The organism is Antarctobacter jejuensis (assembly GCF_052266595.1).
GTDB classification, from domain to species: domain Bacteria; phylum Pseudomonadota; class Alphaproteobacteria; order Rhodobacterales; family Rhodobacteraceae; genus Antarctobacter; species Antarctobacter jejuensis.
On record NZ_JBQQXJ010000002.1, the window covers coordinates 1 to 226,670 of the forward strand.

The 226,670-nt window shown below is 63.2% G+C and carries 209 protein-coding genes, 1 tRNA gene, 3 pseudogenes and 1 riboswitch (1 of these 214 running past the window's edge); of the genes and pseudogenes, 114 read left to right on the top strand and 99 right to left on the bottom strand.

Features of this window, described 5'->3' with window-relative positions; genetic code table 11:
* The 4 genes and pseudogenes from ACTXGA_RS02680 to ACTXGA_RS02695 form a co-directional block, all read right to left on the bottom strand.
* A pseudogene (locus ACTXGA_RS02680) lies at positions 1-155 on the bottom strand (IS256 family transposase); the annotation flags it as partial.
* A gap of 211 nt (positions 156-366) precedes the next feature.
* A complete protein-coding gene (locus ACTXGA_RS02685; protein ID WP_443391585.1) occupies positions 367-1,245 on the bottom strand; it encodes a GNAT family N-acetyltransferase in 879 nt (292 codons plus the stop codon).
* Entirely contained in the window at positions 1,226-3,229 is a 2,004-nt protein-coding gene (locus ACTXGA_RS02690; protein ID WP_443391586.1) for a sigma-54-dependent Fis family transcriptional regulator, read from the bottom strand. The genes ACTXGA_RS02685 and ACTXGA_RS02690 overlap by 20 nt, the downstream gene beginning before the upstream one ends.
* Positions 3,230-4,183: 954 nt before the next feature.
* Positions 4,184-4,456, bottom strand: a complete 273-nt coding sequence (locus tag ACTXGA_RS02695; RefSeq protein WP_443391587.1) for a hypothetical protein — start codon at positions 4,454-4,456, stop codon at positions 4,184-4,186.
* An 89-nt stretch (positions 4,457-4,545) separates the two neighbouring features.
* Here ACTXGA_RS02695 and ACTXGA_RS02700 point away from each other — a divergent pair, with 89 nt between their 5' ends.
* The 3 genes from ACTXGA_RS02700 to ACTXGA_RS02710 are packed head-to-tail and all read left to right on the top strand — an operon-like array spanning position 4,546 to position 6,142.
* Positions 4,546-4,806, top strand: a complete 261-nt coding sequence (locus ACTXGA_RS02700) for a hypothetical protein (protein ID WP_443391588.1) — start codon at positions 4,546-4,548, stop codon at positions 4,804-4,806.
* Positions 4,803-5,927 carry a WD40 repeat domain-containing protein gene (locus ACTXGA_RS02705; protein WP_443391589.1) on the top strand — a complete coding sequence of 375 codons (1,125 nt, stop codon included), beginning with the start codon at positions 4,803-4,805 and terminating at the stop codon, positions 5,925-5,927. The genes ACTXGA_RS02700 and ACTXGA_RS02705 overlap by 4 nt, the downstream gene beginning before the upstream one ends.
* Positions 5,928-5,956: 29 nt before the next feature.
* Complete coding sequence (locus tag ACTXGA_RS02710) at positions 5,957-6,142, top strand: hypothetical protein (RefSeq protein ID WP_443391590.1); 186 nt, start codon at positions 5,957-5,959, stop codon at positions 6,140-6,142.
* A gap of 6 nt (positions 6,143-6,148) precedes the next feature.
* Here ACTXGA_RS02710 and ACTXGA_RS02715 read toward each other — a convergent pair whose 3' ends face one another.
* Positions 6,149-7,105 carry a hypothetical protein gene (locus ACTXGA_RS02715; RefSeq protein ID WP_443391591.1) on the bottom strand — a complete coding sequence of 319 codons (957 nt, stop codon included), beginning with the start codon at positions 7,103-7,105 and terminating at the stop codon, positions 6,149-6,151.
* Positions 7,106-7,203: 98 nt separating this feature from the next.
* Between ACTXGA_RS02715 and ACTXGA_RS02720 the strand changes: the two genes are divergently transcribed.
* From ACTXGA_RS02720 to ACTXGA_RS02785, 14 genes are all read left to right on the top strand, one after another.
* Positions 7,204-8,460 carry an RNA polymerase factor sigma-54 gene (locus ACTXGA_RS02720; RefSeq protein WP_443391592.1) on the top strand — a complete coding sequence of 419 codons (1,257 nt, stop codon included), beginning with the start codon at positions 7,204-7,206 and terminating at the stop codon, positions 8,458-8,460.
* Between the two features lie 513 nt (positions 8,461-8,973).
* The gene (locus ACTXGA_RS02725; protein ID WP_443391593.1) at positions 8,974-10,638 is read left to right on the top strand and encodes an aromatic/alkene/methane monooxygenase hydroxylase/oxygenase subunit alpha; all 1,665 of its coding nucleotides are present in this window, start codon (positions 8,974-8,976) and stop codon (positions 10,636-10,638) included.
* Between the two features lie 85 nt (positions 10,639-10,723).
* A complete protein-coding gene (locus ACTXGA_RS02730; RefSeq protein ID WP_443391594.1) occupies positions 10,724-11,782 on the top strand; it encodes a 2Fe-2S iron-sulfur cluster-binding protein in 1,059 nt (352 codons plus the stop codon).
* 51 nt (positions 11,783-11,833) lie between these two features.
* Positions 11,834-12,898 (top strand): aromatic/alkene monooxygenase hydroxylase subunit beta, encoded by a 1,065-nt coding sequence (locus ACTXGA_RS02735; protein ID WP_443391595.1) that lies wholly within the window; start codon positions 11,834-11,836, stop codon positions 12,896-12,898.
* 24 nt (positions 12,899-12,922) lie between these two features.
* Positions 12,923-13,297 (top strand): MmoB/DmpM family protein, encoded by a 375-nt coding sequence (locus tag ACTXGA_RS02740; RefSeq protein ID WP_443391596.1) that lies wholly within the window; start codon positions 12,923-12,925, stop codon positions 13,295-13,297.
* An 81-nt stretch (positions 13,298-13,378) separates the two neighbouring features.
* On the top strand, positions 13,379-14,401 hold the full coding sequence (locus ACTXGA_RS02745; RefSeq protein ID WP_443391597.1) for an amidohydrolase family protein: 1,023 nt from the start codon (positions 13,379-13,381) through the stop codon (positions 14,399-14,401).
* Between the two features lie 5 nt (positions 14,402-14,406).
* Positions 14,407-15,210: an iron-sulfur cluster assembly protein gene (locus tag ACTXGA_RS02750; protein ID WP_443391598.1), complete on the top strand. Its 804-nt coding sequence runs from the start codon at positions 14,407-14,409 to the stop codon at positions 15,208-15,210.
* Between the two features lie 66 nt (positions 15,211-15,276).
* Positions 15,277-16,908 (top strand): molecular chaperone GroEL, encoded by a 1,632-nt coding sequence (locus ACTXGA_RS02755; RefSeq protein ID WP_443391599.1) that lies wholly within the window; start codon positions 15,277-15,279, stop codon positions 16,906-16,908.
* A gap of 76 nt (positions 16,909-16,984) precedes the next feature.
* On the top strand, positions 16,985-18,028 hold the full coding sequence (locus tag ACTXGA_RS02760) for an NAD(P)-dependent alcohol dehydrogenase (RefSeq protein WP_443391600.1): 1,044 nt from the start codon (positions 16,985-16,987) through the stop codon (positions 18,026-18,028).
* Positions 18,029-18,142: 114 nt separating this feature from the next.
* Positions 18,143-18,538 (top strand): VOC family protein, encoded by a 396-nt coding sequence (locus tag ACTXGA_RS02765; RefSeq protein WP_443391601.1) that lies wholly within the window; start codon positions 18,143-18,145, stop codon positions 18,536-18,538.
* 26 nt (positions 18,539-18,564) lie between these two features.
* Entirely contained in the window at positions 18,565-19,089 is a 525-nt protein-coding gene (locus ACTXGA_RS02770; RefSeq protein ID WP_443391602.1) for a Twin-arginine translocation pathway signal, read from the top strand.
* Between the two features lie 13 nt (positions 19,090-19,102).
* Positions 19,103-20,674, top strand: a complete 1,572-nt coding sequence (locus ACTXGA_RS02775) for a GMC family oxidoreductase (protein WP_443391603.1) — start codon at positions 19,103-19,105, stop codon at positions 20,672-20,674.
* A gap of 105 nt (positions 20,675-20,779) precedes the next feature.
* Complete coding sequence (gene katG / locus ACTXGA_RS02780) at positions 20,780-22,981, top strand: catalase/peroxidase HPI (protein ID WP_443391604.1); 2,202 nt, start codon at positions 20,780-20,782, stop codon at positions 22,979-22,981.
* A 60-nt stretch (positions 22,982-23,041) separates the two neighbouring features.
* The gene (locus ACTXGA_RS02785; RefSeq protein ID WP_443391605.1) at positions 23,042-23,530 is read left to right on the top strand and encodes a hypothetical protein; all 489 of its coding nucleotides are present in this window, start codon (positions 23,042-23,044) and stop codon (positions 23,528-23,530) included.
* Positions 23,531-23,709: 179 nt separating this feature from the next.
* Here the strand turns inward: ACTXGA_RS02785 and ACTXGA_RS02790 are convergent, their stop codons facing one another.
* The 3 genes from ACTXGA_RS02790 to ACTXGA_RS02800 all read right to left on the bottom strand — a co-directional run bounded on the left by ACTXGA_RS02790 (position 23,710) and on the right by ACTXGA_RS02800 (position 28,990).
* The gene (locus tag ACTXGA_RS02790) at positions 23,710-24,960 is read right to left on the bottom strand and encodes an AGE family epimerase/isomerase (RefSeq protein WP_443391606.1); all 1,251 of its coding nucleotides are present in this window, start codon (positions 24,958-24,960) and stop codon (positions 23,710-23,712) included.
* A gap of 153 nt (positions 24,961-25,113) precedes the next feature.
* Complete coding sequence (locus ACTXGA_RS02795) at positions 25,114-28,191, bottom strand: DUF4214 domain-containing protein (RefSeq protein ID WP_443391607.1); 3,078 nt, start codon at positions 28,189-28,191, stop codon at positions 25,114-25,116.
* A 316-nt stretch (positions 28,192-28,507) separates the two neighbouring features.
* Positions 28,508-28,990, bottom strand: a complete 483-nt coding sequence (locus ACTXGA_RS02800; protein WP_443392024.1) for a MarR family winged helix-turn-helix transcriptional regulator — start codon at positions 28,988-28,990, stop codon at positions 28,508-28,510.
* 223 nt (positions 28,991-29,213) lie between these two features.
* Here ACTXGA_RS02800 and ectA point away from each other — a divergent pair, with 223 nt between their 5' ends.
* The 4 genes from ectA to ACTXGA_RS02820 are packed head-to-tail and all read left to right on the top strand — an operon-like array spanning position 29,214 to position 32,915.
* Positions 29,214-29,744, top strand: coding sequence for a diaminobutyrate acetyltransferase (ectA, locus tag ACTXGA_RS02805; RefSeq protein WP_443391608.1), 531 nt, complete (start codon positions 29,214-29,216; stop codon positions 29,742-29,744).
* 48 nt (positions 29,745-29,792) lie between these two features.
* Positions 29,793-31,076 carry a diaminobutyrate--2-oxoglutarate transaminase gene (gene ectB, locus ACTXGA_RS02810; RefSeq protein WP_443391609.1) on the top strand — a complete coding sequence of 428 codons (1,284 nt, stop codon included), beginning with the start codon at positions 29,793-29,795 and terminating at the stop codon, positions 31,074-31,076.
* A 5-nt stretch (positions 31,077-31,081) separates the two neighbouring features.
* On the top strand, positions 31,082-31,483 hold the full coding sequence (locus tag ACTXGA_RS02815) for an ectoine synthase (RefSeq protein WP_443391610.1): 402 nt from the start codon (positions 31,082-31,084) through the stop codon (positions 31,481-31,483).
* A gap of 4 nt (positions 31,484-31,487) precedes the next feature.
* Entirely contained in the window at positions 31,488-32,915 is a 1,428-nt protein-coding gene (locus tag ACTXGA_RS02820) for an aspartate kinase (RefSeq protein WP_443391611.1), read from the top strand.
* Between the two features lie 62 nt (positions 32,916-32,977).
* Here the strand turns inward: ACTXGA_RS02820 and ACTXGA_RS02825 are convergent, their stop codons facing one another.
* Positions 32,978-35,101 (bottom strand): peroxidase family protein, encoded by a 2,124-nt coding sequence (locus ACTXGA_RS02825; protein ID WP_443391612.1) that lies wholly within the window; start codon positions 35,099-35,101, stop codon positions 32,978-32,980.
* 95 nt (positions 35,102-35,196) lie between these two features.
* Here ACTXGA_RS02825 and ACTXGA_RS02830 point away from each other — a divergent pair, with 95 nt between their 5' ends.
* Both ACTXGA_RS02830 and ACTXGA_RS02835 read left to right on the top strand, forming a co-directional pair.
* Entirely contained in the window at positions 35,197-36,579 is a 1,383-nt protein-coding gene (locus tag ACTXGA_RS02830; RefSeq protein ID WP_443391613.1) for a c-type cytochrome, read from the top strand.
* An 86-nt stretch (positions 36,580-36,665) separates the two neighbouring features.
* Positions 36,666-37,556 carry a catalase family protein gene (locus ACTXGA_RS02835; protein WP_443391614.1) on the top strand — a complete coding sequence of 297 codons (891 nt, stop codon included), beginning with the start codon at positions 36,666-36,668 and terminating at the stop codon, positions 37,554-37,556.
* Between the two features lie 6 nt (positions 37,557-37,562).
* Here ACTXGA_RS02835 and ACTXGA_RS02840 read toward each other — a convergent pair whose 3' ends face one another.
* Together ACTXGA_RS02840 and ACTXGA_RS02845 are read right to left on the bottom strand one after the other, a co-directional pair.
* Positions 37,563-38,882, bottom strand: a complete 1,320-nt coding sequence (locus ACTXGA_RS02840) for an O-antigen ligase domain-containing protein (RefSeq protein WP_443391615.1) — start codon at positions 38,880-38,882, stop codon at positions 37,563-37,565.
* Positions 38,879-40,333 carry a GumC family protein gene (locus ACTXGA_RS02845; RefSeq protein WP_443391616.1) on the bottom strand — a complete coding sequence of 485 codons (1,455 nt, stop codon included), beginning with the start codon at positions 40,331-40,333 and terminating at the stop codon, positions 38,879-38,881. Before ACTXGA_RS02845 ends, ACTXGA_RS02840 begins: the two co-directional genes overlap by 4 nt.
* 195 nt (positions 40,334-40,528) lie before the next feature.
* Between ACTXGA_RS02845 and ACTXGA_RS02850 the strand changes: the two genes are divergently transcribed.
* Entirely contained in the window at positions 40,529-41,062 is a 534-nt protein-coding gene (locus ACTXGA_RS02850) for a GNAT family N-acetyltransferase (protein ID WP_443391617.1), read from the top strand.
* 16 nt (positions 41,063-41,078) lie between these two features.
* Here ACTXGA_RS02850 and ACTXGA_RS02855 read toward each other — a convergent pair whose 3' ends face one another.
* On the bottom strand, positions 41,079-41,693 hold the full coding sequence (locus ACTXGA_RS02855; RefSeq protein WP_443391618.1) for a response regulator transcription factor: 615 nt from the start codon (positions 41,691-41,693) through the stop codon (positions 41,079-41,081).
* A gap of 262 nt (positions 41,694-41,955) precedes the next feature.
* Here ACTXGA_RS02855 and ACTXGA_RS02860 point away from each other — a divergent pair, with 262 nt between their 5' ends.
* The 3 genes from ACTXGA_RS02860 (at position 41,956) to ACTXGA_RS02870 (ending at position 46,524) form a co-directional block, all read left to right on the top strand.
* Positions 41,956-43,323, top strand: a complete 1,368-nt coding sequence (locus ACTXGA_RS02860; RefSeq protein ID WP_443391619.1) for a WecB/TagA/CpsF family glycosyltransferase — start codon at positions 41,956-41,958, stop codon at positions 43,321-43,323.
* A 105-nt stretch (positions 43,324-43,428) separates the two neighbouring features.
* Positions 43,429-43,938 (top strand): putative pterin-binding protein, encoded by a 510-nt coding sequence (locus ACTXGA_RS02865; protein ID WP_443391620.1) that lies wholly within the window; start codon positions 43,429-43,431, stop codon positions 43,936-43,938.
* 30 nt (positions 43,939-43,968) lie between these two features.
* Positions 43,969-46,524, top strand: a complete 2,556-nt coding sequence (locus ACTXGA_RS02870; protein WP_443391621.1) for an ATP-binding protein — start codon at positions 43,969-43,971, stop codon at positions 46,522-46,524.
* A gap of 20 nt (positions 46,525-46,544) precedes the next feature.
* On the opposite strand, the gene ACTXGA_RS02875 is transcribed toward ACTXGA_RS02870, so the two are convergent.
* Entirely contained in the window at positions 46,545-47,783 is a 1,239-nt protein-coding gene (locus ACTXGA_RS02875; protein WP_443391622.1) for a polysaccharide biosynthesis/export family protein, read from the bottom strand.
* Between the two features lie 213 nt (positions 47,784-47,996).
* Between ACTXGA_RS02875 and ACTXGA_RS02880 the strand changes: the two genes are divergently transcribed.
* From ACTXGA_RS02880 to tig, 6 genes are all read left to right on the top strand, one after another.
* Complete coding sequence (locus ACTXGA_RS02880) at positions 47,997-49,226, top strand: oligosaccharide flippase family protein (protein ID WP_443391623.1); 1,230 nt, start codon at positions 47,997-47,999, stop codon at positions 49,224-49,226.
* A gap of 3 nt (positions 49,227-49,229) precedes the next feature.
* A complete protein-coding gene (locus ACTXGA_RS02885) occupies positions 49,230-50,150 on the top strand; it encodes a glycosyltransferase family 2 protein (RefSeq protein WP_443391624.1) in 921 nt (306 codons plus the stop codon).
* Positions 50,151-50,160: 10 nt separating this feature from the next.
* Complete coding sequence (locus tag ACTXGA_RS02890; protein ID WP_443391625.1) at positions 50,161-51,153, top strand: glycosyltransferase family 2 protein; 993 nt, start codon at positions 50,161-50,163, stop codon at positions 51,151-51,153.
* 26 nt (positions 51,154-51,179) lie between these two features.
* Positions 51,180-52,181, top strand: a complete 1,002-nt coding sequence (locus ACTXGA_RS02895; RefSeq protein WP_443391626.1) for a glycosyltransferase family 4 protein — start codon at positions 51,180-51,182, stop codon at positions 52,179-52,181.
* A 90-nt stretch (positions 52,182-52,271) separates the two neighbouring features.
* Positions 52,272-52,997: a sulfotransferase-like domain-containing protein gene (locus ACTXGA_RS02900; protein ID WP_443391627.1), complete on the top strand. Its 726-nt coding sequence runs from the start codon at positions 52,272-52,274 to the stop codon at positions 52,995-52,997.
* Positions 52,998-53,100: 103 nt separating this feature from the next.
* Positions 53,101-54,426, top strand: coding sequence for a trigger factor (tig, locus tag ACTXGA_RS02905; RefSeq protein WP_443391628.1), 1,326 nt, complete (start codon positions 53,101-53,103; stop codon positions 54,424-54,426).
* 80 nt (positions 54,427-54,506) lie between these two features.
* Here tig and ACTXGA_RS02910 read toward each other — a convergent pair whose 3' ends face one another.
* Positions 54,507-55,394 (bottom strand): GntR family transcriptional regulator, encoded by an 888-nt coding sequence (locus ACTXGA_RS02910; RefSeq protein WP_443391629.1) that lies wholly within the window; start codon positions 55,392-55,394, stop codon positions 54,507-54,509.
* Positions 55,395-55,805: 411 nt separating this feature from the next.
* On the opposite strand from ACTXGA_RS02910, the gene ACTXGA_RS02915 reads away from it, so the two are divergent.
* The 9 genes and pseudogenes from ACTXGA_RS02915 (at position 55,806) to acnA (ending at position 65,412) form a co-directional block, all read left to right on the top strand.
* The gene (locus ACTXGA_RS02915) at positions 55,806-56,795 is read left to right on the top strand and encodes a Bug family tripartite tricarboxylate transporter substrate binding protein (protein WP_443391630.1); all 990 of its coding nucleotides are present in this window, start codon (positions 55,806-55,808) and stop codon (positions 56,793-56,795) included.
* A gap of 65 nt (positions 56,796-56,860) precedes the next feature.
* On the top strand, positions 56,861-57,292 hold the full coding sequence (locus ACTXGA_RS02920) for a tripartite tricarboxylate transporter TctB family protein (protein WP_443391631.1): 432 nt from the start codon (positions 56,861-56,863) through the stop codon (positions 57,290-57,292).
* A 12-nt stretch (positions 57,293-57,304) separates the two neighbouring features.
* Positions 57,305-58,867, top strand: coding sequence for a tripartite tricarboxylate transporter permease (locus ACTXGA_RS02925; RefSeq protein ID WP_443391632.1), 1,563 nt, complete (start codon positions 57,305-57,307; stop codon positions 58,865-58,867).
* 102 nt (positions 58,868-58,969) lie between these two features.
* Entirely contained in the window at positions 58,970-60,043 is a 1,074-nt protein-coding gene (locus ACTXGA_RS02930) for an isocitrate/isopropylmalate dehydrogenase family protein (protein WP_443391633.1), read from the top strand.
* A gap of 78 nt (positions 60,044-60,121) precedes the next feature.
* Positions 60,122-60,799 carry an aspartate/glutamate racemase family protein gene (locus tag ACTXGA_RS02935; RefSeq protein ID WP_443391634.1) on the top strand — a complete coding sequence of 226 codons (678 nt, stop codon included), beginning with the start codon at positions 60,122-60,124 and terminating at the stop codon, positions 60,797-60,799.
* Positions 60,799-62,085 (top strand): 3-oxo-tetronate kinase, encoded by a 1,287-nt coding sequence (otnK, locus tag ACTXGA_RS02940; RefSeq protein ID WP_443391635.1) that lies wholly within the window; start codon positions 60,799-60,801, stop codon positions 62,083-62,085. Before ACTXGA_RS02935 ends, otnK begins: the two co-directional genes overlap by 1 nt.
* Positions 62,082-62,306, top strand: a complete 225-nt coding sequence (locus ACTXGA_RS02945) for a hypothetical protein (protein ID WP_443391636.1) — start codon at positions 62,082-62,084, stop codon at positions 62,304-62,306. Before otnK ends, ACTXGA_RS02945 begins: the two co-directional genes overlap by 4 nt.
* Positions 62,307-62,313: 7 nt before the next feature.
* On the top strand, positions 62,314-62,787 hold the full coding sequence (gene rraA / locus ACTXGA_RS02950; protein WP_443391637.1) for a ribonuclease E activity regulator RraA: 474 nt from the start codon (positions 62,314-62,316) through the stop codon (positions 62,785-62,787).
* Positions 62,788-62,806: 19 nt separating this feature from the next.
* Positions 62,807-65,412, top strand: a pseudogene (gene acnA, locus ACTXGA_RS02955) (aconitate hydratase AcnA).
* Between the two features lie 166 nt (positions 65,413-65,578).
* Here acnA and ACTXGA_RS02960 read toward each other — a convergent pair.
* The 4 genes from ACTXGA_RS02960 to rpsF all read right to left on the bottom strand — a co-directional run bounded on the left by ACTXGA_RS02960 (position 65,579) and on the right by rpsF (position 68,476).
* A complete protein-coding gene (locus ACTXGA_RS02960) occupies positions 65,579-67,000 on the bottom strand; it encodes a homospermidine synthase (protein WP_443391638.1) in 1,422 nt (473 codons plus the stop codon).
* A gap of 209 nt (positions 67,001-67,209) precedes the next feature.
* Entirely contained in the window at positions 67,210-67,836 is a 627-nt protein-coding gene (gene rplI / locus ACTXGA_RS02965; protein WP_443391639.1) for a 50S ribosomal protein L9, read from the bottom strand.
* A 12-nt stretch (positions 67,837-67,848) separates the two neighbouring features.
* Entirely contained in the window at positions 67,849-68,076 is a 228-nt protein-coding gene (rpsR, locus tag ACTXGA_RS02970; protein ID WP_005982441.1) for a 30S ribosomal protein S18, read from the bottom strand.
* Between the two features lie 22 nt (positions 68,077-68,098).
* Positions 68,099-68,476, bottom strand: coding sequence for a 30S ribosomal protein S6 (rpsF, locus tag ACTXGA_RS02975; RefSeq protein WP_443391640.1), 378 nt, complete (start codon positions 68,474-68,476; stop codon positions 68,099-68,101).
* Between the two features lie 278 nt (positions 68,477-68,754).
* Between rpsF and ACTXGA_RS02980 the strand changes: the two genes are divergently transcribed.
* The 5 genes from ACTXGA_RS02980 (at position 68,755) to ACTXGA_RS03000 (ending at position 72,375) form a co-directional block, all read left to right on the top strand.
* Positions 68,755-68,997, top strand: a complete 243-nt coding sequence (locus ACTXGA_RS02980) for a hypothetical protein (RefSeq protein ID WP_443391641.1) — start codon at positions 68,755-68,757, stop codon at positions 68,995-68,997.
* Positions 68,998-69,092: 95 nt separating this feature from the next.
* Complete coding sequence (gene fabD / locus ACTXGA_RS02985) at positions 69,093-70,034, top strand: ACP S-malonyltransferase (protein WP_443391642.1); 942 nt, start codon at positions 69,093-69,095, stop codon at positions 70,032-70,034.
* Between the two features lie 52 nt (positions 70,035-70,086).
* The gene (gene fabG, locus ACTXGA_RS02990) at positions 70,087-70,824 is read left to right on the top strand and encodes a 3-oxoacyl-ACP reductase FabG (protein WP_443391643.1); all 738 of its coding nucleotides are present in this window, start codon (positions 70,087-70,089) and stop codon (positions 70,822-70,824) included.
* 221 nt (positions 70,825-71,045) lie between these two features.
* The gene (locus ACTXGA_RS02995) at positions 71,046-71,279 is read left to right on the top strand and encodes an acyl carrier protein (RefSeq protein WP_443391644.1); all 234 of its coding nucleotides are present in this window, start codon (positions 71,046-71,048) and stop codon (positions 71,277-71,279) included.
* A 184-nt stretch (positions 71,280-71,463) separates the two neighbouring features.
* Positions 71,464-72,375, top strand: a complete 912-nt coding sequence (locus ACTXGA_RS03000; protein WP_443391645.1) for a glycerophosphodiester phosphodiesterase — start codon at positions 71,464-71,466, stop codon at positions 72,373-72,375.
* Between the two features lie 109 nt (positions 72,376-72,484).
* On the opposite strand, the gene mazG is transcribed toward ACTXGA_RS03000, so the two are convergent.
* Positions 72,485-73,318 carry a nucleoside triphosphate pyrophosphohydrolase gene (gene mazG / locus ACTXGA_RS03005; protein ID WP_443391646.1) on the bottom strand — a complete coding sequence of 278 codons (834 nt, stop codon included), beginning with the start codon at positions 73,316-73,318 and terminating at the stop codon, positions 72,485-72,487.
* 65 nt (positions 73,319-73,383) lie between these two features.
* Between mazG and ACTXGA_RS03010 the strand changes: the two genes are divergently transcribed.
* The 4 genes from ACTXGA_RS03010 (at position 73,384) to ACTXGA_RS03025 (ending at position 77,353) form a co-directional block, all read left to right on the top strand.
* Positions 73,384-74,538, top strand: coding sequence for a M20 aminoacylase family protein (locus ACTXGA_RS03010; RefSeq protein WP_443391647.1), 1,155 nt, complete (start codon positions 73,384-73,386; stop codon positions 74,536-74,538).
* 70 nt (positions 74,539-74,608) lie between these two features.
* Positions 74,609-75,772: a M20 aminoacylase family protein gene (locus tag ACTXGA_RS03015; RefSeq protein ID WP_443391648.1), complete on the top strand. Its 1,164-nt coding sequence runs from the start codon at positions 74,609-74,611 to the stop codon at positions 75,770-75,772.
* Between the two features lie 104 nt (positions 75,773-75,876).
* On the top strand, positions 75,877-76,842 hold the full coding sequence (speB, locus tag ACTXGA_RS03020; RefSeq protein WP_443391649.1) for an agmatinase: 966 nt from the start codon (positions 75,877-75,879) through the stop codon (positions 76,840-76,842).
* A gap of 100 nt (positions 76,843-76,942) precedes the next feature.
* Positions 76,943-77,353, top strand: a complete 411-nt coding sequence (locus ACTXGA_RS03025) for a DUF1499 domain-containing protein (protein WP_443391650.1) — start codon at positions 76,943-76,945, stop codon at positions 77,351-77,353.
* 97 nt (positions 77,354-77,450) lie between these two features.
* On the opposite strand, the gene ACTXGA_RS03030 is transcribed toward ACTXGA_RS03025, so the two are convergent.
* Positions 77,451-78,110 carry a helix-turn-helix transcriptional regulator gene (locus ACTXGA_RS03030; RefSeq protein ID WP_443391651.1) on the bottom strand — a complete coding sequence of 220 codons (660 nt, stop codon included), beginning with the start codon at positions 78,108-78,110 and terminating at the stop codon, positions 77,451-77,453.
* Between the two features lie 180 nt (positions 78,111-78,290).
* Between ACTXGA_RS03030 and ACTXGA_RS03035 the strand changes: the two genes are divergently transcribed.
* The 4 genes from ACTXGA_RS03035 to ACTXGA_RS03050 are packed head-to-tail and all read left to right on the top strand — an operon-like array spanning position 78,291 to position 80,802.
* Positions 78,291-78,515 (top strand): twin-arginine translocase TatA/TatE family subunit, encoded by a 225-nt coding sequence (locus tag ACTXGA_RS03035; RefSeq protein ID WP_443391652.1) that lies wholly within the window; start codon positions 78,291-78,293, stop codon positions 78,513-78,515.
* Positions 78,516-78,521: 6 nt separating this feature from the next.
* A complete protein-coding gene (gene tatB, locus ACTXGA_RS03040) occupies positions 78,522-78,998 on the top strand; it encodes a Sec-independent protein translocase protein TatB (protein ID WP_443391653.1) in 477 nt (158 codons plus the stop codon).
* Positions 78,995-79,948: a twin-arginine translocase subunit TatC gene (tatC, locus tag ACTXGA_RS03045; RefSeq protein ID WP_443391654.1), complete on the top strand. Its 954-nt coding sequence runs from the start codon at positions 78,995-78,997 to the stop codon at positions 79,946-79,948. Before tatB ends, tatC begins: the two co-directional genes overlap by 4 nt.
* Positions 79,949-80,004: 56 nt before the next feature.
* Positions 80,005-80,802, top strand: coding sequence for an ATP-binding protein (locus tag ACTXGA_RS03050; protein WP_443392025.1), 798 nt, complete (start codon positions 80,005-80,007; stop codon positions 80,800-80,802).
* Positions 80,803-80,820: 18 nt separating this feature from the next.
* Here ACTXGA_RS03050 and ACTXGA_RS03055 read toward each other — a convergent pair whose 3' ends face one another.
* The 5 genes from ACTXGA_RS03055 to ACTXGA_RS03075 form a co-directional block, all read right to left on the bottom strand.
* Complete coding sequence (locus tag ACTXGA_RS03055) at positions 80,821-81,993, bottom strand: LysM peptidoglycan-binding domain-containing protein (RefSeq protein WP_443391655.1); 1,173 nt, start codon at positions 81,991-81,993, stop codon at positions 80,821-80,823.
* 81 nt (positions 81,994-82,074) lie between these two features.
* On the bottom strand, positions 82,075-82,716 hold the full coding sequence (locus ACTXGA_RS03060; protein ID WP_443391656.1) for a protein-L-isoaspartate(D-aspartate) O-methyltransferase: 642 nt from the start codon (positions 82,714-82,716) through the stop codon (positions 82,075-82,077).
* The gene (surE, locus tag ACTXGA_RS03065) at positions 82,713-83,498 is read right to left on the bottom strand and encodes a 5'/3'-nucleotidase SurE (RefSeq protein ID WP_443391657.1); all 786 of its coding nucleotides are present in this window, start codon (positions 83,496-83,498) and stop codon (positions 82,713-82,715) included. The genes ACTXGA_RS03060 and surE overlap by 4 nt, the downstream gene beginning before the upstream one ends.
* Positions 83,499-83,624: 126 nt before the next feature.
* The gene (locus ACTXGA_RS03070; protein ID WP_443391659.1) at positions 83,625-84,263 is read right to left on the bottom strand and encodes an SDR family NAD(P)-dependent oxidoreductase; all 639 of its coding nucleotides are present in this window, start codon (positions 84,261-84,263) and stop codon (positions 83,625-83,627) included.
* A gap of 161 nt (positions 84,264-84,424) precedes the next feature.
* Entirely contained in the window at positions 84,425-84,982 is a 558-nt protein-coding gene (locus tag ACTXGA_RS03075) for a DUF2199 domain-containing protein (RefSeq protein WP_443391660.1), read from the bottom strand.
* Positions 84,983-85,096: 114 nt separating this feature from the next.
* Here ACTXGA_RS03075 and ACTXGA_RS03080 point away from each other — a divergent pair, with 114 nt between their 5' ends.
* Positions 85,097-85,408 carry a hypothetical protein gene (locus tag ACTXGA_RS03080; protein WP_443391661.1) on the top strand — a complete coding sequence of 104 codons (312 nt, stop codon included), beginning with the start codon at positions 85,097-85,099 and terminating at the stop codon, positions 85,406-85,408.
* On the opposite strand, the gene ACTXGA_RS03085 is transcribed toward ACTXGA_RS03080, so the two are convergent.
* The 3 genes from ACTXGA_RS03085 to purF all read right to left on the bottom strand — a co-directional run bounded on the left by ACTXGA_RS03085 (position 85,405) and on the right by purF (position 87,891).
* Positions 85,405-85,671 carry an amidophosphoribosyltransferase gene (locus ACTXGA_RS03085; protein WP_443391662.1) on the bottom strand — a complete coding sequence of 89 codons (267 nt, stop codon included), beginning with the start codon at positions 85,669-85,671 and terminating at the stop codon, positions 85,405-85,407. The two genes, ACTXGA_RS03080 and ACTXGA_RS03085, sit on opposite strands and share 4 nt — an antisense overlap.
* A 139-nt stretch (positions 85,672-85,810) precedes the next feature.
* Positions 85,811-86,392: an SMI1/KNR4 family protein gene (locus ACTXGA_RS03090; protein ID WP_443391663.1), complete on the bottom strand. Its 582-nt coding sequence runs from the start codon at positions 86,390-86,392 to the stop codon at positions 85,811-85,813.
* Positions 86,389-87,891, bottom strand: a complete 1,503-nt coding sequence (gene purF, locus ACTXGA_RS03095) for an amidophosphoribosyltransferase (protein WP_443391664.1) — start codon at positions 87,889-87,891, stop codon at positions 86,389-86,391. Before purF ends, ACTXGA_RS03090 begins: the two co-directional genes overlap by 4 nt.
* A gap of 222 nt (positions 87,892-88,113) precedes the next feature.
* On the opposite strand from purF, the gene ACTXGA_RS03100 reads away from it, so the two are divergent.
* The gene (locus ACTXGA_RS03100) at positions 88,114-89,046 is read left to right on the top strand and encodes a sulfotransferase (protein WP_443391665.1); all 933 of its coding nucleotides are present in this window, start codon (positions 88,114-88,116) and stop codon (positions 89,044-89,046) included.
* A 76-nt stretch (positions 89,047-89,122) separates the two neighbouring features.
* On the opposite strand, the gene ACTXGA_RS03105 is transcribed toward ACTXGA_RS03100, so the two are convergent.
* The 7 genes from ACTXGA_RS03105 to alr all read right to left on the bottom strand — a co-directional run bounded on the left by ACTXGA_RS03105 (position 89,123) and on the right by alr (position 94,635).
* Positions 89,123-89,680, bottom strand: coding sequence for a CvpA family protein (locus ACTXGA_RS03105; protein ID WP_443391666.1), 558 nt, complete (start codon positions 89,678-89,680; stop codon positions 89,123-89,125).
* Between the two features lie 63 nt (positions 89,681-89,743).
* The gene (gene radA, locus ACTXGA_RS03110; RefSeq protein ID WP_443391667.1) at positions 89,744-91,111 is read right to left on the bottom strand and encodes a DNA repair protein RadA; all 1,368 of its coding nucleotides are present in this window, start codon (positions 91,109-91,111) and stop codon (positions 89,744-89,746) included.
* A 97-nt stretch (positions 91,112-91,208) separates the two neighbouring features.
* Complete coding sequence (locus ACTXGA_RS03115) at positions 91,209-91,658, bottom strand: paraquat-inducible protein A (protein ID WP_443391668.1); 450 nt, start codon at positions 91,656-91,658, stop codon at positions 91,209-91,211.
* Entirely contained in the window at positions 91,655-92,041 is a 387-nt protein-coding gene (locus ACTXGA_RS03120; RefSeq protein WP_443391669.1) for a hypothetical protein, read from the bottom strand. The genes ACTXGA_RS03115 and ACTXGA_RS03120 overlap by 4 nt, the downstream gene beginning before the upstream one ends.
* Entirely contained in the window at positions 92,038-92,784 is a 747-nt protein-coding gene (locus ACTXGA_RS03125; RefSeq protein ID WP_443391670.1) for an ABC transporter ATP-binding protein, read from the bottom strand. The genes ACTXGA_RS03120 and ACTXGA_RS03125 overlap by 4 nt, the downstream gene beginning before the upstream one ends.
* A 34-nt stretch (positions 92,785-92,818) precedes the next feature.
* Positions 92,819-93,550, bottom strand: a complete 732-nt coding sequence (locus ACTXGA_RS03130; protein WP_443392026.1) for an MlaE family ABC transporter permease — start codon at positions 93,548-93,550, stop codon at positions 92,819-92,821.
* A gap of 47 nt (positions 93,551-93,597) precedes the next feature.
* On the bottom strand, positions 93,598-94,635 hold the full coding sequence (gene alr, locus ACTXGA_RS03135; protein WP_443391671.1) for an alanine racemase: 1,038 nt from the start codon (positions 94,633-94,635) through the stop codon (positions 93,598-93,600).
* A 119-nt stretch (positions 94,636-94,754) separates the two neighbouring features.
* On the opposite strand from alr, the gene ACTXGA_RS03140 reads away from it, so the two are divergent.
* Complete coding sequence (locus ACTXGA_RS03140) at positions 94,755-95,522, top strand: adenosylcobinamide-GDP ribazoletransferase (RefSeq protein ID WP_443391672.1); 768 nt, start codon at positions 94,755-94,757, stop codon at positions 95,520-95,522.
* A gap of 135 nt (positions 95,523-95,657) precedes the next feature.
* Here the strand turns inward: ACTXGA_RS03140 and ACTXGA_RS03145 are convergent, their stop codons facing one another.
* Positions 95,658-97,142: a replicative DNA helicase gene (locus ACTXGA_RS03145; protein ID WP_443391673.1), complete on the bottom strand. Its 1,485-nt coding sequence runs from the start codon at positions 97,140-97,142 to the stop codon at positions 95,658-95,660.
* Positions 97,143-97,355: 213 nt separating this feature from the next.
* Positions 97,356-98,021: an orotate phosphoribosyltransferase gene (locus ACTXGA_RS03150; protein WP_443391674.1), complete on the bottom strand. Its 666-nt coding sequence runs from the start codon at positions 98,019-98,021 to the stop codon at positions 97,356-97,358.
* A gap of 245 nt (positions 98,022-98,266) precedes the next feature.
* Between ACTXGA_RS03150 and ACTXGA_RS03155 the strand changes: the two genes are divergently transcribed.
* Positions 98,267-98,488 carry a hypothetical protein gene (locus tag ACTXGA_RS03155; RefSeq protein ID WP_443391675.1) on the top strand — a complete coding sequence of 74 codons (222 nt, stop codon included), beginning with the start codon at positions 98,267-98,269 and terminating at the stop codon, positions 98,486-98,488.
* 9 nt (positions 98,489-98,497) lie between these two features.
* Here the strand turns inward: ACTXGA_RS03155 and ACTXGA_RS03160 are convergent, their stop codons facing one another.
* Positions 98,498-98,968, bottom strand: coding sequence for a hypothetical protein (locus tag ACTXGA_RS03160; protein WP_443391676.1), 471 nt, complete (start codon positions 98,966-98,968; stop codon positions 98,498-98,500).
* A 123-nt stretch (positions 98,969-99,091) separates the two neighbouring features.
* Between ACTXGA_RS03160 and ACTXGA_RS03165 the strand changes: the two genes are divergently transcribed.
* The gene (locus tag ACTXGA_RS03165; protein ID WP_443391677.1) at positions 99,092-100,783 is read left to right on the top strand and encodes a winged helix-turn-helix domain-containing tetratricopeptide repeat protein; all 1,692 of its coding nucleotides are present in this window, start codon (positions 99,092-99,094) and stop codon (positions 100,781-100,783) included.
* Here the strand turns inward: ACTXGA_RS03165 and pyrC are convergent.
* The 7 genes from pyrC to ACTXGA_RS03200 all read right to left on the bottom strand — a co-directional run bounded on the left by pyrC (position 100,734) and on the right by ACTXGA_RS03200 (position 108,788).
* The gene (gene pyrC, locus ACTXGA_RS03170) at positions 100,734-101,771 is read right to left on the bottom strand and encodes a dihydroorotase (RefSeq protein WP_443392027.1); all 1,038 of its coding nucleotides are present in this window, start codon (positions 101,769-101,771) and stop codon (positions 100,734-100,736) included. The two genes, ACTXGA_RS03165 and pyrC, sit on opposite strands and share 50 nt — an antisense overlap.
* A gap of 23 nt (positions 101,772-101,794) precedes the next feature.
* Entirely contained in the window at positions 101,795-102,748 is a 954-nt protein-coding gene (locus ACTXGA_RS03175; RefSeq protein WP_443391678.1) for a phosphoadenosine phosphosulfate reductase, read from the bottom strand.
* A gap of 141 nt (positions 102,749-102,889) precedes the next feature.
* A complete protein-coding gene (locus ACTXGA_RS03180; protein ID WP_443391679.1) occupies positions 102,890-103,930 on the bottom strand; it encodes a glycosyltransferase family 2 protein in 1,041 nt (346 codons plus the stop codon).
* Between the two features lie 52 nt (positions 103,931-103,982).
* Positions 103,983-104,684, bottom strand: coding sequence for an FkbM family methyltransferase (locus ACTXGA_RS03185; protein ID WP_443391680.1), 702 nt, complete (start codon positions 104,682-104,684; stop codon positions 103,983-103,985).
* Between the two features lie 2 nt (positions 104,685-104,686).
* Positions 104,687-107,050 (bottom strand): glycosyltransferase family 2 protein, encoded by a 2,364-nt coding sequence (locus tag ACTXGA_RS03190; RefSeq protein ID WP_443391681.1) that lies wholly within the window; start codon positions 107,048-107,050, stop codon positions 104,687-104,689.
* Positions 107,047-107,724 (bottom strand): sulfotransferase family protein, encoded by a 678-nt coding sequence (locus ACTXGA_RS03195; protein WP_443391682.1) that lies wholly within the window; start codon positions 107,722-107,724, stop codon positions 107,047-107,049. Before ACTXGA_RS03195 ends, ACTXGA_RS03190 begins: the two co-directional genes overlap by 4 nt.
* Positions 107,721-108,788 (bottom strand): glycosyltransferase family 2 protein, encoded by a 1,068-nt coding sequence (locus ACTXGA_RS03200; protein WP_443391683.1) that lies wholly within the window; start codon positions 108,786-108,788, stop codon positions 107,721-107,723. The genes ACTXGA_RS03195 and ACTXGA_RS03200 overlap by 4 nt, the downstream gene beginning before the upstream one ends.
* 170 nt (positions 108,789-108,958) lie before the next feature.
* On the opposite strand from ACTXGA_RS03200, the gene ACTXGA_RS03205 reads away from it, so the two are divergent.
* From ACTXGA_RS03205 to ACTXGA_RS03225, 5 genes are all read left to right on the top strand, one after another.
* Positions 108,959-109,867 (top strand): AAA family ATPase, encoded by a 909-nt coding sequence (locus tag ACTXGA_RS03205; protein ID WP_443391684.1) that lies wholly within the window; start codon positions 108,959-108,961, stop codon positions 109,865-109,867.
* The gene (locus ACTXGA_RS03210; RefSeq protein ID WP_443391685.1) at positions 109,864-110,415 is read left to right on the top strand and encodes a P-loop nucleotide/nucleoside kinase family protein; all 552 of its coding nucleotides are present in this window, start codon (positions 109,864-109,866) and stop codon (positions 110,413-110,415) included. The genes ACTXGA_RS03205 and ACTXGA_RS03210 overlap by 4 nt, the downstream gene beginning before the upstream one ends.
* Positions 110,408-111,658: a vWA domain-containing protein gene (locus ACTXGA_RS03215; RefSeq protein ID WP_443391686.1), complete on the top strand. Its 1,251-nt coding sequence runs from the start codon at positions 110,408-110,410 to the stop codon at positions 111,656-111,658. Before ACTXGA_RS03210 ends, ACTXGA_RS03215 begins: the two co-directional genes overlap by 8 nt.
* A 243-nt stretch (positions 111,659-111,901) precedes the next feature.
* Positions 111,902-113,560 carry an OmpA family protein gene (locus ACTXGA_RS03220; RefSeq protein WP_443391687.1) on the top strand — a complete coding sequence of 553 codons (1,659 nt, stop codon included), beginning with the start codon at positions 111,902-111,904 and terminating at the stop codon, positions 113,558-113,560.
* A gap of 174 nt (positions 113,561-113,734) precedes the next feature.
* On the top strand, positions 113,735-115,570 hold the full coding sequence (locus ACTXGA_RS03225) for an OmpA family protein (RefSeq protein WP_443391688.1): 1,836 nt from the start codon (positions 113,735-113,737) through the stop codon (positions 115,568-115,570).
* Positions 115,571-115,636: 66 nt separating this feature from the next.
* Here ACTXGA_RS03225 and ACTXGA_RS03230 read toward each other — a convergent pair whose 3' ends face one another.
* The 4 genes from ACTXGA_RS03230 to ACTXGA_RS03245 all read right to left on the bottom strand — a co-directional run bounded on the left by ACTXGA_RS03230 (position 115,637) and on the right by ACTXGA_RS03245 (position 119,569).
* A complete protein-coding gene (locus ACTXGA_RS03230) occupies positions 115,637-116,062 on the bottom strand; it encodes a hypothetical protein (RefSeq protein ID WP_443391689.1) in 426 nt (141 codons plus the stop codon).
* Between the two features lie 132 nt (positions 116,063-116,194).
* Positions 116,195-116,665, bottom strand: coding sequence for an invasion associated locus B family protein (locus tag ACTXGA_RS03235; RefSeq protein WP_443391691.1), 471 nt, complete (start codon positions 116,663-116,665; stop codon positions 116,195-116,197).
* Between the two features lie 80 nt (positions 116,666-116,745).
* Positions 116,746-117,780, bottom strand: a complete 1,035-nt coding sequence (locus ACTXGA_RS03240) for a VPLPA-CTERM sorting domain-containing protein (protein WP_443391692.1) — start codon at positions 117,778-117,780, stop codon at positions 116,746-116,748.
* A 175-nt stretch (positions 117,781-117,955) separates the two neighbouring features.
* The gene (locus ACTXGA_RS03245) at positions 117,956-119,569 is read right to left on the bottom strand and encodes a peptide chain release factor 3 (RefSeq protein ID WP_443391693.1); all 1,614 of its coding nucleotides are present in this window, start codon (positions 119,567-119,569) and stop codon (positions 117,956-117,958) included.
* A gap of 174 nt (positions 119,570-119,743) precedes the next feature.
* Between ACTXGA_RS03245 and ACTXGA_RS03250 the strand changes: the two genes are divergently transcribed.
* Positions 119,744-120,115, top strand: coding sequence for a SnoaL-like domain-containing protein (locus ACTXGA_RS03250; RefSeq protein WP_443391694.1), 372 nt, complete (start codon positions 119,744-119,746; stop codon positions 120,113-120,115).
* 12 nt (positions 120,116-120,127) lie between these two features.
* Here ACTXGA_RS03250 and ACTXGA_RS03255 read toward each other — a convergent pair whose 3' ends face one another.
* Positions 120,128-121,138 carry a Hint domain-containing protein gene (locus ACTXGA_RS03255; RefSeq protein ID WP_443391695.1) on the bottom strand — a complete coding sequence of 337 codons (1,011 nt, stop codon included), beginning with the start codon at positions 121,136-121,138 and terminating at the stop codon, positions 120,128-120,130.
* Between the two features lie 132 nt (positions 121,139-121,270).
* Between ACTXGA_RS03255 and ACTXGA_RS03260 the strand changes: the two genes are divergently transcribed.
* On the top strand, positions 121,271-122,050 hold the full coding sequence (locus ACTXGA_RS03260; RefSeq protein WP_443391696.1) for an SDR family oxidoreductase: 780 nt from the start codon (positions 121,271-121,273) through the stop codon (positions 122,048-122,050).
* A 4-nt stretch (positions 122,051-122,054) separates the two neighbouring features.
* Positions 122,055-123,200, top strand: a complete 1,146-nt coding sequence (locus ACTXGA_RS03265; RefSeq protein ID WP_443391697.1) for a YhaZ family DNA alkylation repair protein — start codon at positions 122,055-122,057, stop codon at positions 123,198-123,200.
* On the opposite strand, the gene ACTXGA_RS03270 is transcribed toward ACTXGA_RS03265, so the two are convergent.
* The 4 genes from ACTXGA_RS03270 to ACTXGA_RS03285 form a co-directional block, all read right to left on the bottom strand.
* Positions 123,197-124,063, bottom strand: a complete 867-nt coding sequence (locus ACTXGA_RS03270; RefSeq protein WP_443391698.1) for a DMT family transporter — start codon at positions 124,061-124,063, stop codon at positions 123,197-123,199. The two genes, ACTXGA_RS03265 and ACTXGA_RS03270, sit on opposite strands and share 4 nt — an antisense overlap.
* A gap of 126 nt (positions 124,064-124,189) precedes the next feature.
* Positions 124,190-125,149: a glucokinase gene (locus ACTXGA_RS03275; protein ID WP_443391699.1), complete on the bottom strand. Its 960-nt coding sequence runs from the start codon at positions 125,147-125,149 to the stop codon at positions 124,190-124,192.
* 19 nt (positions 125,150-125,168) lie between these two features.
* A complete protein-coding gene (locus ACTXGA_RS03280; protein WP_443391700.1) occupies positions 125,169-126,491 on the bottom strand; it encodes a GH1 family beta-glucosidase in 1,323 nt (440 codons plus the stop codon).
* A gap of 9 nt (positions 126,492-126,500) precedes the next feature.
* The gene (locus tag ACTXGA_RS03285; RefSeq protein ID WP_443391701.1) at positions 126,501-127,523 is read right to left on the bottom strand and encodes a substrate-binding domain-containing protein; all 1,023 of its coding nucleotides are present in this window, start codon (positions 127,521-127,523) and stop codon (positions 126,501-126,503) included.
* Between the two features lie 249 nt (positions 127,524-127,772).
* On the opposite strand from ACTXGA_RS03285, the gene ACTXGA_RS03290 reads away from it, so the two are divergent.
* The 5 genes from ACTXGA_RS03290 to ACTXGA_RS03310 all read left to right on the top strand — a co-directional run bounded on the left by ACTXGA_RS03290 (position 127,773) and on the right by ACTXGA_RS03310 (position 134,330).
* Positions 127,773-129,038 carry an ABC transporter substrate-binding protein gene (locus tag ACTXGA_RS03290; protein ID WP_443391702.1) on the top strand — a complete coding sequence of 422 codons (1,266 nt, stop codon included), beginning with the start codon at positions 127,773-127,775 and terminating at the stop codon, positions 129,036-129,038.
* 86 nt (positions 129,039-129,124) lie between these two features.
* On the top strand, positions 129,125-130,126 hold the full coding sequence (locus ACTXGA_RS03295) for a carbohydrate ABC transporter permease (protein ID WP_443391703.1): 1,002 nt from the start codon (positions 129,125-129,127) through the stop codon (positions 130,124-130,126).
* Between the two features lie 14 nt (positions 130,127-130,140).
* Positions 130,141-131,475 carry a carbohydrate ABC transporter permease gene (locus tag ACTXGA_RS03300; protein WP_443391704.1) on the top strand — a complete coding sequence of 445 codons (1,335 nt, stop codon included), beginning with the start codon at positions 130,141-130,143 and terminating at the stop codon, positions 131,473-131,475.
* Positions 131,476-131,568: 93 nt separating this feature from the next.
* The gene (gene bglA / locus ACTXGA_RS03305) at positions 131,569-133,221 is read left to right on the top strand and encodes a beta-galactosidase BglA (RefSeq protein ID WP_443391705.1); all 1,653 of its coding nucleotides are present in this window, start codon (positions 131,569-131,571) and stop codon (positions 133,219-133,221) included.
* Positions 133,222-133,241: 20 nt separating this feature from the next.
* Positions 133,242-134,330, top strand: a complete 1,089-nt coding sequence (locus ACTXGA_RS03310; RefSeq protein ID WP_443391706.1) for an ABC transporter ATP-binding protein — start codon at positions 133,242-133,244, stop codon at positions 134,328-134,330.
* 144 nt (positions 134,331-134,474) lie between these two features.
* Here the strand turns inward: ACTXGA_RS03310 and ACTXGA_RS03315 are convergent, their stop codons facing one another.
* The 3 genes from ACTXGA_RS03315 to ACTXGA_RS03325 form a co-directional block, all read right to left on the bottom strand.
* The gene (locus tag ACTXGA_RS03315) at positions 134,475-137,033 is read right to left on the bottom strand and encodes an ATP-binding protein (protein ID WP_443391707.1); all 2,559 of its coding nucleotides are present in this window, start codon (positions 137,031-137,033) and stop codon (positions 134,475-134,477) included.
* A gap of 202 nt (positions 137,034-137,235) precedes the next feature.
* Positions 137,236-137,634, bottom strand: coding sequence for a response regulator (locus ACTXGA_RS03320; protein WP_443391708.1), 399 nt, complete (start codon positions 137,632-137,634; stop codon positions 137,236-137,238).
* A 228-nt stretch (positions 137,635-137,862) separates the two neighbouring features.
* Positions 137,863-140,058: a vWA domain-containing protein gene (locus tag ACTXGA_RS03325; RefSeq protein ID WP_443391709.1), complete on the bottom strand. Its 2,196-nt coding sequence runs from the start codon at positions 140,056-140,058 to the stop codon at positions 137,863-137,865.
* 214 nt (positions 140,059-140,272) lie between these two features.
* Between ACTXGA_RS03325 and uvrA the strand changes: the two genes are divergently transcribed.
* Together uvrA and ACTXGA_RS03335 are read left to right on the top strand one after the other, a co-directional pair.
* Positions 140,273-143,155 (top strand): excinuclease ABC subunit UvrA, encoded by a 2,883-nt coding sequence (gene uvrA / locus ACTXGA_RS03330; protein ID WP_443391710.1) that lies wholly within the window; start codon positions 140,273-140,275, stop codon positions 143,153-143,155.
* A 97-nt stretch (positions 143,156-143,252) separates the two neighbouring features.
* Positions 143,253-144,143 carry a patatin-like phospholipase family protein gene (locus tag ACTXGA_RS03335; RefSeq protein WP_443391711.1) on the top strand — a complete coding sequence of 297 codons (891 nt, stop codon included), beginning with the start codon at positions 143,253-143,255 and terminating at the stop codon, positions 144,141-144,143.
* Between the two features lie 37 nt (positions 144,144-144,180).
* On the opposite strand, the gene ACTXGA_RS03340 is transcribed toward ACTXGA_RS03335, so the two are convergent.
* The 9 genes and pseudogenes from ACTXGA_RS03340 to ACTXGA_RS03380 form a co-directional block, all read right to left on the bottom strand.
* Entirely contained in the window at positions 144,181-144,387 is a 207-nt protein-coding gene (locus ACTXGA_RS03340) for a YgaP family membrane protein (RefSeq protein WP_443391712.1), read from the bottom strand.
* A gap of 99 nt (positions 144,388-144,486) precedes the next feature.
* Positions 144,487-145,143: a Crp/Fnr family transcriptional regulator gene (locus tag ACTXGA_RS03345; protein ID WP_443391713.1), complete on the bottom strand. Its 657-nt coding sequence runs from the start codon at positions 145,141-145,143 to the stop codon at positions 144,487-144,489.
* Positions 145,144-145,147: 4 nt separating this feature from the next.
* Positions 145,148-146,020, bottom strand: coding sequence for a 3-hydroxyisobutyrate dehydrogenase (mmsB, locus tag ACTXGA_RS03350; protein WP_443392028.1), 873 nt, complete (start codon positions 146,018-146,020; stop codon positions 145,148-145,150).
* Between the two features lie 78 nt (positions 146,021-146,098).
* Positions 146,099-147,058 (bottom strand): annotated as a pseudogene (locus ACTXGA_RS03355) (enoyl-CoA hydratase/isomerase family protein); the annotation flags it as partial.
* 101 nt (positions 147,059-147,159) lie between these two features.
* Positions 147,160-148,299, bottom strand: coding sequence for an acyl-CoA dehydrogenase family protein (locus tag ACTXGA_RS03360; protein WP_443391714.1), 1,140 nt, complete (start codon positions 148,297-148,299; stop codon positions 147,160-147,162).
* Between the two features lie 156 nt (positions 148,300-148,455).
* Complete coding sequence (locus ACTXGA_RS03365; protein WP_443391716.1) at positions 148,456-149,589, bottom strand: glycosyltransferase; 1,134 nt, start codon at positions 149,587-149,589, stop codon at positions 148,456-148,458.
* Between the two features lie 78 nt (positions 149,590-149,667).
* Complete coding sequence (locus ACTXGA_RS03370) at positions 149,668-150,795, bottom strand: carboxylate-amine ligase (protein WP_443391717.1); 1,128 nt, start codon at positions 150,793-150,795, stop codon at positions 149,668-149,670.
* A gap of 86 nt (positions 150,796-150,881) precedes the next feature.
* Complete coding sequence (locus tag ACTXGA_RS03375) at positions 150,882-151,319, bottom strand: hypothetical protein (RefSeq protein ID WP_443391718.1); 438 nt, start codon at positions 151,317-151,319, stop codon at positions 150,882-150,884.
* A gap of 191 nt (positions 151,320-151,510) precedes the next feature.
* A complete protein-coding gene (locus ACTXGA_RS03380; protein WP_443391719.1) occupies positions 151,511-153,010 on the bottom strand; it encodes a CoA-acylating methylmalonate-semialdehyde dehydrogenase in 1,500 nt (499 codons plus the stop codon).
* A gap of 102 nt (positions 153,011-153,112) precedes the next feature.
* On the opposite strand from ACTXGA_RS03380, the gene ACTXGA_RS03385 reads away from it, so the two are divergent.
* The 3 genes from ACTXGA_RS03385 (at position 153,113) to coaD (ending at position 155,124) form a co-directional block, all read left to right on the top strand.
* Positions 153,113-154,024: a LysR family transcriptional regulator gene (locus tag ACTXGA_RS03385; protein WP_443391720.1), complete on the top strand. Its 912-nt coding sequence runs from the start codon at positions 153,113-153,115 to the stop codon at positions 154,022-154,024.
* 68 nt (positions 154,025-154,092) lie between these two features.
* Positions 154,093-154,530 (top strand): CBS domain-containing protein, encoded by a 438-nt coding sequence (locus tag ACTXGA_RS03390; RefSeq protein WP_443391721.1) that lies wholly within the window; start codon positions 154,093-154,095, stop codon positions 154,528-154,530.
* 102 nt (positions 154,531-154,632) lie between these two features.
* Positions 154,633-155,124 (top strand): pantetheine-phosphate adenylyltransferase, encoded by a 492-nt coding sequence (gene coaD, locus ACTXGA_RS03395; protein ID WP_443391722.1) that lies wholly within the window; start codon positions 154,633-154,635, stop codon positions 155,122-155,124.
* 328 nt (positions 155,125-155,452) lie between these two features.
* On the opposite strand, the gene ACTXGA_RS03400 is transcribed toward coaD, so the two are convergent.
* The 6 genes from ACTXGA_RS03400 to ACTXGA_RS03425 all read right to left on the bottom strand — a co-directional run bounded on the left by ACTXGA_RS03400 (position 155,453) and on the right by ACTXGA_RS03425 (position 158,585).
* Positions 155,453-155,611, bottom strand: a complete 159-nt coding sequence (locus ACTXGA_RS03400; protein WP_443391723.1) for a DUF1127 domain-containing protein — start codon at positions 155,609-155,611, stop codon at positions 155,453-155,455.
* Positions 155,612-155,692: 81 nt separating this feature from the next.
* Positions 155,693-155,851 (bottom strand): DUF1127 domain-containing protein, encoded by a 159-nt coding sequence (locus tag ACTXGA_RS03405; RefSeq protein WP_443391724.1) that lies wholly within the window; start codon positions 155,849-155,851, stop codon positions 155,693-155,695.
* A 227-nt stretch (positions 155,852-156,078) separates the two neighbouring features.
* Positions 156,079-157,080 (bottom strand): type I glyceraldehyde-3-phosphate dehydrogenase, encoded by a 1,002-nt coding sequence (gene gap / locus ACTXGA_RS03410; protein ID WP_443391725.1) that lies wholly within the window; start codon positions 157,078-157,080, stop codon positions 156,079-156,081.
* A gap of 103 nt (positions 157,081-157,183) precedes the next feature.
* Positions 157,184-157,327, bottom strand: a complete 144-nt coding sequence (locus ACTXGA_RS03415) for a hypothetical protein (protein WP_443391726.1) — start codon at positions 157,325-157,327, stop codon at positions 157,184-157,186.
* Between the two features lie 97 nt (positions 157,328-157,424).
* Entirely contained in the window at positions 157,425-157,883 is a 459-nt protein-coding gene (locus ACTXGA_RS03420) for a disulfide bond formation protein B (RefSeq protein ID WP_443391727.1), read from the bottom strand.
* Between the two features lie 87 nt (positions 157,884-157,970).
* Positions 157,971-158,585 (bottom strand): exopolysaccharide biosynthesis protein, encoded by a 615-nt coding sequence (locus ACTXGA_RS03425; RefSeq protein ID WP_443391728.1) that lies wholly within the window; start codon positions 158,583-158,585, stop codon positions 157,971-157,973.
* A gap of 182 nt (positions 158,586-158,767) precedes the next feature.
* Between ACTXGA_RS03425 and ACTXGA_RS03430 the strand changes: the two genes are divergently transcribed.
* A tRNA-Leu gene (locus ACTXGA_RS03430) sits at positions 158,768-158,853 on the top strand.
* Between the two features lie 239 nt (positions 158,854-159,092).
* Here ACTXGA_RS03430 and ACTXGA_RS03435 read toward each other — a convergent pair.
* From ACTXGA_RS03435 to ACTXGA_RS03465, 7 genes are all read right to left on the bottom strand, one after another.
* Entirely contained in the window at positions 159,093-159,737 is a 645-nt protein-coding gene (locus ACTXGA_RS03435; protein WP_443391729.1) for a hypothetical protein, read from the bottom strand.
* Positions 159,738-159,824: 87 nt separating this feature from the next.
* Positions 159,825-160,490: a DOMON domain-containing protein gene (locus ACTXGA_RS03440; protein WP_443391730.1), complete on the bottom strand. Its 666-nt coding sequence runs from the start codon at positions 160,488-160,490 to the stop codon at positions 159,825-159,827.
* Positions 160,487-160,945 carry a hypothetical protein gene (locus ACTXGA_RS03445; protein ID WP_443391731.1) on the bottom strand — a complete coding sequence of 153 codons (459 nt, stop codon included), beginning with the start codon at positions 160,943-160,945 and terminating at the stop codon, positions 160,487-160,489. Before ACTXGA_RS03445 ends, ACTXGA_RS03440 begins: the two co-directional genes overlap by 4 nt.
* 16 nt (positions 160,946-160,961) lie before the next feature.
* On the bottom strand, positions 160,962-161,759 hold the full coding sequence (locus ACTXGA_RS03450) for a MotA/TolQ/ExbB proton channel family protein (protein WP_443391732.1): 798 nt from the start codon (positions 161,757-161,759) through the stop codon (positions 160,962-160,964).
* Position 161,760: 1 nt separating this feature from the next.
* Positions 161,761-162,132 (bottom strand): hypothetical protein, encoded by a 372-nt coding sequence (locus tag ACTXGA_RS03455; RefSeq protein WP_443391733.1) that lies wholly within the window; start codon positions 162,130-162,132, stop codon positions 161,761-161,763.
* On the bottom strand, positions 162,132-162,755 hold the full coding sequence (locus ACTXGA_RS03460) for a hypothetical protein (protein WP_443391734.1): 624 nt from the start codon (positions 162,753-162,755) through the stop codon (positions 162,132-162,134). The genes ACTXGA_RS03455 and ACTXGA_RS03460 overlap by 1 nt, the downstream gene beginning before the upstream one ends.
* Before the next feature lie 54 nt (positions 162,756-162,809).
* Positions 162,810-163,694: a hypothetical protein gene (locus ACTXGA_RS03465; protein WP_443391735.1), complete on the bottom strand. Its 885-nt coding sequence runs from the start codon at positions 163,692-163,694 to the stop codon at positions 162,810-162,812.
* Between the two features lie 97 nt (positions 163,695-163,791).
* On the opposite strand from ACTXGA_RS03465, the gene ACTXGA_RS03470 reads away from it, so the two are divergent.
* The 3 genes from ACTXGA_RS03470 (at position 163,792) to ACTXGA_RS03480 (ending at position 166,444) form a co-directional block, all read left to right on the top strand.
* On the top strand, positions 163,792-164,958 hold the full coding sequence (locus ACTXGA_RS03470; protein WP_443391736.1) for an FtsB/FtsL family cell division protein: 1,167 nt from the start codon (positions 163,792-163,794) through the stop codon (positions 164,956-164,958).
* Positions 164,949-165,923, top strand: a complete 975-nt coding sequence (locus ACTXGA_RS03475) for a hypothetical protein (RefSeq protein WP_443391737.1) — start codon at positions 164,949-164,951, stop codon at positions 165,921-165,923. The genes ACTXGA_RS03470 and ACTXGA_RS03475 overlap by 10 nt, the downstream gene beginning before the upstream one ends.
* 89 nt (positions 165,924-166,012) lie before the next feature.
* Positions 166,013-166,444, top strand: a complete 432-nt coding sequence (locus ACTXGA_RS03480; RefSeq protein ID WP_443391738.1) for a hypothetical protein — start codon at positions 166,013-166,015, stop codon at positions 166,442-166,444.
* Between the two features lie 5 nt (positions 166,445-166,449).
* Here ACTXGA_RS03480 and ACTXGA_RS03485 read toward each other — a convergent pair whose 3' ends face one another.
* Entirely contained in the window at positions 166,450-166,575 is a 126-nt protein-coding gene (locus ACTXGA_RS03485) for a hypothetical protein (protein ID WP_443391739.1), read from the bottom strand.
* Between the two features lie 872 nt (positions 166,576-167,447).
* Between ACTXGA_RS03485 and ACTXGA_RS03490 the strand changes: the two genes are divergently transcribed.
* The 13 genes from ACTXGA_RS03490 (at position 167,448) to ACTXGA_RS03550 (ending at position 181,892) form a co-directional block, all read left to right on the top strand.
* Positions 167,448-168,188 carry an ATP-binding cassette domain-containing protein gene (locus tag ACTXGA_RS03490; RefSeq protein ID WP_443391740.1) on the top strand — a complete coding sequence of 247 codons (741 nt, stop codon included), beginning with the start codon at positions 167,448-167,450 and terminating at the stop codon, positions 168,186-168,188.
* Positions 168,185-169,240, top strand: a complete 1,056-nt coding sequence (locus ACTXGA_RS03495; RefSeq protein ID WP_443391741.1) for an ABC transporter permease — start codon at positions 168,185-168,187, stop codon at positions 169,238-169,240. The genes ACTXGA_RS03490 and ACTXGA_RS03495 overlap by 4 nt, the downstream gene beginning before the upstream one ends.
* A gap of 36 nt (positions 169,241-169,276) precedes the next feature.
* The gene (locus ACTXGA_RS03500; RefSeq protein WP_443391742.1) at positions 169,277-170,257 is read left to right on the top strand and encodes a sugar-binding protein; all 981 of its coding nucleotides are present in this window, start codon (positions 169,277-169,279) and stop codon (positions 170,255-170,257) included.
* Positions 170,258-170,502: 245 nt separating this feature from the next.
* Positions 170,503-170,615: riboswitch (guanidine-I (ykkC/yxkD leader) on the top strand.
* 93 nt (positions 170,616-170,708) lie between these two features.
* Positions 170,709-171,770, top strand: a complete 1,062-nt coding sequence (locus ACTXGA_RS03505; RefSeq protein WP_443391743.1) for a putative urea ABC transporter substrate-binding protein — start codon at positions 170,709-170,711, stop codon at positions 171,768-171,770.
* A 93-nt stretch (positions 171,771-171,863) separates the two neighbouring features.
* Positions 171,864-172,676, top strand: a complete 813-nt coding sequence (locus tag ACTXGA_RS03510) for an ABC transporter permease (protein ID WP_443391744.1) — start codon at positions 171,864-171,866, stop codon at positions 172,674-172,676.
* On the top strand, positions 172,673-173,443 hold the full coding sequence (locus ACTXGA_RS03515) for an ATP-binding cassette domain-containing protein (protein WP_443391745.1): 771 nt from the start codon (positions 172,673-172,675) through the stop codon (positions 173,441-173,443). The genes ACTXGA_RS03510 and ACTXGA_RS03515 overlap by 4 nt, the downstream gene beginning before the upstream one ends.
* Before the next feature lie 195 nt (positions 173,444-173,638).
* A complete protein-coding gene (locus ACTXGA_RS03520) occupies positions 173,639-174,460 on the top strand; it encodes an RNA ligase family protein (protein WP_443391746.1) in 822 nt (273 codons plus the stop codon).
* Positions 174,460-175,617, top strand: a complete 1,158-nt coding sequence (locus ACTXGA_RS03525; RefSeq protein WP_443391747.1) for an AAA family ATPase — start codon at positions 174,460-174,462, stop codon at positions 175,615-175,617. The genes ACTXGA_RS03520 and ACTXGA_RS03525 overlap by 1 nt, the downstream gene beginning before the upstream one ends.
* An 18-nt stretch (positions 175,618-175,635) precedes the next feature.
* Complete coding sequence (locus tag ACTXGA_RS03530; protein ID WP_443391748.1) at positions 175,636-176,886, top strand: agmatinase family protein; 1,251 nt, start codon at positions 175,636-175,638, stop codon at positions 176,884-176,886.
* 5 nt (positions 176,887-176,891) lie between these two features.
* Positions 176,892-177,281, top strand: a complete 390-nt coding sequence (locus tag ACTXGA_RS03535) for a carboxymuconolactone decarboxylase family protein (RefSeq protein ID WP_443391749.1) — start codon at positions 176,892-176,894, stop codon at positions 177,279-177,281.
* Positions 177,271-177,708, top strand: a complete 438-nt coding sequence (locus ACTXGA_RS03540) for a hypothetical protein (protein ID WP_443391750.1) — start codon at positions 177,271-177,273, stop codon at positions 177,706-177,708. The genes ACTXGA_RS03535 and ACTXGA_RS03540 overlap by 11 nt, the downstream gene beginning before the upstream one ends.
* Positions 177,709-178,623: 915 nt before the next feature.
* Positions 178,624-181,290 (top strand): Hint domain-containing protein, encoded by a 2,667-nt coding sequence (locus ACTXGA_RS03545; RefSeq protein ID WP_443391751.1) that lies wholly within the window; start codon positions 178,624-178,626, stop codon positions 181,288-181,290.
* 215 nt (positions 181,291-181,505) lie between these two features.
* Complete coding sequence (locus ACTXGA_RS03550; protein WP_443391752.1) at positions 181,506-181,892, top strand: response regulator; 387 nt, start codon at positions 181,506-181,508, stop codon at positions 181,890-181,892.
* A 43-nt stretch (positions 181,893-181,935) separates the two neighbouring features.
* On the opposite strand, the gene ACTXGA_RS03555 is transcribed toward ACTXGA_RS03550, so the two are convergent.
* Together ACTXGA_RS03555 and ACTXGA_RS03560 are read right to left on the bottom strand one after the other, a co-directional pair.
* On the bottom strand, positions 181,936-182,550 hold the full coding sequence (locus ACTXGA_RS03555; RefSeq protein ID WP_443391753.1) for a nucleotidyltransferase family protein: 615 nt from the start codon (positions 182,548-182,550) through the stop codon (positions 181,936-181,938).
* 125 nt (positions 182,551-182,675) lie between these two features.
* Complete coding sequence (locus tag ACTXGA_RS03560; RefSeq protein WP_443391754.1) at positions 182,676-185,081, bottom strand: GcvT family protein; 2,406 nt, start codon at positions 185,079-185,081, stop codon at positions 182,676-182,678.
* A gap of 99 nt (positions 185,082-185,180) precedes the next feature.
* On the opposite strand from ACTXGA_RS03560, the gene ACTXGA_RS03565 reads away from it, so the two are divergent.
* Positions 185,181-186,428, top strand: coding sequence for a DUF2254 domain-containing protein (locus tag ACTXGA_RS03565; protein ID WP_443391755.1), 1,248 nt, complete (start codon positions 185,181-185,183; stop codon positions 186,426-186,428).
* Positions 186,429-186,434: 6 nt separating this feature from the next.
* Here ACTXGA_RS03565 and ACTXGA_RS03570 read toward each other — a convergent pair whose 3' ends face one another.
* Complete coding sequence (locus tag ACTXGA_RS03570) at positions 186,435-187,190, bottom strand: HpcH/HpaI aldolase family protein (protein WP_443391756.1); 756 nt, start codon at positions 187,188-187,190, stop codon at positions 186,435-186,437.
* Between the two features lie 175 nt (positions 187,191-187,365).
* Between ACTXGA_RS03570 and ACTXGA_RS03575 the strand changes: the two genes are divergently transcribed.
* Positions 187,366-189,786, top strand: a complete 2,421-nt coding sequence (locus tag ACTXGA_RS03575; protein WP_443391757.1) for a GcvT family protein — start codon at positions 187,366-187,368, stop codon at positions 189,784-189,786.
* Between the two features lie 4 nt (positions 189,787-189,790).
* On the opposite strand, the gene ACTXGA_RS03580 is transcribed toward ACTXGA_RS03575, so the two are convergent.
* The 6 genes from ACTXGA_RS03580 to ACTXGA_RS03605 all read right to left on the bottom strand — a co-directional run bounded on the left by ACTXGA_RS03580 (position 189,791) and on the right by ACTXGA_RS03605 (position 196,066).
* Positions 189,791-191,164, bottom strand: a complete 1,374-nt coding sequence (locus tag ACTXGA_RS03580) for a hypothetical protein (protein WP_443391758.1) — start codon at positions 191,162-191,164, stop codon at positions 189,791-189,793.
* A gap of 7 nt (positions 191,165-191,171) precedes the next feature.
* Entirely contained in the window at positions 191,172-191,849 is a 678-nt protein-coding gene (locus tag ACTXGA_RS03585; protein ID WP_443391759.1) for a hypothetical protein, read from the bottom strand.
* Positions 191,850-192,072: 223 nt separating this feature from the next.
* Entirely contained in the window at positions 192,073-193,392 is a 1,320-nt protein-coding gene (locus ACTXGA_RS03590) for an HlyC/CorC family transporter (RefSeq protein WP_443391760.1), read from the bottom strand.
* A gap of 106 nt (positions 193,393-193,498) precedes the next feature.
* Entirely contained in the window at positions 193,499-194,428 is a 930-nt protein-coding gene (locus ACTXGA_RS03595) for a tyrosine recombinase (protein ID WP_443391761.1), read from the bottom strand.
* Positions 194,425-195,894 (bottom strand): hypothetical protein, encoded by a 1,470-nt coding sequence (locus tag ACTXGA_RS03600; protein WP_443391762.1) that lies wholly within the window; start codon positions 195,892-195,894, stop codon positions 194,425-194,427. Before ACTXGA_RS03600 ends, ACTXGA_RS03595 begins: the two co-directional genes overlap by 4 nt.
* Positions 195,895-195,916: 22 nt before the next feature.
* Positions 195,917-196,066 (bottom strand): hypothetical protein, encoded by a 150-nt coding sequence (locus tag ACTXGA_RS03605; protein WP_443391763.1) that lies wholly within the window; start codon positions 196,064-196,066, stop codon positions 195,917-195,919.
* A 93-nt stretch (positions 196,067-196,159) separates the two neighbouring features.
* On the opposite strand from ACTXGA_RS03605, the gene ACTXGA_RS03610 reads away from it, so the two are divergent.
* Both ACTXGA_RS03610 and aroB read left to right on the top strand, forming a co-directional pair.
* Complete coding sequence (locus ACTXGA_RS03610; RefSeq protein ID WP_443391764.1) at positions 196,160-196,732, top strand: shikimate kinase; 573 nt, start codon at positions 196,160-196,162, stop codon at positions 196,730-196,732.
* Positions 196,729-197,841: a 3-dehydroquinate synthase gene (gene aroB / locus ACTXGA_RS03615; RefSeq protein ID WP_443391765.1), complete on the top strand. Its 1,113-nt coding sequence runs from the start codon at positions 196,729-196,731 to the stop codon at positions 197,839-197,841. Before ACTXGA_RS03610 ends, aroB begins: the two co-directional genes overlap by 4 nt.
* 110 nt (positions 197,842-197,951) lie before the next feature.
* Here aroB and ACTXGA_RS03620 read toward each other — a convergent pair whose 3' ends face one another.
* A complete protein-coding gene (locus tag ACTXGA_RS03620) occupies positions 197,952-199,013 on the bottom strand; it encodes a site-2 protease family protein (protein ID WP_443391766.1) in 1,062 nt (353 codons plus the stop codon).
* A 257-nt stretch (positions 199,014-199,270) separates the two neighbouring features.
* On the bottom strand, positions 199,271-199,786 hold the full coding sequence (gene ssb, locus ACTXGA_RS03625) for a single-stranded DNA-binding protein (RefSeq protein ID WP_443391767.1): 516 nt from the start codon (positions 199,784-199,786) through the stop codon (positions 199,271-199,273).
* Positions 199,787-199,936: 150 nt separating this feature from the next.
* On the opposite strand from ssb, the gene ACTXGA_RS03630 reads away from it, so the two are divergent.
* Complete coding sequence (locus ACTXGA_RS03630; RefSeq protein ID WP_443391768.1) at positions 199,937-200,551, top strand: lytic transglycosylase domain-containing protein; 615 nt, start codon at positions 199,937-199,939, stop codon at positions 200,549-200,551.
* A 207-nt stretch (positions 200,552-200,758) separates the two neighbouring features.
* Positions 200,759-201,589 carry a hypothetical protein gene (locus tag ACTXGA_RS03635; RefSeq protein WP_443391769.1) on the top strand — a complete coding sequence of 277 codons (831 nt, stop codon included), beginning with the start codon at positions 200,759-200,761 and terminating at the stop codon, positions 201,587-201,589.
* Between the two features lie 381 nt (positions 201,590-201,970).
* Here the strand turns inward: ACTXGA_RS03635 and ACTXGA_RS03640 are convergent, their stop codons facing one another.
* From ACTXGA_RS03640 to miaA, 6 genes are all read right to left on the bottom strand, one after another.
* A complete protein-coding gene (locus ACTXGA_RS03640) occupies positions 201,971-204,058 on the bottom strand; it encodes a dipeptide ABC transporter ATP-binding protein (RefSeq protein WP_443391770.1) in 2,088 nt (695 codons plus the stop codon).
* A 100-nt stretch (positions 204,059-204,158) separates the two neighbouring features.
* The gene (locus ACTXGA_RS03645) at positions 204,159-205,817 is read right to left on the bottom strand and encodes an ABC transporter permease (RefSeq protein ID WP_443391771.1); all 1,659 of its coding nucleotides are present in this window, start codon (positions 205,815-205,817) and stop codon (positions 204,159-204,161) included.
* Between the two features lie 10 nt (positions 205,818-205,827).
* Positions 205,828-206,964 (bottom strand): ABC transporter permease, encoded by a 1,137-nt coding sequence (locus ACTXGA_RS03650; RefSeq protein WP_443391772.1) that lies wholly within the window; start codon positions 206,962-206,964, stop codon positions 205,828-205,830.
* Positions 206,965-207,099: 135 nt separating this feature from the next.
* Positions 207,100-208,770, bottom strand: coding sequence for an ABC transporter substrate-binding protein (locus ACTXGA_RS03655; RefSeq protein WP_443391773.1), 1,671 nt, complete (start codon positions 208,768-208,770; stop codon positions 207,100-207,102).
* A 209-nt stretch (positions 208,771-208,979) separates the two neighbouring features.
* Entirely contained in the window at positions 208,980-209,867 is an 888-nt protein-coding gene (locus ACTXGA_RS03660; protein WP_443391774.1) for a helix-turn-helix domain-containing protein, read from the bottom strand.
* Entirely contained in the window at positions 209,864-210,772 is a 909-nt protein-coding gene (miaA, locus tag ACTXGA_RS03665; RefSeq protein WP_443391775.1) for a tRNA (adenosine(37)-N6)-dimethylallyltransferase MiaA, read from the bottom strand. The genes ACTXGA_RS03660 and miaA overlap by 4 nt, the downstream gene beginning before the upstream one ends.
* A 111-nt stretch (positions 210,773-210,883) precedes the next feature.
* Between miaA and pyrH the strand changes: the two genes are divergently transcribed.
* Positions 210,884-211,663, top strand: a complete 780-nt coding sequence (pyrH, locus tag ACTXGA_RS03670) for a UMP kinase (RefSeq protein ID WP_443391776.1) — start codon at positions 210,884-210,886, stop codon at positions 211,661-211,663.
* 53 nt (positions 211,664-211,716) lie between these two features.
* Here the strand turns inward: pyrH and ACTXGA_RS03675 are convergent, their stop codons facing one another.
* The gene (locus tag ACTXGA_RS03675) at positions 211,717-212,691 is read right to left on the bottom strand and encodes a GlxA family transcriptional regulator (protein ID WP_443391777.1); all 975 of its coding nucleotides are present in this window, start codon (positions 212,689-212,691) and stop codon (positions 211,717-211,719) included.
* Positions 212,692-213,003: 312 nt separating this feature from the next.
* On the opposite strand from ACTXGA_RS03675, the gene frr reads away from it, so the two are divergent.
* The 12 genes from frr (at position 213,004) to lpxB (ending at position 224,747) form a co-directional block, all read left to right on the top strand.
* Positions 213,004-213,564, top strand: coding sequence for a ribosome recycling factor (gene frr / locus ACTXGA_RS03680; RefSeq protein ID WP_443391778.1), 561 nt, complete (start codon positions 213,004-213,006; stop codon positions 213,562-213,564).
* 544 nt (positions 213,565-214,108) lie between these two features.
* Complete coding sequence (uppS, locus tag ACTXGA_RS03685) at positions 214,109-214,834, top strand: undecaprenyl pyrophosphate synthase (protein WP_443391779.1); 726 nt, start codon at positions 214,109-214,111, stop codon at positions 214,832-214,834.
* The gene (locus ACTXGA_RS03690; RefSeq protein ID WP_443391780.1) at positions 214,831-215,625 is read left to right on the top strand and encodes a phosphatidate cytidylyltransferase; all 795 of its coding nucleotides are present in this window, start codon (positions 214,831-214,833) and stop codon (positions 215,623-215,625) included. Before uppS ends, ACTXGA_RS03690 begins: the two co-directional genes overlap by 4 nt.
* Complete coding sequence (gene dxr / locus ACTXGA_RS03695; protein WP_443391781.1) at positions 215,622-216,803, top strand: 1-deoxy-D-xylulose-5-phosphate reductoisomerase; 1,182 nt, start codon at positions 215,622-215,624, stop codon at positions 216,801-216,803. Before ACTXGA_RS03690 ends, dxr begins: the two co-directional genes overlap by 4 nt.
* A 4-nt stretch (positions 216,804-216,807) precedes the next feature.
* Complete coding sequence (gene rseP / locus ACTXGA_RS03700; RefSeq protein ID WP_443391782.1) at positions 216,808-218,151, top strand: RIP metalloprotease RseP; 1,344 nt, start codon at positions 216,808-216,810, stop codon at positions 218,149-218,151.
* An 84-nt stretch (positions 218,152-218,235) separates the two neighbouring features.
* Positions 218,236-218,367, top strand: coding sequence for a hypothetical protein (locus ACTXGA_RS03705; protein WP_443391783.1), 132 nt, complete (start codon positions 218,236-218,238; stop codon positions 218,365-218,367).
* A gap of 104 nt (positions 218,368-218,471) precedes the next feature.
* Entirely contained in the window at positions 218,472-220,844 is a 2,373-nt protein-coding gene (bamA, locus tag ACTXGA_RS03710; protein ID WP_443391784.1) for an outer membrane protein assembly factor BamA, read from the top strand.
* A gap of 7 nt (positions 220,845-220,851) precedes the next feature.
* The gene (locus tag ACTXGA_RS03715) at positions 220,852-221,472 is read left to right on the top strand and encodes an OmpH/Skp family outer membrane protein (protein ID WP_443391785.1); all 621 of its coding nucleotides are present in this window, start codon (positions 220,852-220,854) and stop codon (positions 221,470-221,472) included.
* A 66-nt stretch (positions 221,473-221,538) separates the two neighbouring features.
* On the top strand, positions 221,539-222,000 hold the full coding sequence (gene fabZ, locus ACTXGA_RS03720) for a 3-hydroxyacyl-ACP dehydratase FabZ (RefSeq protein WP_443391786.1): 462 nt from the start codon (positions 221,539-221,541) through the stop codon (positions 221,998-222,000).
* Positions 221,997-222,785: an acyl-ACP--UDP-N-acetylglucosamine O-acyltransferase gene (lpxA, locus tag ACTXGA_RS03725; protein ID WP_443391787.1), complete on the top strand. Its 789-nt coding sequence runs from the start codon at positions 221,997-221,999 to the stop codon at positions 222,783-222,785. Before fabZ ends, lpxA begins: the two co-directional genes overlap by 4 nt.
* Before the next feature lie 7 nt (positions 222,786-222,792).
* Positions 222,793-223,581 carry an LpxI family protein gene (locus tag ACTXGA_RS03730; RefSeq protein ID WP_443391788.1) on the top strand — a complete coding sequence of 263 codons (789 nt, stop codon included), beginning with the start codon at positions 222,793-222,795 and terminating at the stop codon, positions 223,579-223,581.
* Positions 223,581-224,747 carry a lipid-A-disaccharide synthase gene (gene lpxB / locus ACTXGA_RS03735; protein WP_443391789.1) on the top strand — a complete coding sequence of 389 codons (1,167 nt, stop codon included), beginning with the start codon at positions 223,581-223,583 and terminating at the stop codon, positions 224,745-224,747. The genes ACTXGA_RS03730 and lpxB overlap by 1 nt, the downstream gene beginning before the upstream one ends.
* A 900-nt stretch (positions 224,748-225,647) precedes the next feature.
* Here lpxB and tkt read toward each other — a convergent pair.
* Positions 225,648-226,670 carry the 3' portion of a transketolase gene (gene tkt, locus ACTXGA_RS03740; RefSeq protein ID WP_443391790.1) on the bottom strand. The gene runs 993 nt beyond the window's last position, so the window shows 1,023 of its 2,016 coding nt (coding positions 994-2,016); the start codon falls outside the window, past its right edge — the gene reads right to left on this strand; it ends in the stop codon at positions 225,648-225,650.

Here is a 226,670-nt window from a genome sequence, read left to right on the forward strand (position 1 = left end):
CGGTCACTGCTCTTCTCGCCGTAGTCAGCGCCGGTCTTGGCGCCCACCTCCAGCTCCATCAGGCGCTCGGCCTCGAAGCCGATCATCTCGCGCAGCAGGTCGGCATCTGCGCTCTTCTCGACAAGCGCACGCAGGTCCATCATGGGTTTGGTCATCGGGTAAAGGCCTTGGTTCAGGTTGGTTTTCGCAAACCGACACTAACGGGAAACCCGATGACCACCGAAAGCTACACCACCAGACGGGACGTCACCCCCCGGAAACCATCGTCCCGATGGAACCAAGGCCAATCATGCACTAACATTCAAACTGGACCACTCAAGTGGGGCTGATCAGGGCGACGACCTCGATTTACCGTACCGTGAGAGATCAAGGGACAACGATGGAAAGCCGGGACAGCAGCTTGGCGGTATGCCGTTCGGCCTCTGCGTCGGAAAGAAATTTCAGCTGTGGCGGCTGATTTTCCTTCAGAAGCGCCATGCCAATGAGGCGCGTCGCGTCATCTTCGATGACGAAAATGCCTCTTGCCGACGTGCGGACCCGGTGCGTTTCCAGGAAAGCCGGCAGGTGTTCCGCCATCGGCCAGACAGGATCATTGGCAGAGGTCATCTGCGCCAGCAAAGCCGCGTCTTTCTGGCGGGCAGGGCGCAGGACCAGATCGGCAACCTTGATCTTTGGCGGATTGAGAAGGTGCCATTGTTCGGGCGCCATGACATAATCGAAACAGGGTTCGGAGCGACCACTGCCATGAAAGAACATGCGCCTTGTGCGCGGAGGCTGAGCAAAGCCCAGTCGCGTCAGCAGGCCGCGCGAGGCCGTGTTGTCTTCGCGACTGGTGGCGATCAAGGGCGGCGAAGGCCGGGCAAACCATTCACTCAGCGCGGTGCTCAGCGCCGTACGCATGAGGCCCCGACCGTGAAACGCGGCATCCAGCCAGTACCAGAGCCCGGCGCCAAGGCACAGGCACCCCGCCAGAGCCCCTTCGGTTTCTATGATGCGCATTGTTTCACCGGGGTGACGGCTGTGATCCAGCAGGGCCCTTGCCTCGGGGAGGTCGAAGGGCTGCGGCACGGCGGCGAGCCAAGGTGCGATGCGCGGGTCGGACAGTTGGCGTACGACCTCTGGCAGATCCGCCTCATCCAATGGGCGCAGGTGAATTGCCCCCACGGTCAGGTTTTGCGGCAATCCCTGCATGGGTCCGTTAGACGGCTGCGGCCAACTGACCGGGTCAGTCGCGCGGAATGCCATAAAGCTTGATCTTGCGGTATAGCGTCGGACGCGAAATGCCCAATGTCTCGGCCACGCGTGTCAGGTTGCCGTTTTCGGCCTTCATGGCGCGGCGGATCGTCAAGGCCTCCATGTTTTCAAGGTTCACCGGGGCCTCTTCGATATCGACGTAATGGCTGAAGCCCAGGCCATCGGTCGGTTCAGTGATCTCATTCGGCAAGTCTGCCAGCGTCACCTCGGTCCCGCTCTTCAGCAGGTAGAGCCGTTCGACAAGATTACGCAATTCGCGCACGTTGCCGGGCCAGCGGTAGTCCTTCAGACGGCCCATGACCAGGTCGCCAAAGTGCAGTGGTGGGCGGTTCAGACGTTCCGAGAACGCGGCGTTGAAGTAGTCGATCAACAGACAGACGTCCCTATCGCGCTGACGGAGGGGGGGAACCTCGATGGCCACGATGCCGATCCGGTAAAAGAGGTCACGCCGGAACCGGCCCTGTTCGACGTCATCGCGCAGGTTGCGGTTGGTCATGGCGACGAGCTGAACGTTGACCGGGCGCCGCTCGTTGTCGCCGATCCTGTAGACCGCCCGCTGTTCGAGGGCGCGCAAAAGGTAAGGTTGCAGTTCGACGGGCATGTCGCCAATTTCGTCGAGGCACAGCACGCCACCATCCGCCTGTTCGAATTTTCCAGCCTTGCCGCCGCGAACCGCTCCGGTAAAGGCGCCTTCCACGTGGCCGAACAACTCGGCTCCGATCAGATCCTTCGAAATCGCGGCGCAGTTGACGGGCACGTAGGGGGCGTCACGGCTTTTTAGGCGGCTGTGCACCAAGCGTGCGAACAGTTCTTTGCCGACCCCGGTTTCCCCCTGGATCAGAACTGTCACGTTCGCAGCGGCGGCGCGTTCGGCCAGTTCGATCGCCTGCAGCATTTTCGGCGCCGCGCCGACGATAACGATCTCGTCTTCGCTGACCTTGGGGCGGGGGTTGATGCGCACCGCAACGGTGTCTTGCGGACGGATCCGGTGTGAGCGTTTGAGAGAGAGCGCCGCGCCGCGCAACAGGCCGTCAATTTCGAGCCGCGTAATCCCGTCCGTTTCCACGTCCGCAGGCAGAGCCGCGCGGATATCGCCCTCTGTCATCCCGGAACGTAGCGGCAAGAGCTGATGGCCAACCGCAAAGTCAGGGCGCGGCAGGTGCAATCGGTCGTCAAGCCCGCGGCGGAACATGATGCGACCGACCTTGTCGAGCAGCAGAACGCTTGTGTCCGGTCGGCTGGCGTCGGAGTTCAGGAAGGACTCGAGCAGGAGCGTGCGTTCTTCTCGCTGTTGTTCTCCGAGCGCGATCTCGATTTCGCGTGCAGCGGCAACGACAAGGGCGATGTTGTGGCGCCGGAAAATGTCCGGGGGGCCGGAAAGGTCGACGACGCCAATGACCGAACGGTCGAATGGATCGAAGATCGGGACACCGGCGCAGGTCCAGGCCTGCACCCCTTGGCAAAAATGTTCGGCGGCGTGCACATAGGTCGGCTTGCCGGTCTTTAGGGCGGTGCCGATGCCGTTGGTGCCGATCACCGCCTCGTTCCAGACCCCGCCGATTTCGAGATGGATGTCCTGCCCCTCTTCCAAGACGGAATGATCGCCGATCGCGTCGATGATCACACCATCCTTGTCGGTGAGGATCAGCATTGTCTTGGCATCGGCCAGATGAGGTTCCAGCCGCGCAAAGGCGGCCCGCGCGGCGCGCAGTAGGCTGGCGTTCTTGCGGCGCAACCGGTCAACGTCATCATCGTGTTCGATCTTGCGCGAATGCCGACGCGTCGCATCGACGCCCAGGTTCATGCTGCGTTGCCAGGACTGCGCGATTTCGCTGCGCACGGATGAGGCCTCGGATTGTCCGGTGACGTAGTTTTCCCACGCCTGACGGGTCTGACCCTCTGAGTATTCAGATATGGCAGTGGCGGTCGGCGCGTCGTCGGGTTGCGTGTTCTTGAAGTATCTCGGTCGCTCCATCGAATACCCTGTTTCCTCCGCACCTCTGGTCGCCGGATGCGTCTTTTTTACGATTGGTTTTCGGTTGCGGTTGTTGTCGGACGCTTCCGATCGGCCGTTTGCCGGGCCGCCGCAACGAGGAACCGAGCCCTATGCGGAATGCAGCCATTGTCTATGAAATTGGTCTTCGCAATCCTGCGAGGGAAGCCCGATTGTAAAGGGCGCGATGTCCACGCCGTGTTACAACGGCACGATCCAGCGCGCAGCTGGCTTGTGTTCATTTTCCCGTCTCCCCGCCAAAAAGATTAGCATGACATGAACATATTTCATAGCGGCGCCCGGTGTTCGCGGTTGCCGCGGCGAACTTTCCGCTGTCGCGATGTGGCGGTTTGGCGATCATCGCGGTTCACAGGAATTGTCGTCTGAGCGAGGATCGTCTGCGCGGCACGGGCCAAGTCCTTCTTCGCAAAGGCCCTCCCGCGATGTCGTGACGGCAGCTGCCCCTTTTCGAACAGCAAGGCCCAACGCCGCACCGACCCATGCCACTACGCCGGATTGCGGTGCCTGATTGCGCCGACAACGCGCCACTGCAATCCTTGGCCGGGTCATTTGTGAGCAATGAAGAGAGGGTCGCGCGTGGTTGAAACGCCTGCAACGATTCGCCGCGGTGCGGCAGATTCGGTGTATCTCTTGCGCCATCGCAGAATGGCAGTGGAACAGAACATTACGGTTCGCGGAGGCTACTGTAACGAAGTGTTACGTTTTTCGACATGGTCGCTGTAAATCGGTGTAATAATTTGAAAATAAAGGATTTTTTGTTGATTCGAGGTGGCCTGAGGGTAGCATGCACCAGCTTTCTGCAGAAACCCGGGGGACCAGATGACCAAGCCGCCAGACCCAAAAATTTCCGCCCGGTCTTGGTGGGTGGACTGTATCAATTGCGCCGTGCCTCGGGTGCAGGACACGACAGGCCATTCAGTTCATCCGCCCGCCCGGGAGGGCGCCGGGCAAGTTATCCCAGATCGCCGAAAGATCGGTGGCAAGGCGCCGATGCGTCTCGGCCATCAGTCGCTCGTGCGTGTCCGGAGGCAGGGTGTCCAGCGATTGGCGCGCCGCCCGCATGAGCAGGGGATCGTCAGTGTCGGCGGCGGATCGGCTGGCTTCGGAGCTTGGGTGATCCGGCCCCAGCAGCTCGGTCGCAACATCGGCGAGCACCTTGAAGAAACGGCTGTCGAAGGGGGTGCGCATGGGGAGGCTCCTCTCTGTGCTGGAACTCCGGTCGGTTCGGGGAGCGGAAGCTAGTGGAGCGGCCAGAGACAGTCAATCAAGCGCGACGTGTGGAGGTCATCCTGAAGGAGCGTCTGTCCACCATACAGGAAATCTCTGAGGTCACCGCCGAACACCTGCGGCTGATGCAGAGGCAGGCCGGGATGCAGGTTCTGAACATGCGCGAGGACGACGCGACCGACGTCAGCGGTCAGATGGATCGCAACGAAAAGGAACTCGCGCAGTGCGAACAAAAGGTCGACGTGCTGGAACAGCGTCTTGCGCGGTTGGACGAGGAACTTGAGGCGCAGGTCGAAGGAGGAGAGACATGATCGAGACGAAACCGCCGCAGGCGCTCAGCCTGTTTGATCTGATCGGTCGCGAATGGTCGCTGGCCGGTCCGGTGCAACAAATGGCGTTCAATGCAAATGGCACGGCTGTTGCCTGTCGGATGAAGGGGGGCGGTCTGGCCATCTTGCCGATGGCCGATGCGGAGCATCCCGAAAAACGCATCCGGGTCGAGGGCGATACCGGCAGGGCCACGATCCGTCCGCGCGAGAACGACTTGCCGCCGCCCATAGCACCGGAGATCGGAGGGGCAGATCTGTTTTGCCCGCTGGGCGAGCAGGGCTTTGCCGTCGCTGTTCAGGGCGGCGCGCTCTGTCGCGTTACGGCCAGGGGACAGGTTCTGCCCGTCGCCAAGCCGGATGCCGGGCCGATCACCGCGCTCTGTGACTTTCCGGATCAGGAAAGGGTCTGCGTTGCGCGTGGTGGACATCTGACCCTGCATGAGGTGAGCGACATGCAAACGCATGCGTCGCAAGAGCTTGATGCGCCGGTCTCGCTTCTGTCGGTTTCCGCCGACGGGGCTCTTCTTGCAGCCCGATCCGGGACACGCATCGTGGTGATGAAGGCGGATAGTCTGGACGTGCGAACAGAGATCCATTGCGAGGGCACGGTCGACAGCCTTGCTTGGTCGCCGGACCGAAAATGGCTGGTGGCGGGCTGTCAGGAAAAGCAGTTGATCGTGACCAATGTCCTGCGGGCAGAAGCCGATGTGATCGAGGATTTTCCCGGCCCGGTCCGCAGCGCCGCCTTCAGCGAAAAAGCCAATGCGCTGGTCGCTTCGGGTGCCTTTCGCGTGGTCGGATGGCGGTGCCCGGACTTGCCGTTCGGACAGCACAAAGGCGATCCTGTTCAAACAGGGAAACCCGGCCTTACCCTTGTGGAGCGCGTCGCCCCGAACCCCACGCGCGACAACTGTGCCGTGGGATATACAAACGGCTTGGTGACGCTCTGCCCGATTGGCCAACGGGACGAATTAATGCTGATCGAAGGCCGGGGAACAGAAGTGACCGCGATGGAATGGTCGCCCGATGGGCAGCACCTAGCCGTGGGTGATGCCGCCGGCCGCGCCGCCATCATCACTTTTCCCAAGGTCATGTTCAAATAGCCGAAAACAAAAGAAACCGGGAGGACACCATGAAACTCGAACTGTCGAAAGAAGAGCAGAGCAAAGACCAGTATTTCTCCAAGATCGCAGCGATTGCCGAGGAAATGACAAAGGAACATGGCAAGGATTTCGCCATGGGCGCCTTTGTTCTGGCAGCGCGCTGGATTGCCGAGGGCAAGCTGGGAAAGCAGGCGGAAGAAGAAAACGTTCACTAACGTTCGTTAGTGGCGCAACTTGCCCTCGGCGTAACGGCTGGGAGCGGGTTGTGACAGGCTTTCGATCTGGTTGACGATGATTGCGCTCATCGGAGAGGCCAGACTGGCGCGTGGGCCGGTCTCGGCGTCGCAGTCGGCAGCACGGGTCAGCGCCTCTGTCAGATTCGGCTTGATCAATTGGGCATAGGCACAGAGTTCATGAATCCGGAAGGTCGCGAAATACAGGCTGTTGTCATTGCCAAGATGGGCGCCTGCTTGACGTGCAGCACTCGGCAAGGCCAGTGCGTTGCTGTGCACCGCAGCGCCGAGGTTCGTCAGAACGTCCTTGCGCCAGCGCCCGTATTCCGTATCTGGCGAGTAATCCAGCCCGATCTCATACAGCTTTTCGGTCAGCGCCCTGAACGCCCTCCCACCGGCAATGTGTCGGCGCCAGAAGGCGTTGGCCTCTTCCACGTCGCGGCATTCGGTGAAACGCACCGCCAGCTTTCGGCGCACCAACAGCACCAAAAGCATGTCCACATCTTCCGACACAGAACGCGCGATCTGCATGGCGGGCATAGGCAGGTTGGTCAGCGCCAGTATCCGCAGCGCCGTGACCTGTTCGGTCAGTCGCGCAGTCAAGGCGGCCAGCCCATGCCATTGCGCAGGGTCCAGCCCGGACACGTCATGGGTTTGCCCAAGACGCGCGGCGTCCTGCACGGCTTTAATCCAGATCACACATTGATCGAACAGGAACACCAGATCGACCTGCGCACTGGAGGCGGACTCGTCGATCCGGGGCAGGGGACGGAACCCGGGCATGTCGCGCACGGCGTCGCGCCATGCCGCATCGAAATCCAGTCCCCGCGCCGACCAAAGCTGGCGCGTACGCGCAAGGAGTTGCGGCGAGAGTCCGGGATAAGACATCTCTGGCGGGGGAGCGACCAGCGTCGCGATCTCACCGATCAGGAATTTCTGGCTCATGTTCCCGGGATCCGATTTAACGTTGGCATCAGTTTAGGCGCGTGCCGCGCCATTGGGCCAGAAAAAACCGGGTTCAGCGCGCAAACGGCGGAGCGGTCATGAACCTGGCGCTTGGTCATTCCACGTCACAGACGCACAGCTTTGTTCTGCACCAGTCGATGAGCCTCTTGCGACTGACCGCGGCCGAGATGACCGAGCTTTTGACGGAAACCGCGCAAAGCAATCCGCATCTTCTGGTGCGTCGGCCCCGCCGGCGGTTTCTGATGGGGGTCGGATCGACGGATATTTTGGAGCAAACAGCCGAGAGCGGGGATCACAGCCTTTTTGCCCATGTCGAGGTCGAACTGGCCGACTTGTTGAGCAAAGGCGGCATGTTGGCCCGCGTGGTGACCTGCCTGATGGAAGAACTGGATCCCAGCGGATGGATGACTGCCGATCCGGACGATCTGGCCCGGCTGCTTGGGATCAGGACAGAGCTTGTTCTGGCGACGCTTCAACTGGTTCAGAAACGGGTGTCGCCAGTGGGGCTGTTTGCGCGGACGCTCAGCGAATGCCTGTACCTGCAATTGCAGGAAGAGGGCGAGGTTTCGGCGGCGATGAATGCTGTTCTGGCGCATCTCCCTGTTCTGGAAACGGGCGGCGCGGCGGCGTTGGCAAAGGCTGCCGGTGTTACGCCAGCGGACCTGCGGGAGTGTCTTGACCGGCTGCGACGGCTGGATCCGAAACCCGGCGCGCGGTTCGGCGGCGACGCCTCACTGGCCCGTGCACCGGATGCGCGGGTGGCCCGTGAACGCGGGAGATGGCTGATCCGTTTCAACCGCGAGACCGAGCCTTCGGTCGAAATCGCACCTATCCCGAGGACATCGGACAATCCGGAACTGGCTGAATGCCTGAAGCAGGCGCGCCAGCTCAAGCATGCACTTGATCTGCGCCATTCGGCGACACGCAAGGTGATCGAGGCACTTGTGGCCTTTCAATCCGGTTTTCTGACCCACGGCCCCATGGCCCTGCGCCCGCTGACCATGGGGTATGTGGCCGGGGCCACCGGTTTCCATCCGAGTACCGTCAGCCGTGTGCTGACCGGATACCTGATTGAAACCCCGCAAGGCGTGATGGAGGCCCGGCTCCTGTGTCCCGGGGCGGCCGCGGGCCGGGGTGGAACGCATTGCAAGAGGCAGGTCATGGCGCGCATTTGTGCTTTGCTGGCCGATGAGGATCCGCAGGCACCCCTGAGCGATGGCGATCTGGTCGCAATGCTGCAGGGCGAAGGGGTGGCGATTTCTCGACGAGTTGCTGCGAATTACCGCAAGGATTGCGGCTTTCCCCGTGCTGCGCTGCGGCGCCAACAGGCCTGAAATTTCCTGAAATCAAGTGGCTGGTGCGTGCCTTTTCGGAGGCATCTGTAACAGGCGATCAGGTCCGTCCGTAATGTCCACACGTAACTGTAACACGGCATTGTAACGCTACGTAACGCCGGTACGGGCCGAAGCCGTGTCCATCGAAGCAAGACCGGTTCGCCGAAAAAATCACCAGAAAATAAAAATCATCAATATCAGAATATTGAGCGAAAAATCGACTGAGGTTTAACGCCGAGCGTCCGTTCTGGAACGTCGCGTGCCTATTGGATTGGCACAATACGAACGCCTCGACGCAATGAGGTGATCCCAAGAACGAAGGAGTGGAAGCCGCACCGCAGCATTTCTCGCAGCCGATCACAGGCCGGATGCGCTGACGGAGCCCTGACTTTCCAACCTTTGCCGTGATCCGTTCCGGGTGTCCTTGACAGCCGGCCAATGAACCCGGCGACGAAAGTCGCCCGAAAAGGCGGTCGGTTAACCGATCGCAGAGCTTAAAAGGAGGCTCATGGCATGACTTTGACGTTGAACAAGATCACGTCGCAGCGTGGCATTTCGGTCGGGGAGGCCACCAAGAAGATCTCTGATCTCGGGTGGAACCCCTCGTACGTTAAGGAAGCGAACACCTTCCCCACGGACTACAAGATCACCAAGGCACCGCGCGACCCGATGAAACAGGTCCTGCGCTCCTACTTCCCCATGGAAGAGGAAAAGGACAACCGTGTCTACGGCGCGCTCGACGCGGCCCTGCGCGGTGACATGTTCCGCAACGTGGAGCCCCGGTGGATCGAATGGATGAAGCTGTTCCTGGCAATCATTCCCTTCCCCGAAATCTCTGCCGCACGCTCCATGGCCATGGTGGCCCGTCTCGCGCCCGGTGAAGACCTGCGCACCGGCTTCACCATGCAGATGGTCGATGAATTCCGCCACTCCACGATTCAGATGAACCTGAAGAAGTGGTACATGGAAAACTACATCGACCCGGCCGGCTTCGACATCACCGAGGAAGCCTTTGGCAAGTGCTACGCCACCACCATCGGGCGCCAGTTCGGCGAAGGGTTCATTACCGGCGACACCATGACCGCCGCCTGCATGTATCTGACCGTGGTTGCGGAAACCGCCTTTACCAACACGCTCTTCGTGGCGATGCCCTCAGAGGCCGCGCGCAACGGCGACTATGCCCTGCCAACGGTCTTCCTGTCGGTTCAGTCGGACGAAAGCCGCCACATCGGCAACGGCCACTCCCTGCTGATGGCCGCGCTGAAGGAGCCGGAGAACCACCTGCTGCTGGAGCGCGACCTGCGCTACGCCTTCTGGCAGAACCATGCCATCGTGGACGCCGCAATCGGCACGTTCATCGAATACGGCACCACCAACCGCGACAAGGAAAAGGAATCCTACGCGGAGATGTGGCACCGGTGGATCTTTGAAGACTACTACCGGACCTACATGCTGCCTCTCGAAAAGTACGGCGTGAAGGTGCACCACGACGATGTGCAGGAAGCCTGGAAACGGATCACCGAAAAGAACTACGTCCACAAGGTCGCCCAGTTCTTTGCCGTCGGCTGGCCCGTCAACTTCTGGCGGATCGAGGCCCAGACCGACAAGGACTTCGAGTGGTTCGAGCACAAGTATCCGGGCTGGTACGCCGAATTCGGCGAGTTCTGGAAGTGGTACGACAAGCTCAGCCACCCGGGTGAGAAGGTCCTCATCTTCAACGAGGACGTCGGCTACGCCTACCCGCATCGCTGCTGGTCCTGCCTCGTGCCCTGCCTGATCCGCGAAGACATGGTCGTGGACGAGATCGACGGGCAGTTGCACACCTTCGCCCACGAACTGGACCGCTGGACCGCTGTCGAAGCCTTTGCCGACGAGTACCAGGGCCGTCCGACGCCGGCGATGGGCAAGTTCTCGGGCAAGCGCGAGTGGGAGTCGATGTACGACGGCTGGGATCTGGCCGACGCCATCAAGGATCTCAACTTCGTCCGCGATGATGGCGAGACGCTTGTACCGCAGCCGCACCTCCGGTTCGACGACAAGGACATGTGGAAGCTGGAGCATGTGCGCGGCCACACACTTGCGTCGCCGCTGAAAATGCTGCGCGGCATGTCGCAGCCGGAACGCGACGCCCATATCGCGGAATACCGCGCGGGCTTCACCATCAATCCCTGCAACTGATGCAGGACAAGGGAGGCCGCGCCGCGGCCTCCTCTACCAGACCCGCGCCTTGGCACAGGGCGTGACGGATCAGGGAGAGAAAGAGATGACGGACATCCACATAGTCCGATTGGAACCAGTCGGAGTGGAATTCGAAGTCGAGGAGAATGAAACCATCCTCGACGCGGCCTTCCGACAGGGCATCGCCTTGCCGCATGGCTGCAAGGAAGGCCAGTGCTCGGCCTGCAAATGCGTCCAGCTGGACGGCGAAACCGAGATGCTGAAGTACTCGACATTCGCCCTCAACGACATGGAAAAAGACAGCGGCCACGTCCTGATGTGCCGGACCCTGGCGTGGAGCGACGTCGAGATCGAATTGCTCAACTACGACGAGGAGGTGCTCGCGAAGTCGATCCCGGTCAAACAATATTCCGGTAAGATCACCGGCTTCGAAAAGCTGACCCACGACATTCGTGGCGTCCAGATCGAACTGGATGCGCCTTTGAAATTCTGGGCGGGCCAATATGTCGACATCACGGTCAGAACGGAAGCGGGGGAGGAGATTACACGTTCGTTCTCCATGGCAAATCCGCCGAGCGAAACCCAAAAACTCTCCTTCATCATCAAGAAATACCCAGACGGACGGTTCTCGAACGAACTCGACGACGGAGGAATCCGCGCCGGAGCCGAAGTCAGCGTCGAAGGGCCCTACGGAATGTGCTTCCGACGGGAAGAGCGGGAAGGACCCGTGATCCTGGTGGGCGCCGGGTCGGGCATGTCGCCGGTCTGGTCGATCCTCAATGATCATGTTGCCAGCGGCGAGGACCGCCCGGTCTATTTCTTCTACGGTGCAAGGTCGCAGGACGATCTCATCAAGCTGACGGAAATCGACGCGATCACCAGCGTCCATCCCTCAATCGAATTCATTCCCGTGCTCAGTCACGAAGAGGACGGCAACGGCTGGGCCGGAGAGCGGGGCTTTGTCCATGAATGCGTCGACCGGCGGCTGAAAGAGCTCGGGATCGACGGCGATGGCGACGTCTATGCCTGCGGTCCGCCGCCGATGATCGACGCCCTGCAACCGGTTCTCTTCATGCATGATTTTGATACGGACCGCATCTTTTTCGACCGGTTCACGCCGACTTCCGGTTCTTCGGGCCACTGATACCGGCCCGAACGCAAGCGACGTGAAACCAAATAACCAAGGGAGGCTACAATGGTAGCAACATCAAGCTCGGTCGGATCCGGGGCAGCTGGCGCGGCGGTCTTTGTCGGATCGAAAAGCCGCAAATACAATTACTTCGAACCGCGCGGCAAACGGGCGACCCACTACGAAGACGTCACCGTAGACGTCCAGCCCGATCCCGAACGCTACCTGATCCAGAACTGGATCATCGAGTTCGAAGGCGGCAAGGGCGGCGGTGCCTACCAGAAGGACTATACCGCGGCGCAGTCGTCGAACTGGCACGCGTTCCGCGCGCCGGACCAGGAGTGGGAGCGCACCCACTATCAGCGCCAGTCCAAGATCGAGACCATGGTGCAGAGCGTGATCTCGAACGCCCGCAAAGCCGGTGCACCCGCCGCCTTCGACAAGGTCTGGGCCACCGTTCTGCAAAAGCATCTGGGGGCCTGGAAACATGCCGAGTTCGGTCTGGCGACCTCGCTCATGCAGGCGCAGCGCTACGGCTACACCCAGATGATCAACAACGCCACGCTGACCAATTCCTCCTACAAGATGCGCCTGACCCAGGACATCACCCTCTACCTTGCCGAAATCGGAATGGACATCGAGGGATGGGACGACACGCTGGGCAAGAAGACGTGGCTGGAAGACCCGATCTGGCAGCCCTGCCGCGAAGCTGTCGAGACCATCATGGGGTGCGAAGACTACCTCGAACAGTACTTCGCCATCAACATCGTGTTCGAACCGCTGGTGGGTGAATTGTTCCGCTCGGGCTTCCTGATGCAGGCGGCGGCGGCCAACAACGATTTCATCACACCCCCGGTGATCTCGGCGGCAGAGGCCGACTACGAACGCAACCTCGCGAACACGGTGGACCTGATCTTCCTGCTGGCAAATGACGAAAAGCATGGCGCGCACAACAGGGCGTTGTTCCAGTCCTGGCTGAAAAAGCATGGGGATCTTGCCGACAAGGCCGCCGCCGCGCTGCAGCCGATCTGGTCGCAACCGCATTCCAAGCCCGTCTCCTTCGAGGATGTGAAAGCCGTGTCGCATGAGCGCATCGGCCAGATCCTCGGGGAACTCGGCCTCAGCCGCTAATCGCACCAGAAAAGGAAAACACAGATGTCAAACGTAGCGCGTGACGCGACAAAGCATAACATCTTCAAGGCGATGAAGGACATCGACCTGACCTCGCGCGAAGTCTCGCACCAGTGCGGCGTCACCATGAACGACAGCGTCGAGGCCCGGGCCATCGCAGAGTTCATGGAAGAGAACGACCCCAAGGTCACGATCACCTACAACCCGGCGACCATCCGGATCGACGGCGAAGGCAGGCTGGTCTTCAAGATGAGCGAGATCACCGAGTTCCTTGGCCGCGAGATGACTGCCGAGACCTTCGAGGTCAACACCTCTACCCACTACGGCCGCATGGTCCGCGTCGACGATGACACCGTGATCCTCTTCGGCGACATGAACGAGGTCATGGAATACATTTGAGGGCTTGCCAGCCCGTCGGGGGCCGGGCGCACCGGCCCCCTAATCCCCAGCCATTCCGACAGTAATTCCAGGGAGGATCACATGTATAAGACACCGGACGGCAAGGAAATTTTCATTCTCGATGGCCACACCCATTTCTGGGACGGCAGCCCCGAGAACCAGTCGAACGTCCACGGCAAGCAGTTCATCGACTGTTTCTACGCCTATCACACCAACCTCAGCCCGCCTGAAGAGCTGTGGGAAAAGCCGCGCTTCGAAAAGTATTCCGAGGATGACATCTATCGCGACCTCTTCGTCGATGGACCCGACGATATGGCGATCATCCAGTCCACCTACCTGCGCGATTTCTATAAGAACGGCTTTTCCTCGATCGAGCGCAGCTCGACCATGGCCTCGCGCCACCCTGAACGTTTCATCGTGAACGGCTCTTTCGACCCGCGCGATGGAGAGAAGGCGCTGGAGTACATTCACTACATGAAGGAAGAGTTCGATATCACCGGCGTGAAGATGTACACGGCGGAATGGAACGGCGCCAGCAAGGGCTGGGCGTTGAACGATCCTGATGCCTACAAATGCTTTGAACTTTGCGACAAGCTGGGCATCAAGAATATCCACGTTCACAAGGGGCCGACCATCATCCCGCTGTCGAAGGACGCCTTCGACGTGCATGACGTGGACTATGCCGCCACCGATTTCCAGAACCTGAACTGGATCATCGAGCATTGTGGTCTGCCGCGCCTTGACGACTTCTGCTGGATCGCGGTTCAGGAAACCAACGTCTACGGCGGACTTGCCGTGGCGCTGCCGTTCATTCACACGCGCCCGCGTTACTTTGCCGAGGTCATGGCGGAACTGTTGTTCTGGGTCGGTGAGGATAAGCTGCTGTTCGGGTCGGACTATGCGATCTGGACGCCCAAGTGGCTGGTCGAGAAGTTCTGGAACTTCCAGATCCCCGATGACATCGCCGAAGAGCGTGGCGTCCAGCTGACCGACGAGATCAAGGAAAAGATACTGGGCCTCAATGCGGCGCGTATCTATGGCATCGACGTCGAGGCCAAGAAGGCGCAACTGGCCGGCGCCCCTGTCCAGATCGCGGCGGAGTAGAGCCGATGCTGACGGACATCATCAAGGCTGACTTGGAGTGCGAGCTCTGGGAATGCCTTGAGGCGGTGACCGATCCGGAGCTCGACGAACCCATCACCGATATGGGTTTTGTCGAGCGTGCCGAGGTCATCGGCTCCAAACGCGTCGAGGTCGAGTTCCGGTTGCCTACCTACTGGTGCTCGCCAAATTTTGCCTTCCTCATGGCTTTCGGCATTCGTGCCGAGGTGGCGGGGCTGCCTTGGGTCCGCGAAATCCGAGTTACTTTGAACGACCATTGCTTTGGCGATGAGGTCAATGAAGGCGTGAACAGCGGGCGGCCCTTCGAAGAGGTCTTTGCTCAATATTGCGACGGGGCGAACCTGGCGGAGGTGGTGGAGACGTTCCGTGCCAAGGCCTTTGACCGGCGGCAGGAAGTCATGCTGTTGGCGCTGCAGGCGCAGGGCATGACGGAGGCGGACATCGTATCGCTGACACTGGGCGCCTTCGATCGCATCACCATGCGTGGCGAAGAGGAGGAGCGGCAAAAACCGCGCTATCGTGAACTTCTGCTGGATCAGGGGTTGGCGGAAAACCCGGAGGATCTGGCTTTTCCGACCTGGAACGGCAAGGCCATCGACGCGCGCGAACTGGCGACCCACCTGGTGCGGCTCAAGGGCACCCGGATCAACATGGAATTCAACGGCGCGCTGTGCCGTGGACTGGCATCGACCCGCTACAAGGAGGTCGAAATCGGCCCCGACGGGCCGACGCTGGTGGATTTCATAGCCGGGCGTGTCCCTCCGCGCGAGGATCACGCGGCGCGGCGCTAACGGACTGACCAAACGGAAGAAATCAGGGAGACGCCCACCGAGCGCGGTGCGGCGAAGGAGGAAGACATGGCCAAATTGCTAGTTCACGGAAAATTCGCCCGCAAGGCGCTGGCGCGCGGAGTTGCGCGGCTTGCGGCGGCGGTCGAACCCACGCTGGGCCCGAAGGGATTGAACGCGATGGTGGATCGCCCGGTGGGCACCCCGCTGATCACCCGCGACGGGGTATCCATCGCGTCCGAGATCGAATTGACCGACAGGTTCGAGAACATGGGCGCGCAGGTGGTGCGCGAGGTGTCGATGCAGACCAACGAGGTGGCCGGCGACGGAACCACCACCGCCATCGTTCTGGCAAATGCCCTAATCCAGCGCGGCGTGGCGCTGACCGACAATGGCGTGAAACCTGTCGACCTTTGCAAAGGCATCGACATGGCCGTCAGCCGCATCGTGGCCGAGATCGACGAAAGCTCGCGCGATTGCGCCGATCATCCCGAATACCTCGAAGCGGTTGCCCGCGTATCGGCCACGGATCCCGACCTGGGCGATCTGGTGGCCGAGGCCTGGCGTCGGGTGGGCCACGAAGGCGTCATCTCGGCTGATTTCGGCGTCACGATCGACACGACGATGGAAGTCATGGAAGGCATGTCCTTCGAACGCGGCTACATCTCACACCACATGGTGACGGACCGGGAGCACATGGAAGCGGTGCTGCGGAACCCGCTGATCCTGATGACGGATCAGAAGATCCTGCAGCCATCTGTTCTGGATCGGGCGATCTCGCTTGCCGAAGACGAGGGCCGCCCGCTGGCGATTATCGCAGAGGAAATCGCCCCGGAGGTGGTCATTCGCCTGCTGGAAAACGGCGGCGCGGGCAAGTTTCTCATCGTCCACCCGCCGGAATACGGCCATTGGCGCACCGCCATGATGGATGATCTGGCCATCATCACCGGAGGCGAGGTTCTCTCGCGCGATCTGGGCAAGAAGCTGGAGAACGTGACCCTGGCCCAACTGGGCGGTGCAGAGATGGTGCGTTCGACCGCCTCGTCCACCAGCGTTCTTCGCGGCGAGGGCGACTCCGAAGCCGTTGTCGCGCGGCGCAAACAGGTTCAACGCATGTACGAGGCGGCGCCACCCAACATCGAGCAGGACAAGCTGCGTGAGCGGCTGGCAAAGCTCTCTGGTGGCAGCGCGATCATCTATGCGGGCGGCTTTACCCCGGTCGAACAGAAACGCAAGATCCAGCTGATCGAGGATGCGCTCTGCGCGGTGCGCGCCGCGGCCGAGGACGGTGTGGTTGCCGGGGGTGGTACGGCGCTGGCGCAATCGGCACCGGTGCTGGAAAATCTCTCTGCTATCGGTGACATCGGAAAAGGCATCGACCTTGTCCGCTCGATCCTCACGCAGCCCGTTCGCCGCATCGCCAGCAACGCGGGCGCTGATCCCGAAGTGGTGATCGAAACCGTGACCGGCGGCGAAAAGGGGCACGGCTATGACGCGGCCACCGGCAACTACGGCGACATGTTTGCCGCCGGGATCATCGACCCGGCCCGCGTTCCGGCCTCTGCGCTGGTCAACGCCGCCTCTGTGGCGACCCTGATCCTGACCACCGAAACGCTGGTGGGCGATCTCGACGAGGGCGAGGCCGACCCGACCGAAGGCCCGGCCCTTGGCGGCGGCGCCGAACTGCTGGGCCGTCCCTGACCCTGACCCTGTCACGCGGCGCGGCGGGTATTGCCCGTCGCGCTGTTTAAGAACCCGCTCAACAGGAGAGAAGATCATGAAGGCGGCAAGACTATACGAATACGACCCCGCGATGAACGTGGAGCTGAAGATAGAGGAAGTTGCTCCCCCCACGATCACGGCCGCGAATGAAGTGATCGTCAAGGTCGGTGCGGCCGGGCTTTGCCGGACCGACCTGCACATCATCGAAGGTGTCTGGAAGGACATCATGGACACCCAGGGCACCTTGCTGCCCTATGTCATGGGCCATGAAAATGCCGGCTGGGTCGAAGATGTGGGCAGCGCCGTCACCTCGGTCAAACCGGGCGACGCGGTTATCTGTCATCCGTTTCAGAGTTGCGGCATCTGCCTGAATTGCCGCTACGGTCATGACATGTACTGCGACCACGGCACGTTTCCCGGCCTCGGCATCGACGGTGGCTTTGCCGAGTATTTCAAGACTTCGGAAAAATCCCTGATCAAGCTGAATACCGGCATCACACCGCTGTCCGTCGCCCCCATGGCTGACGCCGGGATCACCGCCTATCGCGCGGCGAAAAAGGCGGCGCGCCTCTCTTACCCGGGATCCTGGACCGTGCTTCTGGGCATCGGAGGGTTGGGCCATATCGCGCTGCAATGCCTCAAGCACATCAGCGGCGGGCGGGTCATCGCGGTAGACCGCGAACCGGCGGCACAGAAGCTGGCCAAGGACCTTGGCGCCGATGTGGTGCTGGACGGGGGGGCCGACCTGATCGAACAGGTCAAGGACATCACGGGCGGCGGCGCGCATGTGGTCATAGACTTCGTCGGCGAATTGGGTGTCGAGAACATCTGCTGGAAGCTGCTGCGCCAAGGCGGTGAGCTGATCATGGTCGGTTATGGCGGCAAGATCGAAATCCCGACGCTGGATCTGGTGGCGAACGAGATCAAGATCGGTGGCAGCCTTGTGGGCGACTACATCGAACTGGTCGAGCTGATGGAGCTGAACGCGGACGGCAAGGTGAAGATGCACCAGACCGAGTACAAGCTGGCGAACATCAACCAGGCCATCGACGACTTCAAGAACCGTCGCTTTACCGGGCGGGGTGTGATCGTTCCCTGAAACCGCTCCTCGATCGCAGGCGTCGCGCGAAATGGCGCGTCACGGCGGTCTGCCCTGCGGCGTCCTCCCCACGGCCCCGCCGCAGGGTTTAATTCCCAAATACCGAGGACTGATATGGCCAAGGCAATTCATTCCATGATCCGTGTTCTGGACGCGGATCGCTCGATCGCCTTCTACAAAGAGGCATTCGGGCTCAACGTGGCGCAGCGCGTCGATTTTGACGGGTTCTCGTTGATCTACCTGTCCAACGAAGAGACCGGTTTCGAACTGGAACTGACGGTCAACGCAGGGACGACCGAGCCTTACGAAATGGGCAACGGTTACGGCCATCTCGCCTTCAGTGTCGAAGACGTCGATGCCGAACATGCCCGTTTCGAGGCCGCCGGTCTGGCCCCGCGAAAGCTGGTCAGTTTCGAACATGACGGCAAACTTTTCGCCCGCTTTTTCTTTGTGGCTGATCCGGACGGCTACCAGATCGAAGTTCTTCAGCGCGGCGGCCGTTTCTTGTGAGCCCAAATCCCGGAGGAGGAGAATCCATGACAAAATTCATGCAAGGTCTGACGCGCCGTCAGTTGCTGTCGCAAAGCGCGCTTCTGGGCGCCAGCTTTGCCATCGGGACGGGGTTCATCGCAGGCAGCGCCGAGGCAGAGAACTGGGCGATTGAGGTCGAACACCTCAAGCCCGAAACCATGGCCACCCTGATCCAGATGGCGCGCGACATTTATCCGCATGATCAGGTTGCGGACCGTTTCTATGCCACGGCAGTCAAAGGATACGACAGCGCCGAGGCGGCCGCCGGGGTCGAAGCCGGAGTGGCCACGCTGAACGAAGCAGCCCGGGCCGCAGGACACGCCAGCTATGTGGCCATCGGTTGGGAACGTGACCGCGTGGACCTGCTGCGCAGCATCGAGGACAGCGCCTTTTTCCAGCAGGTTCGCGGTGGGCTTGTGACCGGACTTTATAACCAAAAGGCCGTCTGGCCGATCTTTGGATACGAGGGCGAGAGCTATTCCGAAGGCGGCTACATCGACCGCGGTTTCGACGACATCAACTGGCTTTGAAGGGGCAAGAGCAATGACTGCACCATTTGACCTGAACGATGACAGTGTCGTTGTCGTGATCGGAACTGGCGCCGGAGGCGGCGTACTGTCCAACGAATTGGCCCAAAAGGGCATCTCGGTTGTCGCGCTTGAAGCGGGCGGGCGCTATCTGCCCGACGATTACGTCAATGATGAATGGGACAGCTTTGGTCAGTTGGCCTGGACCGATCCGCGCACCACGAGTGGTGACTGGCGTGTGGCCAAGGATTTCTCTGGCTTGCCTGCCTGGATCGTCAAGGCGGTAGGCGGCACGACAACCCACTGGGCCGGGGCCTCACTGCGGTTCCAGGACCATGAGTGGAGGGCAAAGACCACCTATGGCGAGGTTACGGGCGCCAATCTGCTGGACTGGCCGATCGACCCGCGCGAGATGGACGATTACTACACCAAGGCCGAGAACAAGCTGGGCGTGACCCGCACCGGGGGCCGCGCGGGACTGCCGGGGAACAACAACTTCAAAGTATTCGAAAAGGGCGCGCGGGCGTTGGGCTATGAAGAGGTCCATACCGGGCGCATGGCGATCAACTCGGGTGACTACGATGACCGGTTGCCGTGTCAGCAAACCGGGTTCTGCTTTCAGGGGTGCAAGTGGGGGGCCAAGTGGTCGGCTGCCTATACGGACATCCCGCGCGGCGAGGCGACGGGGAACCTTGAAGTGCGCGAAAACAGCCATGTCGCGCGCATCCTGCATGATGCGGACGGCAAGGTAACGGGCGTCGAATATTTCGATGCGGAAGGCAACCTGCAAATGCAGAAGGCGCGTGTCGTCTGCGTGGCGGGCAACTCCTTCGAAAGCCCGCGTCTGCTGCTCAATTCGGCCTCGTCATTGTTCCCGGACGGGATGGCCAACAGTTCGGGGCAGGTGGGGCGCAACTACATGCGGCACACCACCGGGTCGGTCTACGCGGTTTTCGACCAGCCGGTGCGCATGTGGCGCGGCACCACCATGGCCGGGATCATCCAGGACGAGGCGCGGCATGATCCGTCACGCGGCTTTGTCGGCGGCTATGAGCTGGAAACGCTGGCGCTGGGCCTGCCGTTCATGGCGGCCTTCCTCGATCCGGGCGCATGGGGGCGCGAGTTCACCACCGCGCTGGACCACTACGAAAACATGGCCGGCATGTGGATCGTGGGCGAGGACATGCCGCAGGAAACCAATCGCGTCACCCTGAACAGCGACGTGACCGACAAGCATGGTCTGCCCGTGGTCAATGTACATTTCGACGATCACCCCAATGACATCGCCATGCGCAATCACGCCTACAAGCAAGGCATGGCGGTCTATGACGCGGTGGGCGCGACGCGGGTCTTTCCGACGCCGCCATATCCCTCGACGCACAATCTGGGCACCAACCGCATGTCGGAAAATCCGCAGGACGGGGTCGTCAATGCCCATGGCCAGTCACATGACATTGCGAACCTCTTTGTCTCGGACGGCAGCCAGTTCACCACCGGTGCGGCGGAAAATCCGACGCTGACCATCGTGGCGCTGGCCATTCGTCAGGCGGATTTCATCGCTGCGGAACTGGGGCGTCAAAACCTCTGAGCAAGAGGATGCACAGCGCTGGCGGTCCATCAGGTGCGGACCGCCCGCTCGTCCCGGAACAAGAGGGGCGATCACTCACGGCATTTCCGGACGAGGGAGACGAAGATGGACGGAAACGATTTGCGTCAGGCGGGCCAATGTCCCGTGACGCACGGGGCAACCAATGTGGCAGGGACGGGCAACCGCGAGTGGTGGCCCAATCAACTCAACCTGTCGATCCTGCACCAGCACCAGCCGGTCTCGGACCCGACGCCCGATGGCTTTGACTACGCCGAGGCTTTTAAGGGGCTGGATCTTGACGCCGTCAAGGTCGACCTGACCGCTCTGATGACCGACAGCCAGGACTGGTGGCCCGCCGATTATGGCCACTATGGCCCGTTCTTCATCCGCATGGCCTGGCACAGCGCGGGCACCTACCGCACCGCGGACGGACGCGGTGGCGCCTCTACCGGGACGCAGCGCTTTGCGCCGCTGAACTCCTGGCCTGACAACGGCAATCTGGACAAGGCGCGGCGGTTGCTCTGGCCGATCAAACAGAAATACGGCAACGCGATTTCCTGGGCCGATCTGATGATCCTGGCGGGCAACGTGGCCATCGAGAGCATGGGAGGCCGTACCTTCGGGTTCGCCGGAGGCCGTGAGGATGTCTGGGCGCCCGAGGAAGACATCTACTGGGGTGCAGAGACCGAATGGCTGGGTGACGCGCGCTATTCCGGTGACCGCGAATTGGCCAACCCGCTGGCAGCGGTCCAGATGGGATTGATCTACGTGAATCCCGAAGGTCCGAACGGCAACCCCGATCCTTTGGCTTCCGGACGCGACATCCGGGACACCTTCGGGCGCATGGCGATGAACGATGAGGAAACCGTGGCTCTGGTCGCGGGGGGCCATACCTTCGGCAAGGCGCATGGCGCGGGTGATCCGGCGCTTGTGGGGGCCGAGCCAGAGGCAGGCGCCCTGCAAGAGATGGGCTTTGGCTGGAAAAACCGGCATGGCTCGGGCAAGGGCGTGGATACCACGACCTCGGGCATCGAAGGTCCCTGGACCGCGAACCCGACCCAATGGGACATGGGTTACTTCGACGTACTTTTCGGCTATGAATGGGAACTGACCAAGAGCCCGGCAGGCGCGCATATCTGGCACGCCAAGGGGCTGTCGGACACGGACCACGCGCCGCAGGTCGACGGGTCCGGAGCCAAGGTGCCGGTCATGATGACCACCGCCGACATGGCGATGCGCATGGACCCGATCTATGGGCCGATCTCCAAGCGATTCCACGAGAATCCAGACGAATTCGCCGAGGCTTTTGCCCGCGCGTGGTTCAAATTGACCCATCGCGACATGGGGCCCAAGGCCTGCTACCTGGGCAAGGAAGTTCCCAGCGAAGATTTGATCTGGCAGGATCCGGTGCCGCCTGTGGATCACCCGTTGATCGATGATGAGGACGCTGCCCTGCTCAAGGCGCAGATCCTTGCGTCGGGTCTGTCGGTAAAGGATCTGGTCTGGTGCGCCTGGGCGTCGGCGTCCACGTTCCGCGGATCCGACAAGCGCGGCGGCGCGAACGGCGCGCGTCTCCGTCTTGCGCCCCAGAAGGATTGGGAGGTCAACGAACCCGCCCGCCTGACCCCGATCCTTGAGGGGCTGGAGGCGATCCGCACCGCCTTCAACAGTAGCGGAACCGGCGGCATGCGGGTATCGCTCGCCGATCTGATCGTTTTGGGCGGGGTTGCAGCGGTCGAAAAGGCGGCACGGGACGCTGGCCGCAAGATCACCGTGCCGTTCACACCCGGCCGGACGGATGCCAGCGAGGACCAGACCGACGCGGCCTCCTTCGAACCGATGGAGCCCGCAACCGACGGTTTCCGCAACTTCGAAAGGGCCGCCTTTCGCTATCCGGCCGAGGCGCTCTTGGTCGATAAGGCGCAGCTATTGGGCCTGTCCGCACCGGAAATGTCCGTGCTCGTCGGCGGCCTGCGGGCGCTGGGCGCCACCTATCAAGGCACCTCTACCGGCGTCCTGACCGACCGTCCCGGCGTGTTGAGCGGAGATTTCTTTGCCAATATCCTCGACATGGACACGGAATGGCAGCCGGTCGACCCGTCGGAACGGCTCTTCGAAGGCTGTGACCGCAAAAGCGGCGCGCGGAAATGGCTCGCCTCGCGTGTGGACCTTGTCTTTGGCTCAAACTCGCAGTTGCGGGCACTGGCAGAGTACTACGCCAGCGGCAGCAACGAGGCCCAGTTCATCGATGACTTCGTAGCTGCATGGACCAAGGTCATGAATGCCGACCGTTTCGAACTTACCTGATCTCGATTGCAACGGGGATCCGACGGTCACGCGGATCCCCAAACCATGGAGAGAGACAACATGGACATTTTTTCCAAGCGCGACGGCCCCCGTGCCGAGGACGTAAAGGCCAAGCGCCTGATCCAGAAAAACGCCGGGACGATCCGCAAGCTCGCCGACCAGATCAGCAACGGCGGATTCACCAAGATGCGGCAGGATCAGGCCCGCCGCAGCGAACAGCCGAAACCTGAAGGGCTGATCATCCACGATCTCAAGGCGCCATCGAAAAGCGAGGTGCCGGAGCCCTACGTCAAGGTCAGTCTCAACAACAGGGTTGTGCTTGTCGATCGCGTGAATGGGCGACAGCTTCAGTTGCTCGGAGAAGTGCGGGGGAACAGCTTCGAGAAGCGCTTCGTGCTGGCGACAAAAGCGAATGGTTTCCTGTCACCGGTTGAGGAGGATGTCTTTCAGGCAATCGGCGATCTGGACAATGTCGAATTGTCCAAAGCATTTTCAGAAAAGGATCTGGCCAAGCAAATCGAAACCGCCCTGGGAATTGGAGAAAGATGAGCCCGGGAACTGGATCATCCTCACCAGTGTGTTGCGTTCTGAAGGCTTGAGATCGAACGGCCTAAGGTTCTTGGGCGCAGCGTTTTCTTTCTGGAGACGGCACAGCCGCTTTGACGAGAGGATGCGATGGCCTCCTCCCGCCAATGGTCGCTCAGGCCCGGTTGTTACGGGCCTGCCGGTCAGGTTCCCGCAGTCAACCGGGGCAGGGACACGGCGATACGTGACAGGTCAGGCGACATGGGAAACAAGGTCGCCTGAATTGCATGATAGATGTCAGGCTTGCCGGTGAACTGGGTCGAGGTCGGCTGATTGTCGGCGTCGAGTTCAGGGAACCAGCCGCCGTGGGTGTGATCGATCAGGTGGCGGTCGGCAAACTGCCAGATCTCGCGGTAAAGCGCCTCATCCTCGGCGGTCCAGTCGAGTTTCAGGAAGCTGGCGACCGTGCCGATGGCCTCTGTCACCGGCCACCAGTAGCGGTCCGGCACCTTCCATGACCCGTCAAAATCCACGGTGTAGACAAAACCGCCGCGCTCCGGGTCAGTTGAATCGCGTAGCGCGGTGCGGAAGAGGGCGCGGGCACGGTCCGGGGCGCCATCATCGGGACGACCGTTCAGATCCCAGTACTGCAGCAGCAGTCGCGCAAACTCGAACGAATGGCCGGGGGTGGTGCCCGCCGGGCGAAACATCGGGTTGCCCGCGTAACCCGCGTCGACCTGCCAGTCCTTGGTGTAATGTTCCGGCAACCGCCAGTCATGCGCCGGACCCATCCGGCCGGTAAAAAAATCGAGGATCCGGCCCGCGCGGCTCAGGTACTCGCTCTCGCCTGTGGCCTCGAAGGCCGTCAGCAGGGCCTCGACCCCGTGCATGTTGGCATTCATGCCGCGATAGGAGGAGAAGGGGGTCCAGTCACGGTTGAATTCGTCGGCAAAGAGTCCGTGTTCTTCCTCCCAGAACCTGCTGTCCAGAACCTCGGTGGCGTCGGCGATCAGCCGGTCCGCATCCGGGTGGCCCGCCAGTTTGGCGCTGGCCCCGGCCAGAAGGACAAAGACATGGCCATAGGCCAGCTTGATGTCCCGCACGATGCCGGTGTCGTCCAGTGCATAGAAATAGCCGCCATGCCGCGTGTCGCGGTGGTGCGACCAGAGGTAGGCCATGCCGTGGTCCACGATCTCTGACGCGCCGGGGACGCCCGCCATCTGACCCAGCGCGTGGGAATGAATCATGCGGGTTGTGCTGTGCAGTTCCTGCGCGGGACCGGGAACCGGAGCACCATCGACGTCAAGCAGATGAAATCCCGGCTCATCCCGTAGGCAGGCCCGGAAAAAACGGAATTGCGACAGGCTCTGCTGCGCCAGCCAATCCTTGTGCACAGGATCGTCCAGCCACCGTGCATTGATGTCTGTGGGTCCCAGTGTTGCCGTGTCCGTCATGCCGTCGCCTTGTCCATGGTGCAGTGCCGGCGATCATCGCGCGGGTCATTGCAAAGGTCGAGCGGGAAACGGTGCCGGACGGGGATGCAAGAAAATAGGACACATGAAAAAGGGCCGCGGAATGCGGCCCTTTTTGCGTGCTCTGGAATGATCTCAAACGAGGATCATATCCTCCGTGATTTCGGCCAGCGCGGTTTGCAGGTGCGTGACCGTGACGCCAGCATCGCTGAAGACGACATCATCGCCCACCTGCGACATGTGGCTGATCGCATCGGCGGCAGTGGCATAGCCAAAGCCGGTGAACTGCAGGACATCCCATGCCTCGATCGCCACCAGCTCATCCGAGCCGGCGTCGGCCACGTCGAACTGGAACGTGTCCGAGAGAATGCCGCCGAACAGGACGTCATCACCCGGGCCGCCGTCCATGAGGTCATCCTGACCAAGCGCCTTGAGCTGGGCAAGCATGTCATCGGCCTGCGCCATGATCGCGCCGGGACCCTGAACCAGCGTCGTGATGACCTGCGGGCGTGTCATGGTGCCTGCGTCCAGCATCGCGGGCCATGTGGCCAGCGCCATCGGATCGGCACCACGTTCCAGCAGTGTCGGGTACAGCTTTTGAATGAACTCGATGTTCGTGGTGCCGCCGTAGTAGTCTGTCGCCTCTGCCGTGGCGAACAGGTCGTTGGCCACGTCAAGCAACGTGCTGCCCTGTGCCAGATCCAGCGTGATCTCTGCAATATCCTGCGCGCTCGGCTCTTCGCCGGTGGTCGCCACAAAGAGACGGTACGCCTCGTCGGTGAAGATCTGCTGATAGCCCGCCTGCGAGTACTCCAGCGCGATATTGCCGGTCTTGGTGATGGCCTCGGGGCTTTCCGAGATGTTCACCATGACTTCGCCACGGGTCATCGTCTTACTGTCGAGCAGCGCCACCCATCCTGTGATCTCTGCGGGCAAGGGCGTCCGCTCCAGCGCGTTTTCGTACATCAGGGTGACGAACTGGGTATTGGTCAGGGTGCCATGAGCCGTCTTGAATTCGGCCGAGTTGATAAAGGCCGACGCCATGCTCAGCAGGCTGTGGGTGCCTGCAATAAGCCCTTCGGTCCAGTTTGTGTGACCGCCACGATCGGGCAGACGATCAAAGGCCGATTTGTACATGCGGAAGACCTGCTCCGCCGGCGTATCCCAGATCGGGTTGACCGGCTCTGCCAGCAGGCGGTCATCGTCCGCACCGCCCAGCAGTTGATCCTCGCCGCCCTGACCCCAAAGGGTGTCATTACCCTCCAGACCGTCCAGCACGTTGGCGCCCGGGGTGCCGACCAGAAGGTCGTCGCCCGCGGTGCCCTCGATCGGTGTGACCGGCGCGCGGTTGATCAGCAGGAAGTCTTCCAGATCGAGCTCCTCGGCGACGCCCTCCAGAAGGGCGATCTCCTGACCGTCGATCACAATGCGCAGGTCGCCTGCAACGACGGTCTGCGTCACCTTGCTGTCAAAGTTCACGTCATCGACGCCAAGGTCGATCAGACCGATCACATCGGTGCCGTCGATGAAGTCGGTGACGGTGCTGCTGGTCAGCGCATCGCCTTCCATCTTGCCATAGGACAGGACGAACAGATCGCCACCTGCGCCGCCGGTGAAGGTGTTGCCACCCTGGCCAACAAGGTGATCGTCTTCCGCGCTGCCGGCGATGGCTACGCCGGAGTCGAAGATGTCGATCTCTTCATAGTTCATCTGCAGCGTAGTGTTGTAGAGAGTGGCAGGTTTGATGTCGCCCTTGACGTAAAAGGCGATGTCGAAATTATCGGTCATGTTCAGACCGTTTTCAGAGACAGCGCCGCTGTTGTTCATCCACCCGGCGCTGATCGACAGCGGCGAGACCGGCGTTCCCCAGTCCAGCAGGTTCAGTACGGTGAGGTCATCTTCGCCGACCTCGTACTTGACCTGGTCGTTTGTCGGGGGCGGCGGCAGGCTGGGGTCTTCGGGGATGACCACGCTGGGCAGGTCCTGACCGTATTTGTCCGTCTGCAGACGCCAGCGGGGGCCGCTGATGTATTCGCCGGAGGCATCAAGGCTGGCCTCGAAGGGTTCGCGGTCCATCGTGGTGTACCAGGCGTTGGTATAACCTTCGAGCAGGTCCGAAGAGGCGGCATTGATCGCAGCGAGGTCAGACGCGGCCCCTTGCTGAGCAAGGAATGCGTCCTTGAGGATGGTGCCTGCCGGATACAGCGTCCCGTCACCGGCATAGTAGTCGTCGGTCGAGACCCAGACCTCACGCGGGCCATTGCCATCGAGGTTGTAGTCCGAAACGATCGAATAGGTCGGCAGTTTACCGATGGCCGCCTCGTTTTCGAAATCCTCGGGGCGGATCTGGTCGTTGGGGTTGTTGGTGATCGTGTGGTTGGTCAGCAGTTCCGCTGCGGTCACCTTGAAGAGCGGGCGCAGACCTGTGGAGTCGGTGTCTTTCCACTCGTCCGGAAGGTCCAGCGTGGCTTCCAGCCGCACGTCGTTGGGACGCTTGATCGTATTGCCCCAGCGATACAGCAGCTTGCCGTCGTCCTTCATCGTGACCGAGTAGTCCGTGCTGTAGGCAATGTCGTAGGCGATGGTGGATTCGTTGGGATTGAGCAGGTCCTTGATGTCCAGCACCCCGTCGCCGTTCGCATCCGTCACGCCGTAGGTGGTCGGATCGGCCAGCAGGTCGGCAACGCGCTGTTCGTTCCACGCGGTGTTCTGGCTGAGCAGGATCAGATCATCGTCCAGTTGATAGAGCGCGTCCGGGTCGCCGGGATATTTCTGATCCGACAGGACGTTCTGCATGACGCTGTAATGCTCGGTCGATGCTTTCACGGTGTTGCCGCCAAGCCCGGCAAGCCAGGTGCCCAGAAGGGCCGGCGTCTTGAAGGTGTCTGTCGCTGCGTCCGATACGACAACGCCCAGCTGTTCGCCCGCCGGTCCGGTCAGGTCGCCGATCCAGCCTTCGGCATAGTCGTAGTCGCGCACCTTGTCTTCGGCGCCCAGAAAATCGGTGACGTAAAAGCCGAACTCGCTGTCGATGGGATAGAGGCTGACGCCTTCCTTGGTGACTTTCGGCAAGGCCGAGAAATCTACGATGGGCAATCCACCGACAGGAATTGTGCCCTGTGTCAGACCGTCAAAAGTTCCGGTCACGTCATTCGAACTGAACACATGGGAAGAGGTGTAAAGCGGGCTTGTAATCAGAGGCGTATCGGCCATGGGGTTCCTCACCAAATCGTTAGTTTATTTCTTGTTCATCGATTTCACGCCACGCATCACACATGTCGGTGTCGTTATATGTCTGCGTCCGAATGCGACTCGCCTTGATCCAAATCAATACATTTAAGCTATGGAATGTTTTGTTGCTGCTTAGTTGAAGGCTGGCAGGTGGCTGCCGTCAAAGTTGCGCCGCCGTGGGGGCGCCAAGGCTGACAAAACGGTGGGCAGGGGAAGGTGGTGGGCCAATGCAGAACGGCGCGCGAAGGACCCCGGCGCGCGTTCTGATCAGGTGTAGGTGATTGGTGGGGTCGCAGCGTTACCCTTCAACAACCCGCTTGATGTCCCCGGTATCCAGAACCGGCGAGGCATCGAGGTCTTCGGCATCCAGCATCGCCGCCACGCGTTCAAGGCTGGCCACAAGCATCGCCTGCTCCCAGTCCTCCATCGCCGCGAATTTGCGCACGAAACGTTGCTGCAACGGATCCGGTGCCTCATCCAGCGTCTTGCGCCCCTTGGGGGTGATATGGATGTTTGTCTGGCGGCGATCCTGTTCGGATTTTTCCCGTAGCGTCAGACCGTCCCGCACCAGCTTGTCCACCAGCGAGGTCACGGTCGCCTGCGAAACATGCATCCGCTGCGAGATTTCCTTGGCCGTGCACTGGCCCTTTTCGGCGATGATCTGCAGGGCGCGGAACTGTACCGCCGTCACGCCGGCGGCCTGCTTCAGCTCACGCGCATAGAGGTCGGTCGCCCGGAGTATGCGCCGCAATGCGATCAAGGTTGTATCTACACGGTCCATCATGAAGCCCAAACTTAGCATGTCTAACTATATGGGTCTATTGTTGCCCTGTCAAAGCGGTTCGGTCTGAAAATATTTCGTCTTTCTAACATTATCTAACGGCTTAAAGGGCTGAAAGTTCCACATTTTGGGCCTACAGATAAAAAAATACTTTGCCTGTTGAAATACCTGCGGCGGCGCGTTATTTCGATTGCCAAAGCAACTTCCGAAGGATCTGCTCCGCATGCAACACCCAAGAGATGTCACTCGTTCCACGCTGCCCAGCCTGCGCCCGCCGACTGCGCAAGATGGAGCCGGGATCTGGGAACTGGTGCGATCCTGCAAGCCGCTCGATGAGAATTCGATGTATTGCAACATGCTGCAGGCGGACCATTTCGCCGACACCTGTGTCGTGGCCGAATTGAATGGTGAGATCGTCGGCTGGATCTCTGCCTACGTCATGCCCAACGATCCCGAGACGCTGTTCGTCTGGCAGGTCGCCGTGTCCGAAAAGGCGCGGGGCATGGGGCTTGGCGGCTTGATGTTGCACGAGATCACGGACCGTCCGGCCTGTGAGGACGTCCTGCGGGTGCAGACCACGATCACCAGCGACAATGCCGCCTCCTGGGGGCTGTTCCGCAAGTTCGGCAAGTCGCAGAACACGGTGCTGGAGGTTCAGCCCTACTACACACAGGCGCTGCATTTTCAGAACCAGCACAAGACCGAGAACCTCGTCACCATCAAGCTTGCACGGCGTCTGGCGCGCGCGGCGTAACCGCTGCCCCCGGCCTTGCAAGATACTCAGATACAGGAAAATACCGACATGGCTTCCCAGACCTTTCAACCGACCATCTTCAAACGACGTGAATCCGAGGCGCGCAGCTATTGCCGTGGTTTCGACACCGTGTTCACCACCGCCGAAGGTTCCAAGATGACCGACGCCGCCGGGCGTGAGTACATCGACTTTCTGGCGGGCTGTTCCTCGCTGAACTACGGTCACAACGATCCGGACATGAAGGCCGCTCTGATGGCGCATCTGTCCGAAAATGGCCTTGCGCATGCGCTGGACCTGCATACCTCCGACAAGGCGCGCTTTCTGGAGGCGTTTGAATCCCACATTCTGCGTCCGCGCGGCATAGACCATAAGTTGATGTTCACCGGCCCGACCGGCGCCAACGCCGTAGAGGCCGCGATCAAGATCGCGCGCAAGGTGACGGGCCGCGAAAGCATCGTGGCCTTTACCAACGGCTTTCATGGTGTGACCATGGGCGCGCTGGCCGCCACCGGCAACGGCTATCACCGGGGTGGGGCAGGGACCGCGCTGGGCGGTGTCTCTCGCGTGCCGTTCGATGACTACATGGACGGCATGGATTCCGCCGATTTCCTTGCGCAGATGCTGTCTGACCCCTCCTCGGGCATGGACGCACCTGCTGCGATCCTGCTGGAAACCGTTCAGGGCGAGGGTGGCCTGAACGCGGCCAGCGCCGAGTTCATCCGCAAGGTTGCGGATCTGGCCAAGCAGCACGGCGCGTTGCTGATCATCGACGATATTCAGGCGGGATGCGGTCGCACCGGCACGTTTTTCTCGTTCGAAGAGATGGGCGTGACACCGGACGTTATCACGATGGCGAAATCGCTGTCGGGCTTCGGTCTGCCCTTTGCCATGGTTCTGGTGCGTCCCGAACATGACATCATGGGCCCGGCGGAACACAACGGCACGTTCCGCGGCAACACCCACGCCTTTGTGACGGCCCGCGTAGCGATTGAAAAGTTCTGGGCCGACGATGCCTTTCAAAAGGACATCAAGCGCCGCGCCCAGACCGTCGAACACGGGTTGGAAACCATTGCCGCGATGATCCCCGGGGCCAAGCTGAAGGGGCGTGGCATGATGCGCGGTGTCGATGTGGGCTCGGGTGAGCTGGCCGGTGCGATCTGCGCCGAGGCCTTTGAAAACGGCCTGATCATCGAAACATCCGGCCCCGAGGATGAGGTCGTCAAGATCCTCGCCCCCCTGACCACCCCGGACGAGGTGCTGAAGGACGGCCTGAACATTCTCACCGATGCCGCCCGCACCATCCTGTCCTCGCAAAAGATCGCAGCGGAGTAACAGACATGATCGTCAGAGATTTCGAAGAGATCAGCAAAACTCAGCCCGACCGCGTCGTCTCGGATGCCAAATGGACCAGCGTGCGCATGCTGCTGGCCGATGATGACATGGGGTTTTCCTTCCACATCACCTTTCTGGAGGCGGGTTCGGAGCACACGTTCGAATACAAGAACCACTTCGAAAGCGTCTACTGCATGCAGGGCAAAGGCTCGATCACCGATCTGGCCACGGGTGAGACGCACCCCATCAAGCCCGGCGTGATGTATGCGTTGGACAAGCACGACCGCCACGTCCTGAAAGCGGACGAGGAACTGGTCATGGCGTGCTGCTTCAATCCGCCGGTGACCGGCAACGAAGTACATCGCGAAGATGGATCCTACGCCGCCCCCGAAGAGGTGGAGGCCTGATAGAATGGCACATACAGTCGAAAAGATAGGCGGGACCTCCATGTCCCGCCTCAGGGAACTGCGCGACACGCTGTTCCTGAGAGACGGACAGCCGCAATACGGTCGGGTCTTTGTCGTCTCGGCCTTTGGCGGCATCACCAACCTGTTGCTGGAACACAAGAAGACCGGAGAGGCGGGTGTCTACGCCCGTTTCGCCAATGCCGATGACGATCACGGCTGGCACGAGGCATTGACCCGCGTCAGTCAGGCGATGATCGAGGCGCATGAGGCCGTGCTGGACAATCCCGGCGACGTGGCACAGGCGACCGCCTTCGTGCAGGAGCGCATCGAAGGAGCGCGCAACTGCCTGATCGACCTGCAGCGCCTGTGCTCTTACGGGCATTTCCGCCTGAACGCGCATCTGTTGCATATCCGCGAGCTGCTGTCAGGATTGGGCGAGGCGCATTCCGCCTATGTCGCCGTCCTGATGCTGCAACGCGCCGGGGTGAACGCCCGCCTCGTGGACCTCAGCGGCTGGCGCGACGATGGCGAGGTTTCCCTTGAGGAGCGTCTTGCGCGTGGCATGGACGGGATCGATACGGACAGCGAACTGCCCATCGTGACCGGCTATGCCCAGTGCCGAGAGGGGCTGATGCGCGAGTTCGACCGCGGCTATTCCGAGGTGACCTTCTCTCGTCTCGCCGCCCAGACCGGGGCCGCCGAGGCTATAATTCACAAGGAATTCCATCTGTCCTCCGCCGATCCCAAGCTGGTCGGCGCCGAGAACGTGCGCAAGCTGGGCCGGACCAATTATGACGTGGCCGACCAGATGGCGAACCTCGGGATGGAGGCAATCCACCCCTCGGCCGCCAAGTGCCTGCGCCGCGCCGGTGTGCCGCTGCGCGTGACCAATGCCTTTGATCCAGGCGATCCCGGCACCCTGATCGACGATCAACCGGCAGAAACGCCGGGCGTCGAAATCGTGACAGGGCTCGACGTGATCGCGCTGGAAATCTTTGAACAGGACATGGTTGGGGTCAAAGGCTACGACGCCTCGATCCTCGACGCTCTGACCCGTCACAACGTGCGTATCGTCTCCAAGGTCTCCAACGCCAACACGGTGACGCATTACGTCGATGCCTCGCTCAAGGCGCTGCGCCGGGTCGAGGCCGATCTGGCCGAGAAATACCCGCAGGCGGAAATCAATCTGCGCAAGCTGTCGCTGGTTTCTGTCGTGGGGCGTGACCTCAGCGGGCTGTCGACCCTGCAACGCGGGCTTTTGGCATTCGACCGGGCGGGCATCTATTCCGTCGGTGCCAGCCAGGGACCGCGCAACGTCGACACGCAGTTCATCCTCGAACGGGGTGACATGTCAAAGGCGATCAAGACCCTGCACGCCGCTTTCTTTGATGATGCGGAAATTGAGGGCTCGCCCGTCTCGCTGGTTGCCTGAGCAAGCGGAACCCTGACAGACAGCAGACGCGCCCCGTGACATCGCTCATCGGGGCGCGTTTTTTATTCGCCCTGCCACTCTGGCCGCGTCATGCCGATGAACCCAAGGTTTTCGGGGGTGTCCACGTTGCGCATGATAATGTCACGCAATGATCCGCAGGCCGCGATCTGTTCCCACCCATAGCGGGTAAAGGTGGGGTGATCGATCGTGGCGTCCTCGTCGAACCCGGGTGGCGGCTGAAAGATATGTTCGGACAACAGCGGATTGGGCAGCGCCTGCGAGAAGGCATCCAGCGCCACGAAAGACAGGATCGTTTGCGGCAACGGGGAACCGGGCACACGGTCCTCGCAGAAGATCCCGACAAAGAAATCCACATCGTCAACCTTGCCCTTGTAGGCCTTGTCCAATTGCCCGGCGACCTGCGGATCGGTGCTGATCTGATCGAAGGACCTGGCCGGATCACGACCAAGGTACTGCCGATAGGCGTTGTAGGACGCCAGTTCGCAGATGCGGCCCTGCCGGGTGCTGTCCCACTCGATATCCAGCAGGTGATCGTTTGTGTTGCGCGGGCCTAGGCGCGCGGCGCGCTGGTTGCTCATATCCTCGAACCCGCGTTTCAGGCCAGTGTCGATCAGGGGATGGTTGTTCATGAAGTAGGTGGGGCCGACCATGTGCTGCATCCCGCCCCATGTGATCTGATCGGGGATCAGTGCGTGCCAGCGATAGAGCAGGCTGAATTCCGTGGTGATCCAGTTCGGCTTGTTCCACGGCGCGTGCCAGCAGACAGACGGATCTGCCATCAGGTGCAGCGCGAAAGGGGCGATGTGGTTGATGTAATCCTCGACCACGATCTTGATGAATTGCACGACAACGATATTGCGCGCCGTCTCGAACACCCGGTCATCGTCCCAGTCCGGGTAACGCGCGCCGATCTCTCGGGCCAGCCGGTTGTGTTCGCGCAGGAAAAGGGTGTTCATCATCGACACCTGCGGAACCGAATTCACCCGGTCGCCGCCCACAGCGAATAGGTGGTTGCGCAGGTCGGTGGCAAAGGCGGCCACGGCGGGATTGTCCCCGGCGATCTTTTCCTCCAGCTCCAGCAGGCCCAGCGGCCGGTCCAGTACCTTGAACGGGTCTGCGATCTCTCCGTTCTCGATCAGGAAGGGCGGGAATTCCTCGCCATTGCGGATCTGGGACCGCAGGTGGCCGCGCCGGTCTGGGTCACGCAGCGCGCGTGTCTGTTCCGGTGTGCGGCCGTATAGCGGGCAGAGGTCGATCTCATGGTTCGAGTTGTTGCGCTTGCGGCGTTGTTCGTCCTTGACCCCGTCAAAGTCCTTTTCCGGGATCGTGCGCAGGAAGCCGTCCGTCAGGTATTGCGCGAAGGCCGGGAACAGGATGGTGGATTTCGGGCACAGGGCCTGCGTCCCGTCGGGCCGTTCGAACAGCGGTTTCAGCCCGTTCTCCCCCTCCCAGCCGGGCAGGGTGGCCGGGTCGATCCCCGACACGCCAAGATGCCGGCCCGCCCAAGTCTTGTCTGTCAGACTGCTCCATGAGGAATAGGGCGACATGGTCGAAAATGGATGCGGACGCGACCGCGCCTGCGTCACGATACGGTTGATCAACAGGCCGTTCAGCTTGCGGTGCAGAAACGGCACCGCCTCCACCATGCGCGCGACCCACGGACGCCGCAACTGACCAAGCGCCAGAACGGCGATGCGCCCCAACAGACGGCTGACCTGCCGCGACAGCCATGCGGAGCGTTTCATGCCCGGGTAGAAGGGCAGGAAGACGGCGGAAAACACGATATGCGGCAGGACATGGTGCTGCCAGATGTCCTCGAGGATGAAGATGAACCAATAGCCGACCAGAAAATTCAGCGCGGTAAAGATCCACCAGCCGATCCGCAGGTTGCGCCACATGAGTACGATGCCGAACACGCCGCCCATGAAAATCGGGCCCAGCATCCAGCGCTCCCAGTAATCGGGGACCTGACAGAGCGCGCCAAGGATCGGTGTGCCGGGAAACAGCGACACCCATTCGGTGTTGTAGCCAAACAGGTTCAAGAGGCCGCGATAGAACATCATCGCGCCGACCAGCAGGCAGGTGAGTTTCAGGAAGGTGTCACGCCAGACCGCCCAGTCGGGGCGAAATCCGGCGCCATCTGTTGCGGGGGAGGCCGTCGACATAAGGAGCCCCTTTTCCAATAAATCCTTCATTAATGCCGTCAACTGTGTCACCTTTGGGTGAGTAAGTCCATTTTTATTCACCCAAAAGATGCATCATGAAGAAGCTGCTTTTCCTTGTTTTCTTTGCCTTGCTGGGGGCAGCGCTGTTCCTTGAATACAAGCGGCTGACCATCAAACCCTGGCCCGCCACGAAATTCGACGACGTGGTGGAACATTTCAAATACGGCTCCATCGGGGCCGAGGTGGACGGCTTTCCCTTTCACATCTGGCGTGAACTGCCGACGCTCTTTGCCCAGGAGCTGCCAGAGGGCTATGCCGGTTTCGGCTTTATCAGCGAGGGCGGCGACCTGCCCATCGGTGTCTCTGTTCGGCGGGTGGGGGTAAAGCGCGTCGGCTTCAACTGCGCCACCTGCCATGTCTCGACCTATGTATTGGACGGGCAAGAGCAAATCGTCCTTGGCGCGCCCAACAACAAGCTGGATATCCAGTCCTACATCGACTTCCTGACCATGGCCGCTAGCGACCCGCGCCTGACGGCGGATGCGGTGATCGCCTCGGCCGAAGAGAACGGCAGACCGCTCGGCAGGTGGGACCGGTTCGTGCTGCGCCGCGTCGTCTTTCCGCGGTTGGAAACAGAAGTCGGCCTGCTGAAGGACAGCCTCGCATGGCTGGAGTACCGGCCAAGGCACGGTCCGGGGCGCACGGATGCCGGCAATTTCTGGCGGCAGCGCTGGGGTTTGAAACCGGCAGAGGATATGCGCGTCGGTACCGTGGATTTTCCCTCCGTCTGGAACCAGCAGATCCGGCTGGACGGCTGGTTCCACTGGGACGGCAACAACGCCTCGCTGCAGGAACGCAATATCTCGGCAGCGCTGGCGGGCGGCGCAAAGGAGTGGCTGGTGGAACACCATTCCATCAACCGCGTCTCTGACTGGCTGATGGACTTCCCGCCGCCGAAATGGCCGCAGCCGCTGGACCCTGCGCAGGTGGCCGAGGGGAGAGATGTCTATACCCGCGAAGGCTGTGACACCTGCCATGACGTGGGCGGGGCGAGCCTTGGACAGGTGACGTCCAAGGCGATCCTTGGCACCGATCCGCAGCGAACGGACCTGTTCGACGCGGAAATGGTCAGCTACTTCCTGCAGGTGGGAAAGGGCTATTCCTACCAGTTCAGCAACTACCGGGTGTCGGACGGCTATGCCAACATGCCGCTTGATGGCATCTGGATGCGCGCGCCTTACCTGCACAATGGATCGGTGCCGACGCTGGCGGACCTGCTGACCCCGCACGAGGCTCGGCCCGTCAGTTTTTTCCGTGGCTGCACCAATGTGGATGTGGAAAAGGTCGGTTTCACCTGCACCGAAGGGTTCGAATTCGACACCACCCTGATAGGCAACGGCAATGGTGGTCACCTCTGGGGCACGGATCTGCCGGAGGGAGAGAAAGCTGCGCTGTTGGCCTATCTCAAATCCCTGTGAACGGCGAACACATCCCTAGGGGTGAATGGCGTCACATCCGGCGGCTGATTGCGGAAAACCTCAGGACGCTGGGGCGCAATCCCCCGGTGATCAGACGCGGTCAACATGGCAAGCATCACGGATTGGTGCGGGCGCGGTTCATCGTACAGGAGGACGTGCCAGAGGAGCTGGCGCTGGGCGTGTTCCAGCCGGGGGCGCAGTATGACTGTCTGGTGCGGTTTTCCAACGGTGGGCAGGAGGATGACCGGGAACCGGATGTGCGCGGCATGGCGATCAAGCTGCTGGACGTTCCGGGGCAGAAACTCTTGCCGGGGTTCGGACATGTGCGGGAACAGGATTTCCTGCTGGTCGATCATCCCGCCTATTTCTGTGCCGACATGGCAGAGTACCTGCCGTTCAACCGCCACTTCACCCCGGTTCAGGCGCTGCGCGCCAACGGGCCCGGGCTGTGGCGGTCTCTGGCGGCGGGTTATGGTCTGGCGATGCTGCTGCTGTTTCACCGGCGGGTTTTGCGGGCGGCAAAGGCCTTTGCCGGGCGCAGGGTGGGCTCCGTTCTTGGCCTGACCTATCACAGCACGACGCCCTACGCGCTGGGCACCCACGCGGTGAAATACAAGGCGATCGGGGCAGGGGGCTCCGCGGGGGAGTTCACAACCGAGGACGGATTGCGCGCGGCGCTCTGGCAGGCGCTGGGCAAGGCTGAGGCGCGGTTTACCTTCGGCGTTGTCATTCAGCGGAACACGGTGCGTCACCCGGTCGAAGACGCCAGCGTCGATTGGGAAGCGGCGGGCGCAGAGTTCATCCCGCTGGCCGAACTAATCCTGCCACGGCAGGACAACACGCCCGAGCAGGACGCCCAAGCCGAATCCTCACGCTTTTCGCCGTGGATGAGCCTGCCTGAACATCGACCGCTGGGGGCGATCAACCGCGCGCGGCGGGACATTTACCGCGCCATGGCAGAGGCGCGGCAGCAGTAAACGTGCTCAGGCCGGTTGCGCGGCCATATCCATGCGCTGTTCGGCCCGCTTTGCTGCCTTTTCATCGGCCAGTTCGCGGGCATGGATGCCAAGGATCACCAGAGCGGGCCACAAGAGATAGACCTCGATCTCAAGGTTTTCGCCCATCGACAACAGCACGATCACCATCATGATCCCCAAGGGCAACCGCCCGCGCGGCCCCCGCGCCGAATCCCACAGCGCCAGACCGGTCTGCCATAACAACGGCACCAGCAGAGCAAAAAAGCCGGTCAGCCCCTTCACGAACAAGAGGCCGAACCACGTGTGATGGCTGCCGATGGGCATGTATTCCACCAGATGCGGACCGGGCTGCACAGTGCCATGGCCAAACCAGACCGCCTCGTTCTCCCAACGTTCCTGCGCGATGCGCTGCAGGGTTTCGCGCACCCGGGTGCTGTCTGCCCGCGCGCCCTTGAAGGCGGCAACAAAGGCCTCGATCTTTTCGCCCAGCCAGCCGCCGATCACCGACAGCGTTGCGGTGACCGAGGCCAGCACCATCCAAGCCCAGGCCTTGAGCACCAGCGGCATCATGCGCGGGCCGATGGTACAGGCGACCAGACCCACCAGCCCCATCCGCGACTTCGATGCCAGGATCATTAGCACTCCGGCACCGATCCCCGCCGCCATCCACTTGCGGTCCTTTTCTTCCAGCGCGAACAGCACCTGCACAACGCCCAAGAGCGCGGCAAAGGGCGACCACGGCGCATAGAACTGCCAGCGCGGCGTCCACGAGGCCGGATCGAAGGTAAAGAAATAAACCGAAAAATACTCTGGCCCCGGCCCGCCGATGGCCTTGAAAGGTGAGGTGAAGATCTTTTCCGGCATCCCGATATAGGGCGCGGCCAGCAGGACAGGCGCAAGGCAGAGCGTCCAGAACCCAAGGCGGCATTGCGCACGCACAAGGATCTCGCGTCGCACCGGCAGTACCGCGCCAATCAGCGGGAACATGAACAACAGCGCCCAGCCCTTGGCCCAGCCGATAGAGCTTTTGATGGTCTTCTTGGTCCCCAGCGCCCAGTCCATGTGCCCGGCCCAAAGCGCGAACAGCATCACCAGCATCCCGATGAACCAGCCCCAGACGACCGGGGGGATCGGGCCGGTGGCGCGCATGTCTTCGCGCACCGCCGGGCCAAGGTAGAGGATCAGCACCGCCAGCATCCCCAACGACCAGGCCAGAACCGGCCCCACCACGTAAAGCGCACCGATCAGGTAGAACGGCCACGTCCAGACGATGGTGCGGTAGAGCGTACGCTCGGCCGGGTTTGCAGGGGTGACGTCAAGGCTCATGCCTTGGCGTCCTTGCGCACCAGCAGCTTTTCGATCAGCGGTTTGCGCAGCCAGCCCAGCAGCAGGCTCATCAGGACCATGAAGGTGGCGGCAATCCCGGCGGCCACGGCCAGCTTGCGCTTGGGCGAAGTCGGCTCATCCGGCAGGGTCGGGTCCTCCAGCACCTGCACCAGCGGGTAAGAGGCATAGATGTCGGACTTGGACGATTCCGTGCGGGCGATGGCAGAGGCAAAGACCGCCTCAGCCACGCTGAAATCGCGCTGCATGTCCTCCAGCCGCGCGGCAGCCGGGGCCAGATCGTCCAGACGGGCGGTTTCGGCGCGCAGTTGCCCGGTCAGTTCGGCCAGTTGCATGGCGATGCCGTTGCGCTCTGATTCCTGCCGCACAAGGTCCGTCAGCAGATCGGTGCGACCGCCGTTGCTGGCCACCTCAAGGTCGATCCGGTTGGCGGTGATCCCGGCCACAAGCGCCGCGGCCTTGGCCTCGGCTGCGTCATGGGCGGCCTGCGCGCTTTGCACCTTGGGGTGGCGCGATCCATAGCGCGACCGCACATCAGCCAGATCGGCGGCGGCGGCGGACATGGTTTCCAAAAGCGCGACATAGCTGCTGTCCGCGTTCACGCGCAGGATCAGCGCGGCATGCTCGGCATCGGTGCCCAGCCGCGTTTCCAGCCGTTGCACCGCCCCTTCGGAGCGTTCCAGTTCCGTGGTCAGGCTGTCCACCTGCGCACGCAGGCTGTCCAGATCCTCGACCAGCCGGTCATACTGCGCGGCGGACCGCAGACCGGTTTCGCGCTGCAGGGTCGCGATGTCATCCCGCGTGCCCGCGACAGAGGCCTGATATTCGCGGATCGCGTCCAGCCCGCCATCTTCGCGGGTGGACATCTCATCGGCACGCAGCCGGTCGATTTCATCGAAAAAGGCGGCCAGCAGGGCGGCGTTGCGGCCCTGCGCGTCTTCGGGGCTGCCGCCGGTGATTTCCACATGGATAAAGGCGGTCTGGTCGACCAGCCGGATCTTGGGCTCGCCAAAGGCGTTGCGATGGATGCCGTGCCGCCCGGCGGCATCTTCCAGGATGCGGCCTGCGCCCAGCAGACGCTTGTAGGTCTCGGTCGGGCTGATCGAATTGGACGCAAAGGCCGAACTGGCAAAGGAAGAGGCCTGCCCGATGTCGTTGAGGTTGACAGAGGCAGACGCGCCGGAACCGGGCAGGATCAGCGACATGTGGCTGGAGAATTTCAGCGGCGCGGTCTTGAGATAGCCGGTGATCGGGGCCCAGATCGCCGCCGTGCTCAGCAGGAAGATCCCGGCGTAACGCGGCAACCGGCCCAGGTCCGCTGGACGACCGCCCAGAAACAGGCGCTTGATCGACAGCTGGCGCAGCGGCGTGCGGAACACGGAGAGGGCGGGTCCCTTGCGGGGCTGGTCGGTATAGGTGTCTTGCAGCGTCATGGGGAGGCTCCTTTGTCCGGTCTTCTACCCTTTGGTATCGTCGGCCGCTGCATCCCGGGCGGAGGGATCCGCAGGGCAGATGCCCCGCACCCTATCCGGGCGGATAGGGCAGGGCAGAGTCAGGCAATGATTGACCGGACAGCGGCGGGGTGGTCATCTGTTGGCCATGCCCTGACACAGACAGCGCCGGCGCCCATGACCATAGAAATCACCTTATGTGACCGCCTGCCGTCCCGGGACGATCTGAACGAGGTTCTGTCCGAGTACTATGACCTGATCGTGCGGCGGATGCGCGAGATGGGCGTGGATCTGGACCCTGCCGCCCCGCAAAGCGCCCTGCGCGAATTCTGGGATCATGCGGATGACTACCTGCCGCCACGGGGCTGTCTGGCGGTGGCGCGCACCCGGACGGGCAGGATTGTCGGCTGCGGCATGCTGAAATGCCTCGACGACCGGACGGGAGAGTTGAAACGGCTCTACGTTACCTCCAGCGCGCGCGGCACCGGGGCAGGGCGCAGGCTGGTCGAGGTGCGGGTCGAAGAGGCGCGGCGCATGGGGCTGCAGCGGCTGGTGGTGGATACGCTAACGCCCAACGTGGAGATGCGCAGCCTCTATCCCAAGCTGGGGTTCGTCGAGGTGGCAGAGCCGATCGAAACCACCACCTATATCGATCAGCCGATGCTGCGCCCGCACATGCATTTCTTTGTAAAGGACATCAGCAGCGGCTGACGCGATCACCCCGGCCTCAGAACAGGCCGGCCTCGCGCGCGGCCAGTGCCGCCTGGGTGCGGTTGTTGACGTCCAGCTTGCGGTAGAGCGTCTTCATGTGCAGCTTGATCGTCGGTTCCGTCAGGCCAAGGTCACGGGCGATTTCCTTGTTGGACTTGCCCTCGCTCAGTCCCTTGAGCACGTCCATCTCACGTGGGGTCAGGCGTTTGGCCAGCGGATGATTCTGTTCTTCCTCGGCGGCGGTCATGAAATCGATGGGAGCGTATTTTTCCCCCATGGCCATGAAACGCACCGCGTTGACCAGCGATTTGGCGGGCAGCGTCTTGGGGACGAACCCGGCCGCGCCCATGTCCAGCGCCTGTTCGGCGATCTCGCGCGTTGCCTCGCCGGAAATCAGTGCCACGCGCTGTCCGCCGTTCATGTCCAGCGCCTCGCGCAGGCTGTCCAGCCCGTTCATGCCCGGCATCTTGTAGTCCAGCAGGACAAGGTCATAGGCGTCATCGGCGCGGATGCGCTCGCAGGCCTCCGTATAGCTGGCGGCGGTGCCGATCTCGAACCCATCCGTCGCGCCCAGAAAGGCGACAAGCGTGTCGCGAAGAAGATCATGGTCATCGGCTATCAGTATTCGCATCTGGGGCACCTGTCTTGTCCTGCCAATCTACCTAGACCTGAATTGGGGCGCTGTTAAGCCAGCACAGGCGCTTTTGAGGGGGGAAAGTGGAGGGGAACCTATCCCTTGTGGGTAGGTCGGGACGCAAAGGGTGCGGTGCCCGTCCCGACGGGGAAAGGGCACCTGCCATAAGCGCCGTTAACCGTCCTTTGGCGGGAATTGAGCGAACGCGGCCTGTTGGGTGAGGAAGGGAACAACACGACACACCCTCGGAGTACCCGCCATGAAAGCCTATCCCGCAGCCGCCTTTACCCCCGCCGTTGACCTGCCCACACGTGAGATCATGGGCCTGCCGATCGTGGATGCCACATCGCAGCAAACGATCGAGGCCCTGCTGGATGGCACCGCACGCCGCATCTACTTCCTGAACGCCCATTGCGCCAACATGCGGGCCCGCGACCCGGAATATGCCGCCGCCCTGCAGCGCGCGGACGTGATCCTGCCGGACGGCATCGGTGTCGAACTGGCCGCCCGCATGCGGGGCGCGGGGTTGACCGAGAACCTCAATGGCACCGACCTGACGCCGAAATTGCTGCACGCCGCCGCGCGCCGTGGTCAATCCGTCTTTCTCTTCGGGGCCAAGCCGGGCACCGCTGATGCCGCCGCGCGCAAGCTGGCGCTCAGCATTCCCGGCCTGCGCATCGCCGGCACCCGTGACGGTTACGACGGCGCCGCCAACAGCGCCGAGGCGATTGCCGAGATCAACGCCTCGGGCGCCGACATTCTGCTGGTGGCGATGGGGGTGCCGCGTCAGGAGTTGTGGATCAACACCCATGCCGATGAGCTGAACCCGCGTCTTGTTCTTGGCGTCGGCGCCCTGTTCGATTTCCTGTCCGGTAACGTGCAGCGCGCGCCTCAACCCGTGCGCAAGGCCGGGATGGAGTGGGCCTGGCGGCTGGCAATGGAGCCGCGCCGCATGGCGAACCGCTACCTTGTCGGCAACTTCACGTTCATGGCACGCGCCGCGGTCCATGCCATTGGCCAGACCCCGCGCGAGGCGATCATCAAGCGCGCCTTCGACGCCGTCGCCAGCGCCGCGCTGATCCTGGCCGCATCGCCGCTGCTGTTGCTGGTGGCGCTGATGATCCGGCTGGAAAGCCGTGGCCCGGTTTTCTTCAAGCAGGTGCGCGTCGGCGAAAACGGCCGCGAATTCACCATGTACAAGTTCCGCTCGATGCACACCGACGCAGAGGCCCGCCTGGCCGGGATCCGCGCCCAGTCCGACCGCGACGGCATCTGTTTCAAGTCGCGCCATGATCCGCGCGTGACCCGGATCGGCCGACTGCTGCGCCGCTACTCCATCGATGAACTGCCGCAGATCCTGAACGTGCTCAAGGGCAACATGTCCCTGGTCGGCCCGCGCCCCGCGCTGCCGCGCGAAGTGGCCGCCTATCCGACCCACGCGCATGAGCGTCTGGCCGCCAAGCCCGGCATCACCGGCCTGTGGCAGGTTTCGGGCCGCGCTGACATCGGTTTCGACAAGATGATCGATATGGATGTGGCGTATGTCCGCTCGCGCAGCTTCGTTCTGGACCTTTTGTTGCTGGCGATGACCGCGCGTGCCGTGGTATCCGGTCGCGGGGCGTATTGAGGGAAAAGCGAAAACCTATCCGTATGGATAGGCTCCTATCCGGACGCCCTAATTGTGCGGCAAGAAATATGTGGCAAAAAAGCCGTGGCAGAGAGGGTTGTGATTATGAGCAAGTTTGAATTCCTTGGGGCAGCTGTAGTGGCCTGCGTGGTGTCCTCCGGCGCGTGGGCGGAGGATCTGCCTCAGCCCGAAGGGACGGTGCTGCTGACGATCAGCGGTGAGATCACGCGCACCAACATGGACGGGAAGGCGCAGTTCGATCTGGACATGCTGCGCGACGTCGATGCAACGCAGTTTGAAACAGACACGATCTGGACGGCCGGCACGGTGACATTCACCGGCGTTCAACTGGACAAGCTTCTTGAATACGTCGGAGCCGAGGGCACAGAGATCGAGATGATCGCCCTGAATGATTACGCCGTTTCCGTTCCCAGCGATGACGCCGTCGATGGCGGTCCGATCATCGCCTATGAAATGAATGGCAAGACTATGTCGCGGCGCGACAAGGGGCCGCTCTGGCTGGTCTATCCCTATGCCTCGTCCAGCGCCTACCGGACAGAGGTGATCTATGCGCGCAGCATCTGGCAGCTGGATCGCATGAACGTCCGCCCATAAGGGCGTGGCACGGCACGGAGCACCCGGCTCATGACGTTTCTGGACAGGGTCCGGCGGCATTCGCGTGCCGCCTTTCTTGGCGCTGCCGCGGTCTGCCTTCTGGCGATCGTTTCGCTAGCGCTGGAAATCGTCCGTGACCTGCGTTTGCTGAAATCTGCGGATTCGGACAATGTTCAGTGGACCCTGTCGCAGGCTGAGGTCGAATTCCTCGAAATGCAGCACGCGCTGGACCGGGCGCGGATCGAACGGGCCTCGGGGGCCGCGCTCGAACAGTTGGTCGTCGAATTCGACATCTTCTATTCCCGCATCGCGACCCTGAGCGAAGGCAATCTCTATGGTCCGCTGCGCGGCACCCCGGATTTTGGCGCCCCGCTGGAACGCATCCAGGCCGCGCTGACAAAATCGGTCGACCTGATCGACGCCCCCCGAGAGGAGCTCGCGTCCAAGCTGGATCAGCTTCAATCGGAATTCGATTTTGTCCGCCCCGACGTGCGGGCGCTGTCGACCGCTGGCCTCCTGATCTTTGCCCGCCAGTCCGATGCGCAGCGCACCAATGTTGCTTTCACGCTGACCCGCGTGGCCATTCTGACCGCGCTTCTCATTCTGGCGCTGGCCTATCTCTTGCGTCACGCCCGCGTGGCGAGCCGCCAGACCGAACGGCGCGGCAAGGAACTCGCCGCCGCCTATTCGCGCCTCAACACGATCCTCGAAACCTCTCTGGACGCGGTGATCGTGTCCGGGATGGATGGCCGGATCCAGCAATTCAACCGCTCTGCCGAGCGCATCTTTCAGTATGACGAACAAGAAGTGGTCGGCCGCGACATCGGCGAGGTCATCGTCCCGGACCACCTGCGCGCGGCGCATACCGCGGGCATGAAGCGGCTCAAGGAAACGGGATCCCGGCGGGTGGTTGGCCACGGGCGTGTGCGTCTTGAGGCGATGCGCCGTTCGGGAGAGGTGTTCCCGGTCGAACTGGCGCTGGAATCGGCGCACACCGGGGCCGAGGAAATCGTCATCGGCTTTTTGCGGGATATCTCGCACCGCGTCGCGTCGGAAAACGAACTGGTCGACGCTCGCGACCGCGCGCTGGCGGGCGAAAAGGCCAAGGCCGATTTCCTTGCCATGATGACGCATGAGATCCGCACGCCGCTGAACGGGGTACTGGGCAACCTTGCGCTTCTGGACGAAGAAAAGCTGACGCCACAGCAGACACGCTATGTCCACAATATGTCGATCTCGGGCAAGCTGCTGATGAGCCATGTGGACGCGGTTCTGGACGTGGCGCGGTTCGAATCCGGGGCCTCGGTGTCCGAAATCGAAACCGTGCACCTGGGGCGGATGCTGCAGGATATCATCGACAGCCAGTCCAGCGCGGCATCGGCCAATGGCAATGTGCTCGAATGGGGCTGGTCCGGAGCGCCGCTGAAATGGGTCGAACTGGACCAGTCGCGCCTTCAGCAATCGATCCTGAACCTTTTGGGCAACGCGATAAAGTTCACCCGGCAGGGCAAGGTTTCGATCGAGGTCGAACAGGTCGACGGACCGGAACGGGCCGACGACGCGGCGCGCTGGCTGGAAATCCGGATCATCGACACCGGGGTCGGCATATCCGAAGCGGACCTCGAACGTGTTTTCGAGGATTTCCACACAGGCCAGTCGCCCCTGTCGCACAGCGTTGCGGGTACCGGCCTTGGACTGGGCATCGCCCGGCGGTTCGTGGACGCCATGGGCGGTGACATCGGCGCAGAAAGCACCCTGGGCGAGGGCAGCGTCTTTTGGCTGAGGGTCCCGGTCCTGCCGGTCGAGGCACCGGCAGAACTGGCCCCGACACCGGAAAAATCGCATCAGGTCCGCACCTGCGACGTGCTGCTGGTCGAGGACAACGAGATCAACCTGCAACTGGCCTGCGACATGCTGGAAAAGCTGGGGCATCAGGTCACGACAGCCCGGAACGGTCAGGAAGGCGTGGATGCGGCGGCGCAGCGCCGGTTCGATTTCATTCTGATGGATATCCGGATGCCGGTCATGGACGGGTTGACCGCAACGAAAAAGATCCGCGAAGGGCAGGGGCCGTGCCGCGACGTGCCGATCATTGCCTTCTCGGCCAATGTCCTGCCCGAAGCCAAGGACCGCTTCATCGCGGGCGGCATGACGGATTTCCTGGGCAAGCCGTTGATGAAGGCGGAACTGGCGCAACTGATCGTCAAGATCGACCCGGCCGCCGCGCCGGAAGAACGGCCTCAGCCCGTGTCAGAAACCAGCACCGGCGCCGCTGCCGCGCCGGAACAGGCACCGCAGCCGGAGCCCGAACCTGATGATCCGATGGCCCGCCTGATGGCGCGCTACAAGGATGAGACAAAGGAGCTGTTCGACTGGTTGGCGACCGGGCCGAATGACTGGATCGCAATCGCCGACCGGGCACATCAGATCGCGGGCAGCGCGGCGGCCTTTGGCCAGCCGGACCTGCGCATGGCGCTTTTGATGGTCGAAAAGGCCGCCGAGGAAGAAGACACCGAAGCACTGTCCGAGGCGGTCGTAAACGCCCGCAAGGCCTGGACCGACGCGCCGGAGCCCGCGCTGGCCTGATCTGATCGGGGTGCTGTGCCTCAGCGCGCCAGCGTCGCGATCGCGCCCACCGCGCCAAGCACCCGCGCCACCTCGACCACGTTGGTGACCGAACTGTCGTAACAGGCGATGGAATCGCCCGGCAGCAGGTAGGGGTCATAGTCGTCGCGGTCGGCCCGGCGCAGCTGATCCTCGATCCGCCGTTCTATCACGATTGAGACGCCGGTCATCGGGTCGCGTGTGAACAGCAGGGCAGACCGATGCGCGCTGGACGCCCGCGCGCCGCCGACACAGTTGGTGTCCACCACTGCCTGCATGAACCGCGTGCCATAGGGCACCTCGCGCACGTCGCGCCCGACGGCCGAGGGGGCATTGCCGGTGGCGGGCTGGGTCAGGTTGGACAGGAACAGGCTGACCCCTGGCGGGCTGACGGGGGAGGGGCGCATCAGGTCATCCTGAAAACACAGGCGCGAGGGCACCTCGATCTCATCCCCGGCGATCAGCATGACGTCGACCGCATGTTTGCCGCGGAACACGCCGCGCATGTCGATGCGGTAGCTGTGTCCGCCCCGGTGCAGGGTGACAGCGGACAGATCCGCATCCGGCCGCACGCCGCCCACCGCGCGCAACGCGCCGGACAGGTTGCGCGATTCCGTCGAGGACCCCAGCGCCGCCTGACGCATCGTGTCGATCTGCGCCCCGGGGTTGGGGCCGATTTCCACCGAATGCGGCTCGAACACCGCGCCGGAGACGGCGATATTGACGCTGGAGAAATCCGCCACCCGGACCGAAATGCGCGGCGCCTCTTCGTACAGACCGTCATTGATCAGCGCCCGCACGATGTCACGCTCGACGTCGCCGGTCGTCCGCCCCTGCGCCCGGATCGGCGGCAGGAAGGGCAGTTTCACTAGGCCGTCGCGCCCGACGACATAAGAGCCGGTAAAGGTGTCATCCTCGGCCAGCCGGATATCCAGCAGGTCGTTGCGTGACAGCCGTTCGCCCAGCAACGCGGCGGACAGCACGGCGGCTCCCTTGCCGCCTTCCCATTTCGCAGCGCCAAGCGCGGGGCGGCAGCGTTCCGCGTTCATCCGGGCAGAGATCAGCGCGACATCGGCCTGCGCCCGCGACGGCGGATCGCGGTACTGCGCCTGATAGGCGCGGCCCTCGGCCACCGGCGGGATGTTGTCGGGGCCCTTGATCGGCCCGCAACTGGCCAGCAGCGCAAGGGCGATACCCGCACCTGTCGTCCGGGCCCGTCTTTGCGCGCGTGAATCGCTCATGGTCACCTTGCCCTTTTTTACTAGCGACAATTACCGGCTTTCGTCGCGACGTCCACCGTACCCAGACAGTCCGTTCCAAGGCGTGGCCAGATCGCCAACCTATCCTTTCGGATTGGGTGCGCCCCAATCGCGCCGCATCCCCGTCCCGCCGCGCGCAGGACAGGCGGCATGGCCTGCCGTAAACCTTCTTCAACAAAATCGGAGACCTCGTCCTTGCAACGCACCCAAAAATCCTTTGTCGGCCACCTGTTGGCCTACGGCGCCTCCGAGGCCGCGACCAAGGCTTCGCGGCTGTTCGTGGTCATCGCCGTGGCGCGGGTACTGGACCCGGCGCAGATCGGCCTTGCGGCTGCGGCGCTTGCGGTGGGTGATATCCTGAAGTCGCTGACTGAAAACGGCGTGGTGCAGCGCATCATCGCCGCCCGTGAAGAGGACCTCGACGCCACCTGCAACACCGCCCATCGCCTGTTCTGGGCCTGGTGCCTTGGCCTGTTTGTGCTGCAGGCCGGTGCGGCGGGCATCGCCTACGCGATGGGTGGCCACTGGATCATCAGCGCGCTGATCCTGCTGCTCGCCGGTGAATACCTCTTCATGCCCGCCGGGCTGGTGCAGGTCGCGCTGGCGATGCGGGTGGGCAAGATGCGCCAGACGGCGGCCATCGCCGGTACGCAGGCCGTTTCCGCCAACTTCCTGTCTGTCGGCCTTGCGTTGGTCTGGCCCGGCGCGCTGGTGCTGGTGCTGCCGCGCCTGCTGACCGCGCCGATCTGGCTGCTGGCGGTGCGCCGCCTGCATCCCTGGACCCGCAACGCCGCTGCGGGGTTCGCCCCGCTGCGTCCCTTCATCAGCTTCGGCTGGGCCGTTCTGGGCGTCGAGATCGTCAAGGCGCTGCGCCTGCAGGCGGACAAGCTGCTGGTCGGCCTTCTGCTGGGGCCGCAGGCGCTGGGTCTTTACTTCATGGCCTTCAACGCCGGTCTCAGCCTCGCCACCTCTTTCTCGACCGCTTTCGGCGCCGTGCTCTTCCCGCACCTCGCCACCGCCTCGGACCGCGCCGCCGCGCTGCGCCAGGGAATGCTGCTGTCGGTCGGCATGGTTGCCCCGGTCGTCCTGCTGCAGGCGGCGCTGGCGCCCTGGTACGTGCCGCTGCTGCTGGGCCAGAAATGGGCCGACCTGAGCGGTGTCGTCGGCATCCTGTGCCTCGCGGCGATCCCCACCATGCTCTGGACCGGCGCCGCTGGCTGGATGCGGGCAGAGGGCCGCCCGCGGCAGGAACTGATGGGCACCGCGCTCATCACCCTTGCCCTGATGATCAACACCGTCGTGCTGGCGCCGCAGGGCCTGATGGCCTTGGCCTGGGGCTACCTGCTGACCGCTTCGGTCACAATGGTCGGCCTTTCGCTGCCCGCCCTTGGCACCGCCTTCACCCCCGCCTTGCAGAAAGCCTGACCCATGACCCGCTTTTCCATCGTGATCCCGGCTTACAACGCCGCCGCAACGATCCTCGAAACGCTGGACAGCCTGCTGGGCCAGAGCTTCGACGACTTCGAGATCCTCGTCGTTGACGACGGATCCCCGGACGAGACCTGTGCCCTTGTGCGCACCTTCGCCCGCACCGACCGCCGCATCCGCCTGCTGGCCAACCCGGGCAAGGGCCCCAGCGATGCCCGCAACTTCGGCGCGGCGCAGGCCAAGGGAGAGATCATCGCCTTCTGTGACGCGGATGACCTGTGGGAGGCGAACAAGCTGCTGACACTGGCCTCTGCGTTCTCTGCTGGCACCGGCGATGCGCTCTTTGGCCAGATCGGGTTTTTCAACGACGACCCGCAGGCGCTGACCACGCTGTCCACCGTGCCAGCCGGGCGCGTAGGCATCCAGATGCTGCTGGGGGAAAACCCGGTCTGCACCATGTCGAACCTCGCCGTGCGCCGTGACGTGTTCATGGCGCTTGGCGGGTTCCGCCCGGACATGGTCCACAATGAAGACCTCGAATGGCTGATCCGCCTTGTCGGCGAAGGCCACGCACTGGTCGGCATCGACAGCTTGATGGTGCGCTACCGCGCCAGCGCTGGCGGCCTCTCGGCCGATCTGGACCGGATGCGCCGGGGCCGCGAGCAGGCGCTCACCACCGCGCGCCGCTATGGCATTTCCCCCGACGCCCGCTCCGAGGCGATCCACCTGCGCTATCTCGCACGCCGCGCGCTGCGGTTGAACCACCCGCCGGCCACCGCCTGCCGCCTTGCGGCGCAGGGGCTGGCCATGGCGCCGCGTGCCTTTCTGACGCCGCTGCGCCGGGGCGGGGCCACCGCCGCCGCCGCCTTTGCCGCCCCCGTTCTTCCTGGCGCCCTGCGCCGCAGCCTGTTCGCAAACTGAGGAACCCGCCATGCCCCTTGCTTCGATCGTCGTTCCCGCCTTCAACGCTTCGGCGACCCTGCCGGAAACCCTGCGCTCGCTGAGGGCCCAGACCTACCGCGACCTTGAAATCATCATCGTCGACGATGGCTCCACCGATGAAACGCCGCAAATCGCAGAGGATTTCGCCCGTGAAGACGCGCGCATCCGCATCGTGTCGCAGGTCAACCGGGGCCTCGCCGGCGCACGCAACAGCGGCATCCACGCGGCACGCGGCGAATTCGTCGGCTTCTGCGACGCGGATGATCTCTGGGCGCCGGGCAAGCTGAGCGCCCATGTGCTGCACCTGCAATCCGCGCCCGAGGTCGGCCTCAGCTACGCGGGCTCGCGCCTGATCGACACCGAAAGCCGTGACACCGGCCACGCCCAGACCCCGCGCCTGAAGGACATCACCGCCGCACATGTGCTCAAGCGCAACCCGATCGGCAATGGCTCCTCCCCGGTGTTCCGCCGCGAGGCCCTGCAATCCCTGGCCTATCGCCCGCATTTCGAAATGTTCCGCGACTGGGTCTTTGACGAATCCTTTCGCCAGTCCGAGGACATCGAATGCTGGATGCGCCTGTGCCTGACCACCGACTGGAAGGTCGAAGGCGTGGCGGGGCTGCTGACCTCCTACCGGATCAATCCGGGCGGCCTGTCGGCCAACACCGCCAAGCAGCTCGCCTCGTGGGAGCGGATGGTGGCCAAGCTGCGCCCGATCGCTCCGGCCTTCTTTGCCCGCCACGAACGGGCCGCGCGCGCCTACCAGTTGCGCTACCTCGCGCGCCGCGCGGTCAGCGATGGCGATGGCGCCAACGCGCGCAGCCTCGCCAACCGTTCAATGCGCCAGTCCCGCGCACCGCTGACCGAAGAACCGGTCAAGACCCTGACCACGCTTGCCGCCGGAACGGCACTCAGCCTTGCCGGTCCCGGCCTTCTGACCGCCGTCAAGCGGTTCCACCCCGGCCTTCGCGCCATTCGCTGATCGTAACGATGACCAAGGAGTTTGCCATGACCACCCGTCCCACTGTACTTCACCTCATCGACGACAGTACCGCTGGCGGCGTGATGCGCGTTCTCGACCATATCAGCTCCAGCCCGCTGATGGCGGCCGCAGCCGATCACCGCATCATGCAGGTTTCGCGCGGCAAGCCGCTGCCGCAGGTCCGGGCCGATGTCATCGTCTCGCACCTGACCATCAACTGGCGCATGCTGCCCGCGCTGATCCTGTTCCGCGCGCGCCACGCCAATACGCCGCTGATCCATGTCGAACACAGCTATACCAGCGCCTTCACCGCGCTGAACGTCACGGCCCGGACCCGCTTTCAGACCTTGCTGCGCACGGCATATGCCCTCTTTGACAAGGTGGTCGCCGTCAGCGCGACTCAGGCGATGTGGATGCGGATCCGCGGGCTGGTCGGCGCCGGGTCGCTGCATTTCATCAACCCGGTCGTGGCGCTGGACGGGTTCCGTGCCATGCCCGCGCCGCAGGGCCCGCTGCGCACCATCGGCGCCATCGGCCGTCTGGACCGGCAAAAGGGGTTTGACGTGCTGATCCCGGCCTTCCGCGCGCTTGAAGGCAGTAACCTGCGGCTGGAAATCTTTGGCGAAGGTCCCGAGCGCGCACAGCTCGAGGCGCTGGCCGCCGGCGACTCGCGCATCGTCTTTCACGGTCACGCCGGCACGCCCGAGGCGGCGATGGCCGCGGTTGACGTGGTCGCCATGCCCTCGCGCTGGGAGGCCTTCGGCCTCGTCTCGCTAGAGGCCCGCGCCGCGCGCCGCCCGCTGCTGACCTCCGGTGTCGACGGGCTGGCGGACCAGAGAGCCGGGCAGGTGACGCAGGTCAGCGGCCATTCCGTCGAAGAATGGACTGCCGCGCTGGATCGCCAGCTGAGGACCGGAACGAACAAGAATGTGGAGGACCCGACCAGCGATGCCGAGACGCGCTTTGCCGAAGGCTGGGGGCAATTGCTGGACGAGGTTCTGGGGTTTGAGGTGAAACAAGTAGCCTGAACCAAGCCCCTCGACGCGGGCGCCATTTCGGCGCAAAACCGGCGACATGACACACACAGAGACCACCACTCACGGGTGCGGGGGACCGGCATGAACATTGCCTGCTGGTCCGGTCCGCGCAATCTCTCGACCGCGCTCATGTACGCCTTCGGTGCCCGCGCCGACTGCGGAGTCTGGGACGAACCCTTTTATGCCGCTTATCTCGATCGAACCGGGATTATCCATCCCATGACGGACGAGATTCTTGCGGCGGGCGACGCCGACCCCCTCGAGGTCGCCCGCCGTTGTGCCGCGCCCGATCCAAAGGGCGCGGCGCATTTTTATCTCAAGCTGATGACACAGCATCATTTGCCGGGCGACAGTCTGGACTGGGGGGCAGGGGCCGCGCATGTCTTTCTGATCCGCCATCCGGCGCGCGTGCTGGCCAGCTATGCCGCCAAGCGCGAGAACCCGACGCTGGACGACATCGGCTTTGTCCAGCAGGCGCAGATCTACGACGAGGTCCGCGCCCGCGGCTGGCCGGTGGCTGTGATCGACAGTTTCGATATCCGCCGCGCGCCGGAAGCCGCGCTGCGCGCCATGTGCGCCGCCATCGGTCTGCCCTTTGACCCCGCCATGCTGTCCTGGCCTGCGGGCGGTCACCCGGACGATGGCGTCTGGGCGCCGCATTGGTACGACGCGGTCCACCGCTCCACCGGGTTTGCCGATCCAGAGGGCCCATTGCCGCCCGTCGCAGCGGAGCTTGAGGCCGTCCATGACGCCGCGTTGACGCCTTATCGGCACCTGCAGGCCAATGCCCTGCGGATTGACGCCTGAATCCGGCTTGCACCGGGGCGGATCGGGCAATAGAAGGTGCCGAATTCGCAGATCACACACGCGCCCCGGACTCCGGGGCGCTTGACCATTCGAGGGAAGAGACATGCAGGTCACCGAGACGCTGAAAGAGGGCCTCAAGCGCGGCTACGCCATCACCGTGACGGCGGCCGAGCTGGACGAGAAGGTCGCCGAGAAACTGAAAGAAGCCCAGCCCGACATCGAGATGAAGGGTTTCCGCAAAGGCAAGGTGCCGATGCCGCTGCTGAAAAAGCAGTTTGGTCAGCGCGTTCTGGGCGAAACCATGCAGGAAGTCATCGACGGTGCCATGAACCAGCACTTCGAAGATTCCGGTGAACGCCCGGCGCTCCAGCCCGAGGTCAAGATGACCAACGAGGACTGGAAAGAGGGCGACGACGTCCACGTCGAGATGTCCTACGAGGCGCTGCCCGAGGTGCCCGAGGTCGACATGACCGGCGTCAAGCTGGAAAAGCTGGTCGTCAAGGCAGAGGAATCGGCTGTCGATGAGGCGCTGGAATCGCTCGCCAAGACCGCGCAGGACTTCGAAGACAAGGACGGCGCGTCCGAGGATGGCGATCAGGTCGTGATCGATTTCGTCGGCAAGGTCGACGGTGAGGCATTCGACGGCGGCTCCGCCGAGGATTACCCGCTGACGCTGGGCTCCGGCTCGTTCATCCCCGGCTTCGAAGAGCAGCTGGTCGGTGTGTCCAAGGGCGACGAAAAGGCCGTCGAGGTCAATTTCCCCGAGGAATACGGCGCAGAGCATCTGGCCGGCAAGGCCGCCGTCTTTGACGTGACCGTCAAGGGCGTGAAGGCCCCCAAGGCCGCCGAGATCAACGACGAGATGGCCACCAAGTTCGGTGCCGAGGATCTCGACAGCCTCAAGAACCAGATCCGTGAGCGTCTCGAAGCCGAATATGCCGGCGCCGCCCGTCAGGTGATGAAGCGCGCGCTGCTGGACAAGCTGGACGAACTGGTCACCTTCGACCTGCCGCCGAGCCTTGTCGAGGCCGAGGCCAAGCAGATCGCCCACCAGCTGTGGCACGAGGAAAACCCCGACGTGCAAGGTCACGATCACCCCGAGATCGAGACCACCGAAGAGCACAGCAAACTGGCCGAGCGCCGCGTGCGCCTTGGTCTGCTGCTGGCTGACGTGGGCCAAAAGGCCGAGGTCGAGGTGTCCGACGCCGAGATGACCCAGGCGATCATGAACCAGGCCCGCCAGTACCCGGGTCAGGAGCGCGAATTCTTTGACTACGTGCGCCAGAACCCCGGCATGCAGCAGCAGCTGCGCGCCCCGATCTTCGAGGACAAGGTCGTTGACCACATCGTCGAAAAGGCCGAGGTGACGGAAAAGGAAATCTCCAAGGAAGACCTGCAAAAAGCGGTCGAGTCACTGGACGACGAATAATCGTCACCCCCTTGAGAAGACAAAGCAAAAGCCGCCCCTCGGGGCGGCTTTTTCGTACCCTGCGGGCGCAACGCGCGCCGTCAATCCCACTCGATCGGTGACTTCTTCCGCAGCGCCCCGCCAAGGTGCTGCCGCATGGCATAAGACGCCTCGATCAGCTCCCCGCGCGCCACGAGGTCGAGGATCTCCAGATGTTCCCGGCACTGGATCGCCAGCCGCTCTGGATCGACCTTGGCGCGGTATTCCATCAGGCGCCGCATCCGGTTCACCCGCACAAGCGCGGTGTGAAAATAGGGATTGCCGCACATCTTGATCAGTTCCTCGTGGAACTCGGACCCCTTTTCCAATCGGTTGAAGGTGGGAATCCGCGTCGTATCGCTGTCGAGGATCCGCAACTGATCGGCGCGCAGTTTCTCGATCACGCTGTTGGAGATCTTGAACCCCGGCTCAAGGATCGCCGCCGGTTCGATCACCATCCGGAACCGATAGACCTGATCAAAGCCTTCCGGCGTCTTCGCGACCGGCAACAGGGACCAGCCATAGCCCTGTTTGCGTTCGGCCCAGCCCTCGTGGCTGGCCCTATGCAGGATTTCGTTCACACCCGCCTTTGTCAGGCCATAGCGGTCGCGCAGCATCTGTTCGGTCACGTCAGCGGGGATCCGGTCATCCAGCCAATCCTCGGCAAAGCGGATGTAGGGGTCGCTGGGATCGTCCACCGGCGTGCCGTTGTTGACGTCAAGGCTGCGCCTGCGCGACGCCTCGGTGACAAAGTAGCCCCGGTTCTTTTCCCGCTGCAGGATCGCCTGATCTTCGAGCAGGGTCAGCGCTTCGCGCACGGGCGACCGTGACACCCCGAATTCATCCGCAACCTTCTGGGCGCTCAGATGCGCGCCGGGCGCAAGTACGCCAGAGGCGATCCGCCCGGCGATGGTCTCTGCGATGGATTTTGGCAGGGATGAGGTTTTCATTCTGGTTTCACCTGTCGAGAGGTCCATTGGCTCTGAAATCCGATTTTATGGCACTATGAAGCGCATAAAGCCAATCCGCGTCAACCCGGCCCGCCCGTGACCGGCCCCATTGGGCGTGGCGGATGCAACTTGGCCCTGATTTTTGCCAACAGGTGGCTTTTCAGCGTGTCAGAGAGGCCTTTCAACGCCAAAAGAGCCAAATTTCGCCAAGGGTGTTCAGCTTTGGCCCCATCCTAAAACCAAACGTAATCAGCCGGTTGTCCTTGTTTTATCTGCGTCTGGTGCTGTCAGTCCACCAGATTCCGTTCAAAAACCACAAAATTCAGATTGGCTTTTAAAAGTTAAAGATGCAATCTGCATCGCGAAGTGAGGATTCGCTTCGCACTGTTTACGCACAGGGAGGAACCACCCATGATCAAGAAAACCCTCAAGCTGGGGGCCGTCGCGCTTTTCGCCGCAACGGGCGCCTTCACCGCCGCGCAGGCGCAGGATTTTCAGCCCGAAAACCCCGAATGCATCGCGCCGTCCAACCCCGGCGGCGGTTGGGATTTCATCTGCCGCACCACGGCAAAATTCCTGTTCGACCTCGGCATCATCGACGACTCGATGCAGGTCACGAACATGTCCGGCGGTGGCGGCGGCGTGGCTTTTGCCCATGTCACCAAGGAACGCAATGACGATGACGCCCTGATCGTGGCGGCCTCAGTCAGCACCACGGCGCGGATCGCGCAGGGCATCTACAAAGGCGCGACACCCGATGACATCCACTGGCTGGCGACCTTCGGCGCGGAATACGGCGCCATCGCCGTTCCGGCGGATTCGCCCTACACCTCGCTGACCCAGATGATGGACGCCATCAAGGCCGACCCGAAATCGGTCGGCATCTCGGGCGGGTCCTCTGTCGGCAGCTATGATCACATCAAGCCGATGCTGCTGGCCAAGGCCGCAGGCATCGAGGATGTCACAAGCCTGAAATATGTCGCCTATTCCGGTGGCGGCGAGGCGATGACCGGCCTGCTGTCCGGCGCGGTCGAGGCGCTGTCGGGCGATTTCTCGGAAATGCGCGGCTTTGTCGATTCCGGCGACATCAAGGTGATCGCGATCCTCGCCCCCGAACGGATCGAGGCCTATCCCGACATCCCCACCGCCAAGGAGCAGGGCTATGACGTGGTCGGTGCCAACTGGCGTGGTCTCTACATGCCCAAGGGCGCCTCGGACGAGGCCAAGGAGTTCTGGAAGAACGCCATCATGAAGATGACCGAAGACGAAGGCTTCAAGGCCGCGCTGAAGGCGCAGACCATCGAACCGTTCAACAACTTCGGCGATGACATGCAGGTGTTCGTCGACGGCAACCTTGCCGACATCACCCAGATTTCCAAGGAAATCGGCATCATCAAGTGATGCCTGACCAGAGGCTGCCCCGGTGCGGGGCGGCCTCATCCGAAGTTGCTTCATGGGAGGACTAAATGAGCGACCGTATCTTCGGAGGTGTCGGGCTGGCACTTGCCGTGTTCTACATCTGGGCCGCATCCATCATCGAACTCAGCTTTATGGTGGACGTCATCGGGCCGCGGACGTTCCCCTACATTGTCGGCGCCATTCTGGGCATCAGTTCGGTCTACTTTCTGCTGAAGCCCGACCCCGAACCCGAATGGCCGGTCATGGGCGACCTGGCAGAGGTCGGCATGGCCGGGGCAGTGATGTTCCTTTACGGCTGGGTTCTGTCCGATCTGGGTTTCATCATCTCGACCGTCTTCGCCACCGCCTACCTGACATGGCGTCTGGGGACCAAGCCGTTGGGCGCGCTTGTGACCGGCGTTGCGACCTCTGGCGGGATCTACGTTGTCTTTCACCTGATCCTTGGCCTGTCGCTGGCCAAGGGGCCGCTGGGCTTCTGAGGGGGAAAGACATTGGAAACTCTTGCAAATCTCGGCGACGGCTTTGCCGTGGCCTTCACCGCGCAGAACCTGTTTCTCGCACTTCTGGGCTGTTTTCTCGGCACGCTCATGGGGGCCTTGCCCGGCCTTGGTCCCGCCAATGGCGTGGCCATCCTGATCCCAATCGCCTTTTCGCTGGGCCTTGGCCCCGTCGCCTCGCTGATCCTGCTGACCTCCGTTTACTACGGCGCGATGTACGGCGGGCGGATCAGTTCGATCCTGCTGAACATCCCCGGCGATGAACCGGCCATGATGACCTGCCTCGACGGCTATCCGATGGCCTTGCAGGGCAAGGCCGGTGAGGCGCTGTCGCTGTCGGGCGTGGCCTCCTTTGTGGGCGCGTTCTTTGCGACATGGGGGCTGGTCCTGCTGGCGCCGCAACTGGTCAAGATCGCGCTGCTTTTCGGCCCGGCGGAATATTTCGTGCTGTTCACGCTGGCCTTTGCGACGCTGGGCGGGATCTCCTCCACCAACCAGGCGAAATCGGCCTTTGCCGCCGCCCTTGGCCTTGGCATCGCGATGATCGGCAGCGACTCGCAGACCGGCTCGCAGCGGTTTACCTTCGACCATATCCACCTGTTCGACGGCATCGACTTCCTGATCGCCATCGTCGGCCTGTTTGCCATCAGCGAGGTCTTCATCTTCCTAGAGGCGCACAAGGGCGGCGCGGCCGCTGGCAGCACCGCCGCCACCAAGATCGGGCGCATCATGCCCGACTTCCGAGAGTTGAAACGCTGCATCCCCACCATGGGCCGCTCCACCGTGATCGGTTTCCTGTCCGGCGTCCTGCCGGGGGCAGGGGCCTCGCTGGGATCGTTCCTGTCCTATTCGATGGAAAAGGCCGTGGTCGACCCGGATGGCAAGACCTTCGGCAAGGGCGATCCGCGCGGTGTGGTGGCACCCGAGGTGGGCAACAACGCCGCCTCGGGCGGGGCGCTGGTGCCGATGCTGGCGCTGGGTGTGCCGGGCTCGGGCACCACGGCGGTCCTGCTGGCCGTGCTGCTGCAACTGAACATCACCCCCGGCCCCTTGCTGTTCCAGAAGAACCCCGATGTGGTCTGGGGCCTGATCGCGGCCCTGTTCATCAGCAACTTCATGCTGCTGGCTCTGAACATCCCGCTGGTCGGCCTGTTCACCCGCGTCCTGCTGGTGCCGACCCGGATTCTGATGCCGGTGGTCGCGATGGTGTCCTTTGTCGGGATCTACGGCATCACCGGATCGACCTTTGACGTCATGCTGATGGTCGGTTTCGGCCTTGCGGGCTGGGTGCTGCGCAAGCTTGACGTGCCGCTTGTCCCGATCATCCTCGGCATCCTTCTGGGCAACGAGATGGAGGTGAACCTGCGCCGCGCCCTGACGGTGTCGGATGGCGACTGGTCGATCCTCGTGGGCAGCCCGCTGGCCATCATCCTCTGGCTCATCGCCATCACCGGCTTCGTGCTGCCGATGGTCCTTGGCCGCAGGGTCAAACGCCAGATGAAGGCCAAGCGCGAGGACCTGCAGGACGACACCGGCCCGGAACAGATCGGCGACTGAGCCGCCAGAACAACGAATTTACCCGCCCGGGCCGCTCCGGGCGGGATGACAAGACACGGCCCCGAAACACGGTTTCGGCCCGCTATTCGAAGGAGACAAACAATGCGTATCATGACCCTGCCATGTGACGGGATCGGACCAGAGATCATGGCGGCGACCCTCGACGTGGTCGAAGCGACCAACCAGAAGTTCGGCCTGGGGCTCACGTTTCACGAAGAGATGTCCGGCTTTCCCAGCCTCGAAAAATACGGCATCACCCTGCGCGAAGAGGTGCTGGACCGCGCGCGGACAGACTTTGACGGCGTGATCCTCGGCACCCAGTCGCACATGGATTACCCGCCCGTCGCCGAAGGCGGGCGCAACGTCTCGGCAGGCTTTCGCATCGGCCTCGACCTGTACGCCAACGTGCGTCCGGCCCGCTCGCGCAGCTTTCTGCAATCCAAGGCTCCCGGCATGGATCTGGTCATCATGCGAGAGGCGACCGAAGGCTTCTACCCCGACCGCAACATGTTCAAGGGCGTGGGAGAGATGATGCCCGACCCCGACATGGCCCTGTCGGTGCGCAAGATCACGCGCCATGGCTCCATGCGGATCTGCCGAGAGGCGTTCAAGCTGGCGATGCAGCGCAAGAAAAAGGTCGCCGCCATCCACAAGGCGAATTCCTTCCTGATGACGGACGGGCTGTTTCTCGAATGCTTCCGCGCGGTGGCCAAGGACTTCCCCGAGGTCGAGACAGAGGAACTGATCGTCGACGCCTTTGCCGCCCTTCTGGTGCGCAAGCCCGAAACCTATGACGTGGTGGTGGCGACCAACTTCTACGGCGACATCCTGTCGGACCTCGCGTCCGAACTGTCTGGCAGCCTTGGCCTTGCCGGGTCGATCAACGCCAACGCCGAAACCGGCCTTGTCTGCGCGCAGGCGCAGCACGGATCGGCCCCGGACATTCAGGGGCAGAACGTCGCCAACCCGACCTCGCTGATCCTTTCGGCGGCCATGATGCTGACATGGCTGGGCGAACAACGCGACAACGCCAAGCTCATGGCCGCAGGGGCGGCAATCACCGAGGCGGTGGACAGGGTTCTGGATGACCCGGCCAAACGGACCCGTGACCTTGGCGGCACGGTAAATTGCGACAGCTTCGGCAAATTTGTTGCCGATGCGGTCACGGCTGGCTGAAACCCTCCTATAGTCAGCCACACCCGGATGGCGCTCCGACGCCGGGGCGCCATCCACTCGAACCGCAGGTGTCCATTGATGTCCCATCCCCCAAGGCTCGTGCTGATCCACGCCACGCGACTGGCGATGGAGCCGATAGAAACCGCCCTTCGCGCCAACTGGCCCGAGGTCGAGGTGCTGCCCATCCTCGAAGAGGGGCTGTCCATCGACCGGGCAAAGCCGGAGGCTTGCGACGCCGATCTTGACCGGCGGATCGTGGCGCTGGCCCGCTATGCAGAGGGGCTGCATCCTGACGGCATCCTCTATACCTGCTCTGCCTTCGGCGCCGGGATCGAACAGGCCGCGCGCAGCTCTCCCGTGCCGGTGCTGAAGCCGAATGAATCCATGTTCAAACAGGCGCTGGCATTGGGCGACCGCGCCGTGATGATCTATACCTTTCCGCCTGCCGTGGCCGGAATGGAGCAGGAGTTCCGTCACGATGCCGCCGCCTTGCGCCCCTCCGCCACCATCCGCTCGGTGCTGGCCCCCGGCGCGCGAGAGGCGCTTCAGGCCGGGGACGCGGCGGAACACGACCGCATCATCGCGGCCACCGCCGCCGCCGTGCAGGACGCCGATGTGATCCTGCTTGCGCATTTCTCGATGGCCCCGGCGGGCCCGGCCTGCCGTGCTGTGACCGCCTTGCCCGTGCTGACCAGCCCAGAGGCTGCTATTGCGGAGATGAAGCAACTGATAGCCGACAGAAAGGAGACCGCCTGATGCTGATCGGTGTGATCGCGGATGATTTCACGGGCGCAAGCGACATCGCCAACACCCTTGCCAAGGGCGTCGCACCCGAAGGCGGATTGCGGACGGCGCAGTTCTCCGGCATCCCGACCGGCCCCGCGCCAGAGGGGGTCGAGGCCGGGGTGATATCGCTCAAGAGCCGCTCGGCCCCGGTGGCGCAGGCGGTGGCGGATTCGCTGGCCGCGCTCGACTGGTTGCGCGCGCAGGGCTGCGTGCAGATCGTCTTCAAATATTGCTCGACCTTCGATTCCACGCCCCAGGGCAATATCGGCCCCGTGGCCGAGGCGCTGGCCGCCGCGCTGGATGCAAAGGGGGCGGTGGTCTGCCCGGCCTTTCCGACGGCGGGGCGCACCATCTATCAGGGGCATCTCTTTGTCTTCGACAAGCTGCTCAGCGAAAGCGGGATGCAGAACCATCCGCTGACCCCGATGACGGACCCGGACATTCGTCGCTTCCTTGGCCTGCAATGCAAGGCCCCCGTCGGCCACGTCGCACAGGCGCAGGTCGCGAAGGGGGCAGGGGCGGTGGCCGCCGCGCTGCAGGATGAGGCGGCCAGGGGCGCCACGCTCTGTGTCGTCGATGCCATCAGCGACGGTGACCTGCTGACCATCGGTGAGGCCTTGGCCGATGCCCACTTTGTCACCGGCGGCTCCGGCATCGCGCTTGGCCTGCCGCGCAATTTCATCCGCCGGGGACAGGCGGGCGGCGCATCCAGCCCCTTCACCCCGCTGACCGGCCCCGAGGCGATCCTTGCCGGTTCCTGCTCCGGGGCGACACGCGGGCAGATCGACACGCACGCCAAGGCGCATCCGGTGCTGGCCATCGACGTGCCCCGCGTGATGGCCGGTGAGATCACCGCCGACACGCTGGTCGATTTCATGGCGCAGAACATAGGCAAGGCCCCGCTGGCCTATTCCTCCGGCACACCGCAGGAGGTGCGCGCCCTGCAGGACAGGTTCGGCCGCGAGGCCGTGTCAGCCGAGCTGGACGCGCTCTTTGCCGACACCGCGCGCGCCCTTCTGGCACGCGGCTACAACCGCCTGATCGTGGCGGGCGGCGAGACCTCCGGCGCGGTGGCGCAGGCCGTGTCGGCCACGCTCGACGCGCCCGCCATGGTGATCGGCCCCGAAATCGACCCCGGCGTGCCGGTCCTGACCATCGGAACGGAATCCCCCGTCGCGCTGGCGCTGAAATCGGGCAACTTCGGCGCGCCGGACTTCTTTGCCAAGGCGCTCAGCGTCATGGCAGGACAGCAATGACCCCGGACGAAAACCAACTCCGTCACGACATGGCGCACCTCTGCCGCTCGCTGTTTGAGCGCGGTTTTTCCGTGGGCACGGAGGGCAATGTCTCTGCTGTCTGCGCGGCAGAAGAGCTTGAGGAAACCGCCAAGCCGCTTGTCGCCCTGCGCGGCGTGCCAACCCGGCTCCTGTCAGACGATGACGTGGCCGACCTGAAATCCACATTCGGAACCATCTGAGGGCCTCATGAAAACCGCCGACCTGATCGACAGCCACGCAAGCAAGCTGACGCTTGTCCACCTCCCGTTCCGCAAATTCGGCGCGAAACCGCATTTTCGCGGCCAGATCCAGACCGTGAAATGTTTCGAGGACAACACAGAAGTGCGCGCACAGCTGGAAACCCCGGGACAGGGCCGCATCCTCGTGGTCGACGGCGGCGGTTCCACCCGCATCGCCCTGCTGGGCGACATGCTGGCCGAGCTGTCGATCCAGTCCGGCTGGGCCGGGATCGTCATCAACGGCGCGATCCGCGACAGCGCGGAAATCGACACCATCGACCAGACGGTCTTTGCGCTGGCCACCTCTCCGGTCAAAAGCGCCAAGGAAGGCTGGGGCAAGGTCGGCTGCCCGATCAGCTTTGGCGGCGTCGCCTTCCGGCCCGGCGGCTGGCTCTACGGCGATGCCGACGGCGTGCTCTACAGCGACGAAGAACTGGGCTGACGGGGGCCAGACACCCAAGATGAAAACAGAGATCGAGATCAAGACCCCGGCGGAGCCGCTGCGGGTGACGGACCTGCGCGGCCTCATGGGTGCGCGCCTGGGCCACCTGCCGCATGTGCTGCGCCTGCTGGCAGAGAACCACATCCGCACGACAGGGCAAGTGGCCCCGCTGCTCAGCGCGCTGGACGACTGGTGCGCAGGGCGCGCCGCGCCCTTCGAATTCACCTTTCAGCCCAACCGCCTCTTGATGCACGATACCACCTGCACACCGGCGCTGGCCGATATCGCCGGGCTGAGGGACGCTTTGGCAGAGGCCGGGCAGGATCCGGAACGCCTGTCCCCGCTGCTGCCGGTCGATGTCTCGGTCGATCACTCCCTTGCCGTGGACCGCTATGCGCGCCCGGACGCCCTGACCATCAACAGCCGCAATGAAATCCGCCGCAATGCAGAGCGTTACGCCTTTCTCAAATGGGCGGCGCAAACCATGCAGAACGTGCGCGTGCATCCCCCCGGCACCGGCATCATGCACACGATCAACCTTGAACAACTGGCAACCGTGCTGGAAATCACCCGCGACGGGCGCGCGTTTCCCGACATGCTTTTGGGCACCGACAGCCACACGCCCATGATCAACGGGATCGGGGTTCTGGGCTGGGGCATCGGCGGGCTGGAGGCGGAAAGCGTCATGTTCGGTCAGCCGGCTACGCTGTCCATGCCGCAGGTGGTGGGGGTGCGCCTGACCGGGGCCCTGCCGGTCGGCGTGCTGTCCACCGATCTGGCGCTGGAGGTGACGCACCAGTTGCGCCGCCTTGGCGTGGCGGGCCGCTTTGTAGAGTTGTTCGGGCCGGGCGTGGCCAGCCTCTCGGCGGATGACCGGGCCGTGGTCGCCAACATGGCGCCCGAATATGGCGCCACCACCGGGTTCTTCCCGGTAGATGCGGCAACGGTCGCCTATCTGACCCGTACCGCACGCCCGCACAGCCTGACCCGCCTGATCGAACCGGTGTTCCGCGCCATGGGCCTGTGGTTCGACCCCGATCAGACGCCGCGCTTTGACGCGGACATCACCATCGACCTTGCCGCGCTACGGCCCCTGATCGCCGGTCCGCGCCGCCCGCAGGACCGCCGCCCCCCCGCCGAGGCCGCGCCATCTGTCGAAAAGGCCATTGGCCGACGGCTGCAGGCCCCCCCGGCAGAGGGGTGCACGGTGCCCGATGGGGCCATTGGCGTCGCCGCGATCACCAGTTGCACCAACACCTCCGATCCGCGTCTGCTGATGGCCGCCGGTCTGCTGGCCCGCAAGGCGCGGGCGCGCGGCCTGCGCCCCCCGCATTGGGTCAAGACCTCGCTTGCGCCAGGTTCACCCTCGGCGGCGGACTACCTCACCCGCGCCGGACTGCTGGAGGATCTGTCGGCGCTGGGGTTCGGCATCGTCGGGTTCGGCTGCACCACCTGTATCGGCAACTCCGGTCCCTTGCCGGAGGTCATCGAAACCGCCTTGGCTCAGGGCAGGGCGATCGCGGCCGTTCTGTCAGGCAACCGCAACTTTCCCGGCCGCGTCCACCCAAAGCTCGACCTGGGGTTTCTGACCTCGCCGCCGATGGTGGTCGCCTTCGCGCTGAAAGGCGACATTCGCGGCGACATCCTGTCCGCGCCCTTGGGGCATGACGGGACGGGCGCACCTGTGACACTGGCCCAGATCTGGCCGACAGAGGCAGAGATCGCCGCCGCCATGACCACGGGTTTCCGTCCCGGCGACGTTCCGGCGCGCTTTGCGCAATCCAGCCGCAGCACCCAGTGGGACAGGATCGATGCCCCCGCGCAGGCCCGTTTCCCATGGGACCCGGCCTCGCGCACCCTGCGCCGTCCGAAATACACATCCACGATAGAGGCGGGAAAACTGGGCCGTTACAGCGCCGCGCCCCTGATGGTCCTTGGCGACGACATGACCACCGATCACATCTCCCCGGCGGGTTGGATCGACCCGAACAGCGATGCAGGGAAATGGCTGATCGCCAACGGGGCCGATCCCGCGGACCTCAATGTCTATGCCTCCTATCGCGGCAATTGGCAGGTGATGGTGCGCGGCGCCTTCACCAACCGGTTGGCCCATAACCTTCTGGCGCCAGACCTGCCGCCCGCGCATACGACGCTGGCGGATGGCAGCGTCCTGCCGGTGTTCGGGGCCGCCGCGCGTCTGGCGGACAGCGGCACCTCCGCGATCCTGCTGGCCGGAGAGCGCTACGGCATGGGCTCCAGCCGCGACTGGGCGCCAAGAGCGTCGCCCTGCTGGGTGTCCGCGCCATCATCGCGCGCAGTTTCGAACGCATCCACCGGTCCAACCTGATCGGAATGGGGGTGCTTCCGCTAGAGATTGCCGATGGTTTCATCCCCAGGGACGCCAATATCCGCCCCGACACCCGCTTTGAGATCGACGTGCCCGCAGAGGCTTTGGTGCCTCGCGCTCTGTTCGATGTGACACTGACGGGGGGCGGCGCGCCTGACTGGGTGATCCGCGTCCGCGCCGCCGTAGAAACCGCGTTCGAGGTCGCCTGCCTCCGCCAAGGCGGAATTGTCCCCACCATGATCGCAAAAGCGCGGAACTGGGACGGCAAAACTGCCTGACCGTCTGTCGAATTCCGGGGCCACAGAGTCCGGAAATCACCTCTTCCGGACCGGCTCTTTCTAAACAAAGGATGAATTTGTCCCTGTAACCCCTTGATTCTGCATTCCCCCTAACCTGTCCACGCGTGGACACCCGGCGCGACGTCCCCCGCCGCGCCGGTCCGGATCAGCTTGCCAGCACGTTCCGAAACAGCCAGGGATCGCTCTCGTCGATATCCTCGGGGAAATGCTCCCACCGGTCCTGAAGCGGCGTCCAGTCGGTGTAATGCGCCTCCACCGGGCCAAGGTAGGGCCGCTGCACCTCAAGGCACCGCGCGTGGTCCATCTCGTCCGTCTCGACGATGCCCGCGCCCGGATTCTCCAGCGCCCAGACCATCCCCGCCAGCACGGCCGATGTCACCTGCAACCCCGTCGCGTTCTGATAGGGTGCCAGGTCCCGCGCCTCATCGTTCGACAGCCGAGAGCCGAACCACAGCGCGTTCTTCTCATGCCCGAACAGCAGCACGCCCAATTCGTCGATCCCCTCGACGATCTCGTCCTCGGTGAGGATGTGATGCTTTTGCTGCTGCTTGCCCGACCCGAACATCTCATGCAGCGACAGCACCGCATCATCGGCGGGGTGATAGGCATAATGGCAGGTCGGGCGGAACTCCGGCGCGGCCCCTTCACCGACGGTGTAATAATCCGCGATGGATATCGCCTCGTTATGCGTGACGAGGAAACCGAACTGCGGCCCCGGCGTCGGACACCATGTATGCACGCGGGTGATCGCGCCGGGCCGTTCCAGCCAGATCCCCGCCTGACAGCCGGTCTCATGCCGGTGGCCATTCTCCGGGAACCACGTCTCATGCGTGCCCCAGCCCAACTCTGCGGGCTGGAACCCCTCGGCGATGAACCCTTCCACCGACCATGTGTTCACAAAGACATTGCGCGGACGGGGCAGGCGGCGCGCCTGTGTGTCCCGCTCGGCGATGTGTACGCCCTTGACGCCCAGGGACTGCATCAGCTTGGCCCATCCCGCGCGATCCGCGGGCACCGTCGCATCGCGCCCGGTGTCCCGCGCCAGCGTCAGCAGCGCCTCCTTGACGAACCAACTGACCATGCCGGGGTTCGCCCCGCAGCAGCTGACCGCCGTGGTGCCGCCGGGATTGCGCGCCTTTTCATCCCGCACTGCCTGACGCAGCGCATAATTGGTGCGCGCGGCGTTGTCGGTGGTGCCAAAGTAATAGCCCTCCCAGGGTTCGACCACGGTGTCGATATAGGGCACCCCGATCTCACGGCAGAACTTCATCAGGTCCAGAGAGGAGGTATCGACCGACAGGTTCACGCAGAAGCCTTTGCCCTCCGGGAACAACCCTCCCAGCACCTCGCGGTAGTTATCGGGCGTCAGGGAAACCTGCAGGTGGTTCAGCTTGTGCTGGCGCAGGAAATTGGCCTGCCGGGCGTCCGGTTCGATCACTGTCAGCTTGTCGGCGTCATAGTCGAAATGACGTTCGATCAGTGGCCAGACCCCCTTGCCGATGGAACCGAAGCCGATGATCACGATGGGGCCGTCGATCCGGCCGTACACAGGGTAGTCTTGGGACACGCGCGTCTCCTTGCAGGGGTTTCCCTTGGTTTAGGCGTCATCGCGCGGCAAGGCAAACCCGTGTCGGATCCGGGTTCCGCCGATCAGGGGGATTGCTTGCCGCAGGACGGCGGGGATTGGCGATACCCGGGCCCAATGCTCCCGCCCAAAAAAAAAGACCCCGCATCCTGCGATGCGCGGTCCTTGTTTCGGTCTGCCGTGGGGCAGGATCAGTCGTCGTCGCCTTCGGCGGCATCTGCGGCCGGACGGGTCGGGACATCGCCCTCGTCGTCGTCCGATGCGGCGCTGCCGAGGTCGTCGAACAGCTGGCTGACTTCGAAATCGGCCTGTGCCTCTTCCTCGGCTGCCAGATCCTGGATGGATTTACCGGACTGCTGCAGTTCGGCCTCTTCGGGCGAACGGGCAACGTTCAGGGTGATCGCAACCATGACCTCGGGGTGCAGGTGCACCTCGACTTCGTGCAGGCCCAGCTCCTTGATCGGGGTCCGGATCAGAACCTGCTTGCGGTCGATGGTGAAACCTTCGGCGGTGGCAACTTCGGCGGCGTCACGGGTGGTGACGGAGCCGTAGAGGTTGCCGCCGTCGGACGCCTGACGAATCACGACGAACTGCTGTCCGCCGAGACGCTCTGCCAGGGCCTCGGCCTCTGTCTTGGTCTCAAGGTTGCGCGCTTCGAGCTGAGCTTTCTGCTCTTCGAACTGCGCGATGTTTTCCTTGGAAGCGGTCAGCGCCTTGCCCTGCAGAAGCAGGTAGTTGCGCGCGAAACCGGGCTTGACGTCGACGACGTCGCCCATCTGGCCCAGCTTGGCCACACGTTCGAGAAGGATGACTTGCATTGCTCGTACTCCTTACTTCACGGCGTAGGGCAGCAGGGCGAGGAAGCGGGCGCGCTTGATGGCGCGGGCCAGTTCACGCTGCTTCTTTGCCGAGACGGCGGTGATGCGCGAGGGGACGATCTTGCCGCGCTCGGAAATGTAGCGCTGCAGCAGACGGGTGTCCTTGTAGTCGATCTTGGGTGCGTTGTCGCCCGAGAAGGGGCAGACCTTGCGGCGGCGGAAAAACGGTTTTGCAGCCATGGTTTAGCTCTCCTTCTTCAGATTACGAACGGGGGCGGCGGTCGCCACCGCGGCGGTCGCCACGGTCACCGCGCTCATCGCGCTTTTGCATCTGGATCGAGGGGCCTTCGGCGTGCTCGTCGACCTTGATGGTCAGAACGCGCATGACGTCGTCATGCAGGCGCATCAGGCGTTCCATTTCCTGAACCGCGTCGGCAGGCGCGTCGGTCTTCAGGAAGGCGTAGTGGCCCTTGCGGTTCTTGTTGATCTTGTAGGCCATGGTCTTCACGCCCCAGTACTCGGATTCGACGACCTTGCCGCCGTTGTCCGTGAGAACCGTGGAGAAGTGTTCGACAAGGCCTTCGGCCTGCGCGTTGGACAGATCCTGACGCGAGATAAAGACATGCTCGTAAAGCGGCATGTGCACTCCATTTCTATCAAGGCGCATTTCATAGGGCAGGGGCCAGTGTCCCTTCGCGCCCTGCCCACGAGAGACTGCGCGGGTAAACGTCGTTGCGAAGAGAGCGCTCCGTATACACGGATCTGGCTCGCGCGCAAGAGCCGGAACTTGTCTCTGGATCGCCCCTGCCGCGCCCCATTCCGGGCACAATCTGAGGGTTATTAATGGTTAACGAAAGATGAACCCTGAATTGAACCCCGAGACGAACCGGGCGCAAGCCTACCAGCGGAGATCCTGACATGGCCCTGACCGAAATGACCCCCAGCGAACAGGCTTGTGAAACCGCAACGGATGCCGCCGGTCTGGCGCCCCTGCTGCGTCTGGTCTTGGGCGCGGCGCTGGTTCTGGCCTCACTGGGGCTGTGGCTGGCTCCGGGCGCCGCGATCGCCCCGTCGATGGTTCTGTTCAAGCTCGGCGCCTCCATCGGCATGATGACCTGGGGCCTCGGCCTGTTCTCGGGGGCGCTGGAACAGCGCGTCTGATCCCGAAAACCCCGCCCCTCCAACGCCAGATGATTGCGCCCCGGCGCGCAGACCGTTAAGCCCTGTCAAACGGAACATCATGGCGAGGAGTGGGTATGAGCCGCGCATTCATCTTTCCCGGACAAGGGGCGCAGACGATTGGCATGGGCAAGGATCTTGCCGAGGCCTACCCGGCGTCCCGCGCCGTCTTCGACGAAGTCGACGAGGCTCTGGGCGAAAAGCTCTCTTCCCTGATCTGGGAAGGTGAGATCGAAACCCTCACCCTGACCGAAAACGCGCAGCCAGCGCTGATGGCGACCTCGCTCGCCGCCATGCGCGCGCTGGAGGCCGAAGGCATCACCATCGACGCCGCCGCCTTTGTGGCCGGTCACTCGCTTGGCGAATATTCTGCCCTCACCGCCGCTGGCGCCCTGACCGTGGCCGATGCCGCGCGGCTGTTGCGCAAGCGCGGGCAGGCCATGCAGGCCGCCGTGCCGGTGGGCGTCGGCGCGATGGCCGCCCTGTTGGGACTGGACCTTGAGGCCGTGCGCAAGGTGGCCGCAGAGGCCGCTCAGGGCGAGGTTGTCGCCGCAGCCAATGACAACGACCCCGCGCAGGTGGTCATCTCCGGCCACAAGGCCGCCGTCGAACGCGCCTGTGAAATCGCCAAGGCGGCGGGCGCCAAGCGCGCCGTCATGCTGCCCGTCTCCGCGCCGTTCCACTGCGACCTGATGCAGCCCGCCGCAGAGGTCATGGCCGAGGCGCTGGATGCCGTCACAATCACCGCCCCCGCCGTGCCGGTCGTCGCCAATGTTCAGGCCGCGCCGGTCAGCGATCCAGACCAGATCCGTGCTTTGCTCAAGGCGCAGATCTGCGGCGCTGTCCGCTGGCGCGAATCCGTGGCCCGCATGGCAGAGGACGGCGTGACCGATTTCTGGGAAATCGGCGCGGGCAAGGCGCTCTCCGGCATGGTCCGCCGCATCCACAAGCCCGCCACCGTGCGCAACATCGGCTCTGCCGCGGATGTGACCGCCGCCGCAGAGGCCGCCAAGGGCTGAGGCCAAGGACCAAAACCTGCGGGCCCAAAGACGTCTAGAAAGGGAATTAGCCATGTTCGACCTGACCGGAAAGAACGCATTGATCACCGGCGCCTCGGGCGGCATCGGCGGCGCCATCGCCAAGGCGCTGCACGGCGCGGGCGCCACCGTGGCCCTGTCGGGCACCCGCGTGGAACCGCTCGAGGCGCTGGCCGCCGAACTGGGCGACCGCGCCCATGTCCTGCCCTGCAATCTCAGCGACGCCGAGGCCGTCAATGCCCTGCCGAAACAGGCGGCAGAGGCGATGGGCAGCGTCGATATCCTCGTGAACAACGCCGGGATCACCCGCGACAACCTCTTCATGCGCATGTCAGAGGATGAATGGGCCAGCGTGCTGGAGGTCAACCTCACCTCCACCTTCCGCCTGTGCAAGGGCGTGCTGCGCGGCATGATGAAATCCCGCTGGGGCCGCATCGTGAACATCTCTTCCGTCGTCGGCGCCACCGGCAATCCGGGGCAGGGCAACTATGCCGCCGCCAAGGCGGGCATGATCGGCATGTCCAAATCGCTGGCCTATGAGGTCGCCAGCCGCGGCATCACCGTGAACGCGGTTGCGCCGGGCTTTATCGAAACCGCGATGACGGACAAACTGACCGATGATCAGAAAAGCGCGATCCTGACGCAGATCCCCACCGGACGCATGGGATCGCCCGAGGAAATCGCCGCCAGCGTGTTGTTCCTTGCCAGCGCCGAGGCCGGCTATCTGACCGGCACCACCTTGCACGTGAACGGCGGTATGGCCATGTTGTGATAGCGCTGGCGGCCTGTTGCATCGCGGCATGGGAAAGCGTTTGCCATCCTTTCCGCCTGTGTTATAGGCCCCCCAGATTCTTTGCCGGAGCCCCGTTCGCGGGATTCTAGGCGCACCCGGAACCACCGGGAGATCGAGCCGCCCGCAAGGGCACCAGACGCCACGCCACGGGGCAGGGCAAAATGGGCCGAAAGGTCCGACAGAACTTGTGAGGAAGAAACATGAGCGACATCGCAGATCGCGTGAAGAAGATTGTGGTCGAGCACCTGAGCGTCGAAGAAGAAAAGGTGACCGAGCAGGCCTCGTTCATCGACGATCTCGGCGCCGACAGCCTTGACACCGTGGAACTGGTCATGGCCTTCGAAGAAGAGTTCGGCATCGAGATCCCGGACGACGCAGCCGAAACCATCCAGACTTTCGGCGACGCGGTGAAATTCATCTCCGAAGCTCAGTAAGTCTTACGTCATTTCATGACGACGTCTGGCGGCGCTCCTATCCGGGGCGCCGCTTTTCGTTTGTCTGCCAGGTGGATTTCGATCCGTCGTTCCCGCGCCGCCCTTTGACCCCGGTCAAGGCCGGCCCGGCCCTGCGGCTCTAACATCCCGTGCAGATGCAATTGGGAAGAGGGGGACAGGGACCATGCGGCGCAGAAACGTGATCCTTGGCGTGGCGGCGCTTTGCGGTTTTGGTCCGGCGGGCTTTGCGCAGGTCTCCCTGTCCGATCGCCTTTCAGGAACCTCGCCGCCTTTGGTGATCGCTCATCGCACTGCCCAAATGGGGGACGCCCCGGAAAACTCGCTGCTGTGGATTCAATACGGCATCGATAGGGGCGCGGACATGCTGCACATCAACATGCAGCTGACGGCGGATGGCGGCTATATCCTGATGCATGACCCGACGCTGAACCGGACGACCGATGTTGAAAGCATCTATCCCAAAGGCCCGCCCGGCGGACCCAGCCGCGCCGCGCGGGGCGGCAAGGATTATGTGCGGGACTACACGCGGGATCAGATCGCAAGGCTGCGGTTGGCCGATGGTGCCGGGGGCTATGCCCTGCCTGTGCCGACGTTGGATCAGGCCCTGTCGCTGGCACAGGGGCGCGTCCTGCTGGCGCTGGGGCTGAAAACCTATGAGGTCGACAGCCTTGCGCCTGTGTTGCAACGGCATGACCCGTCCAACCTCATGCTGTTTCAACTCTACGTCTCCGGCACGGATCAGGGACAGCTGCGGGATCTGGCACAGAGGACGGGTGTGCCCGTGGGCGCCGTTCTCTACCGCTCGCGGGATTACGCGGCGGACCTTGCCGGGTTGCAGGCGCAACTGCCCGGCGCCCTCAGGATTGTCTTTGTCCGCAGTCGCGGCCTGACGCCCGATTTCGTGGCACAGGCCCGGTCGGCGGGGGTGACCCTCGCGGTCTCCGGCTGGTCCTCGGGTGAGGATTTCGCGCTGACGGAAAACGGCGATCCGCAGCCGTGGCAGCGGGTGCTTGATCAAGGCCTGTCAGTCCTGACCTCACGCCCGGATGACCTGCTTGACTTGATGGGGCGGTGAGGCCGCGCCGACGCGGGCAATCGTCAATGAAAGGTGAATTCGTCTCTGGAAGCCATTGAAGTCGTTGCGTCAACTTGGGCGCCACGCGTGGACACCCAAATCCACGGCCTCAGCCCCCAGCCTTTTCCCCGGCCTTTTTCGCAGCCTTTTCCGCCGCCTTGGCCGCATCCCAAAGGCCGTCCATTTCCTCCAGATCGCTGTCCTCGGGCCGCCGCCCATCCTCTGCCAGCGCCGCCTCGATCGCCCGGAACCGCCGGGTGAATTTCGCATTGGCCGCCCGCAGCGCCGCCTCCGGATCGATCCCCAGATGCCGCCCCAGATTGGCCATGACAAACAGCAGGTCGCCGAACTCCTCGAACCGTTCCTCATCGTCGGGTGCCTGCCGCAGCTCGTCCATTTCCTCGCGCAGCTTGTCCATGACCTCATCCGTGGTGGGCCAGTCGAACCCCACCCGCGCCGCCCTTTTCTGCAGCTTCACCGCCCGCAAAAGCGCGGGCAATCCCAAAGCCACCCCGTCCAGCACCCCGGTTTCCGCCTTGGCCGCGCGCTCGGCGGCCTTGATCGTCTCCCAGTCGCGGGTCTGCTGCTCGGCCGACTTGTCCCGGGTCGCATCGCCAAAGACATGCGGATGCCGCGCCACCATCTTGTCCGACATCCCGTCGGCCACCTCGTCAAAGGTGAATAGACCGGCATCGGCAGCGATCTGCGCGTGAAAGACCGATTGGAAGAGCAGGTCGCCCAACTCGCCCTTCAACTCGTCCCAGGCCTCGCGCTCGATCGCGTCGGCGACCTCATAGGCCTCTTCGATGGTATAGGGCGCGATGGTGGCAAAGCTCTGTTCCAGGTCCCAGGGGCAGCCGCCTTCGGGGTCGCGCAGCCGCCGCATGATTTCCACCAGACGCGGCATCCCGCCTTTCGGATCGTGGATCAGATCGTCACTCATTGCATCCGCCCTCGCTTTGGCCCTTTAGTCCTCGACATGAGGGATCAGGCGCAGGGAGTCCAGCCATGGCGGTCATCAACCGGATAGCCGGATTTGCCGACGAGATGGCAGGCTGGCGGCGCCACCTGCACCGGCACCCGGAACTGAGCCTCGACTGCCATGAAACGGCGCGTTTCGTGGTCGAACGGCTGCGCGACTTCGGCGTGACCGAGATCCATGAAGGCATCGCCACCAGCGGCGTCGTCGCGGTGATCGAAGGCCAGGGCGACGGCCCTGTAACCGGCCTGCGTGCCGACATGGACGCGTTGCCCATGCAGGAAAACACCGGCGCAGACTGGGCCAGCACCGTGCCCGGGCGGATGCACGCCTGTGGCCATGACGGCCATACCACGATGCTGCTGGGGGCTGCGAAATACCTTTCCGAAACGCGTCGCTTCACGGGCCGCGTGGTGCTGATCTTTCAACCGGCGGAGGAAACCGTGGGCGGCGGGCGCATCATGGTCGAGGAAGGGATCATGGACCGCTTTGGCGTGCAGGAGGTCTATGCGCTGCACACCGACCCCTTTGGCGAACTGGGAGAGTTCCGCACCACTCCGGGTCCGATCATGGCGGCAGCGGATGAATTCTATGTCACGGTGCGCGGGCAGGGAGGCCATGCCGCCTATCCGCAGACCTGCCGGGATCCGATGCCCGCCGCGCTTGCCATCGGGCAGGCCTTGCAGACGGTGGTTTCGCGCAACACCGATCCGCTGGCGGCGCTGGTGGTTTCCCTGACCATGATCCACGGCGGCAGTGCGTCGAACATCATCCCCGAAGAGGTCAGCCTGGGCGGCACCGTGCGCAGCCTGACACCCGATGTGCGGGACATGGCGCAGCGGCGTATCACCGAAATCGTCTCCAGCATCGCGGCGGGGTATGGCGTCGAAGCCGAACTCGATTACCAGCGCAATTACCCGCCCACCATCAACCATGCGCAACAGACCCGTTTCGCCGCCGACATCGGGCATCAGGTCTCGGCCTCCGTCATCGACAACCTGCCGCCCGAGATGGGGGCCGAAGATTTTTCCTACATGCTGGAGGCCCGCCCCGGCGCCTTCCTGTTCCTCGGGCAGGGGATCGGCCCCTCCGTCCATCACCCGCAGTTCGACTTCAACGATGCCGCCGCACCCTATGGGGCAAGCTTCTTTGCCACCCTGATCGAACGGCGGCACGCCCTGTAACCAGCACGCGATGCTCACGGTCTTTTCATCTCCGCGCCAAGCGGGCAGTCTGCGCGCAAAGGAGATATCAATGCCCATCGTGAATTCCATCGCCGCGCTCGAACCGGACATGACCGCATGGCGGCAGTACCTGCACCAACACCCGGAATTGGGATTGGACTGCTTCAAGACGGCGGAGTTCGTGGTCGAGCGTCTGACGGAATTCGGCATCACGGAAATCCACACCGGCATCGCCCGGACCGGCATCGTCGCCCTCATCGACGGCCGCGCGCCGGGGCGCACCATCGGGCTGCGGGCCGACATGGACGCGCTGCCGATGGAGGACCTGTCCGGCACGGAATATGCGTCGAAAGTGCCGGGCATGGCGCATACCTGCGGCCATGACGGTCATACGACGATGCTGCTGGGGGCGGCGAAATACCTGTCGGAGACCCGAAATTTCGCCGGCCGCGTGGCGTTGATCTTTCAGCCGGCCGAGGAGAACGATGGCGGCGGGCGGATCATGGTCGAAGAGGGCATGATGGACCGGTTCGACATTGCAGAGGTCTACGGCATTCACAACGCGCCCGGAGAGACGGCAGGGAATCTGCTGACCAATCGCGGCGCACTGTTGGCGGGGGTGGATGAATTCACGATCCGGATCACCGGGCAGGGCGGCCACGGGGCCATGCCATTCCAGACCCGTGATCCCGTGGTCTGCGCGGCATCGATAGTGCAGGCGCTGCAGACGATCGTCAGCCGCAACGTCGATGCGCTGGACCGGCTGGTTGTCAGCGTGACCCAGATCCATACCGGCACGGCGATGAACATCGTGCCGGAAACCGCCGTGCTGAACGGCACCGTGCGTTATTTCGACAAGGCTGTGCAGGCCGTGGTCAAGGACCGCATGGCCGAAATCGCCGAGTTCCAGGCCAAAAGCTTCGGAATGTCGGCGGAGCTTGAGTACGAGGAAGGTTACCCGCCGACGATCAATCACCCGGAACAGGCCGAATTCGCCGCCGAAGTCGCGCGAGAGGTCGTCGGGGCCGAGGCCGTCGAACTTGACGCGCCACCGATCATGCCGGGCGAAGATTTCTCCTACATGTTGGAGGCGCGACCGGGCGCCTACCTTTTCCTCGGACAGGGGGAGGGGCCGGTCTGCCATCACCCGAAATATGACTTCAACGACAGGATCGCGCCGGTCGGGGCCAGCTTTTTCGCCCGCCTCGTCGAAAAGGCCTTGCCGCTGGGCTGACCGGCCCTGTTTCTTCTCTTTGAAAATACCGCCGGGGGTGAATTGGCCGCAGGCCAAGAGGGGGCAGCGCCCCCTTGCCCCGATCAACATGCAGGACTGTTCAGATGAGCCTCGAAGACGCCAAACGCCAGATCGACCACGCCTTCACACGCGAAGACCTCAAGGGGCCGTCCTTTGAAAACGTCTTTGCCGGGGCGCCGTCTTTTCTGCGTCGCAAGTACACCAAGGATCTGACCGGCGTGGACGTGGCCGTGACCGGGCTGCCTTTCGATCAGGCGGTGACCAACCGTCCCGGCACGCGGCTGGGCCCTCGCGCGATCCGCGAGGCGTCGCTCTTGCAGACGATGGATGTGCCCTATGGCTGGGACTTTGACGTGCTGTCCGAATTCGCCATCGCGGATTATGGCGACATGGCCTTCGACTACGCCATGCCCTCCGAGGTGCCGGACCGCATCGCCGAACATGTGGGCGGCATTCTGAGCGCGGGCGCGGGCTGTATCGTTCTGGGCGGCGACCATTCGGTGACGCTGGGCTGTCTGCGGGCGCATGCGGAAAAGCACGGACCGCTGAGCGTGATCCAGTTCGATGCACATACGGACACATGGGCAGATGATGATTTCGCCCGCGTCGATCACGGGACCTTCATGTACAAGGCCGCGAAAGAGGGGATCGTGGTGCCGGAGCGGTCGGTGCAGATCGGTATCCGCACGGACAATCCAGATACCATCGGCTTCAACATCCTTGACGCCCGGCAGGTCCATGACGAGGGGCCGGAGCGCATTGCCCAGCGGGTGCATGAGATCGTCGGGGCACAGCCCTGCTACCTGACCTTCGACATCGACGCGCTGGACCCGGCCTTTGCGCCGGGCACGGGCACGCCGGTCTGGGGCGGGTTGAACAGCCATCAGGCGGCGGTGATCCTGCGCCACCTTGCGGGGATCGACCTGAAAGGCGGCGATGTGGTCGAGGTTTCGCCGCCGTTCGACACCACGGGAGCCACGGCCATCGCCGCTGCCCATGTGGCGACGGAACTGCTTTGCCTTTGGGGCTGGACGCGGCGCGGCGGCTGATGCCCGCGGATTTCCAAAAGCTTGGCTTTCAGAATCGGCGCTATCCGTGGCATGCCGAAGGCGGGGAGTGGCGCAATCGGGGTTTGGGACATTGATCCGCATGATATTTTTCATTCTGATTTTGCTGGCCATCGGCGGGCTGGCATGGATCCGTCTTGCGCCGTCGGATCCGGCGGTCTGGCACGTCGATCCCCAGGTGACGGCGGATCAGGATCTGGCCGCCGGGGTGCGGCGGCGGATTTCGGGGGCGGGTGAGGACGGCTTTGTTCGGCTGCACACGATCATCCTGTCGACCCCGCGCACCGATGTTCTGGCTGGCGGGCCGGATGAGGGTCAGGCCACCTATGTGACGCGGTCCAAATGGATGGGCTTTCCCGACTACACCACCGTCCGGGCCGAAGGCGAGGTGCTGGAACTTTGGGCGCGGGCCCGGTTCGGGACCTCGGACATGGGGGTGAATCGCAAGCGGGTCGAGGGCTGGCTGGCGGAGTTGCAGGCCGGGACGGAATAGGGTGTCCACGCGTGGCGCCCTAGTTGACGTAACGACTTCAATGGCTTCCAGAGACGATTTTACCTCTGCCTAACGAATGGCGCCACCGCAGGTAGCCTCAATCGCTGCGCGCGCGCCAGTCGGCGAGGGTCTTGCCCGGCTCGTCCACAAAGAGACCGGGCAGGGGTGTCAGGCTTTCGATGCGGTCGATGCGGAAGGTGGAGAAGGTGCCCGCGCTTTCATCCCATGCGACGCAGGTCCAGACCCGGCCAAAATAGTCGATGTGCAGCGGGCGGATGTCATGCATGGCCCCGCCAAGCCCGATGCGCAGGCGCTGGCGGGCGCGAATCGCCGCGCGGATGACGGGCATATGGGCAAAGCCGCGCGCAGCCTCGGCAAAGGCATCGGTGGCAAAACCGAAGGGGGCGGGCGTCGGCCCGGCATCCTCGGGCAGCACGGCCTCGATCTTGGCCGCCAGCCTGCGGGCGTCCGCCGCCTGTTCCGGCAAATCAGAGGCCCCAAGTGCCGCCAGCGCCAGATGCAGCGCCTCCAGCTCTCCGTCGGTCAGGTTCAGGGGTGGCAGGGTGATCGCGGCCTGCACGGTATATCCATAGCCGCGCGCGCCCTCGACCGGGACGCCGGAGGCGGCCAGCACCTCCATGTCGCGATAGATCGTGCGGACGGAGACGCCCAGATCCTGTGCCATCGCCTCTGCGGTGTGCAACTTGCCGTCGCGCAGGCGCTGCATCAGGGCATAAAGCCGGTCCTTGCGATTCATTTCGGCCCCTCCATCGGGTCACATACTGACAAAAACCTGACAACTGACAAGGTCATGACAAAACGAACCGGTTTTCTTGTCGTTTCGGCGCTTTTCCGGAGACGGAACAGACTATAGATACGCTTCGTGGAATTCATGCGCGGGCCCGGGACGGGCACCGCACTGCCAAGGAGAGAGACCATGGGTATCGGAAACATCGGCCTTCCCGGCCTTCTGCTGATCGCCGTCGTCGTGCTGGTGCTGTTCGGCCGCGGCAAGATCTCTTCGCTGATGGGCGAAGTGGGCAAGGGCATCACGGCCTTCAAGAAGGGCGTCAGCGAAAGCACCGCCGAACTGGAAGACCAGAAGGCGGAAGAGGCCAAGGACGTCACGCCCGAAGACGAAAAAGACAAGGACAAGGTGTAATCCACCATGTTCGATCTTGGTTTTGGCGAACTGCTGATCATCGGGATCGTTGCGCTGATCATCGTCGGTCCAAAGGACCTGCCGGTGCTGTTCCGCAACGTGGGCCGGTTCATGGGCAAGGCGCGCGGGATGGCGCGCGAATTCAGTCGTGCCATGAACGAGGCGGCGGATGAATCCGGCGTGCGCGACGTGGCCAAGACAATCAGGACGGCGACCAACCCGGTGAGCAGTGCCATGGACGGCGTCAAGGACGCCGCCAAGTCCATGACCAACCTCGACCCGGACAGCGAGACCGGCAAGCTGGCCAAGGAACGCGACGAGGCCCGCAAGAAGATCGAGGCCAACGCCGCCCGCGCCTCTGCCGCGCGCAAGCAGCGCGAGGCCGAGGACGCCCTGAAACGGGCCGAGGAACTCGAAGCGTCGCTGAAGGCGGATGAGACACCGGCCCCGGCGGGTCCGGAAGAAGGGGACACCAAGGCATGAACAATGCCAATGACGAGATCGAGGACAGCTCGGCCCCGCTGATCGAGCATCTGGCAGAACTGCGCACCCGCCTGATCCGGTCGGTGATTGCCCTGCTGATCGGCATCTGCATCTGCTTCATCCCGATCAACGGCGATTTCATCGCCGAACATATCCTGCGTTACCTTCTGGTGCCGATCGAAACCACGCTGCGGGCGTTGGGCGACCCGTCGCCGACGCTGCAATACACCAGCCCGCAGGAATACCTTTTCGTTCTGTTCCGCATCGGTCTGGTGTTCGGCTTTGCGATGGCCTTTCCGGTCATCGCGCACCAGTTGTGGCGGTTTATCGCGCCGGGCCTGTACCGGTCCGAAAAGAACGCCTTTCTGCCGTTCCTGATCGCCTCTCCGGTGATGTTCCTGCTGGGGGCCAGCTTTGCCCATCTGGTGGTGACGCCGCTGGCGATGGCCTTTTTCCTTGGCTTCACCGACGCGCCGTCGGTCTTTGCCAACCTGATGTCCGGCACGGTCGATGCCGAAGGGGTGGCCGCCGTGGCGGTGCCGGAAACGACCGAGGGGCTGAAGATCACCTTCTTCGGCAAGGTGAACGAGAGCCTGCAGACCTCGCTGGTGTTCATCATGGCCTTTGGCCTGTGTTTCCAGCTGCCCGTGCTGCTGACCCTGATGGGCAAGGCCGGCATGGTCAGCGCGGAAGGTCTGGGATCGGTGCGCAAATACGCGGCGGTGGGCATTCTGGTGCTGGCCGCGCTGGTGACGCCGCCGGACGTGGTGACGCAGGTGATCCTGTTCACCGTGGTCTATGGCCTCTACGAGGTGTCCATCTTCCTTGTGCGCCGCGTCGAGAAACGGCGTGAGGCCGACCTGAAGGCGCAGGGCCTGTGGTTCGAGGAAGAGCCCGACACGGAGAATGACCCGCTGATGGCGGAGTTCGACGAGGACGAGCGCAAGTGACGAAAACAGGCGGCAAGCGGATTTCGCTGAAACGCATCGCCGAGGCGCTGGAGCGGATGGCTCCGGCGCCTCAACCCGTGCCGGAGTTCGACGCGGCAGAGGCCTTTGTCTGGCATGTCGATCCGGATCGGCTGGAACCGGTGCAACGGGTCAACCGCATCGAGTTGGACCTGCTGGTGGGGATCGACCGGTCGCGCGATACCCTGTTGGAGAACACCCGCCAGTTCGCGCGCGGATTGCCCGCGAACAACGCCCTGCTCTGGGGCGCGCGGGGCATGGGGAAATCCAGTGTTGTCAAAGCGGTACACGCCGCAGTTCAGGCAGAAGGTCTGCCGCTGAAGCTGGTCGAATTGCAGCGCGAGGATCTGGGATCTGTTGGGCGGTTGCTGAACGTGCTGCGCGGTGCGTCGGCGCGCTTTGTGCTGTTCTGCGATGACCTGTCGTTCAGCCATGACGATGAACACTACAAAAGCCTGAAGGCGGTGCTGGACGGCGGGATCGAGGGGCGGCCCGAGAACGTGCTGTTCTACGCCACGTCGAACCGCCGCCACCTGATGCCGCGCGACATGATCGAGAACGAACGGTCAACCGCGATCAATCCCTCCGAGGCGGTCGAGGAAAAGGTGTCGCTGTCGGATCGGTTCGGGCTGTGGCTGGGATTCCACCCCTGTTCGCAGGACGAATACCTGGAGATGATCCGGGGCTATTGCGATGCCTATGGCGTGCAGGTTTCAGACGAGGAACTGCGCGCGGGGGCCATCGAATGGCAGGCGACGCGCGGGGCGCGGTCCGGTCGGGTTGCCTGGCAGTTCTTTGTCGATCTGGCGGGAAAGAAGGGCGTGTCGCTGGGCTGACACGCCCCTTGGGGCCGGTTATTTCAGGTAGGACATCGGGTCCGTGCTATCGAGACCCTTGCGCACCTCGAAGTGCAGGAAGCCCACGTCACCCGGTGCGACGCGGCCGATCTGCTGACCCTTGCTGACGGAATCGCCTACGTTCACGGTGATATCGGCCACGTTCAGGTAGACCGTGTTCAGGTTGTCCGGGTGGCGGACGATGACAAAGCTGGCGCCATCGGTCTTTTTGCTGACACTGATGACAGAGCCGTTTGCGGCGGCAGAGACCGGCGTGCCGGGCGAGGCGCTGATGTCGATGCCCGGGTTCGATCCGGCGCTGTATTCGCGGATGATCGGGCCAGAGACGGGCATGACCATGGCGGCGGCCGATTTGGCCTTGTCCTGGCCGATGTCGACGATCGGTTGGGTCGGCTTTGGGTCGGGCTTGGCCGCGACGCGCGGTTCCGGCGTGACCTCCGGCAGCGGCGTGGCGGCCGAGGGCGGCACCGGCGTGGGCGAGCCTGCGCCCGGAGCCGGTACATTGGCGTCAAGCGGCTGCGCGGCGGCGGTGGCCTGTGCCACCGGGATCAGCAGGTACTGGCCTTCGCGGATGCGGAACTGGCTGTCGAGCCCGTTCCATTCGGCCAGCGCCCGGGGCGAGACCTGATAGAGCCGCGCGATGGTAAAGGCGGTCTCGCCACGCGCGACCTTGTGCCGGATCGGTTCCACCCCGGTCCGGACATCGCTGCTGCTGCGGCGGCTGGTGTCGGGGGCGTTGTTGATCGCGTTCGAGGCCAGAGTGGTGACATCCACCGACGATGGCGGCTGGATCGGGCCGGTGGTGGCCGCGCCGGTCAGGGGCGAGGGTTCGGCCACGCGGCGCGGCAGGGCGACGATTTCGCCTTGGCGCAGCGGGTCGTTGGCCTGAATGCCATTGTAGCGCGCCAGTTCCGAGGCGGGAAGGCCAACGCGGGCGGCCACGTCTGACAGGGTATCGCCGCGCCGCGCAACGGCGACCTGGTAACTGGGGTAGGAGATGACGCCGCGATCATCCGGGTCGGGGCGGTCTGTCGTGGCCCTGAGCGCGGCATCGGTGGTGTCCACCTGCCCGCCGATCCCGCCACGCAGGTCTAGGTCAAAGCCATCGGAACAGGCCGACAACAGGGCAAGCAGCGCAAGGGCCGTCATTGGGCGGGAGGCAAAGCTCATCTCGATATCCTCACATGCGCCCCTGTCTCCGGGGCTTCACTGCATTTGCGGCGCTGTCCTACCGCCGCGCCGGGGCAGCGGTCAATCCTTGCCGAGCCCCTCGACCAGCGGCACAAAGCGTACGGGCCGCATTTCGTCGTATTCATATCCGCTTTCGTGCCTGGTGACGCGGATCAGGCTCTGCACTGCGTCGGACTGCCCGACCGGCACAATCATGATACCGCCAATCTTCAACTGGGCCAATAGGGGGCCGGGCGGGTCTTCGGCGGCTGCGGTCACGATGATACGGTCAAAGGGCGCCTGATCGGGCAGGCCAAAGGAACCATCGGCGGTAAAGGCGGTGATATTGGTCAGCTCCAACTGGTCGAAGACCGCGCGGGCCGCCTGAACCAGCCGGCGGTGGCGGTCGACGGTATAGACCCGCCGCGCCAGCAGCGAGAGGACCGCCGCCTGATAGCCAGAGCCGGTGCCGACCTCCAGCACCTTGTCGCGCGGTCCCACCTTCAGCGCCTGCGTCATCAGGCCGACGACGGAGGGCTGCGAAATGGTCTGCCCGCAGGCGATCGGCAGCGGCATGTCCTCATAGGCGCGGTCGGTGAAATAGCCCTGGATGAACAGGCCACGGTCGATCCGCTCCATCGCGTTCAGGACCGCCTTGTCGGTTACGCCCTTGGAGCGGAGTGCAAAGAGAAACTGCATCTTGGCTTCGGCGTCGAAGCTCATCCGAACGCGTCCCCCAGCGCGGCGAGGGCGGCGTGATCCGTCAAATCGGCGCGCATGGGCGTGACGCTGATCCAGCCCTTGAGGTTCATGTCCGCGTCACAGCCTTCTTCGGTTGCGGCGCGCTGATCGCCGCCGCGCACCCAGAGGAACCTGCGGCCAGAGGGCGAATGCGTCGCTTCGACCGAAAACCGGGTGTCGCGGCGCAGGCCTTGAGGGGCTGCGACAAGGCCCTGCACGTTCGCCGCCGAGACGGGCGGGAAATTCACGTTGTAGAACAGCCGGTAGCCGCTCTGCTGCGGCGGGTCGGCGCGCATGATGCGGCGGACCACGGCGGCGCCGTGCTCTCTTGCGGCTTCGAAGGGGTCGTCGGCCAAGGCGTTTTCGGGCCCGTAGTATTGTGACAGGGCGATGGCGGGCAGGCCCTGCAGAGCCGCCTCAAGCGCGCCGCCGAGCGTGCCGGAATAGAGCGCGTTCTCGGCCGAGTTGTTGCCCCGGTTCACCCCCGAAAGCACGAGGTGCGGCGGATCTTCCTTCAGCACGTCATGCAGGCCGGCCAACACGCAATCGGCGGGGCTGCCTTCGGCGGCAAATGTGCGCTCATCCAGTTTCGCGATCATCGTCGGGTGGGTGTAGGAGATGCAATGCGCCACGCCGGATTGTTCAAAGGCGGGGGCCACGGTCCAGACCTCGCCTTCGGGGCCTGCAAGCTCCTCGGCGATATGCCGGAGCACCTTCAGCCCCGGTGCGTTGATACCGTCGTCATTGGTGATGAGGATGCGCATTCTGGCCCGCCCGGATTGATTTGTTTCTCTGTATTGAAACGGCGGGCGTGGGGCAAGCGGCGGTCCGCCCATGCCTGCGGTGCAGGCATGGAAAGACGTCGGGCGTGGCTTTCCGGCGCGGGCGGGTTAGTCGAGCGTGGCGAGCAGGCGCTTTGCCTCGGCCTCTGCCGTGGCCAGCGCAGCGCGGTCCTCACCGGGGTGAAAACGGGCGCGGGTGGCGGTGGCCATGGGCTTCGGCGTCAGGACGTGGACCTTTGGGCCGGTGCGTTCGGTTTCGGCAGACCAGCTGCGGGCCAGCGCGATCTGCGCGGCCTTGGTGGTGCCGTAGTAGCCGTAGAATTTCTGGCCCTGCACCGGATCGTCAAAGAAAAGGGCGGTTCCGGCCTCTCCCAGCAGGGGGGCGACGAAGGGGACCAGGTGGCCCATGGCGTCGGCATTGGTGGTCAGGGCCTTGCGCCATTCCTTGGGGTCGATGTGGGGCGCGGGGGTCAGGGCGCTGGCATGGATGGCGGTGTGGGCCCAGAGGTCCAGCGCGCCCCAGCGGTCATGGATCGAGCGGCAGAGATGGGCCATGGCGTCGCGGTCGGTCACGTCCATGGGGGCCAGCGTGGCGCTGCCGCCCTTGGCCTGGATGCGGTCGTCCAGCTCTTCGAGGCCGCCGACGGTGCGGGCCACGGCGATGATGTGATGCTCGGGCGCGAGGGCCTCGGCGAGGGCAAAGCCGAGGCCGCGGGAGGCGCCGGTGATGAGGGCAAGCTTTGTCATGGCGGTGATGTGCCGGGGTTTTGGGGCGCGGTCAAGCGGGGCAGGCCGCGGCAAAGCGTGTCCACGCGTGGACAGCTTAGGGGGAATGCAGAATCAAGGGGTTACAAGGACGGTTTTACCCGGCCTTAACCTTTGGCCCGAGCGGGGCGGACGATTTCGGCCTAATCGGCCAGCAGATGCGGGCGGATGTCGTCGCCGGAGTCGGCGTAGATGTCCAGAAGATCGTCAAAAGAAATGCCTTGCGCCTGCGCCTCTGCCAGCGCGCCGTCGAGGACGGTCATCTGCGGACGCTGCGCCGGGTCGGGCAGGGACAGGGTGACGGCGGTGCCGGTCTCATCGTCGAAACCGGGCAGCGGATTGGCCAGCAGCCCCTCGGCATCGGGGAAGGGTGTTGCGGGATCCTCCAGCGTGGCGAGATAGGCGCGAAAGACCGGTTCGGGCACCTCGGCCCAAGGGCCGAAGCTGAAGGCGTCATCGCTGCCGCGCAGGGGCAGGGTCAGCACCGCGCGCAGGAAATAGCGCCCATTGATGCGGGCCAGTTCGGTTGTGAGCCGGTCGCCGTCGATTTCCACATCCTCGCCGCGTTGCAGATGCGGCCAGTCCTCCGGCGCGTCAAAGCCAAGGTCGAAGATGCCGGAAAAGCTGCGCCCGCAGCAGGGGCAGGCGCGGCTGTCATCGTTGAAGCGCCGCCAGCGGGCGTCGAGATCGAGCAGGTTCATGACGATGGTGTGAGCGGCTTTGCACATGTGGTCAAGGGGGGGGCGGTCAAGGGGCTGTGCAGACGGCCCGGCTTGCGTCAGGATGGAGGAGGCATGACTGGTGGGAGAGCGAAGATGTTGCGACTGGTTTTTGCGGCCTGCGTGGGCCTGATCCCCGCCGCCGGTCTGGCGGATGAGATCTCGGGCGAATGGTGTTCGCCCGAGGGAGAGAGCCTGACCATCAAGGGCAGCCGGGTGGTTGCGCCGTCGGGGATCGAAACGGACGGGCAATACAGCCGGCACCGCTATGAGTTCGTGATGCCCGAAGGCGGGGCAGATGCCGGCGCGGTCATCGTGATCCAGCAATTGTCCGACGAAGAGGTCGAGGTCAGCATCGACGGCAGCGCGCCGGTCAGCTGGAGCCGCTGCCGCGCTGTCAGCAGTTAATCGACAGCGGGCTGCGTCAGCCAGTTGGTGGTGCCGCTCTTGTTGAGGGCGATGCGCCCATCCTCGATGGCGATGACCGGATCGCGTCCGATCTTGTCGCCGGGTTGCAGCGTGACAACCTCACCTTCGGCGGTGCGGATCAGCGCCTTGGGCGCGTCGCCGGTGCCGAAGGTGCCAAGCAGGATCAATCCGCCAAGGTCGCCCTTGACGGTGGTGGTGGCGGCCGTGATGACGGCCTCTGGTGTTGCGGTTTCCTGAGCCATTTCTTCCACTCGGGTTGAACAGAGCGCGGCAAATACTGCACTGCAGCATTTCGGGGAAGAGGGGGCAAAAGGCATCCGCCAAAGCCCGCCGAAGCGGGGTGCGACACCGGCACAGCCTTGCCGGTTTTGCTTGGCGGGGTCAGTCCGGCAGGGGGGACAGGCGGGAAAGCGCGTAGTCGCCGGGCGCGTCCGGGTCGAGCAGGAGAAAGGTGTCCTGTCCGCGCGACCAGCGGTCGAACCAGTCAAAGAGCGTCAGGCCGGTATCAAAGAGGGCTGTGCCGATGGGCAGATCCTCATCCCAGGCGCTGGGTTCCCAGATGATGATCCGGTCGCGCGTGGTATCAAGGCAGTCGTACATGGCGCAGCCGAGATGACAGATCGGCAAAAGCCCCTGCGGCCAGAGCCATGTCGGCGTCAGCGGGTCGGGTTTGCGAAAGCCAAGGTAGCGCCGGTCGGCGGTGGCGTCCTGATCGTCGGCAAAGCCGTCACCGATGCCAAGCAGCCCATAGCCGGGGCCAAAGCCGCCGTTGCCGATGTCCTGCCAGATGCGGATAAGAAGCGGTGGAAGCGGGAAATCCAGTGTGGATTGCACGCGCTTTTGGATGTCGGGTGAAAGGGGCGGTGCGGGATTGGCTGCGTGCTGGCCCATGTCGGCCAGCGAGTCGATCCGGGGCAGGCGTGCGCGCAGCCGGTCCAGCAGCGCGCCGTCGTCCCTTGTCACTCGGCCGCCTTCATCTGGAAACCCTTCTGGATCATGTCCGCCGGTTCCACCGGGTATTCCCCGGAGAAGCAGGCGTCACAATACTGCGGGCACTTGGCGTCGCGGCCTTCGGCCTCACCCACGGCGCGGTACAGCCCGTCGAGCGAAATGAATTTCAGGCTGTCGACGCCCAGATGTTCGCACATCTCGTCCTCTGACATGGTCGCGGCCAGCAGCTTTTCGCGCTGGGGCGTGTCGACGCCGTAGAAGCAGGGCCATGCGGTGGGCGGGCTTGCGATGCGGAAGTGCACCTCGGCGGCGCCGGCATCAAGGATCATCTCCTTGATCTTGCGGCTGGTGGTGCCGCGCACAACCGAGTCGTCCACAAGGATCACCTTCTTGCCCTTGATCAGGGCGCGGTTGACGTTGAGCTTGAGCCGCACACCCATGTTGCGGATCTGCTCTGTTGGTTCGATGAAGGTGCGGCCCATGTATTGATTGCGGACGATGCCCATGCCGTAGGGAATGCCGGATTCATGGGCAAAGCCGATGGCGGCGGGGGTGCCGCTGTCGGGGACGGGGCAGACGAGGTCGGCATCGACCGGGGCCTCACGCGCCAGTTCCACGCCGATCTGGCGGCGGGTTTCATAGACCGACCGGCCGCCGATGATGGAATCGGGGCGCGAGAAATAGACGTGTTCGAAGATGCAGAAGCGCGATTTGGCGCGGCGGAAGGGGAAGTGCGATTCGACGCCGCCGTCGGCGGTGATGACCACCATTTCGCCCGGCTCGATTTCGCGCACAAACTCGGCCCCGATGATATCCAGCGCGCAGGTTTCAGAGCTGAGTGCCCAGCCATCGCCGACCTTGCCCAGCACCAGCGGGCGCACGCCCAGCGGGTCACGGACACCGATCAGCTTGGTCCGGGTCATGGCAACAACGCTGAACGCGCCCTCGACCCGGCGCAGCGCGTCCTCCATCCGGGACGGGATGTCGCGCTGCAGGGACCGCGCCATCAGGTGAATGATGCATTCGCTGTCCGAGGAGGACTGAAAGATCGAGCCGCGCTCGATCAGTTCGCGGCGCAGGGCCTCGGCATTGGTGATGTTGCCGTTGTGGGCGATGGCCGCACCGCCCATGGAGAATTCGCCAAAGAAGGGCTGCACATCGCGGATCTGGGTCTGGCCCTTGGAGCCGGCGGTGGAATAGCGCACGTGGCCGATGGCCAGTTGGCCCGGCAGCGTTTCCATCAGCGACTGCTTGGTGAAGTTGTCGCGGACATAGCCGAAGCGCCGGGCGGAATTGAACCCGCCAAGGTCCGGATGGTAGGCCACGATACCACCGGCCTCCTGTCCGCGATGTTGCAGGGCGTGCAGGCCAAGCGCCACGAAGTTCGCCGCGTCGGTGACACCGACGACGCCGAAGATGCCGCATTCCTCCTTGAGCTTGTCGCCATCGTCCGGATCGCGGACGGCGTCGAAGTCAAAAGGATGTGCGGGCGGGAATATAGGGTCGGACAAGAGGGCGGCTCCGAATCCACTTTGCATTCGCAGCAGGGTTTAATGTGCCGGTCCGGGATTGTCACGAAACGATTACATGAGATCTGTGACAGAACCGGCAGATCTGACCAAAAGGGCAGTCTGCTGTCCGATTGCCCTGATACACGCGCCGTTTGCGGCGCTTTGCCCGGTTTTGGGGCCGTGTAGACTTGACCCGGGTTTGACAGCAAAGGTGCACACCGGATGAGTAAGGCGACCAATTGTCCCGACTTCTTTTTGGTGGGGGCTGCGAAGGCCGGGACGACGGCGGTGTACACCTGGTTGCGGCAGCACCCGGGCGCCTTTCTGCCCGAGGTGAAGGAGCCGGGTTATTTTGCCTATGCGGGGCAATCCTCGGCTCCGGCCAAGGGGCCATTTGACCCGCAGTATGTCGGGACGATTTGCACGCGGCATGAGGATTACGCGCGGCTTTATCATGGATCGGGGGATCGGCTGCGGGGCGATCTGTCTCCGGTCTACCTGCTGGATGAGGGAGCCGCCGCCCGTATTGCCGCCGCGCGCCCGGATGCACGCATCATCATCCTGTTGCGCGACCCGGTGGCGCGGGCCTTTTCGCAGTTCAAACACCACAGGCGCGACGGGTTGGAGCCCTGTCAGAGCTTCGAGGCTGCGCTGCAGGCAGAGCCGGAGCGGTTGCAGGCCGGGTGGAGTTGGGGGCACGGATACGCGACCCATGGGCACTATGAAGCGCAGGTCGCGCGCTACCTTTACCATTTTCCGCGCGACCAGATCCTGACACTGGAGCATCAGTCCTTGCTGTCAGATCCGGATCAGGCGTGGCGGGAGATCTGCGGGCATGTCGGGCTGAGTGCCATTCCGCTGGAGAAGAACGAACAGGTGAACGCCACTTCCTCGCTGGACGGTGTGACGGCCCGTCCGGCGATCACCCGCAGGCTTCGTCATCCCGGACCGTTGCAAAAGGCGCTGAAGACCCTGATGCCGCCCGCGGTCCGGAGGGCCCTGCGCCGCAGGATCGAAGGGCGTCCGGGCGATGTGCCGGTCTTGCGGAGCGAAACCCGCGACGCTCTTTCGCGGCAATATGCCGGCGAACGTCTGCGTCTTGAGGAAATGACAGGTCTGTCGCTGACCCATTGGAGCACCGGGACAGACGGTTGATGTCACATCACATCCGGAGCGCCGGTCGGGCGCACCGGAGATGCTTGTGTAGAAATCCTGACAACGGTCGGCGCGGTTACGGCGCTTCGCAGGTGCTCACCAGTTCTTCGTACTGGGCAGTGATCCAGCCAAGGGCGCGTTCGGGGTTCTGATCCTCGATCCGGCCGGTGAACTGGGCAAAGACCGCGGCAGAGCGCGAATCGTCGATCATCGGAATGTCCTGCCCGGTGATCACCACCTCATAGACAAAGAAGGCGATCGCCACGAGTAGGATGCCCCGCGCCACGCCAAAGAAGAACCCCAGCGCCATGTCCAGCCCACCAAGCGCCGTGCGCTTGATGATCGAGGAAAACAGCGGCGTGAACAGCGACACAACCACCAGCGCCACGGTGAAGATGGCGGCAAAGCTGGCGATGATCGCCAATTCGCAGCTGTCCGACAGGAAATCGCCGATCACCGGGATTTCCTTGACCAGAGGCTGCACCTGACCAGCAAAGAGAAAGGCGACGACAGCCGCGGCGATCCAGCCGAGAATTGCCATGGCCTCGCGCACCAGACCGCGCGAATACGCCAGCAACCCCGACAGCACGATGATGACGCCGACGACGCCATCCACGATTGTAAAGCCTTCCATATGCCTCGCTCGCCTCTGTTACTCTGGCCGCGGGGGCCGTGTCTTGCCGTATGCCTGCCGGTTTCAGCCAGCGCCGAACACTTCGCCCACAAAGGTGGTCAGGTCGGGAATCCGCGACAGCTTCATGCCGTCTTCGGACGCGGCCTTTCCCCCTTGCGGCAGGATCGCCGTGGAGAAACCAAGTTTGCGCGCCTCTTTCAATCGGTTTTCTGACTGACCGACCGGACGCAGGCTCCCTGATAGGCTGATTTCGCCGAAAATCACAGTATCGGGGGGCAGGGCGGCGTCCTCGCGGGCGGAAAGTAGCGCAGCGGCCACAGCCAGATCGGCGGCGGGTTCGTTCACGCGCATGCCCCCGGCCACGTTCAGATAGACGTCCAGCCCGGCAAAGGGGATGCCGCAGCGCGATTCGAGCACGGCGAGAATCATCGCCAGACGGCTGCCGTCCCATCCCACGACCGACCGGCGGGGCTGCGAATGCGGGCTGGGCGAGACCAGCGCCTGAAACTCGACCAATACCGGGCGGGTGCCTTCGATGCCGGAAAACACCACCGATCCGGGCGCGGGCTGGCCGCGTTCCGACAGGAACAGGGCAGAGGGGTTCAGGACCTGGCTGAGGCCGCCGCCGGTCATCTCGAAAACGCCGATCTCATCGGTGGGGCCAAAGCGGTTCTTGACCGAGCGCAGGATGCGGAACTGATGGCCGCGCTCACCCTCGAAATAGAGCACGGTGTCGACCATGTGTTCGACCACGCGCGGCCCGGCGATCTGGCCGTCCTTGGTGACGTGACCCACCATCATGACGGAACAGCCTGTGCGCTTTGCGAAGGTGGTCAGCTCATGCGCCGCGGCGCGCACCTGGCTGACGGATCCGGGCACGCTGTCCACGTTGTCGGCCCACATGGTCTGGATCGAATCGATGATCGCCAGATCGGGACGGGTTTCGTCCAGCGTGGTCAGGATGTTGCGCAGATTGGTTTCGGTCGCCAGCTTCACCGGCGCGGTTTCCAGATCCAGCCGCCGCGCCCGCAGACGCACCTGCGCGCTGGCTTCTTCGCCCGAGATATAGACCACTTTCAGCCCGGCGTTGGCAAAGGCTGCGGCGGCTTGCAGCAGCAGCGTCGATTTGCCGATACCCGGATCGCCGCCCACCAGCACCGCGCTGGCCGGAACAAGGCCGCCACCCAGAACCCGGTCGAATTCGTCGATGTTGCAGGTGGTCCGCGGCGGCGGCGCTTCCTTGGTGGCCAGATCGGTCAGGGCCACCGCGCGTCCCCGCGACTGGCCGAGGCTCTTGCCCGAGGGGCCTTGGCTCAGCGGCTTTTCCTCCGCGATGGTGTTCCACTCGCCACAGGATTCGCAGCGGCCTGACCATTTGGAAGTCACGGCGCCGCAGGACTGGCAGACGAAACGGGCGGTAGCTTTGGCCATGGGAACTCCGGCATTGGGGCAGGGCGCTTATGCCTGAACGATGCGCGGGGGCCAATGGGCGGGAGAAGAAATGGGGGCTCCGCCCCCAAGCACCGTTTCAGCCGGCGCGGCGTTTTTCGAGAATGCCGAGGAAGACCGACGTCAGGATACAGGCGGTGAAGAGATAAAGGCCCCATGCGGTTTCCAGACGCCCGACCCCCATGCCCTTTGACAGGGTGATATAGAGCGCGATCAGGAAGATGTCGGCCATGGCCAGCTTTCCGATCACCTCGAGCACCGGCAGGGTGCGGCGGTCGAGCAGGTGGAACTGGACCAGCGCCAGGCCCAGCGTCTTGATCAGCGGCGCAAAGAGCGCAAAGAGCGTGACCAGCAGTGCAAGGAACACATCGGATTTCCAGAGCGACTGCAGACCGGAGACGAGGCTGATTTCACTCATCCCGAAAAGCGGCAGGAAACCGGCGCGCAGGAGCGGCGCGAACCAGGACACCGGGTAGAGCACCAGCAGCGCCAGGTTGACCCAGCGGAGTGCGCCCCAAAGGCCAGTCACGAGGTCCACCACCACAGGCCCAGGAGCCCGATCAGCATCAGGACATGTACCACGTCGATCCAGCGCGCGCGCACGCCCGGGGTCAGGGCGCTCAGCAGGAAGACGGCGGAAGGCACCAGAAGGGCGGTGATGCCGCCGCTGCCAGCCATGATCCGTGCCGCCGAGGCGTAGAGCGGGCCGCTGTTCAGGCCGGTTGCCGGGGCCAGCACCGTCGCCACCCCGCCGAGCGCCAGGAGCAGCGTCACCAGCGCGGGCCAGCGCGCCAGCCCGCGGCCCATGAACAGCCGGACGGCAGCAAGCACCGCCAGCACTTCGAGATAGATGAACTTCTTTGCGAAGAGAAAGAACAGGATCACCGGGTCCGGTTGGAAGTAGCTGTTCATCGCACCGCCTCGATCGGACCCTCTGCCCGGCCCGAGATGAACTGGTCGACGTAGGGATCGCCGCTGTTGTCCATTTCCTGCACCGGGCCGGTCCACTGGATCACCCCGTCGTGCAGCATGGCCACGTTGTCGGCGATGGCGCGTACGCTGGTCATGTCGTGGGTGATGGTCATGGCGGTGGCGCCCATCTCTGTCACGATCTCGCGGATCAGCTCGTTGATCACGCCTGCCATGATCGGGTCGAGGCCGGTGGTGGGTTCGTCGAAGAAGATGATCTCGGGCTCGGCGGCGATGGCGCGGGCAAGGCCTACGCGTTTCTGCATCCCGCCGGACAGTTCCGCCGGAAAGCGGTCCGCCACATCCGGTTTCAGACCCACGCGGCGCAGTTTCTCGATGGCGATGCTGCGCGCCTCGTCGCGCGGTTTGGCCAGCGCGCCGCGCAACAGGCGGAAGGCGACGTTCTGCCAGACCGGCAGGCTGTCGAAGAGCGCGCCGCCCTGGAACAGCATACCGAAGCGGGCGAGAAAGGCGTCGCGGTCGGCGCGTGTTACGTCCTCTCCGTCCAGCGTGATGGTGCCGCTGTCGGGCGCGACAAGGCCGAGAATGCATTTCAGCAGCACCGATTTGCCGGTGCCGGAGCCGCCAATGATCACCATCGAGGTGCCGCTGGCGATGTTCAGGTTCACGTCGCGCAGCACATGGTTGTCGCCAAAGGCCTTGGCCACATGTGAGAGTTCGATCATGGCCGGGCCTCCGGCCGGATGGGTCCGCGATCCGTCATAGCGAGAAAAACGCCCCCGTCAGCAGGAAGTTGGCCGCAAGGATCAGCACCGCTGCCGCCTCGACCGAGCCCTTGGTCGCGCGGCCCACGCCCTGTGCGCCGCGGCCCGAGTGCATGCCGAAATAGCAGCCCATCAGGGCGGCGATGCCGCCAAAGGCGCAGCCCTTGACCAGCGAGGACACGATGTCGAGGAATTCGAGGAAATTCACCGTGTTCTTCAGATAGGACGCGGGGTTGAACCCCAGCGATCCGGTTGCGACCGCAAAGCCGCCGAACACGCCGATCACGTCCCCGATGGCCACCAGCAGCGGCACCACGACCAGCGCCGCCAGAACGCGCGGCGCGACGAGGTATTTCATCGGGTTGGTCGAGAGGGTGACCAGTGCGTCGATCTGTTCGGTCACCTTCATGGTGGCGATCTCTGCCGCGATGCTGGAGGTGACACGCGCCGCGATCATCAGACCCACGAGGACCGGGCCAAGTTCCCGGACGATGCCGATGGCGACGATCTGCGGCACCACCGCCTCTGCGTTGAAGCGCGCGCCGCCGGAATAGATCTGCAAGGCCAGCGCGCCGCCGGTGAAGACTGCCGTGAGGCCCACCACAGGCAGGGAGAACCAGCCGATGTTCATCAGGGCCATGCCGAATTCGCGGCCATAGAAAGGCGGCCGCAGCACATGGCTGAGCGCCTCCAGCCCGAACAGGGCCACGCGCCCGACCATCGCCATCAGGAGCAGGGTCGCGCGTCCCAGCGCGCCCAGAGGGGACAGAAGGCTCACGCGCCGGTATAGGTGCGGGCGTACCGCGCCCCCAGCGAAGTCAGGATTTCGTAGCCGATGCTGCCAGCCCAGTCGGCCAGCGTGTCCACGCTTTGATGTGTGCCCAGCAGTTCCAGCGTCTCGGGCGCGCCCTCCGCCGCTGTCACATCGACACCGATCAGGTCCATCGAGATGCGGCCCAGCACGGGACAGCGGGTTTCATCCGCCCAGAGGGAGGCCTTGTGGCTCATGCTGCGCAGGATGCCGTCGGCGTAGCCCGCCGCAACGGTTGCCACGCGGGTCGGGCGTTCGGCGGTCCAGGTGTTGCCGTAGCCCACGGTTTCGCCCGGTTCGACATCGCGGATCTGGATCACCGGCAGATGCACATGCGCCACGGGGCGCGCGTCAAGGAAGGGCAGGCCGCCATAGGTGCCGATGCCGGGGCGGGTGAGATCAAAGTGATAGTCGGGGCCCAGCAGGATGCCGCCCGTCGCGGACAGCGATCGGGGCGCGTCGATGCCGTCGGTCATGTCGCGGAAGACGCGCAATTGCTGTGTGTTCATGTCATGGGCCGGTTCATCGGCGCAGGCGAGGTGGCTCATCACCAGGCTGGGGCGCTGCGCCAGCGCGATCTCGCGCAGGGCGCGCCATTCCGCCGGTTCCATGCCCAGCCGGTTCATGCCGGAATCGAGCTGAATGCCAAAGGAATGGCCCGGCAGCCCCTCGACGTGGCGCAGCATCTGGTCGATGGAATTGATCATCGGCGTCAGTTGCGCGTCGCGGATCAGGGAGGCGTCGCCCTCCATGTGGCCGGAAAAGACGCAGATCTCTGGCCGGGGGCCAAGGATCTGGCGCAGTTCGGCGCCCTCTTCGGCGATGGCGACAAAGAACCGCCGCGCGCCTTCCTCGGCCAGTGCCGGGGCGACCTTGTCGACGCCAAGCCCGTAGGCGTCCGCCTTGACCACCGCGCCGGTTTCGGCTTGTGACATATCGGCGAGCGCGCGCCAGTTGGCGCGCAGCGCCGCGAGATCGATTGTAAGCTGTGCCTGTGCCATGGGTTCGTCTTTTTTCAGGTTGGGCGGAGGCGTCAAGCGGGAAAACGCTTTGCGCGTGGGCTTGTCGGCGCCGGATTGCCGCATATTCTGGGATCAGAGCGGTCAGCAAGGGAGAGGCCATGTACGCGGCATTGCGGCTGGAAGCGCTGTTGTTCCTGATGGCGCTGGCCTATCTGACACGGCTGCCGGTGCCGCGCGATCTGCCTGACAGCGACGATTTGCAGGTGCGGTCGATCAAATATCACACGGCGGTCGGAATGCTGATCGGGCTGTGCGGCGCGGCGATGCTATGGAGCGCGGCCGCCGTGCTGCCGTGGGGCGTGGCAGTGGTGCTGTCGCTGGCGATCACGCTGCTGTTGACCGGGGCCTTTCATGAACACGGGCTGGCCGAGGCGTCAGAAGGGCTGAGCGCGGGGCGCAACCGGGCCGAGGTGCTGCGCATCATGGATGGCGCGGGCTTCGGGTTTTACGGCGCGGTGACGCTGGGCATGGTTCTGGCGCTCAAGCTGGCGCTGCTGTTCAGTTTTTCCGGGCCGGTGGCGGGGATGGCGCTGATCGCGGGCCATGCGGCGGGGCGCATGGCGGCGGTGCATGTGACGGCGACCACGTATTATGCCCGCAGCGAGGGGATGCAGCGATTCATCCCGGCGGTGACGCGGGACGGCTATCGCGTGGCGCTGGCGCTGACCTGTCTGGCGCTGGCGGGATTGGTCGTGGTGTCGGGCACCACCGCCGCGATCTGCGGGTTCGCGGGATCGGTGCTACTGGCGCAGGCCTTTCGGCGGATCGTCATCAACCGGATCGGCGGATATACCGGCGCCTGCCTGGGCGGATCGCAGCAGATGGGCGAATTGGGGCTGTACCTGGGGTTGGCGATCTGGCTGTAAAGCGGTTTTAGGTCAATATGTTGCGGGGCGATCTTCGCATCTTTCGCGAAGGATTTCACCTGTCCGGCGATCCGGTCCGCATTTGGCTGATGCCTCTGGTTCCGGGTCGGATCGCCGCTGCTTGGAGGGTGTCCGTTATTCTTCGTAGTCGCCCTGCTGCCAGGGCTTGACGAGGTTGCCGAAGCGGGTAAATTGCGATTCGAACGACAGTTCGACGGTGCCGATGGGACCGTGACGCTGCTTGCCGATGATGACCTCGGCCTTGCCGTGCAGGCGGCTCATCCGGTCCTGCCAGACGGCCATTTCGTCCAGCCGGTCATCCGAGGGTTTTTCCCGCTCTGCGTAATATTCTTCGCGGAACACGAACATGACCACGTCGGCGTCCTGTTCGATCGATCCCGATTCCCGCAGGTCCGACAGCTGCGGGCGTTTGTCGTCGCGGCTTTCGACCTGACGCGACAGCTGTGACAGGGCCATGACGGGGATGTTGAGTTCCTTGGCGATCGCCTTGAGACCCATGGAGATTTCGGCGATTTCCTGCACCCGGTTGTCGGCGGTGCCGCGCAAGAGCTGCAGGTAGTCGACAATCAGCAGGTCCAGCCCATGGGTCCGCTTCAGACGCCGGGCGCGCGCCGCGACCTGGCTGATGGGCAGGGCGGGCGTGTCGTCGATGAAGAGCGGGCAGGCCTCCAGCTCCTTGGCGGCCTGCACGAAACGGCGGAATTCGCCTTCGTCCATGTCACCCTGACGGATCTTGTGGCTGGAGATTTCCGATGCCTCGGCCAGAATACGGCTGGCCAGCTGTTCGGCGCTCATTTCGAGGCTGAAAAAGCCCACGACGCCACCTTCGAGCGCGCCGGTGCTGCCGTCGGGCATCTGGCCTTTGCGATAGGTCTTGGCGACGTTGTAGGCGATGTTGGTGGCCAACGAGGTCTTGCCCATGGAGGGACGTCCGGCAAGGATCAAAAGGTCAGAGCCGTGCAGGCCGCCCAGCTTTTTGTCCATGTCGACCAGGCCGGTCGAGACGCCGGCCAGCCCGCCGTCGCGTTGATAGGCGGCGTTGGCGACGTTCACGGCGTCGGTGACGGCGCGCAGGAAAGAGACGAAACCGCTGTCGCTCTTGCCCTGTTCGGCCATCTTGTAGAGGGCCTGTTCGGCCTCGACGATCTGTTCGCGCGGCTCGTTCTTGACGTCGACCTTGGCGGCCTTGTCGGCAATCTCGCGGCCCAGACGGATCAGATCGCGCCGCACGGCGAGGTCGTAGATCATCTGCGCATAGTCGCGCACCGCAAAGGTCGAGACGGCAGAGGCGGCAAGGCGGGCAAGGTAGGCGGGGCCGCCCAGTTCCTTGAGGCCCTCGTCCTCTTCCATGAAGGCCTTGAGCGTCACCGGGGAGGCGAGCGCGTTCTTGGAAATCCGCGCGGAGGCGATCTCATAGATGCGGGTGTGCACAGGGTCATAGAAGTGACCCGCGTTGATGATCGAAGCGACCCGGTCGTAGATGTCGTTTTCGGTCAGGATCGCGCCCAGCAGCTGCTGCTCGGCCTCGATCGAATGCGGCATGGTATCGGGTGCCTCGACCTGTACGCCCGTTGGATTGATCGTTGTGATCTCGTTCATTCCCGCCCCCTCACTGCTCAGGCCGCCGACCTAGCAGGTCGGCCCGCCGGGGTGCAAAATGTATGTTTCTGGGGATAAGCTGTGATTTGTTCGCCCCACGAGATGTTGGCATCTCATGGGGCGGTACGTCAACATCTTGACAAGACGACTCGGGCCTGTGCCCGGCCAGCCACAATCAAGAAAAGTCGATATAACGTTTACGCAAGGGCAGAATCAGGCGCGGGCGGCGCGCCAGCCGTGCGGATCCTTGAGGAACGACTCGACCTCTGACAGGACGCCCGCGTGTTTCGCCGGGGCTTCGGCCAGCACCTCCCACCATGTGCAGAGATGGTGCAGTTCGACGCCGTGATCGCCCAGCGTTTTGATCGTCTCGGGGAAGATGCCGTAGTAGAAAATCACCGCCGTATGGCCGCAGGTGGCGCCGGTTTCGCGGATGGCGTCGACGAAGGACAGCTTGGACCCGCCGTCGGTGGTCAGATCCTCGACCAGCAGCACGCGCTCACCTTCGGTCATGGCGCCCTCGATGCGGGCGTTCTTGCCGTAGCCCTTGGGTTTCTTGCGCACGTAGGTCATGGGCAGAGCCATGCGTTCGGCCACCAGCGCGGCAAAGGGGATGCCCGCCGTTTCGCCGCCGGCGATGTTGTCGAAGGCCTCGAAGCCCGCGTTGCGCATCACTGTGACGGTGAGGAAATCCATCAGGGTCGACCGGATGCGCGGGTAGGAGATCAGCTTGCGGCAGTCGATGTAGACCGGGGACAACTGGCCCGAGGCGAGTTTGAACGGTTCATCCTGCATGAAATTCACCGCCTCGATTTCCCACAACATGCGCGCGGTCAGGCGGGCCATTTCTTCGGCGGTCGGGTAGGTCGCGGGGATCATGGGCGGTGCTCCTGTCTGGGTCTGCGCCGCATTAGCGTGATTCCGGTGCCGTTTGAAGAGCGGAGGCCCGCATCCGCGCCTTGGCGGTCCGGCACGGGGACATTCGGAGTGCAGTGCTATCCAAAAGGGGTGCGGTCTGTCCGGATGGCCCGTGAGGCCAGCCCTTTGGCGAGGGTGAATTTGTTTCCGGCCAGTCTACAAAAACGAGCATCAACAAAATCACTTTCGCGTAATAGGACAATGGTATGACGACTTCATCTCCGGAAGATCAGAAAATGGCATCGGATCTGGCCGACATTCTCAAGGACCTGAGAGATCGGGTGCAGACGGCGGGGTTCCTGTCTGCCGGGATTCTGGACACGGGGTCTGTCAGCCGGTTGATGCTGATCGTCGAAGACCTCGACCGGATTGCACGGCGCGCGTCGCAGGTGGCCGCAGGCCTGGGGGCGCTGGACGGCGAAAACTGATCCCCGGGGTCAGCAGCGTGCGTAGATCCGGCCCCAGAACATGCGGTTGGGCAGCGGATCGGTGGTGCGGGTCTGCCGCAGGTAGCGACCGCCAAGCAGGTAGGCCTCCGGCTCTCCCATGGCGAGACACTCCCAGCTATCCGAGGCGCCGCTTTTCCATTGCACGTAATGCACCAGTTCATGCAGCAGGATTTCCCGGAACAGCGGGTTGTCGGTGGGATGGTCGAATTCTGACGCGCCGTCGATATGGACCGCGCCCAGCATGAAGATCGTGCCGTCCCTGCCATCCTCCCGCGAGAACAGCGCATTCAGGCGTTCATCCACGCCGTCATCGGGCATCAGGTGGGCGACGCCGCTGTAATACTCTTGCGTCAGTTCCTGCGGCGTCAGCGTTTGTACGATGGGGGTTGGCAAGTCTGTTACGTCATATTCCGTGTTCTCGCCGATCCAGGCGAGCAATGCGTCTATCAGGATTTCCACGACCAATGTCTCCCTTTACAAATGCGAGAAAGGTATGGCCGGGCGTTATGGGAGTCCTGAAACGGGTCTGAATAGTTCTGAAAATTCCCGATTCTCTGCTATTTTGAACCGGGGGGATCCATTTTGCCCGATTCCATTGCCGCCCAAAGGAATTCAGACCACGCCAAAGCGACCTCGGACCAGATCGCTGATCTTGGCGGTTTGCGCGCGAACGCCGCGGCTTTGTTGACCTACCTGCAGGCCCGTGAAGGTGAGACTGTCAGCAAGGCGGACCTGATGGATGCCGTCTGGCCCGACACGCACGTGTCCGAGAATTCGCTGTATCAGGTGGTGTCGGACCTGCGGCGCGCGCTGGCGGATCACCCCGGGCTGGAACTGAAGACTGTGCCGCGCCGGGGCTACCGGCTGATCCGGTCGCATGGGACTGTTGGGGGTGCGGTAAACCGCAGGCTGGGCAAGCGTCGGCCTGGTCTGCGGGTTGCTGCGACGGCCCTTGTGGTCATGGTCGCCTTGGCCGTGGTTGGGCTGATCCTGATCCGGCCGCGCGGGGCGGTGCTGTCGATCCCGCCGTCGATTGCGGTGATTCCGTTCGTGTCGTTGGATGGCGATCCGAAATGGGCGCGTCTGGGAACCGGGCTGTCGGCCGAGATCGCCGGCACCCTCGCGCGGAACTCATGGCTCTATGTGACCGCTCCGGCCTCGGCCGAGACGGCGCGGGACCTGCCCGAAGCGCAGGTGGGCCGGCACCTGGGCGTGCGTTTCGTGCTGGACGGCAGTATCCAGGCCGAGGGCGATGCGCTGCGGGTTCATGCCGCCCTGCGCGACGACGCGACTGCGCGCGTGTTGTGGACCGGGCGGTGGGATCGCCCGGCGGACCACCTGTTCGACATCCAGGACGAGATCGTTACCGCGATCGACGCGCAGTTCAGCTCAGTCTACAGCGGCACGCTGGCGGAATACGGCAAGGCGCGGGCGCGCAAGCGGCCGACCAGCGATCTGGACGCCTTCGAGAATTTCCTGCTGGGCTCGGACGAAAAGCACAAGTTCACTGAGGAAGGATATGACAACGCGCTGGTTTACCTGCGGCGGGCGGTCGAGCTGGACCCGAATTATGCCCAGGCCTGGGCGACGCTGTCGCTGGTGCTGGCCTTCAAGGCCGACATCGCCCCGGCCTCGGAGATCCAGCACCTGCGCGCGCGCGAACTCGTGACGGCACTCAGGGCCTACGAGATGGACCCACATGACCCGACCGTGAACTGGCGCATGGCCACGGTCGCCACGCGGATCCTCGACGACCGCGCGCGCGGCGAGCAACACCTGCGGCACGCGCTGGAGGTGGCACCGAACGATGCCGACGTGCTGCTAATCGCGGGATGGATATCGACCACGGTGGGGATCTTCGGCCCCGAACCACTGGCCTGGGCCGAACGTGCCGCCGCGCTGAACCCCTCGGCGCCGGTCTGGTACAATATCGGGCACGGCATCGCGGCCTTTGCCTCGGGTGAGTATGAGCGCGCCCTGGAAATCTTCGCCGAGGCCCCCGAAAACGTCGATGTTTTGCTTTATCGCGCGCTGGCGCTGGCGCAGCTTGGCCGGATGGAGGAGGCGTGGCAGGCGCGAGATGCGTTATTGGCGCTGGCGCCGGACCTGACCATCGAGACGATGCATGGCCGGATCGAGGAGAACTCGCCGCGCATGACCCCGCTGACGGTCCCGGCGGGCCTGCTGGGCATTCCAGTCGGCCTGTACACCGCGCCCTCCGCGCTCAGTCCGCCACGCGCCAGTGCAGCGGCATCATCGGATCGAAGACAGTGACGGGGCCGTCGCCCGTGTCGATCTTGGCCGGGTAGCTGACCGGATCACCCTTGGTCAGGGTGATGGAGGCTTCGTTCGGCGGCAGGCGGTAGAAATTCGGCCCGTTGAGCGAGGCGAAGGCCTCCAGCTTTTCCAGCGCGTTTTCCTGCTCGAAGACTTCGGCGAGGATCGACAGGGTGTTGGTGGCGGTGAAACATCCCGCGCAGCCGCAGGCGTTTTCCTTGAGCGGGTCGGTGTGCGGCGCGCTGTCGGTGCCAAGGAAATAGCAGGGCGCGCCAGAGGTGGCGGCGGCGCGCAGGGCAAGGCGGTGCTCTTCGCGCTTGGCGACGGGCAGGCAGTAGTAATGCGGCTTGATCCCGCCCACGAGGATGGCGTTGCGGTTGATCACAAGGTGATGCGCGGTGATCGTCGCGCCAAGGTCCGGGCCGCCGGAGCCGGCGTAATCCACGCCCTGTTTGGTGGTGATATGTTCCATCACCACGCGCAGGCCGGGGGTGCGGCGGCGCAGCGGATCCAGAACGCGGTCGATGAACACGGCCTCGCGGTCAAAGATGTCGATGTCGCTGTCGACCACTTCGCCATGCACGCAAAGGGGGATGCCCGCCTCTGCCATGGCGTCCAGCGTGCCGCGCACCTTGTCGAAATCGCGCACACCGGAGGCGGAATTGGTGGTGGCCCCCGCCGGGTACAGCTTGACCGAGGTGATGATGCCGTCCTTGTGCGCCTGCACAACGTCCGCCGGATCGGTTTCTTCGGTCAGGTAGAGCGTCATCAGCGGCGTGAAATCCGCGCCCTCGGGCAGGGCGGCCAGGATGCGGTCGCGGTAGGCGGCGGCCTCTGCGCCGGTCACGACCGGCGGCACGAGATTGGGCATGATGATGGCACGGGCGAAATGGCGGGCGCTTTCGGGCGCGATGTCCTGCAGCATGGCGCCATCGCGCAGGTGAAGATGCCAGTCGTCGGGGCGGCGGAGTGTCAGCGTGTTCATGGCAGAGCGGTTAGCACGCGGCGTCACCGCGCGCCAGCCTCAGGCGTCGTCCTGTCGTCCTGTGCCTCCAACTGGCTCAGGCGGCGGCGAAAACGCGGCGCATTCATCCGGGAGACGACGTGCTGACAAAGGATCCGGGCAAGTCCGCTGCGTCCATCCGCATCCAGACGCATCAGCAGGTGGCGCAGGTACGGCAGGTGGTCGCGGCGGGCGCGCAGCATCCGGGCAAAGGTGGCGGTGTCCAGACGTCCCTCGGCGGTGGCGGTCAGGAGGTCGGGCAACAGTTCCAGCGTCCGCAGGTCCGATTGCAGGCTGCCGCCCATGAAGGGCATGCGGAAACGGTCTACGTTGGGCCGCGCGAAGAGCGCCGAATGCATGGCGTCCAGACGTTCGCGTGGGTCATAGAGCAGATAGGCGCGATCCGCCGCCTCCAGCATTTCCGGGGCGAAGCCGTAGCGGGAGGTGAAGTCTCGGCGGCGTTCCTCGGTAAAGCGGTCGTCCCATTCGGCGATGCGCGGATCCAGCGTGGCCTGCGGCTGCAGGACCAGCACCCGCGCGCCGGGGGCGGCGACGGAATAGGTGGCGGCGGCATACCCGCAGGGGCCCGCGCCGTAGAACACCACGGTGTCGAATTCGTCGAAAAAGCCGTCGTCGATCAGTTGGTCGAAGAATTCGTAGACTTGGGGGGCGCGGAACCACGTGTCGCCGTGGCTCAGCAAGGACAGCGAGGACCAGCCCGTCGCGCCGACCATGTCGAAACCGATGGGGGTGCGCGTCGGGGAGAGGCTTTCGATGCCGGACATGGTTTCGAACCCGACCAGCAGCGTATCGCCTTCTTCGACAAAAATGGCGGCGTGATGTTTGCCCAGTGGCTCTGCGAACCCGTATTCCTCACCGATCCGACGCAACGCGCCCAGCCATTCGCTGCGCGAAAGGCTGCTGAGGTCGGGGGTAAAGGTTTCGGTTTGCGATGCCATGCCCGAATGTCCTGACTGCCGCGCATTTGAAGCGGATTCAATGGAAACAATCGCGGCGATTTCGGGCGAAAATGTGGTGACCGGGTGACAATAAGATGGGGCGGCGGTCAATGCCCCTGATTTGACCACGGCAAGAGTAGGTCAGTCCTCGGTTTGGCGGGCGCGGGTGGCGTGCGCGGCCAGAAAGCGGGCGGCGCGGATCGGCACGGGTTGCGATGGCGGCGTCATCAACAGCCGGGCAAAGAGCGCGCGGTAAGGCTCCTGCGCCAAGAGTTCGTCGAAACGCGCCTTGCGCCATGCGACGGCCCGGCTGTGCAGGTCCGCCAGAACCGGATCGGCCCCCAGTTCGGCGCGGCGGCCTGAGCTGTGCAGCGCGAGGATGCTGGTGTCTTCGTCGATGTTCCAGTTCCGCTCGACCCAATAATCCATGCCAAGCGCATGGTCGGCGTGGACGGCACGGCCGCGATCCGCCTTCAGCACATAGCTTTCCATCGCGCCGAGCGCGTAGTGGTTCAGTTGGGCAAGGGCATAGTTTGACCGGCCATAGGGGGAAAAGATCCGCCGCTTGTGGAATTGGGCGTCCAATTCGCGGCCTTCCCCGTCGAACCAGCGCGCCTGATTCAGCCGCGCCGCGTTCGGGGCGCGGGGCCGGTGCACGCCCAGTTTTCCATAGGTGCCGTCGTTGCGAAACAGCGTCTTGAACATGGCCGCGCGCCACGGCCAGTGCATGATGACGGGGGCCGCGCGGGTGAATTGCTGCGGGATCGGGGTGTCGATGTAGCGGGTGACGCCCGCATTGCCGAACAGCCGCCATGTCAGGGTGATGGCGGTGGCCTCTGGCAACGTGGCGATCAGGGCGGGCAGGGTGCGATCGCCGGCATGGACATTGACGAATTCATCCACGTCCAGCGGCAGCAGCCAGTCGGCCTCTTGCACCTGTGGTGTCTGATCGGCCCGTTTCAGCGCGGTGAACTGGATGCCGCGATCGTCGTAGGGGCCATCGTTGCGGATATGGGTCACGGGGGCGATCTGCGCCAGCCGGTCCAGCATCGCATCGGTGCCGTCCTGACAATCGTTCGACAGGGCGACCACATGGGTGATCCCGCAGGCAAGGTGATGCGCAAGCCAGTCGAGCAGAAAGGCGCCCTCATTGCGGACGCAGAGAACGGCTGTGATCTTCATTGGCGGGGGCCCGCGCGTGTATGTGGGATTGCCGCAAAGCCGTCCGTGTTCATCACCAGCCCTTGCGGAAGGTCACCACCTTGGCCTCGGAGGCCTTGGGGAAATAGGTCAGACCGGCGCGCTGCATGGCGTCAAAGACCGCCTGAACACCGGATTGGCCGATCCACTGCGGATGCAGTTCGATCACTGCCGCCCGCAGGCCGGACCAGTCCCCGGCGGACAAAAGATGCGCCTCTGCCCCTTCGATGTCGCAGACCAGCACATCGGGCTGTTCTTCTGCGATGACCGGGCCGATGGCGTGCTGCATGATCTGCACCTCTTCGATCACGCTGTCGGGGTCCGCGTCGCGATCCATCGAGGAGGCGAGGAAGTTCTTGCGCACGTAGAAGGGCACCGGATCGCCCAGTTCCGGCGACAGCAGTGCATTGCGCAGGTCGACGTTGGTGACCTCATTCGCCTCATGCATGGAGCGGATGTAGGGGATCAGGGCCGGGTTCGCCTCATAGCTGACCACGCGGCTGACCTTTTTCTTCACCGACAGCAGCGTCGACATGTAACCGATGCCGCCCCCCAGTTCGAGCACCCGGTCGCCGGGGCGCACGATGCGCATGACCGCGTCGCATTCCTTGCGCTCATAGATGTCCTGTTTCAGCGCCGCGCGGACGCGTCCGCGTGTGATTTGCGGGTTCTTGGGGATCTTCAGGCCGCGCGAATACAGATAGGGGTCACGGGTCGCGGTATCGCTGCCGTCCATCGTCAGTTCTCCATGTCGAGCGCGAGGGCATAGGCCACCCGCTCGGTCTCTGTCAGTTCAAGGGCCAATGCCTGCCGGTACAGGTCAGCGAATTCGGGCAGGCCATGCAGTTCGGCAGCCTTGGCGCGGTGCCATTCCAGCGCGCTGTGATGCGCGCCGCGCAGGATCGGGTCCGCCATCAGCCTGTCGTATTCCGCCCGCACGCGGGGGATGTTGCGCTTGATGGTGATGTCGCGGTGTACCGACCAGTCCATGCGGATCCAGTAGTTCAGCCCGATGTTGCGATCCACATGCAGGGCGCGGCCGCGCTGGCGCTTGATGAGAAAGCTTTCGGCCGAGCGCAGGGCGTAGTGGTTCAGTTGAATCAGGTCATAGCCGATGGTGCGCTTTGAACTGCGCCAGCCGTTGCGGAGGGCCGCATCGGTCATGTCGCGGCCCGATCCGTTGACCCATTTCACCTTGTCCTCAAAGCCTTCGGCCAGCTTGTTCGGGCGGTGGCAGCTGATCTTTTCGTAGGCGCCGATGTTGCGGAACAGGGTCTTGAACCCCCAGACGGTGTGCGGCTTGGGGCAGTATTTCGGGGCGCAGGTGTCGAATTGCTCGATGACAAAACGGTCCTCCAACTGGCGCACGCCGTTATGGCCGAACAGACGCCAAGTCATCGCCATGTTGGTGGCATCGGGCACCCGTTCGAAAACATCCGCCAGCGTGCCGTTGCCGCAGCGGATGTTGACGAATTCATCCACGTCGATATGCGCGATCCAGTCGGCGTCCTGCAGGACGGGCTCTTCCAGCGCGGCGTCCAGCGCGTGTTGTTGGGGCGATTTGCCGGTCCAGCCGTTGTTGTCGCGGTGCTGAAGGATGCCGAGTTCCTGCAGACGGTCGAGGATCTGAACCGTGCCGTCAGAGCAATTGTTGGTGTAGATCAGGAAGTTGTCGAAGCCGACCGCGCGGTGATAGGCCACCCATTCGAGGATGTAGGGGCCTTCGTCCTTCATGCAGCCCACGATGACATTGCCGGTCGATCCATTGGGCAATGTGCGGGGCGGGGCCGGGGCAAAGGCGGCGGCAAGCTCCTCTTCGTTCACGCGGCCAAGGCGGTTGTGCGGGGCGTAGGGAGACCCGTGCAGGCGGACAAAATTCTTCTTTGCCTGCAGGGGCAGGGCGTCTTCGCCACCTTCGGAGAGGGGGGGATGATCCACTTCGGGCAGGGCGTCGCCGTTCATCACGGCAATCTCGGCGGTCCTGTTCTCGCGCTCCGCCTTGTCGGCCTGCGCGATCCGCCAGCGGAAGGCCATCAGGTACTGGGTGGCGCGGAAACCGCGCGTCGGGTCGGCCTCGACCCAGTCGCCGCAGATCGGATCGGCCTCCATGTCCTCTGGCGTCATGCCGGGGTGTTGGGCGCAGAGGTCGGCAATATCCTGTTCGAACCGCATCGACAGGGCGGACAGCGCGCCCGCCAGAAGCGGGGCACCCGGCACCTTAATCTCTGCCAGCAGCTTGCGCCAGAGCGGTCGCGGCAGCATCACCTCCTGCCGGTCCAGCAGGCGCAGCACGGCGTCATTGAACTGGCGGCAGCGGGTCAGCCATGCGGCGGAGGGAAGACGGGGCAGGTCTTCTTCCTCGACCTTGCCGATCCGCTGTGCGTCGATGCCGAATGCGTCGCAAAGCATCTGCGCGGCGTCCTCGCCATAGAGCCTGTCGCGGTCGATGGAATGCAGGGCAACGCGGCCCGCGCCGAACACCGCCTCCCATTCCGATTGCAGGCGCTTGTAGTCCAGCCAGTGCGTGGCGCCCTGCACCTCGGCATAGAGGCCGGAAAGGGGCGCGGTTTCGAGGCGGGTTTCCAACGCCGCGTCCCAGAAGCTGTCCGCGTCCAGAAGGCCGAGTTCGAGGTCCAGCGCCCGCGCGCGGCCATCCAGAACCTGCGCGCCATACCGCGTCACCAAGGCGCGGGCCGGTTCATCGACCCATGCGGCGATCTGGATATCCTCGGAAATCGGGGTCAGCAGGGCCCGCAACCGCTCCAGCTCTGACCGGGTGCTGAGCGTGCTGCCCAGTTGGTGCGCCGACAGGATCAGCACGGCGGGATCTGTCCGCGCCACCTCTTGTTGCAGTTGATGGGCCAGCTCTTCGCGCAGCGCCTGCTGCTTGTCCGGCAGGGACAGGCCACGGTTGAACCGCAGGACATCGGGGCTGTCGGGATCCGTGACGGCCATGAAAAGGCGCGTGTGGTTCTTGCCGCCGGGGCTGCGCGCGAAGAGAGCACCCGACTCCGCCAGCCGTTCGCGTTTGGCATCGAGGATACGCTGTATCCGGTCGCTCGACGGGCCGTCGGGCCCGATGTGTAGGATGATCCGTGTCACGCTGCCCCTCGTGCCGTTTCGGCCTTGTTATCCTTGCTCGATGTCTTGTCGCCGGTGTTCTCGTTGAGCTTGCCCCACCAGGGCAGGCTGATGCCGGCATGCTGTTCCAGCCGTTCGCGTGCGTCGGCTGCGCCGACCGGCAGTTCCAGATAGCGGGGATCGTCGCCAAAGAGGTCGCGCAGCATCGCGTAGTGCCCCTCGATCCAGCGGATCCTCTCGTCATCCTTGGCGCCATATCCCGCGGGCAGACCGGGGATCGGCCCGGCCGGCAGCCGGTCTGTCCCAAGGTTGCCCCAGCGGCGCATGCTGTCGGAAATCTCTGCCGCAGGCCGCCACGTGGCGACGAACAGCATCTTGGGACGCGACAGGCGCATCGCCTTTATCATGGCGTAATCACACTGCGGCCAGAGCGCGGCAGAGGGGCTGAGCGCGTTGATTTCGGTCAGCGCATCATACAGCCCGTCGAGGTGGAGAAAGGGATCGCCGCCCTCGAAATACCCGTTGTAAAGCTGCCGCGCGATATAGGTGCCGCCAAGGCCGGGCGCGCGGGCGTGGACGCGGCGCACCTTGTGATCCGCTGCCCGCCAGCCGCCTTCGTTCAGGGCATGCCACAGCGTGGTGGTGCCCGTCTTGGGCAGGCCGAGGTTCACCAGTCTGACGCGATGCGCGCTCATAATCCCAGCGCCTCCGCCAGTTCGGCCTCACCGGGGGGCAGGGTGTCCAGACCGGCAAGATGGTCATACATCTCTGCATAGGCTGGGTTCGCCATCAGGGCGTTGCGCTTTTCGCGGTGCAGGCGCACGCAGTCACCGTGCAGGGCGTTGATCCGGTCATCCTGTTTCAGCCGGTCCAGCGCGTTCAACAGGCGCGGTTGATAGCGCAGGATCGAGGCATCCTCGACCGCCGGGTCGTTGCGCTCACGCCAGTAGGTATCGTCGAAAACCCGTCCCTCACGGTTCACGTCGCCGCGGTCATTCTTGACCAGATAGCTGTCGAGCGAGCGCAGGGCGTAGTGGTTCAGCGTGGCAAAAGTGCGGCTGCCGGGGGCGGGAAACTTGCGGATGCGGCGCGGGTTGGCGGCGGTCAGGAACTTGGGCGGCACCCGACGGCCAGAGGCATCGGTCCAGATGGGGCGCTTTTCCTCGGGCAGGGATTTGCGAAAGAAGGGGCGATGCGCGCCGTAGTACTGCAAGGGGAAGTCGCGGCGCACCAGCGTCTTGACCTCGATCGCCATCTGCGAACACCAGATGTCCGGATTGTGCGAGCGTGTGAACTGCGCGATCACCGGGCGGTCGACATAGTCGCGGACACCGTCATTGGCAAAGAATTGGAAACTGACGGAAATGGCCTGCGGATCGCCGCAGGCCGCGATCAGCGCGGGGATCGTGTGATCGCCCACGTGGATGTTCAGGAATTCATCGACATCCGCAACCCAGATCCAGTCAGCCTCTTGCACCACGGGCTGCCGGGCGGCGTCCTTGAGCGCCTCCATCTGGTAATTTCGGCCCTCGGCGGGGTTGGGCAGATGCACCACGCGGCCGGTGTCCGGGCGTTCATCAGACGCCAGTTCATCCAGCAGCGCGTCCGTGCCATCGGTGCAGTCGTTCGAGTAGAACAGAAAATCGGTCACGCCCAGCAGACGGTTGAAGGCGATCCATTCCAGCAGGAACGGGCCTTCGTTCTTGACGCATGTAACGGCGGTGATGCGCCCGGGGGCGCCCGCCTTGCTTTGTGCCATGTCCGCTCAACTGCCTCGATGCCGGGTATCTTCCCGGCTTTTATACCGCGAATCATGACATTCCGTGAGCACCCCGTCAATCCGTGCCCGCGTCAAGAGGTTGGGGGCGTGACTTCCGTCCTATTGACGGGCCTCGTAGGGCTTGGGAAGGGTGCGTCAGGAGGATTGCCATGACATTGCCTGCTTCGATCGACGAGGTTCAAGAAACGCTGGGCTCCACGGGCTATGTCTGTGGCCGGGCGCTTGCCACGGTCGTGTTCCTGTCTTTGCGCCTTGGGCGGCCCCTGTTCCTTGAAGGGGAGGCAGGCGTCGGCAAGACCGAGATCGCCAAGGCGCTGGCGAAAAGCCTCAACCGCCGCCTGATCCGGCTGCAGTGTTACGAGGGGCTGGATGCCTCCAGCGCGGTCTATGAATGGAACTTTCCGGCGCAGATGATCGCCATCCGGACGGCAGAGGCGGGCGGCGGTGCGGACCGTTCTGCCCTGCAGACGGAACTTTTTGGCCCTGATTACCTGATCGAACGCCCGCTGTTGCAGGCAATGCGCCCCGATGAGAACGGTGCGCCGATACTGCTGATCGACGAGCTGGACCGCACCGATGAGCCGTTCGAAGCGTTCCTGTTGGAGGCGCTTTCGGATTTTCAGGTGACCATCCCCGAGATCGGCACCATCAAGGCCCCCGAACCGCCCATCGTGATCCTGACCTCGAACCGCACGCGCGAGGTGCATGACGCGCTGAAACGCCGGTGTCTGTATCACTGGGTCGATTATCCGTCCTTCGACCGAGAAGTGGAGATCCTGAACGCCCGCGAACCTGCGGTGGCCGAAACCCTGTCCCGCCAGATCGTGGCCTTTGTGCAGGGGCTGCGGACTGAGGATATCTTCAAGAAACCGGGCGTTGCCGAAACCATCGACTGGGCCAAGTGCCTATTGGCGCTGGACGTGGTTGACCTGTCGCCCGAGGTGATCAGTGATACGCTGGGCGCGATCCTGAAATATCAGGATGACATCCAGAAGATCGAGGGATCCGAGGCCAAGCGCATCCTCGACGAGGCCAAGGCCAGCATCGAGGCGGCGTGAGCGCCCCTGTCATCCATATCTGCGGTTGGGCCGGCTGCGGCAAGGCCACCATCGGGCGGGTTCTGGCAAGGAGGCTGGGCGGACGGTTGATCGACAATCACCTGATGATAGATCCTGCGGCCGCGCTGTTCGAACGCGGCACGCCGGGATTTGTCGCCCTGAGGGCAGAGGTGCGGCGGGTGATCCATGCCGCCGCGCGTGACTTGCCCGGGGATGTGCCGTTGATCGTGACCGATGCGCTGGCTGACAGTGACGGGGATCGCGCGTTGTTTGGCCTGACGCAGGAATTGGCCAAGGCACGGGGGGCGGAATTGTGTGCGGTCACGCTGATGATCGACGCGGAGGAAAACCGCCGCAGACTGGTCGACCCGGCGCGAGAAGGCGGGTCCAAGCTGACCGATCCGGCGGTTTTGGATCAGCTGCGCGCGACGCATAGGCTGTTGCGGCCTGAAGGCGCGGTGAGCGTGGATGTGACGACCCTTTCACCGGAGGCGGCCGCTTCGGCTATCCTTGCCGCGCTGTCCCTGAGCGGGGTGTCCCATGCCTGAATACGCCCCGCTGACGATCCCGGAGAACCCGCGTCTTGCGCAGAACATCATCCATTTCGCCCGCGCGCTGCGCCGGGCAGGACTGCCGGTGGGGCCGGGCCGCGTCATTGATGCCATCCGCGCGGTCGAAGCGGCGGGTTTCACCGAGCGGATGGATTTCTACTGGACCCTGCACGCCTGTTTCGTGAACCGGCCCGAGCACCGGATCGTCTTTGCGCAGATCTTTCGCCTGTACTGGCGCGATCCCCGGTTCCTGGAACACATGATGTCGATGATGCTGCCCGCAATCCGAGGCGTGCAGGAGGACCGCTCTGCCGTGGCGGCGGAAAAGCGGGCAGCGCAGGCCCTGCTGGCGGACCAGATGCCGGAAATGCCCGAGCAGGAAGATCAGGAAGAGGGCACGCAGATCGAAGTCGATGCTTCGATGACCATGAGCGCCGAGGAAAAGCTGCGCACGCTGGATTTCGAGCAGATGTCGACAGAAGAGGTTGCGCAGGCCAAGCGGATGCTGTCGCGGCTGACCCTGCCGGTGAAACCAATCCTGTCGCGGCGGCGCATGGCCTCGGCGCAGGGGCACCGGATTGCCTATCGCAGGACGATCCGCGCCGCACTGCGTCAGGGCGGCGAAATCCACGAGATCAAGAAGGCGAAACAACGGCCGCGCTGGCCGAACCTGGTGGTGCTCTGCGATATTTCCGGGTCCATGTCGCAGTATTCGCGCATGGTGCTGCATTTCCTGCACGCGGTGGCCAATGAAAAGGGGCAGGGCTGGGCCAAGGTGCATGCCTTTACCTTTGGCACCCGGCTGACCAACATCACCCGCCATCTGGCGACCCGCGACGTGGACGCCGCGCTGAAGGCGGCGGGGGCCGAGGCGCAGGACTGGGAAGGTGGCACGCGCATTGGCCAGTGCCTGCATGACTTCAACCGCGACTGGTCTAGGCGGGTCATGGGGCAGGGGGCGGTGGTGCTGTTGATCACCGACGGGCTGGACCGTGACGATGCGGCGGCGCTGGAAAAGGAGATGGAGCGGTTGCACCTGTCCTCGCGCCGCCTGATCTGGCTGAATCCGCTGCTGCGCTGGGACGGGTTTGCGCCCAAGGCGACCGGGATCCGGGCCATGCTGCCGCATGTGGACAGCTTTCGCGCGGGCCATTCCATCGCCTCGCTGGAGGATCTGGCCGATTCAATTTCGCGGCCCGACGATCTGGGCGAAAAGGAACGGTTGATGCGCCTGCTCTGACCGCCGCGCGCCTTGTTTCACTGAAAATTTACCGCCCTTCCGCCCGGTTCCTGGACCGGGTCGGGAATACCTCCGTTGAGCGTGTGGCGCAAAAGGCGTCTCATCACGCCACGTCACGGGACGCGCGGGGGTGGGCCGGATCGCCCTTCATTCTTTTCCCGCCAGCGTCGCTGCAACAGCGCCCGTCCCGGTGACGACAGGAATTCACATGCCGTCCCAATTGACGATGGAAAGGAATTGAAGATGAAGCGCCTTCTACTTGCCACCGCCGCCGTCAGCGTGATGGCCGCCCTTTCACCGGGTGTCGCAAGCGCCCAGAGCTTTGACCTCAAGCAGTTGTGCAACCCCGCCTTGGGTATCAAGTGCGGCACGACAAGCCGCGTGATCCGCAAGACCCCGACCGTCCAGACCCCGACGATCCGCTCCGCGCCGGTCGTTCGGCAGGTGCCCAAGGTCCAGACCGCCCCCAAGGTCTTTGTCCAGCCCAAGGTTCAGGTTGTGACCCCTCGGATCAAGACCACGCCGCAGGTTGTTGTGCCAAAGCAGATCACTCCGCAGATCGTCACGCGCCCGGTCAACAAGACCCCGACCGTTGTTGTGCCCGATCTGAAAAGGGTGATCACACAAGGCCAGGACGGCAAGATCCGGGTGACGATCCCTAAGACCGTGGCGACACCGGGTCTCAAGACTGCGCCGCGTCCCGGCAAGGTTGCCACGCCGGGCACCATCGTGGTGAACCCGGGCGGCAAGGTGTCGATCGACGACTTGCGCAAGCAACTGGCCGGGCAGGGGGGCGTGATCAAGGTGGCTCCAAAGCCGGGCGCGACCGTGAAACTGCCCGACCGGATCGTCGACCTTGGCGCCAGCCAACGGCAGGCGGATCTGCTGAACCTTCGGGACGTGGGCAAGTTGGCCGCTGTGGCCGCCGGGGCCGGGCTGATCGCCAACGGATCGGTCAAGGTCTCCGACAAGACCATCGACCTGCAGGATATCCGCCTGAGTTCGCAGGATTTCAGCGAGGTGGCCAAGGTGCTGCCCGGCACCATCGACTATAACCGCGCCGATCTTGAAAAGGTCCTGCAGAAGGGCGACCGGGTCGTGACCAAGACCGGCGATCGCATGGTGGTCGAAAACAACGGCGTGATGCGGGTCCTGCGCAATGACAACGTGCTGCTGAACCGTCCGGGAGCAGAAGTGAAATCCTTTGAGTTCAAGGACGGATCGACGCGCAACGTGATGGCCTACAAGGACGGATCGAAGGTCGAGACCATTCTGGCGCCCGACGGCCGAGTCCTGCGCCGCGCCACGGTCAAGCCGGACGGGACAGAGGTGGTGCTGTTCGACGATACGGGCGACAGCAACCCGGTGATCGTCAACGACCTGCCCGAGATGACCGGCGCCGCCGTCGTGGCCTATCACTCTGACGGGCAGGGCGTGAACGAGGCGCTGTCCGAAACGCTGGTGGTGGACACGGGCCGCAACTATTCCCTGTCGCAGGTTCGCGACATCGACGCGGTGCGCCAGTTGGTGCCGGAACTGAACATCGACACGATCCACTTTGCCAGCGGCTCTGCCGCGATCCGCCCCGAAGAGGCCGAGGAGCTTTCGGCGCTGGGGCTGGCCTTGCTGGAGGCGATCGCGCTGAACCCGCGTGAGGTGTTCCTGATCGAGGGGCACACGGATGCGCGTGGCGACAACGCCTATAACCTCGCGCTGTCGGATCGGCGGGCGGAATCGGTGGCGCTTGCCCTGATCGAGTATTTCGGTGTGCCGCCAGAGAACATGGTGCTGCAGGGCTACGGTGAAAGCGCGTTGCTGATCCCGACGGATGCCGCCGAACAGGCTAATCGCCGCGCCGCTGTGCGCCGCATCACTGACCTGCTGGGCAGCAGCGAGACCTGAGGCCACAGAGATGAAATGGAGCGCGTCCGCTGGCCCAAAGCCGCGGGCGCGTTTTTGCCGTTCCCGGGCTGGGGCGTCGGCGAAACGGCGCTTGCGGCGCAGAGGAATGCAACGACTGCGCCGCTGAAGCGTTCTATCTTCAAGAGCCTTGGGGCTGGAGGAAAGGAATACAGAATGAAGTCGACGGGAAAACTCACACTTTCGGTCTGCCTTGTCTCACTGACGTTGGGTGCGGGCGCGAACGCTCAGGGCCTTGGCAATGGTGGAGACGCAGGCGCTGTGCCGGCACAGCTGATCCCGATGGATCAATTGAAGCAGCTTCAGGAATGGATGCAGCTGTGTTCCGAAGGACGACCTTTGCCCGGAGAGCGGGACTGTGCCGCCGTGGAGCGGGTTCTGGAGCAGCCGGACCTGATAGGGACGCTTGGCCTGTTTGATGCTGAGCCTGTCGCAGATCCGGATCCGCAGGCCGGGGCCGTGGCCCCAGAGCCCGAGGCGCAGCAGCCGGACGCGACGGCAGTGGCGCCTGATCCGGAGCCTGAAGCGCAGCAGCCGGATGCGACGGCTGTTGCGCCGGACCCTGAGCCCGAAGCGCAGGAACCGGATGCGACGGTTGAGGCCCCGGACCCTGAGCCTGAAGCGCAGCAGCCGGATGCGACGGCTGTTGCGCCGGACCCAGAGCCCGAAGCCCAGCAGCCGGATGCGACCGTTGCGGCCCCTGACCCGGAACCCGAAGCGCAGCAGCCGGATGCGACGGCTGTGGCCCCTGACCCGGAGCCTCAAGCGCAGCAGCCGGATGTGACGGCTGTGGCCCCTGACCCTGAGCCCGAAGCGCAGCAGCCGGATGCAACGGCAGTGGCCCCTGACCCTGAGCCTGAAGCGCAGGAGCCGGATGGAACGGCTGTGATTGCTGACCCCGACCCGCAGGCGCAGGCCGATGCCGTCGAGCGCATGGAGCAGAACGCCCCCGTGGCGGCCGCCGGGGCAGACCGTGACGATGGCGACGTGACCAGCGAGGTCGTGACCACCGAGGATGTGCGCCGTTCGGATCAGGATTTCACCACCGACGTCGCGCGGACCGAAGAGCCTAAAGCCAAGAAGGCCAAGGACGATGGAGACGATGACAACGACCGCGCCAAACGGCTCGCCGGTGTCGCGCTTCTGGGGCTTGGCGCCGTGGCGCTCGCTGAAATCCTCGATCAGAACGATCGCGTGGTGACAAACAGCGGCGACCGCGTGGTGGTGGAGCGGGACGGACAGTTCCGCGTGCTGCGCAACGATGATGTGCTGTTGCGCCGTCCCGGGGCAGAGGTGCAGACGCAGCGGTTCGAGGACGGATCGACCCGCAATATCCTGACCTATCAGGACGGCACGGTGGTCGAGACGATCCTTGCGGCGGATGGCCGTGTCGTGCGACGCGTGCGTATCCTGCCGGATGGACAAGAGGTTGTGCTGTTCGACGATACGCAGCCGCGCGATGAAGTTGTGATCAGCGACCTGCCCGAACCTCGTCAGGACGACCGCATCAATTACCGCGATGCAGAGGTGGACGCACTGGCCCGCGCCCTTGCCGCTCAGGAGGCCGGGGGCATCGACCGGCGGTTCTCACTGGCGCAGGTGCGCAACATCGATGCCGTGCGCAAGCTGGTACCGGTGATCTCGGTCGACTCGATCAACTTCGAGACCGGCTCGGCCGCGATCCGGGTCGAAGAAGCAGAGGAACTGGCAGCTTTGGGTAATGTCATGCGGGACGCCATAGCGCGCAATCCCGGAGAGGTGTTCCTGATCGAGGGGCACACCGATGCCGTGGGCAGCTATGCGCTCAACCTTGCGCTGTCCGACCGGCGGGCCGAGTCCGTGGCGCTGGCGCTGACGGAGTACTTTGACGTGCCGCCGGAAAACATGGTTCTGCAGGGCTATGGCGAAGGGGATCTGCTGATCCGCACGGATACGGCCGAACGCGCCAACCGCCGCGCCGCCGTGCGCCGGATCACGCCGCTGTTGCAATAACAGCGGGACATCCCCAGTGACACAACGCCGTGCCCGGACCGGGCGCGGCGTTTTCACGTCGCGGGGTCAGTCGATCAGAACACCATCGGTGAGATAGACCGCGCGATAGGTTTCGGTGCTGGTGTCGAATTCCAACGTGCCGCGCACCGTGATCTTGGTGGCCTCCGGCACATCGGGCATCGGGCGTTTCATAGAGACCTCCAGCGACGGGCCATAGCCGTTCTGACCGCAAAAGGGGCAGTCCGCCGGATCGGGCACCAGCAGGAAGGATGAGACATAGGCCTGCGCCTCAATCGGGACGTAATAGCCGGTGATCCGGAAATCCCCGGCCATGTCGCGCAGGGCGTCCGGCAGCTTTTTGGTGACCGACCAGGTCGTCTCTGTTTCGGTCTCTTCGTACTCGATTGCGCTGATCAGATCCCAGGGGTTGGCCAGTGCCGGAGTGCCGGCGAACGCAGATATCAGGCAAGCGGTTGAAGCAAGACGGTACATGCGCAAAGGACCTCAAGCAGGCGAAGGACTGGTGCGGGAGTTCGCCCTGTCCCGCCAGATGAGTCTACTCCTCGCCGCCACAGGCGGCAAGAACGCCTGCCATGCAATTGAGGCCTCTGCGTGGTGTTCCGCTCAGGGCAGTTCCTGAACTTGCTTGCGTGCGTCGGCGACCGCCTCTGGCAAACCTGACAGCGGAATTTCGAGCGCGACCGGACGATCCAGCTGAACAACGAAGAATCGTAGTTCTGTCTGATCACGCGCCGCAAACTTGTCCAGGTCGTCGGTCGAAATCGTCGTCAAGGCACGGCATCCGTCTGGAAAACAGACATCAAACGCCAGATCGATCACATCATCGCCCTGCAGCAGCCGTGCTCCCGGCAGGAGGGCGACACCAAGCGGAACAGCAATGCCGATCCGGGCTTCGTCGCTGTCCTTGTCGATTCCGATCAGCAACGTCGCCGATGCCGGGCCATCGGACTCTGCCACGCGCCTTGTGAGCGAGCATTGGTCGGCCGAGCAATTGACCGGCCAATCTGTATCGCTCTGTGCGATGGCGCCCGTCGCCGCCAGAAGTGTTATCAAAAATGTTGACAACTTACCCATTGATTTTGCCTCTTTAAGTGATGATGGCATGAAAAAGGGCGCGCCACTGCGGCGCGCCCCCTGAAGCCTATAGTCAACGGTTAGGCTGCTTTCTTGCGGCGACGCACGCCCGCCAGCAGACCAAGACCACCGATCAGCAACCAGCCGGCTGCCGGGACAGGGATCACGGCCGGCGGAACGATGACTTTGCCGCCAACACCCTTGAACGCGAAGATGAAGGTGGTTGTATCGAACCCTCCACCGGAACCGGTCCCGAGCGGATCCGAGGACGCCTGTCCAAAGGAGTAGAGCTCTGCGCCAACCGCGCCAAGTGCCGCCAGTGCGGCCGCCTCAGTTGCTGTTGCGCCGTAGTAGATCTTGAACTCCTTGGTGGCCCCATCCGCCAACGCGCCAAAACCGAAGTCGAAGTTCGTACCCTGATCGGTGGGGCCGAAATCCATCAGGTCGGTGGTGGCTGCAGCGCCGCCAATTGTCGAGCGGCTCGCGAAAGGATCGGAATTCACGAAGCCGTTGTTGCTCGAAGCCAGTAGGTCTGTGGTTGTTGCCGTCCCCTTAATGGTCACAACGTCGCTGAAGGTGGTCGGCTCAACGTCCCAGTCAAAGGTGCGGGTATAACGCAGGTCGGCGATGTCCGCGCCAGACGTGTTGGTGATCGACACGGTCACTTCGTAAAGGTCGGCTGTGTCTGCCGACGGCGCAAAGGCGTGCGTCACGCTCAATTCGCCGGATGTCAGGCTGACGGTCGATGTCGCCGAAGACCCCGTCGAAGAAGCCAGAGTGCCCGCACCAGATGTCACGAAGGAATCCGCAGTCAGGTTAGACACACCAAAGTTGTTGTTTGCCGAACCCGAGACCAGCGTTTCGCCAATCCCGACCCCCCAACCTTCGCAAAGGCATCCGTGCGAGGTGGATTCGTTCCCGGTTGCGACATGTCGCAGCCCAACTACGGTTGTGCCAGAAACCGGAGACGCTGGACCGGCCAAAGACGTCGGGTTCAACTGTCCGAAATCGTCGATGCCCAGTTGAACCGAGCCGTTGTCGACGATCGCTGCTGCGTTTGCAGAAACAGCAGCTAACGCGCACACGGCTGAGTATAGCGCTATCCTTAATTTCATGATGTTAGCCCTCCAAGGCTGTAAGGTTCTCTAAAAAGTGGTTTGCGGCAAATAACTGCCTCCCCAGCAATTTTATAACGCGAAAAGGCCTTACTGTAAACGATTTGTTAACCTTGGGGAGCTTCGTTCCGAAAACAAATGGCTGATTTTTTGGGCATTGTTTCCGGAACTGAGCTTATACCATCATTTCCTTCGTCGCGCTCAGCTTTACGTCCGGGTAATCGCGTTCGACCCGGTCGATGTCCCATTGCAGGCGCGTCAGGTAGACCACGTCGCCGTCGTGGTCGTAGGATATGTGCTGCTTGTTGGCGTTGATGAACTTCTCCACCGCCTCCTTGGAGCCGTGCACCCAGCGGGCGGAGGTGAACTGCGAGGCGTCGAACCGCACCGGCAGGCCGTATTCCAGCTCGATCCGGCTGCCCAGCACCTCGAATTGCAGCGCGCCCACGACGCCGACGATAAAGCCCGAACCGATCATCGGTTTGAAGACTTTTGCAGCGCCTTCTTCGGCGAATTGCATCAGCGCCTTTTCAAGGTGCTTGGCCTTCATGGGGTCGCCTGCGCGCACCGATTGCAGCAGTTCCGGCGCAAAGGACGGGATGCCGGAGACCTTCAGCATCTCTCCTTCCGTCAGCGTGTCGCCGATGCGCAACTGCCCGTGGTTGGGAATGCCGATGATGTCGCCCGCCCAGGCCTCTTCGGCCAGTTCACGGTCCGAGGCGAGGAACAGCACCGGGCTGGAGATTGCCATGGGCTTCTTGGTGCGCACATGGGTCAGCTTCATCCCGCGCTGGAAATGGCCCGAGGCCAGCCGGACAAAGGCCACGCGGTCGCGGTGCTTGGGGTCCATGTTGGCCTGCACCTTGAACACGAACCCGGTGACTTTCTTTTCCTCCGGAGCAATCGCTCGGGGGGAGGCCTGTTGCACCTGCGGTTCGGGGCCATAGGTGCCGATGCCGTCCATCAGTTCCTTGACACCGAATGAATTGATGGCAGAGCCGAACCAGATCGGGGTCATATGCCCCTCCAGCACCGATTGTGGATCAAGCGCGGGCAAAAGCTCGCGCGCCATTTCCACCTCTTCGCGCAACTGTTCCAAGAGGGCCGGGGGGATGTGCTCTTCCATCCGGGGATCGTCGAGCCCCTCGAGCGTGATGGTTTCCGCCACCTTGTTGCGGTCGGCGCGGTCCATCAGTTCCAGCCGGTTGTTCAGCATGTCGTAGCAGCCAAGGAAATCCCGGCCCATGCCGATGGGCCAGGACGCGGGCGTCACGTCGATGGCCAGGTTCTCCTGGATCTCGTCGATGATGTCGAAGGTGTCGCGCGCCTCGCGGTCCATCTTGTTGCAGAAGGTCAGGATGGGCAGGTCGCGCAGGCGGCACACCTCGAACAGCTTGCGGGTCTGGCTTTCCACGCCCTTTGCCCCGTCGATGACCATCACCGCCGCGTCCACCGCCGTCAGCGTGCGGTAAGTATCCTCGGAGAAGTCCGAGTGGCCGGGCGTGTCGACAAGGTTGAAGCGGAAGTTCTTGCCTTTGCCGGCATAGTCGAAGGACATGGCCGAGGCGGAAACAGAGATTCCGCGGTCCTTTTCCATCTGCATGAAGTCCGACCGCGTACGCCGCGCCTCACCTTTTGCGCGCACCTGACCGGCCATCTGGATGGCGCCGCCGTACAGCAGGAATTTTTCCGTCAGCGTGGTCTTGCCCGCGTCCGGGTGCGAGATGATCGCAAAGGTCCGGCGGCGGGCGATTTCGGCGGGAAGGTCGGGGCGATTGGTGTCCAGCATGGGCGCGGATATAGGCGAGGCCGCGGGCAGGGGCAATCGCTCATGAAAGCCGGTGGGAAAAGCTGTGGTGCCTTGGCGAGGTATCGGCCTGCTCGGGGGAACCGCGGGGCTGCCTTGCTTTTTCCGCGGACCGGGCGCATAGTGAACGTATGGTGAACATTTGGGGAGGTTCCGATGGATCTGAAAGCAATTGCAGAGGAACTCGTGGCTGGTTGCCGCGAGGGGCGTGAGCTTGAGAATTTGGACAAGATCTATTCCGCCGATGCGGTGTCGGTCGAGGCCGCCGCCATGCCCGGCATGGACAGCGCCGAAACCCACGGGATCGACGGCATCAAGGGCAAGCACGCCTGGTGGTCGTCCAACTTCGAGGTTTTGGATGCGGTGGTCGACGGGCCGTACCTGCACGGCGATGACAGCTTTGCCGTGATTTTCCAGATGAAGGCCAAGAACAAGGAAAGCGGCGAGGTCAGCGACATGAAAGAGGTGGCGATCTATACCGTCGCCGATGGCAAGATCGTGAAAGAGGCGTTCTACTACACGATGTGATCGCCGGGGCCGTCAGCCACCCGAGGATTTGCGCAGGATATCGGCCGCATCCGGGCGGGCCAGCAACTGCTCTTCGACCTCCAGCGCTTGAGGATCGCTCTTGCGGTGGCCCGGCAGCAGGTCGGAAAGCTCCAACTCTTTGGGCAGGGCCGCGCGGGTGCGGGTATCGACCAGCATGGATTCCGCGGCAATGCCTTCGGCGTAGATGATCTGATGTGAGTCGAAGAGCATCTGGTAATAGTCCACGAACCCACCGGTCCGGCGCGCAACCGTGTCACCGTTCAGAAGATGGCGCGCCCGGACCAGCAGTTCGGCCCGGCCCGCGCCCAGGTGATCCCGCCGCTGGTAGATGAACAGCCGGTGGTCGGGAGAAACCAGCAGATCGCGGGTATTGTTCAGCACACCTTCGCGGATACAGATCGGGGCAAAGGCGCCGACGGCGCGCACCGTCTGATGGCCGATCCAGCGGATCGGTTGGGGACCGTCGTCGCGGGTCAGGATGCGGTCGCCCACCGTCAGCTCCTCGACCGCGCGCTGTGCGCCATTGGCGAGGGTGATCATGGTGCCTGCGGTGAAGGAGACGCAGGCGACCTGCGCATACCGTTGCAGGGCGTTTTCGGTGTCGATGCCCACAAGGACGTAGTCGACCTTTGCGTCCATCGGTGCCAGCGGCAGCAGGTAGATCTGCGCGACGTTGCGATCCTGATCGGTCTCGACAAGGACCAGAGCCTCTGTCGTGCGGCCATCGCCGGACATGAAGGTGACGCAGCAATCCAGGTGCAGATCGGCGCCGGGTTCGCCAAGATCGCTGGATTTGGCAATCCGGAAAGGCGGGGCGGCGCCGGTGACGACCCCGAGCGGTGTCAGGGAGGCAAGCGGCGACAGGCGATAGACGTCGTCATGCACCAGTTCCTCGGCAAAGCTGATCGGATCGCCAAGGTTCGCACCATTGATCACCCGCAGCGCATCGGCGCGGTAGACCTGAAGGCTTTGTTTGGCGCGGGCTTGATCTGAGCGGGACATGACTGACTGCAGTGGGTGTTGCGCAGGAATAGTCGCTAACCCCCATTGTATGCCAGCACATTGTGTCTTCAAATGGCCGGATATCCGACGTTTTGTCGGCGTTCGGGAAACACAAGGATCAGGGAGAGGATCATGGATCTGGGAATTCGCGGCAAGCGGGCGCTTGTCTGCGCCTCGTCAAAGGGGCTGGGGCGTGGCTGTGCCGAGGCGCTGGCAGAGGCCGGTGTCGATCTGGTGATGAACGCGCGCGGCAGCGAGGCATTGGAAAACGCGGCGCAAACGCTGCGCGACCGATACGGCGTGTCGGTCAAGACCGTCGCGGCCGATATCGTGTCCGAAGAGGGCCGCGCACAGGTGCTGCAAGAGGCGGGTGATGTCGATATCCTCGTGAACAACGCGGGCGGTCCGCCGCCGGGCATGTGGTCCGACTGGGGGCGTGAGGATTTCATCAAGGCGCTGGATGCAAACATGCTGACGCCGATCGCGCTGATGACCGCACTGATGCCCAAGATGATCGACAAGGGCTGGGGCCGCGTGGTCAACATCACCTCTGTCTCGGTCAAGGCGCCCGTGGCGGTTCTGGGGCTGTCGAATTCGGCCCGCACCGGTCTGACAGGATACGTCGCGGGGACGTCTCGGCAGGTGGCGCCCAAGGGGGTGATCATCAACAACCTGCTGCCCGGCATTCATGCCACAGACAGGGCGGACGCGCTGGACGGTGCCGTGGTCAAGGCCAAGGGCATCACCATGGACGAAGCGCGGGCGGAACGAGCCCAGACCATTCCGGCAGGACGCTATGGCACGCCGGAGGAATTCGGGCAGATGTGCGCCTTCCTGTGTTCGCAGCACGCAGGCTTTATCGTCGGCCAGAACATCCTGCTGGATGGCGGTGCCAGCAACATGACGATGTAAGCGGATGGCGCGCGGTCCGGACGGGCAGGGCGGCGGGGCGGGGTTTTCCCTTGCCGATCAGCTGTTCAACGCGAAAAGCCTGCGCGATCTGGCGCAGGACTTCGCAGCGGTGCCCGGATTCGACACCGCGCGCTTTCACGCCGAGGCGGTCGGTGGGCTGGATGGGCGCGGTTTGCTGGAGCGGCTGGACTGGATCGCCACCTGTGTTCAGGCGCAACTGCCGGGTGAATTTCCGGCCATGGCCGCGGCGCTGGAGGCGGCCTTGCCCGATCCGCTGGACCCGTCGCTGACGGATGATGATTTTGGCCGGTTCATCCATGCGGTTCCCGGCATTCTGGCCGTACGGCACGGGCTGGAGGAGCACCGGGAGCGCGCGCTGGATCTGATATACGAGGCGACCAAGCGGTTCTCGATGGAGTTCTACATCCGCCCCTTCCTGAACCGCTGGCCCGAAGAAACTCTTGCCCGGCTGGATCTCTGGGCGCGGGACGAGAATTACCACGTCCGGCGGTTGGTCAGCGAAGGCACGCGCCCGCGTCTGCCATGGGCTGCCAATATCACGCTCGACCCTGCGGTGCCTTTGCGGTTTCTCGACCTGCTTCATGCGGATCAGACCCGCTATGTGACCCGCTCTGTCGCCAATCACATGAACGATCTGTCCAAGATCATGCCCGAGACCGTGGTGGCGCGGTTGCGCGACTGGCGGACGCAGGAACGGCAGGCCGCGAAAGAGATGGACTGGATCACCCGCCATTCCCTGCGCACGGCGGTCAAACGCGGCGAGCGCGGTGCTCTGGATTTGCTGGGCTACCGGCCCGGTCACGTGGTGGCCCGGATCGAGGGGGTGCCGCCCACCATCCGGATCGGTGAGGCATTGCGCTTTGATGTGGTGCTGGAAGGCGATGAGGCACTGCCGGTCTTGGTCGACTACCGGTTGCGCTTTGCCCGGCCCAAGGGCGAGGCAGAAAAGGTGTTCAAGCTGAAGGCGGCCAAGCTGACTCCGGGCAACCCCCTGCGCCTGTCCAAGCGGCATAACCTGAAGGGTGACGCCACCACCTATAGGCTGCATCCCGGGACGCATGGCATTGTCGTACAGGTGAACGGGCAGGACGTGGCCGAGGCGTCGTTCGAGGTGCTGGCGGCTGTTTAGGCCGCCTGCCTTGCCAGCCGGCGTTCCCGGAGGAAAGTATAAAGCCCCGCCACTAGGATCAACGCCGATCCGGCCAGTGTCCAGAAATCGGGCCGGTCTCCAAAGACGATCACGCCCAATCCCATGGTAAACACCAGCCGTGAATAGCGGAACGGAGCGACGATCGAGGCTGGCGCCAGCCGCATGGCTGTGGTGATGGCCAGATAACCCGAGGTTGTCACAATGACGGCCCCGAGGATCGGCCACATTGCCGTGGAGGAATAGTTCGACGGCTCAACCGTCAGCGCCCAGAGCGTCAGCCCCGGCAACAACGTCACCCCGAAGCCCCAGGTCGAGATCGCCAGCGCGGGGATCTCCGGCGGTGACAGGCGGGTCACAAGATCCCGGGCCGACAGGGCTGTGATGCCCATGACAGCGAACAGTTCCCACCCGGTGAAAGAAGCGCCAAAGGGGCGGATCACCATCAACATTCCGACAATGCCCACGGCCACCGCGCTCCACCGGCGCCAGCCGACATGCTCTTTCAGGAATATCGCCGCACCCAGCGTAACCACCAGCGGGCCGGTCTGGATGATCGCGGCAAATACCGGCAGCGAGACATATTTCAGACCCACGACCATACCCACCGCACCGATGATTTCGAACAGGTTGCGCAGAAGGATCATCGGCTGCAGCGCGGCCCGGGTCCAGAGGGTGACGTGCCTGACCCGCGCCAGCAAGATCAACAGCGCCGTGCCGCCGATGCTGACAAAGGTCATGACCTGCCCGATGGGAGCGGCGTTTGTGGCCAGCTTGAAAAAGGCGTCTGCCCCGGCCAGCAGGGCCATCGACAGGATCATCAGGGAAATGGCGCGCAGGATCATGCGGGCGCCATTGCGGGGCGGCGACAGGGCATCTTGGGCTTTCGATGTGCGGGTCCTGCCCGGTCTATCGCCCGTGCGGCGGGGCAGGGCAAGCCCAAAGCCTCGCGCATAGCGGTGGCGGTCCGATCAGCCCGGTATCAGTTCCGCCAGATGGGATGCGCAGCCGCGCAGCGCCGCATAGTCGTCCGTCACCAGATCCACCGGGAATTGCGTCATGTAGGCGTTGAAGCGGCCCTTGTCGGCAAAGGACTCGGCAAAGCCCAGCGGCAGCAGGTGCGGGCCAAGGTGGCGGATCACTCCGCCCACCAGATAGATGCCACCGAAAGGCAGGCTTATCAGGGCAAGATCGCCCGCGTAGCGCCCAAGCAGGTGCACGAACATCTTGGCGGCACGGTGAGCGCGGGCCTCTCCGGCCCCAAAGGCGGCCATGACCTCGGCGGCGGCCAGCGGCGTGCCTGTGCCCTCGTCATGGCAGACCCACGCGTACAGCCGTTCCAACCCGCGCCCGGACAGCACATCCTCCAGCCCCGGCTGACCGTGCCGTTCCGCAATCCACTCGACCATCCGCATTTCTTCCGCCGTGCGGGCCAGCAGGGAGACGTGCCCTGCCTCTGCCGCAGGAACAAGGGTCAGTGCGCCGTGAGTGTAGACCGGCACCGCGTTCAGCCCTGTGCCCACGTTCAACACCAACCGCACCGCGTCTTTCCCGGCCTCGCGTCCGGTCAGAACGGGTGAAAGGCTGTCATGTCTGAGGTGGGCGACCGCATGGCCCTGCGCCTGCAGATCGTTCAGGACCGCGACCAGCGTGGCCCCGGTTCCAGCCTTCAGGGCAGTGGAATCCACCCGCCAGTCCAGATTGGTCAGCGTGCCCACACCGTCCTTGACCGGGCCGGCCATGTCGACGCAGACCGCCACCGGCTTGATGTCTTTGTCCGACAGGTACTCCGTCAGCACCGCGTCGATGCCGCTGTTGTCGGCATTGCGGTAGCGGCGGATGGTGTCGTCCAGCACCTTGCCATTCTGGCTGAGGGCGACTCTTGTGTTGGTGCCGCCGATATCGGCGACCACGGAATAGTCTTGCGTCATGGGACCGGCCTTTGCCTTTTTAGCGTTTCAGGGCTTTGCTCAGGGCGTGATAGGACTCCTTTGGAGTACGTTCCAGCGTGTCGAAGTCGACGTGGACAAGGCCAAAGCGTTTTTCGTAGCCAAGCGCCCATTCGTAGTTGTCCAGAAGCGACCAGATGAAATAGCCGTTCACGGGCACACCGTCGGCGATGGCCTGTTTGACACGATCCAGATGAGCGTCCAGATAGGAAGTCCGGTCCGGATCCTTGACCTTGCCGCCGGAAATCACATCCGGTGAGGCCATGCCGTTTTCCGTGACGTACAGCGGCAAGTCGCCGGTGTATTCCTCTGCCGTCCGTTTCAGGAACTTGTACAGCCCGTCGGGATAGATTTCCCAATCCATGAAGGTCTTTGGCAGCGGCCCTTCGACGTAGCGGTAGTCCGGGAACGGCTCACCCGCCGGGGCGATCAGCTTGCGAGTGTAATAATTCAGCCCGCACCAGTCGAGCGGCGCCTGAATGGTGGGGAAATCGTCTTGCCAACCTTTGGGCAGATGCGGCTCGAGCCCTTGCAAAGCGGCCTGCGGATAGGCGCCTATGAACACGCCACCAAGGAACCATCGGTTGTAGATCGCGTCATAGCGTTCCGCAGCGGCGCGGGCTTCGGCGCTGTCATCGGCCGGGTCGGTCCATTCGAAATTGAACACACCGCCAAGGTTGTCCATGCCCAACCCGCGCATGGTTTCGATCGCGCGGCCATGCGCCAAAAGCACATGGTGCATCGCCCGTGCGGCGGCGCGGATGTCGCGCAAGCCCGGTGCGTGATGGCCCTCGAAATGGCTGAGCCAGGCGACGCACCACGGCTCGTTGATCGGCGCGACCGAAAACATGCGGTCGCCGATGCGGCGCATGATCACCTCTGTGTAGTCTGCGAACCAGCCCGCGATGTCGCGATTGCGCCAGCCGCCCATGTCGGCCAGCGGAGAGGGCAGCTCCCAGTGGTAGAGCGTGGCGCAGGGTTTGATCCCGCGTTCCAGCATGGCGTCGGTCAGGCGGTCGTAATAGTCGAGTCCCTCCTGGTTGACCGTGCCGCGGCCTTCAGGCAGCACCCGCGCCCAGCTGAGAGAAAAGCGGTAACAGTCGAACCCGGCGCCTGAAACTAGGTCAAAGTCCTGTTCGTAGCGATGGTAGTGATCGCAGGCCCGATCACCGTTTTCGAAGCGGACGACATTGCCCGCTGTGGCGGCGAAATCGTCCCAATGCGTCCGGCCGGCCCCGCCAAAGGCATGGCCCTCGATCTGGTAGCTGGAAGTCGCGGTCCCGAAGAGGAACCCCTCGGGGAAATCAGAGCGTTTGTGTTTCATGTCGTACCTTCAGGTAGCAGGGCCGGTCGAACTGCCGATGATCAGCTCGGCCTCCATCAATTCGGTCAGGGGCGCATGGCCCGGATTGCTGATCTGCTGCAGCAACATCTCCGCTGCCCGCGCCCCGGCGGCGCGCACGGAAGAGCGCGTGGCCGTGAAGATCGGCACATCATGGCCGTTCTTCAGGTAGCCCAACTCGTCGTCATGGGTGATGACTGAGATATCCCGGCCCATCTCCAGCCCGGCATCGTGGATCGCGCGGCGGACGCCGATGGCGGTGATCATAGATGAGACAAGAATTGCGGTCGGCGGGTTGGAATGGTTCAGCATCTCCACGGTACTGCGAAAGCCGTAGATCTCGGTCATTTCCTCGCTGCGCATCAGGGTGGGATCGGCTGCAACACCCCGGTCGCTTAGCGCCGCCAGATAGCCGACGCGGCGGCGATGCGCGAAGTCCATGAATTCCAGCCCGTTGATCAGCGCTATGCGCCGGTGGCCGAGATCCAGCAGGAAATCGGTGGCCCGCCGGAACGCGCGCCCGTTGTTGGTATCCAGCCAGGAGTAGGGCAGGTTGATGTCCGATGCGCGGCCATGCACCACAAAGGGCAGGCCCAGTTCCTGCAGCAGGGTGATCCTCGCATCGGCCATTCGCGGGCCATGCACGATGATGCCATCGACGCTGCGCCGGTTGTGGATCGAGCGATAGGCTTTTTCCTCGTCCTTGTCGTCGACGAGGCTGATGACCACCTCATAGCCTTCGCGCGCATAGGTCTGACCGGCGCCAACGATGAAATCGCCAAAGATCGGGTTCACCATTTCATGCTGGTCGCTGTAGGGCAGCACGTGACCGATGGCCTGCGCGCGCCCGGTGGCAAGCCCCTTGGCGCGGGTGTTCGGACTATAATTCAACTCTCTCGCAGCCCTCAGAACCCTCTCACGGGTCTTTTCATTGACCTCCGGATAGCCGTTCAGCGCCCGGCTGACGGTCGTTTGCGAGAGGTCGAGGTGTTGGGCAAGTTGTTTGAGATTCATGATGCCAATATCCTCCAAAGCGCTTCGAAAATGTCAAGGGCAGAGGTGCCGGAAAGCGACGGCGAGACGGTGATAATCTAGCTGCACTGCAGCATTGATTTGTTGGTTCGTGGGCGGCGCGGCTGTTGACAGGATGGGGCGACTCGCGGATATTGGTGGCGCTCAAAGCGCTTTCAAATTTCATGATTCAGAGGGCGCCGAAGTCAACATGAGATCCGCACCGGGGAGTGCGATCTTGGGAGGGAAGAAATGAAAACACCGTTTTACATGAGCGTTGCCGCACTGGCCCTGACAGCCGGCATGGCGCATGCCGAAAAGCTGACGGTCTTCGGCCCGTGGCTGGGCCCGGACCAGGAAAACGTCGAGGACGTGCTGGAGGCCTTTGCCGCCGCGTCCGGTCATGACGTGTCCTATGTCGGCTCTGACAGTTTCGAGCAGCAGATCGTCGTGGACGCCGAGGCCGGTTCGGCCCCGCATGTCTCTGTCTTTCCGCAGCCGGGTCTGGCGTCCGACATGGCGTCGCGCGGGTTCCTGACCCCGCTCAAGGACGGTACTGCCGATTGGATCCGCGAGAACTATGCCGCCGGTGACAGCTGGGTCAGTCTTGGCACCTATGCGGATGCCGACGGTGCGGACCAGCTTTACGGGTTTTTCTATAAGGTCGATGTGAAGTCGCTGGTCTGGTACAACCCGGAGAATTTCGCTGACTTCGGCTACGACATTCCGACCACCATGGAAGAGCTGAAAGCGCTCGAAGAGCAGATGATCGCGGATGGCGAAACGCCGTGGTGCGTGGGTCTGGGGTCCGGCGGTGCGACAGGCTGGCCCGCGACCGACTGGGTCGAAGACCTAATGCTGCGCACCCAGCCGCCCGAAGTCTATGACCAGTGGGTGTCCAACGAGATCCCGTTTGACGATCCGCGCGTCGTCGGCGCCATCGAGGCGTTTGGCGAATTCATCCAGGACGACAAGGTTGCCGGCGGTCAGGGGGCGGTGGCCTCGACCGATTTCCGCGACAGCCCCAAGGGCCTGTTCTCTTCGCCGCCTCAGTGCATGATGCATCGTCAGGCGTCGTTCATTCCGGCGTTCTTCCCGGAAGGGACAGAGGTTGGTCTGGACGCGGACTTCTTCTACTTCCCGGCATATGAGGGCATGGATCTGGGTCAGCCGGTGTTGGGCGCGGGCACGCTCTGGGCCATCACCAACGAGAACCAGGCGGCGCATGATCTGATCGCCTTCCTGCAGACCAACGAAGCGCATGAGATCTGGATGGCGAACGGCGGCTTCCTGACCCCGCTCAAGTCCGTAGATACGTCCAAGTTCAAGGATGCACCGACCGCCAAGATGAACGACATCCTTCTGGGGGCGACGACCTTCCGCTTTGACGGCTCGGACCTGATGCCCGGCGGCGTTGGCGCGGGCAGCTTCTGGACCGGCATGGTCGACTATGCAGGCGGCAAGGATGCCGCCGAGGTCGCCAAGGAAATCCAGTCCAGCTGGGACTCGCTGAAGTAAGCGACTTCACATGACATTAGCCGGCTCCCGAACGCGGGGGCTGGCCATCGCTACGGCGAGACCATCATTGCGCGGGGGAGGGCGCCATGCATCCGGCATTTCAGGGTATTTTGACCATCGTTATCGGGGTCGGCGCATGTATGACCTACTTCTGGGCCTCGAACCAATTCCTCGACCGGGTGCTTTTTCCGGCCAGGGGGCCGAACGCGGGGCGCAACATCAACCGCGCCAACATGATCCGGCCCTGGTTGTTCCTGTTTCCGGCGCTCTTCGCGCTGACGCTGTACCTTGCCTATCCCGTCTTCGAAACGCTGCGCCTGTCGCTGACTGACCGCGATCAGGGCGGGGCTTTTGTCTGGTTCGCCAATTACCAGCAGATGTTCGGTGAGCCGAAGTTCTGGGAGGCCATGTTCAATAACATGCTGTGGCTGATCGTGGTGCCCGCCATGTCCACGGCTTTTGGTCTGCTGGCAGCGCAACTGACAGATCGCATCGGTTGGGGCAATCTGGCCAAGTCACTGATCTTCATGCCCATGGCGATCTCATTTGTCGGCGCGGCAGTGATCTGGAAACTGGTCTATGATGCCCGGCCGCCGGACACCGAACAGATCGGGGTTCTGAACGCGCTTTACGTCTGGTTCACCGGCAACGACCCGCAGCAATGGTTGACGACGCCGTTCTGGAATAACTTCTTCCTGATGGTGGTGCTGATCTGGATCCAGACCGGCTTTGCCATGGTGATCCTGTCTGCGGCGCTGCGCGGCATACCGGAGCAAACAGTAGAGGCCGCCATCGTCGACGGTGCAAATCCGTTCCAGATATTTTTCAAGATCAAGGTGCCGCAGATCAAATCGACCATCATGGTGGTCTGGACGACGATCACGCTGGTCGTGCTCAAGATCTTCGACATCGTCTTTGCCATGACCAACGGCCAATGGGGCACGCAGGTTCTGGCCAATTACATGTTCGACAAGCTGTTCCGCGCCAATGACTGGGGAGTGGGGTCGGCCTCGGCGATCATAATCATGTTGCTGGTCACGCCGATCCTTGTCTGGAACGTGCGTCAGGCCCGCGAAGAAATGCGCTGAGGGGAAGAGGAACCATGGACAATATCGCTGGCCACAAATCCTCGCTCACCTGGGCGGTACATATCTCGGTCGTCCTGCTGGTGGCGCTTTGGCTGTTCCCGACCGTGGGGCTGTTTGTCTCGTCCTTCCGGACGGCGGATCAGATCGCCTCATCCGGCTGGTGGAACGCGCTGTTCCCGACCGAACAGAACCTGACCCTGCGCACGGCGGAACCGTCGACACAGGTTCAGGACGGGACGCTTTACGTGATCGAAGGCAACCTCTTTGCCGAGGAAGGGCGGGACACCGCACCGATTTCCACATGGGGTACGTCCTCGCGCGATATCTCGGCCTTTCAGCCGGGGGATACGGCGGAGCTGCGGTCCGGTGGAGAGATCACGGTGCGGGAAAACGGTGACTACCGGCTGGTCAGCGCGGAGGCGTTAACCGGCAGCCGCGGCGCACGCATCTTTGCCACCGCAGAGATCCCGCCGGAATTCACCCTGCGCAACTACGACACCGTGCTGGGCAAGGATGTGGTCAAGCGGCTGATCCTGTTCCTTGGGGCGGCGGTAATTCTCTGGGGGGCTGCACGGTTCACGCTGGCGTCGCAACCGGCCATCGTGGCCAAGGGCGCGCCTGCCCTGCTGGGGGCGTTGTTGTTCCTGCTGCTGGCCTCGGTCTTTGGGCTGTCCAGCGGTCAGGCCGAAGGAGCGCAGACCACCGATGACATGGGGCGGGCATTTTTCAGCACGCTGACGGTGACGATCCCCGCCACCATCATCCCCATCGTCGTGGCGGCCTTTGCCGCCTATGCGCTGGCCTGGATGGATTTCCCGGGGCGCGCGCTGCTGATCGCCTTTGTGGTCGGGCTGCTGGTTGTGCCGCTGCAACTGGCGCTGATTCCGCTGTTGAAGCTGCACCTGCAGATCGGCATCGGCAAAGGCTATCTGGGCGTCTGGGCAGCACATACCGGGTTTGGCCTGCCGTTGGCCGTTTACCTATTGCGCAACTACATGGCCGGTCTGCCGCGCGACATCATCGAGAACGCCCGCGTTGACGGCGCGACGGAGTACCAGATCTTTACCAAGATCATTCTGCCACTGTCTTTCCCCGCGCTGGCAAGCTTTGCCATCTTCCAGTTTCTCTGGACGTGGAATGACCTCTTGGTGGCCAAGGTGTTCCTGATCGACGCGACGGGGCAGACCACGGTCATGACCAACCAGATCGTCGAACTGCTGGGCACGCGGGGCGGCAACTGGGAAATCCTTGCCACCGCGGCCTTTGTCAGCATCGCGGTGCCGCTGGTCGTCTTCTTCGCCATGCAGCGCTACCTCGTGCGCGGGCTGCTGGCCGGTTCGGTGAAATAAGGGAAACCGCGCCCCGGATGGGATCCGGGGCAAACATGCAGGGGCACCGGGGCACGCGGCCCCGGGACAGGCCCGGGACGGGATACAGGATCCATGAACGAACAGACCCAATACAAACACACTCTGACCGCCGACAAGGATTGGTGGCGCGGCGCGGTAATCTACCAGATCTATCCGCGCAGCTATCAGGACAGCAACGGCGATGGCATCGGGGACCTCAACGGCATCACCAGCCGACTGCCCTATATCGCCAGCCTTGGCGTCGATGCGATCTGGATATCTCCCTTCTTCACCTCGCCGATGAAGGACTTCGGTTATGACGTCAGCGACTATTGCGACGTTGATCCGATGTTCGGAACGCTGTCCGACTTCGATGTGTTGGTGGATACCGCGCACAAGCTTGGCCTGCGCGTGATGATCGATCAGGTGCTGTCGCACAGTTCGGACCAGCACCCGTGGTTTGCCGAAAGCCGTGCCAACCGCACCAACCCCAAGGCCGACTGGTACGTCTGGGCGGACCCGAAACCCGACGGCACGCCGCCCAACAACTGGCTGTCGATCTTCGGAGGGTCTGCCTGGCAATGGGACGCGCGGCGTGAACAGTATTACCTGCACAACTTCCTGACCTCGCAGCCGGACCTGAACTTTCACAATCCGGACGTGCAGGATGCGCTTCTGGACAGCGTGCGGTTCTGGCTGGATCGTGGAGTTGACGGTTTCCGCCTCGACACGATCAACTTCTACATTCATGACAAGCAGTTGCGCGACAACCCGCCCCTGCCGGTCGAGCAGCGCGATGCATCCATCGCGCCGCGGGTGAATCCCTACAATCACCAACTGCACCTCTACGACAAGAACCAGCCGGAAAACCTCGAATTCCTGAAACGCTTTCGCGCCCTTCTGGATAAGTACCCCGCCGCCACCGCCGTGGGTGAGGTGGGCGACGCCCAGAAGGGGCTGGAGATTATGGGCGAATACACCGCCGGGGATGAGCGCGTGCACATGTGCTATTCGTTCGAATTCCTGTCGGGCAACCAGCCGGATGCGCAGCGTGTCGCCGACGTGATGGCGCGGGTCGATGACGTGGTCTCGGACGGCTGGGCCTGCTGGGCCTTTTCCAACCATGATGTGGTGCGCCATGTTACACGCTGGGACCTGTCGCTGGCGGCGCAGAAGGCGATGACGACGCTGATGATGTGCCTGCGTGGCTCCGTCTGCCTCTACCAGGGGGAGGAACTGGGCCTGCCCGAGGCGGAGCTTGCCTTTGAAGACTTGCAGGACCCCTATGGCATCGAGTTCTGGCCAGAGTTCAAGGGCCGCGATGGCTGTCGCACACCGATGGTCTGGACGCAGGACAACCAGAATGGCGGGTTCTCCGAGGGCAATCCGTGGCTGCCGGTCAGCCATTCGCATCTGACCCACGCTGTCTCGGCGCAGGAAAGCGATCCCGGCGCGGTCATTCATCACTATCGCAAGGCCATCGCATTCCGGAACGCGCATCCGGCGCTGGTCAAGGGCGATCATGACAAGGTCAAGGCGACCGGCTCTATCGTGCATTTTATTCGCAGCCACGGCGGCGAGGATGTCTTTGTCGCGGTGAACCTCAGCGCCGAACCTGCGGTCATGGACATGCCTGCGGGCGACTGGATGCAGATCGGCCAAGAGCTTGGCAGCGCGACGCTTGCGCCTGACGGCAAGCTGCATCTGGGACCCTGGCAACCCGCGCTTGCGCGGAAACAGTCATAACAGAAGAGGGGGGGAGGGGCATGGCAACGCTCAAGCTGACCAATATCGAGAAGACATATGCTGGCACGGTCAACGTGCTCAAAGACATCAACCTGGAAATCGGGCAGGGGGAACTGATCGTTTTCGTCGGCCCGTCCGGGTGCGGCAAGTCCACGCTCCTTCGCATGATCGCCGGCTTGGAAAAAATCACCGGTGGTACGCTGGAGATCGACGGTCAGGTGGTCAACGACGTGCCGCCCGCGCAGCGCGGCATCGCGATGGTGTTCCAGAGCTACGCCCTGTATCCGCACATGACCGTGCGTGAAAACATGTCCTTCGCCCTGAAACTGGCGAAAAAGAGCGCGGCTGAGATCGACGAGGCGGTCAACCGCGCGGCCAAGATGCTGCAACTGGAGCCCTATCTTGACCGCCTGCCCAAGGCGCTGTCGGGCGGGCAACGGCAGCGGGTGGCCATCGGGCGGTCCCTCGTGCGCGACCCCAAGGTCTATCTGTTCGATGAACCGCTGTCGAACCTCGACGCGGCGCTGCGGGTGGCGACCCGGATCGAGATCGCGCAATTGAAAGAGCAGATGCCCGACCGGACCATGATCTACGTCACCCACGATCAGGTGGAGGCGATGACCTTGGCCACCCGGATCGTCGTCTTGGCGAACAAGGGCATTGCGCAGGTCGGCAGCCCGCTGGACCTGTACGAGCGTCCCAACAGCGAATTCGTGGCGCAATTCATCGGCTCGCCCTCGATGAACCTGATCCCGGGCGAGGTGACCGGCACGGGTGAGCGCACGACCGTGCGGCTGGAGGGCGGCGGCACCGCCGTGTCGCTCTATCCGACCACCGAGGCGGACATGGGGTTGCAGGTGAACGTCGGCGTCCGGCCCGAGGATTTTGTCATCTCCGAGGGGGAGCCGGTCTATTCCGGCACCGTCGGCATCACCGAGGCACTGGGAGAGGTCACGCTGCTGTATTTCGAACCGGAGTCGGACCGCGAACCGATCATTGCCAAGCTGCCCGGCATCCACCGAGAGATGCGTGGCAAGACCGTCTCGCTGACCGCGGCCCCCGAAAAGGTCCATCTCTTCGCGGACGGTGTCTCACTGCTTTATCGGTGACAAGAGCAGGCGGGCTTCGGCCTCTGTAAGGTGTTTGAGCAAACGCGCCGGCCTGTCACTCAGGTCCGGCGCGTTTTCGTTTGGCGCACCAGTCTTCGACATGGTCGTCTACGCGGACCGCCTCTGTCGTTTGCCGTGTTCTGCCTAGGTTGCGGTGTCATCGCCGGGTACCAAGGCTTGATTGACAGCGCGCAACAGATCCGCCCTTGGGACGGGTTTCATCAGGCGAATGTCCTCTGGCAGCAGGCCATTGCCGTGCACAGTCGCCTCGGCGGCGTAGCCGGACATGAAGATGCGCGGAAGATCCGGGGCGAGTTTTCGCAGGCTGCGCGCCAGATCCGTGCCCTGCAGCGTTCCGGGCATCACGATATCCGTGACCAACAGATCAAATCCCTGATCGGCCTGAAACAGCGCCAAGGCGTCATCGCCACTGGCGGCCTCGGCCACGCGATACCCTGCGCCACGCAGGGTCTGGGCCAACACATCCCGCACGGCGGAATCGTCCTCGACCAGCAGGATGTTTGCCCCGCCTTGATCCGGAACGTGGGCCGGTGCCTTGGTGTCTGGAGTTGTTGCCGCAGCGGAGGCGGCAGCCGGGAAATACAGCTTGAATGTCGTGCCTTGGCCCGGTTCGGTGTAGACCTGCACGGTCCCTTTCGATTGCTTGACGAACCCTTCGACCATCGACAGGCCCAGGCCAGACCCCTTGCCCGGTCCCTTGGTCGAGAAGAATGGATCAAAAATCTGCTTCAGCTTGTCTTCGGGAATTCCGCTGCCCGTGTCCGTAACCGCCAGCATCACGTAGCGTCCCGGGTTCAGTTCCTTGTCGCGCGCGTCCACATAGGCCTCGTCAATGCGCACGTTCGCCGTTTCGATGGTCAACTTGCCGCGTCCGTCCATGGCATCGCGGGCGTTCAGGAGCAGGTTCAGCAGCGCACTTTCCAGCGATGCGGCATCAAGCCGGACCGGCCAGAGCCCAGCGAGCAACGACGACTCGATTTCGACCGTCGCGGGAATGGCCCGGTGCATCCAGTTCTTGCTCTGCCGGATCACTTGGTTGAGGTCCAGCGGCTCTGGGTCCAGCGGCGCGCGTCGTGCAAAGGCCAGCATGCTGCGCGTCAGGTCTGCCCCGCGGCGCGTGGCTTCCAGCCCGGCATCGACTTTGCTCAGATGATCCGGATCGTCCAGTTCTTCGCGCAGAAGCTCCAGATTGCCCATGACGACCGCCAGAAGGTTATTGAAGTCATGCGCAACGCCGCCCGTCAGCTGGCCGATGCTTTCCACGCGTTGCGCGCGCGACGCAAGGTTGGCCTGCCGGTCGGCTTCGGCCAGTGCCTCGACTTCGGCAGAGACATCGACCCAGACCCCGTCAACCCGGTAGGTTCCATCGCCAAGGTCCGTTGCCCGCCCATGATAGTCGAGCCAACGCATTTGTCCGCTGGGGTTGGTCGCCGTTGCCCGGCCATAAATGGGCTTTCCGGTCGCAATGCCCTGACGGATCGCGGAAAAGATGCGTTCCTTGATTTCCGGGTCTTCATGGGCGCCAAAAAGAGAACGATCCGCATAAATCTCCTCGGGGGTATAGCCCCAGAAGTCCTTGCAGTTGGGGCTGAGGTACAGCAACTTCAACGGTCGGTCAGCAAGCCAGAGGCCCTGCTGCAGAACGCCGGGAAAGCTTTCGGCGAACTGTTCCAGTCGCTGCAGGGCGTTTTCCCGATCAGCGGACATCTTTTCGAAGTCCGTGATGTTCATGTGCATGCCGATGATCTGCGTGGCCCGTCCATCCCGCCCGCGGCGGATCTGCCAGACAATCTTGGAAATCTGGGTCTCGCCCGACTTCAGGATGAACCTTGCCTTGACGGAGGTGCGCTGGCTCTTGCCAGAGATCATCTCGGGGATGAGTGCGCTCAACTCTTCGCGGTCTTCGGGATGCAACAGGGCCATCGGCTCGTCTATTTCGTTCGGCCCCGGTGACATATTCAGTCCGTAGAGGTCGATCAGGCTTTGATCGAAGACGAACAACCCCTTGTCCGGATCATAGCTGAACGTACCGATGCCGGCTGTTTCGAACATGATCTGCATCTGGTCCTGACGAATGTTCACCATGCGCGTTTGCTCGGTCAGTTGCGCGACCTTGCGAACCGCCAGCCAGACCAGGATGATCGACAATGCGGTGACCAAATAGGAAATGGCCAGCACAGGTTCGGCGCTGCGGTAGTCGGGGATATGACCAAGCGACGCCGCCCAGGCCAGGCCCAGACTGTGGAGCGCCACGAACAGACCCAAGGCGTAGACCAACACCATCGCCGGCGGTTCTGGCCAGCGCTGAGCGGGGACCAGCCACCGCAGCAGCAGACCCGCCACGACATAGGCTGTTTGGGCGCCGAGGCTGACAATGGCCAGTTCACCGCCCATCCCGATCCGCGCCATAGAAGAGAGAAACAGCGTGAGAACGCCCACAAGCGGGCCGCCAACATAGCCGGCAAAAAGCAAAACCCCGGCGATGCCATTGATTGCCCCGTCACCGCCCGGCAGTTGATAGCTGCCCCGCATCGTGACGAGGGCGGACAAACCGAAGGCCGCGACCAACAGGATTGTGCGCAGCGCCGTTCCGTTTCCAGAGCCCCGATGCGCCAAGGCAAAATAAAGCAATGCAGCCAGGAGTGGCAGTGCAAGCAGGCTGTCGATCATTGCGCCAAACATGTACTCATTATCCATAACCGCAATTTGATCGACCGTAACCGCATGCGGCGTATAAGGAAATATCACCTACCCGAAAGGGTATATGAGATGGCTTTATACCGGGTTATGGAATTCGACAGCGTGAGAAGCTGTCAGGCCGCCACTGGCCGTGATTGGGATTGGATTTCCGACGCGGGTTCCGGGCGAACACAGCCAGAGTGGGTCAATCCGTATTCAGATTGGCAAGGAGTTCGGCTTCTTCATCCAGAAGGGCGGTGAATGTGCTTTTGTCGATGGGTTTCAGGATATTCCGGCCCACCTGCAGACTGCGCGCATTTGCGATCATGCGTGCGGCGAGCAGGGGGGCGATTTCCCCGCCGGACATGAACCGGATGCGCAAGGGGCGGTCCGTTGTTTCAAGTTCCGTAATCGCCTCGATGCCATCGACCTCGGGCATCATGATATCGATCAGCAGCAGCACCGGATCTGTGCCGGACCCGAGATGGGACTTTATTCCGGCACCGCTGGTACAGGTCTCGACCGTCCATCCCGCCCGCCTGCCGAATTCGGCGAGGATATCGAGCAGGTTTTGGTTGTCATCCGCGATTATGATATGCGGCATGGTACGGCCCTGATTACAAACTTGCCCTTTGACGTTATCAGATCGTAGCGACCTGACACCAACAAAGTGCACGTTCAATAGGGCCCATGTCGAATTGGAACAACCGCTGAACCGGCAAGACAGCAAAGGGTCTGGCGCACAACTTTGTGAACCGTGGTACAGCGTCAAATTAACGAACCAGGCCGCCGAAGTTTCCTTCGGCGACCCGTTCATTCAGAGGCTTCGCTGTTACTGCGGTTCGTAGGTCAACTCGATGGGCTTGCGGTATAGGACGCGATGACCCTGACCAATGACATAGCGCAGCTCATACCGGCCGGGACCTTCGGGCAGTTTCAACACCATCGGGCTGTCTTCGGTTGTGTACCTGTACGAGATGTACTTGTTGTCAGGCTCTCCGACCTTGGCGATGCTGATATAGTCGCCCTTAAAGTCCGGTCCGTCCCACGACAGGCCCAGCACGCTGCCTGCCGGGATCTGTTCCGGGGCGTCGATGCTGGCCTCGACCGGTTTCAGGTCGATCGATTTGCGTCCGATCACCGTCGGGCGGTCGCTGGCCGACACATAGCGGACCTCATAGGTGCCCGGCTCTGCAGGCAGTTTCAGCAGCAAGGGAGAGCCTTCGCGCGTGTAGGTGTAGAAGATGTACTTGTTGTCCGGCATATCCGTAGCGGCGACCGAGACATAGTCCCGCTCGTGGCCGGGACCGTCCCATGTCACCAGAACAGACGCCCCGGCGCGCGCTTCGGCGACGACATCCAAGGCGGCATTGACCTCGGTAACCTCGATGGTCTGTGAGGCCAGAATGGTGCGGCCCTGTTTCATGAAATAGCGGATTTCATAGGTGCCCGGCTCGGCGGGCAAGGTCAGGTCCAGCGGCGCGCCTTCCCGCGTGTAGGTATAGTTGACGTAGCCTTTTTCGCCGACTTCCGAGACCGCGATGTAATCGCCGTCGTAGTCCGGTCCGGTCCATGTCACCGGCAGTTCCGACCCTGCCGCCGCCGTGGGTGCGAAATCCAGCGTCGCGTCCAGTTCGGTCACCTCGATCATGCGCGTGGCCAGAACGGTGCGGCCCTGCTTCATGAAATAGCGCAACTCATAGGTGCCGGGGGTCGGCGGCATCAGCAGGTTCAGCGTGTTGCCTTCCCGTGTATACGTGTAGTTCACATAGCCATTTTTTCCGGGCTCCGAGACGCCGATATAGTCGCCGTCATAGTCCGGCCCGCTCCATGTCACCGGGATGGATGCGCCGATGGGCGCGCTGCTCTCGGCATCCAGCGTCGCCTCTGCGGCGGTCACGGTGATGGCCTGGGTCGCAAGGGTATGCCGACCATCCCGCATCACGTATCGCAACTCATATTCGCCCGGTTCGGCGGGCATCAGCAATTGCCCCGGAGAGCCATCGCGGGTGTAGACATAGTTTACGTACCCGTTGTGATCCGGCGCGGAGACCGCCAGATAGTCGCCTTCCGCGTCGGGGCCGTCCCAGGTGACGGGGACGGTCGATCCAGCCACAGCCGCCTCCGGCCCGCTGACAGAGGCCGCAGGCAGCGAACTGGGCAGGACCAGAGTGATGGTCTGCGGCGTATCGGTTACGGTAAAACTCTTTTCGACGCTGGCCTCATCCTCGGGGCGCAAGACGGATACGGTGTAGGAGCCAGCGGTCAGGTCGATACCAAGGCTGGAGTCGCGTTCGAAGTCGACGATCAACTCCTCGTCTCGGCGCAGGTCCCAGATCAGCGGGCTTTCAATCTGGCCGCCGTTCGGGCCATCCTGTGCCACGAATTTCGTCGGATAGACCGGTTGCGCCTGCGTCACCTCGCCAAGGGCAGAGCCCAGCTCGCTGGCGTTGGCAGCCATAAGGAAAGAGCCGCCGGTTTCATCGGCGATACATTGCATCTGCCGCAGGGCCTCGGGGTCGCTGACGTCAAATCCGACAACATGCACCGTTAGGTTCACCCCGGCTTCTTCCAGCGCGCGGGCGGCGGCGCAGGGATCGGGATTGCAGGTCTCGATCCCGTCGGAGACAAGGATCACGGTGGCGGGATCCTCGGTATAGCGCAGCGCCTCGGCGGCCATTTTGACGGCATCGGTCATCGGCGTCTTGCCGCGCGGCTTCAGCTGGTTGACTGCGGCGGTGATGGCTGCGCGGTCGGCGGTGCCGGGCTGGATCAGCGTTTCGATATCGGTGCAGTCGCCCTTGGTCCGGTGACCATAGGCGGTCAGGCCGATTTCCTGCGAGACGGGCAGGGTGCGCAGCAGGTCGCCCACGACGCCCTGCGCAATCTCGATCTTGGCCACGCCGTCAATCTGGCCCCACATCGAGCCGGAGGCGTCGAGGACGAGGATCGATCTGGAATCCTCCTGTGCCGGGGCCATCCCGGGCAGGAGGCAGAGCGCCAATGCGGCGCCACGAAACTTGGACATGATGAAACCCTGTTATTATCGGCAATACCTTACCCTGCAACGGCGCCGTGACTCGGGCAACGTATGTTTTTCCACCAGTGACAGGCCCAATCCTGCACTGTGGATGGCAAATGACGGGACGGAAACCTGTGTTCATAGTTTGTTCACGTTTTTCGATTGGCCGCAGGACTTAAATCCACTATGTCTACGCGGGTCGAAATGGGGCGGGTGATTTATGCCGGAAATGAAGCAGATCGAGGTGCGCGGCGCGCGCGAACATAACCTCAAATCGATCGACGTGGATATTCCGCGCGACCAACTGGTTGTGATTACCGGGCTTTCCGGTTCCGGGAAATCTTCTCTGGCCTTTGACACGATTTATGCCGAAGGCCAGCGCCGCTATGTCGAGTCGCTGAGCGCCTATGCGCGGCAATTCCTCGATATGATGGAAAAGCCGGATGTGGACCACATCAGCGGTTTGTCGCCCGCGATTTCCATCGAGCAAAAGACCACGTCCAAGAACCCGCGCTCGACCGTGGGCACGGTGACGGAAATCTATGACTACTTGCGCTTGCTCTTTGCCCGCGTCGGCACGCCCTATTCGCCCGCGACTGGCCAGCCGATCGAGGCCCAGCAGGTTCAGGACATGGTGGACCGCGTCATGGGGATGGAGGACGGCACGCGGGCGTATCTGCTCGCGCCTATCGTGCGCGACCGAAAAGGCGAATATCGCAAAGAATTTCTGGAGCTTAGAAAACAGGGCTTTCAGCGCGTCAAGGTCGACGGAGAGTTCCACGAGTTGGACAACCCGCCGACACTGGACAAGAAGTTCCGCCATGACATCGACGTGGTGGTCGACCGGATCGTCGTGCGCGAGGGGATGGAAACCCGGCTTGCGGACAGTTTCCGGACGGCGCTGGACCTTGCCGACGGCATCGCGATCCTCGAAACCGCGCCGAAAGAGGGCGATCCCGAGCGGATCACCTTTTCCGAGAATTTTGCCTGCCCGGTCAGTGGCTTTACCATCCCGGAAATCGAACCGCGGTTGTTCTCGTTCAACGCGCCCTTTGGGGCCTGTCCGGAATGTGACGGGCTTGGCGTCGAATTGTTCTTTGACGAACGCCTGGTGGTGCCTGATCAGACGCTGAAGATCAGCGATGGCGCGCTGGCTCCCTGGCGCAAGGGCAAGAGCCCCTATTTCCTGCAAACCATCGAAGCGATTGCCAAGCACTACGAGTTTGACAAGAACACCCGCTGGAAAGACCTGCCTGCGCATGTGCAGCAGGTATTCCTGTATGGGTCAGGCGATGAGGAAATCCAGTTCCGCTATGATGAGGGCGGTCGCGTCTATCAGGTCAGCCGGGTCTTCGAGGGTGTCATTCCCAACATGGAGCGGCGCTACCGTGAGACGGACAGCAACTGGATCCGCGAAGAATTCGAGCGCTATCAGAACAACCGGTCCTGCGGCACCTGCGGTGGATACCGTCTTCGGGAAGAGGCCTTGGCCGTCAAGATCGGCCCTGCGGCGGGCACGCCGGAAGAGCGGTTGCATGTGGGCCAGATCGTCCAGATGTCGATCAAACAGGCCTTTGACTGGTGCGAAACGGTTCCGCAAAGCCTGACCAACCAGAAGAACGAAATTGCCCGCGCGATCCTAAAGGAAATCCGCGAGCGTTTGGGGTTTCTGAATAATGTCGGACTTGAATACCTCACGCTAAGCCGTTCATCGGGAACGCTTTCCGGCGGGGAAAGTCAACGTATCCGGTTGGCCAGCCAGATCGGTTCTGGTCTGACCGGGGTGCTCTATGTGCTGGACGAACCTTCGATCGGGTTGCACCAGCGCGACAACACCCGTCTGCTGGACACGCTCAAGAACCTGCGTGATCAGGGAAACACGGTCCTTGTGGTCGAACACGACGAAGAGGCAATCCGCGAGGCGGATTACGTCTTTGACATCGGACCGGGCGCCGGGGTGCATGGTGGACAGGTGGTGTCCCAGGGCACGCCCGAAGAGGTCGCCGCCGATCCGGCCAGTTTGACCGGTCAATACCTGAGTGGATCGCGCGAGATTGCGGTTCCGGACAAGCGCCGGAAGGGGAACCGGAAAAAGCTCAAGGTGGTCAAGGCGACGGGCAATAACCTGAAAGAGGTGACGGCAGAGTTCCCGCTGGGCAAGTTCGTCTGTGTGACAGGGGTGTCGGGCGGCGGCAAGTCGACCCTGACCATAGAAACCCTGTTCAAGACCGCCAGCATGGCGCTGAACGGTGCACGGCAGACGCCGGCCCCTTGCGAGACGATCAAGGGTCTGGAACATCTGGACAAGGTCATCGACATCGACCAGCGGCCCATCGGCCGGACTCCGCGTTCAAACCCAGCCACTTACACCGGGGCCTTCACCCCGATCCGCGACTGGTTCGCCGGTCTGCCAGAGGCCAAGGCGCGCGGCTACAAGCCGGGGCGGTTCAGCTTCAACGTCAAGGGCGGGCGCTGTGAGGCCTGTCAGGGCGACGGTGTGATCAAAATCGAAATGCACTTTTTGCCGGACGTCTACGTCACCTGTGAAACCTGCAAGGGCAAGCGCTACAACCGGGAAACCCTGGAAATTCTCTTTAAGGGCAAGAGCATCGCGGACGTTCTTGATATGACGGTCGAGGATGCGCAGGAGTTTTTCAAGGCGGTTCCCTCCATCCGCGAGAAGATGGACGCGCTGATGCGTGTGGGCCTTGGTTATATCAAGGTGGGTCAGCAGGCGACGACGCTATCGGGCGGTGAGGCGCAGCGGGTCAAGCTGTCCAAGGAACTGGCCAAACGTTCGACCGGACGCACGCTCTACATCCTTGATGAGCCGACCACGGGCCTGCACTTCGAAGACGTGCGCAAGCTGTTGGAAGTGCTGCATGAACTGGTTGAGGGCGGCAATACGGTCGTGGTGATCGAGCACAACCTCGATGTCATCAAGACCGCCGACTGGATCATCGACATCGGCCCCGAAGGCGGCGATGGCGGCGGCGAAATCGTGGCTGTGGGCACGCCGGAACAGGTGGCCGAGGTCGAAGCCTCTTATACCGGCCATTACCTGAAACCGATGCTGACATCGCGCAAGGTGGCGGCAGAGTAACGGTAGGTTTTCCTGCAAAACGACGCTTTGCAGGCTGTCCCGGCGTCTTGGCCGGGGCTAAGCTGAGACCCGGAAAGATCGGTGGCGGAGCGGCGGGTTGAGCGGAAAACTGGGATTGGCGCTTGGGTCGGGCGGTGCACGGGGCTGGTGCCACATCGGTGTCATACGCGTGTTGGAGGCGCGTGGGATCGAGGCGGACTGCGTCGCGGGCTGTTCCATGGGCGCGCTGGTGGGGGCGGCATGGGCCGCAGGCCGGCTGGACGCGCTGGAAGACTGGGCGCGGGCCATGACCCAAACGCGGTTCCTGAAATACCTCGATCTGCGACTTGACCGGGGCGGGCTTATCGAAGGGGCGGCGGTGGAGCGCATTCTGCGTGACATCGGCTTGCCCGACCGGATTGAGGATCTGCCCAAACCCTTTCTTGCGGTGGCGACGGACATGGAAACCGGGCGCGAGGTCTGGTTACGGGAGGGGCCGCTGGTCCCGGCAATCCGGGCCTCTATCGCGATTCCGGGTGTCTTTGCCCCGCAAAGGGTCGACGGGCGTTGGTTGTTGGACGGCGGGTTGATCAACCCGGTGCCAACCTCGGCTGTGCGGGCTTTGGGAGCGCGTAAGACTTTGGCCGTGAACCCGAACGCAAAGCACGGGCGGCGGCTGTGGACCGGGGAACCGGCGCAGGATTTCTGGGAACGCTTCGGCGTTGAGGCCTTGCGGGACGGGTTGCCCGAACAGCTGCGCGGGTTGTTCCCGGAAGGGCGGCGCGAGGTGACGCCCGCCTATATGGACGTGGTATCGGTGTCCATCGACATCCTGACCGAGTTCCTGCGCAAGGCCCGCGATGCGGCGGACCCGGCTGACCTGATGCTGGACGCGGACCTTGTCCAGCTTTCGGTGATGGAATTGTTCCGCGCAGCAGAGGCGATCAACGAAGGACGGCGCATCGCCGAGGCCGCCGCTGATCGGATCGACGCAATGATCGCCATCTGAAAAGGGGCAAGTCCAAACGGACTTGCCCCCGGATCGCTCAGGATTTCAGCTTACAGGTGTTGATGCCCAGCAGCGCATAGGGCGGGCAGGTGCCAAGCGCCGCGGTGCCCAGCATGACCACACCGATAATGCCAGCGACCCAGGCAAGGGTGCCGGTCAGGGACGCAAAGGCCAAACCCAGCAGGACAATGCCAACCACCGCGCGGATCGCGCGATCTGTATTTCCGACGTTTTTCTTGAACATTGGGAGACTCCCTCTCACGAATTCATGAACGCATTCTAGCGCACTGATCGGCGGGGGTCGGTGACATAGTCACATACGCTGCGCTTTTCCTGCGCGGCGTCAGGTGCCGTCGCTGTCGGCAATCTGGCGGAGCGTATCCCGGTCCTGCAGGACCACTGTACCGCGTTCCAGCGTCACGAGGCCGCGCCGCGCCAGCGCATCCAGCCGCCTTGAAACCACCTCGCGCGCGGATCCGATCATCACTGCCAATTCGGCGTGGGTGGCCGCCACGCGGCCCGCCTCGGCGCGGTCCAGAAGGACCTGCGCCAGTCGCGCCTCGACCCGTGTAAACGCGACCCGTTCCAGCAGGTGCATCATGCTCTGCATCCGTGCGGCAAAGGCCTGAAAGACAAAACCGCGAAACGCGGGATCCGCCTGTATCAAGTTCAGGAACAGGTCGCGGGGGATCAGCACCAGAGTTGTATCGACACGGGTCATGGCTTCGCCCGAGTAATCCTCTCCTCCCAAAAGGCCGAGGGTGGATTGCACACAACTTTGTCCGGGTTCGACCGCGTAAAGCAGGATGTCACGCCCGTTGGGGCCGGTCAGATAAACGTCGATCCGCCCCGACAGAACCACCACAAAGCCACGCACGGTGTCGCCGGGGTGGAACAGAGCGGTGCCACGGGGAACCCGGGCCGGGGCGAGCCCGCGCAGCCGTTGCAGGCTGTCCTGCGTGAGGTTGGGCAGGAGCGCGTCCCGGATCCAGTCGGACATGGGCTCAGCCGCGCCCGCGGTTTTCGAAACGGGGCAACATGGCCGAGAAATCGCGCCCCTTGCCGTCTTCGTCCTCGACAAAGGCGCGGTAGAGCTCCATCGCGGCCTGTCCCATTGGCGTGTCGGCGTCTGCTTCGCTGGCCGCCTGTTGGCTGAGGCGGAGATCCTTCAGCATCAGATCGGCGGCAAAACCGGGTTGATAGCCGTTGTCGGCGGGCGATTTCGGGCCGATGCCGGGCGCGGGACAATAGGCGTTCATCGACCATGAGTAGCCCGAGGAGGTCGAGACCACGTCGAACATGGCCTGCCGGTCGAGGCCCAGTTTGTCGGCGAGCGCAAAGGCCTCGCAGGTGGCGATCATGGTGACACCAAGGATCATGTTGTTGCAGATCTTGGCCGCCTGACCGTTGCCCGCCGGGCCGCAGTGGACAGCCTTTTGCCCCATGATCTCGAACAGGGGCAGGGCCTTGGCGTAGGCGGCGTCCGGACCGCCGACCATGAAGGTCAGCGTGCCGCCCGCCGCGCCGCCGATCCCGCCGGAAACCGGCGCGTCGAGCGCCTGAAGACCAAGTTCCTCTGCCTGCTGCGCCACCGCGCGGGCCGAGGCTACGTCGACGGTGGAGCAATCCAGCAGAACCGCGCCCTTGGTCATGACCGGCAGGATTTGCGCGGCCACGGATTTCAGGATCTCGCCGTTGGGAAGCATGGTGATGACCACATCGGCGCCGGTTGCGGCCTCTTCGGCGGTGCTGACGGCGGTGACGCCCTCTGCCGTGGTACCGGCCACGTCGAAGCCTTTGACCGCGTGTCCTGCCTTGGCAAGATTGGCGGCCATGGGCGCGCCCATGTTGCCCAGTCCGATGAAACCGATCTGCATGGTCTTCTCCTTGAAATCGAGCTTGTCGGGGCCAAGTGGCATCAGCATCTTCGACACGTCCACGGCAGGGACGGAGTCGAGCGCGTGACGCCAATTCGGCGATTTGTCCTTGTCGATGATGGCAGCGCGGATGCCTTCGAGGAAGTCCCCATGTTCCATGATCCGGTGACTGACGCGGTATTCCAGTTCCAAAGCCTTGCGGATGTCGAGACCGGGCGCGCGCAGCCGGTGGATCATCTCCAGCGTGACCGCCATTGATAGGGGCGCGTTTCGGGACAGTTTTTTCAGGGATTGCGCGGCAAAGGCGCTGTCGCTGTTGCGCAGCGTGTTGAGCACGTCCCTGAGAGCCTCGCCCCCGAAGAGCGCATCAATATCTGCCTGTTGCGCGGCCAGCGGGCTGCCGGGAGGCGTGGACGCCTCGCCGAGGGCCGTGACCTCACCGCTGTTGATCAGCGCCTGTTTCAGCGCGGGCCAATCCGCCTCGGGGTGGAACCGGTCGGCGAACCCGGCGTGAATGGCATCGCCCGGTCCCATGCGCGCCGCAGTCAGCCCGAGGTATTCTCCAAGCCTACCCGGCGCACGGGCCAGCGTATAGGTGCCGCCCACGTCCGGCACGAAACCGATGCCGCATTCCGGCATGGAGATCTGGGTGCTTTCGCCCACGATGCGGTGCGAACAATGCCCGCCGATGCCGACGCCGCCGCCCATGACAAAGCCGTGCAGGAAGCTGACGATGGGTTTGGGGTATTCGGCCAGTTTGGCGTTCATGCAGTATTCGTCGCGCCAGAAGGCGCGGCCGTAGTCAAAGTCCCCCGCCGTGCCGGAGCGATACATTTCGGCGATGTCGCCACCCGCGCAAAAGGCGCGGTCGCCCTCTGCGTCGAGGATGATCAGCTTGACGGCATCGTCATTGCGCCAGAGGTCGAGCGCCTGTTCCGTGGCGCGGCACATGTCCCATGTCAGCGCATTCAGCGCCTTGGGGCGGTTAAGCGTGATGCGGCCGGCAAAACCTTCGGTGCGGATCTGGATGTCGGACATGTCGGGCCTTGGTCCTGATTTAAAGGGCGGGAGCGAGGAGGCCGTCTGCCCCTCGCGCTCCCCCGAGAGGTATTTTTAGCCCAAAGAAAAAGCAGTGTGGGTCACGTGGCGAGCATCTGGCGCGAGATGATCAGGCGCATGATTTCATTGGTGCCTTCTAGGATCTGGTGCACGCGCAGGTCGCGGACGATCTTTTCCACGCCGTAGTCGGCGAGATAGCCGTAGCCGCCAAACATCTGCAAACAGCCGTTGGCCACGTCGAATGCGTTGTCGGTGACCATGAGTTTGGCCATGGCGCAGAACTTGGTGGCGTCGGGCGCGCCGGTGTCCAGTTTCCACGCCGCCTGACGCAAGAAGGTGCGCGAGGCCTGCAATTTGGTCTCGTACTCGGCAAGGCGGAATTGCAGGGCCTGGAATTGGTCGATGGTTTTGCCGAAAGCCTTGCGTTCGGACATGTATTGAAGGGTCAAGTCGAGCGCATTTTGCGCCGCGCCAAGCGCGCTGGCCGAAATGTTGAGACGGCCACCGTCGAGGCCGGCCATAGCATAGGTAAAGCCGCGGCCCTCTTCGCCGATGAGGTTTTCGGCCGGGATCGGGCAATCGTCGAACTGGACCTGGGCGGTGGGCGAGGATTTCCACCCCATTTTCTGTTCCAGCGCGCCAAAGCTTAGGCCCTCTGCGCCGTCCTCGACATAGAGGGTGGAAATGCCCTTTGGTCCGTCCTCGCCGGTGCGGCACATGACGACATAGGCATCCGAATACCCGCCGCCGGAGATGAAGGCCTTGGTGCCGCTCAGGCTGTAGCCTTCGTTGGTGCGGGTGGCGCGGGCGCGCAGGGCGGCGGCGTCCGATCCGCTGCCCGGTTCGGTCAGGCAGTAGCTGAGCACCGTTTCCATGGTCAGCACCTTGGGCAGGATGCGGGCCTTGAAATCGTTGCTGGCGAAGGTGTCGATCATCTTGGCGCACATGTTGTGGATCGACAGGAAGGCCGCGACCGAGGGGCAGGCCATGCTGAGCGCCTCGAACACAAGGGACGCGTCGAGGCGCGACAGGCCGGAGCCTCCCGACTCTTCGCTGACGTAGAGGCCGCCAAAGCCCAGTTGCGCGATCTCGGGCCAGAGATCCTTGGGGATGGTGCCTGCGGCTTCCCAGTCGCGGGCAAAGGGCGCGATGCGCTCTTGTCCGAACGCGTGGGCCATGTCGAAGATGGCGGTCTGTTCCTCGCTGAGTGCGAAATCCATTGCGTGGCTCCTCCCTGCCGGGCGCTGAATTGAACGCTTGTTCAGATTGTGACGTGAAGGTGCGCCCAACGCAAGCGGCGCGGGCGCAATCCCGCTTTGCGTTTTTGCAAAGGTCGAGTGGTGTGATGTGCGTGATGTTTGCGATAACGCAAAGCGTTACCCCTGCACGGTCTCGCGGATCACCTGTTCGACGCGGGCCAGACCGATATCGTTGTCGAATTTCGCCTCTGCCGTGGCGCGCGCGGCGTCGGAAAGCGCCGAGCGATCCGGCATATCCAGGAGCCGTGTGATCCCGGCGGCAAAGCCCTCTTCGTCCCATTCGTCGACCAGTAGGCCGTTGACGCCGTGTTCCACCGCCTCCGGGATACCTGCATGACGGGTGGACAGGGTGATGCAACCGCAGGCCAGCGCCTCTTGGATCGCGGTGGGCAGACCCTCTGTGTTGCCGTTTTTTGCAGTGACAGAATGCTGCAGGAAGACCTCTGTCGTCAGCAGGTGCTCGCGGACCTGATCATGGGGCAGGGCGCCGGTGAAAGTGACCTGATCCTCGATCTTTAACAGGCGGGCCTTGGCCTTGCAGTCGTCAAGCAGGGGGCCGTCGCCGATGAAGGTCAGATGCGCGTCGCGCCCTTTGGCGGCCTTGGCAAAAGCGCGAAGGGTGATATGCGGGGCCTTCTTTTCCACCATGCGGCCCACGGCAAGAAAGCTGCCGCGGCGTTTTTTGCCGGGGGTAAAGCGGCGGACGTCGACGCCCGACGGGACAACATGGGCGTTGGGATGGGAAATCCCGTGCTTGGCAAGGTTGTCCAACAGGAACTGGCTGACCGAAAACATGCCCGCGAGGCGCGGCATCATCAGCCGGTAAGAGCGGATGCGCTGGTTGGAACTGAGCGCGGCGGAGGCATCGGTGCCGCGCCAGTAGGTGAAGACCGGAATGCCAAGGTCATTGCCAAGCTTGGCCACGACAAGCGCCTGCGTGCCGAATTCGGCAAGGATGACCTTGACCCCCTGGTCGCGCAGGAACCCGGCAAGGCGGGCCCGATTGTCACCAAACGGCAGACGCGAGGTGCCGTAGAGCAGCGCGCCACTGGCGGCCGCGAAGGGCGCGCGCAGCTTATCCATCGGGGTCAGCGGCGCGCGGCGGATGAACAGCGGCTTGCCCAGAGGATCCTGGCCGTTGTGACGTCCGCAGATCACACAGGTCTCGCCGCCGAACAGGTGCTGGATATGGCGGTTGATGAAGGTTTCGCCCATCACGAAGTAGTCGGACGTTGCGATGGCGGTTTTCATGGGGCGCTCCGGGACTGTTGCGGGCGTGGTAACGCGGGCGCGCATTCATGCCAAGTGGGCTCGGCCCAAGGCGTGCCATCACAAGTCGGCGTGGAACTCCTCGATCAGGTGCCGGACCACGGCGCGCATCTGGCCTTCGTGATCTTCGCCTGCATCCCGCGCTTTGGCCAGCGCGGCGCGCTGACGGTCGGCCGATGTCCCGGTTTCGACGATTTCGCGCACGCGGGCCAGTTCGGCGAGACATTTCAGGTGTGCCGCGTCTTCCTCGAGTGTGTCGACAAGTTCCTTCGCCAGCCGTGTGAAGGGCACCACCTCGGCCGCGCCGAAGTCGATCAGCCCCTCGCTGACGCCGTACCGCTGAGCGCGCCAGCGGTTTTCGCCGATCAGGAATCGGTCATAGAGCCGCCAACGCTGGTTGCGCACGCGCAGCCGCCAGAGCATCCGCATCAGGCATTGCGTCACCGCGGCCAGCGTCAGCGCATGTTCCAGACGGGGTTGCACATCCATGATGCGCGCCTCCAGCGTCGGGAAATTGGCCGAGGGCCGCAGGTCCCACCAAATGCGCGAGGTGTCCTCGATCACGCCGGTCTCGACCAGCACGCTGGTGGAGCGTTCGTAGTCCTGCCAACTGTCGAATTGCGGCGGCAGGCCTGTGCGCGGCAGGTTGTCAAAGACGGAAATGCGGTAGCTAGCCAGCCCGGTATCCTCTCCCTGCCAGAAGGGTGAGGAGGTGGACAGCGCCAGAAGATGTGGCAGGAAATAACTGGCCTGCGCCATGAGATCGGCGCGCAGGGGGTCATCTTCGAGCCCCACATGCACATGCATGCCGCAGATCAGCATCCGCCGCACCACGCCGCCCAGATCCCGGTTCAGTTCGTTATAGCGCTGCTTGTCGGTGTGGTGCTGGTTCTTCCAGTCGGCCAGCGGGTGGCAGGAGGCGGCGATGGGCGACAGCCCGTGGTCCGCGGCATGTCGCGACACGGCAGAGCGCAGGCGGCGCAGATCATCGCGTGCCTCTGCCACTCCGGTGCAGGGTCGTGTACCAATCTCGATCTGGCATTGCAGGAATTCCGGGCTGACCTGCCCTTCGAGTTCGGCCACGCAGGCCTCCATCAGACCCTCGGGCGCTTCGACCAGCGCGCAGCTCTCGCGGTCGACCAGCAGGTATTCTTCTTCGATGCCGATGCTGAAAGGTGGTTCGGTCATCATGTCCCCCCGTTTTGTTGCCAGCAAAGCAGACCGGGCGGGGGGCAGGCAAGGCGACAATGCGCGCCGGTAGTAGGGCGCGGTGCTCAGTCCGTTGTCGCTGGCAAGCCGAGCGCCCGTTCAAGCTCGGGAAAAGAAAGCTCGGGCTGGCCGGCCAGAGTGAGTGCGTCTTTGTCGCTGCGGGTGACCTTTACCTGAAAGCTGCTGACCGGCTCCAACACCTGTTGCAGAATCCGTGCCATGCCAAAATTGACGTCGCCCGGCGCGTGGATGATGCAAAGACTGCCCTTTTTGAACCGGCTGAACAGGCGCATGGTGCGCTGGACGGCGCCGACGATGCGAACAAAGTCGGATTTCATGTGAGATAGGTGGGTGGTGTCTGTCAGAAAGACGAACGACGGATCGAAATCCGGATGATCGGTATAGGCCAGAAAAGCATCGACGCTGTTGGTCGTGTCAACGGTGCCGACCATGCGGAAAAACACAATACCCCGCTCGGGGAAGATTTGGAAATCGATCGGCATATGAGTGATTAACGTATCTACTAGAGGTTCAGGCTGCCCAAGAGAGTTTACGCCTTGAGACTGTAGGGCATTGCCCAACCGTTGGAGGCTCTGGGCCCTCGTCGTGAATACGCGCCGCAGGTGGATCGCGGCGCGCCTCGCTGCGGCGGATCAATCGTGTAACAGACCGATCCGCCTGTGCAGGGAATGGCTCAGTCCATCGCTTTGAAGTTGAATTCGCCACCTTCCTTGATGCCCGAGAACCATCGCGCCGTGACGGTCTTGGTCTTCGTATAGAAACGGAAGGCGTCGGGGCCGTACTGGTTCAGGTCGCCAAAGGCGGATTTCTTCCAGCCGCCGAAGGTGTGATAGGACAGCGGCACCGGGATCGGGAAGTTGATGCCGACCATGCCGACATTGACCCGGTGGGCAAAGTCGCGCGCGGTGTCGCCATCGGCGGTGTAGATCGCGGTGCCGTTGCCATAGGGGTTGTCGATGACAAGATTCAGCGCGTCCTCATAAGTGTCGGCGCGGACCTGGCTCAGAACCGGGCCAAAGATCTCTTCCTTGTAGATCTCCATATCCGGGGTGACGTTGTCGAAGAGCGAGGGGCCGACGAAGAAGCCGTTCTCATAGCCCTGCATTTCAAAGCCACGGCCATCGATCACAAGGTCCGCGCCCTGGTTTACGCCGCTGTCGATCAGACCTTCGATGCGCGACTTGGCGGCGGCGGTGATGACCGGGCCGTAGTCCACGTCCTCGCCAGAGGTATAGGGGCCGACTTTCAGCTTTTCGACCCGCGGGATCAGGCGTTCGATCAACCCGTCGGCGGTTTCCTTACCCACCGGTACGGCGACAGAGATTGCCATGCAGCGTTCACCGGCTGCACCGTACCCGGCGCCAACCAGCGCGTCGGCGGCCTTGTCCAGATCGGCGTCGGGCATGATGATCATGTGGTTCTTGGCGCCGCCAAAGCACTGGGCACGCTTGCCGTTGTTGGCCGCGCGTCCATAGATGTATTGCGCGATCGGGGTCGAGCCGACGAAACCGACACCAGCGATATCCTCGTTGTCGAGGATCGCATCCACGACGGATTTGTCCCCGTTGACCACCTGCAGCACGCCGTCGGGCAGACCGGCCTCTTGCAGCAGTTCGGCCAGACGCAGCGCGGTTGATGGCACACGCTCGGAGGGTTTGAGGATCATCGCGTTGCCGCAGCTGAGCGCCGGGGCCATCTTCCACAGCGGGATCATGGCCGGGAAATTGAAGGGCGTGATGCCCGCAACCACACCCAGCGGCTGGCGCATGGAATAAAGGTCGATGCCGGGGCCGCCGTCGTCGGTGAACTCACCCTTCAGCAAGGTGGGCGCGCCCATGCAGACCTCAACCACTTCAAGACCGCGCTGTACGTCGCCTTTGGCGTCGGGCAGGGTCTTGCCGTGCTCGCGGGCCACCAGTTCGGCCAGTTCGTCCATGTGGTCGTTGATGAGCGCGCCGAATTTCATCATCACACGGGCGCGGCGCTGCGGGTTGGTGGCGCCCCATGCGACCTGCGCCTCTTTCGCCTTGGCGACGGCCTCGTTCAATTCCTCGACCGAGGACAGCGGTGTCTTGGCCTGAACTTCGCCGGTGGCCGGGTTGAAGACATCGGCGTAACGGCCAGAGCCGCTTTTGACGTGCTGGCCGTTGATCCAGTTGGTGAGTTCGGTCATGGAATCCTCCGTGTGCTGTTGTCGCGCAGCCTAGTCTTGCAAAAATGCCATGAACAGGGAAAATGCGGCAAAAGCGTTTTGCGTTTTTGCAAAGGGGGCGGCTTGGACAACTGGGACGATCTGCGGGTGTTTCTTGCGGTGGCGCGGGATGAAAGCCTGTCCGCCGCCGGGCGACGCCTGCGGATGGACGCGGCCACGGTTGGACGGCGGGTGGCTCGGCTGGAAGAGGCGCTGGGTGCGCCGCTGTTCGCCAAGTCCCCTCAGGGGTATGCGCTGACAGAGGCGGGCACCCGGCTGGTTGGATTTGCCGAAGAGGCAGAGCAGGCGGCCAGTCAGGCGTCCGAGGCGATGCAGGGCCGGGCCGAAGGGCTGTCCGGACAGATCCGCATCGGGGCGCCGGATGGCTGCGCCAATTTCCTGCTGCCGCGTGTCTGCGCCCAGATCGCCGAGGCAAATCCGGATCTGGACGTCCAGATCCTCGCCCTGCCGCGGGTGGTGAATCTCAGCCGGCGTGAGGCCGACCTTGCCATCGCGGTGTCGCCGCCATCGGCGGGGCGGCTGGTCGTGCAGAAAATCACCGATTACCGGCTGCATCTTGCGGCAAGTGACGAATACCTTTCGGCACATCCCCCGATCAGAACCGCCGATGACCTGCGTCATCACCGGATCGTCGGCTACATTCCCGACATGATCTTTGACAAGGAACTGGACTATCTGGACGAGTTGGGGCTGACCCGTGTGCCGCTGGCCTCGAACTCGGTCGCGGTACAATTCCATTGGCTGCGGCAGGGGGCGGGTCTGGGCATCGTACATGACTTTGCTTTGCCGGTCGCAGAGGGGCTGCGCCTTGTTTTGCCCGAGGAGATCTCGCTGGTGCGCAGCTTCTACCTTGTGCGCCACGCCGATGACCGGCGGCTGGAGCGTCAGACACGCTTTGCCGATGCATTGGTCAATGGCATGCGGGCAGAGCTGTCACGGCTGGAATCCGAAGCCAATGCCCGCTTAAGACCTTGAGCGACTTGACAGGTCGCGTCCGGCCAAGCCACGCTTGAACCAAGACTTTGTCGCAGGGAGGTATCACGATGCAGGTCCACCAAATTCTCAAGAGCAAGGGCACCGATGGCGTGTTCACGGTGAAACCGGGCACGACCGTTGCCGAAGCGGCGGCGATCCTCGCGGACAAGCGGATCGGCACGGTGGTGATTTCCGATGACGGCAAGAAGGCGCTTGGCATCCTGTCGGAACGCGACATCGTGCGCGAACTGGCGGCCAGCGGCGGGGCCTGCCTGGACGCAACGGTCGAAACCTACATGACACCCGATCCGTTCAGCTGCACCCGGGATGCGGTGGCCGATGAAATCCTGTCCCAGATGACCGAAGGACGGTTTCGCCACATGCCCGTGATCGAAAACGGCGAAATGGTCGGCCTTGTGACCCTGGGCGACGTGGTCAAGGCGCGCCTGAGCGAGTTGTCGGCGGAAAAGGACGCGCTTGAGGGCATGATCTCGAATCCGTGGTGATATTTTCCGCGCGCCTGAAATTGGCCCGGACGATTGTTCCGGGTTGCATTCGGGCGCGCAATATTGTTGCGTTTTCCCGGACTTGCGACAAGGGAAGCAGCTATGCGCGTTGGCCTATACCCCGGAACCTTTGACCCGATTACCCACGGTCACCTTGATATCATCCGGCGCGGTGCCACGCTGGTGGATCGTCTGGTGATCGGCGTGGCGATCAACCGCGACAAGGGACCACTGTTTCCTTTGGAAGAGCGCGTGGCGATGATCGAACGGGAATGCCGCGAATTGTCGGAACAGACCCGCACCGAGATCGTTGTGCATCCTTTCGACAACCTGCTGATCGACTGCGCCCGGGATGTGGGCGCGCAGATCATTATTCGCGGACTGCGCGCTGTGGCGGATTTCGAATATGAATTCCAGATGGTCGGCATGAACCGCGCGCTCGATGACAGCGTCGAGACCGTTTTCCTGATGGCCGAGGCGCGTCACCAGGCGATTGCCTCCAAGCTGGTCAAGGAAATTGCCCGGCTCGGTGGCGATGTGTCCAAGTTTGTGACCCCGACCGTAAAGGCCGCGCTGGACGAGCGTTTCCGGTAATTGTCCGGCTGACGCCGTATCGCGGCGTTAGGGCCCCTGTTTTGCGGACAGCGCGACTGCGCCGGTGATCGGGTGCGGCTGCGCTACGGGAGAGGGGGATGGTGGAGCGTGTCGTCGCCTGGGTTCCCGCCGGAATTCTGACCTTGTTAGTCGGGCGGGGTATATGGCGCCGCCGGATGCTTCATCGAAGCGGCGCAAGGCGATATGTGACCTGCGGCGGATTTGGCCGTCAGGGGATGCTCTTGCCGGGGTCTGTCCACGGCGTGGGGCATCGTCCCACCAAGGCACGCCGTCCCCGGCCTATCCGGGGTCGGCGTAGTGCCGCTGTTCAGCCGTAGACGGCCTGATGCGCAATGCGGCGGATGTCGTCGGGCGCGATGTCCAGATCGCGGGCGACGGCGCTGTCCAGCGATTGCAGTTCGCGGACGGTTGTGCGGTACTTCGCACGTTTGTTCAGGGTGGTGCGGATGTCGGAAAAGAAGCTCATTTGTGTGCTTTCCTGTTTCTTGTGCCCGGTCGCGCTGTCCATCCGTCTCGGCGGAAGCGGTGCGGGGTCTTCAGATCGGTGTCAGCCGTAGACGGCCTGACGCGCGATGCGGCGAATGTCAGCCGGTGCGATGTCCAGATCGCGGGCGACGGAGGGGTCCAGAGATTCAAGTTCGCGGACGGTTGCACGGAAGTGTGCGCGCTTGTTCATGGTCGAGCGGATTTCAGAGATGATGCTCATGGTTTTGACTTTCCTGTTCGTGTTTCCGATGGCGCTAACATAGTCATGCTGCGGTGCAGCACAATTGTCAGAAACGGAAAGGCGCTTTGCGCTGGGTGCAGGGCTGACTTAGGGGAAAGTTGTTCGGTTAACATATGGTTAGCAGATGTCTTGCGCGGATGTTGGCCACTTTCGTAACGAAAAAGGCCGCCCGGGAGGCGGCCTTTGACACGTCATATGAAGGGTGTTCAGATCAACTTGCCCATGGCGACGGCGGTGTCGCTCATGCGGTTGGAAAAGCCCCATTCGTTGTCGTACCAAGTCAGGATACGGCACATGGTGCCTTCCATGACCTTGGTCTGATCGGTGTGAAAGATCGACGAATGCGGGTCATGGTTGAAGTCCGAGCTGACCAGTTTCTTGTCTGTGTAGCCAAGAACGCCTTTCAGCGGGCCGTCGGCGGCGGCACGGATCGCATCGTTGATTTCCTCGACACTGGTGCTGCGCGCGGCCTCGAAGGTCAGGTCGACGACCGAGACGTTGGGCGTGGGGACGCGGATCGCCACGCCGTCCAGCTTGCCGTTCAGTTCCGGCAGCACGAGGCCCACGGCCTTGGCGGCGCCGGTCGAGGTCGGGATCATCGACAGCGCCGCGGCGCGGGCGCGATACAGATCCTTGTGCATGGTGTCCAGCGTCGGCTGGTCGCCGGTATAGCTGTGGATCGTGGTCATAAAGCCCTTCACGATACCTATGCTGTCATTCAGCACCTTGGCGACGGGCGACAGGCAGTTGGTGGTGCAGGAGGCGTTCGACACGATCAGATCGTCTGCGGTCAGAACGTTATCGTTGACGCCAAAGACGATGGTCTTGTCCGCGTCCTTGCCGGGGGCGGAGATCAGCACGCGGCTGGCGCCATTGTCCAGATGCGCCTGGCAGGCTTCCTTGGAGGTGAAGATGCCGGTGCATTCCATCACCACGTCCACGTCCGACCAGGGCAGGTCGGCGGGGTTGCGGATCGCCGTCACGCGGATCGGGCCACGGCCCACGTCGATGCTGTCGTCTGTGTGCTTCACCTCGACCGGAAAACGGCCATGTACGCTGTCGTATTGCAGCAGGTGAGCATTGGTTTCCACCGGTCCGAGATCGTTGATGGCGACCACCTCGATATCGGTGCGGCCGGATTCGATGATGGCGCGCAGAACATTGCGTCCGATGCGGCCGAAACCGTTGATGGCAACTTTTACGGTCATTGGGAGAGTCCCTTTTGTGACTGACAGCTATGGAGCAGGTATAAACAGCGTTACCGCTAACAATCAAACGAAACCCGAATAGTCAAGTGGTGCCTGTCGCAGGTCAGCGCCAGAACGCGACCCAGTCCAGAAGAAGAAAGAGCTTCTTGCCAAGAAATAGCAGAATTTCGCCGCCGTTCAGAAAATAATCGGCGCTGATCGCGCCCAGCAGAAAGAGCCCCAGGATGATGGCTAGCCGGTTGGTCATGACGGGGCCTTTTTTCGTTCCTCGACCCCCGTCATGCCAGAGGGAAAGCCTGCTGTCACGGGGCAGGGGCGGGCAGGACTTCGGCAAACAGCAGGTATCAGCGTGTGCGGGCGGCCATGATGAAGATCGCCGCAATCACCGCCGAAGCCGCGACATTGTAGTTGGCCATCGAGAGGCCGAACATTTGCCACGGGATGTCATCGCAACGCACCAGTGGCGCGTTCATGATCGCCTCCAGCGCCTTGTCCGGGCTCAGGCCGGTCACAGAGGGGGCGGAGCAGCTCTGCAGCCCTTCCCACCAGCCACGCTCGACCCCGGAATGGTATACAGCCACCACCGACGACGACGCCGCAGCCAGCGCGGCCAGCCAGAGCAGCGCCGCATTGGGCAGAAAGACGGCAATTGTCCCAAGCACCAATGCCCCGACGTGGCCATAGCGCTGCCAGTAGCAGAGTTTGCAGGGCGCAAGATCGCCGATGTACTGAAATCCAAGCGCGCCCAAGAGCAGGCCCGCAGACCCAAGAACGCCGAGTATGGTCAGGATGGCGCGGTTCATGACAACCTCAAGTGTTCGATCTTTGCCTACAGGTGACGCAGGCAGCCAAGGGACGCAAGTGCAAACAAGGTGATATCGGCGATGTGATCAGAGCCCAAGCCAGGCCTTGATCAGGCTGGCCAAGGTCGCCCCGGCCAGAACAAGCGTGGAGATCCAGGCCGTGCCGATGAGGGTCCCGACCAACACAAGCACGCCATCGCGCTGAAGCAACCCCATGGCGATCACAACCACGGCAAAGCCGGGCACGGTGTTCGTGCCGGGCAGCGGCACCAGGATGGAGGCGCTGAACACCACCAGCGCGATTCCCACGATCCGGTCCAGCGGCGGACGGGTCAACGCCCCCAGCCTCGGGCGGCTGACAGCCTCGATCCGGCGCAGCCAGGGACCGGCGCGCCGCGCGAGCGATTCCAGCCCGCTTGTCGAAACGGTTCGATCTCCGAGCTTGCTTGGCAGCCAGGGGACCTGCCGACCGATTAGGATCTGAAAAGACACAAACATGAGCGGCAGAGCGACGATCTGCGGGATTCCATACAGAAAGGGAATGCAGCAGGGCAGGGCGAGGATCAGCAGAAACAGGCCAAAGGCGCGCTCATGAAGTTGCCCGAGCACCCAGTTGAGCGACACGCTATCGCCCTCGGCATCTGCGGCCAAGGTATCCAGCCGGTCAGAGATTGCCGCATCCGTTTCGTGTAGGGCTGTCATCCAGGGCTCTCCTTGAGTTTCAGACCACAAGATTTTTCTCCCGCTAACAGGTCACGTTCCTCTAGACCAGCGTTTGACCGTCGCACCCTCAAAGTGCCGGTATGAAAGTGCTCCAGAATGGTCGAAACGGAGCCCCAACCCCGCTTGCCCCCATTCGCGCCCATGTGTATACGAGCCTCCGGGCCCAAGTGGCGGAATGGTAGACGCAGGGGATTCAAAATCCCCCGGTAGCGATACCGTGTGAGTTCGAGTCTCACCTTGGGCACCACTTTTTCAAGTTAACGCACTGGAATCCGGTTGCGGTACGCCGGGCGAGCGTAGCTTGCCCCACCGACGGCTGCCACAGCGTGATCTGGATCGGCGAGTTTGATTTCAACGATCTACCGTTATCGGCGACGGACCGGAGGGAAATCGGCGTTGCTCTGGACGCGAAGGCAAGGTTGTCACGCCTTAAAGCATCGTTGAACGCCGCATGGAATAGGTGCCACCTGCGTTCTTTCGCGGGCGTTAGTTGATGACGGTCACCAGATGCGCGCGGGTTTGACCACCGGCGGTTCGGACGCGCCAGGCATTGCCAAGGCGGCTGCAGACGCGGACGAAGTCGTTTTCCCGGACGAAAAAGGTAAGGAGATCGCGCTGCAGGTTCAGGCCCAGGAACCATGTGCCAAGGTCCTTGCAATCCTTGTGGTCGGGAAGGGCGGATTTCTCGGCCTCGGACAGTTCCGATTTCAACAGGCTGCGGATGCTCTGACCGTCAAGCGACACAGCGGTTGCATTGATACCCGGAACCGCGGCGTCGACAGGCGCGACGGGCTGGGGAACCGGCTTTGCTGCGACGACTTCTTCGCCCGCTTCGGGATCGACTTTCACGGGCGGATCGGTGACCTGCGGCTTGGGAAGGTCCGTGCTTGCCAAGAGGGTGACACGGTCCTTGGCCCGGTCGATCACGTCACCCCCGTCCGGCGCGGCGGCCAAGGGGCTTGCCGCGGCCTCGTTCAGCTTCAATTCCACCTCGGCCATGCCGATCAGGATATCTGCCATGAGCTGTTCCGCCGGATTTATGTCCCGCGCGCCCTCCTGCGCAAAGGCAGCAGGAGCCGCCAGCATCAAGGCCAGCGAAAGACCAAGTCGGGATGCGGCACGTTGGGTCATGCGGGGCTCCTTGACCGTTCGTGAGGATTTGTACCGCTTTGGTCGTCGCTTGTCCAAACACGAGGACGGGACAGCGGACGAGCACGGTCAGTAAGACCGCAGCACGCCGCGAAAACCAAAGCTTTCCCGGATCTTACGCTCTTCATAGAGCCTGTTTCCCTCGCGGAAAATGACTGTCACCGGGCGTCCGGCCTCTTCGGCAGCGGCGACTAGGGCGGGCAGATACGGTCGGCCCGAGACAAAGGCGGCGATGCGGGCGGGGGTCTCCTGCTGTGCCCAGGCGGTGATGGCCGCCCCGTCGTCCGGGGCGATCACCTGCGCGATCAATCCGCCGTTTTCGGTGATCGGGACCTCGGGCAGGTTGAGGCGGAACTCGGTAAAGGCGCCGATATCGGGGGAAGGCGTCAGGAACAGATCGATGCCGGTGGCCGGATCGGTGGCGCCAAGTGCGTCGCTGACCGGCGCCGCCGCCAAAAGCGCGGTAGCTGCGTCATAATCGATGCGGATAAGCCCCTCTGCCCGCAACAGCCATGTCTCAAGCCGTGGAAAGGGCGCGGCAAGCGAGGCGGGCTGGATCGGCGCGGTTTCCGGGTCGCTGCTGGTGTAGTCAAAACGCGTGGTTCCGATGGCCGTGGCCGCCGCCGTGGTCACGAGGATGACCAGCATCATCGCAAAGAGAGACACCACCGCGTCCAGTTGATAACTGTCGTCGGCATCGGTTTCGGACCGGGGAGGGGACCGGCGCTGGGTCATTCCGCTGGCTCCGTTGCGACGGGTACCATCGACATGAGCAGGATCGCGCGTTCCTCTCCCGGCTCGCGGGTTTGCGCGGTGTCGGTGACGTCGTTCATCTGCCGGACGGCCCGCTGAAAGCGAAGGGCGCAGAGCAACTCATCCGTGTCCGCCTCGACCCGCACCCGCAGCAGCAACCGGTCCGGGCGTGGATGCCGGGCCAGCCATTCCGCCGCCTCGGATGGGGGCAGGGGATCTGTTGGCAATTGGGGTAGGCCCGGCGGTGCAGGAGGCAGGAAGTGCGCCTGACGGTCGAGGCAGCGCAGTGTCACGTCAGTCTGCGGTTGTGTGCCCGGCGTGGTCAGCATGTTGTTGGACAGCACGATGAAAATCAGCAGGATCGCCGTGCCACCCACAAAGGCATCGACCATGGCCAGCACCGGGACACGGTCGGCGGGTCGCTTCTTTGAACGCACGCCCGGCATCGACCGATCAGCCCGAACCGGCGTGGCGCGACAGCCGGTCCCACGCGCCGTCCAGCACCCGCGCGCCCACAAGGCAGATCAATGCGCCGACAAGCCCGATCAGGGTGGTGTCAAAGGCCACATGCAGTTCGGTCAACACCGGGCGCAAGGCGTCCGGGTTGCCGATGGCATTGGGCAGCGTTTCGATCGCACCACTGAGGCCGACGACCGTGCCCAGAAAACCCAGCATCGGATAGGCGGTCAGGCCCAGCCGCAGCGGATCGGCGATCATCTCTCCTTCGGTGGCCAGCACCAGCGCATCCATGCGGCGCTGATCAGGGTGGCCGAGCCGCAGGCGTTGCGCGGCCAGAGCCCGCGCAAGGTGGGCCAAAGGTGTCAGCAAGCCGGACCGGGCCCGCCGCTGCCGCACCAGTCGGGTGTCGATGGAGAGGTTGATCAATTGCACAAGGATGAACAGCAGCGTGGCGACGCAACCCGCGGCAAAGGTCAGCCTCACGGGGTCGCCGAAGACCCGCGCCAGCAGGCCTCCTTCTCCGGAGGCCTCTGTCACCGCCACCGGGTCTGGTGCCTCCGACTGGTCGGGTGCAAGAGGGACGTCCTGCGGCGCGCCTGTGATTGCGGACCCCGCTTCGCCAATCAAACCCGATACCGCCGCTGACAGGCTGCGATGGTCGGTGACGCCCAGATCGCGCAACAGCGCCAGCGACAAACCCACCACAGCGGCGCAGATCAGCAGGCTGCGCCACGGCCGGATCGGCGGCGTAATCGACAGATCGGCCTCCGGACGGCCCCGGCGCGCGCGCATCTCAGCCGTCCTCGCGCAGGGCGGCGATCAGTGCGCGCACCTCTGTAAGCCGTTTGGCCAGCGCATCGCGCCGATCCTGCAAGGCATCGATCTGGGCAAGGGCCGCCTCTGATCCGCTCAGGACGGCGGCCTCTTCTTGTTCAAGGATGTCGGCGTCCATGTCTGCCAGGACTTTGACGATCCGGGCCTCCAGCGCGCCAGCGGCGGCGATCAGTTCCGCGCGTTCGGCTTCTGGCGCGGGCGCGGTTTCGGGGGGCGGATTGTCATCCGCAAGTGCCGGTACCATTGGGCCCGCCGACAGCGTCAATGCAAAGGCGCAAAGCCCGGCGATCTGGCCGGGCTTTGACAACAGACAGCGCAGGCCGGGCGTCATCAGTTCTCGACAACCGCGTCGGGCTGCTGGCTCTGGCGCAGCGCCTTTTCCACCTCGGCGACACGGTCGGTGCCATCCTGAATGATGCCGGTGGCATCGGCGAACAGCGTTTGGATCTGGTCGTACTTGCGCAGCTTGATCAGGAAGACGATGCGCTTTCGCTCTGCCTCGACCGCGCGAATGCGGCGTTCCAGCGCCTCGAACTCGCTGACCAGCGTGCCGCGCTGTTCGGAAAAGATGCGGGCGTCCTCAAGGAATTCTTCCTCGAAGTCCAGGAACCCTTCGATCTTGGCGGCCTCGGCATCCGCCTTGGCCGCTTCTTCCAGCGCCTTGAGGCGGGTCACGAAGGTGCCGGTGGGATCGCCGACGGCAGCATGGGCGCGCAGCGTCTCGATCATCTCGTCAAAGGCCTTGTCCGCCTCTTCCAGTTCGATGGTCGAAAGGTCGATCTCCTGCGACAGCGCGTCGATCCGGTCCAGCGTGGCGGTGCGCGAGGCGGCGATGTCCTCGATGACCTGCGTCAGGGTGACTTCCTCGCCGTCCTGTGCCTGCACTGGCGCGGCCATGACACCCGCGGCGCCAATCGCAAGCGCGGCGGCGAAAAGCTTGATGGAATGGAACATTCTGAAACTCCTGCTTGAAGGATCTACGAAAAATAGCGGCCGTGGCGCGCGGCCTCAGTCACAGGTCGAGGGATCGACAAAGCCGAGGCTGATCAGAGAGGCCAGATCCCGTTCGAGATTTTCGACCACATCGCTGATCTGCCGGTTCTGTTCCTCTGCGCCCACCAGAGATTTCTCCAGCTGGGTTTGGAACACCGTCACCACCGCCTCGCAATTGTCGAAGGTGCGGTTGGTACAGAATTCCTGCCCGCGATCCGCAAACCAGTTGGAATATTGCAGGCGGCAAGAAGTGACGCCGCCCAGCTCTGTGTTCAATTCCTTGGCGCGGCCGGACAGCGATGAGGCACCGATATCGATCTCGATCAGGCGGTCCTCGCCGATGCTGCAAGCCAGTTCCAACAGTTGCGCGCCGGTCAGTGGTGCCTCGCCCAGACCCAGCGTGCCTAGTGCGTCATATTCGCGTTTGACGACCGCGGTTTCGCCGCTGAGACAGCCGAACATCCCTTCCAGTGCAAGGCTGGAGGCCGCGCAGGACGGACGGTCCGAGAAGAAGGCGTTGAAGATTTCCAGACGCTCCTGGCTGCGTGCGATCACACGGCTGGGTTCGCGCGGGACTTTGCGATTTTCGTCGATGCAGGCCTGCAAGGTGACGATCCCGGTTTCCGCCGCGATCGGGCAACTTGCCTCATCCGCATCGGGCAGAGCGGCCATGGCCGTGTCGCAGGCATCGGTGTTGTCCAGCAAGAACTGTGTGGAGGTGCAGGCCACCTGACAGTAGTTCGGACAGCGGGAAAGAGTATCGCCCTCGGCACATTGCTGAACCGCAAAGGCGATGGGGTCAGCTGTGCCCTGCGCCTGTGCGGGGAGGGGGCCGAACATGCCGCCGACAAGGGTGGCAAGAATGGCGTAAGGGATTGTACGAAATGCGAAAAACGCCATAGATCTGGTTCCGGAAACTGCTTTTGTCTTCTCGGCATCACCCCCTTGTCAAACGCGCGTAGGCACCGGAGACTGACGACAACACAAGGGTTAACTAATGCTGATTTCATTGCAAGCCATGATTGCCCCGTTCCTTTTTTGCCCCGAACGGCTGCGCGCCGTTGCCTGTGCCACCGTGCTTTCGGTTCTTGCCTCTGCCGCCATCGCGCAAGAGCCGGAAACTGCTGATCCGTCGGATCCTGTCGAAACCGCAGAGCCGGTCGAGACGCCCGATCCCGTGGCCCCTGCCGAGACGGCGGCGCCCGCCCTTGTGCTGCCGGAGTTCTGCGAGGCGTCCGGTGTTTCGGCGCAGCAATGCCTGAACCTTCTTGGGCAGTTGCAGGTCGAACGGTACTGCCGGATCAAGGGTGTCGATCTTGCGGATTGTGCCGGGTTCATTGCGGCCTATGCACTGCCCAATGACTGCCGGAACGCGGATTTGTCGGCCCCGGGCTGTATCGATTTTCTGGAGTCCCGCACCCGCCTGTACCGGGAGCAGGTGAAGGGGCTGATCGCCCAATGCAATGGTGAAGATTTGTCCGTCTGTCAGGCGTTTCAGGACGAAAACACCGATCTGTCCGCCCAGCTTGCGGGGCTGGAGGCGGAAATTGCCGACCTGCAGGGCGAGAATGCGAGCCTCAAGGATGAGAACGCGAGCCTGACCGCCAAGACAGAGACGCTGGGCAAGGATCTTGCCTTGGCAGAAGCGGCCGTTGAGGCACAGCAGGTGGATGTGGTGGATGTGTGCCGCGCGGCGGCGTTGCGCCTCAATGCGCGGGCGGAGGCGGCGTTTGGGGAGGGGGCCCCGGTGTTGGACGAAGAAGCCTGCGCCCGCAATCCTCTCGCAGAGATCACCCGTTTCCTTGGCGCGCAGGACTTGCCCAGGGGGGCGGCCAAGACCGGCACCGTTTTTGACGATCCCGCGCCCGGACCGGACCCCCAGCCAGCGCCTGAACCAGCCGAGCAAGCCTGCACAGCCCTGCCCACGGAGGATGATCTGGTGGTCTTTCTGGTCACCGATCCCGGCGTCTTTGGCAGCCTTGAGCCCGCGCGGTTCAACCGCCTTGTCCGCGAGCTGACGCAAGGCAACACAGCCCGCGCCGCCGTCGATGTGGTCTGGCCCACCTCCTCGGGTCCGGATGAACGCGATCTTGCGGTCGAACAGCTCTGTACGAGCTTCCCGGTCACTTGCCCGGATCAGAGCGGGGTCGAGGTATGCCCCTGAAACGGGCGATTGCCGGGTTGGCCGTCCTTGTGATGGCGTCCGGCCTGCCATTTTCGGCAATAGCACAGCAATGCCCGGGCTTTCGCGTTGTCCCTTGCGTGCTGATGAAGGTGGATCCGCCGCAACCTCAGTGCAGCGGCGTCTGCGAAGAGTTGAGCAAACAGCTTGAACGCGGCTGCACCGTTGGCACGGATCAGCCCTATGCCGACACGGTTTTTCTGCGCCGCGAAGGGGTGCACTTCGGGTCTGAGGACATGCGTCGCGATCTGGCGCTTGCGGCGCTGGCCGAAACCCTCGACGGAGTGACACCGCTGACCGTGCCGTTGTACGGCGATCCCGATCCGCGTGCCCGCTATGCCGCCGCCTTGCAAACCGCGCTGACCGCCGTTCGAGCTGGACAGATCGGCGACCCCCGGTTTGCAGAGGCCATCACGATGATGGAGGCGGCAGAATTCGACAATTTTCCCCGCAGCGACCTGTTGTTCATGAAGGCGCTACAGGCCGAAGCCGCGAACAAGCTGGCCGAAGCGCGCGCCTTTGCCCACGCCGCCGCAGATCTAGAGCCGCGTTTTTTCAACGCGCTGGCGCTGGAATTGCGACTGACGCTGTTGCAAGGCGCTCATCTGCGCGGCGCGGCGGGACGGTTCGACAACCCCGAGACCTGCGCCGCCGAATTTCGGCAACTGCTGTCAACATTGGCCCGGATCGCGGATCTGGAGCCTTGCCCACGGGTGGCCGCACATCTGGAAATGTACCTGTCGCGGCAGTTGCGGGTGCCGGATCAGGCGCCGGGCCTGCGGGCGGCGCGGGTCTATCTGGGAGTGCTGTCGCGGCGTGAAAGCATGGCGCAAAGCGCGCTGGAGGCATTCGTGCAATCGCCACAGCCGATCTGCGCGGGGCCGGTGGTCGCCGAATTACGGGACCTTCTGACCTTGCTGGATGGCGCAGGACCCGCCGGCCCATGAAGAGGATGAGGCAAGCGGCGCAGGCGGCAGGCTGGCTTTCCCTTGTGGCTTTGGCGGTTTTGACGCTTAAGCAGGGGCAGGGGCTAACCATGCTTCAGGCGGGTAGCTGGTCGCTCAGCCTGATGGCCCTTGTTCTGGTGGCCGCCCTGGTCGCGCCCGACGCTTTGACCCGCGCCCTACCTGCGGCGACTCTGGCCGTGTTGCTGGGCGGGATCTTCTTTTCGCAATTGCCCGAGCAGACCGGCCTGAACCCCGTCGCAAAAATGCTGCAGGGCACGGTCGGCGCGGCGGCGCTGGCGGCGCTTGGGGTGTTCGCAGGGAGGCGCGATGTCGTGGCTCTTGGCGAGGCAGTACTGGCGGGTGCGCTGCACGCAGGTCTGCTGCAGGTGCTGACCTTTGCGCCGATGCTGTCGCCCTTCGCAATGTGGCCGTGGTTGGCACCAGTCCTGCTGCTGGCGTGGGTCACGGTGGTGGGGAGTCTGCTCGGTGTGCGCGCGCTGATGGCTCAGCCGGACACCTGATCCCGTCACGCCGCGACCTGCGCCCTGAGCCAAAACGCATCCGGTGTCAGACGCAGCCAGACCACCTGCGCCATCCGGTCCGGCGCGGCAAACCGCTGCAAATGACGCACCAGACCGGCGGCGTTTTTCAACTGGTTGGTCCATTCGATGTGCTAATTGAAGACACTAGCAGGCCGATCGCCACAATTGGTGCAGCCGAACTGCGTATCGGCAATGGCAAGGCGGATCGGGTCACGGCATGTAGCGTTCCAGTCAGGCCGAACAGGGTCATGAGCCGGGTGAGCCGCCCATGCCAAGCCGTGGCTGTGTCAAGGCCCGCGCCATATCGACGTTCAGCCCCACGACGGACATCAGGCCGGGTCCGTCTATTTCCAGCCGTTGCACGAATATGCCTCTGAACGGGGTCGCATCCGGGCCGGACGCCCTTGGCGCACGGTAGACCGTTCCGATTTTTCAACAGGAAACCACCCGTTCGCGCGTTATCAAATCACTTCCGAAAGGTCGTGTTCCTTTATCTGGAGCGTGTCTCCGGTTGCATTGCAGGGGACGGGGCGGACCAATGCAGATATCCCTGACCACGCTGCGATCCGCGATTGCTGAGGCGCGTTAAATCATCTGTCTTGGCATGAAACACATGGCTTCGGGATCTCGCGGTTTTCGCAAGCGAGTTGTCTTTGTGATGCGTTTCGCATCATTTTTTTTCGCAAAGGGTATTTGAGCTTTAGCGGTAACTGGGCATACTCGCGTACACAAATGGGAGGAGATCGCCGGAAAGGCGGCTCGAACAGCTAGACATTTCAGGCGGCCGAATTGGCTGCACCCCTCTGAAAGCGGATGTGGACCGTTTTCGGGGGGCGGATATCTGCGCCTTGGCGAATGGGCTCGACGAACGTCGGATGCAGTATGTCGGCGGTTCCAGCAGGCTTTCGGGCGCGCAGACACTGTTTCGCACGACACGTTGAACGGCCAAGCCGCAACGGATTGAAGACAAGGGAGGAAGAGCTTGGCTCTGCTGGAATTGAACGAGATCACCAAGAGTTTCGGCGCGATCCACGCGTTAAACGGGGTGAATCTGCATATAAAGCCGGGCGAGGCCATCGGCCTGATGGGCGACAACGGCGCCGGCAAGTCGACCCTGATGAAGATCATTGCCGGAAACTTTCCTCCGACGAACGGCGAAATCCGCATTGATGGAAAGAAGGTGCAATTCACCAAACCCATCGACGCCCGCGATAACGGGATCGAGATCGTCTATCAGGACCTTGCCCTGTGCGATAATCTGACCGCAGGGGCGAACGTCTTTCTGGGCCGCGAGATCAAGTCCGGCATCTGGCCGTTCCGCAAGCTGAATCATCAGGCCATGTACGACAAGGCGGCCGAACTCTTTTCCGAGCTGAAATCCGAAACCCGGCCGCGCGACCTCGTGAAACAGATGTCTGGCGGTCAGCGTCAGGCGGTTGCCATCGCGCGGACCCGTCTCAGTGATCCAAAGCTGGTCCTGATGGATGAACCCACCGCCGCGATCTCTGTCCGGCAGGTGGCCGAGGTGCTGAACCTGATCAAGCGGCTCAAGGCGACGGGCCATGCCGTGATCCTCGTCAGTCACCGGATGCCTGACGTCTTCGAGGTCTGTGACCGCGTCGCCGTCCTGCGCCGTGGGGTCAAGGTGGCCGACAAGAAAATCAGCGAAACCAGCCCGGAAGAAGTGACCGGCCTCATCATCGGAGCGATCCAGGCAGCATGACCGACAAGACCGAAACCCCGCAGGGCGCGCACGCCCAGACTGCGCAGACCCCGGTAGATCATGCCGCCATCGACGAAAGCATCACACTGCGCCAGGAGGTCTCTGGCTTCGGCGCCGTCATCCGGACGCAACCCTTCTGGGTGTTCATCGCCATTCTGGCCATCGGTTTCGTGATGACTTTTGTCTCCGACGCCTTCCTGACCGAACGCAACATGTTCAACATCACCCGCAATATGGCCTTTTTCGGCATCATGGCACTGGGGATGTCGGCGGTGATCTGTACGGCGGGCATCGACCTGTCGGTCGGGTCGCTGCTGGGGCTTTGCGGGATCAACCTCGCCCTTGTCCTGAACGCGGAATGGAGCGTTGGGGTCGGCTTTCTTGTCTGTATGGGCACCGCCGCTCTGGTGGGGTTCATCAACGGGGTGCTTATTGCCTATGTCCGGCTCGCTCCCTTCGTGGTGACGCTGGGCATGTTGGCCATGGCACGGTCCATCGCCATGGTGATTTCCAACAACAAGATGGTCTATGAATTCGGCCCCGGGCAGGACACCTTTGAGTGGATCGGGGGCGGCAGCATGCTGGGTGTGCCCAATGTCGTCTGGGTCCTGATCGTCATGACGGTGTTCTTCATGTGGGTCTGGCGCTATTCGCAGTGGGGCCGTTGGGTCATCGCCATCGGCGGCAATGCCCACGCGGCCAAGCTGTCGGGCATCCCGGTCGAGCGTGTGATCGTCTCTGTCTACATGGTCTGTTCCATGTGCACCGGCATCGCGGCCTTCATGTTCATCGGCTACACCGGCTCGGCCACCAATGGCATGGGCGCGACCTATGAGCTCAACGTCATCGCGGCCAGCGTGATCGGCGGCGCCAACCTGATGGGCGGCGTGGTCTATGCCCTCGGCGCGCCGATCGGCGCGGCGCTGGTCGAATTGATCCGGAATTCACTGCTGCTGGCCGGTATCCCGGCGCTCTGGCAGCAATTTTTTGTCGGGCTGTTCCTCATCCTCGCGGTGCTCCTGGAACAACTCCGCAATCGCGGGGGCAAATAACGCCCCCGTCTTCATGCCAACCTGGGAGGAAAACACATGAAGAGACTTTTGACAGCAACTGCGCTGGTGATGCTGACGCCGATGATGGCCTCGGCCGATTACACCTTCGCGCTGGTGCCCAAGGCGATGAACAACCCGTTCTTCGATCTTGCCCGCGACGGCTGTTACGCCGCACAGGAAGAACTGGCCGACGTCACCTGCGAGTACATCGGCCCCGGTGAACACACCGAACTGGAGCAGATCCAGATCGTGCAGGATCTCATCACCAAGGGTGTTGACGGGATCGCGGTTGCGCCCTCCAACGCGCCGGCAATGGCCAAGGTGCTGAAAGGCGCGATGGACGCGGGCATCCCGGTCATGACCTGGGACTCTGACCTGCTGCCCGAGGACATGTCCCTGCGCACCACCTATGTGGGCACCAACAATTACAACATCGGTGTGCACCTTGCGGAACTGGTGATGGCGCGTCACCCCGATGGCGGCACCATTTGCCTGCAGACCGGCGGCGCGGCAGCGGCGAACCACAACGAGCGTCTGCTGGGCGCGCGTGAAACGCTTGCCGGTGCCGAACTGGGCGATCCTCCGGGCCGCCCGCTGGACGGTGACAACGGCTGGACCGAGATTTCGGGCTGCCCGCTGATCACCAACGACGACGGCAACGTCGCCGTACAGGGCATGACCGACATCCTTGCGGCCAACCCCGATCTGACCGCCTTCCTGTCGACCGGCGCCTTTACCCAGTGGTTCGACAACGCCTACCGGAATGCGGCCGAACCCTACAAAGGCAAGATGGACAGCGGTGAACTGACCATCGTGGTCGCCGACACGCTGCCGATGCAGCTGGCACAGACCAAGGACGGGCTGGGCAACGGTCTTGTCGGTCAACGCCCCTACGAAATGGGCTACAAGGCGATGTACATCCTCAAGGACATCGTCGAGGGCAAGGACGTCGAAGACCCGATCTACACCGGCCTCGACATCTGCAACAACGACAACGTCGACACCTGCGTGAAGTGATCTTCGTAGCCTAAACAAGGAGACGGCGGCACAATCAGTGCCGCCGTTTTCGTATTTCGTCCTGCGCATCGCCCTAATGCGTCCGCGCCGCAGCGAGCGGCGCAATCATAGCGGCGACCCAATACGTGCCAGTTTTCCCACCACAACCGGGATTATTCGCCTATAGTTTAAGCGAATCTATTTTCGGACGCTGTCCTTTCAAACGACTCATCGTGACGACCACGCAATGCAAAACATGCTGTCTTCAGCAGGGTATCTAGGGTTCCGCCTCAACCTCCTCCCCGAGGGTCTGGTCCAAGAGATACCACCGGAGGGCAAATTCCCATCCGGTACACGGCGGGGCAAAATCCCGGGAGAGCACTGCACGTTGGGGTTTCACCGATCTCTCGAGTTCCGCCTCGGTACCCCGATCAGCAACCATTCGGCGGAACGCTGCACGAGGGGGAAACCCATGATTGCAAGACGTCATTTTGTGGCCGCAACCGCTGCCGCCGCGCTGGCCTTTGGCGCGGTCGCTCCGGCCGCGGCCCAACAGACCGATTTCCGTATCGCCTGGTCGATCTACGTGGGCTGGATGCCCTGGGGCTATCTCGAAGAGTCCGGAATCATGGACAAATGGGCCGAGAAATACGGCATCACGGTCGAGATCGTGCAGATCAATGACTACGTCGAATCCATCAACCAGTACACGGCGGGGGCCTTTGACGGGGTTTCGGCCACCAACATGGACACCCTGTCGATCCCCGCGGGCGGGGGCGTCGATACCACCGCGCTGATCGTGGGCGATTTTTCGAACGGGAATGATGCGGTGATCGTCAAGGGCGACACCACGCTGGCCGATCTGGCGGGCAAGCCGGTCAACCTGGTGGAGCTTTCGGTCTCGCATTACCTGCTGGCGCGCGCGCTCGACAGTGTCGACCTGCAGGAGCGTGACCTTGCCTCTGTGATCAACACCTCCGACGCGGACATGATTGCCGCATTCACCACCTCCGATGTCGAGGCCGTGGTGACGTGGAACCCGCTGGTTTCCACCATTCTCGAAGAGCCGGGTGCCAAGAAGGTTTTTGACAGTTCCGACATCCCCGGTGAGATCATCGACCTGATGGTTGTCAACACGCAGGTGCTGGAGGACAACCCCGATTTCGGCAAGGCGCTTGTCGGCGCATGGTATGAAGTGCTGGGCCTGATGGCCGCCGGTGACGAGGAAGTGCTGACCGCGATGGCAGAGGCCTCGGGCACTGATTTGGCAGGCTACAAGGCACAGCTTGCCTCGACAGAGATGTTCTACGTTCCGGCAGATGCCGTCGGCTTCACCTCTTCTTCCGAACTGCCGACCACCATGGTCAACGTGGCCGAATTCCTCTTTGACAAGGGCATCCTTGGCGAAGGCGCCCCATCGGCCGATTTCGTCGGGATCGCCTATCCGGGCGACGTGACCACCGGCGATCCGAACAACATCAAGTTCCGTTTCGACACCAGCTACATGCAGATGGCGGCAGACGGGGCTTTGTAAAGCACGGCGCGGTCCGGCCCGTGATCCGGGCCGCGTCCCCCTGACCACCTGTCCCGGGCCTGCTCCGGGGCCTCTGCCTGTAAAGGACTTTCCATGCGTTGGATCAACCGAAGACCCGGGCCCGTTCTGGCCGCGGTATTGGCGGCCTTGCCCTTCATCGCGGTGCTTGTCGCCTATATGATCGGCTCTGACATGCGGTTGGCCGTCAACCCGCAGGACAAGCTTTTGCCGGCGCCTTCGACGATCCTTGCCACCGCCGAACGCCTGCTGACCGAGCCGGACCGTCGGTCGGGAGAAATTCTGTTCTGGCTGGACACGTGGGCCAGCCTGCGGCGGTTGTTCATCGGTGTGATCATCGCGTCTTCGCTGGCACTGATCATGGGCATCCTGATCGGGATGCTGCCCTACATGCGCGCGCCCTTTGCCGCCTTTGTCGCGGTCTTCTCGATGGTGCCGCCACTGGCGATCCTGCCGATCCTCTTCATCATGCTGGGTCTGGGGGAGGTGTCCAAGGTCGCCCTGATCGTCATCGGTATCGCGCCCTTCCTCATCCGTGACATGAGCCAGCGGGTCCTTGATCTGCCGCGCGAACAATTCATCAAGGCGCAGACGCTGGGCGCGTCCTCGATGGCGATCGGGTTGCACGTGATCCTGCCGCAGGTTCTGCCGCGTCTGATCGGGGCGGTACGTCTGTCTCTGGGGCCGGCATGGCTGTTTCTGATCGCGGCAGAGGCCATCGCGGCCGATCAGGGCCTTGGCTATCGTATTTTCCTTGTGCGCCGGTATCTCGCGATGGACGTCATCCTGACCTATGTCGTCTGGATCACCTTCCTGGCCTACCTGCTGGATTTCGCATTGCGGCAGGTCGCCAAGCGCGCCTTCCCCTGGGATGGAGAAGCGCTATGAGCTACGTCGAGGTGAAAGGGCTCTCCAAGGCCTACGGCAATCGCACGATCATCGAAAACATCAACGTCTCGGTGACCAAGGGACAGTTCATTTCCGTCGTCGGGGCCTCGGGCTGTGGCAAATCCACCTTTCTGCGGCTGCTGTTGGCGCAGGAATTGCCCACGACCGGGGAAATCCACATCGACGGCGCACCGATGGCGCGCGAACCCGGGCGCGATCACGGCATCGTCTTTCAGCGCTATTCCGTCTTTCCGCACATGAAGGTGATCGACAATCTCGTTGCCTCCATCGCCTTTGACGCCAACTTCTGGGGCCGCCTGACCCGGGCGCGCCGCAACGAAGAGCGCGAAAAGGCGCGCAAGACACTGGCGCGGATCGGGCTGGAACACGTCGCCAACCAGTATCCGTCGGACCTGTCGGGCGGGATGCTGCAACGTCTGGCCATTGCCCAGGCGCTGGCCAGCGACCCCAAGATCCTGCTGCTGGACGAACCCTTTGGCGCGCTGGATCCGGGCACCAAGATCGTCATGCACGACTTCCTGCAGGAGTTGCGGGACGAAACCGGCATGACCGTCTTCATGATCACCCATGATCTGGAAGAGGCCTTCAAGCTGGGCGACCGGGTCTGGGCCTTTGACAAGCCGGTCTGGGATGCCGAGGACCCGGAGGCCAACGCCGCCACCATCACCTATGACTTTGATGCCCGCGACGACGGCATCCCCTATCAGACCCTGAAGGAGCGCACCAATGTCCTCATCCCGCGCTGACACCTGCGGGGCAGGGCGGGAATTCCCCACTAGGCCGGAGGCGCGCGGGCTTCTATGACGGCCGAAAGGAGTATTCGCCATGTAATGCGCAGCCACAGCAGAACCAACGCGACGTCCCCCGCCGGGGGGATGATCGGTTCGATGTGGATGACGGCACGCGGGCCTGCCCGCCGTGCCCTGACAGGACATGGATCAATGGATATTCTGAAATACCCGCGGACGCGGCACCTCGAAGGCTCTCGCCTGCAAGAGGGCGATCTGGCGGATGACAAACCTCTGAAGGAACTGGCGGGTGAGGCCCTCATCGTCGAGGAAAAGGTGGATGGCGCGAACAGCGGCATCTCCTTTGACCGCGAGGGCAACCTGCTCTTGCAAAGCCGCGGCCACTATCTGACCGGCGGCGCGCGCGAGCGCCATTTCGGCCTGTTCAAGACATGGGCCAGCGTGCTGGCCCCGCGTCTGCACGACCGGCTGGGCGCTCGCTTCGTCATGTATGGCGAATGGCTCCTGGCCAAACACACGCAGTTCTATGACGCGTTGCCGCATTACTTCATGGAGTTCGATGTCTTCGATCGTGAGGCGGGCATCTTCCTGTCCACCGAAGAACGTCGTGCCCTGTTGTCCGGTCTGCCGATCATGCCGGTACCGGTCCTGCACATGGGCGAGTTGCGCACTGTCAAACAGGTCGAGAGCTTCATCAGGCCGTCGCTTTATCGCACGCCTGACTGGGAAGAGGCGCTGAACCGCGCGGCACATGCCTCGGGCAGCCGTCTGGACATGGTCGACAAGCAGACCGAGCGTAGCGACCTTGCCGAAGGCCTCTATGTGAAGCTGGAACGCGACGGCACCGTGGCCGAGCGTTACAAATACGTGCGCGCGGGCTTCAAGCAGGCCATCGAGGCGTCGGAAGGCCATTGGCACGACCGCCCGATCCTTGAAAACGGTCTGGCGGAAGGCGTCGATATCTTCGCCGACACCCTCGGACTGCCCGGCGCTTATGACGGGGAGGCGGTGTGATGAAACAGCCGTCTTTCGCTGACCTGCTGACCCTCGTGCCGCAGGCTCCGGACTGGGCGTTGAACTGGCCCGCCATTCAGGCGCTCTGGCCAGAGCTTCAGGCGCTGGATGCCTGCCCGCAGGACCCGATCCACCACGGTGAGGGCGATGTGGGCACCCACACGGCCATGGTGCTGGAGGCTCTGATCGCCGATCCCGACTGGCGCGCTCTGCCGCAGGCGGATCGCGACCTGCTGTTCTGGACGGCGGTTCTGCATGACGTGGGCAAACCCGGCACCACCGTAACCGAAGACGGCCGTATCAAGGCCCCCGGCCATTCGCGCCGGGGGTCCCTGATGGCGCGCGGCCTGCTGCGAGAGGCGGAGGCGCCCTTTGTGTGGCGCGAGGCGCTGTGCGGCCTGATCTCCTACCACCAGGTACCGTTCTGGCTGATCGAACGCGACGATCCTGCGCGCGAGGCGATCCGCCTGTCGTGGCGCTGTCGGCCGGACCTGTTGTGCCTGCACGCCCGCGCCGATGCGCGGGGCCGGATTGCGCAGGACGTGCCGGGCATCGTCATGAACACCGATCTGGCGCGGGAGGCGTTTCTTGAACAGGATTGCCTCACGCAGCCCTTCGCCTTTGCCAATGACGAAAGCCGCGTGGCTTTTTTCGAACGCGACGACCGGGACCCGCATTTCGCGGCCTGGGAGGAACCCAAATGCACCGTCACGCTGATGTCGGGCCTGCCGGGATCGGGCAAGGACACCTGGATCGGTTCGCATGGCGCGGATCAGCCGGTCATCAGCCTTGATGCCCTGCGGCAAGAAATGGGCGTCTCGCCCACCACCAATCAGGGATCGGTGATCGAGGCGGGGCGCGAACTGGCCAAGGAACACCTGCGTGCCGGTCGCGATTTCGTCTGGAACGCGACCAACATCAGCCGTCAGGTCCGGGGCAAGCCGCTGTCGCTGGCACGGGCCTACGGCGCGCGGGTCGAAATCGTCTATATCGAGGTCCCGCCCAAGCGCCTGTCCCACCAGAACCGCGATCGCGACGCCGCGGTGCCGCAGGCGGTTCTGGAAAACCTCATCCGCAAGCTGGAGCCGCCCGAACCCTGGGAGGCCCATCGCATCCACTATGTTCTGCCGGACGGCGCACACGCGGTTCCGGCCTGATCTGAAAGGAGACCATGAATGACCCTTCGCCAAGACCGCAGCCGGTCGCATCACCCCCGCGATTTTCGCACGGATGACCGCCGGTTCCACCACCCGGATCTGACCCGCCTGCAGGGCTGGCGCTCGATGAAGGCAGAGGCCGATCTGCCCGAGGGCCGCTGGGATGAGGAGCGCCGCTGGGCGCTGCGGATGGGCCTGACCGGCGCGGACACCATCGAGGACAAGTCGATCCCCACCTTCGCGCGGGGCGAGCTGCCGCATTACGCGGGCATCAACACCTTTCTCAAGGCGCCCTATGCCGAGGACGTGCTGGAGGTCGAAAACTACGACGCCACCGTCCTGGGCATTCCCTTCGATGGCGGCACCACCTATCGCCCCGGCACCCGGTTCGGCCCGCAGGGCGTGCGCAAGATCTCGGCGCTGTATACGCCCTACAATTACGAAATGGGCGTCGACCTGCGCGAGCAGATGACCCTCTGCGATGCGGGTGACGTGTTTACCATCCCGGCGAACCTCGAAAAGAGCTTTGATCAGATCAGCCGCGCGGTCAGCCATGTGTTCAGCAGCGGCTCTTTTCCGGTGATGATCGGTGGCGACCATTCCATCGGCTTCCCCTGCGTTCGCGGCATCGCCGAGTGCACGTCCAAGAAGATCGGCATCGTGCATTTCGACCGCCACGCCGACATTCAGGAAAAGGATCTGGATGAGCGGATGCACACGACGCCGTGGTTCCACTCGACCCTGTTGCCCAATGTCCCGGCCAAGAACCTTGTGCAGGTCGGCATCGGCGGCTGGCAGGTCCCGCGCGAGGCGGTTAAGGTCGCGCGTGAGCGTGAGACCAACATCATCACCATGGGCGACATGGAAAAGATGGGTGTCGACAAGACCGCCGAGATGGCACTGGAAATGGCCTGGGACGGGGTGGACATGGTCTACATGTCCTTCGACATCGACAGCATCGACTGCGGCTTTGTTCCCGGCACCGGCTGGCCGGAACCGGGCGGCTTTCTCCCGCGTGAGGCGCTTGCGCTGGCCTCCAAGGTGGCGGCAGAGGGGCTCTGCGGTATGGAACTGGTCGAGGTTTCGCCGCCCTATGACACCTCTGACATCACCGCGCTGATGGGCACCCGCGTGATCGTGGACGTTCTGGGCAGCATGGTCGCGGCGGGCAAGATGGGCGCGCATACCAAACACATCGACAAGCCGGTCAAGATCCCGCACGGCGAATTCGAGGGCAAGCGCTGGCACGGCCGCACGAAACGGGATTGAGCGCGATGTCAGAGACCCTTGAAAAGGGACGCATCCTGTCCGAAGAGGTGAACCCCGGTATGGAGGCCGCGCTGGAGGCGCGCTATGGCGCGCTGTTGCCCGGCATGGCGCAGGGCGTTGTGGATTTCGCCTATGGCCAGCAGTACGGGCGACCGGGCTTGCCGTTGCGCGACCGCTATATCGCCACCATCGCCGCCCTGACGGCGCTTGGCGGACAGACCGGTCCGCAGCTTGCCGTCAATATCGCCGGTGGGCGCAAGGCCGGGCTCAGCCGCGAAGAAATCGCCGAAACCATCTGGCAAATGTCTTTGTACGGCGGCTTTCCGGCGGCGATCAATGCCCTCAACACCGCGCTTGCGGTCTTTGAAGCAGAGGAGGAGCCCGATGCCGCATGACATCGTGAACGGCCATATCGGCCACCATCATCACCACCCGCACGACCACAATCATCCGCATGACCACGATCACCTGCACAGTCACCTCAAGCCCGAGGATGAGGCCGCGGACCTGCAGGTACTGGCCACCCAATTCATCGAGGGCTTTGTGCAGGCGGCGGACAAAAGCGCCTATCTGCGCCTTGCCGGAGTGCCCTTCGAACGTCCCGGGGTCGGGGGCGATACCGCGCTGAAACTGGTGGATGTGGAGTTGAAGACCGAATGGCAGGTTGGCACGGCTTCGCCCTCCTTCGGGTCGCGCGAGCTGAGCTATCTGCCGTTTCCGGGCAGCATGGTCAGTGAGCGGACCAACATGTCGCTCGTCTATGTCTCGATGGAGGAAAAGAGCCTGCTGGACGTGCGGGATTTCCTGAAAGACAAACTTTGAGGGAAAGGGCCCCGACGCCGGCCGGATCGCGCGACAAGCGTTCCTGACGGCCTGCGCGGGATTGCTCTCAGTCTTGCCGAAACGTGAATTCGCCTCTGCAAGCCCCTGAAGACGCGACGTCACCCGGGGTGTCCACGCGTGGACATCCTGTTTTCTTTTCAGCGTCCCCACCTAAAACCGAGACGCAGCCTGCGGACTTGGCAAAAATAAGGCATTTTCGCCGCAATTCCGGGGCCGGGTCTTGAGGGCATTCGTTCTTGTTTTGTGTCGAATGATTCGTATCGAATACACGGTTTTCAGGCGTTAACCTTGCGCAATCCCGCGCCGGTTGAAGAATTGGTTCCCAGCATGGAACAGTGCCCGGCAAATTCCCATTGACGGGCCACCGAACAGCCTGCTGCGCACGTTTTTCGGAGGTTGTCCGCATAAGGGAAACAATGAAGGGGCTGATCTGGGCGATTGCCCTATATTTTGTGAAAATCGGCCGTTGTGGCCCCGATATTGTTTCGGTTTTCTGCCAAATATCATGGTTAACGCGTGGCAGGATCATGACGAATCGGCCTCAATCTGGCGCTGGGATGGCGACCAAGGCCCATTTTCTGCCATTTTCTCCTTCTCGGACCGAAGCCTTCATGTATTAATTCAAGTCAAGCCCAACTGGGGGGTGAAAACTGCTGGCCACGGGGGCGGCCGCTGAACAATTCGCACCATGCAGTGTGAAGTGAAGCGAGGATGGAGAACCCATTCGTGCCGCTAGGGTATTTGCTGTGCTTGATCGCACCGGCAGGTGCAGATGTGGCCACTTCGTTTCCACAACGCACGGGGCGCGCAACCGGAACGACGGTCCGCTTGGCGGCGTAGCTCTGAAAGAGTGCGCTTCGAGCAGGCGGCACCAATGTGGAAAGAGGACTTATCATGCCTCAGCTGCTTTTGACTTGGGGAGACCTGGGCCCATTCGGAACCGAACTGCCGGATCTGGACGGGGGGGTATCTGGAACCGTCGATACCGGGGGCATCGCCGTTGATATCGCCTTCGATGGTTTGTACGAGGGCACCTCGGCCTTTACCTTCAATGCACCGGGCTATGTCGCGCCCGGAGAGCCGTTTCCAGTCAACTCCTTCCTGAAACTCTTTGCCGAAGGCACCGCTACCCAATCTGACTCTTCGGTCACGGTGCTGTCGTTCCGGTCCACGGATCCGGATTCCTACGCCGACAGCGTCGAGAACGTGACGTTCCGGATCAACGATATCGACGCTGGCACCGGCGGCGATCTGTTCGAACCCGGCTCTGGCTTTCAGGACATTCTGACCGTCGCCGCCTTTGACGCGGCCGGAGACCCTGTTTCGGTCACTCTGACGCTGGGATCAACCGTGACCGAACTCGGTGGTGACCTTGTGGGTGGCGCCGAAACGGGTTTCGAATCCGCGACATCGTCTGTGCTTGTGGAGATCAGCTCTCCGGTCGCGTCCATCCGCATCGAATATGCGAATGGCGGCGAAAGCCAGCAGGGCGTTACCATCTCGGATATCTTTTTCGACACGATCGACGCGAATGCGCCGCCGGATGCAGTCGACGACACCGATACGACACTGGTCGCGACGCCGGTCACTCTGGACCCGCGGGACAACGACAGCGACCCGGATGGCGATCCGCTGACGGTGACCGGTATCACGCCGCCGACCAACGGCACGGCAGACCTGAACCCCGACGGTACGGTGACCTATACGCCGAACGCAGGCTTCACCGGGACCGATACCTTCACCTACACCATCACGGATGGCACGGACACGGACACGGCGAATATCACCATCACCGTTGAAGACGGTGTGCCGCGCATCGACACCGATGTGTTCCCCGTTGATCCGGCCGATCAGCCGCTTGATCCGCTGGACGGGCTGGACCAAGACCCCGATCCGTTCGACGATCTGGACAGCATCGTTGGGACCTCTGGGGCCGACCTGATCGAAACCGGCGACGACGCCGATACCATCGCCGCGGGCGGCGGGGACGACACGGTCAACCCGGGTATCGACAACGACCTTGTCACGCTGGGCGGTGGCAACGACTCCCTGTTCGACATTCAGGGCGCCGATACCATCTATGGCGGCACGGGCGATGACACGATCATCGCCGGCACGGACACCTTTTCCGATTACGAAGGGGATGACCCGTCCTTTGCGCCGGGCACGCTTCTGAACGATCTGGGATTTACCGCGGATCCGAACCAGGACGATGGCCGCGACTATGTCGAGGGCAACCGCGGGAACGACTACATCGAAACCGGCGATGACGCCGATACCATCGACGGCGGCGGCGAGAACGACACGCTGGACGGCGGTATCGACGACGACCTGATCATGGGCGGGCAGGGGGATGACTCTCTGATCGGCTCGCACGGGTCGGACACGCTGGACGGCGGGCAGGGCAATGACACGCTGGACGGGTCGAACCTTGCGGCGCTGGAATTGACCGACGACATCGACGTCAACACCGAGAACGACCGCGACTTGCTGCAGGGCTTCCTTGGCAATGACTCGCTGATCGGCGGCGACGACGATGACACGCTGATGGGCGGCTCTGGCGAGGATACGCTGGACGGCGGTATCGACGACGACATCCTTATGGGCGGCCGCGACAATGACACGCTGATCGGCGGTCAGGGCAACGACACCCTGAACGGTGGCGCGGGCGATGACGACATCAACGGCGGCTCTGACCGCGACGTGATCGTGGTCGACAGCGCGGCCGATGGCATCGGTGACACGGTGGACGGCGGTTCGGGCGGTTTCATCGATCAGGCTGATCCCTCGCTGCCCCCGAACCAGGACTACGACATCCTCGATCTGTCGGGCGTCGGCGCAAAGGACGTCGACTGGCGTCTGGTCAACGAGGTCGCTGACAGCAATGGCAACGGTCTGGACGGCACCATCGAGTTCCTCGACGGGTCCGGTGGTGTGACGGGTAAAATGGATTTCTTCGAGATCGAGGAAATCGTGCCCTGCTTTACCCCCGGCACGCTGATCGCCACGCCGCAGGGTGAACGTCTGGTCGAGGATCTCGTCGAAGGCGACCGGGTCATCACGCGCGACAATGGCATTCAGGAAATCAAATGGGTGGGCCGCAAGGACCTTTCCGGCTTTGATCTGGCGCGCAAGCCGCATTTCAAGCCGGTCCTGATCCAGCAGGGCGCTCTTGGCAACAACCTGCCCGCGCATGACATGCTGGTCTCTCCCAACCACCGCGTTCTGGTGGCCAACGACAAGACCGCGCTCTACTTCGAAGAGCGCGAGGTTCTGGTCGCGGCCAAGCACCTGACTGGTCTGGACGGGGTGGATGAGGTCGAGGCGAATGGGGTGTCCTACATCCACGTGATGTTCGAAAGCCATGAGGTCATCCTGTCGAACGGCGCATGGACCGAGAGCTTTCAACCCGGCGACTACAGCCTCAAGGGTATTGGCAGCGCACAGCGCGAGGAAATCCTCGAACTTTTCCCCGAGTTGGAACATGCCGAGGGCATCAAGGCCTATGCTTCGGCTCGCCGCTCGCTGAAAAAGCACGAAGCCGCGCTCCTCACCAATTAAAGAGGCCGACGGAACAGAATATGCAGCCCGTTCCGGCGCGCGACGACCCTCGCGCACGGGACGGAAATCGGAAACGGGGCAGTCTTGGCTGCCCCGTTTTCAGTTTCGCTCGACGTTTCTGTTGACCTGACCAACCCGAACAATTTTCACGTTTACGATTTGGCAACGCCTCATCGACACAGTGTTGTCTGGGTGGGTCCGTTCAAGGTGGTAAAATGGCTCAGGAAACCGTTTGTCTGATTGTTGACGATGTCGAATTCGACCGTCGCATGATGCGGCGTGTCCTCAACAAGTATTGTCCTGACTTGCCGCTGATCGTGGCCCGCGATCTGACGGAGGCGCGGAAGCGGATGAAAGAGAGGAACGTCAGCCTCGTCTTTCTGGACAATGCCCTGCCGGATGGAATGGGGGTGGATTTCGTTTCGGAACTTTCGGGTGACAAGGACCTGCGCCGCGTTCCCGTCATTCTCGTCAGCGATTTCCCATCACCCTTCATGTATGCCAAAGCCCGCGCCGCAAATGTCAGCGAAGTCTGGTCAAAGCGTGAATTTGTCGGCCCATCGGTGCAGAGGGTCGTCAGGGCGTTGGCCCGTCCGGTCTAGACGGGGCTTTAGCCTGTAATTTCAAAATCTTGCGGGGCGACCTTCAGCCCGGGACGCAGGTTCGCTGCGACTCGCGCCACCGTGTCCAGGCCTCTGGTGTATCCAGATCCGTCAAAGCACGCCGGTCCGGGATCTGGACGCGGCGCAAGCGGTGCGCATTCGCGCGCAGGATATCCCGTGCCCCCTGATCGCCGGTGAGTGTTTGCAGCGCCATAAAGCAGTCTTCGGGGAAGAGCACAGGATGCCCCGGCGTTCCGTCTTCACTCGTTGCCTGTTGGAGCATCGGAAACGGCAGGGCCGTGAACCCGTCGATGAGCTTGCTCATATCCTCGGTTTCGATCTCCGGCATGTCTGCGGGCAGAATAACCACGGCTTTCAGGCCGCGGGGCAGCATTCCGACCCCGCGACGGATCGAGGCTGACATGCCCTCATCCGCGTCTGGCACGGCGATCAGTTGCACCGGCAACCCAGCCAGCGCGCGGGCGCGCGGGTGGTCATGATCGGGCAGCGTTACGGCCACGTGGGCGCCTGTCGCGATGGCACGCATCGCCTGACGCCGCAGCAGAGGCGTTCCGTCCACCTCCTCGGTAAGTTTGTCGAGTCCGCGCATCCGAGAGGAAGCGCCCGCGGCGGGTATGAGAATCGCAATATCCAGCATGAGGCAGACACTAGCACAGGATGCGCAATTTTGTGGCTTTTCTTCCTCTCAATGCGCAACTTTTTGTGGAGTGGATCTGTTGTTCTGCTAAATGCTGCGGCGCAACATTGCCGCAACGCCTGAATTCAGCATCGCATTCGCGTGCCTTCGGGATCGAAAATCGGTGCGGTAATCAACTTTGACGGGCGCATCCGACCCAGAATTTCAATCTGAGCGTTTAATCCCGGGGTCGCTTTCTCGCGTGGTATCAGGGCGTTGGCGATGGATTTTTTCCCGAAATGGGAATAGCCGCCCGAGGTGCAGAACCCCTGAACCACGCCGTCGATCCAGACCGGTTCATATGCTTGCACATCGGCGTCCTCGGCATCGACTTCAAAGACCACAAGCGTTCTTTGCGGCGGTGCAGCACGTTCGGCCAGAGCCGCCCCGCGCCCGACGAAACCGTCTTTTGACCAGTCGATGAACCGGTCCAGTCCGGTTTCCGCTGCGGTGTAATCGGGAGAGAACTCGCGCCCCCAGGACCCAAAGAACCGGTCGAGGCGCAGGCTCATCATGGCACGCATGCCGAACGGTTTCATGCCTTTCGGAGCGCCTGCGGCCCAGAGCGTTTCCCAAAGTTGTCTCTGGGCCATGGGATCGCAATAGATCTCATATCCCAAATCACCGGTGTAGGAGACGCGCTGGACGATGCAGTCGGTCATGCCGACCGTCAGGTGCCAGACGTCTCTAAACTTCATGTTCGAAACATCAGTCAGGGTGCAGGCCTGCAGGATTTCCCGGGCCAGTGGGCCAGCAATCTGAAACCCGTTCAGCTTATCGCTTATGTTTTCGATTGTTACGCCGGGTTCCTCATGTTGCAGGAACCAACGCATGTGATAGGCCTGTGCGCCGTAGGAGGCGGTCAGGCGGAAATCCTCGTCGTCAAGGCAGCTTACCGTGAAATCCCCGATGATGCGCCCGGCGGGCGACAACATAGGCGTCAGGGTCAAGCGCCCAGGTTTCGGTATGCGGCCCGCCATGATCCGGTCCAGCCACGCCCGCGCCCCCTTGCCGCTGATGCGGTACTTGCCAAAGTTGTGGACCTCATTGATCCCGCAGGCCTCACGCACGGCCATGACCTCGCGCCGCGTCGCATCCCACGCGTTCGAGCGTCGGAAAGAAGGTGTCTCAAACCGAGGCTCTCCATCGGCGGCGAAGTAGTTCACCACTTCAAGCCCGTATTGCGCGCCCCAAACCGCGCCCATGTCGTCAAAGATGTCGTACATGGGGGTTGTGCGGTTGGGCCGGGCGGCGGGAAGTTCTTCGTTCGGGTAGCTGACGGAAAAGCGTTTCTGATAGTTTTCAATGACTTTCGGCAGTGTGTAGCCCGGCGAGATCCAATCTCCGAAGCGCGCGATATCCATCGCCGCGGTATCCCGCTCGCATTCGCCGTGGACCATCCACTGCGCCAGCATCAGCCCCACGCCGCCGCCCTGGCTGAACCCGGCCATGACCCCGCAGGCAGACCAATAGCCGCGAATCCCCGGCACGGGGCCGACAAGGGGATTGCCATCCGGGGCAAAGGTAAAGGGACCGTGGATCACGGATTTAATCCCAGCGCGTTCCAGAACAGGGAAGCGTTTGTACGCGAATTCAATACTTTGTTCGATCTTGTCAAAGTCATCTGGCAAGAGTTCATGGCCGAAATCCCAAGGCGTGCCGTTGACGGCCCAAGGGCGGCAGGGTTGTTCATAGAACCCGATGCACAGCCCGCGGCCTTCCTGCCGAAGATAGCTTTCGCCCGCCGGGTCCATCACATGCGGATGCTCGGCCTCGCGCTGATAGATTTCCGGCGTTTCCTCGGTCACGAGGTATTGGTGTTCCATGGGGTGCAGCGGCAGGTAGACCCCGGCCATCGCCCCAACCTCGCGCGCCCAGAGACCGGCGGCGTTGACCACGTGTTCGGCATGGATCGTGCCTTTGTCCGTCACCACGTCCCATGTGCCATCCGCACGAGGTTTGGTTTCCAACACCTTGGTATGGAGGTGGATTTCGGCCCCGCCCATACGCGCGGCCTTGGCATAGGCGTGGGTTGTTCCGGAGGGATCCAGGTGCCCGTCCAGCGGATCGTACAACCCGCCGAGGATACCGTCGGTGTTCACGATCGGGGCCAGCTTGGCGATCTCTTCCGGGGTGACGATTTCCGTCTCCAATCCCATGTAGCGGTGCTTGGCGCGCTCGGCCAAGAGCATGTCGAACCTGTCCTTGTTGTCCGCCAGAGTGACCCCGCCCACGTGATGCAGACCGCAAGACAGACCGGTCAACTCTTCCAACTCCCGGTAGAGACGAATTGTGTAGCCCTGCAGGGCCGCCATGTTGGTGTCACCATTCAGGGTGTGAAAGCCGCCCGCCGCATGCCAGGTGGAACCGGAGGTCAGTTCCGAGCGTTCCAGAAGCATCACGTCGGACCACCCCAGCTTTGTCAGGTGGTACAGGACGGAACAGCCGACGACTCCGCCTCCGATGACGACAACGCGGGTGGTGTTTTTCATGGCTGACCTCCTGTCGGTTCTCCGGCACAGTCTCAATGTGCGCGCGGCAGGGCAACCGCCTGCGGGCGACAAGAAATGTCGGGAACAGGAAATTAGCGGATGCTTCAAAGCCTACTGAGACGCCTGCGCCAAGCCGCGCGGCGCATCCATTTCCGGGTTATCCTCTTTGCCGTTCTCACGCTGGTGGCGCTGGCGCTGTCGCGGTTCCTCGGCCCGTTGATTCCCGACTGGCTGGGCGAACGGATCGGGGCAGAGTCCGTGGACCCGATCCTGAACACGCTGGCGTCTTCGATGCTGGCGGTCACGATCTTTTCGCTGACCATCATGACCGGGGCGCTTCAGACGGCGGCGGGGAACTGGACGCCGCGCAGCCATCTGGTTCTGCGTCAGGACACCATCACGCAGTCTGTTCTGTCCACGTTTCTGGGGGCCTACCTCTTTGCCATCGTTGGGATCGTGATGCGCGCGGCGCATCTTTTCGATGACCGGGAGATCGTTGTGCTGTTCTTCATGTCACTGGTCGTCGTGGCGCTGGTCCTGTTGTCCCTGATCCGCTGGATTTTGCACCTCGAAGGGTTGGGCAGTTTGCCGTTCACCGCCTCAAGGATGGAGGCAGAGGCCGCCCAGTCCGTGCAACGGTCATCCGAACAGCCCTGTCACGGGGCCAATCCACTGTCTTCTGACGCGGATGAGATCCCGCAGGATTGCCTGCGGATCAGGGCCGAAAGCGCGGGCTACCTGCAGCAGATCTTTCAAGAGGCGATACAAGCAGAGGCCGCTGACCAAGAAATCTGCGTCTACATCCCGATTGCCGTGGGCGACTACGTCCTTCCGGGACAGACGCTGGCCTGTATATCCGGCGCGGACGAGCTGACCAGCACCACGGAAACCATCTTGAGCGAGAGCCTGCCGCTCGCGCCGGACCGCAGTTTCGAAGAAGATCCGCTGTTCGGCGTCACGGTCCTGTCCGAGGTGGCCGTGCGCGCGCTGTCGCCGGGGGTCAACGATCCGGGAACGGCGATTGATGTGATCAACCGTCTGGCGCGGGTTCTGGTGCCTCTGCAGACGGACCCGATGGATGAGCCTGAACATGACCGGCTGTGGGTCCGGCCCTTGCAGGCGGATGATCTCGTCCGTGCGGGCTTTGATCCGATTGCGCGCTGTGCGGCGGATTCGCTGGAGGTGCATCTGCGCCTGCAAGGCGCGCTGCGGCAATTGGTGGAGGTGGCCGAGGATCCGTCGCTGGTCAAGGCGGCGCGCGATCTGTCGCAAAGCGCGCTGGACCGGGCAAATGCGGATTTCACCTTTTCCGGCGACTTTGAGCGCCTGCGGGACGCCATTGGCTGATCCCGGTCACTCGCTGGCCCAGGTCACCAGCTCCGCTGCCCGCGCCCGCATCCACAGAAGGTCGAACCCGGCGACGATCCGGTATCCGAGTTCAAATGCGGCCTTGGCCTGCGCCTGCGTCAAACCAACGGTGCCGAGGGGTACACCCGCTGCCTTGGCCGCCGCCTCGACACGTTCGACGGCGGCGATGAAATCGGGGTGGTCGAATTGTCCCGAAACCCCCAGCGCGGTCGACAGGTCAAATCCGGCGACGACCAGCACATCAATTCCGGGAACGGCGCAGATGTCCTCGATATTCTCAATGGCCTCAACGGTTTCGATCAGCAGCATGCACACCAGTTGCGGTGCGATGTCCTTTGCATAGCCCGGAATGTCCGTGCCCCAGCGCGATTGTGCGATGAAAGGGCCAAAGCCACGGCTTCCCGCAGGGGGATAACGAAGGGATTTCACGGCCCAGTCTGCCTCGTCCACGGTGCGGATCAAGGGAAAGCAGATCCCCTCGGCTCCAAGATCCAGCGCGCGCTTGACCTGCGCATCAGTGCATTCAGCGATCCGCACAATCGGCGCGCACTCTGTCCCGGCCGTTGCCGCGATCATCGCATGGGCCGACCCATAGTCCACAGCGCCATGTTCGAGGTCGATGATCACGCTATCCACCCCGGATGCGGCAACGGCCTGCGGCACGGTGGCAGAGGGTATGGTGCAAACGACAGAGGTCAGACGACCATCAGGGCGCTGCAGCTTGGATTTGAGGTTGGGCATGGCTGAAAGATCCTTTTCCAAAATGGGTTCGATCAGCCTAGCCGAAGGAACTGGATCGCCATAGGTCTTGGGCATGGCTTTGATACAGTGGCGACGAGGGATGTCGGATTTCGACAAGTCAGCCCCATCTCCAAATCGCAGGATCGCCCCGAACAGCAGTCAAGGAGCGCGCCTCATGCGCAGCCAAGCCCAGGCCGTCGTGATCGGCGGCGGAGTCATCGGATGTTCCATCCTCTATCACCTCACCAAGCTCGGCTGGACCGATGTTGTCCTGCTGGAGCGGGATGAACTGACCTCCGGCTCTACGTGGCACGCGGCGGCGAACATCCACGGGCTGCATGACAGCACCAATATTTCGCGCCTTCAGCACTATACCATGAACCTTTACAAGGAACTGGAGGCTGAGACCGGGCAAAGCTGCGGCGTCTTCCAGTCCGGCAGCCTTTACCTGGCTCAGACAGAGGCGCGTGAACATCAATTGCGCCTGCAGGCGGCCAAGGCCAAGCTGTATGGAATGAACTTCCACGAGGTCACCCGGGACGAGGCAGAGCGCCTGCACCCGCTGGTGAATTTCGACGGCATCCGCTGCATCATGTTCGAACCGGACGGCGGCAATGTCGATCCGTCGGGGGTGACAGCGGCCTATGCGGCGGGTGCCCGCCAGAAGGGCGCGGAAATCCATCGCTTTACCCCGGTCACGGCGACCGAGGCGCAGCCTGACGGGTCATGGATCGTGCGCACGCCCAAGGGCGACATCCGGACCGATTGGGTGATTAATGCCGCCGGTCTATGGGGGCGTGAGGTTGCGGCGCTGGCGGGTATCAAGTTGCCGCTGCAACCGACAGAGCATCAGTATTTCGTGACCGAAACCATTGCGGAAATCGCCGCGATGGACCGACGGCTGCCCTCGGTCGCGGATCGCGACGGCGAGTATTACCTGCGGCAAGAAGGCAAGGGCCTGCTGATCGGCGCCTATGAGCGAGACGTGCGGTTGTGGGCGGAGCAGGGCACCCCGCTGGATTTCGCGCATGAACTGTTTGCCGACGATCTTGAGCGGATCGAAGATAACATGATGCGCGCAATCGACCGGGTTCCGGTGGTGGGCGAGGCGGGGATCAAGCGCGTCATCAACGGGCCAATGATCTGGTCCCCGGACTCGAACGTGCTGTTGGGGCCGGTGCCGGAACTGCGCGGATATTTCTGTTGCAACGGGATCATCCCGGGCTTTTCGCAGTCCGGCGGCATGGGCCTGATGGTCGCGCAATGGATCATCGAGGGAGAGATGCAATACGACATGTTCCCGTGGGACATGGCGCGCTTTGGCGATTGGGCGGACGAGAAATTCACCAAGGCCCGGGTGATGAACCAATACGCGCACCGTTTTGCTATCCATTTCCTGGGAGAGGAACGTGACGCAGGCCGTCCGGTCCGCACACGCCCGGTGTTCGAAATGCAAAAGGACATGGGCGCAAAGTTCGGCCTGAACTTCGGCTGGGAACACCCGGTCTATTTCGACGCGGATCAGCCTGATACGCCCGGTTTCACCCGTCAAGGATGGTGGGACAGCGTCGGGCGCGAGGCACGGATGCTGCGCGAGGCGGGTGGCATTATCGATATCTCCAATTTCGCCAAGTACAGCGTGACCGGTCCGGGAGCCGAGGACTGGCTCAATGCGGTTTTCGCCAACCGACTGCCGCGTCAGGTGGGCCGGTCCTGCCTGACCCCGCTGATCAGCAAACGAGGCGGCATTGCCGGGGATTTCACCGTCACGCGACTGGCCGAGGAGGAATTCTGGGTCATCGGTTCGGGCATGGCCGAACGGTATCACGCCCGCTTTTTCGCCGAGGTGCCCCTTCCGCCGGACACGCATTTCACCTCACTCACGCAGTCGACCTGCGGGTTCAACGTGGCGGGGCCGCGTTCGCGCGAGATGCTTCAACGCATGACCAACACCTCGCTCGGTAACGCGGATTTCCCCTTCATGCGGTCGCGCAGGATCGATGTGTCGGGCATCGAAGTCATGGCTTTGCGGGTGTCGTTCACCGGTGATCTGGGCTGGGAATTGCACTGCCGCACAGAAGACCAGAAACGCCTCTATGAAGCTTTGCTGGAGGCGGGCAGGGCGTTTGGCATCGGTCCCGTGGGAAGCCGCGCCCTGATGTGTCTGCGCATCGAAAAGGGTTATGGCTCATGGAGCCGGGAATACAGCCCGGAATACTGGCCACAAGAGGTTGGTCTGGACCGGCTGTGCAAGCTGGACAAGGATTTCCTCAACAAGGACGCTCTGCTGAAGGTGATCGACAAACCGGCGCGGGAAACGCTGGTGATCCTTGCGCTGGACGATGGGGCCGTTTCCGCCTCGGGCGCGGATGCGACCGGGGGAGAGCCGGTTTTTCGCGACGGTCAGGGGATTGGCCGCGTCACTTCTGGCGGGTACGGCTATTCGGTCGGGCAGAGCCTTGCGCTTGGTTATATCAAAGCGGGCACCGCCGCGCCGGGCGACCGGGTCGATGTCATGGTCCTTGGACGTCCGCATGCCGCGGTTATCCTGTCAGCGCCGCCTTTTGACGCCTCCGGCGACCGTCTGCGCGCCTGAGCGGTCATTGCATCGCGGGCCATCCGATCTTTTGACGCAGGTCCGTGCATTTGTCGGTGCAGTCGGCGCTGCACCGGCGTGACCTGCCATCGTGGGTGATGTAATCGCATTGCCCCACGGTGCCGTCTGCTTCGCAAAAGACGATCATCTCTGACCCGTCGTGGCCTTGCAGGCGGTATTTGGCGATGGCGCTGGCGGAATGGTAGCGACATTCCGCGCCGCTCTGCCGCGGGGCGTGGATGTTGTGGATCTCTTGCAGGTGGTGGCCGCCGTCGAGGTCGAAATAGGCGGCAACGCCTGCTTCCTTGCCGTCTTCATATCGGACCCTTGATTTGATCGGGCCCGGTTGTTGACCCCCAGCTGGGTCGGCGAAATAGGCGCAGGCCAGATAGGTGTCATCATCGCCCGGCGGAATCCGATGCCGCAAGACCTGTCCCGCAGGGTCAGGATTGCGCGGCGGGCAGGTTTCTGCGGAAAGGGTCGACGCTGTCCTGTCCAGCCGGTGATCCAGCGCGGTAATCTGATCGTCGAGGAACCGGATCTGATCGCTGATCCTCTGGCGCATATCCTTGGAGCTTTGCAGCATCTTGCGCACCAACGCTTTGATTTCCTCCCTGATTTCCGGCTTGTCGAGGTCTCCGCCAGAGCCGATCTCGAACCAGTTCACGGTGACTTCTGCTTCGAACTCCGCGCGGGTCAGCACACGGGGCATGCCGCCGTCCAGGTTGGGCAGGAAAAAGCTGTCCGGGTTTTTCAGCATGTCGGCATAGCGTTTGCGGAGGGCCTTCAGACGCTTCCGCTCTTGCTCGAACAGCTTCAACTTGGTCGCATGATTGTCGGCCAGCTTTCCCTTTTCCACCTCAAGCGCGCGATACAACCGTTTCGAGGTTCCGTCCGACCGGGTGAGTTCCGCAACCAGTTCCTTGCGCCGCGCTTCTCGGGCTCCGTAATAGGTAAACAGCTGCTTGATCGTTGTGCAGGGTGGTGCGCAGTCGTCTATTGTGCCGCCATCCAGCCGTTCCAGACGCCCGCGCTCGTCCAGAAGTGCGCGCATCTGATCGTTCAGACTGCGTGAATTCTGGTTGAAGGCTCCCATGCGTTTCAGCGCGTCGACCTCTGCCTGCAGGTCGCGGATCTTCCTGTCGTTGGCTTGCCAGGGCTGGATCCATTCCTGCCACATGCGCATCTGAAAGGCATGGATTTCTCCCTTTTCGACATCATGGGCAAAGATCTGTTGCTCGGTTTTGCGGATGTCGGATCTGATCTTGGCGATTGCCTGCTCGATCTGGGCGTCGGTGTCGGCAGGGGAGGCGTTCGGCAATGCGAAGCACAGGCACGTGAGGAATGACAGAACGATGGTCTGGGTCTTGGTCCACATGGCGTCCTCACTCACTCAGTCGGGAATAGCTGCAGTCCGACACCGGCTCGACAAAGCGCAGGATCAATGCGTCCGAGCCTGCGTCGCGCGCGACGACTATCGTGGCGGGCCAGTCCTTGATCAGGTCAACAACTTGGCCGTCCTGATCCAGCCGCGTCACCTGCGCTGGATAAATCCGGGCAAAGGATAGGTAGGCGGTTGCGTCGTCGGGGAGCGTCTTGCCAATGATCGCCCGTCCTGTCTTGGCGCTGATCCGGGTGAAGGTGCGGAAACCATCCACCGGATCGACCTTCACGGCCTCGCCCGTGAACCCGTCACCGCTGTGAACAAAGGCGAACCTCTGTTCGGTGCAGCCGGGTCCCTTTCCGGACCATGTCCCGGCCAAAGCCTCCGCAGAGAAGGCGCGCACCGGGACCGTGGCAGGCAGCGGAGAGGGAACGGCCGCTTCGCGCGGCCAAGGCAGGGCGCGAGGACCGTCCCGCAGGATCCCGGTCGCATCCGCCGGCGGCGCGGGTTGCGGCAGCCTGCGCTCTGTCTGTGTCCCGCCCGGCCCGCCCTTGAGCCAGTCGTTGATGTCCGACCCCTGCGCTTGCCATAGGACCGAAGGCGCGCTGCTATCAGCGGACGCTGCTGAGGTGGAAATCACAAGGCAACAGGCGATCCCCAAAGCGAAAAGGCGGCGCATGATCTGCTTCCTTTCTCCGGTGCATTGAGAAAGATAGCGAAATCCGCATGTGGGGCCTTGATATGCCTCAAACCTCGCGGGCCGTGGCCGGAAGGCACTGCTCAGAACATGAGCAGTCGGTCACGCGCGCCCCCCCTTTTGGGCCTTGAAGAGGTGTCTTCAGCCTATGCTGAACGGGCAGGGGATGGCGTCCGGATTTGTCACGCCGAGGGGGAAAGGCACCTCAGATATCTGCGGCCAGAGGCCGAACCTTCAACCGGGTGATCCGGTTGTTGTCCCGCGCCATGACCTCGAACCGGAACCCGTGAAAGCTGAAGACCTGCCCCACGGTCGGGATCATTTGCGCCTCGTGAATCACCAGTCCGGCGACCGTGTTCGCCTCATCGTCTGGCAGGGACCAGTCGGTCGCGCGGTTGAAATCTCGGATCGTCATGGCCCCGTCGATCCAGTAATGGCCGTCCTCGGCCCGCTTGATCGGGTGCTCTGCATCGGGGTCGAATTCGTCGGTGATCTCACCCACGATCTCTTCGAGGATGTCCTCCAGCGTGATCAGGCCCTGCAAGGCACCGTATTCATCGACCACCAGCGCAAAATGGGTCCGACGCCGCAGGAATTGCCGCATCTGTTCGTCCAGAGAAGTGGTGTCCGGCACGAAATAGGGCTTCATGGCGATGTCGGTCACCTTGAAGTCCTTGATGACACCCGCCATGGGTTTGACATCATCCACCAGCCGGTACATGGCGCGCAGCAGATCCTTGGCGTGGATCACGCCGATGATGTTCTCCGGATCGTCACGGAAAACGGGCAGGCGGGTGTGGCTGCTTTCAAGGCACTGCTCCAGGATTTCCTGCGGACGCGCGTCGGCGTCCAGCATCTCGATCTTGGAGCGGTGCAGCATGATCTCCTCGACCGTGCGCTCTGACAGGTCCAGCGCGCCAAGGATGCGGTCGCGGTCCTCTTTTTCGACCACACCTTCGGAATGGCCCAACTGCAGGGCGCCCGCGATCTCTTCTCGCACGGCAAGGATGTGGCTGTCGGGATCGGTCTTGACCCCGAAGATGCGCAGCACGCCGCGCACCAGCAAGCGCACAAAGGACACCATCGGGGAAAACAGCCGCACGATCACCGCGATCGGAGCGGAAACCGCTGCGGCGGCAGTTTCGGGATTGGTGATGGCGTAGGTCTTTGGCAGCACCTCGGCAAAGATCAGCACGAGCAGCGTCATGAACAGTGTGGCCAGCGCCACGCCGCTTTCCCCGAAGGCCCGCGTGAACAGGGCCGTCGCCAACGACGTGGCGAGAATGTTGACAAGGTTGTTGCCCAGAAGAACGGAACCGATCAGTCGCTCATTGTCTTCGGTGATCTTGAGCGCCCGCTCGGCCCCCCGTGACCCCTTGTCCACCGCCGCGCGCAGCTTGCCGCGCGATGCGGCGGTAAGGGCGGTTTCAGAGCCCGAAAAGAAGGCCGAGAGCATGATCAGCCCAAGGATCGATCCGGCTGTGATCCAGAAGGCGGCGTTGAAGATTTCGTTCGGGGCGTCCATGTGGGCAGTCCTTTGGGTTTGGACCGGTTATGGGGGCGCGAAGGGGGACGATCAAGGGGCAGGGTGCTGTATCTGTAGCGCGCCGTTCCACGTGTGCCTCGGGATTTCAGCCGTCCTTTGCCAGCGGGTGATGCTCCAGCACCAATTCGCGCAACCGCTCTTCCAGAACGTGGGTGTAAATCTCTGTCGTGGCCACGTCGGCGTGGCCCAGCAGCGTCTGGATGGCGCGCAGATCAGCGCCGTTGGCCAGCAGGTGCGTGGCAAAGGCGTGCCGCAGGGTGTGCGGCGTGACCTTGTCCGGGGACACTCCGGCTTCCACCGCAAATTCCTTGATCAGCAGGTAAAAGGCATGCCGGGTCAGATGTCCCGCCTTGCCGCGCGAGGGGAACAGGAAAGGTGATGCCTGTTTTCCTTTGGCCCGCGCGGAGTCCTCTTGTGTGTCGCGTTCGGCCAGCCATGCGGCCAGTGCGGCCCGCGCTGGCGGCGAAAGCGGCACCATACGCTCCTTGCCACCCTTGCCGCGGATCAGCAGCATCCGGGGATCGCCCCGCGCCGACCCGATCGGCAATGAGACCAGTTCCGTCACCCGCATCCCGGTGGCATAGAGCACCTGCATCAGACAGGCGTTGCGGGTGCGGTCAGATGCCGTGCGGCCATGTGCCTGAGCAGCGTCCAGCAGGCGATCGACTTCTTCGACCGACAGCGTCTTGGGCAGGCGTTTGTCCCGGCCGGGACCGGAGATCTGAAGCGCGGGATTGTCCTCTCGCAGGGCTTCTTCGAAGGCGAAACGGTAGAGTTGCTTCAACGAGGACAGACGGCGGGCGCGGGTCGCGCGCGAAAGCCCCTGTGCGTCACAGTGGATGAGGTAGGATTCGATATCGGCCTGCGTGGCCTGGGCAAAATCCGTTCCCGCGTCGACCAGCCAGTCCTGTGCATGGGCAAGGTCGCGCTCATAGGCCGCCAATGTATTGGCCGCCGCCCCGCGTTCGGCGGCCAGCGCCTCCAGAAACAGGGGCACCCAGCGGGCGGGCGTCACCGGCGTGCCCTTTCCGCGTCGAGAATCATCAATTCCAGCGAGGCGCGGCGCGCCAGATCCTCCAAACCAACGGCGCGGAACGTGGCGATGGCATCGGTCAGATCCTGTCCGTTCCCCGCCGCGCCGCTGGAAAAGAGTGACATGGCGCGCAGGATCACCTCACCCAGCCGCCCCTGATCCAGTTGGTCGCCCAGTACCGTGGGCACCGGTGCGCCGGCAAAGGCCGCTGCCACAGCCTCCGCATGAGGCAAATCGACGGCGTCCTGCGGTGCCTGGCCGGTGGCGATGGCCGACAGGAACCGAGTTTCGGTACCAGTGTCGTCAAGCCCCTGCGACAGCGTTTCATAGGCGGGCGACAGGAAGCCGGCGCGCCGCGCGATCCCTGCACTGCGCCCCGCCAGCGGCAATTGGGCCAGTTGTTCGGCATAGAGCTCTGCAAAGGGAACCAGCAACCGGGCGGAGGCCATCTGGGGCCAGACACGCTCCAGTTCCGGCGCCACGGCATCTGGTGCGCCCCGCGTCAGTGCGCGCTCAAAGTCCTGCAGCGCGTCGACCCTGTCCCAGATCCCGCCCGAGGCTGCAGGCTGCCGCAGGGTGTAAATCCCCACCAACCGGTTCGCCGGCAGGCTGCCCGCCCGCGCCAGCCGTTCGGCGGCCTGAATCTGGTCCCGCCAGCCATTGTCGCCGGACAGGTCCAGCACGGCATATGGCAGCGGCAAGGGCGCCGTGGGCAGTGGTTCGCCCAAGGCTTCGAACAACCGGAATTCCAACGGTGTCGGGCGCACCGGCGGCAAGAGCGCGGCGTCGCTGCTCAGCTCGGGGTCAAGGAACCGGGTCAACAGCTCCGCCTTGCGCCCGCCTAGATCGCCAAGGCTTTGTGCGGATTGCAGGATCAGCGCCGCCCGCAGCCAATCGCCAGATCGCGCGGTGCAAAAGATGCGCAGGGCTATATCGTCGCTCAACCTTGGTTGAACGGACAGCGCACGGCAGACCGGTTCGGACTGGCCCAGCAACAGTGCAAGATCCGCCCAGATCGCAAATAGATGCGGATCCTGTACCCCGGTGATGTCCAGAAGTGCCAGGGCTTCCTCGACAAGGCCCTGATCCTCCAGCCATGTCAGGCGGGCGGTCAGATAGGCAAGATCCCGGTCGCCCTCGGGTGGTTCGGCCTCTGCCAGCATCATCGTGCGCATCTGCGCACGCAAGGCGGGAACCGGCAGCTCTAGCGCGCGGATCAACCCTTCGAGCGTGGCTGGGTCCGAGGCGCTCCACAGCGACAGCGGCAGGCCGGTCACGCTGGACGGCAACAACCCGGCGACGCCGACATTGGGCGCATCCAGCGGTGCCGACTCGACACTTGGTGGCGTGGCATTGCGCGCAATCGGGTCATCCTGCGCCGCGGCCGGGCACGACAGGGACATGCCGAACAAGGCGACAAGCCCGGTGGACCGCAAGACACGGCGCATCACGGGCCGCGCGCAAAGCGACCTAACCGTCATTGAGGTCCACGGGAACACGCCGTTCCGACTGCGGCGGACTGAAATCCGCGCCAAAGAACGGCCCGACATAGGCATAGGCCACCAGTGCCAGCCCCGCCAGCACAAGCAGATAGAATAGCCATTTGATAAGTCGGCCCATGAGAAATCACCCTGCCTCGTCTTTTTTCATCTTATACCTAGCCTTTTTCGCGCGATCACGTCATTCACGCAACAGACAAGAGATGGGCGAAGGATGGCCGAGGCGACGGTTCACAAGGGTTTGATCCTGCACAAGACAATCGTCTTTGTGGGAATGATGGGGGCCGGCAAGACCGCGGTGGGACGAACTCTCGCAGGTCAGCTTGGCGTCATGTTCCGCGATTCGGACCATGAAATCGAAGAAGCGGCCAACATGAGCATTGCCGAGATCTTTGCGCGTGACGGAGAGCCGTTCTTTCGCCGCAAGGAAAGCCAGGTGATCGAACGCCTGCTTGAGGGTGATCCGGGCATTCTGTCCACCGGCGGCGGGGCCTTTCTGGCGGACCGGAACCGCGAGATGATCTCACGCATGGGGGTTTCTGTCTGGTTGAATGCCGATCTGGATCTGTTGTGGGACCGGGTGCGGCACAAAGATACGCGCCCGCTGCTGCGGACAGCGGACCCCAAGGGCACGCTCAAGGGGCTCTACGATGCGCGGGCGCCGATTTATTCGCAGGCCGATGTGCAGGTTCAGTCGCTGCCGGGCATGTCGCTGGACAAGATGGCAAGACGGGTCGCGGACCGGCTGGTGGAAACGCGGCCGGATGTACTTGAGAGGGTGGGATGACCGAAACGGTGAAGGTGCCTCTGCCGGGGCGGGAATACGATGTGCGCATCGGCGCGGGATTGCTTGAACGGGCAGGGGCCGAGATTGCACCGCTCCTGAAACGCCCGCGCGTGGCCGTGGTCAGCGATGAAACCGTGGCCGCCGCCCATCTGGACACGCTGAAACAGGCGCTTTCCCGCGAAGGTATCGACTGCGTTGCTCTGACCCTGCCTGCCGGGGAAAGCACCAAGGGCTGGCCGCAGTTCACGCGCACCGTGGAATGGCTGCTGGAACAAAAGGTCGAACGGCGCGATGTCGTGGTGGCCCTCGGCGGTGGCGTTATCGGCGATCTGGTGGGCTTTGCGGCGGCAGTTCTGCGGCGCGGCGTGCGCTTTGTGCAGATTCCGACCTCTTTGCTGGCGCAGGTGGACAGTTCGGTCGGGGGCAAGACCGGCATCAATGCGCCGCAGGGCAAGAACCTGATCGGTGCCTTCCACCAACCCTCGCTGGTTCTGGCCGATATCGGAGTGCTCGACACCCTGACCCGGCGGGACTTTCTCGCGGGCTATGGTGAGGTGGTGAAATACGGGCTTCTGGGCGATGCTGCCTTCTTCGACTGGCTTGAGGAAAACGGCACGCGGGTGGCCGATGGCGACCGGGATGCCCGCGCCTATGCCGTGAAACGCTCGGTCGAGATGAAAGCCGAAATCGTGCTGCGGGACGAGACCGAACAGGGCGACCGGGCGCTATTGAACCTTGGTCATACCTTCTGCCACGCATTGGAGGCCGCAACCGGCTATTCCGACCGGCTGCTGCACGGAGAGGGCGTGGCGATCGGCTGCGCCATGGCCTTTGAACTCTCGTCCCGGCTGGGCCTGTGTTCGCAAGAGGATCCCAGCCGCGTGCGTGCGCTGCTGAAAGACGCGGGCATGCGCTGCGACCTGAAGGATATTCCCGGAGATCTGCCGTCGGCAGAGGTGCTTCTGGACCTGATGGGACAAGACAAGAAGGTGATCGACGGCCAGTTGCGCTTCATCCTTGCCCGGGGCATCGGCGCGGCTTTCGTCACCTCCGACGTGCCCCGCGATCAGGTCCTGAAGCTGTTGCAGGAACAACTCGCCGAACGGTGACATCGCCGTTTCTTTGGTTCGAAAAACACCTCGGGGGGCAGGGCAGCGCGCTGACGGGGGCAGAGCCCTCGTTTGCCGCGCGGATCGATCCCGCAAGGGGCCGAAACCCCTCAGCGCTTGCTGCGCAGAACCATCAACTCACCAACGTTTTCAGAAGTAACATATCCGATCACATGGCCGGCCTTGTCCACCGCCGCTACCGCCGGGGCCTGCTGCAGTGCCTCCAGAGCCTCGGCCAGCGGTGCGGCGAGGGGCAAGGCCGGGACGCTCTGCATGACGTCGCTCACCGGGATCGTGGTGCGGCCCTGAGCGACAGCCTCGAACAGGGCTTGCCGCGTCAGGAACCCGGCCAGAAAGCCTTCGCCATCCAGCACCGGGAATTCATGCTGCGTGGTGCGGATCAGGGTTTGCGCAGCCACATGCATCGGATCGACGGGAGAGAGGCTTTCAAAACTGGTGATCATGGCGTCGCGCAGGTGCAGGCCCTTGGCGATATCCCGGCTTTCCACGTCACGCGCCTCGGCATTGGCGGCGAAAAAGACAAAGAGGGCGATCAAGAGCAGGATCAGGTTGCCCGACAAGAGGCCTAGGAAGCCAAAGACAAAAGCGGCGATCTGACCTGCGCTGGCCGCAATTCGCGTGGCCCGTACGCGGTCCATGCTGAAACCGAGGGCCGCGCGCAGCACGCGTCCGCCGTCCATCGGGAAGGCCGGTATCAGATTGAAGATCGCAAGGAACAGGTTCACCGCCGCCAGTCGTCCAAGAAAATCGGCCGTGTTGGCAGGGTCGGACAGCGCCTCCATCTGGGTCGACGCGCCCAGGGCGATCAGGACGGCCCAGATCACGACGTTGACTGCAGGACCCGCCAGCGCCACTGCAATCTCCTGAGCCGGCTTCTCCGGCATCCGTTCCATCCGGGCCATGCCGCCGATGGGCAGCAGGGTGATGTCGGGCGTCTTGATCCCGTAGCGGCGGGCCATCAACGCATGGCCATATTCATGCGCGACCACGCAGGCAAACAGCGCCAGGATGAAGGCCATGTTTTCCAGTGCCGCCGGGGCACCGTTTTCCGCCCAGGCCGCTGCACCCACCCAGGCGAGCAACAGGAAGAAGGTGGCATGCACCCGCAATTCGGACCCAAGCAGGCGGCCAAGTCGGAAAGTCCAGGTCATGTGCGCTCCGTGGCTGGTGGTTCCCCTCATGAAATAGGGCGTGATCCAGTGGAGCGCTACCGCGCGCTCTTATTCTGCAAGCGGCGAGGTGACGCGGGGCGTCTCATGTCGGCGCTGTTTGAGGTGCAGGGGAGGAATTGAAAAAGGCGGTTGAGGGCGAACCCGCCTTCAACCGCCTGTTCTTTGGTCTTGCTGGTCGTCTAACGCAGGATCCGTCGCGCGGATCCTTCATCGCCAACGATCGGAAAGGATCCCGCTCAGAACGGGATCTCGTCGTCCAGATCGCGCGAGGGCGCGCGGGAGGGGGCCGAACCACCGCCCGATCCACCACCATAGTCACGGTCTTCATAACCACCGCCGCCACCATAGTCGCCGCCGCCCGATCCGCCGCCGTAGCTTCCGCCACCGCCGCCACCGCCGTCGCGGCCATCAAGCATCTGAAGCGATCCGCCAAAGCCCTGGATGACCACCTCGGTCGAATAACGGTCCTGCCCGGACTGGTCCTGCCATTTGCGGGTCTGAAGCTGACCTTCGATGTAAACCTTAGAGCCTTTTTTCAGATACTGCTCGCAGACGCGGACCAGACCTTCCTGAAAGATCGCGACCGAATGCCATTCTGTCCGCTCCTTGCGCTCGCCGGTGTTCCGGTCCTTCCAAGTCTCGGAGGTCGCGATCCGCAGGTTGCAGACCTTACCGCCGTTCTGGAACGTCCGCACCTCGGGATCGCGCCCGAGGTTTCCGATCAAAATCACCTTGTTGACGGAACCTGCCATGTCTCTCCCTTTCGAATCTTATCGGCGCATGTCCGCCGACCCTATACCATCCACGGAACCGGGCAAAAGAGGTGCGTCCGGAACACTGGCGAAATTCTGGAAATTGCGTATAGTCCCGCCGGTGAAGGTCAAAAAATTTGGGATGGTGACATGGTTCGGGGGGCATTTCACGGCTTCTGCTTGGGTGTCGGGCTGACGGTGGCCGCAGGCGGCGCCACGGCCGAGGTCATTTCGACAAAGAACCGCGCGCTCCTGTTTTCCAGCCAGACCAAGGTTTTGGATAACCGGGCGGCGAAACAGTACAAGGGCTCTGTCCGGCTGCAACCGCCAAAGGTGGTGACACCGACCAAGTGGGGCCCGCCAACTGCCGAGGGCACGGTTCCCGCGTATCGCGGCCGATACAATGGTCCTTTTGCCGATATGGCGCGGGTCGCGGCGCGCAAACATGGCATCCCTGAGGATCTGTTCCTGCGGCTGGTGATGCAGGAATCGCGCTTTAACCCCAAGGCAAAATCCCACAAGGGCGCCATCGGTCTGGCGCAATTGATGCCCGGCACGGCCAAGCTGTTGGGGGTCGATCCCCATGATCCCAAACAGAACCTCGAAGGCGGAGCGCGCTATCTCAAACAGCAGTTCAAGGCCTTCGGCAGCTGGCGTCTGGCGCTGGCGGCCTACAACGCGGGACCGGGCGCGGTCAAAAAGCATGGCGGTGTGCCGCCGTACCGCGAAACACGCAATTATGTGAAAAAGATCTGGGGCAGCTAAGCGCCAGGCCATCTGAGGCCGTGCGGTTTAAAGCTTGGTTATGCCTTTGATGGCAGATTGTCGCCGTGAACTGTCTACGGGACCGGTGCAATGCTGCGCGACGGCTGCAAACATGTTGTTTTCTTGGGCGGCGGCTTGCTGCTGGTTTTGGTCCTTTTGATGCCCCGGACGGCGGCTGCGCAATCCTGTCGGTTGCCGCCGGACCTGATGGCCGTCGCCCGCGTGCTGGCCGCGCTTCCCGAAGGTGGGGGGCAATTGCCGCCGGAACTGGCCGGGCGCCTGTCCCGGCAGTTGGACGGGTTGTCCGAAACTCGTATTCTGGACGCGCTGCGGGACAGCGGCATGGACAGCGTCAAACCTGTCGCCATCGACCTGCTGGCCGAGGCCGGGCGGCTGGGGGACGGCGCGGCTCATAATCCCGCGCGTCTGGGCGAGTTGCTGAAGAACCTCGATCGTGACAGCACGTTGGCTTGTGTCGAAGGGGGCGGGTCCGGTTTCCAAGAGGTGCAACGCAGCCGCTCTGGCGGGGTTTTCGGGAAAGAGGGGCTCAACTGGTCCGAACTTGAGAAAAGAGCGGAGGAGGAGAAGCTGTTTGCCGCCGGGGCGGTCGTGGCGGTGATGACGATCTTCATTTCTGCCCTTGTCCTGATCGACACCGGGTACCGGTGGGTGATGGCGCTGCTCTACAATCGGAAAGCCTGCCGCATTCCTTGTGATCTGAAGGTCGGAAAGCGGACCATTAACGGTCTCATCATCACGCTGGGTAAGGGCGGGTGCCGGTTTCACCCGTTGAACACCATGGCTTTTGACGAAGTGTTGACGGACATGCGGGGCAGTCTGACGGTCATTCGGGTCGAAGGCACTGAACTGCAGGCGCGGTCCAGCGGGATCTATGACACGGTCACCGATTTTCGGTTCGAAAAACCGATCACGATCAAGCAGCAAAAGGCGCTGCTCGAACACTCCACGATCTCTCCCTATTACATACGCAAGGGGCGCAACGGCGGAGAGAGCGCGACAGAGCACCTGATCGGCTAACAGCGCCACGTTGGGCAACTGAGCCGAGAACCAGTTTTCAAGGTATTTCGCGCCAGGAAATCCGCCGAGCCCGGAAGGGTTTTCGAATCGAAACCATATCCATTGCTTTCCATGTAGCCTTGCGGTGCTGACGCGCCGTAGGGGGCTGCATCGTCACTCAGGACTTTTCTATTCATACGGCGCAGATGCCGGAAATCCCCGCTCGAGGCGCGATCTTGCATTGTTGGGTCACATGGCAAAACCCGGGCTTGGTGGGCAAGATCACGGCGGCCCCGGCTGGCTCTATGCCGGTCAGAAGCCTGATCGACCGACTGCGTAGAACCCAAAATCCAGCCCATTCCTTGAGACGTGAAAACCCGGGTGCAGTACCCGGGCTTTACTTCACTCCGCGGCGATCTTGATCACCGGTTCCATCGCGTCGAACTCGGCATCGGCCAGATGACACTTGATCTGATGCCCGTCTGCCATTGTCCGCACTGGCGGCACCTCTTTTTCACACAACCCGCCCGGCACCTTTTCCTTCCATCGGCAACGCGTCTGGAATGGGCAACCCGAGGGCGGGTTCATGGCTGAGGGAATGTCGCCCTCCAGCACGATGTGCTTTTTTTGCACACGGGTGTCGGCGATGGGCACCGCCGAAAGCAGCGCCTCGGTATAGGGGTGGTAGGGCGGTGAAAAGACCTGGTCCGTGGTGCCCAATTCAACCACGTGACCAAGGTACATCACCATGACCCGGTCGCTGAGATAGCGCACGATGCTGAGGTCGTGGCTGATGAACAGCAAGGTTGTCTTCTGCTCACGCTGGATTTCCATCAGCAGATCGGTCACCGCGGCCTGCACCGACACGTCCAGCGCTGAAACTGGCTCATCGGCGACCACGATCCGCGCACCGCCTGCAAAGGCGCGCGCGATGCCCACGCGCTGCTTTTGCCCGCCGGACAACTGGCGCGGCATCCGGTCGGCGAATTCGCGCGGCAGTTTCACAAGGTCCAGCAGGCGCAGCATCTTCTCGCGCCGTTCCTCGTCGGTCTTGCCCTCGCCAAAGATTTCCAGCGCGCGGATGATCTGCCGTCCGACGCTCATCGACGGGTTCAGGGTATCAAACGGGTTCTGGAACACCATCTGCACATCGGCGATGGTCTTGGTGTCACGCTTCTCGATCGGGATGCTTTCGATATTGCGGTTGTCCAGCAGGATCTGCCCGTCGGTCGCGGTCTCCAGCCCCATCAGAACCTTGGCGAAGGTGGATTTGCCACAGCCGGATTCCCCCACGATGGCCAGCGTCTCGGATTCCCGCGCCTCGAAGCTGAGCGTCTCGTTGGCCTTGACCACCTTCTTTTCACCCGAAGAGCCGAACAGCGCGTTGGCCGCCACCTCATAGTACTTCTTCAACTGGTCCATCTTGAGCACGACCTTGCCGGGCTCGGACTTGACCGTTGTGCTGACGTTCTGGGGCGGTGCGTTCCAGTCGATCTCGTCAATCCGCAGACAGCGCGAATTGTGCCGGTCGTTGCCGGGGATCTTCTGCATCGGGATACGCTCAACCGCGTCACAGCGCCCTTCGACAAAGTAATCGCAGCGCGGCCCAAAGTTGCAGCCCGGCGGACGTTCGTGCGGCAAGGGAAAGTTGCCGGGGATCGCCACCAGCGGGCGCGCGTTTTTGTCCGCGCCGGGCAGGGGGATCGACCGGAACAGCGCCTGCGTATAGGGGTGCTGCATCTCGTCAAAGACGTCTTCGATGCTGCCCGTTTCCACCTGCTCGCCGGAATACATGACGCAGATCCGGTCGCAGGTTTCCAGCACAAGGCCAAGGTTGTGCGAAATGAACAGCATTGAGGTGCCGTATTTGGTGCCCAACTCCTTGACCAGTTCGACAACCGCCGCCTCGACCGTCACGTCCAGCGCGGTGGTCGGCTCATCCAGGATCAGCAGGGCGGGTTCCGCCATTAGCGCCATGGCGATCACGATCCGCTGCTGCTGACCACCGGACAACTGGTGCGGATAGCTGTCCAGCATCCGTTTCGGGTCGGGCAGCTTCACGTCAGTTACAACCTGAAGCGCACGCTCATAGGCTTCCTTTTCGCCGACGCCCTTGTGGATCATCGGCACTTCCATCAGCTGTTTGCCGATTTTCATGGCCGGGTTCAGGCTGGCCATCGGCTCCTGATAGATCATGGCGATTTCAGAGCCCCGGATGTCGCGCAGTTCTTCCTGGCTCATCTCGTTCAGGTTGCGTCCCTTGAACCTGATCGACCCGCCGACGATGCGGCCGTTCTTGCCAAGGTCCTGCATCACCCCCAGCGCCACGGTGGATTTGCCGCAGCCGGATTCGCCCACAAGGCCCACGGCCTCACCCGGCTGCACCTTGACCGAGAAATCCATCACGGCTGGGATCTCGCGCAGGCGGGTAAAGAAGGAAATCGAGAGGTTGTCGATCTCCAGGATCGGGCCGTCATAATCGTCTTTCATGTCGTGTCTCCCTGTCGGAGCAGCCGTCGAAACATCCTGTGTTTCCTTGGGCCGAAAATACCTCGGGGGTCTGGGGGCAGAGCCCCCAGTCCGGGTTCCATCAATCGCGCAGCGATTCTTCCCGCAGACCGTCCGCCAGCAGGTTCAGCCCCAGGACAAGGCTGAGCAGCGACAGCGCGGGGGGCAGGGCGGGGTGCAGGTAGATCGATAGGAGCTTGCGCCCCTCGTTGATCGTCGACCCCCAGTCCGGGCTTTCCGGCGGCAGGCCAAGACCGAAGAAACCCAAGGTCCCGAGAAGGATCGTGGTGTAGCCGATGCGCAGGCAGAAATCGACGATCAGCGGGCCGCGTGCGTTGGGCAGGATCTCCCACAGCATGATGTACCAGGGGCGTTCTCCCCGGGTCTGCGCCGCTGCCACATAGTCGCGCGTCTTGATGTCCATGGTCAGGCCCCGCACGATGCGGAACACCGTGGGCGAGTTGACGAAGACCACCGAGACAAAGACCACCAGAACGCCGCCCGGAATGTCGAAGAAGTCGAGCGGCCAGAAGGTGATCTTGGACGAGGTCGGATCGGGATTGTTGATCAGCGACATATAGGCAAGGAACAGCGGGATCAGCACAACCGCTAGCCAGATGTAATTCTTCTGCGGCTGCGTGCGGAAGCGCGAGTGAATCAGCACGCCGAAGAAAACCAGCGGGAAGATGAACAGGATCACCGCCATGTATTGCGGCAGGCCTGTCGCCACGATTTCCGGCGTCACCAGCAGGTAGAAAAGCAGGATCACCGGGAAGGCGAGGATCAAGTTGGCCAGAAAGCTGAGCAGCGTGTCGAGCCGTCCGCCGTAATAGCCTGCCGGCAGGCCCAGCGTGATGCCCACCATGAAGGCAAAGACTGTGGCCAGTGGCGCGATGGCGATCACGATGGTCGACCCGGCCACGACGCGGGTGAACACGTCCCGGGCAAGGTTGTCTCCGCCCAGCAGATACCAAAGATATTCACCTTCCTCGGCACCACGCAGCGGAATGCCCGGCTTCTTGTTCTTCATGCCAGAGGCCTGGCTCAGCGGGTCATGCGTGGCGATCCAGTCGAAGAGACCGTAGAAAATCGCCGTGTAGACCCAGAACATGACAAGGCCGAAGCCGATCATGCCGATCATGGAATCGAACAGCTTGCCGTATAGGCCCAGACGCCGTTTGTAATGAATCGAGGCGACATAGGTCACCACCAGCGCGATCCAGACCGGGATCAATTGCTGGCTGACGCCGCCGATGATCCCGGCATTGGTGCCCATTGCCGCGCCGCCAAGGATATAGGCCAACACCAGCGCCAGCAGAGCCAGCCCCAGCCAGTTCACCAGTTTCGCCGACAATCCCCAGACGCCGCCGGTGGCGATGATAGTGCCGTCTGGGTTGGTCTGGATGCCAGTGTCCGGCTCGAAAAAGGACAGGACGATCTTGGCTACCACGGCCACCGCGAAGATGGGGACGAGGATGAACAGGATCGGGTCCAGGACGGTGCCAAGGCCGCCAGTCCAGCTCAGTTCGGACCCGCTCCCTGCGCTCGCACTTTGACTGAATGCCGAAGCAATCAGAGCCGCGACAGACAGGATGCCAGCGATAAAACAAATCGCCGTGGACACGACAAACACAGTTCGAGATCCATCGTCGGTCTTGCCGCGCGTAGCCATTGCGGACACACCGAAAAGGATCAAAGCAGTGAGCGCGTATGTGACGCTGGAGGAAAGAAAGGCAATCATCTATGTCTCCTCAGGTTACGCTGATGCGGGGGTTAAGGTAGACATAGCCGATGTCCGAAATCAGCTGAGTCACCAGCACGACGATCACCGACACGACCGAGATCGCCAGCAGCATCTCGATGTCGTTGTTGCCGGCGGCGCGGACCAGTTCCCATCCGACGCCCTTGTACTGGAACAGGGTCTCGACGATCACCACGCCGTTCAGGAGCCAGGGGAATTGCAGCATGATCACCGTGAAGGGGGCGATCAACGCGTTGCGCAGAGCGTGTTTCATGACGATCTTGCCGAAACTCACGCCTTTCAGGCGCGCGGTGCGGATGTATTGCGCGGTCATGACCTCTGCCATGGAGGCGCGGGTCATCCGGGCGATATAGCCCATACCATACAGTGCGATGGTCAGCACCGGCAGAAAGAAATTCTCGAAATTCGCGCTTTCCATCGCCGAGGTGGCGGTGCCCTTGAACCATTTCAGGCCCACCGCCGACGAGGTGAAGATTGCGATGAACAAAACGCCCGAAACGTATTCCGGCGTCGCGGTTGTGGTGATCGAAAAGGTCGACAGAGTCCGGTCCAGCGCCGATCCCTCGCGCATCCCGGCCAAAACGCCGACGATCAGCGCAGAGGGCACCATCAGCAGCATCACGCACAGCATCAGGAAGCCGGTGTTGCCGATCCGCGTCCCCAAAGCCTCGCCCACCGGGGCTTTGGACACCGTCGACCATCCCCATTTGCCCTGCAGGATTCCGCAGAATGTCGGGGCGTCTTCCGGGGTCGTGCCGGGCAGGATGCAGCGTCCACGCGACACGCCGTCCCGGTCAACGCCGGTCCAGCCCGGAATGATGCCAAGCCATTCGCCGTAATTGCGGAACAGTCGGGTATCAAAGCCGGTGTTCACCTGCGCCGAGGCTTCTTCAAGCGTGATCGCGCCCGACCGGAAATCCGCCAGCATGTCTTCGTCCAGAGGCGATCTGTAGCCGTTGTTGGACAGCCAGGTGGCAACCTCGATATCCGTCATCCGGAAGTTGCCCTCGGATTTCGCAAGCTTTTCCAGGTTTGGATAGAGGTTCGTCATGACGAAGACGATGAAGGTCAGACAGAGGGCTGTCAGTAACATGACCCCGACGCGCCTGAGGATGAAAAGACCCATTAATGCCCCCGTTGGTGGCTGGGGACCGGTACTTTGCCGGTCGCTCTTGCTATTTGCTGAGGCCCGCAATGTCGCGCAGGCCGAGGCGAAAAGGGCCGCGCGATCCCTCGCGCGGCCCGGTATCAGATCAGCCGGTCAGGCTGCGATGCCCCACTTGTAGATCTGGGGCAGGTAGGCGATGTGCATGTCCACGCCGACAAGGTTCTCGCGGTGGTGGCGCATGATCGACCGCCAGTACGGCTGGATGGTCACGCCTTCGTCGATCATGATCGACTGCAGTTTCGCCATCACCGTGCGGCGCGCGTCGGCATCCGCAATCGAGTTCGCCTCTGCCAGCAGGCTGTCGAACTCGGCATTGGCAAAGCCCGCTTCGTTCCACGCTTCGCCCGACTTGTAGGCAAGGCCAAGGATCTGCGTGCCCAGAGGGCGGTGGTTCCAGTTGGTCGACGAGAACGGGTATTTGACCCAGTCGTTCCAGAAGGTCGAACCGGGCAGAACCGTCCGCTTGACCTGAATGCCGGCGTCGCGCAGCTGCGCTGCCACGGCATCGGTGGTGTCCTTGCGGTATCCGTCGTCGATCGAGATCAGCTCATGCTCGTAGTCGGCCATGCCGGCCTCTGCAATCAGCTCTGCGGCCTTGGCGGGATCGTAGGGGATACGCGTGACGGCCGGATCGAATTCCGGGTGCATCGGGCCGACGTGGCAGTTGTCGGCGGCGATGCCGTTGCCCGCATAGCCAAGTTCAAGGCAGATCGCATTGTCGACCGCCATCGCGATGGCCTGACGCACGCGTTTGTCGCCGTAGATCTTGTTGCCCTGATCGTCCTCGGCCAACTGGTTCGGACGGATCACGATGGTCGCACCAGAGGCGACAGAGGATTTGGTCAGGCCGATGGCATCGAGGATCTCGATGAATTCGCCCAGCGACTCCCAGTTCATGTCGATTTCTTCGGATTCGTAGGCGGCGATCACAGCGGCCGGATCGGTGCCGTAGTCGACGAATTCGATGCGATCGACATAGCCGCCCTTGCCGGCGGCATAGCCCCACCACTCGTGGCCTTCATTGCGGACCAGCACACCCTTGACGCCCACTTCGAGGCTTTCGGGCAGCATGAAACCGGTGCCGACCGGGTTGTCCAGCATGGTCGCCGCGTCGTGGCTGCTGTGCACGATCGCGGCCGGATAGTCGGCAAAGCCCGGAATAATGGTGATGTCGGGAGCCTTGCAGACCAGTTTCACCGTATGGCTGTCGACCACGTTGATGGCGCCGTCGGCCGCTTTCTTGGTGGTGTCGTCGATCAGCGAGGCCATGCGCGCCGCCATCGAGTTGCCTTCGACTTCCTGCTCACACCACATGGCGATGTTGCGCGCCACGTCTTCGGCAGTGAAATCTTCACCGTTGTTCCACTTCACGCCCTGACGGACGCGAAGGGTGTATTCGGTCGCGTCGGCGTTGGCTTCCCAGCCTTCCAGCAGCATCGGTTCGAACGACCCGTCGCTGTTGTATTCCACGAGGTATTCCAGCCAGCCAGCGGTGAATGTCGCGATCTGGGTCCAATCGTAGGTGCGCGGATCCTTCAGCGCGCGGACTTCCATTTCCATACGGATGGTGCCGCCTTGCTGGGCGTGTGCTGCCGCCTGTGCCGGACGCTGCAGACCGCCCAGAGCATAGGCCGCCGCCGAGGTCAGACCCAGCGCGGTTGTGCGAGCGATGAATTCACGGCGGCTCAGCTGGCCGGCCTTGAATTCACGCGCGTACATTTTCGCAGCCGGATGTACCTGCTGCTGGTTATCGAACGATGTCATTCTTTTCTCCCTGTGACACGTCTCGTTTCAGCCGGGGGTCTTTTTTGGACGCTTAATGAAAGGCCTCATCCCGTGACCCTCCGTGCCATGCCCCACGCTGAACGCCATTGCGCACGAGATGGGTTGCCCCGTCAACGCCCGCTATCGTCCTTTTTGCGTTCAAAAACGACATGGTCCTTATTCAAAAGCGACATGGGCCCGGGCGCAAGTCACTTCCGCGGGAACGCTTTGTCGCGCGGACCCTTTGTGGTTACTGCGCCGCGCAGGCTTTCGGCGCGCAAGGCAGAGGGGGATTTGCCGGTATGGGTCTGGATAAAGCGTGTGAAATAGGCGGCAGAGGCAAAGCCCAGCGATTTTGCCACCTCCTTGACTGGCGGCCTCGGGCTCTCAAGCGCGATCCGCGCCGCGTAAAGTTTACGCTCGGATAGAATTTCGGCGGCGGTTTTGCCACAGGTGGCGCGGCAGACGCGGCTGAGATGGGTGGGGGTCACGTCCAGCGCCTCGGCGTAGTGGCCCATCGTTTGCGAGGAGCGGTAGCCGCGGGTCACGGCCTGCGCATAGCGCCGCACAAGGCGGAACGCGGCTGTGTCGCGCGGTGTTTCGGCGGCGTCCTGTTGCAACTGGCGCTGCAGCCAGACCGCCACCAGCCCGACATTCGCGCGCAATGCGTCCTGCATCAGCGGTCGGCCCTGCATCAGCTCGCGGTTCATCGTGTCGATGTAGCCGGTCAGTTCGGCCTGCGCGATGCCTTCGCGTATGCGCAGCAGCGCCGGGGCCTGAGGAAGGTGGTCGCTCATGCCCGTCGGACACCGCAGGATCAGCCCCTGCGCGTTGTTCGCCAGATCGATGGAAAACAGCGTGCCCGCGGGCAGATACAGCGCGTTGTGCATCGAGATCCCGCGCCGGACGCCATTCACCGTCACCCGGCCCTGACCGCGCGTGACCCACAACAGTACCTCTTCCTCACGGTCGTGCAGCAGGGTGAATTTCCACGGCGCGCCCTGTGCTTCCAGCCCGTAAGAACCGCTGCGCACCATGCCCACGGGTCTTTGCGGCGCTGGCGGCATCGGGTTCTTTAGGAAGCCGGGCCTGCTCATGCGGCCAGCGCCTCGGCGTTGACCCAGTGCCACTTGCCCATGCGGGCGCGGAACCATGTGCGCTGACGTTTGGCGAATTGCCGGGTCAGGATCGTCGCGCGCTCGATGGCGGTGTCCAGATCGATTTGACCGTCCAGATAGGCCATGAGTTCCGCCGCGCCGATGGCCTTGGCCGATGGGCGGGCAGGGCTCCAACCCGCACGGTTGGCGCGCGCCTCGTCCAGCGCGCCGGTATCGACCATCTTGCGGAACCGGGTTTCGATGCGGGGCGTCAGCCACTCCTTGGGTGCGTCGACGACAAAGGCAGAGGCCTGGGCCAGGGGCAGCAGCGGCGGCGGGGTCTCATCCTGCCACTGGGCTATACCGCGCCCGGTCGCCTGCAGCACCTCCCATGCGCGCGCCACGCGCGCCGGGTTTTTCAGGTCGATCCTTGCGGCGCTGTCAGCGTCCAGCCCAGACACCAGCGCGTCCAGCCCATCCCGCGCAAGAATGGCCTCGCCCTCGGCCCGGACGCCGGAGGGGGTCGGCGGGATCTGCGCCAGCCCCTCGGTCAGCGCCGACAGGTACAGGCCGGTGCCGCCGACAAAGATCGGCCGCTCGGGCGCGTTCAGAAAAACCTCTGCCTCGCGCAGCCAGTCGCCGACGCTATAGGCTCGGTCGCCCGGGATATGCCCGTATAGGGCATGCGGCGCGCGGGCTTCTTCCTCTTCCGAAGGGCGAGCGGTCAGCACCCGCCAGTCGGAAAAAACCTGGACCGCATCGGCATTGACGATGATTCCCCCCTGTTCCTCGGCGATGGTCAGGGCCAGTGCGGATTTGCCGCTGGCAGTGGGACCGGCGATCAGAACCGGGCGCGACGGATCGCAGGCGGCGAGGCGGGCCTCGATTGCCGAACTGTCACTCATGGGTGGACCTGCCTGCTGTGCTGTGCCCCGGCGGGTGATCGGACGTTGCAGCCCAATCGGTTTTCCGCCACATATGCCCGCGATCATATCCCCCCCGTGACGGAGCGCAACATGACCGAGACAAGCACCCCGCAGACAACCTTCAAACGCGTGATGCTGAAGATTTCCGGTGAGGCGCTCATGGGCGACCAGGGTTTCGGCCTGCACCCGCCGACCGTTCAGCGCATCGCGCGCGAAGTGAAGTCGGTTCAGGAGATGGGCGTCGAGATCTGCATGGTGATCGGCGGCGGCAATATCTTTCGCGGGCTGGCCGGGTCGGCGCAGGGGATGGAGCGAACGACAGCCGATTACATGGGGATGTTGGCGACGGTGATGAACGCGCTGGCGATGCAGTCGGCGCTGGAGGGGCTGGGGGTGTTTACGCGGGTGATCTCGGCCATTCGGATGGATGAGGTGGCAGAGCCCTACATCCGCCGCCGCGCCGTGCGGCACCTGGAGAAGAAGCGGGTCTGCATCTTTGCGGCGGGCACGGGCAACCCTTATTTCACCACCGATACGGCGGCGGCGCTCCGGGCCAACGAGATGGCCTGCGAGGCGATCATCATGGGCAAGAACGGCACCGACGGGGTCTATGACAAGGATCCGCGCCACAATGCCGACGCCAAACGATACGACAACATTACCTTTGACGAGGTTCTGGCCAAGAACCTGAAGGTCATGGATGCCTCGGCCATCGCGCTGGCGCGGGACAATAACATGCCGATCATTGTCTTTTCGCTGGATGAGCCGGGCGGGTTCCGGGGCATTCTGGCGGGTGAGGGGACCTGTACCCGGGTTTCTGAAAAGCGCCCCGAGGCGCAGCCGAACAAGCCCGGTCCGGCCCCGGCCTGAGCCTGTCCCCAATTGGGCTGTCCACGCGTGGACAGGTTAGGGGGAATGCAGGATCAATGGGTTACAGGGACGGTTTTACCCTTTGTTGACACTTTGCCTGCCTCCGCGCCCATGCGCCGGGGGCGGCGCGGGGGCGCGCCAAAGCGGGCGTGATAGCTGCGGGTGAAGGCCGAGGGGGAGGCGAACCCGGCGGCCTGTGCGATGTCCAGAACCGAAAGCTCTGTCTCGGCCACCAGCTGTGCGGCCCGGTCCAGCCGCAGGCCAAGGTAGACCTGCGCCGGGGTGCTGTTCAGGCCCTTGCGGCAGCGCAGGCGCAGCTGTTTGGCGCTGAGGTCCAGCTCTGACGCGATGCGTTCGACCGGCAGGGGATCCTCGATCCTTGCGGTCATGATGGCCTGCATCCGTTCCAACACCGGATCGGTGCAGAGCGGCAACCGCTGGCGTGCGGCGGCCTCGCGGATGCGGCCATGCCCGAGGGCATCCGCCGTGGCCGCCGCCAGTGCCGGGCCGTGCGTGCGCGCGATCCATGCCAGAATCGCATCGCCCGTCGCTACGCCGCCCGCCGTGGTCAGCCGACGGCGATCGAAGGCATAGAGACTGTCCGAGAGGGCAACCTCGGGAAATTCGGCGGGAAGGCCATCTGTTTCCTTGTCCGACAGCACCGCTTCGCGCCCGGTCAGAAACCCCAGCCTTGCAAGGATCATGCCGCCGGTGTCCAGCCCGCCCAGCGTGGCCCCGGCGGCATCGGCGTTGTTCAGAAAGGCGCGCAGCCCCATCGGCAGGGTATTCAAAGGGTCCCGCCCGGAGCAGAGCAGAACGAGGTCAAAGCCCTGCGCGCCGTGCCAGTCCGGGACATCGCCCGACACCATCGTCCCGTCGGAGGCGGGCACCGCCGCGCCGCTGACTGTCCGCACCTGCCAACTGAACAGCTGTTGCCCGGCGCATCTGTTGGCTAGCCGCAGCACCTCGCGGGCAAGGACATAGGCCAGGAGTTCGAAGCCGGGAAAGAGGATCAGGCAGACGTGCATCGGGATCGGGCCTTTTAGCGATTGGCGCGGGTTGTGCCATGGCTGGCGTTAAGGCCGCGTTGCCACGCGCCGGGGAGGGGCGGCGGAAGGCGGGCGATTTCTGCATCAAAAGGGGATGTTTCGGGCCGTTATGCCGTGTTGAAAGGCACTTCCGGGCCAATTTTCGGCGAGGCACCGGGGGCAAAACGGCGGGACCGGGACCGGATGCGGGAGATGCCTGTGCCCCATTCGCTGGTCAATCCCGATTGATCTGCGCTAAAGGTCGGGCTAACCAGTGCTACCCCAGCACGCTTGACCAACGAGGGCCTACCGATGTCCGATGAATTCGAACTCGATACCGATGACCTGACGCGCCGCATGGAAGGCGCGATGACAAACCTGCGCACGGAATTCGCCTCTTTGCGGACCGGGCGGGCTTCGGCCTCGATGCTGGAGCCGATCCAGGTGGACGCCTATGGCCAGATGACCCCGATCAACCAGGTGGGGACGGTGAACGTGCCGGAACCGCGGATGGTGACGATCAACGTCTGGGACAAGGGGCTGGTCGGCAAGGTGGAAAAGGCGATCCGCGAATCCGGGCTTGGCATCAATCCGCAGATGAACGGCACCATCATCATGCTGCCGATCCCCGAACTGAACGAGGAACGCCGCCGGGAACTGACCAAGGTGGCGGGCCAATACGCCGAACATGCGCGGGTATCGATCCGCAACGTGCGCCGGGACGGCATGGAACAGATCAAGAAGGCCAAGGACAACATGTCCGAGGACGATGCCAAGCTCTGGGAGAGCGAAGTGCAGGAACTGACCGACGCCTATATCAAGAAGGTCGATGCCTCGCTGGAAACCAAGCAAGAAGAAATCATGCAGGTTTGATTGCCGAACCTCGCGCAGCGAGGCGGAATTTCCGGCGGACGTTTCGGGCAATCAAAGGGCGGAGCCCCGGATGGTGCCGAACCTCGCGCAGCGAGGCGGAATTTCCGGCGGACGTTTCGGGCAATCAAAGGGCGGAGCCCCGGATGGTTCCGAAGCTCGCGCAGCGAGGCGGAATGTCCGGCGGACGTTTCGGGCAATCAAAGGGCGGAGCCCCGGATGGTGCCGAACCTCGCGCAGCGAGGCGGAACGTCCGGCGGACGTTTCTGGCAATCAAAGGGCGGAGCCCCGGATGGGGCCGGATCCCGAAACCAGCGATGCCTACGAACAGGCCTGCGCCCCGGCGCGGGCCTTTTTCGTGCCCCGGACAGGCGGCGGGGATCCGCGCGCCGGACCCATTTCAGCAACAAGTTGAGCCCGCAAGGCCAGGATTGCTTTCGTCCGTGTCAATCTTGCTGTAATCCCCTTGCACCAAGATTGTTTTGGATCGCCGCGCTGGTTGGTCTAAGACACGGGTGTTGTGCCTGAGGCTCAGGAAGGAAACTTGATGGCCGGACCGATCCGCGACGTAGCTGGACCCAAACATGTGGCCATCATCATGGACGGCAACGGCCGGTGGGCGACCATGCGTGGCCGCCCGCGCCTGTTTGGCCACCATGCCGGTGCGCGCCGCGTGCGCGAAGTGGTGGAGGCCTGTCCGGAATTCGGCGTCAAGTACCTGACGATCTTTGCCTTCTCGACCGAGAACTGGAAGCGCACGCAGGTCGAGGTGGCAGGCCTGATGAGCCTGTTCCGGCGCTATATCATGAAAGAAATGCAGGCCTTCGTGAAGGAAAACGTGCGGGTGCGGTTCATCGGGGATCGCCCGCGTCTGGACGCGAAACTGCGCGCCCTGATGGACGAATCCGAGGATTTCACCAAGCATTGCACCGGGGTGAACCTGACCATTGCGCTGAATTACGGTGGCCGGGACGAGGTGGCGCGCGCCGCCCAGCGGCTGGCGATGGATGTGCAGGCGGGCAAGCTGGACCCCGAGCAGATCGACGTGGAGACGCTGCCGCGTTACCTGGACACCCATGTGCTGCCGGATCCGGATCTTGTGATCCGCACCAGCGGCGAGGCGCGGATTTCCAACTTTCTGCTCTGGCAGTCGGCCTATGCCGAATATGAATTTATCGATACGCTCTGGCCGGATTTCACCGCCGAAGAGCTGGGGCGGCTCTGCGCGGCCTTTGGCGGGCGTGAGCGCCGCTATGGTGCCGTCAAGGCATGAGCGGCAAGCGTTGGGAAGATCTGGCGCCGCGGTTGATGACCGCCGCGGCGATGGTGGCCATCGGCACGTTGGCGGTCTGGCTGGGCGGGCTGTGGTTCCACCTGCTGATCGCGCTGTCCTGCGGGATCATGGTCTGGGAACTGGTCGGGCTGTGTGATCCGGCGCGGGTGCAGGCTCGTTATATCCTTGGGGCTGCGGCCCTTGTCACCGCGCTGATCGCCATCGAATTGCCGCCCGCCTTTGCGCTGCCGCTGTTGATGGCGCCCTCGATGCTGGGGCTGGCCAAGATGAAGCATGGAGGCGTGACCTATGCGGTCTTTACCGCGCTGATCCTGCTGGCGGGCTATGCCATGATGGACCTGCGGGACGCATTCGGCCTGATCTGGATGCTCTGGCTGATCGTGGTCGTGGTGGTGACGGATGTGGCGGGCTACTTTGCCGGGCGGGCCCTTGGCGGGCCAAAGTTCTGGCCGCGCGTCAGCCCGAAAAAGACATGGTCCGGCACGGTGGCGGGCTGGGTCGGGGCGGCGGTCGTGGGCCTCTTGTTTGCGGGCTGGACCGCGGCGGGGGCCGGGCTGATCGGCGTGTCGATCGCGGTCAGCATGGCCTCTCAGATCGGGGATATCGCCGAAAGCGCGATCAAGCGGCGCGCCGGGGTCAAGGACAGTTCCAACCTGCTGCCGGGACATGGCGGGCTGTTGGACCGGTTTGACGGGATGCTGGGCGCGGCGGTCTTTATCGTGATCGCGGGGCAGGTCGCGGGCTTTCCGGGGGCGCTGACCGGCGGATGACACGGCGCATTTCGATCTTTGGCGCCACCGGGTCGATCGGGCAGAACACCATCGACCTGATTGCCCGGGCACCCGATGCCTATGAGGTGGTGGCGCTGAGCGGCGGGCGCAACGTGGCGCAACTGGCGCAGGACGCACGGCGTCTGGGGGCGCAGGTGGCGGTCACGGCGGATGAAACCCGGCTGGAGGATCTGCGCGCGGCATTGGCGGGCAGCGGGGTCGCGGCGGCGGCGGGCCGCGCGGCGCTGATCGAGGCGGCGCAGCGCCCGGCGGATTGGGTCATGTCGGCCATCGTGGGCGCGGCGGGGCTGGAACCCGGGTTGCGCGCGCTGGAGCAGGGGGCCACGCTGGCGCTGGCCAACAAGGAAAGCATGGTCTGCGCGGGTGCGCTGATGATGCGGACAGCACGGGCGCAGGGCGGCCAGATCCTGCCGGTGGACAGCGAGCATTCCGCTGTCTTCCAGGCGCTGATCGGCGAGGATATGACCGCCGTCGAGCGGGTCATCATCACCGCCAGCGGCGGCGCGTTCCGCGATTGGCCGCTGGAGGATCTGGACAAGGCGACGCCGGAACAGGCGGCGACGCATCCCAATTGGGACATGGGCCAGCGCATCACTATCGACAGCGCGTCCATGTTCAACAAGGCGCTGGAACTGATTGAAACGCGGGAGTTTTTCGATCTCGACCCGGCGCAGATCGAAACCGTCGTCCACCCGGAATCGATGATCCACGCGCTGGTGGGGTTCAATGACGGGGCGCTGATGGCCCATGTCGGGCCGCCGGACATGCGGCATGCCATCGGTTTTGCCCTGCATCACCCGCAGCGACAGCCGCTGCCGGTGGAACGGCTGGACCTTGTCAAGCTGGGGCAACTGACCTTTCGCCCGCCCTGCGAGACACGCTGGCCGGCGCTGCGGCTGGCGCGCGAGGTGATGGAGGCGGGCGGATTGATGGGCGCGGTGTTCAACGCGGCCAAGGAAACCGCGCTGGACGCCTTTATCGACCGGCGCATTTCCTTTACCCGCATGTCGGGTGTCGTCGAGGACGTTCTGACCCGTCTTTCGTCGCAGGCGGGTCACAATGCTGACGGGATTACACTTGATATGGTCACCGAGGCAGACCATCTCGCACGGGTAGAGGCCGACGAGATCATACTGAAAATGAACCGAAAGGGCTGAAAGCTTGGACCCGACCACATTGATCCCGCAGTTTGGCGGCGCCCTTTGGACCGTCGCCTTCTTTGTCGTCGCGCTTTCGGTCATCATCGCGGTCCACGAATACGGCCATTACATCGTGGGCAAGAAATCCGGCATTTTTCCGGAGGTCTTCAGCCTTGGCTTTGGGCCGGTTCTGTGGTCGCGGGTCGACCGGGACGGGACCAAGTGGCAGTTGGCGGCCATTCCCTTTGGCGGCTACGTCAAGTTTCGCGGTGACGCCAATGCCTCTGGCGGGGTCGACGAAGAGGTGATGTCGCATATCAGCGGGGATGAGGTGCGTACCACCATGTCGGGCGCGCCGCTCTGGGCGCGGACCGCGACGGTGGCCGCCGGCCCGTTGTTCAATTTCGCGCTGTCGATCCTGATCTTTGCCGGGGTCATCCTGTTTCGGGGCGAGTTGGCAGATCCGCTGACGGTGGGCGAATTGCGTTCGCTGCCGGTGACGCAGGAAATTCGCCCCGGCGATACCATCCTTGAAATCGAGGGCGTTCCCCTGCCGGGTTCGGATGCGCAGCAGGCGATGGAAGGCTTTTTCGAGGCGCTGCCGCAGCAGGCGCAGCTGGATTATACCGTGCGCCGCGACGGGCAGGAGGTGACGGTCACCGGTCCCTACACCTATCCGCCGCTGGCGACGCAGATCGCGCCGCGCTCTGCCGCCGGGGATGCCGGGCTGCGGGCAGGGGATGTGATCACCGCCGTGGACGGCACGCCGATCTTTGCCTTTGACGAGTTGAAACAGCGCGTCGAAGGGTCTGAGGGCGCCACGCTGGCGCTGACGGTCTGGCGCGACGGCGAGATCCTGCAAAAGGACATGACCCCGCGCCGCGTGGATGAACCGCAGCCGGACGGCGGGTTCCAGACCTTTTATCGAATCGGAATCGTCGGCGGCGTGGCCTTTGAGCCGGCCACCGAATCCGCCGGTGTCGGCACCGCCGTCTGGGGCGGTGTGCGGCAGGTGGGCCGCATCATCGAGGGTTCGCTTTCCGGCCTGTGGCACATGGCGACCGGCGCGATCAGCACCTGCAACCTGTCCGGTCCCATCGGCATCGCCGAAACCAGCGGCGACATGGCCAGCCAGGGCACCGCGAATTTCATCTGGTTCATTGCCGTGCTGTCGACGGCGGTGGGCCTGTTGAACCTGTTCCCGGTGCCGGTTCTGGATGGCGGGCACCTTGTGTTTTATGCCTATGAGGCCGTATCGGGCCGCCCGCCCAGCGACCGCGCGCTGAAGGTGCTGATGTCGATTGGCCTGACTGTTGTGCTGTCGTTGATGGTCTTCGCGCTTTCGAACGATTTGTTCTGTCCGTGACACAATAACCCCGGACAACCGTCAAACTCCTGCCTGAATCATCCGGTACTCCTGTGGCTGCAACCGCAACCAAGGACCGATTCCATGACCGCGATACAGGCCGGATACCGTAGCATGACCCTGCTGGTGACCATCAATTGGGACCGGCTATTGTATATCTGCACCATCGCGTTCGCCCTGTTTTTCGGTGGCTGGCTGGGGTCGGTCCTGCACTAGTCGCCCCCGCGCGACACTCGGGCTTTTTTCGGCCCCCGGGGCTTTTGACAACCCTATACATACCCGATACTGACGTCTCTGGGATGTCTGATTAGGTAGCGAAAATGGCTAAAGTCATTTCCGCGCGGAAAGCGCAGGGTCGTCATGGGGTATTTCGCGTGAAGAATGCAGTTAAGGCAGTTTGCCTGAGCTTCGCCGTCGCACTTGGTGCAGGGGTGGCAACACTACCGGACGTCGCCTACGCGCAGTCGTTCCGTTTTGACAATGTGGTCATCGAAGGCAACCGCCGGGTCGAACCGGGCACGATCCTGTCCTATGCAGGCATCGCGCGCGGTCAGACGGTCAGCGGCGCCGAGTTGAACGACGCCTACCAGCGTATCCTTGGCTCCGGTCTGTTCGAAACCGTCGAGATCGTCCCGCAGGGGTCGCGCCTGACCATCCGCGTGGTCGAATATCCGACGATCAACCGCATCGCCTTTGAGGGCAATCGCCGAATCAAGGACGAGGATCTGGCCTCTGTGGTCCAGTCGCAGTCGCGCCGCGTCTTCAGCCCGCGCGTGGCGGAGGCGGATGCGCTGGCGATCAGCGAAGCCTACGAAACGCAGGGCCGTCTGGCCGCGCGCGTGTCGCCCAAGGTGATCCGCCGCAGCGACAACCGCATCGACCTTGTGTTCGAGGTCTTTGAAGGCGGTGTCGCCGAGGTCGAGCGCATCGGCTTTGTCGGCAATTCCAAGTATTCCGATGGCCGTCTGCGCCGCGTCCTGGAGACCAAGCAGGCCGGCCTGCTGCGCGCCATCATCCGCAAGGACACCTTCATTGAGGACCGTCTGGAGTTCGACCAGCAATTGCTGCGCGACTTCTACGCCTCGCGCGGGTACGTCGATTTCCGCATCACCGGCGTGAACGCCGAGCTGGCGCAGGAACGGGACGGGTATTTCGTGACGCTGAGCGTCGAGGAAGGGCAGCAGTTCCGCGTCGGCACTGTCTCTGTCACCTCCGATCTGTCCGATGTGGATGTCGATACCTTCCAGCGCCGGGTGAAACTGCGCTCGGGCAAGGTCTATTCGCCGTCACTGGTCGAGAACGAGATTTCGCGCCTTGAAAAGCTGGCCATCAACGAGGGCCTGAACTTTGTCCGGGTCGAGCCGCGCATCACCCGCAACGACCGCGATCTGACGCTGGACGTGGAATTCGCGCTGGTCCGTGGTGACCGCATCTTTGTCGAGCGCATCGACATCGAGGGCAACACCACCACGCTGGACCGGGTGATCCGCCGTCAGTTCGAGATCGTCGAGGGTGATCCGTTCAACCCGCGCGCCATCCGGGAAAGCGCCGAGCGTATCCGCGCGCTTGGCTTCTTCAAGACTGCCGATGTGACTGCCCGCGAAGGCGGCAGCCCGCAGCAGGTGATCGTCGACGTGGACGTCGAGGAACAGCCCACCGGCTCGATCAGCTTTGGCGCGTCGTATTCGACGGCCTCGGGCGTCGGTGCGACCTTCTCCTTTTCGGAGCGGAACTTCCTTGGCCGGGGGCAATCGTTCAGTTTCTCGATCAACACCTCTTCGGGGTCGCAGGTCTATTCGCTGTCCTTCGCGGAACCGGCGCTGATGGGGCGTGACCTCGCCGTCGGCTTTGGCCTTGGGTATACCGAGACCGACAATGACAATGCGGTGTACGACACGGTTTCCGGGACGTTCCGGCCGTTTATCGAATTCCCGGTGTCGGAGCAGGGCCGCCTGCAACTGCGCTATACGCTGTCTTACGGCCATATTCGGAATGCCGATGACACGGACGTCGGCAATGTGGTCAAGGCCGAAGCCGCCGAAGGCGAGCGCTATGACAGTTCGCTGGGCTACACGTATATCTTCGACACCGTCGAAACCGGGTTGGACCCCAACCGTCGTTTCCGGTTCGAGTTCGGACAGGATTTCGGCGGTCTTGGCGGCGACACAACCTTTGTGAAGACCAACGCCAAGGCGATCGCCCAGACGCGGATCTTCAACGAGGAGATCACCCTGCGGGCGACGGTCGAGGGCGGTGCACTCAGCTACTCCGAAAGCGACAGCCGGGTGACGGACCGCTATTTCAGCAGCCCCAGCATCATGCGCGGCTTCGAAGGCGGCGGTATCGGTCCGCGTGAGATTGGCACCGGTATCGATGACTCGCTGGGCGGCAATTATTACGCCGTCGCTCGTTTTGATGCCGAGTTCCCGTTGGGCCTGCCCGAGGAATACGGGATCTCCGGCGGTCTGTTCTACGACGTTGGCTCTGTCTGGGGGCTCAGCAGTTCCACGGTGAGTAAGGCAGGTGGCAACAAGATTGTCTCTGAAGGGTTCGAAGCGCGCCATGTTGTCGGCTTCTCGATCCTCTGGGACAGCGCCATCGGGCCGCTGCGTTTGAACTTCTCGGAGCCGCTGAAGAAGAACAAGTACGACAAGGCGCAGAATTTCAACCTCACGGTTTCGACCAAGTTCTGAGGTTGGGGTGCGTCTGACCCTCCGGATCCTGACACTGGCGCTGGCCCTGATGACCGGGGCCGCGCTGTCCGCGCAGCAGACCGGTCCATTCACGCCCGGCGTCGTGCGCAGCCCGATCCTTGTCATCGATTTCGAGCGCGTCTTTGACGAGAGCGCCTTTGGCCGCCGCGTCAATGACGACATCGAGCGCGAGGGCAGCGCCATCGCTGCCGAGAACCGCAAGATCGAAGCGGAACTGATCGAAGAAGAGCGGGAACTGACCGACCTGCGCGCCACCTTGCCGCCCAGTGAATTCCGCGCGCTGGCCGATGCCTTTGACGAAAAGGTGCAGCGCCTGCGCGAAGAGCAGGACGCCAAGGCCCGCGCGCTGGGAACCCGGACCGAGGAAGAGCGTCGGCGGTTCCTGTCCGCCGTCCAGCCGGTCATAGAGGATCTGCTGCGCGAGGCGGGGGCCGCGATCATCCTTGAACGGCGCAGCGTCTTCGTGGCCGCCGATGCCATTGATGTCACCGATCGGGCCATCACGCTGATCGATGCCGAGGTCGGGGCAGGGGCCGCGCCGGAAACGCCCGATCCGCCCCCTGCGCCAGATCCTGCTGCCAATCCGGCACCGGCCCCTCAGGACTGACGGCACGCTTGCCCCCGCAGCGCCCGATTGCTAGGGGTTGCGGCAAACCAAGAAAGGCCGAGCCCCATGACAGACACGCTTCTCAGTGCTGACATTCAGCTGATCCAGCGGATCCTGCCGCACCGTTATCCTTTCCTGCTGGTCGACCGGGTCGAACAGATCGACGGCACGCAATCCGCCGTCGGCATCAAGAACGTCACCATGAACGAGCCGCATTTTCAGGGCCATTTCCCGGGCCTGCCGATCATGCCGGGCGTTACCATCGTCGAGGCGATGGCCCAGACCGCCGCCGTGATGGTGGGCACTGCGCTGGACATGGCCGACAAGGAAATGAAGGTCTATTTCATGGCCATCGACGGCTGCAAGTTCCGCCGCAAGGTCATCCCCGGGGATCAGTTGCGCATGAACCTGACCACCCTGCGCGGCAAGCCCGGCGGCAAGGTGTGGAAGTTCAAGGGCGTGGCCGAGGTCGAGGGTGAAATGGCCGCTGAGGCCGAATTCACCGCCATGATGGAGCTGCCCGCTTGACCCGCACGGTGATCCATCCCTCCGCCGTGATCGAGGATGGTGCGCAGATCGGTGATGGCTGCCAGATTGGCCCGTTCTGCCATGTGGGCCCTGAGGTCGTGCTGGCCGAGGGCGTCGAGCTGAAGTCCCATGTGGTTGTCACCGGCCAGACCAGCATCGGGGCGGAGACGGTGATTTTTCCCTTCTCGGTGATCGGAGAGATCCCGCAGGATCTGAAGTTCAAGGGAGAGAAGACGCGCCTGGAGATTGGCGCGCGCAACCGCATCCGCGAGCATGTGACCATGAACTGCGGCACCGAAGGCGGCGGCGGCGTGACCCGTGTTGGCGATGACGGGCTGTTCATGGCCGGCTGTCACGTGGCCCATGACGCGCAGGTCGGCGACCGCGTGATCGTGGTGAACTCTGCCGCGCTGGCCGGGCATTGCGTCATCGAGGATGACGTCATCATCGGCGGTCTGTCGGGCGTGCATCAATGGGTGCGCATCGGGCGCGGCGCGATCATCGGGGCCGTCACCATGGTCACCAATGACGTTATCCCCTACGGTCTGGTGCAGGCCCCGCGCGGCAAGCTGGACGGGCTGAACCTTGTCGGGTTGAAGCGCAAGGGCGTGGCCCGCTCTGATATCACCGCGTTGCGGGCGGCCTTTCAGATGCTGGCGCAGGGTGAAGGCGCCTTTGCCGACCGCGCCAAGCGCCTGAAGGACGAAACCCAGAGCGATTACGTGCGCGAGATCGTCGATTTCATCCTTGGCGACAGCGACCGTCACTTTCTGACGCCGGGCTGAGACGGGCATGCTGGCGCTGATTGCAGGCCGCGGCGCGCTGCCCCGGGCCGTGGCGGAGGGCCTGACAGAGCCGTTCGTGGTCTGCGGTCTCAGCCATTGCCCGCCGGATCAGGTGCAGGCGGAACATCAGTTCCGGATCGAACATCTTGGCGCGTTCCTTGGCTGGCTGCGTGCGCGCGGCGTTGACCGGGTGTGTCTGTGTGGCGCCGTAACCCGTCCCGATATCTCTGTCTGGCGGCTGGGCCTGCGCACGCTGCCCCTGGTGCCGCGCATCCTGCGCGCGCTGAAGCGGGGCGACGACGGCGCGCTGCGCATTGCCATCGACATTCTGGAAGGCGGCGGGTTCACCGTGCTGGCGGCACAGGACCTTGCGCCCGGTCTGCTGCCGCCCGCGGGAGTGCCGACGCAGGCCGCGCCCGGTCCGGAGGTGTCTGACACGGCGCGGGTCGGCGACCGGATCAGCGCCGAACAGGCGCGCCGCGATCTGGGGCAGGCCTGTGTGTTGAAGGGCGCGCAGGTGGTCGCGCGGGAAACCGAGGCCGGCACCGATGCGCTGTTGCGCGGGTTGCCGCCCGAGGCGCGCGGCGCTGTGCTCTACAAGGCGCCGAAACCGGGGCAGGAACGCCGCGCCGACCTGCCGGTGATTGGCCCCGAAACCGCCGAACAGGCGGTTGCACAGGGGCTGGGCGGGATCGTGATCGAGGCGCGCGGTGTCATGGTGTTGGACCAGCCACGGGTCCTGCAGGTGCTGGACGCGGCGGGGCTGTTTCTCTGGGTCCGTGAGAGGGGCTGCTGATGCGCGTTTTCATCACCGCAGGCGAACAATCGGGTGACAAGCTGGGTGCGGCGCTGATGGCCGGGCTGAAAGAGCTGGTGCCGGGCGTGACATTCCGGGGTATCGGCGGGCCGCGCATGATGGCCGAAGGGCTGGACAGCCTGTTTGACATGGATGAGATCAGCATCATGGGGATTTCTGAGATCCTCAAGGAATACCGCCACCTGAAGGCGCGGATCCGCCAGACAGCCGATGCGGTGATTGCAGAGAAACCGGATGTTCTGATCACCATCGACCTGCCGGAGTTTTCACTGCGGGTGAACCGGCTGGTCAAGGCGGTGTCGGACGTGCGCGTGGTGCATTACGTGGCGCCCACGGTCTGGGCCTGGCGGCCCAAGCGGGCGCAGAAGATGGCCGCGCATGTGGATCAGGTGCTGGCGCTCTTGCCGTTCGAGCCGCCCTATATGCAGGCGGCGGGGATCGACTGCGATTTTGTCGGCCACCCGGTGGTGATGGACCCCCAGGCGACGGCGGAGGAGGCCGAGGCCTTTCGTGTGCGTCACGGCATTGGCGGGGAGATGGCGCTGGTCCTGCCGGGGTCGCGCCGGTCCGAGGTGGCGCGACTGTTGCCGGTGTTCGAAGAGGTCGCCACGCATCTGGCGCGGCTGCGTCCCGATCTGCGGCTGGTGATCCCGGCGGCGGGGCCGGTGGCGCGGACGGTGGCCGAGGCGGTGCGCGATTGGCCGGGCCGCCCCCTGGTCATCGATCCGCAGGAGGATCCCGACGGGGCGGAAAAACGCGCGGCCTTTCACGCGGCGGATGTGGCGGTGGCCGCCTCCGGGACGGTGTCGCTGGAACTGGCGGCGGCGGGCACGCCCATGGTCATCGCCTATGACATGAGCTGGCTGTCGCGGCAGATTATCGGGCGGATGTTGCTGGTGGACAGTCTGACGCTGGTGAACCTCGTCTCTGAGACCCGCAGCGTGCCGGAATTCATCGGCAACAACTGCCGTCCGGAACCCATCGCGCAGGCGGTGGTCAAGGTGCTGGAGGCGCCGGAGGCACAGGCAGAGGAGATGCGCCTGACGATGGAACGGTTGGGGCAGGGCGGCGAGGCCCCCGGCCTGCGCGCGGCGCGGGCTGTGCTGGACGGGCTGACTGGCAGCAGAACTGGAACCAATTCATAACGGCCAATATCGTCCAAAGTTTAAGATAATCCTGTCTTTCGTAGTGCCTTTGACTTTGGAAACGCTGTCCATATCGACGATCAAAACAGACCCAGAACAAGTTTGATCAACCCATAGTAAACCGCCACTCCAAACAAAGCTCCGGGTGCCATCCACCACCCAACCGGCAAAAGACGCTCGGTCTTTTTCCTCTGGCTGGACGTGCAAGGTGGCTCTTGTCGATCTATCATCGATTTCTTTCGGCTAATTTCGAGCAAAACCCGTCGTGCAGTACTAGAGAACTATAGGCCTGAGTGGTATGCATTCGTATAGGGTAACTTTATACGCGAAAAGTCACTGTTTGTCATCGACCATTGTTTCATCCCCTTCAACACCCTCTTTCGTTTTGCTGCGTAACCAGTCGTGGACAAAGTGGTCGAAAATCTTCCAACTCTTCTAGACTTTCGAGCTCACGTTTCGCTGCCATAACGAGCGCTTCGGAAACTGCTGCAACTCGATGCAAGTTATGCTCGTGAGCATAAAGCTGAATATCTGCGGCCACATCGACGAGCCATGTATGATTGGGCATTAGGATCACCTGACTGCTCTTTTGTTGTAAGCTGAGGATACATCGCTTTGAGAATGTTAAAATACGGTTAAGCTTTCCCCAACAGCCTTGAATTAAATAGATTTCTCCTCAATTTTCAATCTGAGGGTGTGTGTTCGGATCACTATAATCTTTTGGGTTGCTGGAATTGATAAGCCCGAAACAACCCTATTGGTTAGGTTGGATTATCGATTTACTTTGGTTTTCCGGCCTTAGATAGTCCTGTCTATAGCAGGCTGTCCTTTCCGGTATGGAAAATTTAAAACGAGCCGGCCCATGTCCGGAACCGGCCCATTTTTCTTCGCGTGAAGCGCTCAGAGCAGTGCCTTGACCTTTTCGGCCACGGCTTCGGCGGTGATGCCAAAGTGCTTGTACAGCACATCCGCCGGGGCCGAGGCGCCAAAGCTGTCCATGCCCACGAAATCACCCTTGTCACGCTTGCCGCGCTCGCTGAACAGCCACTTGTCCCAGCCAAAGCGCACGGCGGCCTCGACCGCGACGCGCACCGGACCGGCGGGCAGAACCTTGCGGCGGTAGGCCTCGTCCTGCGCCTCGAACAGTTCCCAGCAGGGCATGGACACGACGCGCGTGCCGATGCCTTCGGCCTGCAAGAGGTCGCGGGCGGCCAGTGCGATGGAGACCTCGGAGCCGGTTGCCATCAGGATCGCCTGACGCTTGCCCTCGGCATCGGCCAGAACATAGGCGCCTTTTTCGGTCAGGTTGGCGTTCTTGTGCTCGGTCCGGACGGTCGGCAGGCCCTGACGGGTCAGCGACAGGACCGAGGGCGTTACCGTCTGGCGCAGAGCGATTTCCCAAGCCTCTGCCGTTTCCACCGCGTCGGCGGGACGGAAGACCAGCGTGTTCGGGGTCGCGCGACTGATGGCGACATGTTCCACCGGCTGGTGCGTCGGGCCGTCCTCACCCAGACCGATCGAGTCGTGGGTCATGACAAAGACCGTCGGCACCTTCATCAGGGCCGCCAGACGCATGGCGGGGCGGGCGTAATCGGTGAAGGCCATGAAGGTCCCGCCATAGGGACGCACGCCACCGTGCAGCGCCATGCCGTTCATCGCCGAGGCCATGCCGTGTTCGCGGATGCCGAAGTAGATGTAGCGGCCCTTGCGGTTGTCGGTGTCAAAGACACCCATGTCGCCGGTCAGCGTGTTGTTGGAGCCGGTCAGGTCGGCCGAGCCGCCGATGGTTTCGGGCATGACCGGGTTGATGACTTCCAAAGCCATCTCCGACGCCTTGCGGGTCGCCACCTTGGGGGCGCTTTCCGAAACCTGCTTTTTCAGCGCCTTGACGACGGCGGAGAGTTTCCGGGGCGCTTCGCCGGC

Coding starts and splice junctions, on each gene's coding strand:
- ACTXGA_RS03630 (WP_443391768.1), top strand. CDS start 199,937: ATGGTTCGGGGGGCATTTCACGGCTTCTGCTTGGGTGTCGGGCTGACG.
- pyrH (WP_443391776.1), top strand. CDS start 210,884: ATGACCGAGACAAGCACCCCGCAGACAACCTTCAAACGCGTGATGCTG.
- ACTXGA_RS03205 (WP_443391684.1), top strand. CDS start 108,959: ATGACATTGCCTGCTTCGATCGACGAGGTTCAAGAAACGCTGGGCTCC.
- ACTXGA_RS02850 (WP_443391617.1), top strand. CDS start 40,529: ATGACCATAGAAATCACCTTATGTGACCGCCTGCCGTCCCGGGACGAT.
- ACTXGA_RS03010 (WP_443391647.1), top strand. CDS start 73,384: ATGGCGGTCATCAACCGGATAGCCGGATTTGCCGACGAGATGGCAGGC.
- ACTXGA_RS03255 (WP_443391695.1), bottom strand. CDS start 121,138: ATGTCCCGCTCAGATCAAGCCCGCGCCAAACAAAGCCTTCAGGTCTAC.
- ACTXGA_RS03155 (WP_443391675.1), top strand. CDS start 98,267: ATGACGACTTCATCTCCGGAAGATCAGAAAATGGCATCGGATCTGGCC.
- ACTXGA_RS03050 (WP_443392025.1), top strand. CDS start 80,005: ATGGCTCCGGCGCCTCAACCCGTGCCGGAGTTCGACGCGGCAGAGGCC.
- ACTXGA_RS02945 (WP_443391636.1), top strand. CDS start 62,082: ATGACCCCGGACGAAAACCAACTCCGTCACGACATGGCGCACCTCTGC.
- ACTXGA_RS03185 (WP_443391680.1), bottom strand. CDS start 104,684: ATGGACGGCAGCGATACCGCGACCCGTGACCCCTATCTGTATTCGCGC.
- ACTXGA_RS03220 (WP_443391687.1), top strand. CDS start 111,902: ATGAAGCGCCTTCTACTTGCCACCGCCGCCGTCAGCGTGATGGCCGCC.
- ACTXGA_RS02980 (WP_443391641.1), top strand. CDS start 68,755: ATGGCCCTGACCGAAATGACCCCCAGCGAACAGGCTTGTGAAACCGCA.
- ACTXGA_RS03105 (WP_443391666.1), bottom strand. CDS start 89,680: ATGGAAGGCTTTACAATCGTGGATGGCGTCGTCGGCGTCATCATCGTG.
- ACTXGA_RS02745 (WP_443391597.1), top strand. CDS start 13,379: ATGTATAAGACACCGGACGGCAAGGAAATTTTCATTCTCGATGGCCAC.
- ACTXGA_RS03420 (WP_443391727.1), bottom strand. CDS start 157,883: ATGAACCGCGCCATCCTGACCATACTCGGCGTTCTTGGGTCTGCGGGC.
- ACTXGA_RS03280 (WP_443391700.1), bottom strand. CDS start 126,491: ATGAAACACAAACGCTCTGATTTCCCCGAGGGGTTCCTCTTCGGGACC.
- ACTXGA_RS03295 (WP_443391703.1), top strand. CDS start 129,125: ATGCATCCGGCATTTCAGGGTATTTTGACCATCGTTATCGGGGTCGGC.
- ACTXGA_RS03000 (WP_443391645.1), top strand. CDS start 71,464: ATGCGGCGCAGAAACGTGATCCTTGGCGTGGCGGCGCTTTGCGGTTTT.
- ACTXGA_RS02815 (WP_443391610.1), top strand. CDS start 31,082: ATGATCGTCAGAGATTTCGAAGAGATCAGCAAAACTCAGCCCGACCGC.
- rpsF (WP_443391640.1), bottom strand. CDS start 68,476: ATGCCGCTTTACGAGCATGTCTTTATCTCGCGTCAGGATCTGTCCAAC.
- ACTXGA_RS03225 (WP_443391688.1), top strand. CDS start 113,735: ATGAAGTCGACGGGAAAACTCACACTTTCGGTCTGCCTTGTCTCACTG.
- ACTXGA_RS02685 (WP_443391585.1), bottom strand. CDS start 1,245: ATGGCATTCCGCGCGACTGACCCGGTCAGTTGGCCGCAGCCGTCTAAC.
- ACTXGA_RS03505 (WP_443391743.1), top strand. CDS start 170,709: ATGATTGCAAGACGTCATTTTGTGGCCGCAACCGCTGCCGCCGCGCTG.
- ACTXGA_RS03285 (WP_443391701.1), bottom strand. CDS start 127,523: ATGAATCTCAAACAACTTGCCCAACACCTCGACCTCTCGCAAACGACC.
- ACTXGA_RS02765 (WP_443391601.1), top strand. CDS start 18,143: ATGGCCAAGGCAATTCATTCCATGATCCGTGTTCTGGACGCGGATCGC.
- aroB (WP_443391765.1), top strand. CDS start 196,729: ATGACCGAAACGGTGAAGGTGCCTCTGCCGGGGCGGGAATACGATGTG.
- rpsR (WP_005982441.1), bottom strand. CDS start 68,076: ATGGCTGCAAAACCGTTTTTCCGCCGCCGCAAGGTCTGCCCCTTCTCG.
- ACTXGA_RS02720 (WP_443391592.1), top strand. CDS start 7,204: ATGAACCTGGCGCTTGGTCATTCCACGTCACAGACGCACAGCTTTGTT.
- tatC (WP_443391654.1), top strand. CDS start 78,995: ATGAACAATGCCAATGACGAGATCGAGGACAGCTCGGCCCCGCTGATC.
- ACTXGA_RS03705 (WP_443391783.1), top strand. CDS start 218,236: ATGACCGCGATACAGGCCGGATACCGTAGCATGACCCTGCTGGTGACC.
- ACTXGA_RS03060 (WP_443391656.1), bottom strand. CDS start 82,716: ATGAGCTTCGACGCCGAAGCCAAGATGCAGTTTCTCTTTGCACTCCGC.
- tig (WP_443391628.1), top strand. CDS start 53,101: ATGCAGGTCACCGAGACGCTGAAAGAGGGCCTCAAGCGCGGCTACGCC.
- dxr (WP_443391781.1), top strand. CDS start 215,622: ATGACACGGCGCATTTCGATCTTTGGCGCCACCGGGTCGATCGGGCAG.
- ACTXGA_RS03400 (WP_443391723.1), bottom strand. CDS start 155,611: ATGAGCTTCTTTTCCGACATCCGCACCACCCTGAACAAACGTGCGAAG.
- speB (WP_443391649.1), top strand. CDS start 75,877: ATGAGCCTCGAAGACGCCAAACGCCAGATCGACCACGCCTTCACACGC.
- ACTXGA_RS02870 (WP_443391621.1), top strand. CDS start 43,969: ATGACGTTTCTGGACAGGGTCCGGCGGCATTCGCGTGCCGCCTTTCTT.
- ACTXGA_RS03140 (WP_443391672.1), top strand. CDS start 94,755: ATGTACGCGGCATTGCGGCTGGAAGCGCTGTTGTTCCTGATGGCGCTG.
- ACTXGA_RS03390 (WP_443391721.1), top strand. CDS start 154,093: ATGCAGGTCCACCAAATTCTCAAGAGCAAGGGCACCGATGGCGTGTTC.
- ACTXGA_RS03560 (WP_443391754.1), bottom strand. CDS start 185,081: ATGAAAAACACCACCCGCGTTGTCGTCATCGGAGGCGGAGTCGTCGGC.
- ACTXGA_RS03265 (WP_443391697.1), top strand. CDS start 122,055: ATGGCGCGCGGTCCGGACGGGCAGGGCGGCGGGGCGGGGTTTTCCCTT.
- ACTXGA_RS03610 (WP_443391764.1), top strand. CDS start 196,160: ATGGCCGAGGCGACGGTTCACAAGGGTTTGATCCTGCACAAGACAATC.
- fabZ (WP_443391786.1), top strand. CDS start 221,539: ATGACAGACACGCTTCTCAGTGCTGACATTCAGCTGATCCAGCGGATC.
- pyrC (WP_443392027.1), bottom strand. CDS start 101,771: ATGAACACGCTGACACTCCGCCGCCCCGACGACTGGCATCTTCACCTG.
- ACTXGA_RS03215 (WP_443391686.1), top strand. CDS start 110,408: ATGCCTGAATACGCCCCGCTGACGATCCCGGAGAACCCGCGTCTTGCG.
- ACTXGA_RS03150 (WP_443391674.1), bottom strand. CDS start 98,021: ATGATCCCCGCGACCTACCCGACCGCCGAAGAAATGGCCCGCCTGACC.
- lpxB (WP_443391789.1), top strand. CDS start 223,581: ATGCGCGTTTTCATCACCGCAGGCGAACAATCGGGTGACAAGCTGGGT.
- uppS (WP_443391779.1), top strand. CDS start 214,109: ATGGCCGGACCGATCCGCGACGTAGCTGGACCCAAACATGTGGCCATC.
- ACTXGA_RS03500 (WP_443391742.1), top strand. CDS start 169,277: ATGAAGAGACTTTTGACAGCAACTGCGCTGGTGATGCTGACGCCGATG.
- ACTXGA_RS03325 (WP_443391709.1), bottom strand. CDS start 140,058: ATGTCCAAGTTTCGTGGCGCCGCATTGGCGCTCTGCCTCCTGCCCGGG.
- tatB (WP_443391653.1), top strand. CDS start 78,522: ATGTTCGATCTTGGTTTTGGCGAACTGCTGATCATCGGGATCGTTGCG.
- ACTXGA_RS03015 (WP_443391648.1), top strand. CDS start 74,609: ATGCCCATCGTGAATTCCATCGCCGCGCTCGAACCGGACATGACCGCA.
- ACTXGA_RS03375 (WP_443391718.1), bottom strand. CDS start 151,319: ATGCCGATCGATTTCCAAATCTTCCCCGAGCGGGGTATTGTGTTTTTC.
- ACTXGA_RS03435 (WP_443391729.1), bottom strand. CDS start 159,737: ATGACCCAACGTGCCGCATCCCGACTTGGTCTTTCGCTGGCCTTGATG.
- ACTXGA_RS02910 (WP_443391629.1), bottom strand. CDS start 55,394: ATGAAAACCTCATCCCTGCCAAAATCCATCGCAGAGACCATCGCCGGG.
- ACTXGA_RS03440 (WP_443391730.1), bottom strand. CDS start 160,490: ATGACCCAGCGCCGGTCCCCTCCCCGGTCCGAAACCGATGCCGACGAC.
- ACTXGA_RS03580 (WP_443391758.1), bottom strand. CDS start 191,164: ATGTGGACCAAGACCCAGACCATCGTTCTGTCATTCCTCACGTGCCTG.
- ACTXGA_RS02795 (WP_443391607.1), bottom strand. CDS start 28,191: ATGGCCGATACGCCTCTGATTACAAGCCCGCTTTACACCTCTTCCCAT.
- surE (WP_443391657.1), bottom strand. CDS start 83,498: ATGCGCATCCTCATCACCAATGACGACGGTATCAACGCACCGGGGCTG.
- ACTXGA_RS03570 (WP_443391756.1), bottom strand. CDS start 187,190: ATGCCCAACCTCAAATCCAAGCTGCAGCGCCCTGATGGTCGTCTGACC.
- ACTXGA_RS03640 (WP_443391770.1), bottom strand. CDS start 204,058: ATGAAAGACGATTATGACGGCCCGATCCTGGAGATCGACAACCTCTCG.
- ACTXGA_RS02845 (WP_443391616.1), bottom strand. CDS start 40,333: ATGACGCTGCAAGACACCTATACCGACCAGCCCCGCAAGGGACCCGCC.
- ACTXGA_RS03180 (WP_443391679.1), bottom strand. CDS start 103,930: ATGAAGATCACAGCCGTTCTCTGCGTCCGCAATGAGGGCGCCTTTCTG.
- ACTXGA_RS03545 (WP_443391751.1), top strand. CDS start 178,624: ATGCCTCAGCTGCTTTTGACTTGGGGAGACCTGGGCCCATTCGGAACC.
- ACTXGA_RS03275 (WP_443391699.1), bottom strand. CDS start 125,149: ATGACGCAAGACTATTCCGTGGTCGCCGATATCGGCGGCACCAACACA.
- ACTXGA_RS02920 (WP_443391631.1), top strand. CDS start 56,861: ATGAGCGACCGTATCTTCGGAGGTGTCGGGCTGGCACTTGCCGTGTTC.
- ACTXGA_RS03195 (WP_443391682.1), bottom strand. CDS start 107,724: ATGAGCGCGCATCGCGTCAGACTGGTGAACCTCGGCCTGCCCAAGACG.
- ACTXGA_RS02865 (WP_443391620.1), top strand. CDS start 43,429: ATGAGCAAGTTTGAATTCCTTGGGGCAGCTGTAGTGGCCTGCGTGGTG.
- ACTXGA_RS03270 (WP_443391698.1), bottom strand. CDS start 124,063: ATGATCCTGCGCGCCATTTCCCTGATGATCCTGTCGATGGCCCTGCTG.
- ACTXGA_RS03405 (WP_443391724.1), bottom strand. CDS start 155,851: ATGAGCATCATCTCTGAAATCCGCTCGACCATGAACAAGCGCGCACAC.
- ACTXGA_RS02740 (WP_443391596.1), top strand. CDS start 12,923: ATGTCAAACGTAGCGCGTGACGCGACAAAGCATAACATCTTCAAGGCG.
- ACTXGA_RS03380 (WP_443391719.1), bottom strand. CDS start 153,010: ATGACCGAACTCACCAACTGGATCAACGGCCAGCACGTCAAAAGCGGC.
- ACTXGA_RS03240 (WP_443391692.1), bottom strand. CDS start 117,780: ATGAAATTAAGGATAGCGCTATACTCAGCCGTGTGCGCGTTAGCTGCT.
- ACTXGA_RS03590 (WP_443391760.1), bottom strand. CDS start 193,392: ATGGACGCCCCGAACGAAATCTTCAACGCCGCCTTCTGGATCACAGCC.
- ACTXGA_RS02760 (WP_443391600.1), top strand. CDS start 16,985: ATGAAGGCGGCAAGACTATACGAATACGACCCCGCGATGAACGTGGAG.
- ACTXGA_RS02770 (WP_443391602.1), top strand. CDS start 18,565: ATGACAAAATTCATGCAAGGTCTGACGCGCCGTCAGTTGCTGTCGCAA.
- ACTXGA_RS03475 (WP_443391737.1), top strand. CDS start 164,949: ATGCCCCTGAAACGGGCGATTGCCGGGTTGGCCGTCCTTGTGATGGCG.
- ACTXGA_RS03245 (WP_443391693.1), bottom strand. CDS start 119,569: ATGCTGGACACCAATCGCCCCGACCTTCCCGCCGAAATCGCCCGCCGC.
- ACTXGA_RS03535 (WP_443391749.1), top strand. CDS start 176,892: ATGTCAGAGACCCTTGAAAAGGGACGCATCCTGTCCGAAGAGGTGAAC.
- ACTXGA_RS03300 (WP_443391704.1), top strand. CDS start 130,141: ATGGACAATATCGCTGGCCACAAATCCTCGCTCACCTGGGCGGTACAT.
- fabG (WP_443391643.1), top strand. CDS start 70,087: ATGTTCGACCTGACCGGAAAGAACGCATTGATCACCGGCGCCTCGGGC.
- bglA (WP_443391705.1), top strand. CDS start 131,569: ATGAACGAACAGACCCAATACAAACACACTCTGACCGCCGACAAGGAT.
- miaA (WP_443391775.1), bottom strand. CDS start 210,772: ATGAGTGACAGTTCGGCAATCGAGGCCCGCCTCGCCGCCTGCGATCCG.
- ACTXGA_RS03575 (WP_443391757.1), top strand. CDS start 187,366: ATGCGCAGCCAAGCCCAGGCCGTCGTGATCGGCGGCGGAGTCATCGGA.
- ACTXGA_RS03520 (WP_443391746.1), top strand. CDS start 173,639: ATGGATATTCTGAAATACCCGCGGACGCGGCACCTCGAAGGCTCTCGC.
- ACTXGA_RS03620 (WP_443391766.1), bottom strand. CDS start 199,013: ATGACCTGGACTTTCCGACTTGGCCGCCTGCTTGGGTCCGAATTGCGG.
- ACTXGA_RS02690 (WP_443391586.1), bottom strand. CDS start 3,229: ATGGAGCGACCGAGATACTTCAAGAACACGCAACCCGACGACGCGCCG.
- ACTXGA_RS02725 (WP_443391593.1), top strand. CDS start 8,974: ATGACTTTGACGTTGAACAAGATCACGTCGCAGCGTGGCATTTCGGTC.
- ACTXGA_RS03035 (WP_443391652.1), top strand. CDS start 78,291: ATGGGTATCGGAAACATCGGCCTTCCCGGCCTTCTGCTGATCGCCGTC.
- ACTXGA_RS03345 (WP_443391713.1), bottom strand. CDS start 145,143: ATGTCCGACTGGATCCGGGACGCGCTCCTGCCCAACCTCACGCAGGAC.
- ACTXGA_RS03660 (WP_443391774.1), bottom strand. CDS start 209,867: ATGAGCAGGCCCGGCTTCCTAAAGAACCCGATGCCGCCAGCGCCGCAA.
- ACTXGA_RS02705 (WP_443391589.1), top strand. CDS start 4,803: ATGATCGAGACGAAACCGCCGCAGGCGCTCAGCCTGTTTGATCTGATC.
- ACTXGA_RS03200 (WP_443391683.1), bottom strand. CDS start 108,788: ATGGCACAAAGCAAGGCGGGCGCCCCCGGGCGCATCACCGCCGTTACA.
- mazG (WP_443391646.1), bottom strand. CDS start 73,318: ATGAGTGACGATCTGATCCACGATCCGAAAGGCGGGATGCCGCGTCTG.
- ACTXGA_RS03550 (WP_443391752.1), top strand. CDS start 181,506: ATGGCTCAGGAAACCGTTTGTCTGATTGTTGACGATGTCGAATTCGAC.
- ACTXGA_RS03605 (WP_443391763.1), bottom strand. CDS start 196,066: ATGGGCCGACTTATCAAATGGCTATTCTATCTGCTTGTGCTGGCGGGG.
- ACTXGA_RS03250 (WP_443391694.1), top strand. CDS start 119,744: ATGGATCTGAAAGCAATTGCAGAGGAACTCGTGGCTGGTTGCCGCGAG.
- ACTXGA_RS02755 (WP_443391599.1), top strand. CDS start 15,277: ATGGCCAAATTGCTAGTTCACGGAAAATTCGCCCGCAAGGCGCTGGCG.
- ACTXGA_RS03025 (WP_443391650.1), top strand. CDS start 76,943: ATGATATTTTTCATTCTGATTTTGCTGGCCATCGGCGGGCTGGCATGG.
- ACTXGA_RS03530 (WP_443391748.1), top strand. CDS start 175,636: ATGACCCTTCGCCAAGACCGCAGCCGGTCGCATCACCCCCGCGATTTT.
- ACTXGA_RS03540 (WP_443391750.1), top strand. CDS start 177,271: ATGCCGCATGACATCGTGAACGGCCATATCGGCCACCATCATCACCAC.
- ectA (WP_443391608.1), top strand. CDS start 29,214: ATGCAACACCCAAGAGATGTCACTCGTTCCACGCTGCCCAGCCTGCGC.
- ACTXGA_RS03260 (WP_443391696.1), top strand. CDS start 121,271: ATGGATCTGGGAATTCGCGGCAAGCGGGCGCTTGTCTGCGCCTCGTCA.
- ACTXGA_RS03655 (WP_443391773.1), bottom strand. CDS start 208,770: ATGACATCGTTCGATAACCAGCAGCAGGTACATCCGGCTGCGAAAATG.
- ACTXGA_RS02875 (WP_443391622.1), bottom strand. CDS start 47,783: ATGAGCGATTCACGCGCGCAAAGACGGGCCCGGACGACAGGTGCGGGT.
- ACTXGA_RS03510 (WP_443391744.1), top strand. CDS start 171,864: ATGCGTTGGATCAACCGAAGACCCGGGCCCGTTCTGGCCGCGGTATTG.
- ACTXGA_RS03585 (WP_443391759.1), bottom strand. CDS start 191,849: ATGCGCCGCCTTTTCGCTTTGGGGATCGCCTGTTGCCTTGTGATTTCC.
- ACTXGA_RS03470 (WP_443391736.1), top strand. CDS start 163,792: ATGCTGATTTCATTGCAAGCCATGATTGCCCCGTTCCTTTTTTGCCCC.
- ACTXGA_RS03230 (WP_443391689.1), bottom strand. CDS start 116,062: ATGTACCGTCTTGCTTCAACCGCTTGCCTGATATCTGCGTTCGCCGGC.
- ACTXGA_RS03460 (WP_443391734.1), bottom strand. CDS start 162,755: ATGTTCCATTCCATCAAGCTTTTCGCCGCCGCGCTTGCGATTGGCGCC.
- ACTXGA_RS03555 (WP_443391753.1), bottom strand. CDS start 182,550: ATGCTGGATATTGCGATTCTCATACCCGCCGCGGGCGCTTCCTCTCGG.
- ACTXGA_RS03365 (WP_443391716.1), bottom strand. CDS start 149,589: ATGAAAACCGCCATCGCAACGTCCGACTACTTCGTGATGGGCGAAACC.
- ACTXGA_RS02715 (WP_443391591.1), bottom strand. CDS start 7,105: ATGAGCCAGAAATTCCTGATCGGTGAGATCGCGACGCTGGTCGCTCCC.
- ACTXGA_RS02995 (WP_443391644.1), top strand. CDS start 71,046: ATGAGCGACATCGCAGATCGCGTGAAGAAGATTGTGGTCGAGCACCTG.
- ACTXGA_RS03650 (WP_443391772.1), bottom strand. CDS start 206,964: ATGGGTCTTTTCATCCTCAGGCGCGTCGGGGTCATGTTACTGACAGCC.
- ACTXGA_RS02830 (WP_443391613.1), top strand. CDS start 35,197: ATGAAGAAGCTGCTTTTCCTTGTTTTCTTTGCCTTGCTGGGGGCAGCG.
- ACTXGA_RS03645 (WP_443391771.1), bottom strand. CDS start 205,817: ATGATTGCCTTTCTTTCCTCCAGCGTCACATACGCGCTCACTGCTTTG.
- ACTXGA_RS02895 (WP_443391626.1), top strand. CDS start 51,180: ATGACCACCCGTCCCACTGTACTTCACCTCATCGACGACAGTACCGCT.
- ACTXGA_RS03320 (WP_443391708.1), bottom strand. CDS start 137,634: ATGCCGCATATCATAATCGCGGATGACAACCAAAACCTGCTCGATATC.
- ACTXGA_RS02775 (WP_443391603.1), top strand. CDS start 19,103: ATGACTGCACCATTTGACCTGAACGATGACAGTGTCGTTGTCGTGATC.
- ACTXGA_RS03465 (WP_443391735.1), bottom strand. CDS start 163,694: ATGGCGTTTTTCGCATTTCGTACAATCCCTTACGCCATTCTTGCCACC.
- ACTXGA_RS02800 (WP_443392024.1), bottom strand. CDS start 28,990: ATGGACCGTGTAGATACAACCTTGATCGCATTGCGGCGCATACTCCGG.
- ACTXGA_RS02840 (WP_443391615.1), bottom strand. CDS start 38,882: ATGAGCCTTGACGTCACCCCTGCAAACCCGGCCGAGCGTACGCTCTAC.
- ACTXGA_RS03070 (WP_443391659.1), bottom strand. CDS start 84,263: ATGACAAAGCTTGCCCTCATCACCGGCGCCTCCCGCGGCCTCGGCTTT.
- ACTXGA_RS02915 (WP_443391630.1), top strand. CDS start 55,806: ATGATCAAGAAAACCCTCAAGCTGGGGGCCGTCGCGCTTTTCGCCGCA.
- ACTXGA_RS03690 (WP_443391780.1), top strand. CDS start 214,831: ATGAGCGGCAAGCGTTGGGAAGATCTGGCGCCGCGGTTGATGACCGCC.
- ACTXGA_RS03730 (WP_443391788.1), top strand. CDS start 222,793: ATGCTGGCGCTGATTGCAGGCCGCGGCGCGCTGCCCCGGGCCGTGGCG.
- ACTXGA_RS03565 (WP_443391755.1), top strand. CDS start 185,181: ATGCTTCAAAGCCTACTGAGACGCCTGCGCCAAGCCGCGCGGCGCATC.
- ACTXGA_RS03415 (WP_443391726.1), bottom strand. CDS start 157,327: ATGACCAACCGGCTAGCCATCATCCTGGGGCTCTTTCTGCTGGGCGCG.
- rraA (WP_443391637.1), top strand. CDS start 62,314: ATGAAAACCGCCGACCTGATCGACAGCCACGCAAGCAAGCTGACGCTT.
- ACTXGA_RS03450 (WP_443391732.1), bottom strand. CDS start 161,759: ATGCGCGCGCGCCGGGGCCGTCCGGAGGCCGATCTGTCGATTACGCCG.
- katG (WP_443391604.1), top strand. CDS start 20,780: ATGGACGGAAACGATTTGCGTCAGGCGGGCCAATGTCCCGTGACGCAC.
- ACTXGA_RS03635 (WP_443391769.1), top strand. CDS start 200,759: ATGGCCGTCGCCCGCGTGCTGGCCGCGCTTCCCGAAGGTGGGGGGCAA.
- ACTXGA_RS02855 (WP_443391618.1), bottom strand. CDS start 41,693: ATGCGAATACTGATAGCCGATGACCATGATCTTCTTCGCGACACGCTT.
- ACTXGA_RS03130 (WP_443392026.1), bottom strand. CDS start 93,550: ATGGCGATGGTCGGGCGCGTGGCCCTGTTCGGGCTGGAGGCGCTCAGC.
- otnK (WP_443391635.1), top strand. CDS start 60,799: ATGCTGATCGGTGTGATCGCGGATGATTTCACGGGCGCAAGCGACATC.
- ACTXGA_RS03310 (WP_443391706.1), top strand. CDS start 133,242: ATGGCAACGCTCAAGCTGACCAATATCGAGAAGACATATGCTGGCACG.
- ACTXGA_RS02825 (WP_443391612.1), bottom strand. CDS start 35,101: ATGTCGACGGCCTCCCCCGCAACAGATGGCGCCGGATTTCGCCCCGAC.
- ACTXGA_RS03600 (WP_443391762.1), bottom strand. CDS start 195,894: ATGCGCCGTGTCTTGCGGTCCACCGGGCTTGTCGCCTTGTTCGGCATG.
- ACTXGA_RS02735 (WP_443391595.1), top strand. CDS start 11,834: ATGGTAGCAACATCAAGCTCGGTCGGATCCGGGGCAGCTGGCGCGGCG.
- ACTXGA_RS02860 (WP_443391619.1), top strand. CDS start 41,956: ATGAAAGCCTATCCCGCAGCCGCCTTTACCCCCGCCGTTGACCTGCCC.
- ACTXGA_RS03100 (WP_443391665.1), top strand. CDS start 88,114: ATGAGTAAGGCGACCAATTGTCCCGACTTCTTTTTGGTGGGGGCTGCG.
- ACTXGA_RS02710 (WP_443391590.1), top strand. CDS start 5,957: ATGAAACTCGAACTGTCGAAAGAAGAGCAGAGCAAAGACCAGTATTTC.
- ACTXGA_RS03075 (WP_443391660.1), bottom strand. CDS start 84,982: ATGAACCTGCTCGATCTCGACGCCCGCTGGCGGCGCTTCAACGATGAC.
- ACTXGA_RS02750 (WP_443391598.1), top strand. CDS start 14,407: ATGCTGACGGACATCATCAAGGCTGACTTGGAGTGCGAGCTCTGGGAA.
- ACTXGA_RS02930 (WP_443391633.1), top strand. CDS start 58,970: ATGCGTATCATGACCCTGCCATGTGACGGGATCGGACCAGAGATCATG.
- ACTXGA_RS03340 (WP_443391712.1), bottom strand. CDS start 144,387: ATGTTCAAGAAAAACGTCGGAAATACAGATCGCGCGATCCGCGCGGTG.
- ACTXGA_RS03290 (WP_443391702.1), top strand. CDS start 127,773: ATGAAAACACCGTTTTACATGAGCGTTGCCGCACTGGCCCTGACAGCC.
- radA (WP_443391667.1), bottom strand. CDS start 91,111: ATGGCCAAAGCTACCGCCCGTTTCGTCTGCCAGTCCTGCGGCGCCGTG.
- ACTXGA_RS02730 (WP_443391594.1), top strand. CDS start 10,724: ATGACGGACATCCACATAGTCCGATTGGAACCAGTCGGAGTGGAATTC.
- ACTXGA_RS02695 (WP_443391587.1), bottom strand. CDS start 4,456: ATGCGCACCCCCTTCGACAGCCGTTTCTTCAAGGTGCTCGCCGATGTT.
- ACTXGA_RS02820 (WP_443391611.1), top strand. CDS start 31,488: ATGGCACATACAGTCGAAAAGATAGGCGGGACCTCCATGTCCCGCCTC.
- ACTXGA_RS03425 (WP_443391728.1), bottom strand. CDS start 158,585: ATGACAGCCCTACACGAAACGGATGCGGCAATCTCTGACCGGCTGGAT.
- ACTXGA_RS03315 (WP_443391707.1), bottom strand. CDS start 137,033: ATGTTTGGCGCAATGATCGACAGCCTGCTTGCACTGCCACTCCTGGCT.
- ACTXGA_RS03055 (WP_443391655.1), bottom strand. CDS start 81,993: ATGAGCTTTGCCTCCCGCCCAATGACGGCCCTTGCGCTGCTTGCCCTG.
- ACTXGA_RS03525 (WP_443391747.1), top strand. CDS start 174,460: ATGAAACAGCCGTCTTTCGCTGACCTGCTGACCCTCGTGCCGCAGGCT.
- bamA (WP_443391784.1), top strand. CDS start 218,472: ATGGCTAAAGTCATTTCCGCGCGGAAAGCGCAGGGTCGTCATGGGGTA.
- ACTXGA_RS03080 (WP_443391661.1), top strand. CDS start 85,097: ATGTTGCGACTGGTTTTTGCGGCCTGCGTGGGCCTGATCCCCGCCGCC.
- ACTXGA_RS03455 (WP_443391733.1), bottom strand. CDS start 162,132: ATGACGCCCGGCCTGCGCTGTCTGTTGTCAAAGCCCGGCCAGATCGCC.
- mmsB (WP_443392028.1), bottom strand. CDS start 146,020: ATGCAGATCGGTTTCATCGGACTGGGCAACATGGGCGCGCCCATGGCC.
- frr (WP_443391778.1), top strand. CDS start 213,004: ATGTCCGATGAATTCGAACTCGATACCGATGACCTGACGCGCCGCATG.
- ACTXGA_RS02785 (WP_443391605.1), top strand. CDS start 23,042: ATGGACATTTTTTCCAAGCGCGACGGCCCCCGTGCCGAGGACGTAAAG.
- alr (WP_443391671.1), bottom strand. CDS start 94,635: ATGGCACAGGCACAGCTTACAATCGATCTCGCGGCGCTGCGCGCCAAC.
- ACTXGA_RS03085 (WP_443391662.1), bottom strand. CDS start 85,671: ATGGCTCAGGAAACCGCAACACCAGAGGCCGTCATCACGGCCGCCACC.
- ACTXGA_RS03030 (WP_443391651.1), bottom strand. CDS start 78,110: ATGAATCGCAAGGACCGGCTTTATGCCCTGATGCAGCGCCTGCGCGAC.
- coaD (WP_443391722.1), top strand. CDS start 154,633: ATGCGCGTTGGCCTATACCCCGGAACCTTTGACCCGATTACCCACGGT.
- ACTXGA_RS03120 (WP_443391669.1), bottom strand. CDS start 92,041: ATGAACAGCTACTTCCAACCGGACCCGGTGATCCTGTTCTTTCTCTTC.
- ACTXGA_RS03145 (WP_443391673.1), bottom strand. CDS start 97,142: ATGAACGAGATCACAACGATCAATCCAACGGGCGTACAGGTCGAGGCA.
- uvrA (WP_443391710.1), top strand. CDS start 140,273: ATGCCGGAAATGAAGCAGATCGAGGTGCGCGGCGCGCGCGAACATAAC.
- fabD (WP_443391642.1), top strand. CDS start 69,093: ATGAGCCGCGCATTCATCTTTCCCGGACAAGGGGCGCAGACGATTGGC.
- gap (WP_443391725.1), bottom strand. CDS start 157,080: ATGACCGTAAAAGTTGCCATCAACGGTTTCGGCCGCATCGGACGCAAT.
- ACTXGA_RS03235 (WP_443391691.1), bottom strand. CDS start 116,665: ATGGGTAAGTTGTCAACATTTTTGATAACACTTCTGGCGGCGACGGGC.
- ACTXGA_RS03370 (WP_443391717.1), bottom strand. CDS start 150,795: ATGACCGAACCACCTTTCAGCATCGGCATCGAAGAAGAATACCTGCTG.
- ssb (WP_443391767.1), bottom strand. CDS start 199,786: ATGGCAGGTTCCGTCAACAAGGTGATTTTGATCGGAAACCTCGGGCGC.
- ACTXGA_RS02890 (WP_443391625.1), top strand. CDS start 50,161: ATGCCCCTTGCTTCGATCGTCGTTCCCGCCTTCAACGCTTCGGCGACC.
- ACTXGA_RS03125 (WP_443391670.1), bottom strand. CDS start 92,784: ATGATCGAACTCTCACATGTGGCCAAGGCCTTTGGCGACAACCATGTG.
- ACTXGA_RS02790 (WP_443391606.1), bottom strand. CDS start 24,960: ATGACGGACACGGCAACACTGGGACCCACAGACATCAATGCACGGTGG.
- ACTXGA_RS02935 (WP_443391634.1), top strand. CDS start 60,122: ATGTCCCATCCCCCAAGGCTCGTGCTGATCCACGCCACGCGACTGGCG.
- ectB (WP_443391609.1), top strand. CDS start 29,793: ATGGCTTCCCAGACCTTTCAACCGACCATCTTCAAACGACGTGAATCC.
- ACTXGA_RS03360 (WP_443391714.1), bottom strand. CDS start 148,299: ATGGATTTCGCACTCAGCGAGGAACAGACCGCCATCTTCGACATGGCC.
- ACTXGA_RS02900 (WP_443391627.1), top strand. CDS start 52,272: ATGAACATTGCCTGCTGGTCCGGTCCGCGCAATCTCTCGACCGCGCTC.
- ACTXGA_RS03675 (WP_443391777.1), bottom strand. CDS start 212,691: ATGCACGTCTGCCTGATCCTCTTTCCCGGCTTCGAACTCCTGGCCTAT.
- ACTXGA_RS03480 (WP_443391738.1), top strand. CDS start 166,013: ATGCTTCAGGCGGGTAGCTGGTCGCTCAGCCTGATGGCCCTTGTTCTG.
- ACTXGA_RS03495 (WP_443391741.1), top strand. CDS start 168,185: ATGACCGACAAGACCGAAACCCCGCAGGGCGCGCACGCCCAGACTGCG.
- ACTXGA_RS02885 (WP_443391624.1), top strand. CDS start 49,230: ATGACCCGCTTTTCCATCGTGATCCCGGCTTACAACGCCGCCGCAACG.
- ACTXGA_RS03515 (WP_443391745.1), top strand. CDS start 172,673: ATGAGCTACGTCGAGGTGAAAGGGCTCTCCAAGGCCTACGGCAATCGC.
- ACTXGA_RS03175 (WP_443391678.1), bottom strand. CDS start 102,748: ATGGCATCGCAAACCGAAACCTTTACCCCCGACCTCAGCAGCCTTTCG.
- rplI (WP_443391639.1), bottom strand. CDS start 67,836: ATGCAAGTCATCCTTCTCGAACGTGTGGCCAAGCTGGGCCAGATGGGC.